Here is a 230686-nt window from a genome sequence, read left to right as displayed (position 1 = left end):
CCACCGAGCCGTGAGTTTGAGCCCATTCTGCGCGAAAAACGGGCTCAAACTCACGGCTGGGTGACGTGAACTCACGGCTCGCTGATGTGAGGGCGCCTCGCGTGACCGGTCAGTCGGCGCGACGCGCTGCGGCCGCGATGCCGGCCACGACGAGGCCCAGCCCGACCGCGATCACGCCGCCGAGGAGCCACAGCGTGGGATCCGGCGGCACCGGAAGCAGGGTGAACACGACCATGTAAGTCGCGAACGCCAGCAGCAGAATGCCCCAGAGGATCGTGGCGAAGCGGGGGCGCAAGCGGGGAGCGGATGGTGTCGTCCAGCCCTGGGTTGTCGAAATCACTGAGGTCGAGCGTGGTTTGCCCGGCGATCATGGCGTAGCTCGTCGCCGGGTTCACGGCGGCATCGTTGGCGCTGACCTGCCAGGCTGTGTCGCCGACGGCGGTGAATTGGGTGCCCTGCGGAAACACGCCGAGCACGACCGGGGTGGCCGCGGCCAGAAAGGCGAACCCGCCCATGGCGCCGTCGGTGCGGCCGCGGATTCCGGCGATCACGAGGCCGAGCGCGAGCACTCCGAGGGTGAAGGCGTTTCCGAGCAAAATTGCATCCTGCGACCAGACGCCGTTCGAGTACACACCGGCGGCAACCGCGCCCTTGGCCAGGGCCAGGCCCAGCACGATGGCGCTGTAGCCGGCGCCGGGACGGCGGGCACGCACCCGGGCACGGTGTGCAGCCTGGCGGGCGCGGTTCTGCTCCTGCCAATCCCGATTCTGCTGCGAGCGGATGTTCTGGGCCGAGTCCGATGCGTATGGGTTGGCCGGCGGATAGGTTGCACCGACCGGGGCGGCGCCGGTGACGAACGGGTTCTGGGTCGAAGTCGGCGTGGCCGCGAAGGCGAGCGTCGGGGCGGTTGCCGTTTCGGTGCTCGGGGCGCTGCTCTGGTCGGTTTCGGTGGACGCGCTGGTCGCTGTCGGCAGGGCCGGGGCATCCGTTTGCGGGCTGTAGCCGGCGCCCGACGGCGGTTTTGGATCGTAGATACTGCCCGGGCCGAACGGGCCGGCCGGGGGAGCGAACGGGCCGGACCCGGGGCGAGCGATGTCGGTGTATCTCGAGACCGGCGCCCGGGGCGTTCAACTCAGCGTGACCGACCGCGGGCCAGGCTGTCGGCTTGACCAGATTTCCAAAGATCGGCTCGGCGTGCGCGAATCCATTCTCGGGCGGATGCGCCGGGCTGGTGGCAACGCCGCCGTGCGCCCAGGCCCCGGCGGCACCGGAACCGAGATTCTGCTGACCCTGCCCGCTGCGGCCGCCACGCAGGCGAATGATGAGCAGCACACCGAAACGAGCGTGCGATGACCAACCATGACCCGAGCCAAAGCGGCCCTGCGGCCACAACGCCGGCCGCGGCATCCGCTGGCCTGCCCGTACTCATCGTCGACGATCACTCCATTTTCCGTTCGGGGCTGCGCGCCGAGCTCGACGCGAACATCGTCGTGCTTGGTGAGGCGGCGACGGTCGACGCCGCGATCTTGAGCGTGATCGAACTTCAGCCGCGAGTTGTGCTGCTCGACGTGCACCTGCCCGGCGGCCGCGGCGGGGGCGGCGCCGAAGTCATTCGCGAGGCGGCGCCGCGCGCCCTGCGCACCCTGTTTCTGGCGCTCAGCGTGTCGGATGCCGCCGACGACATGGTGAGCGTCATTCGGGCCGGTGCCCGCGGCTACATCACCAAGAGCGCCTCCGGGGCCGAGGTCTCCGAGGCCGCCCGCCGCGTCGCCGAGGGTGATGCCGTGTTCTCGCCGCGCCTGGCCGGGTTCGTGCTCGACGCCTTCGGCGCCGTCGCCGGCAAGACCGCCGAAACCACGGAGGAACTCGACCGGCTCTTCGCCCGCGAGACCGAGGTGATGCGTCTCATCGCCCGCGGCTACAGCTACAAAGAAGTCGCGAGCACCCTCTTCATCGCCGCCAAGACCGTGGAAACCCACGTGTCCGCCGTGCTGCGCAAATTGCAACTGTCCAGCCGCCATGAACTGACGGCCTGGGCGCTCGCGCGCAAACTGCTTTAGCGCCCGGGCCTCAGGCCAGGCTCACGCGTCGCGTCGAATCCAACGAAACGTCACCCGGCTCAGCACGAGCCCCAGCACCAGCCAGACGCCGAGGGCGCCGGCCACCCAGGGCAAATCCCAGGTGCCGCTCTGCTCGGCAGCAGCGAAGCTTTCCGGAAGAAAGACAGAACGCATGCCCTGCGCCATCCATTTGAGCGGAAAAATGCTCGCCAGGTTCTGCATCCACTCGGGCAGCGTCGTGAACTGCAGGTAGACGCCCGAGATGAACTGCAGCACGAGCACCACGGGAGCCACAACAGCCGTGGCGCTGCGCCCCGACCGAGGCACCGCCGACAGCGCGATGCCGAGAAACGCGCTCGTGATCACGCCGAACACAAAAACCCAGGCGAAGGTTGCCCACTTCTCCGGTTCGCTCGGCAGTGCGATATCGAACACCAGCCGCGCCACGAGAAGCAGGAGGCCGGCCTGAAGAATTGCGGTGACGAACACCTGTCCGATCTTGCCGAGGAAATAGCTCAGCGGGGACAGCGGCGTGCCGCCCAGGCGTTTGAGGGTGCCGTCGCTTTTCTCGCCGGCGATATCGACGGCGAGGTTCTGCACACCGGAGAGAAGCATGCCGGCTGCGAGCATTCCGGGCAGGTAGTAGGCGCCCACGCTGACGCCGCCGGTACCGTCGGGATTGGCACCGATATTTCCGGAGGAGCTGAACGCGGCAGTGAAAATGCCAAGCATAATGAAGGGGAAAAAGAACGTGAACAACAGGGTGTCGGGGGAGCGAAAGTACAGGCGTGTTTCATAGCCGATGCGGGACAGGCCCAGCGCGAGCGTGCTCGGAGCTGTGTGCTGCGGGCGGGTGCTCATCATCGTGGCGCTCATGCTCGCAGGTCCTTGTCGGTGAGCCGGCTTGGATCGGGCCGAGCCTCAGGGGCGGATGTGGCAGCTTCGTTCCCGGCGGCCGTCGCTTCGTGACCGCGTACGAGGGACAGGTACACGTCTTCGAGGCTTGGTCGGATCACCTCAAGACCTTCGAGTTCGGCGCCCTTGCCGCTGGCGACCAGGTCCGCCACGACCTGCGCCGGGCGGCTCGTGCGCTCCTCGCGCACCAATCCGTTGCCGTCACGCCAGCGCACGACCGGAACGCGGGCATCCGCTCCGCCGATTGTGTCGAGCGGGCCGATGTCGATGAGCCGGCCACCGACGATGATTCCGGCACGGTCGCCGAGTTGCGCGGCCTCGTCGAGGTAGTGGGTTGTCAGCAGGATGGTGGTGCCTTCCGCCTTGAGACCGCGAATCAGGTTCCAAAACTGATGCCGGGCCTCGGGGTCGAAGCCTGTGGTCGGTTCGTCGAGAAACAGCAGCTCGGGGCGTCCGATAATGCCGAGGGCGACATCCACTCGGCGGCGCTGCCCGCCGGAAAGCTTGCTGATGCGGGTTTTCGCCTTCTCGCGCAGACCCGCCGCGTCGATGACCTCGTCGACGTCGCGGGGATGGGGATAGAACCCGGCGAAGTGGCGCAGTTGCTCGGTCACGGTCGCATTGCCGCTCTCGTTGCTGGTCTGCAGCACAATGCCGATGCGGGCCTTCCAATCCAGGCCGCCGCGGTGCGGATCAATGCCCAGCACGCTCACCTCACCGCCGGAACGGTCACGGTAGCCCTCGAGAATCTCGATCGTCGTGCTCTTGCCGGCGCCATTCGGGCCGAGCAGGGCGAAGGTTTCCCCGGCCTCGATCGAGAAGCTCACGCCGCGCACGGCCTCGACACTGCCATACGATTTCTGCAGGTCGCGCACCTGCACGACCGGGGGTGTGGCTGTCATGGATTCATGATCTCACTTCCGCGCCCCGGTACCTCCTCCGATGGTTGTCGCCCTCATCCATCAGTCGACGGATGCCGTACTAGGCGAACAGCCGCTGCAGGCGCTGGATTCCCTCGAGAAGGGCATCGTCGCCGAGCGCGTAGGACATGCGCAGGAACCCGCTCGGTCCGAAGGCCTCACCGGGAACGACCGCCACCTCGGCCTGATCGAGGATGAGGTCGGCCAGTTCGAGCGAGGACGTCGGTGTGGCTCCGCCCCACGAGCGGCCGAGCAGGCCGGTGACGTCGGGGTAGACGTAGAAGGCGCCCTGCGGGGTGGGGGTAACCACACCGGGGATCTTGTTCAGCTCGGCGACGATGAGCGTGCGGCGGCGATCGAAGGCAACGCGCATAGCCTCAGCGGCCTCCTGGGGGCCGTTCAGCGCAGCGATGCCGGCGCGCTGCGAGATGTTCGACACGTTCGAGGAGAGATGCGACTGCAGGTTCGCCGCGGCCTTGATGGCGTCCGCGGGGCCAACCATCCACCCCAGGCGCCAGCCGGTCATGGCGTAGGTTTTGGCGACCCCGTTGACCAGAATGGTGCGGTCGGCCAAGGCCGGAACAGCCTCGACGATCGAGACCGCACGCACGCCGTCATAGGTGAGGTTCTGGTAGATCTCGTCGGAGATGACCCAGAGCCCGTTGTCCTCGGCCCACTGACCGATGGCTCGGGTTTGCTCCGGGGAGTAGACCGCTCCGGTGGGGTTCGACGGAGAGACGAACAACAGCACCTTGCTGCGCGGGGTGCGCGCGGCCTCGAGCTGTTCGACGGTCACCAGGTAGCCCTGGTCGCTGCCGGCGAATACGTCGATCTGCACGCCACCGGCCAGGCGGATGGCCTCGGGGTAGGTGGTCCAGTACGGAGTCGGCACAATGACCTCGTCGCCCGGATCGAGCAGGGTGGCGAAGGCCTGATAGACGGCCTGCTTGCCACCGTTGGTCACCACGACCTGGCTCGGCGATACCGCGAGTCCGCTGTCGCGCAGAGTTTTCGCCGCAATGGCCTCGCGCAAATCGGGAAGACCGGCTGCCGGGGTGTAGCGGTAGTTCTTCGGGTCACGCACGGCGACCAAAGCGGCCTCGACGATGTGCTCGGGCGTCAGAAAGTCGGGTTCCCCCGCCGCGAAGCTGATCACCGGCCGTCCGGCCGCCTGTAACGCCTTGGCCTTGCCGTCGACCTTGAGGGTCGCCGACTCCGCGATCGAGCCGATGCGGGTAGAAATTCGCTTGAGTTCGTGAGCCACACGTTGAGTTTAGCCATCCCCTCCCGGGAGTCGGTCAGTGGGAGCACTCTTGGTCGGCCGATCCGCTCCTTCTGAAGTCCTGACGGGGCCGCGGTGCTGCTCGACCATCGTTTCGGCGGGGCGGCGTGTGGCCTCGTAGCGAGATCTCTCGCCGAGCTAGCTAGAGTGAGAAAATGCTTACGCGCCTGGTTCAAATCTCCCGACCGGTGCTGTGGGTGAATACCATCGGCACGACCGTCATCGGAATGTGGCTCCTCGGCGATTTATGGCGCTGGGACGTGCTGCCCCTTCTGCTCTGGGTGACCCTGCCGTTCAACCTGCTGATCTACGGCGTGAACGACATCTTCGACCAAGAAACGGATGCCCAGAACGCCCGCAAGGGTGGACACGAGGGTGCTCGAATCCTCGGCTCGGAGACCCGCCCGATCGTGCTCGGCGTCCTCCTGACCAACGTGCCCTTCCTGATCTTTTTTATGGTCACGCTGCCGCCTGCGGCGCTGGCCTGGATCGCGGCGTACTCGATCATCTTCGTCTTCTACTCGATGCCCCCGCTGCGCTTCAAAGCTCGGCGCTACTTGGATTCGCTGAGTAACGCCGCGTATGCCTTTCCGCTGGTGTTCGTGCCGCTCGCCGTCGGTGAGCAGCCGATCTGGTCGGCGGCGATCGGGCTGATGGCCTGGAGCGTCGCCAAACACACCTACGACGCGGTGCAGGACATCGACGAGGACCGCGCTGCGCGTATTCACACCACTGCGGTGCATCTCGGCGCGCGCGGAGCAACGGTGTGGAGCGCCATCTGGTGGGCACTGTCCACCGTCGGTTTCGCCCTCATCAACTGGCCGGTAGCGCTGGTGAACGCGCTCATCGCCGGCTGGCTGGTGTGGTCGTTGGGGCGCGACCCAACACCCGCCACGGCCCACAGACTTTATCGGTACTCGATCATCTTCCCCTACGTTGCTGGTTCCGTCGCCGGAGCCCAGGTCGTGGCCGCCATTCTGTTAGGAACGTATCCATGAAGCGATCCCGCATGCCATCGACTCCCCGGCGCATCGTCGTGCTCGGTGCCGGCATTGGTGGATTGACCGCCGCCGCCCTGCTGGCCCGCGCCGGGCACTCGGTGACTGTGCTGGAAGGATCCGACTGGATCGGAGGAAAGAGCCGACGCCTAGAGATCGACGGGCAGCGCGTGGATACCGGGCCGGCCCTGGTCACCTTCCCCCCGGTATGGGAGGAATTGCTCGCCCGCTATGACGCCATCGGCGCCCGGCGGTCCGCTCCCGCCGAGGCTGCGGCGGTCGCCGCGCTGACCCTGAAGAAACTGCCCGAAGTCGGTCGGTATTTCTATGCCGGTGACAGCGTCACCCTGCCGGTGCCGCCGGGGCATCCGTGGCATGCGGCCTGGACCCGGTTCGAACGCGAGCACGGTGGGTTGGGACCCGAAGTCACGAGCATGCTCACCGCCGACCCAGCCAGCCCGGCGTCGCTCCCGGCCGTGCGCCGGGTATTCCGCCTCTACGGCAGACGGCTGACCACGCGGGGCTTTCTCGATGGCTTGACCTGGATGCCCGACGGACTGCGTGAGGTCATCGCCATTCACACCCTCAACGCGGGCGTCTCGCCCCGGCAGACCCTCGCGCTGTATGCGAGCATGCCGGCCATCATGGCCACCGATGGCGTCTGGGTCCCCGAAGGCGGAGTCAATGAGCTTCCGCTGGCGCTGCATCGGCTGGCACTCCACGCGGGCGCACAGGTGCACACGGGCGAGCCCGTCACGGCTGTGCGCAACGGACTCGTGTCGACGACTTCGGCGACCTACCCGGCAGACGTGATCGTGAGCGGGCTTGACCGGGGCGTGCTCGACGAGCTCCTTGGACGGCCGAAAGCGCGACCGCGGTCGCTGTCCTGCTCCGGAGTGGCCGTCTACGCGTCACTCGCAACGCCCCTGCCCGCAGGGACGGCCACCCATTCTGTGGTGCTGCCCGACGACCCGGCCGCGCTGCACCGCAGCCTGGACGCCGGCGTCGCTCCGGAGCAGACCATGGCGTTCCTGAACTATTACCGCCCGAACGAGATCTATCCCAACGATCGGCCGACGGTAGCCGTGCTCCTCACCGCGCCTGCCGACGGCCGACACTACGATCTCGACACTCCCTGGGTCGCCAACGAGATGGCCCGGGTCAGCTCCGCAGTGGGACTGGACCGGCCCATCACCGAGCTGTTCCGAGACCACGTCGTGCTCGACCCGCGCTACTTCGCCGGCTGGGGCTCCGCGGGGGGTGCGCTGTATGGCGCGACCAATCCACTCTGGCAGAGCGGCCCGTTCCACCGACCCGGGTATACCAGCCGGGCGCACCCGTGGCTCTGGCGGGTGGGCGCCTCGGTACACCCCGGCGGCGGCATCCCGGCCGTGCTCGGGGGAGCCATGACCGCGATGCACAAGCTGATCGGCCGGCTGGACGGTCACTGACCCGTCGCCGGTCGCAATCCCGCCGACCGCGAGAGTGTGCCAAGCTAGCACTGGAACAAGGATCGCACTTCGGCGCGAACTCGTCTCAGCTTTACAGTGGCCGGTCCGTGACCTAGACTGGTTCAAGGTAGTTGAATTCTGCCATGCTTTTCTGCGCCTTTTTCTGAGTGGTAAAACGCCGGAGAACGTAGAACTGCAGGGTGAATTTACTTCCATAGGGTGGTGGCTCAATTGGTAGAGCAGCGGTCTCCAAAACCGCAGGTTGCAGGTTCGAGTCCTGTCCGCCCTGCACATCGGTGGTTAGTCTGCCGACCATGAGAGGTGTAAACAGGTGGCCCGAAAAGTTGTCGACGAACCCGGTGAGGAAATCGTCGCGAACGCACGAATGGCACGCGAGTCAAGTCGCGGACCTTTCGCTCGGCTGTCCCTGTTTATCAAGCAGGTCTTTGCAGAACTGCGCAAGGTGGTCACTCCGACTCGTAAAGAGCTGCTGAGCTACACCGGCGTCGTGCTCGTCTTCGTTGTCATCATGATGGGCATCGTGTCGCTCCTGGACTGGGTGTTCGGCCTCGCCGTTCTCTACGTCTTCGGAACGCCGGGATAACTCCCGCCACCGGCATCCGCTTTTATCGGACCGCCAAGCATTACTGGCACCCGTGCCCATACACACTTGAACACGTAGAACAAATAAGGATTGAGATTTAGTGACTGAGACGAAGCACGACGATGTCGACTGGGCCACTGCCGCTGAGCAGTCCTCCGAGGACGACGAAGCGCAAGAGGGCAACACCCTCGCGGCCGACGAAGACTCCGTAGAGGCCGCAGAGCAGGTTGCCCTGCACGTCATCGACGAGAACGACGATGTTGAGGTCAACCTCGACGCCGCTCTCGATGCCCTGGCAGAGTCCGCCGATCCCGAAGCTGACGCCATTGTCGACGACGCCCTCGACATTGATTCCGCCGAAGAGGCCGACGCCTCCGTCGAAGCCGTCGAAGACGAAGGCAAGCTCGTCAACGCCGAAGACGCAGAAGACGACGCCGAGATCGACCCCTACGAAGCCTTCCGCAAGGAACTGCGCTTTCTGCCGGGTAAGTGGTACGTCATTCACTCCTACGCCGGTTTCGAGCGTCGCGTGAAGTCGAACATTGAGAACCGCAAGCAGTCGATGGCGATGGAAGATTTCATCTACCAGTGCGAAGTTCCCATGGAAGATGTCGTCGAGATCAAGAATGGCCAGCGCAAGATGGTCACCCGCGTGCGCATCCCGGGCTACGTGCTCGTGCGCATGGACCTCGACGAAGACAGCTGGTCGGTTGTTCGCCACACCCCCGGTGTGACCGGCTTCGTCGGCAACGCCCACAACCCCACGCCGCTGCGCTTCGAAGAGGCCTTCGGCATGCTCAAGGGACTCGTCGAAATCGTCGAAGCCCCGACCAAAGCTGGGGGCGCCCCCGGAAAGTCGGCGCAGCGCGTCATCGCTGCCGAGGTCGACTACGAAATCGGCGAGACCATCACGATCAAGGAAGGCTCGTTCGCGGGCCTGCCCGGTTCGATCAGCGAGATCAAGCCGGAGAGCGGCAAGCTCATCGTGCTCGTCTCCCTGTTCGAGCGTGAGACGCCGGTCGAGCTCAGCTTCGACCAGGTCACCAAGCTCTAACCAGCACCTCTTACCAGCAGAACGGATGACCCGCGCGGGTCATCCACGCTGGTTCCCAAACCACCGGGGCCCATCCGGGCCACCGGGAGAGCAGCCCCTCGGGGCAGCTCGCACATCAATACGAAGGACAATACAATGGCACCGAAGAAGAAGGTTACCGGTCTGATCAAGCTTCAGATCAAGGCCGGCGCAGCCAACCCCGCACCGCCCATCGGGCCGGCACTGGGTCAGCACGGCGTTAACATCATGGAGTTCTGCAAGGCCTACAACGCAGCGACCGAAGCCCAGCGCGGCAACGTCATCCCCGTTGAGATCACCGTCTACGACGACCGTTCGTTCACCTTCATCCTGAAGACCCCGCCCGCAGCGGAGCTCATCAAGAAGGCTGCCGGCGTCGCCAAGGGCAGCGGAACCCCGCACACCGTCAAGGTTGCCAACCTCACGCAGGCTCAGGTTCGCGAGATCGCTGAAGCGAAGATGGTTGACCTCAACGCCAACGACATCGACGCCGCCGCGAAGATCATCGCCGGAACCGCCCGCTCCATGGGCATCACGGTCAGCGCCTAGCACCAACAACTGCGCGAACACCCCCTCGCTTCTGCGCCACACGGCGCGTGAGCACCCTAAGCAATTAGTGGAAGAGCCTGCCAGGCTCGCACCACACTCTGAAGTACATACAGGAGATTTCACATGGCAACCAAGTCAAAGGCGTACCGCGCCTCCGCCGCGAAAATCGGCGAAGACAACTTCTACACGCCCGTCGAAGCCGTCACCCTCGCCAAGGAGACCGGCTCCGCGAAGTTCAACTCCACGGTTGAGGTCGCCCTCCGCCTCGGAGTCGACCCGCGCAAGGCCGACCAGATGGTTCGTGGAACCGTCATCCTCCCGCACGGCACCGGCCGCACCGCCCGCGTCATCGTCTTCGCAACCGGCCCCGCCGCCGAAGCCGCTATCGCAGCCGGCGCCGACGAGGTCGGTGGCGACGAGCTTATCGAGAAGGTAGCCGCTGGTTACACCTCGTTCGACTCCGCCGTCTCGACCCCCGAGCTCATGGGTAAGGTCGGTCGTCTCGGAAAGGTCCTCGGCCCGCGTGGCCTCATGCCGAACCCGAAGACCGGAACAGTGACGCCCGACGTCGCCAAGGCCGTGTCCGACATCAAGGGTGGAAAGATCGAATTCCGCGTCGACAAGCACTCCAACGTGCACTTCGTCGTTGGCAAGGCATCCTTCTCCGCCGAGCAGCTCAACGAGAACATCTCCGCAGCGCTCGAAGAGATCGTTCGCCTCAAGCCGAGCTCGTCCAAGGGCCGTTACATCACGAAGGGCGTCGTCTCGACCACCTTCGGTCCTGGCATCCAGCTGGACGTCAACAGCATCTAAGTATCCGCTTCACTGAGCAGGGCCCGTCTTCGGACGGGCCCTGCTTCTTTTAAACGGATGCTGATGGCCGGGTTGGTTCTCCGTGGGTCGCGCTGGCAGGGAGCACTTGCTCCTCAGCTCAGCACTCGACACCCCGCGAGCAACCCGCCGCCATCGCCTGGTCTCGGCCGCGCCCAGTCGGGTGCGGGCTACGGTAACTGGCGTAACGCGCAGCCGTAGGGGGCGCCCGCATCCGCTGAGAGGCTGCGGCAGCGGACGGGTCAGCCGATACGGATCATCTTTTTGTTGACGAATTCGTCGGCACCGAAACGGCCCAGTTCGCGCCCCGAGCCGGAACGTTTGACGCCACCGAAGGGCAGCTCGGCACCGTCGGCACCGACCAAATTGATGAAGACCATGCCGGCCTCAATGCCGTCGGCCACGCGCAGTGCCTGCTCTGGGTCGGTCGTGAAGACGTAGGAACCGAGGCCGAACGGAGTGTTGTTGGCCAATGCGAGTGCTGCGGCCTCGTCGGGGACGCTGAAGATCTGTGCGACCGGGCCGAAGAATTCTTCGTGGAAGGCATCGGACCCGGGCAGCACGTCGGTGAGTACGGTTGCGGCGAAGAAGTTGCCCTCAGCGGTTCCGCCCGTGACGAGGGTGGCACCCTGAGCCACCGCGCGCGCAACCTGCTCGGTCAGAGTCTCGGTGGCCTTTTTCGAGGATAGCGGTCCGAGTCCGGTGCCGTCTTTGGTCGGGTCGCCCAGCTCGACGGCATTGATTGCCGCCGTGAACTTTTCGAGGAAGGGCTGGTACAGCTCCTCGATGACGATGAAGCGCTTGGCAGCATTGCAGGCCTGGCCATTGTTGTCGATGCGAGCAGCCACGGCGGCACCGACGGTCTCATCCAGGTCGTCTGTGGACAGCAGGATGAACGGGTCTGAGCCGCCGAGCTCGAGCACGACCTTCTTCAAGTTGCGTCCGGCCAGCTCAGCAATCGCCGCTCCGGCGCGTTCCGAACCGGTGAGCGAGACACCCTGCAGGCGCTTGTCGGCGATGATCGTGGCGATCTGATCATGGGAAGCGTAGAGGTTGGTGTACGCACCCTCGGGGAAGCCGGCGTCGAGCATGATCTGCGCGATCGCGGCGGCCGATTCGGGGCACTGTTCGGCGTGCTTGAGCAGGATGGTGTTGCCGATGATCAGGTTTGGTCCGGCGAAACGGGCAACCTGGTAGTAGGGAAAGTTCCACGGCATGATTCCGAGCAGCACACCGAGCGAGCTGCGACGTATGAGCGCCGAACCTTCGCCGGCGAGCAGGGTGATGGCTTCGTCCTTCAGCAGGTTCGTCGCGTTGTCGGCGTAATAGGCGTAGATGTCGGCGCTGAAGTCGACCTCGCCGAGGGCCTGCTCCATGGGCTTACCCATTTCGCGCACGATGATCTCCGCAAGCTCCTGGCGGCGCTCGCGGTGCAGTTCGGCCACGCGGCGGATGAGCGCTGCGCGCTCATCGACGCTGACGGAGCGCGACCAGGTGTGGGCGTCGTCTGCGGCGGTGATCGCGGTGGTGAGCTCGGCATCCGAGATTGTGTCGTAGGTCTTGACTGTCGCCCCGGTGGCCGGGTTGATGACTGCGTAGCTGGTCATAGGCTTATCCTTCACTGGTCAGGCACCAAATACCGGCGCCGATGCAAACTCTGGTTTGTCAAAGATATAGCAGCGGATGATTAAAGACGACGCAGCCGCAGGAGCTACAGCGCGGGGCTCCCTGGCCACTGATTCTGCTCCGCATTCAGCAGTTCGCGGGTATGCGGATGCTTCGGTGAGCCGAAGAGTTCGGCGACCGAGGCATATTCCACGATTGTGCCGGATCGAACAACGGCGACCCGCTGGCAGGTTAGCGCCGCCACGCTGATCGAGCGCGTCACCATGATCATCGTCAGCCCGTTATCGCGCTGCAACATCCGCAGCAGGTCCAAAATGTCTGAGCTGTCTGACGAGTCCAGGGCGTCTGTGGGGTTATCGGCCAAGAGGAGGTCGGGCTTGCCCGCCAGTGAAGCGGCAATGTGTATGCGCTGGGCGACCACGGGGGACAGCTGGTGCGGGTAGGACATGAACGTGTCCTCCGGGCGCTCGACCCCAGCCTGACCCAGCAGGGCCAGCGAACGCTCATAGGCGGCCGACTTGGCCAGGCCGAGGTAACGCAGCGGTGCGGTCAGCTGCGTTCCGACGGTCACTCCGTGGTCGAGACTGCCGAGTGGATCGCGCGGCAGGTAGGCGATCCTTGCGTCCCGCGGCCGGTCGCGCGGTCGCGGGGGCAGCCCAACCAGTTCCCCGCCGTTGAACAGAATCGACCCGGAACGGATGACCGCCGGAGCCGGCAGCAGACCGGCGATGCACTGGGCGATCTCGAGGGCGCCGGAATTGGCGTCGCCGACCAGCCCGATCACTTCGCCACGGGTTATAGAAAGTGAGATGCCATTGACCAGCAGCGGTGCGTCGGGGCGGGCTCCCGCAGCAACGCGCAGTCCGCGCACGTCCAGCACGGCCGCCGAGCGAAACCAGTGCGACGGCAGCGGAGCCGTGGTCTCCGCGGACGGAGCAGTCGGCGCGGCGGGATCGAGCGACTCGTCCGGCGGCGTGAGTGCCGACTCGGCCGGGGGGATTCCTGCCCGCACGGCGAGATTGATCCGACGAAGAACGGCGCGAGCATCAGTCATGGTCAGCTCGCATTTCAGTAGGGCGAGAGCCGGGACTGAAACGTGGAACTCACGCGCACAACCGAAACTCTCTGGTGCATGGGGCTGTGAGCGTGTGCAAGACTCGACAGAACCCTCAGGTCTACCTAATGCTAGCTAATACCGGTTCCAACAACAACATACCGGTTTGTTTTTCTTTTTTGAGCGGATGCTCACACCCCAGTAGTCTTCCAGTAGTAATCCCAGTAATCCAGTGATTCCCCCGCCGCCAGGTCATCGTGGTGCTCAGTGCGGCGAGTGGGCCTCGAGAAACTGGTAGACCTCGGTCTGGTCGACGCCGGGAAATGTTCCGGTGGGCAGCGCGGCGAGCAGGCTGGTCGGCGTGCGCGCGGCCGGCCAGGATTGCCCAGCCCAGCGGTCGGCCAGGTTGCCCGGCGCCCGGCGGCAGCACGACTCGTCCGGGCAGAGCGACACGGCGCGGTTTGACGTTTCACGCCCGCGAAACCACTTCACGTGGGCGAAGGGAACGCCCACACTCACCGAATATTCGCCCTCCTTGGCCTTCTCGACGCGTGAGGTACACCAGAAGCTTCCGGCCGGCATGTCGGTGTACTGGTACCAGGCGCTGAAGCGATCGGCAACGTCGAATACGGTGCGGGCGGTCCAGCTGCGGCAAACCGTGGTGCCCTCGACCGCGCCGAGCGCATCGCTGGGAAAGCGCACATTGTCGTTCTCGTAGGCCTTGATGATGGTGCCCGACTCGTGCACCTTCATGAAGTGCACCGGAATTTCGAGCCGGGCGGTGGCGAGGTTGGTGAAGCGATGTGCGGCCATTTCGTAGGAGACGGCGAAGGCGTCGCGCAGGTCTTCCATCGAGATGCGCCGCAGGGTCTTCGCTTCGGTCAGCATGCGTACGGCATCACGCTCCGGCAGCAGAATGGCGGCGGTGAGATAATTCGTCTCCACCCGCTGACGCAGAAATTCTGCATAATTTTTCGGTTCCTCGTGTGCGCATAGTTCGCTGGCGAAGGCCTGCACAATCGGGGAGCGGGAATCCCGCGAGGCCGAGCGGTTGGTCGGCAGGTAAATCCGCCCGTTGCGTTTGTCCGTGACCGACCGGGTGGAGTGCGGCAGATCGTTCACGTAGTGCAGCGAGAAGCCCAGATGGGTGGCCATGTCGGCGACGAGCTGCTGCGATACCGGGCCGCCGGAATGCCCCACCGCGGTGAGAATTTCGAGGGCCTGGGCCTCGAGCTCGGGAAAATAATTGTCCTGCTGCCGCATGATCTGGCGCAGGGCCGAGTTAGCCCGCCGGGCTTCCTCCGGAGTCGCGGCTCGTTCCCGGTTGAGCCGGTCGATCTCGTTGTGCAGGCTCAGAATGGTGTGCAGCGTTTCGTCGCTCTGCCCCTTGCTCACACGGATGCGGGGGAGGCCCAACGCCTGAAACACCGGGCCGCGCTGGGCGCGTTCGACCGAGATTTCCAGTGCGGCTCGCTCGGAGGGGGCATCCGTTCGCATCAATTCATCGACGGTCGTGCCGAGGGCGAGGGCGATCGTGCGCAGCATGGACAGGCGCGGTTCGCGCTTGCCGTTCTCCATCATCGACACCTGCGACGGCGCGCGGTCGATGGCGGCGGCGAGGGTGTCGAGCGTCATGCGGCGAATGGTGCGCAGCTCGCGGATGCGCCGCCCGAGGGTGAGAGCGTCGAGCTCGGGTTCATCGACGGCGAGGGATGACAGGGCGGCGAGGGCTTCAGCGGGAACCATCCACACAGTGTCACACGATTCAAAAGTTTCCACAATCAGAAGAACAGGGTTTCTTCTGCCGGTATATTTTGGTTTTGTACCGTGCAGACCCGGCAGAGTATGAATACAGGCCAGTAACGACGATTTGAACACTGAACGCATCCACCCTCGCGCTCATCGGTTCGACCGAAGCAGAACCGTTCCACCACCATTCAGCCTGAGATCGGGCGCACCGCAATTCGGGTTCGCCCCCTGTCGGTTTCACCTACTTTCGCAAGGAGCCAGACCATGAACACCCCAAACCCGACCATTGATCAGACGGTCACCTCCGCGCCGAGCAAGACCGACAAGGTGAAGACCACGACCGGCAGCTTCGCCACCATTCGCCCGCACCTCGAGGTGACCGGCCCGCTCGCAGACCGCTACGACGAGATCCTCACGCCGGACGCCCTCGAATTTCTCGCCGAGCTGCACGAGCGTTTTGCCGGCACTCGGCACGACCTGCTCGCTGCCCGGCTGCAGACTCGAGTGGATGCCGCGAATGGTCGCGACCCCAAATTTCTAAGCGCTACCGAGAGCATCCGCTTGGATCCAACCTGGAGCGTTGCGGGAGCCGGACCCGGTCTGGAAGACCGCCGCGTGGAGATCACCGGTCCGACCGACCGCAAGATGGCCATCAACGCGCTCAACTCGAGCGCCAAGGTGTGGCTCGCCGACCAGGAAGACGCCACCAGCCCGACCTGGACCAACGTCATCGAGGGCCAGCTGACCCTGTTCGACCAGGTGCGCGGCCAGCTGAGCTACACGAGCCCCGAGGGCAAAAAGTACGAGATTACGAACAAGACCACGCCGACCATCGTGATGCGTCCGCGTGGCTGGCACCTGGTCGAGAAGCACGTGACCTTCGTTGATGCCGCCAACCGTCGCATGAAGTCCTCGGGCAGCCTGATCGACTTCGGCCTGTACTTCTTCCACAACGCCAAGAAGCTCATCGAGAACGGCACCGGCCCGTACTTCTACCTCGCCAAGCTGGAGAGCCACAAGGAAGCCCGCCTGTGGAATGACATCTTCACCTACGCCGAAGAGCGTCTTGGAATCCAGTACGGCACCGTGCGTGCCACCGTGCTGATCGAGACGATTCAGGCCGGCTTCGAGATGGACGAGATCCTCTACGAGCTGCGCGATCACTGCGCCGGGCTGAACGCCGGCCGCTGGGACTACATCTTCAGCATCATCAAGACCTTTCGCGCTCGCGGCAGTCGCTTCGTCTTTCCCGACCGCAAGCAGATCACCATGACGGTGCCGTTCATGCGGGCCTACACCGAGCTGCTCGTGGCCACCTGCCACCGCCGCGGAGCTTTCGCCATCGGCGGCATGAGTGCCTTCATTCCGAACCGTCGCGACCCGGCGGTCACCGAGCAGGCGCTCGCCCAAGTCGCCGCCGACAAGAAGCGTGAGGCCACCGACGGCTTCGACGGCTCCTGGGTGGCACACCCTGACCTCATCCCGACCGCTAGGTACGAATTCGACAAGGTGCTCGGCGACCGGCCGAACCAGGTCGAGCGCACCCGCCCCGAGGTGAGCGTGACGGCGGCCCAGCTACTCGACGTCGCCTCGGTCGGCGGTCAGATCACCGAGGCCGGCGTGCGTGGCAACGTGCTCATAGCGCTCCGCTACATCGAGTCCTGGCTGCGCGGCGTGGGTGCTGCGGCAATCGACAACCTGATGGAAGACGCCGCTACCGCGGAGATCTCCCGCTCGCAGCTCTGGCAGTGGATCCACGAGAACTCGGTCACCGCCGAGGGCCGTCGGATCGACTCCGACTGGGTCGAAGAGGTGCTCGACGAGATCGTTGACGGCCTCGAGCGCACCCCCACCGACCGCTTCGACGACGCCCTCACGGTGCTGCGCACGTCGGCGCTCGAGCCCGAGTTCCCGACCTTCTTGACGGTCGGAGCGTACGCCCGCTTCTTGTAACTCATTCGGCGTTCGCGAAAGCGGGCAAATGGATGCTTCACCCCGGCATCATCACAGGGGTGAAGCATCCATTTGCCCGTTTTTTCGTTTTCGGTTTGCGCTGACATCAACGGCAGGCGTTCCAGCCCCCAGATTGGGGGGTCGGCGGCACCCAATGGGGGGCATACACGAGCATTGCTCGTCTCTAACGTTTTGGATGGGAATAGTGAAGACATCTCATTGTTCTCTCCAAACCTGACTATTTGAGATGAGACTGACGTGAAACTTATGTTAAACCGCAAGAAAGCAATCATTGGGGCCGGGGGCGTCGCTGTTGCGTTGACCATGGCGCTCGCGGCATTGGGGCCGACCGGTGCGTACTTCACTGACACCGAACAGGGAAACATCACGGGCAACCTCGGTTCCATCGAGGTCACCAGCGAAAACACGGAACTCGCTTACACGAATTTGTTGCCCGGTGAACCGCAGACCGTGACGGCCGACTTCAAGAACACTGGGACGAACAACCAGGACGTGTGGGTGGTCTTCAATAACGTCGATGCCCTGCGCGCCATCAATAACCTGGGCAAGTACGGCAATTTCACGGTCAAGGGCAGTGGAACCGAAGTCTTCTCCTCGACAAACCTGCAGGACGGCGAGTGGCGAGCCACGAATAGCTGTGGCGGCTTCTTCGAGCAGGCGAACCGGGGCTGCTGGCCGCTGCTGGAGAAATACCAGCTGGCGTCCAACCTCGCGCCCCAAGCAACGGGAGACGTTTCGTTCACCTTTGCCTATGGTGCGGCCATGACTTCCGGAGCAGGCGCGTGGAACCAGTACCCGGTGCAGTACCACGGCGGCACGGAATTCCCCGCTGCGGCGGGTTATGGCCTGCCGTACCAGATCGTCGCAACGCAGGTTGGTCACGCCCCAGGGGTCGCCGGAGTCAACTAACAACCTCCGTCGCCGCCAGATGGCGGGCGACCAGGGACTAAATGAAGTGGCTCGGATGTCGCCGTCGGGTGGCGACGTCCGGGCCGGTCCTCATCCCATTTCGAGCTCGAAAGGCGTACCGTGAAGAGACTCAAAGGCACCGTGATTCTGTTGCTCGTGCTCGCCGCCGTGCTCACTCCGGTGGCTCTCGTGGCCACGGGCGCCCTGCCCTACCGGGCCTACGTTGTACGCACCGGATCAATGTCGCCCACCATTTTGCCGGCCAGCGTCGTGCTTGTTGAGGCCGACCGGTATGAAGTCGGCCAGATCATCGCCTTTCGACGCGCCGGCGATCGCACCACCCACCGACTCGTGGCCATCAACGACGATGGCACCCTGACCACCAAGGGCGATGCGAACGACACGATCGACCCCTTCACTGTGCCGGCCGCCGATGTCATCGGCGGAGTGACCGCCTTCGTTCCCCGCCTCGGCTATCTCGTGGTCTACCTGCAGAACCCGCTCGCCCTCGGCTCCCTCATTATGTGCGTTCTGAGTATGTGGTACGTCGGGTCATCCGAACAGAAACCCCAACAGAAGCCCGAAAGTAAACCGTCCAAGGAATCCAGGGGCATCGCGGCCGTTCGGGTCGCCTAGCTTGCCGACTGGGCTTTCACCTTGTCGTAGGCGGCGAGGGCGGCTCGGCGGGTTTCGCCGAGGTCTACCAGGGGCGCCGGGTAGGCATCCGTGCCGTATTCGGGCACGTTGGCGCGGATGTACTGCTGGTGCGGGTCGAACTTGGCCGCCTGCAGTTCGGGGTTGAAGATGCGAAAGTAGGGCGCAGCATCCGCTCCGGAGCCGGCTACCCACTGCCAGCCGAAGGGGTTGCTGGCGGCATCGGCATCGACGAGGGTGTCCCAGAACCAGCGCTCGCCCACCCGCCAGTCGACCAACATATTCTTGATCAGGAATGAAGCGGTGACCATGCGTACCCGGTTGTGCATACTTCCGGTTCGCCAGAGCTCGCGCATGCCGGCATCGACCAAGGCGAAGCCGGTGCGGCCTTGTTGCCACGCGGTCACGGCTTCGTGGTCGAGCTCGGGCCATGGGAAGGCGTCGAAGGCGGGCCGCAGGTTCTTGGTCGCGAGCTCGGGGGCGTGAAACAGCACGTGGTAGGCGAACTCCCGCCAGCCGACCTCGGTGAGAAACCGGGTCGCACTCGCGAGCGCCGGCCCGGAGAGTGAGCGTTGCGCCTCCTGGGTGGCCGCCCAGACCTGGTGCGGGCTGATCTCCCCCCACCGCAGGTACGGCGACAGACGCGACGTCGCGTTCTGGGCCGGTTCGTCACGTTCGGCCCCATAGCGGGGGAGTGATTCGGCCAGAAAGCGCCCAAGCATTTGCTGAGCGGATATCTCGCCCGGCTGCCACGCCGCGCGCAGCCCGTCGGCCCAGTCGGGCGCGCTCGGCTCGAGGCCCCAGCCGTCGAGGCTGTCGGTCGCGAGGCTGCCCGACCACCCGGAGACGGTGTCGGGGGAGGGGTAGGGCCCGCGCGGCGGCGGACCGGCCTGGCAGGCACTCCAGAACGGCGTGAACACCGAGTAGGAGCCGCCCTGACCGGTTTGGATGGTCCACGGTTCGAACAAGAGTGAACCCGCGAAGCTGTGGGCATCGACGCCGCCGGCGCGCAGCTCGGCCTTGATTGCGGTATCGATCATGCGTTCTGCGGAGCCGTAGCGGCGATTCCAGAAGACGGCAGCGGCATCCGTTTCACGGGCGATTTCGGTGATGATCGGTGCGGCCGGGCCGCGGCGCAGAATGAGCCGGCCACCGAGCGCCTCGAGCGTTGCACCGAGCGATCTGAGACTCTGGTGGAGCCACCAACGGGCGGCGCCACCGAGCGGGCGCACTCCGGGGGACTCGTCGTCGAACACATACACGGCCACGATCGGCCGGTGTCGGGCGAGGGCTGCGTGCAGCGCCGGGTGGTCACCGACGCGCAGGTCGTCGCGAAACCAGACGACCGAGGGGCCGGCGTGCTCGTTGGATTCTGCCGGGGTCAGGGGAAGTGAAGTCATGGGCTCTCCTCGTGAGAACTCCAGTGTGTACCCTGCCGCGGATGAGACCAATTCGGAGGTAGAACGGTTCGTCGCGCCAGCGTCGGCCGAGGTTCGACCAACGGAGCAACACGTCGAAACGTCGGTATATCTGCGGAAAATAGAGCTAAACGGTGTAAATCTTTGTGCGTACAGACCAAATCGTCGCCATTTAGGCAAAAACTCAATTCCCCATTCTGGGGGTTGGAGCAGGACAGACAAATTTGTCTGTCGCATCTAGTGTGTGAATCGCGGATGGAGCTGCAGTCGCAGAAAACACCACCGGACTGTAGCAAATTCATGGCCCAATACCCAGGGTTGTGGACGACCGGCCGCATCACCGTCGCGCTTACCCCGCGGCGATCACGTAGCGGGCTTCTTGCCGTTGCTCCACGCCTGCCGCTTGCTGGCCTGCGACCACCCGAAGTTTTCAGACCAGTACCCGAAGGGCCTCACCATGAACAAGCTCACCAAAGGCGCGATTGCCGGCGCCGCCGGTCTCACCCTCCTGCTCGGCGGCGGCACGACTTTTGCGCTGTGGAACTCCTCGGCCGTGGTTGCCGGCGGCACGATCGAAGCCGGCAACCTGGTTGTTTCTCCCAGCGCCATCGACGGCGTTGAAGTTGCCGGTGTTTGGACGGACCAGAACGATGTAGTCCTGAACCTCGAAACATTCGCGGCCTCGCCCGGCGATGTGCTGGTCTATACCAAGAAAATGCACGTCCTGGCCGAGGGTGACAACCTCGTCGCCGAGCTGACGCTCGATGCGGGCTCCATCAACGCCACCACGCCGGGTTACAAAGCCGACGACGCACTGGCCGCATACCTCATCGGGACCGCAGTTTTGACAGTGACGCCCGATGGCGGCATCAAGGATAACTTCTCCCAGACTGAGCGTTCAGTGACCACCGGCCCGACGGATTACACCATCACACCCGGAGCGGGAATCGTCGAGGAAGACGTCACCGTCGAGGTCACGATCACCTTCCCGAACGGCGCGCTGGGCGCTGAGAACACCATGATGCTCGGTTCGGTCACCCTCAAGGACATGGCGGTCAACCTCACCCAGATCTAACCGATCGGTGCCCGGGCGCCCCCAACGGGGGCACCCGGAAACGACCAGCAGGCAGCATCCACTTTTGATTTGCGAAAGCCGGTGATCTCTTGAAAACATTTCTGTTCGCGAGTGCGGCGATTCTGGGTGCGACCCTGCTGGCCACTGCGGCCGTGGGCGGGACCTATGCCCTGTTGAACTCGAGCGCTTCGGCCGGCCCGGCAGTCACGATTCAGGCCGGATCCGCCGAGCTCAGCATCACGTCAGACCTCGAGATGTCGAATACCCCGCTGTATCCCGGAGCAAGCAACGTCGGCACGGTCGACGTGCGCAACGACGGCACGGTGTCGCTCTCCCTTCGCCTCGCGGGCCTGACCCGGCCGACCGTTTCGACGCTATTCTCGGAGGCCCTGATCGTCGGGGTGAGCGCCGTTTCGACGGTACAAGAGTGTACGTCGAACCTCACGCCCACCAGTGCCGGCACCTTCGCTGACGCGCCGACTGACGAGCTCGGTACGACCCTGGCGCCCGGATCCAGCGCGATTCTGTGCGTCTCAGTGAGGCTGTCAGCGGATGCCCCGAGCGGCAGCCAATCCCAGACCGCGACGAGCTTTGGACTCCTGATTGACGGACGGCAGGTCTAGCCCATGACATCGAACCGTCGTCGTTCTCTGCGGCTGCGCAGCCGGTCGGGGCGTCCGGCGCGCTGGCCCGCCGCACGATCTGCCGTGGCAATTGCGAGCCTGGTCTTTTTGACCCTTGCCGGCACCGGCGTTGCCCAGGCCGTCTGGACCGCTGCTGCGGTCAATCCCACGGCATCCGTTAGTTCCGGTGCCGTGACCATCACGCAGGACGGGTTCGCCGCGCTCGCGACCGACTACACGTCCCTCCTGCTCACGACCACGAAGCCGATCACCCTGACCAACGGCACCGTGCCTGCCGCCTACGACCTGAAACTCGGTTCGGTCTCCGCGACCGCGTTTGCCGGGGAGGTCAGCGTTCGCGCCTGGTCGATCGCCGCAACCGGTACCTGCCCCACGGCGCCTCCGAGTGGAACAGCGAGCACCCCCCTGGCGACGGGACTTACCCTGAGCGGCGACCTGGCGGCGAGGGCTTCGGTGCGCTACTGCGTGCAGACGTCGATCGCCAACACCACCGCCGGCACCATGGCCAGCACCTCCCTAACGGCGCAACTGGAATTGCAAGCGCGAACGGGCAACTGGACGTCACCCATCTCGCTCGTGACCGCCGCGCAATCTGTCACCACCACCGCGCCACGCGATCTGGCGGCGGTCAGGAAGACGCACAGCTCCATCTCCTTGACCTGGGCCGCTGCCCAAGACAGAACCGTGACGCGCTACGAGGTCTGGCGAAACGGCACGCGGGTTGCAAACGCACAAAGCGCCACCACCTTCACCGACACCGGCCTGACGGCGAACACGCGCTACACCTACCTGATTTACGCCGTGGATGCGAACGGCAATCACCTGGCCGCCTCGAACGAGCTCGCCGTGTCTACGAACAAGCAGCCACCGGCCCCTGGCGTGTGGTACCACGTCGTCACCGCCGCCGGGACCTGTGTCGATGCGGCCGCCCCGCAACAAAAGGGACGAGTGCTGGCGACGAAGGAGTGCTCGACCGCCTCAACCTCACGGTTCAGCTTCGTTGCGGACAGAAACGGTTCCGAGTATGAAATCGTCGCCGCTGACGAGAACCTGGTGTGGACTGCGGAAGGCACGTCTGCCCTGTCGCTCAGCACGCAAAGTGGCCCCGCAGACAAAGCCAAGCAACGCTTCACGCTCGCCCCGATCAGCTTGGGCAGTGCCACCTTTCAGATTCGCAGCGTGAAGGACGACACGAAGTGCCTTGAGTCAGGCAACACGCTCACCTTGAAGACGTGCGACATCACGGTACCCATCCAGGAAAACCAGCTATTCACCCTCGACGAGGTGACTTCATGACCGGATTCCTGATCCGTGCCCGGATCGCAGCGGCCGTGGGCGCCGTGTTCCTGCTGACCGTGAGTGGGACCGCCGCCCCGGCCCTGGCGGTGCCGGGCGCCGAGTTCGCTCCCGACATCTTGGTCAGCAGCGATGGCGAACATTTTGCCAGCAGCCTGCCCGTCGGACTGTTCGGATCGTCCGGCCTGCTGATTCCGGATGGTTCGATGCAATCGAGCCTGTGGATTCAGAACCCGAGCGACCGGCCCGCGAACGTGCGGGTGAGCCTGCGGGAGCCGGGCGGAGCATCCGCTGATCGAACGGTCTCTGACCTTCGGGAATACCTCATCCTGACTGTCGAAGACGCCGCGGGACAGACGGTGACGACCGTTCCGCAGCTGACCGACGCGGGCTGCGCGGTACTCGCGCCCGAGCAGCCGCTCGCGGCCGGGGACACCCTGCGGGTCGAGCTCACCATCGAGATGATGAACGTGAACGGACTGACCGCTCAAAACGCGCGCGCGGACCTCGGCGTTCTCGTTGCGCTGCGCGATGCCGAGGCTGGACCCTTCGCGGCATCGGCCTGTGACGACGATGGCGTGCTCATTCCGGCCATCGCCGAACCGTCAGTACCCCAGCGGGCGGACGCTCTGTCGCGCACCGGCGTCGACCTGCCCGTTCCGGCCATTATCGGCGGCGGCCTGCTGCTCGGTGTTGGCGTGCTGCTGGTCACCCGGCGGCGCCGTGACCGGCGTGAACCGTGACGCAGCCGGCTGACGCACCGACCGATACGCCCGCTCCCAGCCTCTGGCGTTTTCTGGGGATCGCGCTTAGCGCTGCCGTGCTGCTGCTCGTCATCGGGCTCGGACTGGTGCTCGTGGTCATTCCCAAGGCGACCGGTGCGACCCCGCTGACCGTGCTGACCAGCTCGATGGAGCCGGGACTTTCGCCCGGCACTGTCGTCATCGTGCGCCCGGTCGACGCCAACGCGCTGCACATTGGAGACGTCGTTACGTATCAAATGGTGTCCGGCGACGCCAAGGTCGTGACGCACCGCATCCTCTCGATCGTTTCGAGCTCAGAAGGACCGCGTTCCTTCATCGTGCAGGGCGACAACAACAGTGCGCCCGACGACGACCCCGTGCTGGCCGAGCAGATTCAAGGTCGGCTCTGGTACGCGGTACCCTTCGTCGGCTACGTCAACAACGTGATCACCGGGGCAAACCGGACCTGGATCATCCCCGTGGTGACCGTGGCCCTGTTCGGCTATGCCTGCTTCATGGTCGTCGGCGGCCTGCTCGACCGCCAAAAAACCCGCAAACGGGGAGCGGATGCCGACGACCCGGCCCTCGGGTTACGAGACGCGGAGCACGATCTTGCCGCGGGTGTGACCCTCTTCGAGCAGTCGGTGCGCGGCGGCACCGTCGGCGAGTTCGAACACGGAGTCGACGTGCACGCGCACGGTGCCGCTGGAGAGTAGGGCCGAGATCTCGTCGAGCGTGCGCGCGTCGGGGGACACCTTGAAACCGGTCGCGCGGCGGCCGGCGGCGGCGGCATCCGCTGCCATGGTCGGCCAGCTGCCGGTCGGTGCGTTCACGAGCAGGCCGCCGGGGCGCAGGGCCGCGAGCGAGCGGGTGCCGGTGTTGTCGTGCACGTTGCCGATGAGGTCGATGACCGAGTCGAGATCGTGGACCACATCCTCGAAGCGGGTCGTGCTGTAGTCGATGACCTCGTCGGCGCCGAGCTCGCGCAGAAAGTCGAGGTTGCGGGTCGACGCCGTCGCGGTCACGTGCGCTCCCAGCACCCGGGCAAACTGCACCGCGAAGTGACCGACGCCGCCGCTGCCGGCGTGCACCAGCATCCGCTGCCCGGGAGCTGCCCCGGCCAACTTGACCATGCCCCAGGCGGTCAACGCCGCGATCGGAACGGCGGCCGCTTCGGCGTGGCTGAGCCTGGCCGGTTTGTGCGTGACGCTCATGCTCGAGACCGAGACATACTCGGCGAAGCTGCCGCTGGTGCGCGGCACGCGGCCCATGCCGTAGACCGCGTCGCCGGGCTGCAGCGGCGAGGCCTCGAACGCGGCGCGCACGACGATTCCGCTGAAGTCGTTGCCGAGAATGGTCGGGTAGCTCTGGATCGCGGCCGCGACGCCCTTGCCCGCACGGGTCTTGGCATCGATCGGGTTGAGGCCGGCGGCGACGACCTTGATGAGCACCTCGTCGGAAATTTGGCGGGGCAGCGGCCGATCGGCCAGGTGCAACACCTCGGGGGCACCGGTCTCGTCGATGATGAGGGCGCGCATGGTCTCCGGCAGTTCGTATTCAGTAGCCATGCTCCCCATTCTGCTGCATCGCGCCCGCGCCCCCGCTTTCCGGGCCCGGGCCCGGACTAGACATAGGGACTTGCTTGCTCCCTGATGAGCGATGAGGGGTGCGCCTGAGGGATGCGCGGTGAGGACCCCTCACCGCGCAGGCCCCGCCAAACGGACCGCTAGCGGCGGGTCTGCTCGTCGAGGTTGTCGATCAGGGCGTTGGCGAGGCCGACCAATATGGCGATCTGGTCTTCGTCGCGTTCGATCCAGCGACATTCGGGCACCGGGGCCACCGGCACGAAGCCCAGGTGCTCTTCCCAGACCAGCAGCGTGCGGTCGGCGCCGAGCACATATTGCTGCCACCACACCTGCCGCATATAACTGCGCGGAATGCTGCGCCACGGCTTGCTCGTGGTCTTGATCTCGGCCAGGTGCAGATCGCCATTGGCCGCCACGCCGACTCCGTCGGGTGTGGCCAGATGCCGCGGGTGCGCGAGCGAACGGAACAGGTTCGTGCTCGGCTCGATGCCGTAGTTCTCCAGCACCCAGGCGGCGATGACCGGTTCCCGGGCCCGCCCGTGGTCGGTGTAGCTGTTGCCGGTGAAGCTCGTGCCGTGCATTTTGTCGTGGGCCGCGTTCAGAATGGATTTCGGAGTCGACAGTTTCGCGACATCCGTTGCGGTGATTCCCTGGTTGCGTGCCCGCAGCCAGGCCACCCGGTCGGTCGAGTCGGCGACGATGCGCAGCGTGTGCGGTGCCGGCAGCAGAGCGGATGCTGCAAGGTGCGTTGAAGGCTGGTCCAGATCGAAGAGGGACAGCGTTGAATTCGGCACCCCTCTATTGTGTGCCCGCGCGCCCGGTCGGCGCGCCACCGCCACGGAGTGCCGCTCGTTTGCTGCCGCGCACGCTGCGACCGCTCGCCGCGCCGCGTTCCACCCGACACGCCCCGCTCGGCAGCCCCGAAACTCTGAGAATCGTTATCGCGAAGTGATCTGAGTTCGCTAGCGTGAGTGCACGGCAACCAACCGGGGGAATACTATGTCGCACCGCGCACGCACAGCTGGAGGCGTAGTCGCGATCACGCTCGCCATTTTGCTCAGCGGATGCGCCGGCCTCCCCGGCTTCCCCGCCGCGACCGACGCTCCGATCGCGCACCTCGTCGAAGGGGTCGACTGCCAGGCGCCCAACCTCAATCACGACATCGCCGTGCAGGAGGGTGTTCCGACCCAAACCGACCTGACCGCCGAGCACCCCGCCGCGCCGGATCCGGGACGGGTTCCGACCGACTTCAACCCCGTCGCCGCCTATCGCTGCACCTTTTTCGGCAGCCTCGACGACGCGCAGGGCCGCTGGTCGGCAGTGCAGGTCGAGACCCTCGAGGGCGACTTCGGCGCGCTGCTGTCGGCGCTCGCCGAACCCAGCGACCAGGCGGGCCCCAATCAGGCCTGCACCGCCGACATGGAGCTGGTGCCCACACTCTGGCTGCAAAACTCCAATGGTGAGGCGCTGCGGGCGGCCTGGCCGCGCACCTCCTGCGGCAAAACCAAGCCGGCGACCCACACCGCTCTCGACGAGCTCGAGCTGACCGACACGACCCTGCTTCCGCTCGTGTTGCAGGTCACGCGAGAGGCGCTCGACGCCAATTGCGCGATGACGGCCGGCACGCCCGAGCAGTCGCTGCTCTTTGGCGGTATGGGCCTGCAGACCTTTCCGGACGGCATGAGCGACGGTGCTGAACCGACCACGATTCCGGCGCCGCCGGCCGAGGCTCCGTCCCTCGCCGGCGTCGACGGCGCGAGCGTCTGCGTCTACACGGTCGATCTGCAGCAAGACCCCGACCTCAGCGAGCTCAACTCCGTCGCGGGGATCGATGACCTCGCTCTCGGCGCAATGATGAACCTGCAGTTCGGCACCTTTGCCGGCGCGAGCACCCTTGAAGCGGATGCTGCGGCGCTGCTCGCCGCCGCAGCATCCGCTTCGCAGGCGCCCGAGTGCAGCACCGACCCGACCCGGTTTGCGGTGCTCTGGCCGGAGCGCGCAGGCACCCGGCTCGACACGTCGATTCAGGTCGAACTCGACGGCTGCCAGAGGCTGTTCCTGCCCGGCAGCCACGCGCTCGTGCCCGCGCCGGAACTGCTCAACATCCTGCAATAAACCGCGAGCGCGCTCAGTCAATCGACGCGCGAAGCGGCGGGGCCGCCGTTCGATGCGTGTGCAGCCGTCCGGCGCGGTCGAGAAAGTACAGACCACCCCGAACGATGTTGATCTCCCCGCTCAGCGGCGGGGTATTCGCGAGCTCAGAGAAGCCGGTGCGGTCGAGCACCCCGAGCTTGCTCGTGCCGTAGGCCTTGGCATAGAGCACCCCGTTGTAGGCGACCAGCCCGGTGAATCGCCCGTTCGATGCGAGGCTGAAGGTTGACCGCGCCCAGACATAGACGTGACGGCGCGTGCGAATATATAGCGCCTCATCAAGGGCGGCGAACTCGAACGGCCCGTCGGCGGGAACGCCGTCCAGCCGGGTAAACGATGACCCGCGGTAGCTCGAGATGGCGCACACCTCTGAGTCATGGTGAACGATATAGAGTTCCTGACCAAACACCGTCAGGGCGAGAATATCGATCGGGGATCCGGCTACTGGAACCAGGTCACGGCCGTTGACGTACCAGAGGCCGGACTGTAAGCGAAAGTACGCTCGTCCGCGAAAGCTGGTCAGGAGCAGTTGCGAGGCCTCGGTTGTGGCGATGAAGGTGAACCGGCCGTTGCGATAGCGATGGATCGACGTGAGACCCGGATGCCGGTCGGACTCGGCCGTCAGATACAGGTCGCTGCCCACGGCGACGATGCGCGTGATTCCTGCCGGGGCCTGAGGCACGGTGGCCAGGCTCGAACCGTCGAAGCAGAACAGCGCATCTCGTCCGTAGACCAGAAAGTAGGTCTTTTTGCCGACGTCGGTCAGATTGTGGGCATCGGCCGGGGCGTGGTCGACGAGTGCAGCAGGGCTCGAAGGTAGTGCTCGGCGGCGGAGCAGGGCTGTCAAGGTCATGGCCGGTTCCCCCCGTGTCGCACCTCGTGTCTGATCGATCATGCTCGCCCCACCTCAGGATTTACGGCAGAATTCGGGACGAAACCCAAGGATTGCTCCAGCACGCGGCAAATTCGCACGCCCGGGCAAGGCTGCTCACAGTGAGGGCTAGGGCAACGCATAGTCGACTCATAGAAAAGTAGCGATACTTACTACTATGAGCACACGTGAGAGCGCGCACACCGGCCACGGCCCCCGACTGACCAAGGCCGACGGCAGTGCCATTCGCGTACTCGTCGTCGACGACGAACCGACGCTCACTGATCTGCTCTCGATGGCCCTGCGCTATGAGGGCTGGGAGGTGCGCACCGCCGGCGAAGGCCGCCAAGCACTCAGCATCGCCCGCGAATTCCGCCCCGACGCCATCGTTCTCGACATCATGCTGCCCGACATCGACGGCCTGCAGGTGCTGCAGCGGGTGCGCGCCGACGGCTACGAGACACCGGTGCTGTTTCTGACCGCCAAGGATTCCCTCGACGACCGCATCAATGGCCTCACCGCCGGCGGCGACGACTACGTCACCAAACCGTTCAGCCTCGAGGAGGTCGTTGCCCGGCTGCGCGGTCTCATCCGCCGCTCCACCCTCGCCGTGGCCGACTCGACCGACCCGCGCATTACCGTCGGCGACCTCACCCTCAATGAGGACAGCTACGAGGTGTTTCGCGACGGCGACGCCATCGAACTGACCGCGACCGAGTTCGAACTGCTGCGCTTTCTCATGCGCAATCCGCGCCGGGTGCTCAGCAAAGCCCAGATTCTCGACCGGGTCTGGAGCTACGACTTCGGCGGCAAATCCAGCGTCGTCGAAATCTACATCTCGTACCTGCGCAAGAAGGTCGATGTCGGCCGCGAGCCGATGATCCACACGGTGCGTGGCGCCGGTTACATGCTCAAAACTGCTTCATGACTGAGCGGATGCCCCGTCGCCGCGGCCGCCCCCGCTCGCCCTGGACCCTGCAGCGCCGCCTCGTGCTCACCGTCGTCGGGCTGCTCGCGGTCGTGAGCATCACGATCGGCATAGTGAGCGTCGTCATTCTGCGCGCTTCCCTGGTCGACCGGCTAGACCTACAGCTCGCCTCGGCCGCTGACCGTTCCGGGGCCGCGCTCGGCGGCGTCGGCGACAACGACGGCGACCGTCTCGGCGACCTGCCCGGCAACCCCTACTTCGGCACTCCGACGGCCGACAGCATTCTCAGCGGCCCGGCCCAGCCGCCCGGACTGCTCGCCCTCGTCTACGACGGAACCAGCATCACGACCGGCTACACCGACGACGAGAGCGGACAAATCGAGGCGCTCACGTCGGAGCAGGTACAGATCCTCGCCGACCACGTCAACCAATCGACGCCGGTCACGGTGCACCTCGGCGGCGAACTCGGCGAGTACCGGGTGCAGGCCGAAACGTCCCGCACCGGCACGCTCTATCTGGTTGGCCTTCCGCTTTCCGGAGTTGCTGCCACGGCCGCCCAACTGGCCCTGATCGTTGGCCTTGTTTCGCTCGTCGGACTCGTGATCGTCGCCATCATCGCCGCCTGGGTGGTGCGGCTGGCCCTGCGCCCACTGCAGAGGGTCACCGCGACCGCCACCCGGGTCGCGCAGCTGCCGCTGGACCGCGGCGAGGTCTCGCTCGATGATCGGGTTCCGGCCGGCGACACCGATCCGCGCACCGAGGTCGGCCGGGTCGGCGCCGCCCTCAACCGCATGCTCGACCACGTCGACCTCGCCCTGGAGGCTCGGCAGGCGAGCGAACGCAAGGTGCGCCAGTTCGTCGCCGACGCGAGCCACGAACTGCGCACCCCGCTGGCATCCATTCGCGGGTATTCCGAACTCACTCGCCGCAGCGGCCAGGAGCTGCCGCCCGACGCCATGCACGCGCTCGGTCGCATCGAGTCGGAGTCGGTGCGCATGACCGGGCTGGTCGAGGATCTGCTGTTGCTGGCCCGCCTCGACGAGGGCCGTGAACTCGAACTGGAGCCGGTGGACCTCACCATGCTGCTCGTCGACGCCGTCAGCGACGCGCACGCCGCCGGCCCCGATCACGGCTGGAACGTCGAGCTGCCCGAAGAACCTATCGAGGCGACCGGCGACGAACCGCGCCTGCGTCAGGTCATCGCCAACCTGCTCGCTAACGCCCGGATCCACACGGATGCCGGCAGCAGCGTGGTCATCGCGCTCACCGCCATCGGCGACCAGGCCGTCATCACGGTCACCGATAACGGTCCGGGCATTCCGGATGCCCTCAAAAACACCCTGTTCGAACGGTTCGCCCGCGGCGACAGCTCACGCTTTCGCGGAACCGGCAGCACCGGCCTGGGCCTCGCCATCGTGGCAGCGGTCGTCGCTGCGCACCACGGCGAAGTCAGTGTCGAGAGCGTTCCCGGTCGCACCCAGTTTCGGGTGGCGCTTCCGCTCGTCGCGGCCTAGTCGGCTTCGTTCAGCCGCTCCAGCAGAACGGCGAACTGGTCGAGCTCGGTGGTCGTCCAGGTGCTGAGACGTCGGTGAACGAGAGCGGTGCGCTCGCGGCGCACCTTGGCCAGCTTCGCCTCGGCGAGCGGGGTGAGCGCCAAAAACCGCGCGCGACCGTCGCGCGGATCGACCCGGGTTCCGACGAGGTCCAGCCCACAGAGCAGCCTGGCCTGGCGGCTGATCATGCTCCGATCCACCGCGAGCACCTCGGCGACGACTCCGGCGTGGGTTTCGCCCCGTCGAGCGAGCACGCGCAGCACAGCCAGCCCGAACGGCTCCAGGGCCGGGTCGATGCTGGCCGCGGTCGACCGGGTGCTGGCCCGGATTCCCGAGGCGAGCAGGGCCATTTGCGCCTCAACCCGGGCGAGTTCGGGGCTCTCGCCATCCACAAATGTCGGTGCGACCGTGTCACTCATCGCGTGTTGTCCTGGTCTTGTCGCTGGCGGGCCGCACGATACGAATCGACTGGGTATCGTGGGCGCGCCCCACCGGCAGCAGTCCAGCGGATGCCGCGCTCACGTCGATCACGATGTCCTCCACGGTTTCCGTCTCGCGCAGCCGGGTCGATTCCGGCGCCGGAGTCGACTCTACGGTGGCCGAGCGCACCCGATCGATGCCGGTCTCCGTGCCGAGCGGATGATTGGGCAGCAGCGACACCATGAGAAGGGTCACGAGAACCAGCGGCGCGCTGACCAGGAAGATCAGGCCGACGCCGGAGCCGTAGGCCGTTTCCACGATGATGCGCAGCACGTCGGGCAGCAGATTGACCTGCGGGATGACACCGTCGCCCAGTAGTCGACCCGCATCCGCTTGATTGGCGGGGCTGAGATTGCCGACGCGGCTGCTGATCTGCGTGGCTACGACACTGCCCAGAATCGACCCCATCACCGAGACACCGACCGCGCCGCCGAGGCTGCGGAAGAAGGTGACCGAGCTGGTGGCGACGCCGAGGTGTCGCACCTCAATGGTGTTCTGCACGACCAGAACGAGGTTCTGCATGACCATGCCCAGGCCGGCTCCGAGGGTAAACATATAGACGCCGACGAAGACGAGGCTGGTGTGCACATCGAGCGTGCCGAGCAGGGTGGTGCCGACGAGCATGAGCACGGAGCCGGAGACCATGATCGATTTCCAGGTGCCGCGCCGACTGATCACGGTTCCGAACAGCGTCGACGAGATGAGTAAGCCGCCCATCATGGGAATGGTGAGCAGGCCGGACTCGGTTGGCGTCGCGCCACGGGCGAGCTGCATGTACTGGCTGAGAAAGACGGAGGTTCCGAACAGGGAGACGCCGACCGCGAGGCTCGCGACCGTCGCGAAGGTAAAGGTGCGATTGCGAAACAGGCTGAGCGGAATAATCGGCTCCGTGGCGCGCATCTCGACGATGACGGCCGCTACGAGCAGCAGGACGGCACCGATTACCATGACCCACGAGGTCAGCGACAGCCACTCAAACTGCGAACCGGCCAGGGTCACCCAGATCAGCAGCAGGGAGATGCCGCTCGTGATGAGCGCGGCCCCGAGGTAGTCGATGCGTACGACCCGCTTCGGCCGTGCCGGCAGGTGCAGGGTGCGCTGCAGCAGCACGATGGCGACGATTGCCACCGGCAGGGCGATGAAGAAGTTCCAGCGCCAGCCGAAGGCATCCGTTATGACGCCACCGAGCAGCGGGCCGCCGATGGTGCCGAGGGCCATGACCGCGCCGAACAGGCCGGCGTAGCGGCCGCGCTCGCGGGGGCTGATGATGTCGGCCATGATGATCTGGCTGAGGGCGACCAGGCCGCCGGCGCCGAGGCCCTGCAGCACCCGGAACGCGATGAGGGTGCCCGAGTCCTGCGAGAAGCCGGCGAGGGCGCTGCCGATGACGAAGACGGCGAGGGCCAGCTGAATGAGCAGCTTGCGGTTGAACAGGTCGGCGACCTTGCCCCAGATGGGCGTGCTCACCGTCGTGGCGAGCAGCGTCGCCGTGACGACCCAGGTGTAGGCCGACTGCGAGCCCTTGAGGTCACTCAAAATGAGCGGCAGCGAGGTGCTCACGACGGTGTTCGCCAGAATTGACACGAACATGCCCAGCAGCAGGCCCGACAGGGCTTCGAGCACCTGGCGGTGTGCCATCGAACCGTCGGGGGCACGCTCTCGAGCGGTTCGACTGGCGCGGGCCATGCGACTCCTTAAGTGGTTGACAGATATCAACGATAGGCAGATAGTGGACGCATGTCAACCATTTCGCGTCGGCAGACGCGACACTGGCCGGTAAGTGGATGCTGATTTGCGCGCGCCCGCAACCTGCCGTAAGGTGAACTCCAGCCACAGACCGCCGGTTGCTGCGCTATGTCGAAAGACAGAAGTGCAGACGAAGGTTCATTCACGTGAACGGCCCGCGCAGGTGTTCGAAGTTCAGTTACAGTCTTTTGGATTGTTCCCCAAGCTCCGGCGCCCTGCGCTGGAGCTTTTTTCATGTCTGCGCCCCGGGCTACCCGGCACATGATTATTAATGAGGAGCACCATGGCGAACAAGGAAGCAACGGTCGCCGAGCTTACGGAGAAATTCCAGAGCTCGACCGCCGTTCTGCTCACCGAGTACCGCGGTCTCACTGTTGCGCAGCTCAAGAGCCTGCGTAAGTCCATCAGTGAGGACGCCACGTACGCCGTGGTAAAGAACACGCTCACCAAGATTGCGGCCAACAATGCCGGCATCACCTCGTTCGACGAGGAACTTGTCGGTCCGTCCGCTATCGCCTTCGTGCACGGAGACCCCGTCGCCGTCGCGAAGACCCTGCGTGCCTTTACCAAGGCAAACCCTCTCCTGGTGGTAAAGGGCGGTTACTTTGACGGTAACCCGCTCACCGCAGCGGAGGTTGGCAAGCTTGCCGACCTCGAGTCCCGCGAGGTGCTGCTGGCCAAGCTGGCCGGCGCCTTCAAGGCATCGCTGTTCGGAGCCGCTTATCTCTTCCAGGCACCGCTGTCGAAGGCTGTTCGCACCATCGACGCGCTGCGTGAGAAGCAGGAGTCCGCGAACTAGGCACCTGCCTGGTTCACGGTTCACGAATTTTTAAGAAACTAATAGGAGTACATCATGGCAAAGCTTTCCACTGAAGACCTGCTTGAGCAGTTCAAGGGCCTGACCCTCATCGAGCTCTCCGAGTTCGTCAAGGCGTTCGAGGAGACCTTCGAGGTCACCGCAGCCGCTCCCGTCGCCGCTGCCGGAGCCGCTGGCCCCGCCGCTGCTGCTGAAGAGGTCGAAGAGCAGACCGCGTTCGACGTCATCCTTGACGTCGTTGGCGACAAGAAGATCCAGGTCATCAAGGTTGTGCGCGAGCTCACCAGCCTGGGCCTCGGCGAGGCCAAGGCCGTTGTCGATGGCGCACCGAAGGCCGTCCTCGAGGGCGTTGCCAAGGATGCTGCCGAGAAGGCCAAGGCTTCCCTCGAAGAGGCCGGCGCAACCGTTACCCTCAAGTAATCATCGCCCCACAGGGGCTCTGATTGAGGCGTAGCCGACCAGTCTTCGGACTGATCAGCGTGCAAGGGGCGTCGTTTCCGAAAGGAGACGGCGCCCCTTTGTCGTACCCCAGTGGGCCTGATGAGCGTTACCCACAGCGGATGCCGCGCTCGCGCAGGTGTGTTGTCAGGAACCAGAGACGGTCGGTTGACGTGGCGCGCTCGTGCTCGAACGAATAACGAGGTTCGTCTGGAGCACGGTGGACGCGTCATCGTGCCCACCAAGCGTTGGGTTCTCAAACTCGGCCAGCAGCGAGGCAACCGCGAGCTGGCCCTGCCGACGCGGATGCTGCTCCAGTGTTGTGAGACGAAACATTGTGGAATATGGATGCCCGTCGATTCCGATCACGCTGAGCTCTGCTGGCACCTGGATACCCAATTCCCGAGCCGCGACAATGAGTCCAATCGCGATCTCGTCGCTCGCCGCGAAGATCGCGGTCGGGCGCTGCCGTGGGTCGCCCAGGAGGGCCAGGCCGCGCTCATGGCCACCGGGAACGGTGAATTCAGAGGTATGAAGGCACCCTTGCACCGGTAAACCCGCCGCCGTCATGGCCGCCTCGAAACCGCCATAGCGGTTTCTGTGCACGTGAAAATCCATCTCATTGACCCGACTGCCGCCGACGTGCACGATGTCGCGATGCCCGAGGCTGAGCAGGTGCTCTGTGGCCAGCCTGGCAGCGGCAACGTCGTCGATGGAAATGGTCGGCACGCCGCGAATAGCGCCGCCGATCCCGACCAGCGGGCGCCCCAGACGATGTAGATGATTGACCTCGGCGTCGCTCAGGGCAACGCCCACCGAGACAATGCCGTCGAAACGCTTGCGGGCCAGAAAGAACTCAAAGACGCGCTCGCGTTCGGGGGAGGCCAGGGGCAGATTATACAGGGTCATGTCATAGCCCTGCTCGAGCAGTGCCTCTTCCACGCCTTCCAGCACCTCGGCGAAGAACCAACGGTTAATAAAAGGAATGATCACCCCGACGCTCTTGGTTCGGCCGGTCACCAGGCTGGCGGCGTTTTGTGACGCAACGTAACCGAGCTGCCTGGCCGCGTCGACAACCTTCTGGCGGGTCTCGGCCGAGACGTAGCCCCGGCCGCTCAGCGCCCGGCTGGCAGTGGCCTTGGCCACATCGGCGAGGCGCGCGACATCGGCAATTGAACTCATCAGGTCTCCGTCTTTGGCGACTGGTTCTCAGACACGATAGCGCGGGTTGGCGCATCATGGAACCGGTTCCATGATAACCCCTGATTCCCTGCTGATGTTCCGCCACACATGGAGGGTTTCCAGCGGCAGGTTTTGGATCTTTGCCATTTTGTTATCTTCGCAGGGTTGCTATCGCTGATCGGGTGACGTAATTTATGGTGTGGAACCGGTTCCCGAGTTGTGGCAGAAATAGCTTATTCTGGGCCGGTGCCACTAGTCCGGAGCTACCCGCCCTGACAGAATCTCAGCACCACCACTCGACCAAGCGCCACTCAATGAGGAGAAACAAGATGCGGTCTTCCCTGCACCGTCGAATTACAGCACCGCTCGCCCTGGCGGCGATCGCGGGTCTGGCCCTAACCGCTTGCTCTGGCGGCCCGGGAGCTACCACCAATGAAGCTGGCGCCGAGGGCGACGGCGTCGTCACCATCTATGGCACGATCGCCGACACCGAGGCCAAGCTGCTCGAAGAGTCCTGGGCCGGCTGGGCAGCAGACAACAACATTGACATTCAGTACGAATCGTCGAAGGAGTTCGAGTCGCAGATCTCCATTCGCGCCCAGGGTGGCAATGCCCCCGATATCGCGATTTTCCCGCAGCCCGGCCTCATGAAGGACCTGGCCTCCCGCGACTTCCTGAAGCCCGCCCCGGCGGCCGTCGAGGCGAACGCCGACGAGAACTGGTCGGCCGACTGGAAGGCCTACGGCACGGTCGACGACGTCTTCTACGGCGCCCCCCTCATGGCGAGCGTCAAGGGTTTTGTCTGGTATTCGCCGGCGAAGTTTGCGGAGTGGGGCGTTGAAGTGCCCACGACGTGGGACGAGCTGCTCGCCGTTACCCAGACCATCCAGGAAAAGACCGGCGCGGCCCCATGGTGCGCGGGCTTCGGCTCTGGCGACGCCACCGGCTGGCCGGGAACAGACTGGGTAGAAGACCTGGTGCTGCGCGAGGCCGGCGCCGAGACCTACGACAAGTGGGTCGCCAACGAGATTCCCTTCACCGACCCGGCCATCGCGTCGGCCTTCGACTCGCTGGGCGAAATTTTGCTCAACCCGGCCTTTGTCAATGCCACCTACGGCGACGTCGCATCGATCAACAGCACCCCCTTCGGTGACGTTGCCATCCCGGTCTCTGACGGAACCTGTGCGATGACCCACCAGGCATCGTTCTTTGATGGTTTCATCACGGATGCCGGTGGCGAGGTCGGTCCCGATGCTGACGTCTGGGCTTTCATCACCCCGTCCGTTGAGGCGGGCGGCCAGGCTGTTACCGGTGGTGGCGAAATCGTCGGTGCATTCTCCGACGATGCCGACACGCAGGCAGTTCTGGAGTACCTCTCCAGCGCCGACTGGGCCAACAGCCGGGTGGGCCTGGGTGGTGTGATCAGCGCCAACAAGGGACTCGATGCCAGCAAGGCGACGAGCCCCATCCTGCAGGAAGCGATCAAAATCCTGCAGGACCCGGACACCACTTTCCGTTTCGATGGCTCCGACCTGATGCCGGGTGCCGTGGGAGCCGGAACGTTCTGGAAGGGAATGGTGAGCTGGATCAACGGCACGCCGACCAGCGAGGTGCTCACCAGCATCGAAGCGGGTTGGCCGTCGAGCTAGCCTGAAACAGTCAACACTCAGGCATGAAACGGTGTGCCGCCCGCCTTCAGAAACGGGCGGCACACCGTGCGTGACAGGCGTACGTTGCGTATGCGTTTTCACCGGTTGTTGAGCGAATACCAGGGTTCACTGCCGTACTCGAAAGGTTTCAGATGTCCGCTTTCTTCTCCTGGCTGGCGCAATTACCAGCGCTGGCACAAGTTCCGATCGTCATTCTGGCTTTCGGTGTCGTTGTCGGTGCCATCTTGTTCTTTGTAGAGATTGCCCCCCGCTCTGGCCGCATCTACACGGTCATTCGTCTCGCCGTCTGCGTTCTGGCACCCCTGATTATTCTGCTGGTGGCCAACTCCTACACTTGGGCCATCATCGGTGCCGGTGTGCTGGGCCTCGGCTTCTTCTATATCGACTATCGATCGCGCAAGGGCGCTGGGTACCTATTTCAGCTGGTTGGTTTTCTCGCTCCCGCCATGCTCCTGCTGGCCATCGGCCTGGTCATTCCGACGATTCAAACCACCGTGCAGGCCTTCATGAGCGCTCGCGGTGACCGGTTCGTCGGCCTGGAGAACTTCATCTGGATCTTCACCCAGCCCGAAAACGTGCGCATCGTGCTCAACACGATCGTCTGGGTGCTCATCGTCCCGACCGTCTCGACCATTGCCGGCCTCGCCTACGCGGTATTCATCGACAAGAGCCGCGGTGAAAAATACTTCAAAATTCTGGTCTTTATGCCGATGGCTATTTCGCTGGTGGGGGCATCCATCATCTGGCGTTTCGTCTACACGGCCCGCCCAGCCGATCAGGAGCAGATCGGCCTGCTCAACCAGATCGTGGTGTTGTTTGGCGGCCAGCCGGTCGACTTTCTCTCCTTCTCTCCGTTCAACACCCTGTTCTTGATCGTGATTCTGATCTGGGTGCAGACCGGATTCGCGATGGTCGTGCTCTCGGCCGCCATTAAAGGCGTACCGACCGAGCAGATGGAGGCCGCCGAACTCGACGGAACCAACGCCTGGCAGCAGTTCGTGAACGTGACCGTTCCGGGCATCCGCGGCGCCCTCGTCGTAGTTCTGACGACAATTTCTATTATTTCGCTCAAGGTCTTCGACATTGTGCGCACCACGACGGCCGGCAATAACGAGACCAGCGTCGTGGCCAACGAAATGTATACCCAGTTCAAGAACTTCGAGCAGGGCCGCTCCGCCGCCTTCGCTCTGGTGCTCTTCCTGCTGGTGCTTCCGATCGTTGTCTATAACGCCCGCCAGATTAAGAAGCAGAGGGAAATCCGATGAGCGCGGTCATTCCGGTAGACGCCACCACTAAGCGCCGCAGCGCCCGGAGCGCGGAAGCAACGATCGCCCGCAAGACCAAGAAGCGGTTGACCAGCCGCGGAGCGACCATCGGGGCGCTTATCATCGCGGTGCTCTGGTCTATCCCTACCTTGGGCCTGCTGGTGTCGTCATTCCGACCGGCGCAGGAAGTGCGCACCACCGGCTGGTGGACCATCTTCACCAACACCGGGGTCACCTTCGACAACTACATCACGGCTCTGGCCGCCGGCAATAGCCAGATCAATCTGGCCGGGTCGTTCATTAACTCGATCGCAATCACCCTCCCGGCCACGCTCATCCCGTTGATGATTGCCAGCCTTGCGGCCTACGCCTTTGCCTGGATCGATTTTCGCGGCAAGAACGTGATGTTCATCGGAGTCTTCGCCCTGCAAATCGTGCCGATTCAGATGGCGCTCGTTCCGTTGTTGCAGTTCTTCTCCGGCGGCACGCTCTTCGGCTACCCGGTGGTCGCGGCGCTCAACCCGGGCAGCGGCTACTCGCAGGTCTGGATCGCGCACACCATGTTTGCCCTGCCGCTGGCCATCTATCTGCTGCACAACTTCGTCTCGGAGATACCGGCCGAAGTCATTGAAGCCGCTCGGGTTGATGGCGCTGGCCACGGGCAGATCTTCTTCCGCATCGTGTTGCCCCTGACCATGCCAGCCATCGCCTCGATCGCCATCTTCCAGTTTCTGTGGGTCTGGAACGACCTGCTGGTGGCGCTAATCTTCGCCGACGGCGCGGTTGCCCCGATGACCAAGCTGCTCGCCGAACTCTCCGGCGCCCGCGGCCAGGACTGGCATTTGCTCACGGCCGGTGCGTTCCTGTCTATTCTGGTGCCGCTGATCGTGTTCTTCTCCCTGCAACGCTTCTTCGTGCGGGGCCTGCTGGCCGGGTCTACCAAGGGGTAGGTGGGCCTGCAGATCTCCGGTGAATGGTTACCGGGGCCGACCCCGGCGGGGTGGCCCTCGGTCGTCATTCCCAGCGCAAGGCGTTGGTGTTGAGGGAGTTGTCGACGACGAGGCTGATGGTGCCGGCGACGTAACGGTCGACTGACCACTCAAGAGGTAGGCCGTCGCGGCTGAAGCTAACGCGCTTGTGCATGAGCAGCGGGGACCCGCGGCGCACATTGAGCAGCCGCGCGTCTTCCACCCCTGCTGGGCAGGCGGAAAACTGATGCTCCGCGCGGGAGAAAGTGATGTTGGCCGTCGCCGCGAGCCAGGCAGTCACCGACGGGCATTCGGACGGAATCTGCTCCACCTCGGCGCCGACCGAGTCCCGGTAGCGGGTGCGCTCCACCATGATGGCGTTGCCGTCAAGCAGGCGTACCCGCACAACGCAGAACACGCGAGCGGCTGTCGGTAGCCTAAGTTCCTCGCGGTCGAGCGGCGAAGCGTCCTGCCACACCCCCGAGATGACGTGGCCGGCTGGAACGCGCCCGCGCGACGATGCCCATTGGGCAAAACTGCGAAATTCTTCGAACGTGGCGGCTGGCCGCGGCTCGCCGACGACGGTGCGCCGACTGCCACGACGGGAGGCCAGGACCCCCTCGGTTTCGAGTTCGCCCAGCGCCTGCCGGATGGTACCGGGAGCAACGTCGAATTCTTCCGAGAGCTCACGTTCGCTGGGCAGCTGACTTCCGCGCTCATAGAAGCCCCGGGTAATTGCGCCTCGAACGGCTTCTGCAATGTCGTGATACCGCGCCACGCCCAACCTCACTCTGTACGGCCGCGCTCTGAGCACCCAGCCTGGATCACTGTCCAAAGTATTGCGTCACCGCAACGTGCGACGACCGCACCGGACTCACGCACTGGGGGTTCACCGAGCGTTTACCTACTCGTCACTCAATTTACCCATCCCGGCCCAACTTCTCTAGTGAACTTCGAACGTCAAAGATCAAAGTTCACTAGAGAAGTTGGGTGAGCGATGATCTTTTGTCTCGGGAGTCTCCGTCGGTGACCCACCGGTACACGATCATTCTGGCTGAAGAGGATTTCAATGAACACGTCGCACCGCCGTTATCTGCCCGCAATCCTGCTTGTCGGCGCGATTGGCCTGTCTGGTTGTGCCAGCACCTCCACTGACGCTGCCGCGGACGTCGGTTGGGCCGCCGCTACCTCGGTCGAAGCCGGCGGGGGGCTGGACAGCCTTATCACTGCTGCGCAGGCTGAAGGAACCCTGAACGTCATGGGACTCTATCCGGACTGGGCAAACTATGGGGTGTTGGTCGAGGAATTCACGGCGACCTACGGCATTGAAGTCGACAACGACACCTCGGCCGGTTCCAGCCAGGACCAGATCAATGCCATCAAGAACCGCATTGGCCAGAGCCGGTCTCTCGACTACCTCGACACCGGAGTTTCCTTCGCCAACAGCGCCAGTGCGGAGGGGCTCCTGGCTGAATATCGTCCTGCCACGGTCGCTGACATTGACCCGGCGCTGACGGACACCGATGGACGGTGGACGAACCAGTACGGCGGTTATGTCACTATCGGGTGTGACGCGGCGGCGGTGGCGGTGTGCCCCAGCTCTTTCGCCGAACTCGACGACCCGCAGTACGCCGGCAAGGTCGCCCTCACCGGAAACCCTGCCCAGGGCGAATCCGGCTTCAACGCGGTTTGGGCCGCAGCGATGGCGATGGGCGGCAGTCTCGACGACATCCAGCCGGGCATCGACTTCATGGCGGAGCTGTCGGCGAGCGGCATCCTCATTCCCGTCGAGGCCAACGCTGGAACGCTGGAAACCGGTGAAACCCCCATTATTATCAACTGGGACTACCTGAATTTGGCAGCCGCCGATGACACTGCCGCAGCTGGTGTCGATTTTAAAGTTGCCATCCCGACGGACGGCACTATGGCGTCTTACTACGCCGCGTCGATCAATGCAGACGCCCCGCACCCCGCTGCGGCACGCCTCTGGATCGAGTTCATGTACTCCGACGAGGGCCAGAATATCCTGCTCAATGGCTACACCCGACCCGTGCGTTTTGACGCACTGGTCGAATCCGGTGCTCTCGACACGGCTGCGGCCGATAGGCTTCCGACCGTCGCGAAGGGCTTCGAGTTTCCGTCCGAAGTCCAGCGCAGCGCCGCCAACCTGCTCCTGGCTGAGAAGTGGGACGCAGCGGTCGCCTCGTGACGCTCACGGTGGCTAGGAGCGACGCACCCTGCGGCACTGATTCGGTCGACCGGGCAACGGATATCGTTCATTCGTCGCCCGCTCGGCCCGAGCGCCGCGGCGACTCCTCGTTCATGGGACTGATCCCTTTCCTTGTCTTCATCGCATTTTTTCTGGGCGTGCCGGTCTTCGGCATCGTGCTGTCGGCGTTTCGAGTCGCCGACGTCAACGTCCCGGGAAGCTACGTGCCCAGCCTGGCCAACTTTGTGGCCAGTTTCCGGGGGGCGTCCTGGGAGGCAATGCAGAACAGCCTGCAGATTAGCCTGATAGCCGCACTGACTGGCGGCATTATCGGTCTGGCCCTCGCGCAGGCCATTCTCACTACGCGCTCCAAGAAACTCACCGCCGTGGTCACCGTGCTCACGAGCGTGCTGGCCAATTCCGGAGGCGTTCCGCTCGCGTTCTCCTTCATCGCGGCGGTCGGGAACGCCGGCATCATGACGGGGCTCCTGTCACTGACGGACCGGGGTTTCACCCTCTACAGCAGCGGCGGACTCATTCTGATGTATCAGTATTTTCTGATCCCGACCATGGTCATGGTTGTTTTGCCCACCCTGGCCGGCCTGCGCTTGGAGTGGAAAGAGGCGGCAGCCTCCGTCGGGGCAACCAGCTGGCACTTCTGGAAGAAGGTCGGCTTGCCGATCGCCACTCCGGCGATTCTGGCCGGATTTGTCCTTCTCTTTGGCGCGTCGTTCGCGACCCACGCCTCGGCCGCGGCCCTGATCGGAGGCGGCGGAGTACCCCTCATTACCCTCCGCATCGACAGTGGACTGGCCGGTGGCAACTTGGCCGGACAGGAGAATGTGGCTATGGCACTGGGTGTCAACATGATCATCGTGGCCCTGCTGGTCTTACTCGTCTACATGCCGCTGCAAAAACGGAGTCTGAGATGGTTCAAATGAAGCAGTCGACGCGTGCGGCGCGCGGCATCCGTATCGTGGCGCCGGGGCTCAGCTGGGCCTTGATCATCTTGGTGGCGCTCTACATTGCGGTGCCGATGCTCTGCGCTTTAGCCTTCAGCATCTACGTGCCCACCATCGGATTCACCTTTGAGCCGTATTTGGAATCGGTGCGTGACCCCGGATTTTTCGGTGCGCTTTCGCTGACGCTGCTCATAACCGTTCTGACCGTTTTCGGGCTGCTGGCCATTATGGTTCCGACCATGGTGTTTCTCCACCTGAAGGCGCCCCGGTGGCGCCCCATTATTGAGATCGTCTGCACGATCCCCCTCGTCGTACCGTCAATCGCTCTAGCGGCCGGATTGGTCACCGTGCTGCGCAGCATGGCCAGTTTCGGTCGCGGTTCCGTGCCGGCTCAGATCAGCCAGCTGCTGCAAAACCCCGACCTGCCCATCGTTCTGATCGGCAGCTACATCGTCTTAACCCTGCCATTCGTATTTCGATCGCTCGATGCTGGTCTGCGCACCATTGATCTGCGCACCCTCGTCGAGAGCGCACATTCACTCGGGGCGAGCGGCGCCACAGTGCTCCGGCGGGTCATCCTGCCCAACATTAAAGGGCCGGTCATCTTCTGTGTCTTCTTCTGCATCGCACTGTGCCTGGGCGAATTCACGATGGCGGTGACGCTTGGCTATCGAACTCTGCCGGTTTGGCTCACCCAAATTGCCGGATCCAATTTTCGCGCGTCCATTTCCATGTCCCTCCTCATTAACGCCCTCACCTGGGCACTGTTGATCGCCATGACCGTACTCGCCGGACGGGCAGCTCCCGCGCGCGCCCTGGCCTTGAAAGGACACGAATCGTGACGCTTACAGCAACAATCGCTCACCCCCGAAGTGCAACGGGGGCGCGTATCGAGTACACCTCGGTGAGCAAGAAATTTGGTGATACCACCGTGCTCACTGGCCTTGACCTCACTGTCGAACCCGGGGAATTTGTTGCACTGCTCGGCCCTTCTGGCTGCGGAAAAACAACAGCGCTGCGAATTCTTGCCGGGTTCGAGACCGCGTCGAGCGGTACTCTCACGGTGGACGGGCGCGATGTATTGCAGGTCCCGGCCCACCGTCGCGGCATTGGCATGGTGTTTCAGTCGTACAGTCTGTTTCCCAACCTCAGTGTGGCCGACAACGTATCGTTCGGACTCGTCGTGCGACGCGAAGGCAAGGCCAAGCGGGTAGCGAAACTGACCTCTTTGCTTGAGCTGGTCGGGCTGCCCGGTTTCGCAGATCGGTTTCCGGCCCAACTTTCCGGCGGACAACAACAGCGCGTCGCGCTCGCACGAGCGCTCGCCGTTGAGCCTCGGGTGCTGCTCTTGGATGAACCCCTGTCGGCTCTGGATGCCAGGGTGCGCGCCTCACTTCGGGAGGAGATTCGCAACCTGCAACTCCGGCTCGGGATCACGATGCTCTTCGTCACCCATGACCAGGATGAAGCGCTAGCGATGGCCGATCGGGTGGCGGTCATGCGGGGCGGTGGAATCGAACAGATTGACCAGCCGGGGGTTCTCTACGACCAACCGAGCACTGATTTCGTTGCTCGCTTCGTTGGTACGACGAACCAGCTCGCCGTCGCCCGCGGCGCGGCCGTCCCCGAGCTCTGGACGCCCCACCGTGATGGCGATCGTGATTTGCTCTATGTGCGGCCCGAATTGCTCATGCTGGAGGCGTCCGAGCGCGGATCTGCCCACATCATTTCCCACGTTTACCGCGGTGCGACTACTCGCATCACGGCCAAGATCGAGGGTGACATTAGTCACGGAAGTTCCGAGATCAAGGTCGACGTTCCCTCGGCTAGCGTAGCCAAATTAGCGATCGGCCTGAGAGTTCGGGTTCGACTTACGGGGCGCCCGGCGCTTCGGATGGAGGCATAAATGCAAGCCCAATTTCTCAACACCAGCATTGACGTGAGCGCGAGCTTGCTGCCGGGCGCAGCATCCGCGATCATTTTTGACTGCGACGGACTACTCGCGGACACCGAGGACCTCTGGTTGCGTGCCGTGGCTGCGTGCGCGAACGAGCGCGGCACAACCCTGACCGACCTGGCCGGTTTTCGTGGTGGCGCAATAGACGACGTGGCCGCGCAGCTCGTGACGATCCTCGCCGCTGCCGGGCTTCCGACCCCTTCGGTAAACAAATTGGAGGTGTCGCTGTCCGAAGAATTTCAATCCCTCATCGCCCAGGAGGCGACCCCGATGCCGGGAGCTGTGGCCCTGGTGAGTGAACTCGCGTCACGATTCCCCGTTGCGGTCGCGTCAAACAGTCCGCGTGCGCTGCTCGACCAGATTCTGGAACGTATCGGTGTGCGGGACTGGATCACGTGTTCCGTCGCCCGGGATGAGGTGTCGGCGGGCAAACCCGCTCCCGATCTGTACGTGGCTGCCCTCCGCAAACTGCACGAACTCGATCCATCGGTAACCGCCGAGACAGCCGTCGCCTTTGAAGACTCGGCGGTGGGGGCGTTGGCTGCCATGAGTGCCGGCCTGCTCGTTGTCGGCGTCAACGCTGACCCGAAAGTGGTCCTCGACTGCCACGTGCGGCACACCACTCTGCTCGAAGAAGAACTCGTCGATTGGGCCCGTATCTTGGAACGGGAGAAGCCCGTGCAGGTCGGTCCGTACACTCTCGTCGGGGGCTCCTTCGACGCGGCGACGTCGACTTTGACCGTGCAGTGCCAATATCCGGCCGAACAAACGGCGCGGGTGCAGGTTTATGCCCAGAGCGACTGTCTGTGGAACGAGCTGCCGGCAGGTCTACCCGTGGCATCGGCATCCGTGCCCAACGATAGGGAATCACTCTCAATAGATCTGGCCCACCTGCCCGACGCGACCTATCGTTTTCTGCTGGTGACGAATGGTTTAGTACCGGAATGGAATGGGCGGACCGGTGAATTCACCGTGCGGACAACCGGGCCAGTGGCGCAGTCCGCAGCTCCTCAGACAGCGGCGCCCGCTACGTTCACTCCGGAATCGCCGGAGCAGGGTGTGACCGCCATGACCTGGAATCTCTGGTTCGGCGGATGCCACTCCAACGACGGCCACGCCAAGCAGGTCGCGTACCTTCGGGAATCTTCCCACTCGATCGTGGCCCTGCAGGAGTCTTTCGGGGATCATGGCCGTCGGTTGGCGGCGGCGATGGGGTGGAATATCGCGCAACAGGGTCATGACACCGCGGTGATAAGTCCGTATCCACTGTCGCTTCATCAGACCGAGACCGATCCCTTCGCAACCTGTGCCACCGTTTTCACACCGACCGGCGCCGTCACGGTGTGGTCAGTGCACCTGTGGCACTCGGACTACGGACCCTATACGGCCGATGATGCGCGCATTCCTGCGCGCTATACCCTCGCCAGCCGGGGCGAACGCCGACGCACAGGCGAGCTCGCGAAAATCTTGTCTGAACAGGGCCGGCTCGAGCGCGAGGGCGTTGTGTCTGCACAGGATTCCATTCTCATCATGGGTGATTTCAACGTGCCCTCGCATCTGGACTGGAAGCCGGGACACCGCGCCAATACTGTCGAGTGGCCCACTTCACGCATGCTCGAGGTCGCGGGGTACGCCGATGCATTTCGAGTCGTTCATCCCAATGTTGGTGTCGCGCCCGGGCACACCTGGTCGCCGATCATCCCATCCGATGAGGAACCTCGGGACCGGATTGACTTCATCTTTAGCCGGGGTGCGCGCGCCTTAGCGGCCTATACCGTAGCCGGTGAGGCAGAGAGCGAAGCACCCCCAAAGCGCCTCATCGGTGAAAACCGCCAAGTTGGCCCGGGTGCGAGCGTTCTAGGCCACCACCTTGAGAATGCGTGGCCGACCGATCACGCAGCTGTCGTCGCCCGGTTGAACTGGAATTGACGGAGGTTCCTGGGCCGAGTCGGGACATCCGCCTCGCGGCGTGGTGTGCGCTGCTTTGCTGCCGACCGAAAAAGTAGTCCACAGCTGCGTTTAGAGTAAGTGCATGAGTGGAATGCACGGGGCCCCTGGCCACGGCCCGCGGCAGCAGGCGGGGGTGGAGCGCCCCCGCAAGCGAGTCAGCGGAGCGGACACCGCGGCGCAGCGCGCCGAGAACGCGCTCGCCCCGCGCATCCCGCACCTGCTCGCCCGCATCACCGATCTGTTCGCGCCGCACCGCAACACCCTCATCGTCACGGTCGTACTCGTTCTGATCAGCGCAGCCCTCTCGGTCGTGCCGCCGCTGCTCACCCAGCGGGCTTTCGACGACGGCCTCTTTCCGCCCGGCGACACCCCGAACCTCTCGGTGCTTGGCGTTCTCGTTGCGCTGATGCTCGGCGTTTTTCTGGTCAGCGCGCTGCTCGGCGTCTGGCAAACCTGGCTCACCGCGAGCGTCGGCAACAAGGTGATGGGCGCCCTGCGGGTGCGACTGTTCACGCACCTGCAGGCTATGGAACTGAGCTTCTTCACCAAGACCAAGACCGGTGTGATTCAGTCGCGGCTGCAAAACGATGTCGGCGGTGTTGCGACGGTGCTGACCAACACGATTTCCAGCATCCTGGGCAACACGGTCACGGTGATCGCGGCTTTCGTAGCGATGCTGCTGCTCAACTGGCAGCTGACCATCGTGGCGGTCGTGCTGATGCCGGTTCTGGTATTCGCCCAGCGCCGGGTCGGGCAGGTGCGGGCGCGCATCGCCGGAAAGACCCAGGAGTCGCTCTCGGACATGACCGCGATCACCCAGGAGACGCTGAGCGTGTCGGGCATTCTGCTGTCGAAGAGCTTCACCCGGCAGCAGAACGAGATCGATCGGTATGCGCAGGAGAACCGCAACCAGGTGCGGCTGCAGGTGAGTCAGCAGATGAGCGGCCAGTGGTTCTTCGCCACGGTGAGCGTGTTCCTGTCGGCGATTCCCGCGATCGTCTACCTCGTGGCCGGCGCGCTGGTGTTCAACGGAACGACCGAGATCACCCCCGGAACGATCGTGGCCTTCACGACCGTGCAGTCCCGGCTGATCTTTCCACTGCTCGGACTCATGCGGGTCGCCCTCGACCTGCAAACCTCATCAGCGCTGTTTGCGCGCATCTTTGAATACCTCGACCTGAAGCCGGCGATCAGTGACAAGCCCGACGCGGTGCTCGTGCCGACGGCCGGCACCGATCGGGGCCGGGTCGAGTTCGACCGGGTGCGGTTTGCCTACCCGGATGCCGGCGGCGACGCCCGACCGACCCTCGACGATGTGTCCCTGACAATCGAGCCGGGCCAGTTCGCGGCCTTTGTCGGGCCGTCCGGAGCCGGAAAGACCACCGTTTCATACCTTATTCCGCGCTTTTACGAGGTCTCGGCCGGCCGGGTACTGTTCTCCGGGGTCGACGTGCGGGACCTGCAGCAGGAGTCACTCGTATCGCACATCGGCATCGTCAGTCAGGAAACCTACCTGTTTCACGCGACTATCGCCGAGAACCTGCGTTACGCGAAACCCGAGGCAACGGATGCCGAGCTGATCGCGGCGGCGCGCGCCGCCAACATCCACGACACGATCGACTCCTTTCCGGCGAAGTACGACACCATGGTGGGGGAGCGCGGCTACCGGCTGTCCGGCGGCGAGAAGCAGCGCATCGCTATTGCCCGGGTGCTGCTGAAGGACCCGCCGGTACTCATTCTTGACGAGGCCACGAGCGCGCTCGACTCCATTTCGGAGAGCGTCGTGCAGGCCGCGCTCGACACGGCCAGTCATGGCCGCACGACCATCGCGATCGCCCACCGCCTGTCGACGATCGTCGACGCCGACGTGATCTTCGTCGTCGACGCCGGCCGCATCGTCGAGCGTGGCACCCACGCCGAGCTGCTGGCCCGAGGCGCCGTCTACGCGTCTCTCTACGCCCGCCAAATCACGTCCAGCCCCAGCTCCTAAACTTCCCGGGCCCGGGCCGGGGAAGGGGGCCCACGATAGATCATGGGCCCGGTTCCCGAGGGTGGGCCCGGTTCCCGAGGGTGGGCCCGGTTCCCGAGGGTGGGCCCGGTTCCCGAGGGTGGGCCCGACCCGCACGGTGCCACGGGATCTGCGTTCACCTTCGCGTCGACGGGGCACCGTTTTCTGTTTACCTTCGGGCAATGTGCTGGTCACCCGCATTTTGGAAGATCGGTGTGCCCCAGATTGGGGCTTACTCATCGCCCAAATAGCAGACGGACAGTAATGAAAAAAACTCGGCTCCTTGCCGCCACAGCCGTAGCATCAGTCGCGATCCTGGCCTTAGCCGGATGCGTGCAGAGCAGCGCCGCAACATCGCTGGACACCGATGGGTCGGCCGATCAGGCCCTCACGGTACTCATCAGTGGCGGTGAAAACATCCAGGCGCTGTGGGAAGATCACCTCATTCCCGCCTTCGAAGAGGAGAACCCCGGTTACACCGTCGCGGTCAACCTCGATCTGCACGGCGAGCACGATGCCCAGACGATGGCCAAGCTGACGAGTGCCACGCAGCAGGAAAAGGACCCGGGCTTCGACCTCGTTGACGGCGGATTCGTGCCCATGGCCGCCGAGGCCGGCCTGCTGACGCCGATGACCGCGGACGAAATTCCTGCCTTCAATGACATTCCGGGTGACGTCGTCGAGGCCGGCGGTGCCGGCGGGATCGCCTACCGCGGCTCCGTCGTTCTGCTGGCATACGACACCGCCACCATCCCGACACCGCCGAAGACCCTCGACGAGCTGCTGGCATGGATTGAGGCGAACCCGGGCGAATTCACCTACAACTCCCCGAAGTCCGGCGGTTCCGGCTCGGCCTTCGTCGCGACGGTCCTCGACAAGTACGTCTCTGAGGATGCCCGCGCAAAAATGACCGTCGGCTACGAGAAGGAACTGGAAAGCGAGTGGACCGAAGGGTTCGAAACACTCCGCAGCCTGAACCCGTACATCTACCAGAATGGTTTCTACCCCAACGGCAACCAGCAGACGCTGGACCTGCTGGCGAGCGGTGAAATCTCGATGGCGCCGGTCTGGTCCGACATGTTCATCTCCGGCAAGAAGAACGGCGCGATCGGCGAGTCCGTGAACTACACGCAGATCGCCGACCCGTCCTTCACCGGAAGCGCGGCCTACCTCGGCGTTCCGGCTGCCAGCCCCCGCCAGGAGGGTGCGCTCAAGCTCGCCAACTTCGTCCTGACCCCCGACGCTCAGGAAATGATCGTGAACGAGATCGCCGGCTTCCCGGCAATCAGCCTCGACCTGCTTTCGGCCGACATTCAGAACGAGTTCGAGGACGCCGACACCGGCAACCTGCGCAAGGGGTATTTCTCTCAGATGGGCAGTGACTTGAGCAACCTGTGGGATCAGGAAGTTCCGGGACAGTGACTCTCGCCCCGACCAGGGGCTCAAAGCGACGCGCCATAGCCACCCCGGCTGTGGCGCGTCGCCGGTTGGGCTTCTTCCTTGCCCTCCCCCCGATCATTTTGATTCTGCTGTTCGTGGGATTCCCGATCGTCCTGGCATTTGCGTTCAGCATCGGCCTGACCGGTGGCCTGAACCACGTGATCGCCTCGATCGGCCTGAACGTGCACGAAGCCGAGAACTGGTGGGGAACACCGGCGGCCTATATTGAGGTGCTCTCGAACTCCCGCATCCTGCGCGACCTCTCGGTCACCGTCGGCGTGACAGCGCTCAGCACGGTCATCGTCATTTTTCTGGCCCTGGGCATCGGGCTGTTCCTCAAGCTCCGTGACGGACGGATGGCCCGGCTGCTGTCCGGTCTGGCGATCATCCCGCTGTTTATACCGGTGGTCATCGCCTCCTGGGCAATCGTCACGTTCTACTCCGGTGACGGCTTCGTGCGCAGCGTCTTTGCGCAGTTCGGTGTCGAGGCACCGGTGTGGGCCTTCACCATGGTCGCCGTAGTGATCGGATCGGTGTGGACCTCGCTGCCGTTCGCGGTACTCATGATCACCTCCGGCCTGCAGGCCATTCCCAACGCCATGATCGAAGCGGCGCGGGACGCCGGTGCCGGGTTTCTGCGCATTGTCGTATCCATTCTCATTCCCATGGCCTTCGTGCCGATCCTGATCGCGGTCACGTTCACCGCGATCGGCGTGGTCGGCTCCTTCACGGTGCCGTACTTCACCGGGCCCAATGCGCCCAACATGCTCGGCGTGAGCATGTCCAACTATTTCTCGGCCTTCAACCAGCCGCAGCAATCCGTCGTGATGGCCTTCATCGTCTTTGTGATCGCATCCGGTATCGCTGCAGCGTATGTCTGGGCCAACTTTCGATCAGCAAAGGATCAGGGAAAAGTCTGATGACGATGATCACCAAGCGCGCGCGCCAGGACGCAGCGCGGCTCAACTTCAGCGGTCCGCTCAGCGGGCTCTTTTTCGTCCTCATGGTCGTTTTCATTCTCGGCCCGCTGGCCTGGCTGGGCATTCGAGCATTTGCCGAATCCTGGACCTTCCCCAACCTCGGCCCGGACGGCTGGACCCTGCGCTGGTGGAGCGTGGTGCTCGGCGACGAAACGCTCGGCCGTGCGGTGCAGAATTCGCTCGCGCTCGCCGCGTTGACCGTGCTGGTGTCGGCCTGCATCTGTCTGCCGGCCGCGTATGCTTTCGCGCGCTACGAATTCTGGGGTCGGCGAACCTTTCTGATCGGGCTGTTCGCCCTCAACGCCTTCCCGAAAATGGGTCTATACGTCACCATCGCCTCGCTGTTTTACGCGTTCAACCTAATGAGCACCGTGCTGGGCGTGTTGATAGTGCACGTTTTGGGAACCGTAGTGTTCATGACCTGGATTCCTGCGGCCGCCTTCGCCGCGGTGCCACGCAGCCTCGAGGAAGCGGCGCGCGATGCCGGGGCCTCGAAGCTGCGAGTGTTCCTCAGCGTGACCTTCCCACTGGCCCTGCCCGGAATTTTGGTGGCCGCGGTGATGTCGTTTCTGGCGTCGTTCGACGAGGCGCAGGGGACCTATCTCATTGGCGCACCCGACATTATGACCATGCCAACGCAGATGTACACCCTCGTGCTCAACTACCCGAATCAGGTGGCGGCTGTGTTCTCCATTCTGCTGGCCATCCCCTCGGTCGCCCTGCTGCTGGCGGCGCACAAACACATCGTCGGCGGCACGCTCGCCGAGGGATTCCAAATCAAATAGCTCCGCTCCGGCAATCGCAAGAAGTGTAGAGAAGACCATGACTTTGATCGAAGAAATACATTCCACGACACCCACACACCCTGAAACGGATGCCGGCGGCTCGCGCGGTCTGCGCGTGCGCGGCCTCCACAAGGTGCTCGGCGGTCGCACCATCATCGACAATCTCGACCTGACCGTGCAGGACGGGGAGCTGGTCTCCCTGCTTGGCCCCTCCGGCTGTGGAAAAACCACGACCCTGCGCATGATCGCCGGATTCCTCGCGCCCGACGCCGGCTCGATCCAGGTGCACGACCGCGAGGTGTCGGCCCTCGGTGCCGAGAAACGGCCCAGTGCCATGGTGTTTCAGAACTATGCGCTGTGGCCGCACATGACGGTCGTGAAGAACGTCGGCTTCCCCCTCAAACTGCGTCGACTCGGCAAAAAGGAGATCGAGCAGCGAGTGGATGCTGCCCTCGCGCTGGTCAACCTGCTGCACCACAAAAACTCACGGCCGGCCCGCATCTCCGGGGGTGAGCAGCAGCGCGTTGCCCTGGCGCGCGCCCTGGTGCAGGAGCCGGAGCTGCTGTTGTTGGACGAACCGCTCAGCAACCTGGACGCGAAGCTGCGCGTGAAAGTGCGTGAGGACATCCGTGAAATTCAGCAGCGCCTGGGCATCACGACGCTGATCGTGACGCACGACCAGGAGGAGGCGATGTCGATGTCCGATCGAATCGCCGTGATGAACGCCGGAAAGATTGAGCAGTTCAGCCGGCCGGCCGAGCTGTATTCCCGGCCGGAAACCGAATTCGTCGCCACCTTTATCGGCAGCCTGAACCGGATCGAAGGTTCGCTGGTGAACGGCGCCATCGTGCCCGGTGACGACGTCATCGGCATTCGCCCGGAAGACGTCGTGTTCACCCTGCACGCATCATTCGATGCACGCCCGGCTGTCGTCGAGCGCGTCGTGCCCCACGGGCATTTTCACGAAATCTACCTGAAGCGCGATGACGCCACTCTTCGCTCCTTCGCCTCCGGGCTGCCACCGGCGCCCGGCGATCGCGGTCACGCCGCCATCCAGAAGGCGCTTACCTTTCGGCAGGGCCGGCTCGTCACGACCGCCGGGGTGGTGGCATGAGCGCGCCCAGCGCGGCCGCCCAGCGGGTCGCCGCTGTCACCGCTCACCGCGGGGATTCCCAGAATTTTCGGGAGAATACCCTCGCAGCGATTCGATCGGCGATTGCGGCGGGGGCGGACTACGTCGAGGTCGACGTTCGGGTCACCCGTGACGGCCAGGTGGTGTTGCTGCACGATGCGAGCCTCCTTCGGTTGTGGGGCTTCGACGCCGCCATCTCGGACCTGACCTACGCGCAGGTCGCCCTGTTGGGCGGCGACGATCTTCGTGTCCCGTTGTTGCGAGACGCGCTGAAGCTGTTCGAAGATTCCCCAGCTCTGCTGCTTATCGACATGGACGAGGAAGCGCCGGCCGCACCGGCTTTTGACGTAGTGCGAGAAAGCGGCCTGGACGTCGCGTGGTGTGGAAGTTTGGCCGGGATGCGGCGCATCCGTTCTCTGGATGCTGCGGCTAGCATCTGGCTGCCGTGGGACCGGCGCGAGGCGCCACCGCTTGAGTTGCTCGATGAGCTCCGGCCGGATTTTGTGAACGCAGAGTATGTCGTGCTCAGCCAAAAGCTCGTGGACGACATTCATGCTCTGGGCTTGCGGGTCGCCTGCTGGACGGTCGATAGCGCCGCGATCATGCGGTGGGTGCTCGCGCTGGGCGTGGATTCCGTGACCTCCAATCGGTTGGCTCTGCTCGCCGAGACCGTGCGCGAGGCCGTCGGGCCTGAGCCGGCGGCTTTCTCTGCGGTTTCGGCGTTTTCGGCGGACGAGCTGCGCGAGGCCAGTGCGATTGCCCGGGAACTCGCGATCTGGGCGCAGGACTACAGCCGATCCGCCGACAAGGGAACAATTTCGACCAAGGCGAACCCCGGCGACCTCGTGACCGAGGTGGACGTTGCCGTCGAGGCCCATGTTCGCGCGCGGATTGCTGCCAAGTTTCCCGGCCACAACTTCGTCGGCGAAGAAATGGGCGGCGAGGCGCAGGCCGGTGTGCCGTGCTGGTACCTCGACCCGGTCGACGGCACGACAAACTACGCCAACCTGATTCCATGGACGTCGTTTTCACTCGCCCTGGCGGTGGATCACGTTCCCTACGTCGCCGTCGTGTCCGAACCCTGGCGCGGCGACCTGTTCGAAGCGGTGGCCGGGCAGGGCGCCCGGCTCAATGGCGCTGCCCTGGCGCTGCCCCGAGCCGGCGAGGGACCACTGTCGCTGGCCGGACGGGTCGTAAACACGGAACTCGCCGGGCACCTGCCGTGGCCGGGCATGATCGAACTCCTGACCGCGCTGGGCGAGCGGTTCAGCATCATGCGGGTGATGGGCTCAGCCACGTTGACCGTCGTGGGAATCGCCGCCGGACGGGGAGCAGCCTCGGTGATCGGCCAATTCAGCGCCGTCGACCATCTGGCCGGCACCCTGATCGTGCAGGAGGCCGGTGGCGTCGTGCTTGACGAAGACGGGATTCCGAACGCGTTTCCTCGGCGCGGCGGCATCGTGGTGGCCGCCCCCGAGGCCGCGACGGAAGTGTATGGCCTGTGGCGCGCCGCCGTGCGCGCGAGCTGATGCCCACACTCGACGCACTCGACGGCCTCGACCGGCAGACGCCCTGGCACCTGGTCGATCGGTTACCGCTCGACTTTGCCACCTTCCACCCGCAGGGGCTGGCCTTCGCCGCGGGACTCACCTTTCTGTCTTCGGTGGAGATTCAGGCCGAAACCCGTGGAGTGGGTCACATGTTCATCATCGACGAGCGCGGAGCGCTGCAGCGGGATGTGATCGTGGGCGACGGCGAGATGTACCACCCGGGCGGCATCGACTTCGACGGCAGTTCGGTATGGGTGTCGGTGGCGCAGTACCGCCCGGGCGGCCAGAGCATGATTATGACGATCGACCCGGCGTCCGGCGAGGTTCGGGAGCGCTTTCGGGTCGCCGACCACGTGAGCTGGGTGGTCTGCGACCGGGTGAATGGCCTCGTGCACGGCGCCAGCTGGGGCTCACGGTTCTTCTACACCTGGACTGTTGCTGGGGCGTTGGTCGCGTATTGGCCGAATCCGAGCGGGTTCATCGACTACCAGGACTGCCGCTTTCTCGGTGAGGGTCTCATCGCCGCGAGCGGAATCGCGGTGCTGAGCGGGGCATCCGGAGCCTTTGAGCTGGGCGGGTTGGCACTCATCGATACCGCACAGCGCACGATCGCTCGGGAATTTCCGATCGGCCTGTACTCGACGGCCGGGCACACGGTCACTCGAAACCCGTTCTCGATCTCGCTCGACTCGGGCTGCGTGACGATTCGGGTGGCCCCCGACGACGACGACGAAGGCAACGGCACCGAAATTCTGACCTATCGCGCCACCCCCTGACGCCATCGTGCACGGGGCCCGGACCCGGAACGTGGGCCCAGTTCATAGACTGGGCCCCGGTTCATAGGGTGGCCCCGGCGCCCGGCGCCCGTCGCACGGAGGCGCACCGACGGCCCGGCGCGCACCGGGGAGGGCTACGAACGGTGGGCGAGCATCCCGGTCATCAGATCGATCTCGGACTTCTGGCTGGCCACGACGGCGGTCGCGAGCGCCAGCACGGTCGCGTTCGTGCTGCGGTCCAGCACCGCCTCAGCCATCTCGATCGCACCCTGATGATGGGCGATCATGATGACCAGAAACTCGCGTTCAGCTTCAACGCCGGATGCCGCGGTGAGCGCCGCAATCTGTGCGGGCGTAGCGAGCCCCGGCATTGGGTCGCCGGCGACGTGCACGGCGTCGGAACCGGCCGTGTGCGGTCCGTCGTGGGTCTCGCCGGAGAGCCCGGGTCGGGTCATCCAGGTCATCGACGGCTCCGGGGCGAATTGCGGCAGCCCCCACACGGCGAGCCAGCCCGACATCTGCCCGCTCTGCTTGGCCTGCGTCGTGGCGATGTCGTAGGCGAGCAGCCGCACCGGTTCATCATCGGTCCGATCGCGGATGATCAGGGCGAGTTCGACCCCCTGGTTGTGGTGCTCCTGCATATCCCGCGCGAAGCCGGCCTCGGCGCTCGTCGTCTCGGGCGTCGCGTCGACGATCGTGCTCAATCTGCCGATTGAGAAAGCCACGGCTCCGACTACGAGCGCCGTCACCAGAACGGATGCCGCGATCGCACGAATCAGGGTGCGGCGCGGTCGCGACGGTGGGGCATCCGCTGGTCGCGCAGGCATTATGGGCTGCACGCTGTCCCGTGCTCTAGGAAACCTTGCCGGGGGCGTCGATTGCGCCCGAGCAGGAGGCGCCGTCTTCGGGCACGTTCGTGCTCTTCCAGAATTCGGTGAAGAATTCACCGATGCGGGGGTCGTCGGCACTGTCGATCTGCAGCTGAGAATTCCAGCCGCTGAGCACGATCGGCGCCGGAATCCCGTCGAAGGGCGAGAGAACCACATAGGTGGAAGGAAGTTCGGCCTTGAGCGTGTCCAGCTCCGCGTCGGAGATCGACGGGTCATAGGTAACCCAGATTGCGCCGTGCTCGAGCGAGTGCACGGCGTTCTCGCTCGGAACCACCTGGTCGTACACGCCGCAATTGAGCCAGGCCGGGGCGTGTTCGCCACCGGCGGGCGGCGTCTGCTCGTAGGTCACCGCCGTTTCGACGTGTCCGGCCGTGTTAGTGAAGGTCTCCACGCCGTCGATCGTCGACGCATCGCCGGCGCCGCCGCCCGCGTAGTTCGCCGCTTTCGGGGCGAGCGCAAAAGTGGCCACCAAGAGGGCGATGACAGCGACCGCGGCGACCGAGCCACCGATGATGCCGATCCGTCGGTTGCGCTTGCTGCGCTTCTGCTGGCGGTGATATTCCTCCAGCTTCTTCGCGCGCTTCGCAGCACGCTCTTCCTTGATCGACGCTTTATTGACTGGGGATCCGGGCTGGGGGGTCACGACGGCCTCTCTGTGGGAACTACTTCCAATTGAACGTACCAGTCGCCCCTGCAGCTTCCCTCTGATCTCGCTCTCACAGACATTTCTCAGGCTGGTCGCCAGGTCTCGCCGCCCGTTAGAGTGGAGGAGTGCCCGTTCACTCGTCGTGTTGCTGCTGTCGCTAGCCGACCCTCCACGAACGCGCCCGGCCACCGTCCGGAACGCGCCGCGCCGGTGCAACCCGAGGCCGCGCCTGCCCACTGGCGTGCGGCTCGACAGAAGGAATTCCCATGAAAATCGCTAACACCATTCTCGACCTCATCGGTGACACGCCGCTGGTCAAACTCCACAAGGTCACCGCGGGATTGACCGCGACGGTGCTGGTGAAGCTGGAATATCTCAACCCGGGCGGCTCGGCGAAGGACCGTATCGCGGTGCGCATTATCGACGCGGCCGAGCGCGATGGACTCTTGAAACCCGGCGGTACGATCGTCGAACCCACCTCCGGCAACACCGGGGTGGGCCTGGCCCTGGTGGCGCAGCAGCGCGGCTACAAGTGTGTGTTCGTATTGCCGGACAAGGTCGGCGAGGACAAACGCAACGTCCTCACGGCATACGGCGCCGAGATCGTGGTGACGCCGACATCCGTTTCACCGGAGGACCCCGAATCGTATTACAGCGTCTCGGACCGGCTGGCCAGGGACATTCCGGGTGCGTTCAAGCCCAACCAATACTTCAACCCGAACGGCCCGCTCAGTCACTACGAGACCACCGGCCCCGAGATCTGGCGCGACACCGACGGCACGGTCACGCACTTCGTCGCCGGAGTCGGCACCGGCGGCACCATCACCGGAACCGGCCGCTACCTACGGGAGGTGTCGAACGACGCCGTGCGCATCATCGGAGCGGACCCTGAAGGTTCGGTCTACTCCGGCGGCACCGGCCGGCCCTACCTGGTTGAGGGTGTTGGTGAGGACTTTTGGCCGGGCGCCTATGATCCCGCCGTCGTGCACGAGGTCATCGCCGTCTCCGACGCCGACTCCTTCGCGATGACCCGGCGGCTCGCGCTCGAAGAGGGAATTTTGGTCGGCGGCTCGAGCGGAATGGCCGTCGTTGCCGCCCTGCGTGCAGCCGAAAAGCTCGGACCCGACGACACCATCGTGGTCCTGCTGCCCGACGGCGGTCGCGGTTATCTCGGCAAGATCTTCAACGATAAGTGGATGCGCAGCTACGGTTTCAGCGCAGCCCCCGCCGGTCACACGGTCGCCAATTTGCTCGAATCGAAGACCGGGCGACTGCCGGCTCTGGTCTATGTGCACCCGAGCGACACCGTGCGTGACGCCATCGAAACCATGACCAGCCAGGGTGTGTCGCAGCTGCTCGTACTGAGCGCCAAGCCGCCCGTCGTCATGGGGGAGGTGCTTGGCTCGGTCGATGAGCGAGCTCTGATGGACCGGGTCTTCTCCGGCGACGCGCAGCTGACCGACCGGATCGGGGCGATCGTGGGCGTGCCGCTGCCACTGATCGGCGTCAACGAGCCCGTCGCTGCCGCCCGCGCCGCCTTCGCCACTCACGACGCGCTGCTCGTGACCGACGGCGGCAAACCACTCGGCGTCATCACCCGGCACGACCTGCTCAGCTACCTGAGCGTCTAATCATTTCTACACAGGGAGCACCCATGGCTAACAAGTTCGACACGATCGCCATCCATGCCGGTCAGGAATTCGACCCGACGACCGGCGCCGTCATTCCGCCGATCTACCAGACTTCCACCTACGTGCAGGAGAGCATCGGCAACCTGCGCGGCGGTTACGAGTACAGCCGCGGCGGCAACCCCACCCGCACCGGGCTCGAATCCATGCTCGCCGCGTTGGAAGGCGGCAAGCACGGCCTGTCGTTCGCGAGCGGTCTCGCTGCGGAAGACACCATTTTGCGCGCCATCCTCAAGCCGGGCGACCACGTGGTGCTCGGCAACGACGTCTACGGAGGAACCCACCGGCTCATTAACCAGGTGCACGGAGCCTGGGGCGTGCTCAACACGACCGTTGAGATGAGCGACCTTGCGGCGGTTGAGGCGGCCATCCGCCCCGAAACCAAAATCCTTTGGGTGGAGACGCCGAGCAACCCGCTGATGAAGATCAGCGACATCGCGGCACTGTCGGAGATCGCGCACCGACACGGTGTCATCGCGATCGTCGACAACACGTTTGCGTCGCCGGCCCTGCAGCATCCGCTTGCCTTCGGCGCTGACGTCGTCGTACACTCGACCACGAAATATCTTGGCGGCCACTCTGATGTGCTCGGCGGCGCGCTCATCATCAACGATGACGAGCTGCACGAGAAGGCCAAGTTTCTGCAGTTCGCGGCTGGGCCGGTGTCGGCCCCGCTCGACTCCTGGTTGACCGTCCGCGGCATCAAGACGCTCTCGGTGCGCATGGAACGGCACTGCAAGAACGCCCAGGCCATCGCCGAATTTCTCGACGGCCACCCAGCCATCGAGCAGGTCTACTACCCGGGGCTGCCTGGCCATCCGGGGCACGAGCTGGCCAAGAAGCAGATGTCCGGCTTCGGCGGCATGATCTCCATCGCGTTCGCCGGTGGCGCCGTGGCCGCACGCCAGTTCGCCGAGTCGATGCACCTGTTCCAGCTGGCCGAATCGCTTGGCGGCGTGGAGTCGCTCGTGAACTACCCCTCGGAAATGACGCACGCCTCGGTGCGCGGGACCGAGCTCGAGGTGCCCGACAATATCATTCGCCTCTCGGTCGGAATCGAAGACGTCGAGGACCTCATCGCCGACCTGAAGGGTGCGCTGCCCGGGGCCTGATCTGGACCGACGCGTTTGTTGCGGGCCCAGGTTAGGAAAGCGGGCCCATGATCGATCATGGGCCCGCTTTCCGGGCCCGGGCCCGGAAAGACTTGCGGGGTATCGCGCGTGCGGGCCCAGTTTATGAACGTGGGCCCAGTTTCTAAGCTGGGTCCCGGGCTCGGTTCGGTGCAGAGAGCGGGGTCAGGGCTCGCGGGAGAAAGCGGAGGCCCGGCGCACCTGATCGGGAGTTGGACGGATGCCGGTGTAGAGAAAGAACTGCTCCTCGGCCTGCAGCGCGACGACCTCGGCTCCCGTGATGACCGGCTTGCCGAGCGCTTGCGCCGCCAGAATGAGCGGAGTTTCGGCGGGGGAGGCTACAACGTCGAAGACCAGGCGTGCCCCCGCTATCGTTTCGGGCAGAAATGACGTTTCAGCGGATGCCGCGCCTCCGGTCATACCCACCGGCGTGACGTTGACGATGAGGTCGGCGGTGAGCGGGCCGACCTCGGGTGCCCAGTCGTAACCGTAGAGTGCGGCCAGCGCCCGGCCGGTGCCCTCGTTGCGTGCCACGATCGTTCCCTGGGCGAACCCGGCATCGTGCAGGGCCGCTGCGACGGCCTTGGCCATGCCGCCGCTGCCGCGCAGAATGACCGAATAGTTCCGCGGCACGGCGTGCTCGGCGAGCAGACGCTGCACTGCGGAATAGTCGGTGTTGTACGCCGTGAGGTGCCCCGCGTTGTTGACGATCGTGTTGACCGAGTCGATGGCCGACGCCGAGGCATCCATTTCATCGATGAGAGCGATGACGTCTTCTTTGTAGGGCATCGACACGGCGCAACCGCGGATGCCTAATCCGCGCACGCCGGCGATCGCATTCGCCAGATCAACCGGGGCGAAGGCCTTGTAAATGTAGTTCAGGCCGAATTCTTCGTAGAGATAGTTGTGAAACCGGGTGCCCAGGTTGCTCGGGCGGGCCGCGAGTGAGATGCACAGGGTCATGTCTTTGTTGAGAATGGGCATAACTCCAGTGTGCCGTGCTTTGCGACACGAGTCGGGCCGGGCGAATGTGACCGTCACAATGTGACCGTCACAATGTGACCGTCACAATGTGACCGTCACAATGCGACCGTCACAATGTGACTGTCACATCGCGGTCTGTGCCTGCATAATGTAACCGCGGGCCAAATTGTGACCGTGCACATGACTTCGGGGGTGACCGTGTCGGACGACTCAACGAAAGAGCGTGCGCCGAGCATCCGCGACGTCGCACGCCTCGCCGGGGTCTCCCACCAGACCGTATCGCGCGTGCTCAACAATCACGCCAGCATTCGCGATTCCACCAAAGCCCGGGTGCTCGCGGTCATCGAAGAACTGCAATACCGGCCCAATCGGGCCGCCCGCGCACTCTCGCGCGGACGATCCCGCACGATCGGTGTGCTGTCCGCGTCGAGCGCCGAATACGGCCCGGCGAGCAGCATCGCCGCGATCCAGGACGCGGCGCGGGACGCCGGATACTTTGTGAACACGGCGAACCTCAATCGTGGGGAGCCCGGGTCAATCGCGGCGGCCGTCGACCACCTGATGTCCCAGTCCGTGGAGGGGATCGTGGTGATCGCACCGCAGGTGCAGGTGTTCAACGCCCTCAAGCTACTGTCGATCGATGTGCCGTTCGTGACGCTGCAGTCCTCCGGGAACGTAGGCGCCAACGCCCTCACCGTGGACCAGATCGCCGGTGCACGACTGGCCACTCGGCACCTCATCGACCTCGGACACCGTGACATCTATCATCTCGCCGGGCCGCAGGACTGGATCGAGGCCGAGGCTCGCATGCACGGCTTCCTGGAGGAGATGGGGGCCAGGGAAGTTCCGACCACGGCGCCGATCCTCGGCGACTGGACTGCGCAATTCGGCTATCACGCCGGGCGCGAGCTGCTGCACGTGCGGGACTTCACTGCAATCTTCTCGTCCAACGACCAGATGGCCCTTGGCCTCATGCACGCGATCCGGGAAGCCGGGCTCGAGGTGCCCCGCGACGTGAGCATCGTGGGCTTCGACGACATCCCGGAGGCGGCTCACTTTTGGCCACCGCTCACGACGGTGCGCCAGGACTTCGCCGAGCTCGGCCGGCGCTGCGTCGCGCTGCTACTGGCCAACATCGCGGGCACCACCGCGGAAAATCAGGGCGCCATCATGCCGGAGCTCATCGTTCGCGGCTCGACCGCCCGCCCGGCATTCTGAGGGTCGGCCTGCGGGTCGATCGATCCTTTGTAGCGATTTCGATCGGCGGGATGTCCGATTTCGAGCGTTATTCAAACGAGACACAGTCGCTGTTGACACAGTGTGTCCCAATGCCGCTAACATAAACACACAGCAATGTGACCGATCACATTCGGTCGGAACATGCAGATCGAGTCAAGCGATTGCCCTGTCACCACACCCGAACCACTCGCGGTATCGTCCGCGCTCAGACCTGACATAGGAGTCGATTCCGTGAGTACAACCGATGCGATCTCCTGCGCCGAGTCCCTGACCTCGGTCGACGGCGGGACGCGCGCGTTGAGCGTGGCCAATCCGATCCGGGCCGTTATGGTGCGCGCTGCCGGCGGCCGTCTGGCCGCGGCCATGGACCACGCCACGCTGGTGTTCGCATGAGCACCTACGGCCCCCAGATCGAGGTCGCGGTCGCCCGCGTTCGCGCTGAAATCACCCGCCTGCACGCGGAGCTGTTTCGCAACGGGCTCGTGGTCTGGACCGGCGGCAATGTCTCCGGCCGGGTGCCGGGCGCCGACCTGTTCGTCATCAAGCCCAGCGGGGTCGACTACGCCGACCTGGCGCCGGAGAACATGATTCTCTGTGACCTTGACGGAAATGTCATCCCCGGTACGCCGGGCGCCGACCGCTCGCCGTCGAGTGACACCGCAGCACACGCCTACGTCTACCGGAACATGCCCGATGTCGGCGGTGTCGTGCACACGCACTCCACCTACGCCACGGCCTGGGCCGCCCGCAATGAAGCCATCCCGTGCGTTATCACGGCCATGGCCGACGAATTCGGCGGCCCGATCCCGGTCGGACCTTTCGCCATTATCGGCGACGACTCGATCGGCCGCGGCATCGTGGAGACTCTCACCGGCCACCGTTCTCGTGCCGTCTTGATGGCGAACCACGGGCCCTTCACGATCGGCAAGGACGCTCGCGATGCGGTGAAGGCCGCGGTCATGGTGGAGGACGTTGCCCGCACGGTTCAGCTTGCCCGCGTGGGCGGTGAACTCGTCCCGATCCCACAGGAATCTATCGATTCCCTGTTCGCCCGCTACCAGAATGTCTACGGACAAGCACCGCAGGGGGCGTTGCAGTGATGGCAACTGACCGCACCACCGCAACGTCGTCTGCCGGCGGCACCGAGGTGCTCCACGATTTCGCCGAGATCGCTCGCACCGAGCTTCTCGTGAACGATAAAACCACCACCCTGCGCGATCTCACCCGCGAAGTGCGTTGGAATCAGGCCTACTACCGACTGGCACAAGGCCTGTAATTGCTCCACAATCCTGCAATTTCACATCAATGACGATAAACAGAATGAAAGGTAACACAGTGAAAAAGAACGTATTCTTCGCAGTCGTGGCCGCGGGTGCCCTCGCGGTATCGATGGCAGCCTGCTCATCCGGCGCCACATCCACCGGCACCGACGGAGGTGGCGACAAGGGACTGATCGGCGTTGCCATGCCGACCAAGAGCTCCGAGCGTTGGATCGCCGACGGTAACGCCGTCAAGAGCCAGCTCGAGGAACAGGGCTTCACCGTCGACCTCCAGTACGCCGAGGACGATATCCCCATGCAGGTCTCGCAGATTGAGAACATGATCACCAAGGGTGCCGAAGCCCTGATCGTGGCCTCGATCGACGGCACGACGCTCACGAGCGTGTTGCAGGACGCCGCTGACGCGGACATTCCCGTCATCGCATATGACCGACTCATTCGCGATACCGAAAACGTCGACTACTACGCCTCCTTCGACAACTTCAAGGTCGGACAGCAGCAGGCCTGGTCGGTCCTGAACGGACTCGGACTTGCCGAACTCGACGGAACGCCCATCGAAGGCGCGCCTGCCGGTCCGTTCAACCTTGAGCTCTTCGCCGGTTCGCTCGATGACAACAACGCATTCTTCTTCTTCAACGGTGCAATGGATGCCTTCCAGCCGCTGATCGACGACGGCGTCCTCGTGGTCAAGAGCAACCAGACCGACATCGAGCAGGTCGCTACCCTCCGCTGGGCCGGAGAAGAAGCACAGGCTCGCATGGAGGACCTCCTCACCGCGCAGTACTCGGACGGCACCGTGGTCAACGCCATCCTGTCGCCATACGACGGCATCTCTCGTGGCATCATCTCTGCCCTCGAGGGCTCTGGCTACTCCGTCGGCGACGGCTGGCCCATCATCTCCGGCCAGGACGCCGAGATCGACTCGGTCAAGGCGATCAACTCGGGTGAGCAGTACGGCACCATCTTCAAGGACACGCGCGAGCTCGCATCCGTCGCCGTGAACATGGCCGTCGCCCTGCTGAATGGCGAGACCCCCGAGACCAACAACTCGGAGGACTACGACAACGGTGTGAAGATCGTTCCGTCGTTCCTGCTCGACTCGACGATCGTGGTCAAGGACAACATCCCGGCCGTGCTGATTGATTCGGGCTACTGGACAGAAGCAGAAATCAACGGCTAGGTTTCGCTGCTCCTGTTTAGCCCGTGCCCAACGGTCGGTGGGGTAGTTTTACCCCACCGGCCGTTGTGCCCCACACATTTTTACCGGTCGCCGAAATCGCCCGGTTTCTGACCATGCAATAGAGGAATAAAGAAGGTGCTCACGTGACTACGAACATCCTTGAGATGCGCGGCATCACCAAGACGTTTCCCGGAGTAAAGGCGCTCTCTGAAGTGACACTCGACGTCAGTCGCGGGGAGGTCCACGCCATCTGCGGCGAGAACGGTGCCGGAAAGTCAACCCTGATGAAGGTGCTCAGCGGCGTCTACCCGCACGGCACCTACACCGGCGACATCGTCTTCGAAGACGAAATCGTTGAGTTCAAGAGCATCAGTGATTCCGAGGCCAAGGGAATCGTGATCATTCACCAGGAGCTCGCGCTCAGTCCGTACCTCTCTATTGCCGAGAACATCTTTCTGAACAACGAACAGCGCGGCGCCTTCGGTCTCATCGACTGGAACAAGACCAACTCTGAGGCTGCCAAGCTTCTTGCCCGGGTGGGGCTGCGCGAAAATCCAACGACGCGGATCATGGACATCGGCGTCGGCAAGCAGCAGCTCGTCGAGATTGCTAAGGCGCTCTCGAAACGGGTGAAATTGCTGATCCTGGATGAGCCAACGGCGGCCCTCAACGATGACGACTCCGACCATTTGCTCGATCTCATCCTGCACCTCAAGGGTCAGGGCATCACGTCGATCATCATCAGCCACAAGCTCAACGAGATCAAGAAAGTCTCCGACGCGGTCACGATCATCCGTGACGGCCGGGCCATTGAAACCATCGCCAAGCTCGACGTCACCGAAGAACGCATCATCAAAGACATGGTCGGTCGTGACCTCGAGCACCGCTACCCGGATCACACTCCCGACATTGGGGAAGAGATCCTTCGGGTTGAGGACTGGACCGCTTTTCACCCGCAAGACGTGACGCGCATGATGGTTGACCACGTCAACCTCAGCGTACGTGCCGGTGAGATTGTGGGAATCGCCGGCCTCATGGGGGCTGGCCGCACGGAATTCGCAATGAGCCTGTTTGGGCGTTCCTACGGGAGCCGCATCACCGGCAAGGTATTCAAGCACGGCACTGAGATCAAGACCCGCACCGTGACCGAAGCCATCGACAACGGCATCGCCTACGCCACTGAGGACCGCAAGACCTACGGCCTGAACCTGATCGAAGACATTAAGCGCAACGTCTCTATGGCGGCGCTGCATCGGCTGGTACGCAAGGGCCTCGTGAATGACAACGAGGAGTATCAGGTCGCCAACGAATACCGCACGAGCATGAACATCAAGGCTCCGAACGTGCTCGTCAAGACCGGCAAACTCTCTGGTGGCAACCAGCAGAAGGTGGTGCTGTCGAAGTGGATCTATTCCAACCCCGACGTTTTGATTCTTGACGAGCCCACCCGCGGGATCGACGTCGGGGCCAAATACGAAATTTACACAATCATCAACAAACTTGCCGCGGCCGGTAAGGGCGTTATCGTCATCTCTTCGGAGCTGCCGGAACTGCTCGGCATTTGCGATCGCATTTATACCCTGGCTGAGGGTGCCATCACCGGGGAATTCCCGATTGAGACCGCCACGCCGGAGACCCTCATTAAGCACATGACCATGGAAAAGGCCCGCTAGCGCCGGCGCTAGCGGAAAAGGAGAACCCCAATGAGTGATCAAGAGACCACGCCGGCCACGGGAGGCCTGGTCAACCCGAGTGAGAACAAAGCCACGTCTTGGCTGAGTCACGTTTTGGCCGACCTGGGCAAGAACGGTATTTTCATTGCCCTCGTTCTGGTGGTGGTGCTGTTTACGGTCCTGACCGACGGCATCCTTTTACGCCCGCAAAATATCTCCAACTTGATCGTGCAGAACGGCTACATTCTCGTTCTCGCCATTGGAATGGTGATGGTGATCGTTGCGGGCCACATCGACCTGTCGGTGGGATCGGTGGCCGCTTTCGTCGGCGCATGTTCCGGTGTCTTCGCCGTGCAGTGGGGCCTGCCGTGGTGGCTGGCCATCATTATGTCGCTCGGCATCGGCGCTCTTGTTGGCGTGTGGCAGGGCTTCTGGATTGCGTATGTGGGAATCCCGGCGTTCATCGTGACTCTGGCGGGCATGCTCATCTTTCGCGGCCTGGCGCTCGTTGTGCTCGGAAATACGAATATCGGCTCCTTCCCGGCCGAGTACCGTGCGCTCGGCAACGGCTTTCTCACCGACGTGTTCGGCGAGTTCGACCTTGACCCGCTCACCCTCGGAGTCGGACTGATCGCCGTCATTGCTCTGATTGTGCAGCAGGTGCGCACGCGCCTAGGACGCTCCAAGTACGGCCAAGAGGTCGAGCCCCTGGTGTGGTTCGTGACCAAGCTCATCCTGATCACCGCGGCAGTTGGCTTCTTCGCCTACGCGCTCGCGAGCTATAAGGGCATCCCGGTCACCCTGATCGTGCTCGCCGTGCTCGTTCTCATCTATGGTGTTGTGATGAACCGGACGGTGTTCGGACGCCACATCTACGCGATCGGCGGCAACCGCCACGCAGCCGAACTCTCCGGCATCAAGAACCGCAAGGTCGACTTCTACCTGTTCGTGAACATGGGTATTCTCGCCGCCCTGGCGGGCCTCATCTTCACCGCCCGGCTTAATCTCGCCGGCCCGAAGGCCGGTGATGGCTTCGAACTCGAGGCCATTTCGGCAGCGTTCATCGGTGGTGCGGCCGTGCAGGGTGGCATCGGTACGGTCGGCGGCGCCATCATTGGCGGTCTGATCATTGGTGTGCTCAACAACGGTATGTCGATTCTCGGCATTGGCATCGAGTGGCAGCAGGCAGTCAAAGGCCTCGTGCTGCTTCTCGCTGTGGCTTTTGACGTATACAACAAGCGCCGGTCGGGCGGTCACTGACCGTTCTCGCGTTAGCACTACCCACCCGAAGGCCGGAACGCGTGAGCGTTCCGGCCTTTCTGTGTGCCGTGCGCGCTCGGTGTGGGGACCGGCCGCGACACGCCGTCGGACATTCCACAGGCAAAATATAGTCAGGGCAACGCCCTGTGGATAACTGTCCGGGGTTCCGCGGAATTCGGGCGGTCTGGGGCCGGTCGGCGGTGTGCGGCTTGTGGAATGTCGGTGGATAACTACATAAATGTAATTACCGTATGTAGTGGCTCTATTCTTCTTTGATCACTAGATGTAGTATTGAGACTCTAGCCAGGCAGTATTGCCAGGCGAAAACTTGCTCACTTTACACTGCGATTTCCGACGAATTCCGGCTCGAGGTCGAAGTTTTTTATAGAACATACTTGCGAAGTATCGCGAGCAGAATTAGACTGAATCAGCCAAGAAAAGAGGCCATGACCATGGCAATCACCGTTTACACAAAGCCCTCCTGCGTGCAGTGCACGGCCACCTACCGTGCCCTCGACAACAAGGGCATCGAGTACGAGGTGCGCGATCTCTCGGTCGACGAGAACGCTCTCGACGCGGTCAAGGCCCTTGGTTACCTGCAGGCGCCCGTCGTCATTACCGACGAAGAGCACTGGAGCGGCTTTCGCCCGGACAAGATCAACGCGCTCGCCGCTCGCCTCGCGTAGTTCAGATCGCACCCTCGCGCCAACACCCACAAATTCAGGATTGACTCGCACGGATGACTGACATGGTGTACTTTTCCAGCACCTCGGGCAACACCCATCGGTTTGTCGAAAAGCTGGGCCGGTCGGCCGCACGCATTCCGCTCCACGCCCGCGACGAGCCGCTCGTCGTCCAGGCTCCGTTCGTGCTGTGCGTGCCCACCTATGGTGGGGGCCGTGACGGCGGGGCTGTCCCCAAGCAGGTCATCAAGTTTTTGAACAACGAGACCAACCGGTCCTTTATTCGCGGCGTCATCGGCGCCGGCAACATGAATTTCGGCACGGCCTATTGCCTGGCCGGCGACATCATCGCCGCCAAGTGCAAGGTGCCGCACCTGTATCGCTTTGAAGTATTTGGAACGCCGGATGATGTACGCATCGTTCACGACGGATTGGAAGAATTTTGGAAACAACAGCCGTGAAAGTCACACCAGTGGATGCGCCGAGCATGGATTACCACTCGCTCAACGCCATGCTCAACCTGTACGGGCCGAACGGTGAGATTCAGTTCGACAAAGACCAGGAAGCCGCGCGGGAGTTCTTTCTGCAGCACGTCAACCAGAACACGGTGTTCTTCCACTCGCTGCGCGAGCGCCTCGACTACCTGGTCGAGAAGGAATACTACGAGCAGGCCGTGCTCGACCAGTACTCGTTCGAGTTCATCACGAGCCTGAACGACCTCGCCTACTCCAAGAAGTTCCGCTTCCAGAGCTTCCTCGGCGCATTCAAGTACTACACCTCGTACACGCTGAAGACTTTCGACGGCAAGCGTTATCTCGAGCGTTTCGAAGACCGCGTCGTCATGACGGCGCTGGGTCTCGCATCCGGTGATGAGAAGCTTGCCGTCGAACTGGTCGAAGAAATCATCGCCGGCCGTTTTCAGCCCGCGACGCCGACCTTTTTGAATTCGGGCAAGGCCCAGCGCGGCGAGCTCGTCTCCTGCTTCCTGCTGCGAATCGAAGACAACATGGAGTCGATCAGCCGCGGCATCAACTCCTCGCTGCAGCTGTCCAAGCGCGGCGGCGGCGTGGCGTTGCTGCTCAGCAATATTCGTGAGGCCGGCGCCCCGATCAAGCAGATCGAGAACCAGTCCAGCGGCATCATCCCCGTGATGAAGCTGCTCGAAGACTCCTTCAGCTACGCCAACCAGCTCGGTGCCCGGCAGGGAGCCGGAGCCGTCTACCTGCAGGCGCACCACCCCGACATCATGCGTTTTCTCGACACCAAGCGGGAGAACGCCGACGAGAAGATTCGCATCAAGACGCTCTCGCTCGGTGTCGTCATTCCTGACATCACCTTTGAGCTCGCCAAGAATGACGAGTGGATGTACCTCTTCTCGCCCTACGACGTGGAAAAGGTCTACGGCGTGCCCTTCGCCGATATCTCGGTGACCGAGAAGTACCACGAGATGGTCGACAACCCCCGCATCAAGAAGTCGAAGATGAAGGCGCGCGAGTTCTTCCAGACCCTCGCCGAGATTCAGTTCGAGTCCGGCTACCCGTACATCATGTTTGAAGACACGGTGAACAAGGCCAACCCGATCGACGGTCGCATCAACATGTCGAACCTCTGCTCCGAGATTCTGCAGGTGAACACCCCGACCACGTACAACGAGGACCTCTCGTACAACGAGATCGGCAAGGACATCTCCTGCAACCTCGGGTCGATGAACATCGCCCTGGCGATGGACTCCGGCAACCTCGGGCGCACCGTCAACGCCGCCATTCGTGGCCTGAACGCGGTGTCCGAGCAGAGCCACATCAGCTCGGTTCGCTCCATCGAAGACGGCAACGACCGTTCGCACGCCATCGGCCTCGGCCAGATGAACCTGCACGGCTACCTCGCCCGTGAGCGCATCTATTACGGCAGTGAAGAGAGCATCGACTTCACCAACATCTACTTCTACACGGTGTTGTTCCACGCGCTGCGCGCCTCGAACGCCCTCGCCATCGAGCGCGGTCGCACCTTCGAGGGCTTCGAAAACAGCACCTATGCCTCCGGTGCGTTCTTCGACAAGTACACCGACCAGGTGTGGGAGCCGACGACTGACCGCGGCGCCGAGCTGTTCACCCAGGCCGGAGTGTCGATTCCGACGCAGGCGGACTGGGCCGAGCTGAAGGCATCCGTTGTCGAGCACGGTATTTACAACCAGAACCTGCAGGCCGTGCCGCCGACCGGGTCGATCTCGTACATCAACAACTCGACCGCGTCGATTCACCCGATCGCGGCCAAGATCGAGATTCGCAAGGAAGGCAAGCTGGGCCGCGTCTACTACCCGGCGCCGTTCATGACGAACGACAACCTGGAGTTCTACCAGGACGCCTATGAGATCGGCTACGAGAAGGTCATCGATGTCTACGCGGCGGCGACCCAGCACGTTGACCAGGGCCTCTCGCTGACGCTGTTCTTCAAGGACACCGCGACGACCCGCGACATCAACCGCGCGCAGATCTACGCATGGAAAAAGGGCATCAAGACGATCTACTACATCCGTCTGCGCCAGATGGCCCTCGAAGGCACGGAAATTGAGGGTTGTGTCTCGTGCGCGCTTTAATCTGGCGCATCGAATGATGGATTAAATCCGCTGGTCGAGCTTGCCCCGACCGCCATCGAAATACCGTGGCGGTCTCGGCAAGCTCGACCAGCGGTTGGCTGGGTTTCGCACACCGGCGCCGACGAGTAACGACCCAAGCAATACCCAATAAGCAGTATCCGAAGAGGACCTCCCATGATTGACAAGCTCAAGCTGGTGTCGCACGTTGACGCGATCAACTGGAACAAGATCGAAGACGATAAAGACGTCGACGTCTGGAACCGCCTGACCAATAACTTCTGGCTGCCGGAGAAGGTTCCGCTCAGCAACGACATCCAGTCGTGGAACCAGCTGACGCCGGTGGAGCAGCAGCTCACGATGCGCGTCTTTGCGGGGCTGACCCTGCTCGACACGATCCAGGGCACAGTGGGCGCTGTCTCGCTCATCCCCGATGCGATCACCCCGCACGAAGAGGCCGTCTACACGAACATCGCCTTCATGGAGTCGGTGCACGCCAAGAGCTACTCCTCGATCTTCTCGACGCTGGCCTCCACCAAGGAGATCGACGAAGCTTTTCGCTGGTCGACCGAGAACGAGAACCTGCAGCGCAAGGCCTCGATCGTCATGGATTACTACCAGGGTGACGACCCGCTCAAGCGAAAGGTCGCCTCGGTGCTGCTCGAGTCGTTCCTGTTCTACTCGGGCTTCTACCTGCCGATGTACTTCTCCAGCCGCGCCCGCCTGACCAACACGGCCGACCTCATCCGTTTGATCATTCGTGACGAAGCCGTGCACGGCTACTACATCGGATACAAGTTTCAGAAGGGGCTCGAAAAAGAGACGCAGGCGCGTCGCGACGAGATCAAGGATTACACCTTCAATCTCGTGTTCGAGCTGTACGAGAACGAGGTGCAGTACACGCAGGACCTCTATGACGAGGTCGGCCTGACCGAAGACGTCAAGAAGTTTCTGCACTACAACGCCAATAAGGCGCTGATGAACCTCGGCTACGAGGCGATCTTCCCGAAGGACGTCTGCGACGTGAACCCGGCGATTCTCTCCGCGCTCTCACCGAACGGCGACGAGAACCACGACTTCTTCAGCGGGTCGGGCTCCTCGTATGTGATCGGCAAGGCCGTCGTGACCGAAGACGACGACTGGGACTTCTAACCACACACACGACCTCGGGAAATGCTATGCGCTCATAGCTGTTCGAAGCCGGTTGATGAAGCGGATGCCGCAGCTCGCGCCGCGTCGGCTGCGCGAAACTCGTCGGGTCTGGCGAAGAAGATTGCTGGCCGCTCTGGTGTGCCGGCCGGCGTGCCGATCGTCGTGGTCCTGGCCTGAGCCTGCCAGAACGCGGGCGATATCGGTGGCAACGAGCACTGGTGTGATCGCTTCACCGGGGACTAACGTGAGGGCGTGCCCGCTGTTGTGCTCGACGCCCGGAGCGCTCACGCCGCCGGCGTGCAGCGCCTACTGCAGAGATATCGCGCCGTCCCCGCGGCGGCCCCGATTCGATTGGCCAAGTCCACCTCGAATCTGTTCCGGACCCGGACCAAAGCCCGGGTCGCAGGGCTCGACCCGTCCGGACTGACCGGCGTCATTGCTGTTGATACGGAGGCGCGAACGGCCGACGTGGCCGGCATGTGCACCTACGAAAACCTCGTTGCCGAGACGCTGCGCTACGGGTTGGCGCCGCTGGTCGTGCCGCAGTTGAAGACCATCACCCTCGGCGGCGCGGTCACCGGCCTCGGCATCGAGTCGACATCGTTCCGCAACGGCCTGCCCCACGAATCCGTGCTGGAACTGGACATCCTCACCGGCGCCGGAGAACTGCTCACCGCATCGCGCCGCGAGAACCCGGAGCTGTACCATGCCTTCCCCAACTCCTACGGAACTCTGGGCTATGCGGTACGGCTGCGTATCGAACTCGAACCTGTCGCGCCCTTCGTCGCTCTCACCCACGTGCGGTTCCACGCGCTCGTCGACCTGGTCGCGGCGATCAACGGGATCCTGCTGACCGGCAGCCTCGACGGTGTCGCCGTCGATTATCTCGACGGTGTCGTCTTCAGCGCCGACGAAAGCTACCTCTGTGTGGGCCGGCAGACCAGCGAGCCCGGCCCCGTCAGCGACTACACCGGCCAACAGATCTACTACCGCTCCATCCGACACGAGCGCGGTGTTCCAATCGACCGCCTCACGATTCACGACTACCTCTGGCGCTGGGACACCGACTGGTTCTGGTGCTCCGAGGCGTTCGGCGCGCAGCATCCGCTTATTCGCCGGTGCTGGCCCGGGCGTTACCGGCGCAGCAGCTTTTACGGAACACTGATGAGGCTCGAACGTCGGTTTCAGATCGGCGACCTCCTCGAGAAACTGCACGGCCGGCCGCCCCGCGAGCGAGTGGTGCAAGACGTTGAGGTGCCTCTGGAGCGGTGCGCGGAATTTCTGGACTGGTATCCTCGATACGGTGCCGATTACACCGATCTGGCTGTGCCCGCTGCGCTTGCGGGGCGATGACCGCTGGCCGCTCTACCCGATGCGACCTCGGCAGAGCTACGTCAACGTCGGGTTCTGGTCGACGGTGCCGGTCGGGTCGATCGAGGGGGAGACCAACCGGCGCATCGAACGCAAGGTCGGCGAGCTTGACGGGCACAAGTCGCTGTACTCCGACTCGTTCTACTCCCGTGAAGACTTCGACGAACTCTACGGCGGGCAAGCCTACCGGGCCGCGAAAAAACGCTACGACCCCGATTCACGTCTCCTCGACCTCTATGCCAAGGCGGTGCAACGACAATGACGACGTTCAAAGATCGTAAAACGGATGCTTCGGCCGGCACGTTCACCATCGCGCAGGTTCTGGAGATTCTGGCCGGCGGACGCCTTCCGGTGCGGTTCACCGCCTACGACGGGAGTTCGGCCGGACCCCCGGACGTCCCGCTCGGGCTGGACCTGTTGACGCCGCGCGGCACCCACTATCTCGCCACGGGCCGTGGCGACCTCGGACTGGCCCGCGCCTATATCGCCGGCGACCTCGACCTCCGCGGGGTGCACCCTGGGGACCCGTACGAACTGCTCAAGGCACTCTCCGAGAGTCTGGTTTTCACCCGGCCACCGGCGCGGCTGATGGTGGACATCATCCGCTCTATTGGAATCAGGCAGCTGCGCCCGATCGAGCCGCCGCCGGAGGAGGCGGAACCCCGCTGGCGCCGCGTTGCGGGAGGGCTACGACACAGCAAGACTCGTGACGCCGACGCGATCCACCACCACTACGACGTCTCGAACAGGTTCTACGAGTGGGTGCTTGGGTCGTCGATGACCTACACCTGCGCCTGCTACCCGAGCGGCGACGCCTCCCTGGACGAGGCGCAGGAGAACAAATACCGACTCGTGTTTGAGAAGCTGCGGCTGAGGCCGGGCGACCGGCTACTCGACGTCGGGTGCGGTTGGGGCGGCATGGTGCGCTACGCCGCCCGGCGCGGTGTGCGCGCCACCGGAGTCACGCTCTCGATCGAGCAGACCGCGTGGGCGCAGCGGGCCGTCGCCGAGGACGGCCTGAGCGATCTGGCGGAGGTTCGCTTCGGCGACTACCGCGACGTCACGGAAACCGGCTTTGATGCGATATCGTCCATCGGGCTGCTCGAACACATCGGCGTGCGCAACTATGCGTCGTACTTCCGCTTTCTGCAGGACAGGCTGCGCCCCGGCGGCTTGCTGCTCAATCACTGCATCACCCGGCCGGAGAATCAGACCGAACCGGCGACTCGCGGGTTCATCGATCGTTATGTCTTCCCCGATGGGGAGCTCACCGGCTCGGGCCGGATCATTAGCGAAGCGCAGGATACAGGCCTCGAGGTGCTGCACGAGGAAAACCTGCGCCAGCACTACGCGCTCACTCTGCGCGACTGGGGCGCCAACCTGGTCGAGCATTGGGACGAGGCCGTCGCGGAGGTCGGGCTGCCCACCGCGAAAGTGTGGGGGCTGTACATGGCGGGTTCGCGGCTCGGCTTCGAGCGCAATGGGATCCAGTTGCACCAGGTGCTGATGACCAGGCCCCACGAGGGTGGCGCGGCCGGGGATCTGCCGTTGCGGCCGTGGTGGACGCCGTAGCAGCAGCCGGGCTCAGTACCAGTTGTACTCCTCGGAGTGTGCCCAGGCGCCACAGGGGGTGCTGTAGCGGGAAGCGATGTAGCCGAGGCCCCAGGTGATCTGGGTGGCGGGGTTTGTTTGCCAGTCGTCGCCTGCAGTCTGCATCTTGCTCCCAGGAAGCGACTGGGGAATTCCGTAGGCGCCGCTGGACGCGTTGTAGGCGCTCACCCGCCAACCTGACTCCCGTTGCCAGAGCTGAACCAGGCAGGTGAATTCGGCGGTGCCCCAGCCCCGGGCGGCGACCTGGGTGGCGGCGATCGCCTGCGCGCCGCTGCGATCGATCACGGCTCCGGCGGGCGGTACGGGCGACGACGCGGGTGATCCGGATGACGCGGACGCCTCAGCCGCCGCGGTGGCCGCAGCCTGGCGCTGGTGTTCGAGATACTGCTGCTGGGCGGCCACGCCGTTTCGATACTGCCTCTCCACGTCGGCGGATGAGTTCTTCAGCGACGCGAGCTGGGCATAGAGCACCGCGCTCGTGGACTGCTTTAAGACGACCTCCGCGTCGGCTGCTTGCTGGGCCGCGCGCGCAGCCGTCAGCCCGGCCAGTGCTGCGGCCTGCAATCGGTCGCGCTCCGTGGTCATCGCTTCGGCTTGCGCGCTGAGCGCCTCGGCCGAGTTGCGTTCGGCATCAGCCTCCGCGGTGAGCCGCCCCGCCTGCTCCGTGAGTCGCTCCATCGTGCCGAGCCGAAACAGCAGGTCGTCGGAGTGCGTGCTGTCGAAGAAGGCGCCCAGACTCAAATCGGTGCCTGCGGCGCGGTAAAGCTGGGCCCCCAACGCGCCCAGTCGGGTGCTGCTGTCGACAGAGCGAGCGGATGCGGCATCCGCTTGAACGGAGAGCACGCTCTGCTGGGCTGCGGCTGCGCTGTAATCCGCCTGTGTTTGTTCATGGGCGGCGCCGAGTGCTACGGCGTCGTCGCCGAAGGTGGCGGCGCGGGTCTGCAACTCGTCGAGCGCGAGTTCGATTGCGGCCACCTCGGCGAGAGTGGCGGCGACGCTGCTCTTGGCGGCTTCCACCTGGTCCCAGGTCGGGTAATCGTCGACGGCGGCGGCCGAACTCGTGGTGACGCTGCCGGCCGCGATGGCGGCGGCGGTCACGAGGCAGAGAAACATGCCCGGTTGTTTCATGGAACTTAGTCCTCACCCCGTAGACGGCGAGTTTAGCCGTTGGACCCGGGAAAACCGGTGGGTGGGTGAATCCGCGCGGACGGCGACGGTCACAACGGATGCTCATGGCTCTGCCTGCAGGTTCGCGCCGCACATCGTCGATCGGGCCGAGTCGAGCCTTTAGGGGAAGGTTTGACGAGCTTTTAGGGGCACGTTTGACGAGGTTTTAGGGGAAGGTTTAACGGGGCTTGAGGGGCACGTTTACCGCTTGCCGGGATCAGGCGGGGTCCCAAGGTAGGGGCTGATCAGACGGAACCGGGGCGAGGGGAATCACCACCACCGGACGATGCTGACGGTGCGCCAACTGGGCCGCCACCGAACCGTTGATGAACTCCTGCAGGCTGGCCCGCAAGGTCGCCTCCCTGGTTCCGACCACGATCATCGCGGCACTCAGCGTGTCTGCCAGGTCGCCGAGGGCCCCGGCCGGATTGCCGGCCAGGGCTCGGGTGCTCCAGGTGAGCCTGCATCCGTCGAGAAGCACGGCCAGGTGCGCCGCGAGATCCGGGTCGAATCTCGCCTCCGCACGTTCGGGCGAGTCCGCAGTGAATGGCAGACTCGTCATCGTTCCGTCGCCCAGGTCGTAGACCCGGTACTGGCCGGCGTCGACGGATGCGCACACCAGCTCCGCGTTGAAGCGCGCCGCGAATATGGCCGCCTGCACGACGACGGTATCCGCTTGGCCGGGCACTACCCCAACAATCACGCACGCGCTCATGCTGAACTCCTTTACTCAAGGGCCCGCAGACGAACCGAAACGCCTGCCGAACAGCGGGTCACCGTCAGCATGGCAGACTCCGCCCCGATTTGCCGTTTGGCGGATACAGAGATTTTCGTCCAGCGACGAGCAGGACTTCAGACGTTCGGTACGGTGGATTTTTCAGTTCGGCCTCCGAACAAATCGACCAGGGCGAAGGCCAGGGCAACGGCGATGAGTGCCAACGCGACCAGGATGCCGCTGAAGAAGCCGTCACGAAACACCTGCACGCGATCAGGCTGGCTCGCCTCCGCGTACAACATCGCGTAGAAGGTCGAGATTATGGCCGCGACTCCGATCGCGGTTCCCACTCGCTGACCGACCTGGGCCATCGACCCGGCGACACCGCCCTGAGTGACCGGAACGTCGCTCAGGGTGAGCGTCTGGTTCGGCGAAATGACGAGGCCACCGCCGGCGCCGGTCATAGTCATGGCTGCGGCGATGAGCCACGGAGCGAGGTTCACCGAGGCGAACAGTCCCGCAAGCAGAACGAGCACAAAGCCGATCATGACCGTGACCAGGCCGGCGGCGACGAGCTGGCGGCCCCAGCGAAAGACCAGGCGACCGCCGATCCACGACGTAACGGCGGAAGCGAGAGCAAATGAGATGCTGACCATTCCGGCGAAGACGGGTTCCAGCCCGAGGCCCTGCTGCAAAAAGAGGGTGACCAGCAGAAAGTACGGTGGAATCGCCGCAAAATATGCCGTCGAAATCAGTATCCCGTTGCGATAGGACGCCGTGCGAAAGAGCGAGAAATCTATAACGGGTGACTTGCCGATCTGCTGGTATCGCCGTTCCCACCAGAAGAATGCGGCACCGGATAGGCCGAAGACAATGAGCCAGAACCAACGGTTGTGGTCATCCGTTGGCGAACCGGTCGTCAGCACGAACGGGAGCATGAGGCCGAGGGTGGCAATTCCGAGCAAGAGGATGCCGACCAGGTCCAGTCCGGTCTGCTCCCGGGCATGACTCTGACGTTTCGGAAGCACGCGCATCGCGAAAAAGAGTGCCAGCAGGCCCAACGGCACGTTCATCCAAAAAGACAGACGCCATCCGTTCTCTGGGCCGCCCACGGCGATCAGGAGGCCACCCAGCGTCGGCCCGAAGGCCGTCGAAATTCCAATGACCGCGCCAAACAAGCCGGATGCGTGCCCTCGTGCCGCGCCCTGGTAGAGCTGCTGGATCAGCCCGAGTACCTGCGGCATCTGGATTCCCGCAGCAATTCCCTGCACGATGCGCGCTACTATCAGGAACTCGATCGTGGGCGCGATCGCGCACAGGATGCTCGCGACCGTAAATGAACTGAGACCCACGATGAACATGAGTCGCCGGGAATGAATGTCGCCCAGCCGACCGGACGGTACCAGCGCAAGCCCGAAAGCGAGGGCGTAACCAGCGACGATCAGCTGGAGTTCGGTGGTACCGCCGCCGAGCGACTGTTCGATGGCGGGCAGGCCAACATTGATCTTGGACAGGTCGAGAATGGTGAGCGATGCAACTCCGACGCAGACCCAGAAGGCTTGCCGCTTCAGCCGGTCGGCATGTTCGGAGCTGGGATGGGGTGTATTCGGCATGTTCCACTCACTCTAAAGCCGGGGTGCGTAGCCGGCATCGTCTGGGGCGCGTGACAGCACCCTGTCGGGGGCCTGACCGTGACGAAGGTTACCGAATTCTGGGCCGTATTTTGAGGGCCACTCTGCCGCGAACTTTGTCCTTCTCGGCCTGTCAGAACAGGGTGTTGGGTTCACCCACGGGGCCGCCTGGCCGGGGGGGTCGAGTCCTCGGCGGTTGGAGCAGCGGTGGTGGGCTTCGCCGCCGTAGTCGCGTTGAGCCCCGTGGCTACGTAGACGACCATTGGGCCGCGGCGAGGGCTATCTGGGGCAAAATCGATGAGCTTTCGAGTCCTCAGGCGTGTCAGCCGATTCCGTGCGGTGACGACATCGCAGTCAAGATAGTTGCGGACGTCCTCGTTCGAAATGCGATCGTGACGTTTGAGGTGGCGGAGGAGTTTTTCATCGTCGGCGTCGATGCTATCTGTGCGGTACGTCAGTGCCGAACGCATACCAGCGATCGTGCGCGATGAGAGTAGGTAGTTCGGGTGTGCCCGTCGCGTTGTGCCCTTCGTGGGTTGGATGAGCTCGGCAGTATGCATCCGGATTAGGATTCTCTGCGTGTCATTCGGGTTTCGCTGGAGCCTTGTCGAAACTGTGTCAGCGTTCACTGACCGGTTGTGCCTCAGCGCGGTTAGGACAGTGAGTACGTCGACATCAGTTGCGAGGGCGTCTGGCATTGCGGAGCTTCTCAGAAATCGCGCGAAAGCCTCATCACCGGCGCCGCCAATGAGCGCCACTCGGAACCGAGGCCCGTCTTCGAGGGCGGGTGGCTCTTTACCCAGGAGGGCGACGGATCGGAAAATCCGGTCGAAACCGAGTCCGCTCATTTCTGCCAATCGAAGCCTGGCCATGTGCCCGGCTAGTTTGGGGTTTCGTGGTGACGCGGCATCATGCAAGAGGCGGTCGACGCGGAGGGATGGTAGGAGGCCGCCTGGGCTCGTGACGACCAGCTCCTCGGGGCTGTGGATGATCTCGACGACGCCAGCGGCCTCCCAGTCTCGGTGCGCGAAGGCATTGGCAATAACCTCGCGAAGTGCGTCTCTCGGGTAGTCGACGAGTTCGATTTGTTCGGCGCCGACACGAATAAACTGGCTGCGCGCAAGTGAGCCAACAGTCGTGAGGAGTTGGTCGAGCAGTAGCACTAACGGCAAAGACGTGTCGTCTCGTCGCATCAGAATTCGGGGGTCGCCTCCCAAACTGGGGCGTGATTGCACGTTGACTCCCCATTGAAAGATTGTCTTCAGGGCCTCAGGATTTCCGTAAAGCAGCACTGCGGCACGATTCGGTCCCCCGTTCGCAGTCGCGAGTTCGGTCGCCTTGGCGAAGGCGGGGAAGTCTGAGAGGGCGATTGACGCTAACTCGTCATTGCCATTCAGTGAGAGGAGCTGGGCGCCTCTCTCGATGGCTGCCCGGGACAGTTGACTCCACTCTATGCTTGCTGGTTCGGCGGACCAGTCGCGCCCTTGTCGAATGGCTCTGAGGCCACGGAGCTGCTCGCCTTCGAGGGCGACGCAGCGGTCGTTGAGGCGGATCTTGTAGACGCCCTCCGTTGTGCTGTAGACGTCGCTTCCGTCCGGGACGCCCAGCACCAGGATGCTCTTGCCGTCCACAATTAGTGTGTGGGGGTGAACCGTGATCGACGGGCTTGTGCGGGCGTGCATGTTGTTGACGATGTCATTGATGAGCCATTTTGTGGTGTCGACTCCGACGATTGCTTCAGATCGCGTCGCTGCTTTATCCTTCACGCCGATGATGAGAATGCCGCCATTTTGCGCATTGGCGAAACAGACGACGGATTCGGCGAGGTCCTTGAGGAATTTTTCGGGAGCCCGTCGGTCACCGCTCGGTGGGGTCTGCTTGAAGTCAAGCCTTGTGCCCTCGAGCGAATCAGCGTTCCAGCCGTCCCCAATCTCGGTCAATGCTGACTCAGCTTCCTCACGTACTGTCATAGCCAAATGATAACAGGTATGATACGACCGCACTAGGTATCTCGTGTCATACTCGAATCATTTGTGAGGTGCCACCTATGGCCCTCAGACTGCGCGGCGTGTGAGTCGTAGCCGCGGATCACGTGCCGCCGCGAAGGGCGGTGATCGGCTCGATGTTGGAGGCGCGCATCGCGGGATAGGCGCCGGCTGCGAGGCCGACGACCGTTCCGAGCCGGGCGGCCCCGATCGCGACGACCGGGTCGAGAATCGGGGTCCAGCCCTGCAGCAATGAGACGACGACGACCGCGAAGACCCCGAGGGCCGAGCCGATCAACCCGCCGAGCAGGCCGATCACGGCCGACTCTACGATGAACTGCCGGGCAATGTCGCGCCGGGTCTCGCCGAGCGCCCGGCGCAGGCCGATCTCGCCGACCCGCTCCATTACCGAGAGCAGGGTGACGTTAGCGATGCCGAGGCCGCCGGCGAGCAGCGCAAGAATGCCGAGGGTGAGAAAGACTATGTTGATGTCGGCCTGAATATTGTCCTGCAGCGATGACGCCGCGGCGGGCGCCTGCACCGTGAAATTCTCCGGAGCGCTCGGGTCGAGTGCGATCGGCGCCTGCCGCGACACCAGAGTGCCGGCACCGACCTCAATTTGCACGTGCAGTTCGGCTGGGGCGGTCAGGCCGAACTGCACGCGGGCAGTGTTCAGCGGCACGATGACGATGACGGTGTCGAGCAGGCGGGCACGACGTTCGACGCCGTCGATGATGCCGATGACGGTGTACGACACCTCACCAATGAAGATCGACGGCTGGCTGTCGACCCGGTTGATGCCGAGCGTTTCGGCGGCCCGCTCCCCGAGCACGGCCACCCGGTCGCCGCGCTCGTCGTGGCCGGCGTCGAAGAAGCGTCCGGTGACGACCTGCCCGCGCACCGCGGCGAGCAGTTCAGATGAGGCAGCGATGACGGCGGGGCTCAGTGTTTGCGCGGCCGAAGGATCATTGACCGGAACGGATGTCACGGCCTGGCCGGCAACATCGACATCCGCCACGAGACCCGCGCGTTCCACCCCGGCCAGCCGATCGACCCGCTCCGGGGCATCCCACGGCAGCCGGCCGGTGGCCTGCTCAGCGCCGCTCGAATTGCGGGTCGAGGCCGGCTCGATCATGATCTGGGTCGCCGAGACCGCGTCGAACTGGTTGGAGATCTGCCCGGCGGCCGTCTGCGCGAATCCGATGGTGACCACCAGGGAGGCGATGCCGAGCACGGTGCCGAGGGTCGTCATGACGAGCCGGCTGGGCCGGGCGCCGACGCCGTAACTCGCCTCGACCAGCAGGTCCTGCACCGAGAACCGGTCGGTCCGGCGAATGACCGGCACGATGCTGGGTGGGCCGGAGAGTGCGGCGACCTGTTCGTCGGTACTGGCTGGGTGAGCGGATGCTGCGGCGGTCGGGGTACCGGTTGCGTTGGCGAGTCCGGTGGGGGTGGAAGCTGAGCCGGGGGGCTGCGATTCGGTGCGCGCTACTCGTCGAGCAGGCTGGTAGAGGTGCCGTCGAGGTGGTATTCGCCGACGCTCGGCTGGTCGAGCAGTCCGAGCAGGTTGAGCATGGTGGACTTGCCGGATCTGCTCGGACCGACGATCGACAGGTAGTCGCCGCGTTCAACCCGCAGGTTGACCGATTTGAGAGCCTGCACCTCGGGCGGGCCGGGAAACGACCTCGTGACGTTGACCAGTTCGACGACCGGGGCCGCGATCACCGGCCCACCACGACGAGATCACCGGCCCACCACGACGAGATCCCCGACCGCCGGCGAGCCGTCGACGGCGGTGATCTCGACGAATCCTTCGGCGGCGAGCCCGGTGACCGCACTGGCCGTTCTGGCGTTGAACACGTCGGAGTCGAGCGGTCCTGGCTCGATTCCGGCCACGCTCAAACCCTGCTTGAGCTGCAGCACGTCTGGGCCGGACACTCCGACCCGCAGGGTGCGGTAGACCGGCAGGTCGCCCGGCAACACGATCACCCGGCGGCCGGTGACCTCGAGCGCGATCGACGCGGTGTCGAAGATGGCGGCGACCTCGGGCACCTGCCCAGTGATGGTGGGCGGGCCGGCGAGTTCGCCGGTTTCAATGGAGACCTCGACCGAGTCGGCATAAGTGGCGTTGCCGCGTCGAGGAAATCTTCGACGGAGGATACGGTCGGTTGCGTCTTGTTTTCGGCCATGGCCTCAGTTTTGCGCGTGCAGGCCTCTTCTGCTGCCGGGCCGAAACTCGACTCGTCGATCCCGACGCGTGCGCCACACAGCCGCGGCATGCTTCGGGCGGATATGGTGGGCAGCAAGGCGTCGCCTCCCGGTTACACGTGATTGGAAACAGCACCATGGCCCAAAATCCCAAACAGAGCAACAAGGTTGCCCGAGCGGCAAGCTCAGGCATGCGGAACGCACGGTTCAGCGCTGAAGCGGATACCGCCGCGGCAAGAGCCCGCGCCCTGAGGGCCAGCCACCTGGAGAAAAAGAAGCCCGGCAAGTAGCTTTGCGGGTCAGCTGCTGCCGCGCAGGTAGGCCAGCTGCGCGCGAACGGATGCCTCGGCGGCGAACCGCACCGCGGCATCCGTTTGGGCGTAGACCACGTCGGTAACCTGAGCCGTGCTCGCATCGTCGCCGAGCTCTCGCAGGGCGGCACGCACCTGGTCGAGACGCTCGCGCCGGTGGGCGAGGTAGGTGTCGCAGCTGGCGGCGAGGTCGGGCAGCACCGGGCCATGGGCCGGCAGCACAAAGGCCGGGCCGAGCGCGCGCAGACATTCGAGTGAGGCGAGGTAGTCGGCGAGGGTGCCGTCGATGATGGAGGTTCCGCGGCCGAGAATGGTGTCGCCGGTGAGCACCGAGCCGGTCGGGCCGTCGTCCGGCAGGTGCAGGCAGACGGAATCGTCGGTGTGCCCGGGGGTGTGCACGATGTGGATGCTGGTGCCGCCAGCCTCGATCAGTTCACCGTCGAAGAGGGGTTCGCCACCCACGCAATAGGCCCGATCGAATGCTCGCACCGGGGCTCCGGTCAGTTCGGAGAACCGTGCGCTCGCGGCCGTGTGGTCGGCGTGCCGATGGGTCACGAGGACGAGTGTGACCCGCCCAGCCGCGGCGAGGGCAGCGAGGTGACCATCGTCGAGGGGACCGGGGTCTACCACGACGATGTCGGTCGTGCCGGGCGCGGCAATGAGGTACGAATTGGTGCCGTCGAGGGTCATCGGCCCCGCGTTCGGAGCGAGCAGGCTGCGGGTGAATGGGCTCGTGCGCTGCGGTTGTGCGTCGTGGTCGGGCATAGCTCGCAGCTTAGTGTCGGTGTCGGTGTCGGTGTCGGGGGTCGGCGTTAGGGTGGGGGGAACCTGATCGATGAGGACCACGCGATGACGCGAGATGCACAGACCGGCCCGGTTTTGATCGGGGATGGTGCGAGCCCGGCTGCGCCTCTCGGGGTGGCCGCGACGGTGGTGTTGCTGCGTGACGGTGCCGAGGGGCCCGAGGTATTGCTGCTCGAACGTCCGCGCCATCGCGGGTCGTTTGCCGGTGCCTGGGTGTTTCCCGGTGGTGGCGTTGATCCGGAGGACCGATTACTAGCGGATGTCGCGGCGTCGGGTGGCAGCGCAGCGACCGTCGCCGAGGATACCGAGGCTATGATCGCCGGCGCGGATGCTGGTGATTCTGCTGATTCGGACGACCCTATCGCCCCGGCGGCAGCCGAGGCAGCCGAGGCAGCCGAGGCAGCCGAGGCCGTCGAACAGCTCGCCGCCCGCCGGGCCGCCGTGCGCGAGGTGCGGGAGGAGACCGGGCTTACGGTGTCGCCGGATGCGCTCGTCTCGACCGCGCTGTGGATTCCGCCCTCGATCGCGCCGAAGCGCATGCGCACCTGGTTTTACCTCACGGCGGCACCGGCCGGTATCATTGTGCTCGCCGAAGATGAGGTCATCGACTACGCCTGGCTTCGGCCCGCGATCGCGCTGGAGCGGCACGCATCCGCTGTGATGACGCTCGTGGCACCGACCTGGGTGACGCTGCACGGGCTGCAGGGGTTCGAGTCGGTGGCCGCGATCGTGGCGCATTTCACCGGGCGTGGGTTGGCGCACTACGAGACCCGACTCGGAGCGAGCGAGCGTGGGCAAGTGCTGTTCTGGGCGGGCGATGTGGCCTACGACGACCAGGCCCACATCGAGCAGGAAGGGGGCCGGCATCGGCTGGAGATCGGCCAGGTCCCGTGGGTGTACACGGCGAGCGATCGGGCGTAACGCCTCAGCCGCTCGTCGGGCCGCTCGATTTGAGCGCTTGCTGAACGGAACGCTCGGACGCCCGGGTAAGGCGCCCGGGTCAGGCGGCCGGGCCGACAGGGATCAGCGACGGCACGCGGCAGTTCTGGCCGCCGACGAAGTTCAAGCATTCGTCGAACACGACGGAGAACGGTACGAACGCGGAATCTCCGAACCAGGCGTTGTAGAACAGCCAGAAATTGAGGTTGCCGTAGGTCGAGCAGGCATCGCCCTCGTCACCAGCGTTTTGCACGGCCACCGGGTTGGGCTGGTAAGGCGTGTAGTTGTACAGGTTAGCCGTGGCCTGGTTTTCGATGGCGACTGGGGTTGAACCGCACTCGGCGTTGGGGTTGAAACCCACGTCGACCGTGCCGATCTTGAAGGCCCGGTCGGGTTCCTGGGTGTACTGCCGAAACTGCCAGGCCGCGTTGTAGACCTGGTTGAAGAATCCGAAGTACTGGGCGTCGCAGTCGGCGGTGTCCGGGCAGCCGTAGCCGGTGGCGCGCAGGTAGCCCGATTCGCTCGGTCGGGTCAGCAGGGACTGTTCCTTTTGCAGCAGCACCAGCAGTACCTCGGGGCTGATCGTGCAGGCCGCCGCGATCTTCGCGATAATGCGGGCGGCGGTCTCGTTCGCGCCGCCGGTATAGGGCAGGCAGTGCCCGGCGCCCTTGGCCGGTTGGCTGGTCGTCGTCTCGCGGTACTCCCAGAGGCACGGCACGCCGTCGCTCGGGGCGCAGGAGCGGTCTTCGAGAAAATCCTGGATCTCGCTCTCGGTGAGGGCATCCGGGTTGAAGAAGTTGTAGTCGCTGATGATGCGGCCGGGGTCGAACGGAGCGGGTTCCGTCACCGCGGTCGGCAGCGGGGCTGCGGTAACGGGTGGCGTCGGAGAGGTGACCAGGGTCGCCAGCAGGCCCAGCAGAGCTACGCCGGTCGCCAAAATGCGCAGTCGGCGAGGGGGCAGCGCAAATGTGCTCATACCAAAACCCTAACCGCGGGCGGCCAGCTCGCGGCACTCAGGACGGAAGCGGGCACTCGTTCCCAGGGGGGCCAGCGTCGCGAACGAGTGCCGCGAGGCGCTGCCCAATGCGGGTCAGGCCGTCGGGGCAGGGATGACCACCATGGGGGACTGGATGTTCAGCACGATCGAGTGGCTCACGGAGCCGAGCAGCAATTTCGACAGGCCTGTGAAGCCGTGGTCGCCGACGACCAGCAGCGCAGCCCCGCGGGCTGCGTCGAGCAGCACCGACTGGGCCGGGCCGCGCACCAGCGACGGACGGATGCGCACCATCGGGTAGCGGGCGGCGACGATACGCAGCGACTCGTCCAGGATGCGCCGGTGCGTGGTCTCCAGGGTCTCCAGAAACCGGGCGTCAGGTTCGGTCGTGTCGCGCCAGACCAGCGGTTCCTGCCAGGCATGGATCGCGATGAGGTCTTCGCCGGAACGCTCGGCTTCGGCCGCCGCGAATTCGATGGCGGCATTGGAGGCCGCCGATCCGTCGACGCCGACCACAATGCCGGTGTGCCCGGTGTTGAACGGCACAGCGCTGTCGCCCTCCGGAATGATCGCGACGGGTCCGTTGGCCGAACCGGCCAGGCGTGCCCCCAACGACCATTCGTAGCGCAGGGTCGACCCGCGGTGACGGTGGGTTCCGACGACGACAAGGGTGTCCGTTCCGCTCAGCGCGCGCAGTTCGGAGATCGGGTCTCCGGAGAGCAATTCGGAGTGCACCGTCAGCGCCGGATACTTCGCGCTGACCCGCTCCGCATCATCGCGGAGTACCTCGCGGGCGCGTGCTGTCGTGGACTCCAACACGAAATAGTCCGCCGACGACACCGTGCGATCGAGCACCTGCACCAGCGTGAGGTCCCCGCCGGTTGCACGGGCCAGCGACCAGTTCAGGGCCGCTCGGGCCGGCTCCGTTCCGTCCCAGGCAACCACCATCTTGGCGGTAGTGAGCGTGTCAGTCATGAGCCCAACCCTTTCTGCGGTGCTGGGCCGCGAGTGGATGCTCGGGTGACCGTCGCCGACTTCTACTTTTCAGGTTAGCCACGGCGATCATCCCCAAGTAGGGCCGAAAGTCACGAGATTAGCGACGACATCCGCTCAGCACGGTACGCAACGCCGGTAGATTTCGGGACACGCCGTGATTGGGGCGCAGCCAGCTCGGGCAGGGAGTCGAGCGATTCCCGCACGCCGCTGCCGGGGCCAGGCCGCTCCCGATCGCCTCCGCGACGAGACGGGTGTCGCCGTACATCGATTCGTAGACGATCAGGGCGCGCATGAAATCTCCCGGGGAAACGTTGTTAGCGGGTGATGACGACCTTGAGGGCCTTGGTTTCGGCGGCGCGACCAAAGGTGTCGTAGGCCTCGAGGAACTGGTCGAAGTTGAAGTGGTGCGTGGCCAGTTTCTCCGCCGGCAGCTTCTTGCTCGCGACGAGCTTGAGCAGCATCTTCGTGGTGTTGGCGTTGACCAGCCCCATGCTGATGTTGATGTTCTGAATCCAGAGGTTCTCCAGGTGCAGGTCGACCGGCTTGCCGTGCACGCCGACGTTGGCGACGTTGCCACCCGGGCGCACGATTTCGGTGGCCATGGTGAAGGTCTGCGGAATGCCGACGGCCTCGATGGCCACGTCGACGCCGGCGCCGTCGGTGAGAGCCAGAACCTGCTCCTTCCAGTCGGCGGCACCGGAAACGACCGTGTCCGTCGCGCCAAAGGAGCGGGCCCGCTCGAGGCGGTTCTCGTCGAGGTCGATCGCGATGATGGTCGCGGCGCCGTACAGGCCCGCGGTCGCGATGGCGGCGAGGCCGACCGGGCCGGCACCGATCACGGCGACGACATCGCCCGGCTTGACCCGGCCGTACTGCACGCCGATCTCGAAACCGGTCGGCAGAATGTCGCTGAGCATAACGCCCTGGTCGTCGCTGACGCCGTCCGGCAGCTTGTGCAGGGAATTGTCGGCGTAGGGAACGCGCACGAACTCGGCCTGGGTGCCGTCGATGAGGTGGCCGAAGACCCAGCCGATACCGGAGGCACCCTCGTCGCCGAGACAGTGCGAGTAGAGCCCGTTGCTGCAGTTGCTGCAGTGGCCGCAGCTCTTGATGCAGGAGATGATGACCCGGTCGCCGACCTTCAGGTTGCTGACGGCTGAACCGACCTCGGTGATTGTGCCGACGCCCTCATGGCCGAGGATGCGGCCGACCGTGACGGCGGGAACGTCTCCCTTGAGAATGTGCAGGTCGGTGCCGCAGATTGTGGTGGTGTCCACGCGCACGATCGCATCGGTCGGGCTGTGCAGCGTCGGATCCGGAACGTCGGTCCAGCTCTTCAGGCCGGGGCCGCCATAGACAAGTGCCTTCACGGGGTATCTCCTTGGTTCGTGGGCGGGCAAACGACCCGTCAGAGCCACGCTAGTTCTGGAGCTCCTGCGCCCAACAGTGCCGAAAGTCCCGTTGGGAAAAACCCACCTAATCGGGACTTCCGGCCCTTCTATTATTCTGCGCGCACTGGGAGGATGAGGCGTAGGTGGTGCACTGCACCGCTGTGACCTGAGCTATCAGAAGAGGTAGAGCAATGAACCGGATGATTGTGGTTGGCATTGATGATTCTGCCGCCGGCGAGACCGCCCTCGCGTGGGCCATGCAGCGAGCCGAGAACGTGAAGAGCCCGGTGACCCTCATGCACACCGTCTACGAAACCTGGCTGGCCGATGGCTACGGCTACTACGATTCCATTCTCGACGCCGAGAAAAAGCTGCTCACCGACGCCGGCACCCGCGCCGCCGCCCTCGCCCCCACCGTCACCACCCACACCGAGTTGCGCACCGGCAGCGCACCGCGCGTACTCAGCGAGTTGTCCAAGGAAGCCGAGCTCATCGTGGTCGGCACTGATCGAAAGGGCCGGGTCGAGGGCGAACTGTTCGGCAGCGTGAGCCTGCAGATTGCCGCGCTCGCCACCTGCCCCGTCGCCGTCATCCCCTCCCTGCCCGAAATTGAGCGCTCGGGCGTGTACGTCGGCGTGGATGGCTCAGCCGATTCCGTGGCGGCCGTCGCGTTCGCCGCCGCCGAGGCCGACCGCACTGGCCAGGAGCTCTACGCCCTGTACGCGGTGCACTTGCCGAACCGTCGTGTGCTGCGCAGCATCCCGGCAGACGCCGTGACCGAGCGCATGGAAGAGGAACGCATTGTGCTTGCCGAGGCCGTCGCCGGCCTCAGCGCTCGTTACCCCGACCTCACCGTGCACCAGGTTCTGGAGACTGATGAGTCGCCGGCCCGGGCGCTTGTCGCTGCCGCCAGGCGCGCCCAACTTCTTGTGGTCGGCAGCCGTGGCCGCGGGTCGCTGACCCGTCTGCTGATGGGATCGGTCAGCCACGAGGTGCTACTGCACATCAGCTGCCCGACGATTGTGACGAGAACAACCCACAAGTAAGGTCACCTCCCACCAAACCGTGCCAAGGTGAGAGCACAGATCGCTGACTGGGTGGGGGGAACACGGTGTCGGATCAGAGTATCGCCGAATTGGCGCTCACCCAGGACCGCATGCGTGGCCTGCTCGACGCCGTCGTGTCGGTTGCTGAGGATCTCAGCCTCGAAGCGGTGCTTGAGCGTGTGGTGACCGCGGCCTGCCAGCTGGTGCAGGCCCGGTACGGTGCACTCGGGGTGATCGGCAGCGGTCCCGTCCTGAGCCACTTCGTCACCGTCGGTTTCGATGAGGAAACCGTTCACCGGATCGGGGCGCTGCCGACCGGCCACGGCGTCCTCGGCCTGCTCATTCGCGAACCGCGCCCGATCCGGCTGCACGATCTGCACGAGCACGCCGACTCCTTCGGGTTTCCGGCCCATCACCCGCCGATGAAGTCGTTCCTCGGCGTTCCGGTTCGGGTGCGCGACACGGTGTTCGGCAATCTCTACCTCACCGAAAAAGAAGGCGGCGGCGACTTCACCGACGAAGATCAGGAACTGGCCGTCGCGCTCGCCGCGGCCGCCGGCGTGACGATCGAGAACGCCCGTCTCTACGACGAGGCCCGCCGCCGCAGCCGCTGGTTGGAGGCGGTCGCGGCGATGGGCCGCGACCTGCTGCGCCCGGACGACGGTGACGAGAACAACGGCCTCGATCTGGTCGTGCAGCGCGTCCTCGTCGCTTCCGGTGCCGAACTGGCCGTGATCGGGTTTCCCACCGACGACAGCCTGTACTGTGCGGCCGCTGCCGGCGTGGACGCCTCGGCCGAAGTCGCCGCCCGCCTGGTCGGCGGCACGGTACTGCTGCGCCCCGGCACGCTCGACCAACTGCACGACACCGGTGCGTCCTCAGCCCTCGGCAATCCGCCTATTCTGAGACAGGATGCAGCGTCCCCGGCCTCCGCGGCGCAGTGGTCGCTCCTGGGTCCCACACTGGTGGCCGCACTGGGGCCGGCCGGCGACGGGCAGGGCGTGATTCTGCTGTCGCGAGCACCGGCATCCGCTGCCTATAGCCGTACCGATGTGGAGATGAGCGCGGTGTTCGGCACCCAGGTATCGCTCGCGCTCGAGCTCGCCACGGTGCACCGGATGCGCGAGGAGCAGGCGGTGCTCGGCGACCGCGACCGGATCGCGCGCGACCTGCACGACCTTGTCATTCAGCGGCTGTTCGCCGCCGGGCTGAGCATGCAGAGCCTGCGCCGGTTCACGAACGATCCGGTTGCGCTGGACCGCATCAACGCGGTGACGACCGAGCTCGATGAGACCATTCGTGAACTGCGTGACACGATCTATTCCCTGCGCGGAATGGCCCAGGACACCGGCACGCTGAGCAGTCGCATTCTCGCCGTGATCAAGGAGGGCGCGCAGGGTCTGCCGTTCGCCCCGCGCATCCGCCTATCCGGGCCGATTGACGGACCGCTCGCCGATGACCTCAGCGGCAGCCTGCTCGCTGTGATCTCGGAGGGGCTGAGCAATGCTGCTCGCCACGCGCAGGCGACCAGCATTGACATTTCGGTGGACGCCCAGGACGAGCGGATCAAGCTCGTCATCGCCGACAACGGCATCGGTTTCAGTAAGCCGGCGCGGCGCAGCGGCCTGGACAACCTCAAGGAACGCGCGGCGCTGCTCGACGGTAAATTCTCGGTGCGCAGCACCCTCGGCGAGGGAACCCGGCTGCGCTGGTCTGTGCCGGTGCCGGAAATTACAGTCGGTGTTCGTCTCCACGTTTCGCAACGAACACGGCAGCCTGGGTTCGGCGCTGAAAGTCCAGCTTCGCGAGCATCGACGACACGTAGTTCTTGACGGTCTTCTCCGCCAAAAACATGGTCTGGCCGATTTCGCGATTGGTCAGCCCCGCGCCGATGAGGTCGAGCACCTTGCGCTCCTGCGCGGTGAGAGTGGCGAGCCTGGCGTCCTGCGGGTCGGCCAGGCCGGCGATGATGCCGGCCTTGATCGCCGGGTCGAAGAGGGATTCGCCCGCCGCCGCGCGCCGAATCTTGCCGAGCAGGTCGGTGCTGCGAATCTCCTTGAGCAGATAGCCGGCCGCACCAGCCAGAACCGCACCGCGCAGCGCCTGCTCGTCGTCGTAACTGGTGAGAATGAGGCATTGCTGGGCTTCGTCGACCGAACGCACGTCCCGGCAGACCTCGATGCCGGTGCCGTCGGGCAGGCGAGCATCGAGAATGGCCACGTCGGGACGCAGCTCGAGAATGAGCGGCGTAGCCTCAGTGGCCAGACCGCAGTCGGCCACAACCTCGAACCCCTCGCCCTCGAGCAACTCGCGCAGTCCGCGCCGAACCAGCTCGTGATCGTCGAGAATGAAAACCCGCAAGGGAGCGGCCGTGGCGGCGTTGCTGTTCATGGGGGTCCCTCTTCAATCGGCACGGATGCTGGCCGGTGCGTATTGCTGACTGTTAAGTGTCGCGCCGGGCTGCACCCGGGGACTAGGGCCAAAGGTCCGGTCCTTTAGGAACGCACCAGACGTGCGATGGCGGCGGAAGCCTCGCGGAGCTTGGCCTCGGCTTCGGCGCCGCCAGCGACAGCGGCGTGCAGCACGCAGTGATTCAGGTGATCGTCGAGCAAGCCGAGTGCGACCGATTCGAGGGCGCTCGTCATGGCGGAGATCTGGGTGAGGATATCGATGCAGTACTTGTCGTCGGTGACCATTCCCTGCAGCCCGCGGGCCTGACCTTCGATGCGGCGCAGACGCTTGAGGTAGGCATCCTTGTTGGAGATGTAGCCGTGCGGCCCGTCGTGGGTCGACTCTGACTCGTTCATACGGTTATCCTCTGCGTCGTCGTTAGTGTCCCAGTGTACCCCCTCGGGGTATAGTAGTGCTCTGAGTACCCCCAAGGGGTATGCTCGCATGAGACCCCTTCGCGGGGAAACAGAAAGGTTCTGACCATGAACAGCACGACCACCGCCTACGGCGTTGACGGAATGACCTGCGGCCACTGCGTCGCGAGCGTGACCGAAGAGATTGCAGCTCTCGAAGGGGCTGAGAACGTCACCGTGGAACTGGTTAAGGGTGGCACCTCGCAGGTGACCGTCACGAGCGCCGCCCCGCTCGACCGTGCTTTGGTCGCCGCAGCCGTTGAGGAGGCGGGCTACCAGCTGGTGTCCGCGGCCTGATGTCGGATGGTCAACAGGTAGACCTCCTCGTCGGTGGGATGACCTGCACCTCGTGCGCTGCCCGCATCGAGAAGAAGCTCAACCGGATGCCCGGGGTCGCCGCCACGGTCAATTACGCCACCGAAAAGGCGAGCGTTTTCGTGCCGGCCGGCACGAGCGTCGACGACGCCATCAAGACGATTGAAGCCACCGGCTACACGGCCGTGCGGCCCGCAGCCGCGCCCGTAGCGGACACCGGCGACCCCGAGCTGGCCACCCTGCGCCAGCGCCTGCTCGTCTCGGCCGCGCTGACCGTGCCGGTCGCCGCCCTGTCGATGATTCCGGTGTTGCAGTTCACCAATTGGCAGTGGCTGGCCCTGACCCTCGCCGCCCCGGTCGCCATCTGGGGAGCCTGGCCGTTCCACCGCGCCGCCTGGGTGAACGCCCGCCATGGCGCCGCGACCATGGATACGCTGGTCAGCGTCGGTGTGCTCGCCGCTCTCGGCTGGTCGCTCTATGCCCTGTTCTTCGGCATGGCCGGGATGGCCGGCATGACCATGAGCTTCACTTTCTCGGCCACCCCGGGAGGTGGTGCCGATGAGATCTATCTTGAGGTGGCATCCGCTGTCACGGTGTTCATTCTGGCCGGGCGCTACGCGGAGGCGCGGGCCAAACGCAACTCCGGGGCGGCGCTGCAGGCGCTGCTCGAACTCGGCGCGAAGGAAACCACGCTGCTAAAGGATGGCGTGGAGAGCCGGATCAGCACCGCGCTGCTCGTGGTCGGCGACGAGTTTGTGGTGCGGCCGGGGGAGAAGATCGCGACCGACGGCCTGATCGTGGACGGTTCGAGTGCGATTGACGCGAGCCTGCTCACCGGCGAATCGGTGCCGATCGAAGTCGGACCGGGCGACAACGTTGTGGGGGCAACCCTGAATTCCGGCGGGCGCCTCGTGGTGCGGGCCGTCCGGGTCGGCGCTGACACCGAGCTGGCCCATATCGGCCGACTGGTGGAGCAGGCGCAGACCGGCAAGGCCGAGGTGCAGCGTCTGGCGGACCGGGTCTCCGCCGTGTTCGTGCCGATCGTGATCGGGCTCGCTCTGGCGACCCTGGCTGGCTGGCTGCTGGTCGGCGCCGGCGCGACGATGGCGTTCACCGCGGCCGTCGCGACGCTCATTATCGCCTGCCCGTGTGCCCTCGGGCTCGCCACGCCGACCGCGCTGCTCGTGGGAACCGGACGCGGCGCGCAACTGGGCATTCTGATCAAGGGGCCGCAGGTTCTGGAATCCACCCGCCGGGTCGACACCATTGTTCTCGATAAGACCGGCACGATCACGACCGGGCGTATGACGCTGTCGAGCGTTGTGCCACACGAGTGCGGCTCTGTCGATGAGTTGCTGGCTCTGGCGGGGGCGGCGGAAAGCGGGTCGGAGCATCCGATCGCCCGGGCCATCACGGCGGGCGCTGTTTCGAAGCTCGGCCCATTGTTGCCGTCGTCGGCGTTTCTGTCGGAGCAGGGGCTCGGGGTGCAGGCCGAGGTAGACGGCCGTCTGGTGCTGGTCGGCCGGCCCGCGTGGCTGGTTGAGCGGTGGGGGCTTAGGGTGCCGATTGAGCTGCAGGCCGTGCTGGGCACCGCCGAGGGGCTCGGCAAGACCGCCGTCATGGTGGCCTGGGAGGGCCAGGTGCGCGGCGTGCTGACCGTCGCCGACACTGTGAAGCCGACGAGCGCTGGGGCGGTCGAGCGCTTTCGGGCGCTCGGGCTGACGCCGATGCTGGTCACCGGCGACAATCTCGCGGCGGCGCAGAATGTCGCCGCCGCGGTCGGCATTACCGACGTGACCGCCGGGGTGCTGCCCGCCGACAAGGCTCGGGTGATTGCGCGGTTGCAGGCGGAGGGGCACGTGGTGGCGATGGTCGGTGACGGCGTGAATGACGCCGTCGCCTTGGCAACCGCTGACCTCGGCATTGCGATGGGCTCGGGCACCGATGTCGCGATCGAGGCGAGTGACCTCACGCTCATGCGCAGTGATCTGCTCGCTGCAGCGGATGCCATCCGCTTGTCTCGGCGCACCCTCACGACGATCAAGGCGAACCTGTTCTGGGCCTTCGCCTACAACGTCGCGGCGATTCCGCTCGCGATGGCCGGGCTGCTGAATCCGCTGATCGCCGGCGCTGCGATGGCCCTGTCCTCGGTGTTCGTGGTGACCAACAGTCTGCGGTTGCGCGGCTTCCGCGCGCTCCCGGTCGCCTGAGTATTTCCTTCCGGACCTCTCGTGTTTCCGGGTTCGGGCTTTCGGGTTTCTTGTTTCCGGGCCCGGGCCCGGTCGCTGGGCCCATGATCGATCATGGGCCCGCTTCCGCAAGGTGGGCCCGGGCGAGCGGATGCCGCCGCCGCGCCCGCAGGCTTGTGCCCTGGATACCCTCTAGGGTTTAATTTGAATGGAGGCAAACGTGAAAATCATCATTGTGGGCGGCGTCGCCGGCGGAATGTCGGCGGCTACCAGGTTGCGCCGGCTCGACGAGAGCGCCGAGATCATAGTGTTCGAGCGCGGACACTACGTCTCGTTCGCGAACTGCGGCCTGCCGTATTTCGTCGGGGGAATCATCCGTAAGCGCAGTGACCTGCTGCTGCAAACCCCCGAATCTCTCGGAAGTCGTTTCGCGCTCGACGTGCGCATCGACACCGAGGTCGTGCAGATCGACCGCGTCGAACAGACCGTTTCGGTGCGCAATCTGCTCACCGGCGAAGAAAGCATCGAGAGCTATGACCGCCTCGTGCTCGCCGCCGGCGCCTCGGCGCGTTCCGGCGCGACCGACAGCACCATTCCCACCCATACGCTGCGCACGGTCGATGACGTCGACCACATCACCGCGGTGCTCGCGGGCGTCGAAACGGCATCCGCTGTGGTCATCGGCGGCGGATTCATCGGCCTCGAAGCCATCGAAAACCTCGTGCACCGTGGGGTGCAGGTGACCCTCGTGCAGCGCGGCAATCAGATCTTCACCCCCCTCGACCCCGAAATGGCCGCGCCCGTGCTCGACCGGCTGCGCGAACGCGGCGTCGACGTGCGCCTGGGCACCGTCGTGACTGGAGCGTCCGGGCAGAGCGTCACACTCAGTGACGGCACCGCCGTACCCGCCGACCTCGTGATCGACGCGAGCGGCGTGCGCCCCGACGTGACCCTCGCCGAGCAGGCCGGTCTGCGCATCGGCGAGAGCGGCGGCGTCTGGGTCGACGGCACCCAGGCCACCAGCGATCCACTCATCTTCGCGGTCGGCGACGGCGTCGAGAAAACGGATGCCGTCGACGGCTCCGGCACGCTCGTCACCATGGCCGGCCTCGCGAACCGCCACGGCCGCTCCGTCGCCGACAGCATCGCCGGCACTCCCGAGCAGGTTGAGCCGGCCGTCGGCGCCGGAATCGTCGCCATCTTCGGCCTCACCGTGGCCACCGTCGGCTGGAACGAGAAGCGCCTGATCGCCGCTGGGCGCGCCCACCGCATCGCACACACGCACCCCGCCAACCACGCCGGCTACTTCCCGGGCGCGGAGGGGATGTCGATCAAACTGCTCATCGATGCCGCGACCGATGCAATTCTCGGCGCGCAGATCGTGGGCGGTGCGGGGGTGGACAAGCGCATCGACGTACTCGCGGTCGCGATGGCGGCCGGGCTGACGGCATCCGCTTTGACGCGTCTGGAACTCGCCTACGCGCCGCAGTATGCCTCGGCAAAAGACCCGATCAACCAGCTTGGATATGTCGCCGACAACCTCGCGCAGGGAACGAGCGTGAACCTGCAGTGGCACGAGCTGGAGGCGGCGCGCGCGGCCGGCGCTGTGCTCGTGGACGTGCGGTCGGCGGGCGAATTTGCCGCCGGCAGCATTCCGGGCGCACTCAACGTGTCACTCGACGAGTTGCGAGCCCGACTCGCTGACCTTCCGCCGGTGCCGCTGATCGTGCACTGCCAGGTCGGTCAGCGCGGCCACACCGCCGCGCGCATTCTCACCCAGCACGGATTCGACGTGCGCAACCTCGACGGCGGCTACCGCACCTGGCTGGCCGGAACTGTCACTTCACCCATTTTGGAAAGAGCCCTCGCATGAAAGAAATCACCGTCACCGAGCTGTCCGCGCTCACCGCACCCGTTGTCATCGACGTGCGCGAACCGTGGGAGTACGAAGCCGCCCACGTTCCCGGCGTGATCCACATTCCGATGGGCGAGGTCGTCGGGCGAATCAGCGAGATTCCAGCGGATGTTCCGGTGCACGTCATCTGCGCCCTCGGCGGACGCAGCGCGCAGGTGGCGGAGTATCTGGCCGCGCACGGCCACGACACCGTGAACATTGCCGGCGGCACCACCGCCTGGCAGCAGGCCGGTCTGGCGACCGAGCAGGGGGCCTGAGATGGACGACGTTCGCGCCGCCGAGCAGAAGAAGATTCTGAACCGGTTGCGCCGGGCGCAGGGGCAGCTGACCGCCGTCATCGCCGCGGTCGAGGGCGGCGGCAATTGCCGCGACGTCGTGACCCAACTGGCTGCCGTGTCGAGTGCCCTCGACAAGGCCGGCTTCGTCATCGTGTCGACCGCGATGCGCGACTGCATCGCGAACCCTGACAACGAGAACTCGCTGACGGTCCCCGAGCTTGAGAAGTTGTTCCTGACGCTCGCGTAGGGCGTGCGGGCGGGATTCTGCTCGCCGGGCCCACCTGAGGCAACGGGGCCCATGATCTATCATGGGCCCCGTTGCCGGGCCCGGGCCCCGTCCGCAACGAGCGCGGCACTCAGGCGGCGGGGGTCACTCCGAGACCGGCCAGCATCTCCGTGACGTTCGCCCGGATCTGGTCGCGGATGCGCCGCACCTCCTCGATCGGCTGGCCGGCCGGATCGACGAGCTCCCAATCGACGTAGCGTTTGCCAGGGTAGATCGGGCAGGCATCGCCGCAGCCCATGGTGATCACGACGTCCGCCGCCTGCACCACGTCGTCGGTGAGCGGCTTCGGAAATGACTCGTCGAGCGACAGGCCCAGTTCGGCCATGACCGCGACCATGGTCGGGTTCAGCTCGGGCAGGGGCATCGATCCGGCCGAACGCACGTGCACGGCACCGCCCGACAGGGAATTGGTGAACACCGCAGCCATCTGCGAGCGGCCGGCATTCTGCTCGCAGACGAACAAAACTTCGGGCACCGGTCGCTCGATCGCACCCTTGGCCTGGCCCAGCGCGTTCAGGCGTTCGCGAGCAAAGCGTGCCGTGCGGGTCGTCAAATGAGCCTTTACGCTCGACGTGCGCAGCAGCCCGGTATAGGACTCGAGCACGTAACGTTCGACGGTCTCGGCGGCGAAGATGCCCTGAAACTGCTCGGCGAGCTCACCGGCGAGACGCTTGAGCGACTCTTCCGGGTAGGTCAGGCCGGGAAGCATGCCTAAGCCTCGACCGGCAGAATCTCGGCGAGCAGCGCCTCGATGCGCGTCTTGATCTCATCGCGAATGGGGCGCACGCTCTCGATGCCCTGGCCGGCCGGATCGTCCAGCTTCCAGTCCTCGTAACGCTTGCCCGGAAAGATCGGGCAGGCGTCGCCGCAGCCCATTGTGATGACGACGTCGGACTGCTTGACGGCCTCGGTCGTGAGGATCTTCGGCACGTTGCCGGCGATATCGATGCCCTCTTCGGCCATCGCGGCGATCGCGACCGGGTTGATCTGATCCTTCGGCTCCGAGCCGGCCGAGAGCACCTCGACGCGGCCCTGCGACAGTGCGGTCAGAAAGCCAGCGGCCATCTGCGAGCGGCCGGCGTTGTGTACGCAGACAAACAGTACGGAGGGTTTCATTTCTAAGTTCCTTCAGTTAGACGAGGGTACGAGTGGATGCTGCGGCCGGCGCAGAGTCGGCCGCCGGCATCCGTTCGGGAAAGAGTCGCGGTTTCAGCCAGAGCGCGACGTAAACAAGCGCGACGAGCGCCGGCACTTCGATCAGCGGGCCGACGATGCCGGCGAGGGCCTGGCCGCTGAGGGCGCCGAAGGTTCCGATCGCGACGGCGATCGCAAGCTCGAAGTTGTTGCCGGCGGCGGTGAAGGCCAGCGTCGTGGTGCGTTCGTAGCTCAGGCGAAGCATGCGCCCGGTGAGAAAGCCAATGAGGAACATCATCGCGAAGTAGACCAGCATCGGCAGTGCGATGCGGGCCACGTCGCCGGGGTGGTCGATGACCTGCTGGCCCTGCAAGGCGAACAGCATGACGATCGTGAACAGCAGCCCCCAGAGTGCGAACGGGCCGATGCGGGGCAGAAACTTCGCCTCGTACCAGTCGCGGCCGCGGCGGGCCTCACCGATGCGGCGAGACAAATACCCGGCCAGCAGTGGAATTCCGAGGAACACCAGCACGCTCGCGGTGATCGCCCAGATCGAGAACTCGGCGCTCGTGGTGGGCAGGCCGAGCCAGGCCGGCAGCACCTGCAGGTAAAACCAGCCAAGGGCACCGAACGCGACGACCTGGAACACCGAGTTCACGGCCACGAGAAATGCTGCGGCTTCGCGGTCGCCGCAGGCGAGGTCGTTCCAGATCAGCACCATGGCGATGCAGCGGGCGAGGCCGACGATGATCAGCCCGGTGCGGTATTCGGGCAGGTCGGGCAGAAAGATCCAGGCCAGGGCGAACATGAGCGCTGGACCGACCAGCCAGTTCAGCAGCAGAGAAGAGATCAGCAGGTGCTTGTCGGAGGCGACGGAACGGGCATCCGTGTAACGCACCTTGGCGAGCACCGGGTACATCATGATCAGTAACCCGATGGCGATCGGCACGCTGATCGAGCCGATCGTGAACGCGTGCAGCAGATCGCCGACGGCCGGAACGAACACGGCGAGCAGCAGGCCGAGGCCCATGGCGGCGAGGATCCAGACCGGCAGCAGCCGGTCCATCGCGCCGAGTCGGGTGGGGGCAGGTGCCGTAATGCTCACGAATCTCCAAGTCTTGACGACAGCGATTCGCGGTAACATTGATCGTTGTCGATGTCCACGCTAGATCAATACATTGACCAATGTCAATCTAAGGAGGATCTGTTCAGATGACGTTTACCCGGACCCTGCCCCTGACCGACATTTCTCAAGCGGATGCCTGCTCCTCCCCGCTGGCGCGCGCAGCCATCGCCCCGGACCATGCAGACTCCCTGGCCCGCTCGCTCAAGGCCCTCGCCGACCCCGCCCGGCTGCGCATCATCTCGATCGTGGCGGCCCACGCCGACGCCGAGGCCTGTGTCTGCGACCTCACCGACCAGCTCACGCTGAGCCAGCCAACCATCTCGCACCACCTGAAGGTGCTCGTCGACGCAGGTTTTCTCAGCCGGGCCAAGCGAGGAACCTGGTCGTACTACAGCCTGGTACCCGGCTCGCTCGACTCCGTCGCGGGCGTGCTCGCCGCCGTCTGAGGTCGGCCGCCTGATCGCGTCCGGGACCTGAGCCGTCCTGTCAGGCCGCCGTTCGTGCTGATGGCCGGCGCCGGGGCATCCGTTTGTGTCGTGTGTCGTGTGTCGTTTTTCGAATTGTTCGGTTTGTTCTGGCCCTATGCGCTCGGCGCAATTGCTGTCAAGCTGACGCCAGGGGAGAGGAGCCACCCGTGAGCACCTATGTGATCGTCGGCGTGATTCCGGGCCAGCCCGACGCCGTTGTGCTGGAGGCCGCTGCCTTTGCGGCCCGGTTTCAGGCCGAGCTGGTCTGCGCCACGGTCGATGCCGGCCGATATTTCGTGGATGAGTTCGCCGATGGTGGCGTTATCTCCCTGCCGGTCGACCCCGACCTTGACGACACCGATGACGACGGATTCAGCGTGGCCCTCCGCGCTCACCTGGCGACCCTGCTCGATGGCAGCAACCTGGTCTGGTCTACCCGGGCGGTGGCGGGCGATCCTGCCCGTGCCCTCGCCCACCTCGCTGACACGCTCGACGCCGCGATGATCGTGGTCGGTACCCGCGAATCCGGCGTGCGGGCCAGCGTGCAGGAATTCTTCGGCGGCTCCGTGGCCGTACACCTCGCCCACCGGCAGCACCGGCCGGTCGTCGTCGTTCCGCTCGCCCCGGTAGCGTTCCGCGACGAGCTGCCGTGGGAGTCGGAGCGGTAGCCGTCCAGCCGCGTGGGTATCTCGCGCCGCAGCGATTACGTGCCGCAGTCGCCACGTGCCGGAGGCCTACCCGGGCGCAGGCGTGTATTCTGGCCTCGGCGATGGATCCCGCCGGAGCATCCGCTCAAACTGCCCGCGCTGATGGTTCCTACTCATTGCGACGGAACCACACCGGGCAGGACACCATCGACGAAATCACGCCGCGCGCCGCGCATCTGCGCTGGCGCTACCTCGGCCTGGTGTTTCTCGGCGGGACGGCGGGCACCGCCCTGCGCGAAGCGCTCTCGCTCGTGCTTCCTGACGGTCGCCTACCGCTGACCACGCTCGGAATCAACCTACTCGGTGCCCTGTTGCTTGGCCTCCTGCTCGAGGCCCTCGTGCGCAGCGGACATGATGCCGGTGGCCGCCGCAGCCTGCGACTCCTGCTCGGCACCGGTCTGCTCGGCGGTTTCACGACCTACAGCGCGCTCGCGACCGCGAGTGCACTGCTACTCATCGGCGGTGAGATCGGCCTCGCGCTCACCTATGCTCTCGGTACCGTGCTGCTTGGCGGCGTGGCCACCGGGCTCGGCATCGTGCTCGGCGCCGCTCTGCACCGGCATCCGGGGGCGAACGGATGACCCCGCTCCTGTTCCTGGGGATCGCCTGCGCCGGCGGCGTGGGCGCGGCCGCCCGGTTCTACCTCGACGGCCTCGTGCGCTCCCGCCTCGGCGGGGCGTTTCCGTTCGGCACGACCATTATCAACGTGAGCGGCTCGCTGCTGCTTGGCCTCGTCACCGGCCTCGCCCTGAACCACCTGCTCGCGCCGGAGTGGAGCCTCGTGATCGGCGTCGGTCTGCTCGGCGGCTACACGACGTTCAGTACGGCGAGTTTCGAGACCGTGCGACTGGCCCAGCAACGGCGGTATCTCGCGGCGCTGGCCAACGGGATCGGCATGCTCGTCGCATCCGTTGGCGGCGCAGCACTCGGTCTCTGGGCGGGGCTGGCGCTCGGCTGACTCTGACTCTGACTCTGGCTCTGTCTCTGCCTCGGGCTCGGGCGCCCGCGAGGCCGGGCCCATGTTGCGAACGGGGGCCCATGATCGATCATGGGCCCGCTTTCCGGGCCCGGGCCCGGGCCCGGAAAAGATTGGGCCTGAAATGGGAGCCCGAGGAATGGGGTGCGTGCGCCGCCGCGAGGTGCCATCTTTGGCCCCTTGGATTTCTTGAGGTGCCAACTTTGCCCCCTTGGCCGGAGCTCATGGGGCCAAAGTTGGCACCTCACCAGAGATGACCAGCGTTCACGGGGCGGAAGTTGGTACCTCGCGTGGCGTGGCGTGGTTCATGGGGCCAAAGTTGGCACCTCACCAGAGGTGGCCAGCGTTCAGGGGGCTGAAGGTATCGGCCCGCGGCCGGATCAGCCGTCGGACTCCTCGAAGTAGAGGTGGGCGTGCAGGCGGCAGCCGGGGTTGAATTCGGCCGCGCAGTGCGGGCAGCGCTCGACCTGGCGATACTCGGTGATGCTGAGCTCGCGGTGGCAGGCCCCGCACAGAATCGCGAGCTCCGACCACTCGGACTGTGGCCACCGACCGGCCGCATGCGGAACGGGTTCGCCCCGCACAGCCTCGTCGTGGCACTGGTAGCACGGGTAGTAACGCCGGCAGCAGGCGAACCTGATCGCAACGATGTCCAGTTCAGAGTGAAAGTGGATGCAGCGGGTCGCCGAATCGAGAACCGCCCCGAACACGGGCGGCGCGGCATCCGTTTTCGCGGATGCTACGCCGGTATCCGGCGGTGGAACTGCGCTCGCCCTGTTGGCGGGGCTGGCGCTGGGCTGAGAACGTCGGGCCCAGGTTGCGGAGCCGGGCCCATGATCGATCGTGGGCCCGCTTTCCGGGCCCGGGCCCGGTCGATGAATCGGGCCGTACATGCTATTCGCCCGACTCGGCATCAGCGGACGCCTGCTCAGTGACGAAGGCTTCGAAAGTGGCGGCATCGCTGTTGGAGCCCGAGTACTTCACGCCATTCACCAGCACCGTCGGGGTTCCCTCGATTGCATCAATGTCGGAGTGGGGAATCGGTCCCTCGAGCGCACGTTGCGTCGAGGCGTCGACCCAGTCGGAGTAGGTCTGATCGGCGATGCAGCGGGCGACCTCGCTGGAGGTCACCCCGGACCCCTCAATCAGGCTGGTCAGCTCGGTATCGGTCAGGCCGGTCGTGTTCTCGGCGGGCTGATCGGCGAACATAGCCGCGTTGAAATCGAGAAAGTTGTCGGGAGCATAGTTGGCCACGCAGGCAGCCGCGTTTGCGGCGCGGGTGGCGTACTCGGTGCCCGACGACAACCGGTCAAGAATCGAGATCGGGTGAACCTCGACCGTGGCATTTCCGGCGGTGACCCACTCGGTGATCTGCTCGCCGTTGGTGGCCTCGAAATCGCCGCAGATCGGGCACAGATAGTCGATGTACATCACGATGTTGGCCGTGTCGACAAGCGCGCTCTGGTCGGTGGCGATCGGGTCGGCATCCGCTTCGAGAGCTGCTGTCGCGGCGGCGGAAACCGTCGTGCCGTCGCTACCGAGCAGGATGCCGTCGCTGGCCATGTTGGCCGGGCTCGCCGCTGCCGGGGCGGTGACGTTGTTCACGATGACCACGGCGACGATGGCGACCACGGCGAGCAGGCCGATACCGATGCCTCCGCGCAGAAAGAGTCGACGGCGTTTGTCCCGATTGACCTGCTCGGCGCGCATGAGGCGGGCGGTTTCGCGGGCGTCTTCGCGTCGGTCCTTCTTGGGCGGGCGGGCCTGGCCGGAAGTGCTCATGCGGAAGTTCACCATTCGTTTGTCGCTGCTGTTGCCTACGACGTTAGCGGCCCTGCCTAACGGTCTGGTTCCGGGAGCCTGTGAGGCGACTGTGAGAGCCGAGCGCCCTGGCGAGGCCAGGGTGCCACGCGCTTTTGCCCGCGCGAATGGGCCAAAGCCTACGTTCGGGAGCTGAACGCCGCGTCGAACGCTGCCGTTGGAGCGTCAAAGACCAGCGAGCGTACGAAGGCGAGCGCCTCGGGCGCGCCGATCAGGCGATCCATTCCGGCGTCCTCCCACTCCACCGAAATGGGCCCGGAGTAACCGATGGTGTTGAGCATGCGGAAGCTGTCTTCCCATGGCACATCGCCGTGGCCGGTGGAGATGAAGTCCCAGCCGCGGCGGGGGTCGGCCCAGGCCAGAAGTGAGCCGAGGCGGCCGTTGCGACCATTCTTCATGCGCTTCTTGGTGTCTTTGCAGTCAACGTGGTAGATGCGGTCCTTGAAGTCCCAGAGAAAGCTCACCGGGTCGAGGTCTTGCCACACGAAGTGACTCGGATCCCAGTTCAGCCCGAACGCGGGCCGGTGCCCGATGGCCTCGAGGGTGCGAACGGTCGTCCAGTAGTCGAAGGCGATCTCGCTCGGGTGTACCTCGTGGGCGAATCGCACGCCGACCTCGTCGAACACGTCGAGAATCGGGTTCCAGCGGTCGGCGAAATCCTGGTAGCCGGCGTCGATGAGGTCCTGCGAGACGGGCGGAAACATCGCGACATACTTCCAGATCGACGAGCCGGTGAACCCGATGACGGTCTTCACGCCGAGTTTCGCGGCGAGCCGGGCGGTGTTCGTCATCTCCTCGGCGGCACGCTGGCGCACGCCCTCCGGGTCGCCGTCGCCCCAGATCGAGTCGGGAAGAATGTCGCGGTGCCGTTGGTCGATCGGATCGTCACAGACAGCCTGGCCTTTGAGGTGGTTGGAGATTGCCCACACCTTCAGGTTGTACTTCTCGAGCACGCCGAGCTTGCCGGCGACATACTCGGCGTCGTTCCAGCGATTGGGGTCGAGGTGGTCGCCCCAGCAAGCGATCTCGAGGCCGTCGTAGCCCCACTCGGAGGCGAGGCGCGCCACTTCTTCGAAGGGCAGATCGGCCCACTGGCCGGTGAACAGTGTGATGGGGCGGGCCATGAGTTCTCCTATTTCTGTGCTGCGAGTACGGGGGTGGAGGTGGGGGTCCAGGCGCTTCCATTATCGGAGCTGGCTTCGACTGCGGCGAGCACCCGCTGCACCTGCAGGCCGTCAGCGAACGAGGGAGTCGGCTGCACTCCCGCCGAGATGGCCTCGACGAAATCCCTGGCCTGATGGGTGAATCCGTGCTCGTAGCCGAGCGTGTGCCCTGGCGGCCACCAGGCGGCCAGATACGGATGCTGCGGCTCGGTTACCAGAATTTTGGTAAAGCCTTGCTGCCCACTCGCGGCGTGTCCGTCGAAGAAGCTCAGCACGTTGAGATCTTCCAGGTCGAAAGAAATCGCGCCGTCGGAGCCGGCAACCTCGATGCGGAAGGAATTCTTGCGCCCGGTGCTGAAGCGTGTGGCCTCAAAGCTTCCGAGGGCACCGCCCGCGAACCGACCGGTGAACAGGGCCAGATCGTCGACGGTCACAGGGCCGCGCTCGGTGGTTCCGGTGCCGGAGAGCCCCTGCCGGGCACCAAGAAGCGGGCGTTCCTTCACGATCGTCTCGATGATGCCTGAAACGCTCGCGAGCCGGTCTCCGGTGATGAACTGGGCGAGGTCAATGGCGTGGGCACCGATGTCGCCGAGTGCCCCGGAGCCGGCAAGTTCCTTCTGTAGACGCCACGTGAGCGGGGTTTGCGGGTCGACGAGCCAGTCCTGCAGGTAGTTCACGCGCACCTGGCGAATGTCGCCGATCTTGCCGGCGGCGACAAAATCGCGGGCGAGTGTTGCGGCCGGAATTCTCCGATACGTGAACCCGACCATGGCGTAGACGCCCCGGTCGAAGGCGCGAGCGGCGGCATCCGTCATCGCCTCGGCCTCGGCGACCGTGTTGGCTAGTGGTTTCTCGCACAGGACATGTTTGCCCGCGTTGAGCGCGGCGATCGCGATCTCGGCGTGCGACGTGCCAGGGGTGACGATGTCGATCACGTCGATATCCGGCCGGTCGATCACCGCCCGCCAGTCGGAGGACGACTCGGCCCAGCCCCAGCGTGTGGCGGCCTCCGCCGCCTGCGCGGCGTCCCGCCCCACGAGAACGCTCATCTCGGGCTGCGCCGCCAGGTCGAAGAAGCGGGGGGCGACGCGCCAGCCTTGGGAGTGCGCGGCGCCCATGAATCCGTGGCCGATCAGTGCGACGCGTAGCGGTGCGCTCATGTGAGAACTCTTTCTGTTGATGGTCACGGGGAGCAAAGGCTGGCTTGCTCCCCGTGCGACGCGCCGGTGGTGCTTAGGACTCGAAGGCGGTCGGCAGGTATTGCTCCACGTTCTCACTGGTCACCACGGGGGCGTTGAGCACGATCCGGTTGGGGATCTCCACCTCCACGAGGTCGCTCATGGCCTTGTCCTGCACGAGCAGGCGCGCCAAGCGGATGCCGTCGGCAGCCTGGGTGGAGGGGTAAACCACGGTGGCCTTCATCACGCTGTCGCCGGCCTGGATCAGGCGCATGGCGTTAGCGGATCCGGCGCCGCCGACCATGAAGAACTCGTCGCGTCCAGCGGCGTCGATGGCAGCGAGCACGCCGATTCCCTGGTCATCGTCGTGGTTCCAGAGCGCGTCGATCTGCGGGGCCGCGGCGAGCAGCTGTGAGGTGGTGGCCTCGCCGCCCGCCACGGTGAAGTCGGCGGAGACGCGGTTGGTGACCGACAGTCCGCAGTCGCTGAGGGCCTGCTTGAAGCCGGCGCTGCGCTCCTGGGTCAGGGGGAGTGAGTCGATGCCGGCGATTTCGGCGACCACGGCGTCGGGGTTGTCGCTGAGTTCCTCGCAGATGTAGGTGCCGGCGCTGACGCCCATTCCGTAATTGTCACCGAGGATGGTGGCGCGGGCGGCGAAGGTGCTCGAGAACTCGCGGTCCACGTTGATCACAGGGATGCCGGCCTCCATGGCGCGGATGGCCACCTGGGTAAGCGCGGCGCCGTCGGTGGGCAGCAGCACGATGGCATCGACGCCATCGTTGATGAAGCCTTCGACCTGGCTGATCTGCAGGTTGGCATCGTTGGTGCCCTCGGCGATCTTGAGGTCGATGTCGGGGTACTTGGCGGCCTCGGCGATGGCGGCGTTGTTGATGGCGCCGAGCCAGCCGTGGTCGGCCGCGGGGCCCGAATAGCCGATGGTGATGCTGTCGCCCTGGGCTTCGTTGCCCTCAACGCTGGCGTTCGTGGGCTGGGTGTTCGTGGCGGTACCGGCCGTGCAGCCGGTGATGAGGCCGACGACGGCCAGCGAGGTGCCGGCGGCGAAAAGAATTCTGCGACGGACAGTGCGGGGTGCAAGCATGTGATTCCCTCTGGCTCGGTGGATGGCTGCAGGTGCAGGGGTGTCGTGCTGCCGGCGAGAGTGCGACTCAATTGTCGAACAATTGAGGAGGCGTCGACGCTGACGAGTTGAACGATAGCAGATGGTGACGGTTTGCGTGCAACTTATTGATGTTCATCGACGTAAGTGTCGCCCTTGTGTTAGGTTTTTTGCATGATCACTGTTGACCATTCCGCAGCATTACTCGAAGTTCGCGGGCTACGAAAGAGTTTCGCCGGTGTGAAGGCGCTTCAGGGCGTTGACCTTGTTGTGCGACCCGGCGAGGTGCACTGTGTGCTCGGCCAGAACGGTGCCGGAAAATCCACCCTCATCAAGACCCTCTCCGGCGCTTATCAGCCTGACTCCGGCGAGATCTTCTGGCAGGGCGAACCGGTCACCATCGGTGGCCCGGTGGCCGCGCTCGAACTCGGCATCGCCACGATGTATCAGGAACTCGACGTGGTCGACGGCCTCACCATCGCTGAGAACGTCTTTCTGGGGCATGAGCAGGCCACCGGCGGTGTGCTGCACGTCGCCTCGGCCAACGCCCGAACGCAGGAGATCCTCGCGCGGCTCGGTCATAGGGAGATCTCGCCGCGCACCGAAGTGGGCCAACTCTCGGCTGCGAACAAGCAGATCGTGAGCATGGCTCGGGCACTGAGCCGCGACACCAAGCTGATCATCATGGATGAACCCAGCGCCGTGCTCGATTCCCAGGAAGTGGAGAACCTGTTCCGCGTCGTCGCTGAGCTCACCGCGCAGGGCATCGCTGTGGTCTACATCTCCCATCGGCTCGCGGAGATTCGGCGCATTGGCGACCGCATCACGGTGATCAAAGATGGCAAAACCACGGCGTCGGGCCTGAGCGTGGCCGATACCCCCACGCCAGACCTCATCCGCTTGATGACCGGCCGCGAAGTCGCCAACGTCTTCCCGGCGGCCACCCCGCTGCCAGCGGATGCGCCCATCGTGCTGAGCTGCGACGCGCTCGGCGTGCGCGGGTTGTTTCGCAACGTCTCGCTCGAGGTGCGCGCGGGCGAGATCGTGGGCCTCGCCGGACTGGTGGGCTCCGGCCGCTCCGAAATTCTTGAGGCCATCTACGGGGCCCGGCGCAGCACGAGCGGCACGGTCACAGTGAACGGCAAGGTGCTGCGCCCCGGCTCCGTCGACGCCGCGGTCAGCGCCGGCATCGGCTTATCCCCGGAGGAGCGCAAAAGCCAGGGACTTATCCTCGACGAACCCATTTTCAAGAACGTCACCTTGTCATCCTTCGCGCGGTTCGCCCGCGGCGGGTTTCTGCGCGAGGGCGCAGAACGCGAAGCCGCCCGAAAACAGATTCAGGCCCTCGAGCTGCGGCCGGCCGATCCCGATCTGGCGACCCGCAGCCTCTCCGGCGGAAACCAGCAGAAGATTTTGCTTGCACGGTGGCTCGTGCACGGCACCACGGTGCTTTTGCTCGACGAACCGACCCGGGGGGTGGACGTCGGCGCACGCGCGGAGATCTACGCCCTCATCCGCCGCCTCGCCGAGGCGGGTACCGCCATCATCGTCGTCTCCAGCGAGATCGACGAGGTGCTCGGCCTGGCCGACCGCGTGCTGGTCATCAGCGACGGCGAGGTTCTCACCACTACTAATTCCAACGAAATCGACGAGCCCGGTGTGCTCGATCTGGTCATGAGAGGAAGTGCCGCATGAGCGAGCAAATCACCCAGGCGGCCCCGCCGACCCCCATTGCGCACGACACACCGCCCGGCATCGTGAAGCGGATGCTGGGCGGATCGGTGGGCCGCAACCTCGGGCTGGTCATCGCCTTCGGGTTGCTGATCCTGGTGGGAGTCCTCACCGCGGGCGACCGGTTCGCCAGTTTCGACAACTTCGTCACCATCATTCGCTTCGCCTCGATCGTTGGCGTGGTCTGCGTCGGAATGACCTTCGTGATCACGGCCGGGGGCATCGACCTGTCGGTGGGTTCGGTGGTGGGCCTGTCGAGCGTGGTGGCGAGCCTCACCGCGGTGCAGCTGGCCTCCGCGCAGTCGTCCTGGCTACTGATCGTCGTGGTCGCGCTTCTCGTCGGCACCCTGGCCGGCTTCGTGAACGGCGTTGTGATTGCGTATGGAGGCGTCGTAGCGTTCATGGCGACGCTCGCCATGCTCGTGGGCGCGCGCGGCCTCGCCGAACTCATCTCGAACCGGTCGACCCAGATCGTGAACAACCAGGAATTTCTGAGCTTCTTTCGCGCCGACCTGCTCGGCGTGCCCATCCTGATCTGGATCTTTTTGGTCGTGGCGGTGGCCGGCTGGGTACTGCTCAACCGCACCACCTTCGGCCGACGTACAGTGGCCGTCGGCGGCAACGCCGAGGCGAGCCGCCTCGCCGGTATCAAGGTGAAGCGCCACATGGTGTACGTCTACATGCTCTCGGGCCTCACCGCCGGCATCGCCGGGGTGATGTTCCTCGGCCGCACCACGGTCGGTACCTCGACGCACGGCACGCTCCTTGAGCTCGACGTGATCGCCGCCGTCGTGGTGGGCGGCACGCTGCTCATCGGCGGCCGCGGCACCATCGTGGGATCCGTGCTCGGCGTACTGATTTTCAGCACGCTCACCAACGTCTTCACCCAGAACAATCTCTCGACCTCGGTGCAGAACGTGGCGAAGGGCGTCATCATCGTGGTCGCGGTGTTGTTGCAGCAGCGATTCGCCTCCCACGGCAGCCGCAGCAAGTGACCCTGCCGGGCAGCAGGGCGCCGATCGTCTTCGATGACGGGATTAGCGAGACCGCCCTGCCGCACGGCGCCCTGGTCGAGACGGAGGCACTGATCATCGGGTCGGGCCCGGCCGGATCTGCCGCAGCCCTGTTCCTCTCCACCCTCGGCGTCGCCAACATGATGATCACCAAGTACCGATGGACGGCCAATACGCCGCGCGCCCACATCACGAACCAGCGCACGATGGAGATCTTTCGCGACGTCGGCATCGAAGACGCGGTGCGCGCCGAGTCGACACCGAACGAGCTGATGGGTGACACGGTGTTCTGCACGTCGATCGCCGGCGAAGAACTCGGACGCATTCTCACCTTCGGCACGCATCCGGCCCGCCGTGCCGACTACGAACTGGCCTCACCGGCCAGCACCTGCGACATTCCGCAGACCTACCTCGAGCCCATTTTGGTGAAGAACGCCACGACGCGGGGAACACTGACCAGGTTCTCGACGGAGTACCTCTCCCACGTGCAGGATGCGGAGGGGGTGAGTGTGCGTGTGCTGGACCGGCTCACGGGAACCGAGTTCAGCATCCGTGCCAAGTACTTGATCGGCGCCGACGGAGCGCGCTCCCAGGTCGCCGCCGACATCGACCTGCCGATGGAGGGGGAGATGGATATCGCCGGCTCGATGAACATCACCTTCACCGCCGACATCACGCCCTTCGTCGGGCATCGCCCCTCGGTGCTGTACTGGGTGGTGCAGCCCGGGTCGAACATCGGCGGTATCGGAACAGGCCTGGTGCGCATGATCCGGCCGTGGAACCAGTGGCTCGTGGTGTGGGGCTACGACATCTCGCAACCAGCCCCGGTGATCGATGAGGCCGCCGCCACGCAGATCGTTCGCAATTTGCTCGGCCTGCCCGACCTCGAGGTGGAGATCACTGGAACGTCGCTGTGGGGCAACAACGCCCAGTACGCCACCCGGCTGCAGCGGGGGAGGGTGTTCTGCGTGGGAGACGCGGTGCACAAGCATCCGCCGAGTAACGGACTGGGGTCGAATACATCGATTCAGGATTCATACAACCTCTCCTGGAAGCTCGCCGCCGTGCTGGCGGGTACCTCGGGCCCTGAGCTTCTGGAGACCTATACCGAGGAGCGCGCCCCGGTGGCCAGGCAAATCGTGCTGCGGGCGAACAAGTCGGCCAGCGAATTCGGCCAGCTATTTGACGCGCTCGGCGTGACCACGGCGCGCACCGAATCGGAGATGATCGAGATGATCGAGGAACGCAAGGCGAACACCCCGGCCGGCGCAGCCAAACGGCAGGCCATCCAGAACGCGATGGAGGTCAAGAACTATGAGTTCAACGCCCACGGCGTTGAGGTCGGACAGTTCTACGAATCGACCGCCATCGTCGGCGACGGATCAGTGCGCCCGGAACCGCAGCGCGATCCCGAACTGTACTACCAACCCTCGACTGTGCCGGGCTCGCGCCTGCCGCACGCCTGGGTGGGAGACAGCACCCACAAGCTCTCGACCCACGACCTCGCCCCCTTCTCGCAGTTCACACTCATCACCGGCATCACCGGCTCAGTCTGGGCGGATGCCGCGGCGCGGGTGGGCGAGCGGCTCGGCGTCAAGCTCGAAACCGTGATCATCGGTCCCGGCCAGCCCGTCACCGACCTGTACTTCGACTGGGCCAGGCTGCGCGAGGTGGCCGAAGACGGTGTCGTACTTGTGCGCCCCGACAAACACGTCGGCTGGCGGTCGTACCAGCTGGCCGAGAACCCGGAGGAGGCCGTTTTTGCCGCGATGACCGCGATTCTCAGCCGCGCCGACAGCCGCGCCGACAGCCGTGTCCTTGCCGGTCAGTCGGCCTGAGTCGCGCATGATGACCCCGGATGCTTTTGCCCGCCTCGTGCGCCTTCCCGCCGCGCTCACCGCGCCGGGCGATACCCTGGCCGGCGCCGCTGCCTCTGGGCGCTCCCTCGGCCCGCACACCGTTCTGCTCCCGCTCTGCTCGACCCTGATCTACTGGGCGGGCATGGCCCTGAACGACTACGCCGACAGGGCTCTGGACGCGGTCGAGCGCCCGGAACGACCGATCCCCTCCGGCGACGTGACGCCAGCCGAGGCCCTCACCGTGGCGATCGTGCTCACCGCGGCCGGCGTCGCCGTCGCCGCACTGAGTGGCGGGCGGCGTGCGCTCGCCGTAGCGCTCCCGCTCGCCGCGAGCGTCTGGGCCTATGACCTGGTGTTCAAGTCCACCCCGTTCGGCCCGGTATCGATGGCGGCCACCCGGTTGCTCGACGTGCTGCTCGGCGCCGGATCGGTGCGATCAGGGCTTTCGGCGGCACTCACCGTCTTCACCCACACCCTCGGCACCACCACTCTCAGTCGCGACGAGGTGCACGGATCCACGAGCGCCCTCGTGGGCACCCTGGCCGTCGCGGGCACCGTCTGTGCTTCCGTCGCCGCCGCTGCCGGTCCCGTCATCCGGCCGGCCAACGGATGGCTGCCCCGGGTGGTCGGCGCCGCCCTCGCCACCGTCTATCTCGGCGCCGTCGCGCCAGCGCAACTCCGCGCGCGGAACACGCGTGCCGCCGGCGACGTGCGCCGCGCTGTCGGTGCCTCGGTCATCGGCACGATCGGACTGCAGGCGGCGCTGATCGCGCGGTCCGGCTTCGTTGGAACCGGTCTGGCCGTTGCCGCACTGCTGCCGCTCGGTCTGCGCCTCAGCCGGAAGGTATCCGCCACATGATTGTCACCACGACCGAAACCGCGGGGAGCGTACCAGTGAGCGGCACCGCCCTGCACGACCGCCTGACCGACGCTGGATCGATCTGGCTCGAAGCCGCCCGCGTCGACGTTGAGCATCATTCGGCAGCGATCACCCAGCACTACCCGGCCGTGTCCCGGCGCTGTGGGCGTGCCCCGCTCCGGGACGGAGACTTGCTGGGCCTGCGCTACGGCACCGTCGACGACGCGGCGCGCGGAGTTCTGCTGGGCGCACTCGCCGGTCCGGAGTGCGTTGATCTTCTGGATGACCTGTATCGTCACGGCGATGCCGGGGAGAAACGCGGTGTGTTGCGCGGACTGCACCGGCTTGACGGTCCCGACGATCCTCGCGGCACTGGCATCGGTTCAACACTCCTGACCCTCGTCGAAGATGCCCTTCGCACCAATGACGTGCGCCTGGTCGCGGCTGCCCTGCAACCGTATGGCGCGCGCTACCTCGGCGTCGAGGCGTACCGCCACGCCGTCGTCAAGTGCGTCTTCATGGGTGTTCCCCTGCACGTCATCGCGAATCTCGCCGAGCGGCAAGACGCCGAACTCGCCCGCATGCTCGTCGACCTCGCCCACGAACGCAGCGCAGCCGGGCGCGATATTCCCGCCGATATTCCCGCCGTGGTCGCCGCGTTTCCCGAGTGCCTGCACCGCGCGGACCTCCCGGCCGACCTGCTCAACGCACTGCAACCGGCCATCCCTCTATATAAGGAGTAAGAACTCGACATGCGCATCATGGACCCGCACATTCACATGAGTTCCCGCACCACCGCCGACTACGAGGCCATGTACGCGGCCGGGGTGCGCGCGGTGGTGGAGCCGGCCTTCTGGCTCGGTCAGCCGCGCACGAGCGTGGACTCGTTCATCGACTACTTCGACGCTCTCGTCGGCTGGGAACCGTTCAGGGCCAGCCAATTCGGCATCCGCCACTTCTGCACGATCGGGCTCAACCCCAAGGAGGCCGGCGACCCGCGCCTGGCCGGCGTGCTCGACATTATGCCGCGCTACCTCGAGAAAGACGGCGTCGTCGCCGTCGGCGAGCTCGGCTACGACTCAATGACCCCGCAGGAAGACCACGCCTTCGCCGCCCAGCTCACGCTCGCCGTAGCCCACGAACTCCCCGCGCTCGTGCACACTCCGCACCGTGACAAGGTCGCCGGCACCCGCCGCACCCTCGACGTGGTGCGGGAGAGCGGCATCGCGCCCGGCATGGTCGTCGTCGACCACCTCAACGAGGTCACCGTGCACGAGGTCGTTGATTCCGGCTGCTGGATGGGCTTCAGTATCTACCCCGACACCAAGATGGACCCCACCCGCATGGTCGCCGTACTGAAAGACGTCGGCCTCGACCGCGTGCTCGTCAACTCGGCCGCCGACTGGGGTCGCAGTGACCCCCTCACCACGCGCCGCACCGGTGAGGCCATGCTCGCCGCCGGTTTCACCGACGATGACGTCGACCGCATCCTCTGGCGCAACCCGGTGGAGTTCTTCGGCCAGAGCGGTCGCCTCGACCTCGACGAACCAAGCGATACAACGGATGCCGCCCCGCCGGCCGAATTCGCCGGCAACTCCATCATGCGCGGTGCCCGGGCATGAGCGAGGCTACGCCGACGCCGCTTCTCGTGATCGATGTCGCCGGCCTCACCCCCCGGCTGCTCGCCGTGATGCCGCGCCTGCAGACCGTCGCGGCCCGCGGCTTTTCCGCCGAGCTCGGTACCGTGCTACCCGCCGTGACCTGCTCGGCGCAGTCCACCTTCCTCACCGGGCTCACACCCGCCGAACACGGCATCGTGGGCAACGGCTGGTACCTGCGCGACATCGGCGAGGTCAACCTCTGGCGCCAGCACAACCGCCTCGTCGGCGGCGAGAAGGTCTGGGAGACCGCCCGCCGCACGAATCCCGGTTACCGGGTGGCGAACGTGTGCTGGTGGTACGCCATGGGCGCGACGACCGACGTCACCATCACACCGCGCCCCGTTTATCACGCCGACGGACGCAAGAGCCCGGATGCCTACATCCGCCCGCCCGCGCTGCACGACGAACTCGTGGCCAAGCTCGGTGACTTTCCGTTGTTCACCTACTGGGGCCCGACCGCGGGTATGGCTTCCTCGCGCTGGATCGTGGGCGCGGCTCGGCACGTCTTACCCGACCATGACCTCACCCTCGTCTACGTTCCGCACCTCGACTACGACCTACAACGGTTCGGTCCCGACGACCCGCGCTCCTTCGAGGCCGCTCGCGAACTCGACCGGGTGCTCGCGCCGCTGCTCGACGATGCCGCACGGCTCGGCGTGACCATCGTGGTGCTGAGCGAATACGGCATCACAAACGTGGACCAGCCGGTGGATGTGAACCGGATGCTGCGTCGCGAGGGCCTGCTCGAGGTGCACACCAACGCGAGCGGCGAGCTGCTCGACCCGTGGACCTCCCGGGCCTTCGCGGTCGCCGACCACCAGCTCGCGCACGTCTACGTGCAGGACCCCGCCGATGTGCCGCGGGTGAGCACGCTGCTTGAAGCGCTGCCCGGGGTGGCCGAGGTTCTGGACGCCGAAGGCCAGGCCGGCTACGGTCTCGACCATGAACGCAGCGGCGAACTCGTGGCCGTGGCCGAGAAGAACGCCTGGTTCACCTATTACTACTGGCTCGACGATGCGAAGGCGCCTGACTTCGCGCGCGGCGTGGAGATTCACAAGAAGCCCGGCTACGACCCAGCCGAGCTGTTCTTCGACCCTGACGACCGGTTCGTGAAGCTGCGGGCGGCCCGCAACCTCGCGAAGAAGAAGGTGGGGCTGCGTTACGCCATGGACGTGGTGCCGCTTGATCCTTCCTGCGTGCGTGGTTCCCACGGGCGCCTGCCCGACAGTTCGGCAGACGCCCCGGTGCTGCTCTGCTCGGACCCGGCGGCCGCCAGGGGCAGCATCGCCGCCACCGAGGTGCGGGATCTGCTCCTGCGGCTTGCCGGGCTGAAACAGCCCGCCGCGGTATAACCGCTCCGGTACCCAGCGCACAACAACGGCGCCCCCTCGCAGGGGCGCCGTTGTCATGCCAGAAGGGAGTGCTAGAAGCGCACGTTCCGCAGGTAGTTGTAACCCACTTCGGCGGTCTGCAGCGGGGTGACGTCGGGCTGGTCGTTCTCGACCGCGTACAGCTTCACCGGGTGGGCATCAAAGATGCGCGCGAAGTCGATCGTGCCGGTGCCGAGGTCGGCGAATCCGCCGGCCGCGTCGCGGTCCTTCACGTGGTACTCGAGCACCTTCTGCGGCGCATCCTTGATCACGTCGATAGCGAACTGCACCGGGTCAGCGGCGCCGACACCCACACCGCCGGTGACGGCCCAATAGAGGTCCACCTCGAGGTGAACGAGCTTCGGGTCGAGCCGGGTCGTGAAAACTTCCCACGGCGTGAGCCCGCCACCGAGGTCGGTCGTGAACTCGTGGGCGTGGTTGTGGTACCCGTACTTGATCCCCGCCGCCTGGGCAACGGATGCCTCGGCGTTCATCTGGTCAGCCCACAGGCGCCAGTCGTCGGCCACGCTCGAGGCCAGATAGGGAACATTCATGTACGTCTGCCCCAGCGTTACCGCACCGGCGATCTTGGCCTGCAGCGCCGCGGGCGAGCCGCTGATACCGTCGTGGCTCGAGCTCGGCGTGATGCCGAGTTCGTCGAGGTAGGCGCGCATGGCCGCCGGGGTGCGGCCGTAGAGCCCGGCGAGTTCCACCTTGGTGTAACCGTAGTCTGCGAGCGCTTCAAAGGTGGCGTCAACGCCGTCGCCCCTCATGATCGACCGCAACGTGTACAGCTGGATACTGATCAGTCCCGGCGGAACCTTGCGGCCCTTACCCGGCTTGCCTGCCGGGCCCGCTTTGGCAGAATTCAGGCCCGGTGTCGCCATGGCCGAGCTCGCGCCGGCCACGGCGAGGCCGGCTCCGGCTCCTGCCGCGAGTGCGCCGCGCAGAAAGTTGCGGCGGTTGAGGTTCTTCTTGCCTGCGAGCGACTTGTTCAGTTCATTCGCTCCGTCAAATCCGAAACACATGTGAGTACCTTTCGTTAGGTGTGCGAGGCAGAAATTAGTTGGAGCGCAGTACGACCTCGGCGGAGCCGGTGAGGGGTCCGGAGGAGTCGCCGCCGGCATCCGTGTATGAGGCGTTGAAGACCCCGGAGAGGTCGTCGGTCTCCGGGTTGTGGCCGGAGGGAACCGTGGTGGTGATGGTTCCCGTGCAACCGCCCGACGTGGTGATCGGGTGGCCGTGCGAATCGTGGCCCAGGATGTAGGTCACGGTCACGAGCGAGCAGTCGACCGCCTGGTCGTCGGTCACGAGAACCTCGTAGGTCACCGTGTCGCCGAACTGGAAGTCCTGGCCGACCACGGGGGTGAGGAAGGTCACGACCGGGGCCTGGTTGCCCACCTCGATCTCGACCTCTGCGGAGGCGTAGCGTCCGCGGTCCTTGCCACCGGCATCCGTCACCTGCAGGGAAGCCGTGAAGGCGCCATCCGTCTCGTAGGTAAAGGTGGGGTTTGGCTCGCGAGAGTCGATGACCCCGTCGGACTCGAAGTCCCAGGCGTAGCTGAGCTGGTCACCCTCTGGATCGGTGGTTCCCTCGCTGGAGAACTCAACGGTGAGCGGTGAGGCGCCAGCGGTCGGCGTGCCGGAGGCCATCGGGAGGGGCGAGCGGTTGCCCTGGTCGCCCACGAAGTCGATGCGGGAGAGCTGCGCGTCTGGGTTCTGGGCGAAGTATCCGTCGCCGTATTCGAGAACGTAGAGGGCGCCGTTCGGGCCGAACTCCATGTCGATCGGGTTGTCGACGATGATGGAATCCACGACGGCCTCGATCTTCTCCAGCTCGCCGTCGGTGAGGGTCATGCCCTTGATGTAGTCGCGGGTCCATTCATAGAACATCGACATACCGTCGTAGTATTCGGGCCAGGCAACGGATGCCTTACCCTTTGACGCCTTCTTGTCGTAGTCATACGCGGGGCCGGCCATCGGGCCGATGCCGCCGGTCTCAAGCTCAGGGAACTCAGACGACAACCCGTAGCCGTACCAGACGTCGGGCTGCACAACGGGAGGCAACTCGCGCAGGCCAGTGTTGCGGGGCGAATCGTTCACGGGAGCGGCGCAGTCAAAGGTGTCGCCGGAGAGGCCGGTGGCGAAGTCGAAGTCCACGTAGGGCAGCTCGGCGGTGGCGCAGTACGGCCAGCCGTAGTTTGCCGCTTCGGTGATACTCGTCCACTTGCCGGTGCCGGCTGGGCCGCGCAGGGGATCGGCGGTCCGGGAATCGGGGGAATAGTCGCCAACGTACAGCTCGCCGGTTTTCTGGTTGAGTTCGATGCGGAACGGGTTGCGCATGCCCATCACGTAGATTTCCGGGCGGGTGAGCTCGGTGCCGGGGGCGAACAGGTTGCCTTCGGGGATCGTATAGCCGCCGTCTGCTGTGGGTGTGATGCGCAGGATCTTGCCGCGCAGGTCGTTGGTGTTGGCTGCGCTGCGCTGCGCGTCGAAGGCCGGGTTGCGTTCGATGCGCTCGTCGATCGGTACGAAACCGTCGGAGGAGAACGGGTTCGAGTCGTCGCCGGTGGAGAGGTAGAGGTTGCCGACCGTGTCGAAGACGATGTCTCCGCCCACGTGGCAGCAGATGCCGCGGTCCACGTCGACGTCCAGGATCTTCTGCTCGCTTGCAAGGTCGAAGACGGCGCCGTCGAACTGGAAGCGCGAGAGGGTGATGGAGCCCTTGAACGGGGCGAAGTCAGCCGCTGTGCCGGTGAGCGGGGCGTCGCCCTCGTTCACGCCGGCGGTTGCCGGGTCGTCGATCGGAGTGTTCAGCGGTGCGGAGTAGTACAGGTAGATCCAGTTGTTGCCCGGTGTGCCGAACTTCGGGTCGAGCGCGATGCTCTGCAGTCCCTCTTCGTCGTGCTGGTACACCTCGAGTGACGCGGCGAGGGTGTTGAGCCCCGATTGTGCGTCGTTGAGCCAGATGTCGCCGGCCCGGGTGGTGTGCAGCACGTCATTGTTGGGCAATACGGCCAGGTCGAGCGGCTCGCCCGGGGTGGCGTCGAGGGTGACCTTCTGAAAGCTCGAGTCGGCGGGGGCTGCCGGGGTCGGCGCGCCGGGTATGCCCGGGGGAGCTTTGTCGCCGGGGGCCGCTACTGCGGGCGCCGCGGTGAGGGCGGCGACCACGAGGGTGGCCATCGCCGCCCCCGCAGTCAGTCGAAGTCCGTGCTTCGTTCGCATATCTGGTTCTCCTCGTTGAGATCAGGGCGCAACTCTCAGGTGAGCGGGGCCGGTGTCGCCACGGTATGTGCATACTTCGGTGTCTGAATAACCGGAAGACCTAACATCTATTTGCCGCTCGGTGCCGTAAAAAAATCCCGAGCCCGCCTAGGGATGCCGCGCCGGGGGTGCACTCTTCGGCACCGAACTACAAACCCCCTTATTTTTGACCGCACGGGGTTTCGCGTTCAGTGCCCTAGTCTGGGGGACATGCCAACGCCGGCACGACCCGCCTACCCCAACTCGTACGCCGACCTGCGCCTATGGTTTGACGAAGAGTGGAAGTGCCTCGACTACCTCGACTGGTTACGGTGGCCGAACGGATTCCGCTGCCCGAACTGTGCACACGAGCACGGCTGGCGCGAGGCGCACCAGCGGTGGCGGTGCGCGGGCTGCGGCAAACGCATTTCCGCGACAGCCGGAACAATTTTTCACGGCACCCGCACCGAGCTCGCCGTGTGGTTCAGTGCGGCCTGGTTGCTCGTAAACAGCAAGGTCGGGCTGTCGGCGACCCAGTTACATCGGGAGACCGAGCTCGGCTCACTGCAGACGGCCTGGGCGATGTTGCACCGCTATCGATCGGTCATGGTGCAACCGGGCCGGGATCGCCTGCGCGGCAACGTGGAGGTCGACGTGTCCTACCTCGGCGGCTCGGTTCCCGGCCGGGGTCCACTGAGTCGAGTACTGTTCGCAGTAGCCGTCGAAGTGGATGCCGATGGTCTCGGCCGTACCCGCATTGCGGTGGTCCCGAGCGCCGGGACAGCGCAGCTGGCCGCTTTTATGCTGGATTCCGTCGAGCCCGGCAGCCGCGTCGTAACCCACGACTGGTCCGCGTATCCGGCGGGAATCCGAGACCGGTACGCTCACGTCGCACGGCCACTGTCTGCGCCGGGTTCCCCAACCCGCCAGGTGCTGCCCGCCGTGCGCCGCGTGGTCTTTCAGGCCAACCATTGGCTGATGGGGCCGCGCCAGGGAGCGGTCAGTGCGGAACACCTGCCCGCCTACGTCGACGAATGGGTGTTTCGGTTCAATCATCGGCACTCCGAGAGTCGTGGGCAGCTTTTTCATAAGCTGCTGCGTTACGCCGTGGCCGGGCAGCCCGTCACCTATCAGTCGCTGCTGAAGACCGGGCGCACCCGACCCGCGGTCGGCGTGCCGAGCCAGGCAACCCCATCGGGTTCCCTGGCGCTGCCCTGGCGCTGACCGGCACCGTCGTGGTGCTGGTGGCTCTGCGGGGCCGCCGCAGCGGCATCCGCTCGGAAAGTATCGAAGTTCGAATGATTCGTATGGTTGAATTGCCTGATGGTCGACATAAGCCACGTCAACGCCCTCGGTTCGGCCGGAGCCAGTGACCTTTTTCAAGTGTTGCGGGACGGGCAACCACGCACCCGAACGGAATTGGCCGACCTCTCCGGACTGGCCCGATCCACCGTCGCGCTGCGCGTTGACGCGCTCACGCGTCTCGGCCTCGTCGGTCCGGCCGGGAACGCCACCTCCACCGGAGGTCGGCCTTCGTCGCAGTTCGCCCTGCAATCCGGCAACAAGTTCGTGCTGGCCGTGGACATCGGCGCGAGCCATATTCGGATCGCGCTCAGCGACCTGGGCGGAAAAACCCTCGTACAGGACTCCACGTTCCGCGAAATCGCAGACGGGCCAGAGGCCGTATTGAATTGGGTCATCGAGGCCGGCGCGCGGTTGTTCAGCGCCAGCAAGCGGTCAATGGCCGACCTGCTCGCGATCGGTGTCGGCCTACCCGGGCCGGTCGAGCACAGCAGCGGCCGGCCGATCAACCCGCCGATCATGCCGGGCTGGGACCGCTTTGACGTGCCCGGCTGGCTTCAGCAGCACTTTCATGTTCCCGTGCTCGTCGACAACGACGTGAACCTGATGGCGCTCGGCGAACGGGAATTTGCCTGGTCAGAAACTGACCACCTCGTGTTCATGAAGGTTGCCACCGGCATCGGTGCCGGCGTCATATCCGGTGGTTACCTGCAGCGCGGCGCGCAGGGTATCGCCGGTGACCTGGGGCACGTGCAGATCGCCCGCGGGGCGGGGGTGCCGTGCCGCTGCGGCAACGAGGGATGTCTCGAGGCCGTGGCCTCCGGAGCGGCACTCACCCGCCTGCTGGGTGCTCAGGGCCTTCCGGTGACCACGAGCCAGCACGTTGTCGACCTGGTTAAACAGGGCAATCTCGAAGCGATCCGAGCCGTGCGCCAAGCCGGGCGAGACATGGGCGAGGTGCTCACCATGTGTGTCAACCTGATCAATCCATCCGTCATCGTTCTCGGCGGGTCGATGGCCCAGGCCGGGGAACACCTGATCGCGGGCGTGCGGGAAGTCGTCTACTCGCGCTCCAACCCCCTCGCCACCCAGCACCTGCAGATCACGCAGTCCAGCGCGGGGGCCAACGCCGCCATTCTGGGCGCGAGCATGCTCGCCATCCACTACGCGCTGTCGCCGGACCGCATCGAGGCCATGGTCGCGGGGCTCACCGCCTGACCCGATCTGTTCGCCGGATCGGACCAGAGTGCCCGGTATCAGACGGGCGCGTGCGCCGCGTATTGGGCGCGGATGACCGGGCAAAAGTCGGGCGCCGGCTCGGCCGCAATGGCCGCAGCCCAGGTCGGACGGGTGCCGGTCAGAGCCCAGGCCGCCTGCACTGCCCCGCCGTCGGCGACATACTCGCCCGGCGCCGGCACCACGACCGGAGCCGCGAACACCTGGGCGGCGATGGCGCGCACGGCCGGGTTCTGCGCCGCTCCGCCGATCAGCAGAATGCGCCCGACGCTCACGCCCAGTGCCTGCACGGCGTCGAGGCCGTCGGCCAGTCCGCACAACAAACCCTCGATCGCGGCGCGGGCCAGGTTCGGCCGGGTCGTCGACGCGAGAGTCATTCCGAAAACGGATGCCGTCGCCTCCGGCAGGTTCGGCGTGCGTTCCCCGGCGAAGTACGGCTGCAGCACGAGGCCGCCTGCTCCCGGCTCGGCTTCTAGGGCGAGGCGCCCCAACTCGTCGTAGTCGACGCCGAGCAGCGCTGCGATGGAGTCGAGAACGCGGGCGGCATTGAGGGTCGCGACCAGGGGCAGGAAGTCTGCGGAAGCGGAGGCGAACCCGGCGACCGAGCCGGAGGCATCCGTTGTGGGCTGATCGGTGACGGCGAACACGGTGCCGCTCGTGCCGATCGAGACGATGACGTCGCCGGCGCTCGCGCCGAGGCCGAGGGCGGCGCCCGCGTTGTCGCCGGCGCCCGCCGCGACCACGATGCCGTCTGGGAGCCAGGCGTGGTTGCTGCCGCCCAGTCGCGCGGTGACGCCGGCCTGTTCGTCGGCGCCGAGCACGCGGGGGAGCACGGCGGCGTGGCCGAGGGCGAGTTCGAACAGGTCAAGGTCGTAGTTGCCGGTTCGCGGTGACCAATACGCTGTGCCGCTCGCGTCGGAACGGTCGGTGGTGAGCTCGGTCAGCACGGGGCCGAGGGGATTTTCGGCGGCCAGGCCATCGGCGACGACGGAGGTCGCGGCCGGGCCGAAGCCGCGCAGACGCCAGGTGAGCCAGTCGTGCGGCAGGGCTACGGCGGCGACCCGGGCCGCGTTGGCCGGTTCGGCGTCCTGCAGCCAGCGGAGTTTGGTCGCGGTGAAGGACGCGACCGGAACGACTCCGGTGCGGGCGGCGTACTCGGCGGCGCCTACTTCGCGCAGCAGGTCGAGGGCGGCCGGGGCGCTGCGGGTGTCATTCCAGAGCAGCGCCGGGCGAATGACTTCGCCGTCAACGTCGAGCACGACCATGCCGTGCTGCTGCGCCCCGATCGAGATGGCGGCGACGTCGTCGAGCCCGCCGGCGTCAGCGACGGCCTCCTGCAGGGCATCCCACCAGGCGGCGGGGTCGACCTCGGTGCCTTCGGGGTGGCTGGCCCGACCGGACCGCACCAGCGCTCCGGTATCGGCGTCACGAATGACGACCTTGCAACTCTGTGTCGACGAATCGACTCCGGCAACCAGTGTCATGACATGTCCGTTCGTAGGTGGGGCGGCACAATTAACACAAAAATATCGGATGAGCGCGCTCGATGTGGGTAGCCGCCACGGTAACGGGCGTAGCGCGCACCGATATCGGGTGCGGCCACGAGGCGTGGGTGCCGCGCGCATCGCAAATAGCGACCCTTGGCCCCGGAGCATCCGCTCGCGGGGCCAAGTGTGAGTAATGCGGAGTGATGCAGGGCTAGCGGGCGCCGAGCAGGTGTTCGAGGGCGAGTTGCTGCAGGTGCACGAAGCCGAAGCCCTTGCCGCCGAAGTAGGCGTCGGTGTCGAAGTCCTCGTAGGAGCCGCGGTCGGCCAGCAGGTCGTCGTAGCTTTCGCCGACGGCGAGGGTGTTGTTCGACAGGTCAGGCACCTTCGACGCGGCGAGGGCCGCCTGCACCTCGGGGTCGGCGCGGAAGGCGGCGGCCCGCTGCTTGAGAAGCAGATAGGTGCGCATGTTGGCCGCGGCGCTGGTCCACACCCCGGCGACGTCTTCCGTGCGTGAAGGCTTGTAGTCGAAGTGGCGCGGCCCGGTGTAGGTCTGGCCGCCGTTCGGGCCACCGTTTTCGAGCAGGTCGACGAGGGCGAACGCGTTCTGCAGGTCGCCGTGCCCGAAGACCAGGTCCTGGTCGTACTTGATGCCGCGCTGGCCGTTGAGGTCGATGTGGAACAGCTTGCCCTGGTACAGCGCCTGGGCGATGCCGGCAGCGAAGTTGAGGCCGGCCATCTGCTCGTGCCCGACTTCGGGGTTCACGCCGACCATTTCGGGCCGCTCGAGGGTTTCGATGAAGGCCATCGCGTGGCCGACGGTCGGCAGCAGAATATCGCCGCGGGGTTCGTTGGGCTTGGGCTCAATGGCAAAGCGGATGTCGTAGCCCTTGTCGGTGACATAGTCACCGAGCATGTTCACAGCTTCGCGGTAGCGTTCCAGCGCCGAACGGATGTCCTTGGCCGAGTCATACTCGGCGCCCTCGCGGCCGCCCCACATGACGAACGTCTGGGCGCCGAGCTCTGCGGCGAGGTCGATATTGCGCAGCACCTTGCGGAGCGCGAACCGGCGCACGGCCCGGTCGTTCGAGGTGAACCCGCCGTCCTTGAACACCGGGGCGCTGAACAGGTTGGTGGTGACCATCGGCACGACCAGGCCGGTGTCGGCGAGGGCCTGCTTGAGGCGGTCGATCTGGGACTGGCGGGCGGCATCCGTTGAACCGAAGTCGAACAGGTCATCATCGTGAAAGGTGAGGCCGTAGGCGCCGAGCTCGGCCAGGTTGGTGACGGCGTCGACCACGTCGAGCTTGGGCCGGGTCGGGCCGCCGAACGGGTCGCTGCCGTTGTAGCCGACGGTCCACAGGCCGAAGGAGAACTTGTCGTCGCGGGTGGGGGTCAGGCTCACTTCACTCATTGCACTACTTCCTGGTCAGCGTCGTCGATGATTTGTTGATTACTCAAACATATATCAGAAAGGAATGCAATCTCTCGGGGAGATCTCTGCAGCGTTTGGTCTTGATCGGCGGGGCGGACCCTCGGTTGTCGATCGGTGTGCGAAACGACGGCCCCGATCTTCGTGTGTGTACGCGGCCGCCGGCGGCGGTATGTTGCTGTAAGCACCAAATACCGTGAGGCGGCCTGAATGATCCAGACGAACGAACGCAACTGGGCCGGCAACTATCGCTACCTGGCCCCGATCGTGCACCCGACGAGCGTTGCACAGGTGCAGGAACTTGTCGCCGCGGCCACCCGGGTGCGCGCCCTCGGGTCACGGCACTCCTTCAACGCGATCGTCGATTCGGCAGGCACGCTCCTGGCGCTCGACGAGGTCGACGACGCGATCGTCATCGACCCGGGCGCACTCTGCGTCGAAGTCTCCGGCGGCACGACCTATGGCACCCTCGCCGTGGAGCTGCAACGCCAGGGGTATGCCCTGCACAACCTCGCCTCGCTGCCGCACATCAGCGTCGCCGGTGCGATCGCGACCGGGACCCACGGTTCCGGCGACCGAAACGGCAGCCTAGCCACCGCGGTCCGGGCGCTGGAAATCGTCACTGCCTCGGGGGAGCTGCTGCGCGTCGACCGTTCAACGCCCGACTTCGCCGGAATGGTGGTGGCGCTCGGTGCCCTCGGCATCGTCACCCGGGTCACACTCGATATCCAGCCGAGCTTCGACGTGCGGCAGTTCGTCTACGAGAACCTGCCGTGGAGCGGCGTGCTGCAGAATTTCGACGCCGTCATGGGCAGCGCCTACAGCGTGAGCCTGTTCACCGACTGGCAGGGGGAGACGGTGCAGCAGGCCTGGGTGAAGAGCCGCGGAACTGACTTCGCCGGCGGCCCGGCGTTCTTCGGGGGGACGGCGGCAGCCGTTGCGCGGCATCCGCTGCCCGGAATTTCTGCGGTCAACTGCACAGAGCAATTCGGCGTGCCCGGACCCTGGTCGGAGCGGCTCGCGCATTTTCGCATGGCCTTCACTCCGAGCGACGGCGACGAGTTGCAGAGCGAATACCACGTACCGCGGGAGCACGCTGCCGCCGCGATCGACGCTATGCGTGCGCTGTCATCGCGCATCGCGCCGCTGCTGCTGGTGAGCGAGATCCGCAGCGTCGCGTCCGACGATCTCTGGCTCAGCCCGAGCTACCAGCGTGCCGGTGTGGCCCTGCACTTCACCTGGAAGCCCGAGCAGGCCGCCGTTGAGGCGCTGCTGCCCGCCCTCGAAGAGGCACTCGCCCCCTTCGCGGTGCGGCCGCACTGGGGCAAGCTCTTTCAAGCGGATGTCGCAACCCTCGCGACCGCCTATCCCTGGCTCGGGCATTTTCGGGCCCTGGCCGATCGGCTCGATCCGGCCGGCAAGTTTCGGAACGCGTTTCTGGAGCACACGGTGTTCGGTGTAACGGCACGGGTCTAGTCGTTACCCTCTCGCTATGGTACTATTTCTCGTACAAGTCAGACGCCCGAGCTGGAGGAAAAACGATGACCACGATTACCGCCAGCGATGCCCGAAAATCGTTGTTTCCTCTGTTGGGCCAAGTCAACGACGATCACACGGCCGTCACGATCACGTCCAAGGCTGGAAACGGAGTTCTCATCTCGGAAGAGGACTACGAAGCCTGGCAGACGAGTTTGTACCTGTTTTCCACCCCGGCGAATGCACGACGCCTCGCCGACGCGATCGAACGTTCTGAGCAGGGCAACTACGCGCCCCACGACCTCGACCGGTCGTGAGGCTAGTCTTTGACCCGGCCGGGTGGGACGACTACCAATGGTGGCAGGTTAACGACCGTCGGGTTCTCAAACGAATCAACACCCTTATCGATGATGCGATGCGTACTCCTGCAGACGGTCGCGGTCAGCCGGAACGACTTAAGCATCGCGCCAGCGACGTCTGGTCACGACGGATCAACCAAGAGCACCGCCTCGTTTATCGAATCGTGGGCAATGACTTGGTGATCCTGCAGGCACGGTTCCACTACGACGATTGATCTCTAGCAAGCACGCGTTAGCCAGCAGCTACACGTGATCCCGCCAGCTGTGCTCGGGACTAAAGCCGAGCATCCGCTTTGCCTTGTCGATCGACAGCAGTGTTTCGTGTTCGGTGACCGCTTTGACGACGTCGACGTTTGGAAAGACCTCGGCCGCCAGGCTTGCACTCGAACGGCTCATCACGGTGTCGGCGGCCGCGATGATGAACGTCTCAAAGCCCGGCTGGGCCTGCTCAAGCGCCCGCAGCACGGCCTGGGCGCCGTCGCGACCGTCGATGTAACCCCAGAGGTTCCACTTGCGCAGGGTCGCGTCGGCGTCGTAACCGGGGAAGGCCGCGTAGTCTTCCGGGTCCATCACATTGGAGAAGCGCAGCGCCGTGATGCTGAGCAGCGGGTCCCAGCGCACGAGCTGAATGGCCATCTGCTCTTCGAGGTGCTTGACCAGCGAATACGTGCTCTCCGGGCGGGCCGGGTACGCCTCATCGACGGGAATGTACGGCGGGTCGATATCGAAGGGCAGACCCAGGGTGGTCTCGCTCGAGGCGTACACGATCGTCTTGATGCCCGCCCGCCGCGCGGCCTGGAACACGTTGTAGGTCGCGAGCATATTGTTATGGAAGGTAGCCACGTCGGGCAGGAGGCCCGGCGCCGGGATGGCTCCGAGGTGTACAACGGCGTCGAACCCGTCGGTGCGGTCGTCGATGCCGAACATCACGTCACTCACCTGGCCGTAGTCGGTCAGGTCGATCTGGGTGAAGCCTGAACCGCGGGTTCCGGACTGGTCGAGGTTGGTGACGTCGTGGCCTTCGCTCGCGAGGCGCGCGACGACGCTGCGTCCGAGCTTGCCACTGCCGCCGGTAACGGCGATTCTCATTAAATACTCCTTCTTTTAATAACGGATGCCGCTGGCTTACGCTTCGCGCTGCTCCGGCGAGACGGTCTTGCGCGGGTCGAACTCGGCCAGGTCGCGTACGGCGGCGTCGATTTGTGTGAGCACCTCAGAGTCGAGCTGCACTCCGGCGGCCTTCACGTTGTCGGCAACCTGCTCGGGGCGGGAAGCACCCATGATGGCGGAGGCGACGTTCTTATTCGCGAGCACCCAGGCGAGCGCGAGCTGCGCCATGGTGAGCCCGAGGTCGTCGGCGATCGGGCGCAGTTTCTGCACGGCCGTGAGAACCTCGGTGCTCATCCAGCGCTGGATCATATTGGCGCCACCCTTGGCATCCGTTGCCCGGCTGCCTTCGAGCGGAGCCTGACCGGGCAGGTACTTGCCGGTAAGCACGCCCTGCGCAACCGGGGACCAGACGATCTGGGAAACGCCGAGCTCAACGGCGGCCGGAACCACCTCGGACTCGATCACGCGCCAGAGCATCGAATACTGCGGCTGGTTGGAGATGAGCTGAATGCCGAGCTCGGTAGCGAGCTTGTGGCCGGCGCGTAGCTGCTCGGCGTTCCACTCGCTCACCCCGATGTAGAGGGCTTTGCCCTGGCGCACGACGTCGGCGAAGGCCTGCATGGTCTCTTCGAGCGGGGTCTCCACGTCGTAGCGGTGCGCCTGGTAGAGGTCGACATAGTCGGTCTGCAGCCGGGTTAGTGAGCCGTCGATCGACTCGAGGATGTGCTTGCGGGACAGGCCGACGTCGTTGTGACCCTTGGGGCCGGTGGGCCCGAAGACCTTGGTGAAAATCTCGAGGGACTGGCGGCGTTCGCCCTTGAGCGCGTCCCCGAGCACCTGCTCTGCCACGGTGTTGGCGTACACATCCGCGGTGTCGAAGGAGCTGATTCCCGCATCGAGAGCCGCACGCACGCAGGCCGTCGCGGTGTCATTCTCAATCTGCGAACCGTGGGTCAGCCAATTGCCGTAGGTGATTTCTGAAACTTTTAATCCGCTGTTGCCGAGATAACGAAACTCCATGACGTCCCTGTCTGGCACCCGTGTCCGTCAGCGCCGTCGATGATTTGTTGACTCTGGCAACGTATCACCCCACGATGTCCATCCGGAGCGGTAACCTGAATTCTGATCGAAAAATGAGAGTCGAGAGCAGTGGACGCCATGCAGGGCACCAACCATGACGATCTGCGTCGCCGCAACCTGTCGATCATTCTGCGCCTCGTGCACCGGAGCGGGGCAGCATCGCGCGCCCAGCTCACCCGACTGACCGGCCTGAACCGGTCGACCATCGGCGCCCTGGTTGCCGAACTCGTCGAGCGCGGGTTGGTTGAGGAACGCACGCCCGACCCGACCAAACTGGCCGGTCGGCCGAGTCCGATCGTCGCGGCGAGCGACCGCGTGGTGGCCCTCGCGGTGAACCCCGAGATCGACGCGATTACCGTGGGAGTGGTCGCTCTGAGCGGCATCGTGCACCGCCGCATCCGCTTCGCAACGTCGTCGTCGCCGACGGCCGCCGAGGCCGTCGCGATCACCGCCGGCATCATCGACGATCTGCGAAACGACCTGAGCGAATATTCCATAATCGGAATAGGCGTTGCTGTGCCCGGCCTGGTGCGTGCGTTCGACGGGCTGGTGCGCCACGCCCCACACCTCGGCTGGGTCGACGAGCCGCTCGGCGACCTCCTCGCGGCGGCAACGGGCCTGCCCGTCGTCGCGGCCAACGACGCGAGCCTCGGCGTCACCGCCGAACGCTACTTTGGTGCAGGGCAGGGTATGACCGACTTGATCTACCTCAACGGCGGATCGAGCGGAATCGGTGGCGGCCTCGTCGTCGGGGGCGTCGCGGCCGGCGGTCGAGCGGGCTACGCCGGAGAATTCGGGCACATCCGGGTCAGTGCGAGCGGGCAGAAAGATTCGGCGGGCATCGCGGGCACCCTCGAAGCGGAGGTGACCCGCGACGCCCTGCTCGAAGTGCTGGGCCTGCGAGCGAGCGAAACGGATGCCGACACCCTCGAACGCGCGCTGCTCGCCTCCGATTCCGCGGCGGTGCACGCCGAGGTCGCCCGGCAGCTCGACTTTCTGGCCGTAGCCCTGGCTGGCGCGGTGAACGTGCTCAACCCGCAGCTGATCGTGCTCGGCGGCTTTCTCGCCGCGCTGCGCGCAGCCGACCCCGACCGGCTCGGCCGCGCGGTCGCCGCTCTGTCACTCGGGACAGCGTTCGACGGGGTGCAGATCGCGCCCGCGCTGCTCGGCTCGAATTTGCTGTTGATCGGGGCGGCCGAGCTGGCCTTCGAGGCGCTGCTGCTCGACCCGCAGCTGGATCGGGGGAATACTTTCGCGCTCCCCGCGCTTAGCGCAAGGGTGGCCGTGTCGCCCGCCAGCCATCCTCGCTAAACCAACCAAGGACATCCGCTACGTGATTACCGCCAGCATCCCCGTCATCAGTGCCGCGCAACTTTCCTCGACTGCCGTGCACCCCGGGGACAAGCTGAGCCGGCGACAGCGCATCGTCTACATTCTCATTCTCGGGGCCCTCACCGCCCTGGGCCCGTTCACGATCGACCTCTACCTGCCGGCCTTCCCAACACTCGAGAGCGAATTCGGTGTCTTGCCGTCGGTCATTCAGCTCACCCTGACCGGAACCATGATTGGTTTCGGGTTCGGGCAGCTCGTCGTGGGTCCGTGGAGCGACAAGGTGGGCCGCCGGCTGCCGCTCATGCTGGCGACCGGCGTGCACATCCTCGCCTGCGTCGGTGCTGCGATGTCGAACGACATTATTGTGCTCGCGGGGTTCCGCGTGCTGCAGGGCTTTGGCGCTGCGGCCGGTGCGGTCGTGGCGATGGCCATGGTGCGCGACCTGTTCGGCGGCAAGCCGCTCGTGCGTATGCTCTCCCGGCTGGCCCTGGTCAGCGGCCTCGCGCCGGTGCTTGCGCCGGTCATCGGTTCGCAGCTTCTGCTCGTGATGAACTGGCGCGGCATCTTTTGGGTGCTCGCCGCCTACGGCGTCATCGTGATTCTGGCCGTCGCGTTCTGGATCGTGGAGACGCTGCCCGAGAGCGAGCGCAACGTGAAGGGGCACAACACCCTGGCGCAGCGCTACAAAGCGGTGCTGAGCGACCGCACCTTCGTCGGCGTCGCGATCATCGGGGCGATGACCTTCACCGGGCTGTTCTCCTACCTCTCGGCCTCGCCGTTTCTCTTTCAGGATGTCTACCGGTTCAGTCCGCAGGAATACGGCCTGCTCTTTGCCGTGAACTCGCTCGGTGTCGTCACCGGTGTGCAGTTGAGCTCGCGGCTGATGCACCGATTCAACATTGGGCCGCAGTGGATTTTGTCGGTCTCTACCGTTGTGCTGCTGCTCACCGCCGGGGCGATCGTGCTCCTGGACTTTGCTGGCATGGGACTGTGGGGCACTCTGGTTCCGCTGTGGTTCTTCATCGCTGCCTGCGGCTTCACTTTGCCGAGCGTTCAGGTCATTGCCCTCAACGCGCACGGGCATGAGGCCGGAACCGCGGCGTCGCTGCTTGGCGCGGCGAACTTTGGTGTGGCCGGCCTGATCTCGCCGATTGTGGGACTGCTGGGAGTGGGAACGTCGATACCGATGGCATCCGTTATGGGAGTCGCCGCGGTGGTGTCGCTGCTCTCCCTCTGGCTAATCGTGCGCCCGCGTAGCGTTCCGGCGCTCGAGCGCTGACTTTCTCCGGAGCTTCTCCACAGGAGATAGATTCGATTCGTTATCCACTGATAATGAGCTTTTCTCGTGGTTTCGGGGGAGCGGTGGGAGAATTGGGGTATGCACAACCTCGCTGATGAGCTTCGCCGGGCGGCCGATCGGGTCGCCGCTCTGGGCGATTGCAGCGCGGCGTTTGATGCTTTGGGCGAGGCCGATGTGCTGGCCGGGCAGCGGTCACTGGCTGAGGCCCGGCGGCTGCTCGACGTGTTTGCGGCGTGGATGGCCGGTACGGTCGCGCGCCGGTCCCGGCCCGAGCTGGGAAGCGAGGGTTTGGCTGCGCGGCAGGGGTTCGCGACGCCGGTGGCAATGGTGCAACACGTCAATGGCTCCAGCCGTGGGGAGGCAGAGAAGCTGGTCGCCTCGGGCATTTTGATGGGTGAAACGGATGCTGCCGAAAAGTTGGCCGCGGAAGGCGATGACGACGGTGCGGATGGCATCGATGCCGGTGCACTGGTGGGCCGGCCGGCAGTGCCGTGGCAGGCGCCGATCGTGCATGCCGTTGCCGCCGGCACCCTCACGGTGGATCAGGCCGATGCGCTGCGCCGAGGTTTGGGCGAGATTGACCTGGCCGTGTCTGCCGATATTTTGCGCGCCGCGCTTACGGCGCTGGTGCCGGAGGTGACCGGGCTCAACGTTGAGCAGGTCTTCCGCCGGGCTCGCCGGTTGCGGGACCAGCTCGACGAGGCTGGCATTCGGGCTCGGGAGAAGCAGGCCCGCGACGATACCAAGTTCAAGCTGTTCCGCCGCCAGGACGGCATGGTCGTGCTCAGCGGGCTGTTCGCCCCCGAACAGGGCGAGTACTGGCTCAGTGCCTACGACTGCCTCACCAGCCCGCGCCAGCGCGGAGGCGTGCGCTTCGTAGATCCGGAGCAGGAGGCCTGGGCGGACCGGGTGCGGAACGACCCGCGTACCGTGGACCAGATCGCCGCGGACTCCTTCACCGCGCTGCTCAAGACCGGCACCGACGCAGACCCCACCAAAATGTATGGCGGACGCCAGCCGGCGGTGCGCATCATCGTCACCCAGGCCGACCTTCAGCGAGCCGGGCTCGTGCCGGCCGACGTCGCTAAAGCCCGGAACGAGATCACCGGGCAATTCGGTCAGAGCGAGCAGAGCGGCCTGAGCGAGCAGGCCGGCCTGAACGAGCAGGCCGGGCAATCCGGGCAGCGCGGGCAGCGCGAGCAGAGCGAGCAGGCCGGGCAGAGCGGGCAGAGCGGCCTGAGCGAGCAGGCCGGGCAGAGCGGTCGGGTGGGGCATGGATTCCTTGAGGGCAACCCCGCCCCGATCTCCCTCGAAACGGTGCAACGGTTTCTCTGCAACACCGGCCAGCTGCGGCTGTTGGTAGACGAGGCGGGGCATCCGCTGAAATTGGGCCGCACCATGCGAACTTTCAGTGAGGCGCAGCGCGTGGCCATGGGCGTACGTGACGGCGGCTGCATGTTTCCGGGCTGCGACATGCCACCCTCCCGAACGGAGGCGCACCACGCCGACCAGTGGGTGCGCGACACTGGCGCGACCGACATCGACCTGGGGCTGTTGCTCTGCGGCCCCTGCCACCGCCGACTTCACCAGGAAGGCTGGCGGGTGATTGGCGAGCCGGGGGAGTTCTGGCTGCAACCACCCGCGAGCATCGACCCGACGCAGACGCTGATTCCGCTGGCCAGTAAGAGCCCGCTCATGCTCGAACTCAAGCGGAAGCAGGACGCCGAAGCCAACTGAACCCAGCAACGCGGATCAGGGACCGCGCCGCGGTGCGAATTGTTGGGTCTGAGCGGGTGCGGACCAGGCTGACGGGACCAGGCTGACGGGACCAGGCTGACGGGACCAGGCTGACGGGACCAGGCTGACGGGACCAGGCTGACGGGACCAGGTTGCCGGGACCAGGCTCTGCGGGCGCACCTTACGGTCGAGGGCCCATGATCTAGCCTCGGCCCGCGTTCCGGGCCCGGGCCCGGTGCAGGTGCGGGGGTGCACATCCGGGTTCACATTCGGGGGAGCGGATGGCGCGGGTCCGGCCCGTCGGGGAGCGCGCCCAAGATTTGCGGGAGCACGCGGGCGGGGCCCACCTTACGGTCGCGGGCCCATGATCTAGCCTGGGCCCGGTGCAGGTGCGGGGGTGCACATCCGGGTTCACATTCAGGGGAGCGGATGTCGCGGGTCCGGCCCGTCGGGGAGCGCGCCCAAGATTTGCGGGAGCACGCGGGCGGGGCGCACCTTACGGTCGCGGGCCCATGATCTAGCCTGGGCCCGCGTTCCGGGCCCGGGCCCGGGCCCGGTGCCGGTGCGGGGGTGCACATCCGGGTACAGATTCGGGGAAGCGGATGGCGCGGGTCCGGCCCGCCGATGGCCCAATCCGGAGCGGCTGTTCTACGATGGCGGGATGACGAACCCGAAGTCTCCGGAGCGTGCCGCCGACCCCGCAGCGCGCCGCATCTCTCGCCGCTGGCCTGTGATCAGCGGGATAGCTGCCGTCGCATTGGCCGCCCTGCTTGGCCTCGTCGTCGTCGTGCGTGCCAACGGACTCGCCCTCGAGCTCGACACCGAGTGGATGGGTGAGGTGATCGAACACCGCTCTCCGATCTGGGAGGTTCCGTCGCTGTTCATGAACGCCCTCGGTGGCGGTCTGTTCGGCGTGCTGATCGTGCCGATCGTCATCACCGTGGTCATCGTGTTCATCAAACGTCCGTGGGCGGCCGGCTACTATCTCGTGGCGACCGTGGTCAGTGCCGGCGCTGTGCAAGTCCTGAAGCAGGTCTTTGGCCGTGCCCGACCGGAAGACATGCTGGTCACGTCCGATTTTGGCTCCTTTCCGTCTGGCCACGTCGCCAATGCGGCGACCATGGCGGTGTGCCTCGCCATCATCTTTCCGCGGTTGTGGGTGGCCCTGGCCGGTGCCGCGTACACGATCGTCATGCTACTCAGCCGTACCTACCTCGGCGTGCACTGGCTGACCGACACCATCGGCGGGCTATTGATCGGTTCCGGAGTTGCAATTGTGCTGTGGGCTCCGGTCGCCGCGAAGCTCGATGGCGAGCGCGCACTCGCCGCCCGGCTGCGGCTTGAACGAGACCGAAAGAAGGCAGCGCAATCGTGACTCGAGTGACCCCGGTGCGCAATGGCGACGTCTCGTTCTGGTGGAACCAGCTCGGCCAGCCAGCGCCGCGGCCGCCCCTGCCCGGGTCGACCCGGGCCGACGTCGTCATTGTCGGCGCCGGCTATACCGGACTGTGGACCGCGTATTACCTCAAGAAGGCGGCGCCGCAGCTACGCATTGTGGTGCTCGAAGCCCGTTTCGCCGGGTTCGGCGCCTCTGGACGCAACGGCGGCTGGCTCACCAACTCGATCACCGGTGGCCGCGACCAGTACCTGAAGCACCACGGCCGCCCGGCGGTTGAAAACTTTCAGGCCGCGATGAACGACACGGTCGACGAGGTCATCCGCGTGGCCGCAGCGGAGAGCATCGACGCCGGCATCGTCAAGGGCGGCGAATTCACCGTCGCCTACGATGCCCCGCAGCAGCACCGCCTCGAAGCTGCCGCCCGGGCCGAGCAGACCTGGGCGCACACCGACGTCGAGGTGCTCTCGCGGGCCCAGGCACAAAACCGCATCAACGTGGCGGGAATGACCGGGGGTATGTGGCATCCGCACTGCGCCCGCATCAATCCGGCGGAGCTCGTGGCCGGACTGGCCCGCACGGTCGTTTCGCTCGGCGTTGAGCTCTACGAGAACACCCCGGTGAGCGAGATCGCGGCTAACCAGGCGGTGACCGAACACGGTACCGTCGACGCCGCGTTCGTTGTGCGTGCGACCGAGGGCTTCACGGCCACGCTCAAGGGGCTGCATCGCACCTGGCTTCCCCTGAATTCGTCGCTGATCGCGACCGAGCCGCTCGACGCATCCGTTTGGGAAAAGATTGGCTGGTCGGGCCGGGAAACCCTGGGGGATATGGCGCACGCCTACATGTACGCGCAGCGCACGATCGACGACCGCATCGCCATCGGCGGGCGCGGGGTTCCCTACCGATTCGGTTCGAAAACGGATGCCGACGGCCAGACCCCGCAAGCTACCATCGACGCTCTCCGCGCGATTCTGGTGCGCTTCTTCCCGGCGACGAAGGACGCCGGCATCGATCATGCGTGGTCGGGCGTGCTCGGTGTACCCAGGGATTGGGCCGCGACCGTCGGTCTCGACCCGCAGACCGGACTGGCCTGGGCCGGCGGCTATGTGGGCACCGGGGTGGCGACCACGAACCTGGCCGGCCGTACCCTGGCCGACCTCATTCTCGGCCGGAGCAGTTCGCTCACCGAACTGCCCTGGGTGAACCATCGGGTGCGCCCGTGGGAGCCGGAACCGCTGCGCTGGCTCGCGGTCACGGCGCTCTATCGGGCTTACTCGCTCGCCGACCGCACCGAGCTGACCGGCCGCCGCACGACGTCACCGCTCGCGCGGGTGGCCGATGTGGTGTCGGGGCGCGGGCACTAGCCGTTCAGCCGGGCTGCGTGTCGCGCCAGGCGGCGCACCAGCTGAGGCCGCAGTTGGCCGAGTTCGGCCACGGTCAGCGGGTCGGGTGGGCGCAGCACAGCGACACCGAGCTGGTCGATCACACTCTCAATCGTGGACCGCGACCAGATTTGGCCACTCAGGTGCACGAGCACATCGCCGGCAGCATCAAGCAAATACAGGTGCGGCAGGCAATCGGCCGTCCCGCTCTGATAGAGCTCGACCAGCACCACGCTGCCGATATCGGCGGTGGCGAGGTGCGTTTCGCGACCGAGCGGACTCCGAACCGATAGTCGGTCGGGGGTGACGCGCAGGGCCATTTTGCTGACTCCGAGCCCGAAGATCACACCAAGGGCGGTGAACCCGCATTGGATTTCGAGCACAAACGGCCAGGTCTGGCGAGGAATGGACAGCCAGTACAACACGAGAAAGAGCGGGATGAACAGGGCGAGCGCCGCGATGATCGCGTGCGAAACGATGCGCTCCCGCGGTCGCAGCACACGTATTTGCGCCGGTTCTACCTCATCACTTATCGTCATTGTCGATCCCCCAGGTTGAGTATTGCGCACTTGTTGTCGGAGTCGCCGACCGAAGTTGGGGGCTAGACGAAGCCCGTCAAACCGACTACAAATAACTGCCGCACAATCGAGGCCGGCACGTTCCTGTACGGGGCCCGGGCTCGGAATGCGGGCCCAGTCTAGAAACCGGGCCCGGGCTCGGAATGCGGGCCCAGTTTAGAAACCGGGCCCGGGTTCACAAGGTGGGCCCGGGGGCCCGGGTCCGCCCACGCGTCAGGCCCGGGGGGCCTGACGCCCCACATTCCTGCATGTCCGAGCCAGCGCGGACTCCCCGCGTAGAGTTGGCTCTGTGCACTCACGGGCCGTCCGCGAACGCGGCAACACATCGAAGCGGTATCGCCTGCACCCGGCGCAAGTCGTCGTCACCGGTTTTGCCCTGACCATCCTGGTTGGCACCGCGCTGCTCATGCTGCCGAACTCCCGCGTCGGCCCCGGCGGGGCGTCCTTCATGGAGGCGCTGTTCACCGCCACGAGCGCCGTCTGCGTCACCGGTCTGACCGTCGTCGACACGGCGGTCTACTGGACGCCGTTCGGCCAGATCGTGATTCTGGGGCTGATCCAGATCGGCGGCTTCGGTATTATGTCGTTCGCCTCGGTGGTCGGTTTGGCAATCGCCCGCAAACTCTCGCTGCGCTCGCGCATCACGGCCGCCGCCGAAACCAAGAGTGTCGGTCTCGAAGACGTCAAGGGACTCGTGCTCGGTGTTGTGCGCATCTCGCTGGTCATCGAGCTGACCGTCGCGATCATGCTGGCCGTGCGCTTCATGGTCGGCTACGGCGAACCGGTCGGCCGGGCCGTCTGGTTGGGAGTGTTCCACTCCGTGTCGAGCTTCAATAACGCCGGCTTTGCCCTGTTCAGCGACAACCTGATGGGTTTTTCAACGGATGCCTGGATCTGCCTGCCGATCAGCGCCGCCGTCATCCTGGGTGGGTTGGGGTTTCCGGTGATCGTTCAGTTGCGGCGGCAGCTGCGGCATCCTCGGTCAAAGAGTGCCTGGTCGATTCGCACCTGGACCATGAACACCCGCGTCGTCGTGGCCGGCACGATCGCATTGCTCAGTCTCGGAACGGTATATATCACCGCCGTTGAATGGTCGAATCCGAATACGCTCGGGCCGCTCGACTGGCCCGGCAAGTTGCTGACCGGCTTCTTTCAGTCCGTGCAGACCCGCACCGCGGGTTTCAACAGCATCGACATTGGCCAGATGGATTCGGCGAGCCTGCTCGGAATGGACGTGCTCATGCTGATCGGTGGTGGCCCGGCCGGAACCGCCGGTGGCATTAAGATCACGACCTTCGCCGTCTTGTTCTTCATCGTCTGGACCGAGCTGCGCGGCGAGGTTGCCGTCAACGTTTTTGGCAAGCGGCTCTCCCGGGCGGTGCACCGGGAGGCGATCACGATCGCCCTGCTCGCGGTCGGCGTGATCATCGCCGCGACCGTGGCCCTCATGCTCATGACGGATATCTCAATGGACGCGTTGTTGTTCGAGGCGATCAGCGCCTTCGCGACCGTGGGATTGTCCACCGGAATCACTGCCGGGCTGCCCTGGGAGGGGCAGATCATTCTTATCCTGCTCATGTTCGTCGGCCGTCTCGGTCCGATCACCATCGGCTCTGCTATCGCCCTGCGCGAACGGCACACCACCTATGAACTCCCCAAGGAAAGGCCGATCATTGGCTAAATATTCGCTGTTCGGGCATCGTGACCCGGCCCGCCTGGCCGAAGCCGAATCGGTCGTCGTCATCGGCCTCGGCCGGTTCGGCAGCTCCCTGGCCCTCGAACTCATGAAGAGCGGCACCGAGGTACTCGGCATCGACGGTGACGAAGAAATCGTGCAGGCGCACAACCGGCTGCTCACGCACGTGGTGCGCGCCGACTCGACCAAGGAGGCAACGCTGCGCGAGCTCTCGGTGCCCGACTTCTCGAGCGTGGTGGTGGCTATCGGCGGTGACATTCAGGCGAACATTCTGACCGCGTCCCTGCTGCTCAAGCTCGGCATTCCGAATATCTGGGCCAAGGCCGTCAGCGACCCGCACGGGGAAATTCTCACCCAACTCGGCGTCAATCACGTTATCTACCCCGAAAAAGATATGGGCCAGCGGGTCGCGCACCTCGTGCGCGGTGCCATGCAGGACTACATCGAGATCGGTGAGAACTTCGCGCTCGTGAAAACGGCGCCGCCGCGCGCGCTGATCGGGGTTCCGCTCGGCGAGGCGAAGGTGCGCGCCCGCTACGGTGTGACCGTGACGGCGTTTCATCGGCCTGGCGTGGGCTGGAGCTACACCTCGCTCGACACGGTGATCGAAGATGGCGACATCATTCTGATCGCCGGGGAGTCGGCGCGGGTCGAAAAGTACAGCCTGATGCGGTGAGCGATCCGTTCGCTTTTCTAGCGGATGCCCCGCTCAGCACCCGGGTCGTCGTGCGCACGCGAATCCCCGGTGGCTACACGGACGCGCTCGGGTTTTTGCGAAGCCGCAGCGCGGCATCCGTTTCGGTGGAAACCAAGCGCGGACTGGTGACTCTGCTCATGGCCGACGTCGTCGCCGCCAAAGAAGTTCCCCCGGCGCCAGCGCCGCGCGAGCGCCGGGGTAGCCCGGGTTAGAGAACGATGCGCAGCGGCTCCTCGAGCAGCTGGGTCAGGTCGCGCAGGAACGCGGCCGCGACGGCCCCGTCGAGCACTCGGTGGTCGACGGTCAGGGTGATCTTGACCATGGGCACGCTGACGAGTTGGCCATCGCGCACCTGGGGGACCTCGGTGGCCGCGCCGATCGCCAGAATTCCGGCCTCCGGCGGGTTGAGTACGGCGGTGAACGAGTCGATGCCGAACATGCCGAGGTTGCTGATGGTGAAGGTTCCACCAGACATCTGCGCCAGGGACAGGCTGCCCGTACGGGCGAGCCCGGCCAGGGCGCGCGTCTCGGTGGCGATGGCGGCGAGCGACTTCTGGTCGGCGTCGGCCACCACTGGAACGAGCAGTCCGTCGTCGGTCGCGACGGCCACGCCGACGTTCACGTGGTTGTGGCGCAGAATGACTCCATTGCCCCAGGATGCATTCACCTCAGGGTGCGCGCGCAGCACGACAGCGCAGGCGCGCACGAACAGGTCGTTCAGGCTGACCTTGCTGCCGACCGTCTCGAGCGAAGCGTTGACGTCGGTGCGGAACGCGACGAGACGTTCCACGTTGACGACGCTCGTCAGGAAGAAGTGCGGCACGGCCTGGCTCTCGGTGAGGCGGCGGGCCGTAACGGCGCGAATGCGGCTGACCGGCACAGAGACCGAGTCGGCCGAAACGGCGGTCGGGGCTGCCGCAGCGGCTACCGGCACCGGAACGGATGCGGCGGATGCCTGAGCCAGGATCGCCGTGTCAACGTCGGTGCGGGTGATACGGCCCTGCGGCCCGGTGCCCGCGATCGTGTGCAGGTCGATTCCATGCTCGCGGCCGATCTTGCGGGCCAGCGGCGAGGTACGGAGCTCGCCGGTCGGCGTCGGCGTCGCGGCCGGAGCCTCCGGTGCGGCGGGAGTGGTCGGAGCCACCGCGACGGGGGCCGGGGCTGATGCGGCGGGCAGTGCAGCCGGAGCTGCGGCATCCGCTGCCGGGGCAGTGGTCGCAACCGGGGCAGTGGTCGCAACCGGGGCAGCCGTCGCAACCGGCGCAGCGGGTGTCGCGCCATCCTTGACGATATTGCTGCCGTCGCCGATGCGGGCGACTGCGTCGCCGATCGGCACCAGAGTGCCGGCGACGACGAGCAGCTGCTCGAGGACGCCGTTGTCGAAGGCCTCAAGGTCCATCGTGGCTTTGTCGGTTTCGATCTCGGCGAGCACGTCGCCCTTGTGGATCTCGTCGCCGACCTGCTTCATCCAGCGGCTGAGTTCGCCCTCCTCCATGGTGTCGGAGAGGCGGGGCATGATGACGTCGGGCATGGCCGGCTCCTACTTGTCGTTCGGGGTAGTTGAGATGTTGAGTACTTCGCGCACGACCTTGGCGAGGTCGGCGGCGCTGGGAAGCGCGGCCTTCTCGAGGGCTTTGGCGTAGGGCAACGGCACCTCGGCGGCGGCGACGCGGCGCACGGGGGCGTCGAGAAAATCGAACACGCCCTCGCCGATGGTCGCCGAGATCTCAGCGCCGATGCCGTAACTGAGCCAGTCGTCTTCGAAGACCACGGCGTGGCCGGTCTTCTTCACCGAGGCGCAGATGGTGTCGCGGTCCAGCGGACGCAGGCTGCGCAGGTCGACGACCTCGATCGACAGGCCCTCGGCTTCGAGCTGATGGGCCACCTCGAGGGCGGTCGTGGTGCCGCGCGAGTAGCTCACGATGGTGAGGTCGGTGCCGGTTTTGACGACGGCGGCCTTGCCGATTTCGGCGACCTGTTCGCCGTCGGGAACCTCGCCCTTGGCGCTGTACAGCGAAAGGTTCTCCAGAAAGATCACCGGGTCGTCATCGCGAATCGCCGCGGTCAGCAGCGCTTTCGCGTCGGCCGGGGTCGACGGGGCGACGACCTTGAGCCCGGGAATGTGCGCGTACCAGACCTCGAGGTTCTGCGAATGGGTCGCGGCGAGCTGCTGGCCGCCACCACCGGGCATGCGAATGACCAGCGGAATGGAGACCTGGCCGGCGAACATCGAGCGCATTTTGGCGGCGTGGTTCACGATCTGGTCGATCGCGATGAGGCTGAAGTTGATGGTCATGATCTCGACCACGGGCCGCATGCCGAGCATCGCGGCGCCGAGGGCTGCGCCCACGAACCCCTCCTCGGCGATCGGGGCGTCGAGCACCCGATCGGGTCCGAAGTCTTCGAGCAGTCCGGCGGTGATCTTGTATGACCCCTCGAACACCCCGATCTCTTCGCCGACCAGAAAGACCTTCTCGTCACGCTCGAGCTCGGCGCGCAGGGTCTCATTGAGGGCCTGGCGGTAGGTGATCGTGCGGGTTGTTGCTACTTCGGTAGTCATCACAGTGCGTCCATAACGGGTTCTCCGGGCAAAGCGGATGGCGCATTCGCCACCGGGGTTGCGTATACATACTTGAACAGGTCGGCGACCTCGGGCTCGGGGCTCTCGTCGGCGAACACGACCGCCTCGGAAACGCGCACGTCGGCGGCCTCGTCGATGGCGGCGGCATCCGCTTCACTGAGCACGCCGGAGGCGATCAGCTCGGTGCGAAAGCTCGGCACCGGGTCGGACCGCTGGGCGATCGTGGTGTCTTCGGGTGAGCGGTAGCGGGCCGGGTCGACCACGGAGTGGCCGCGCAACCGGTAGCACATGACCTCGAGCAGCACCGGCTGGCGGGATTCGCGAGCCTGCTTCAGGGCGTCGCGGGCGGCATCGCGCACGGCGAGAACGTCATCCCCGTCGACCCGGATACCGGGCATGCGATAGGACGCGGCACGCTTGTACAGATCGGGTTCAGCGGATGCCTTCTCCACCGTCGTTCCCATACCGAGGCCGTTGTTGACGATCACGTAGACGATCGGAAGCTTCCACAGGCCGGCCAGGTTGAGCGATTCGTGGAACGCACCGATGTTGGTGGTGCCGTCGCCGAGCAGGCACATCACGGCGGCAGCGTCGGGGCCGGCCGTTTCCTGATATTTCAGGGCGAGCGCGGCGCCGGTGGCCGGGGGAATCTGCCCGCCGACGATGCCGTAGCCGCCGAGCAGGCGCGCCTCGGCGTCGAACAGGTGCATCGAGCCGCCGCGTCCGCCGGAGACGCCGGTGACCTTGCCGAACAGCTCGGCCATCACGCGCTCGGGCGAGAGGCCGCGCATTAGGGCGTAGCCGTGGTCGCGGTAGCCGGTGAACAGGTAGTCGCGGGACTCGATGGCGGCCATCAGGCCGACGACTGTTGCTTCTTCGCCGAGGTTCAGGTGGCAGTAGCCGCCGATTTTGGCGCGAGCATACATCTCACTGGAGCGCAGCTCGAAGGCCCGCACCAGCGACATCCGTTCGTAATAGTCACGCAGGGTGTCTGCGGGTTCACCGCCAGTGGACTCGACTACTGCCTTTGGTCGCGTGCGGGCTTTTGCCGCCATGTGGTCCCACTTCCTGCGTATTTCGTATGTTAAGACTATTACTTTGCGTTGAATGATTTGCTTCCCAGCCGCTCAGTCGGAGAATCTGCGGCGGGAGGGAGAGGAAGTGACAGTTTCTGCTGCTGCCCGCTGCAGTTGATTCACGCCTGGGAGGTCATAATGGAGTCATGGCCGCCCAACCTCCGAGTTACAAAACGCTCGCCAGTCTGAGCCGCATGAACCTGCTCTTTCAGCTGCAAAGTCGCGGAACGATGACGGTCAACGACCTCGCCGAAGCCGCTGGCCTGCACCCCAACACTGCCCGCGAACACCTCGATCGCCTGATCAACGACGGTTTCGTCACCTGTGCGCCCGAGCCGCGCGACAGCAAGGGTCGCCCGAAGATGCTCTACAGTGCCGCCGGCGGGGTCAGTACCGAACTCGGTTCGATTCGCGCCCGCAAGATCGAGGCCGCGCAGGAGCGTGCCGAGCAGTTGAGACGGATGCTGCTGCTTCTTCCTGCAGGCCAGCCCGCCTTGGCCGGCTGCACCGGCCCCGCAGCCCGGCGTCAGCTCGATGCCCTCGACGACCACCTGGATCAGGCCGGCTTCGACGCGAGCGTCGCCGCCAACGGTGAACAGGTCAACCTGCACGACTGCCCGTACTCGGAGATGGTCAAGGATCACCCCGAGGTCTGCGGCGTGCACTACCGGTTGATTCAAGGAGTGCTGGAGCAGGCCGACGGCCCCCTTCGCGCGGTCGGCCTGAACCTCATCGACGCCCCGCACCTCTGCGTGATCGACGTGGCTCCCCTTCCTGCTGAACGCGAGAGCGCAAAAAGTGCCCGATTGGACACCTCAAACGGGCACTTTTTGCGCTCTCGCGAACCGGGGTAAAACATTATTACCGGTGGTTTGCGGTTGTTGGCCGCGGGGGGCAGCGGCTTAGCTCGTTCTGAGGGGGAATAGCGCTTCGGCATTCCCCGGCAGGCAAGGGGCAGCCGTGAAAACACGCACAACGAGCACCACCAGCAAGCCCGGTATCGACGGTCCGGTCGCCGATTCGCTGCTCAAGCTCGGTCGCTTTCTGCGCAGCTCAGAAACCAGCGAGGACCTGCGCAGCGTGTTCAAGACCGGCGGCCGCGCCGCCGACGCGTTCTACCGTGACCGCTGGACCCACGACAAAGAGGTGCGCAGCACCCACGGCGTGAACTGCACCGGCAGCTGCTCCTGGAAGGTGTACGTCAAGGACGGCATTATCACCTGGGAAACCCAGCAGACCGACTATCCGAGTGTTGGCCCCGATTCACCCGAATACGAGCCCCGAGGCTGCCCCCGCGGCGCCGCGTTCAGCTGGTACACCTACTCGCCCACCCGGGTGCGGTACCCCTACGTTCGCGGCGTACTGCTGAACCTCTTCCGCGAAGCGAAGGCCCGCCTCGGTGACCCCGTGCTGGCTTGGGCTGAGATCACCGGCAACCCCGAAACTGCCCGCCAGTACAAGAGCGCCCGCGGCCAGGGCGGCCTGGTTCGGGCCAGCTGGGACGAAGCCGCCGAAATCGTCGCCGCCGCCCACGTGCACACCATCAAGCAGTACGGGCCAGACCGGGTCGTCGGCTTCAGCCCGATTCCGGCCATGTCGATCGTGTCGCAGGGCGTCGGCAACCGCTTCATCTCGCTGCTCGGCGGCACCATGCTCTCGTTCTACGACTGGTACGCCGACCTCCCCGTCGCCAGCCCGCAGGTGTTCGGCGACCAGACCGACGTGCCCGAATCGGCCGACTGGTGGAATTCCAGCTACCTCATCATGTGGGGCTCCAACGTTCCCGTCACCCGCACCCCCGATGCGCATTTCATGGTCGAGGCCCGCTACCGCGGCCAGAAGGTCATCACCGTCTCGCCCGACTACGCCGACAACTCCAAGTTCGCCGACGAGTGGCTCGCCGTGCACCCCGGAACCGACGGTGCCCTCGCCCTGGCCATGGGCCACGTCGTGCTCAAGGAGTTTCTGGTCGACCGCCGCACCCCGCGCTTCGTCGACTATATGAAGAAGTTCAGCGACTCGTCCTACCTGATCGCGCTCGTTCCGCGCCAGGATGCCTGGGTTCCCGGCAAGTTTCTGACGGCCGACGCGCTGCCTGGCACCGACGCATCCGTTTCAAGCGCAGCCTTCAAGACGGTCATGCTCGACGAGAACGGTGAGGCCTTCGTGCCGAACGGGTCGATCGGACACCGGTTCAGCGAGGCCGACAAGGGCAAATGGAACCTCGACCTCGAGGGTCGAGACCCACTCCTTTCCATAGCGGATGCCCCCGACTACGACGGTCGCTCTGTCGCGATCGACCTGCCCCGCTTCGACGAAACGCCCGATGTTGACAGCCCGGCCGGGCAGCAGGAGGCCCAGCAGCACGCCGGAGCCGCCGGCATCGTGCGCCGCGGCGTGCCCGTGCGCGAGGTCGCCGGCGTGCTCGTGACGACCGTGTTCGACCTGCTGCTCGCTCAGTACGGCGTCGGCCGCGACGGACTGCCGGGGGAGTGGCCCACCGGCTACGACGACGCCTCCACCCCCGGCACTCCAGCCTGGCAGGAGGAGATCACCTCGGTGCCGTGGCAGGCCGCCGCGCGCATCGGACGCGAATTCGCGCAAAACGCCGAGGACTCCGAGGGTCGCTCGATGATTCTGATGGGCGCCGGCACCAACCACTGGTTCCACTCCGACACCATCTACCGTGCCTTTCTCGCGCTCACCACCATGACCGGCTGCCAGGGCGTGAATGGCGGCGGCTGGGCCCACTATGTCGGCCAGGAAAAGGTGCGTCCGCTCACCGGGTACGGCCAGTACGCTTTCGGACTGGACTGGGTGCGGCCGCCGCGCCAAATGATCGGCACCGGCTTCTTCTACCTCGCCACCGACCAGTGGCGCTACGACGGCCTGAGCGCCGACACCCTCGCCAGCCCGCTCGGCGCCGGGATATTCAAGGGACGCACCACCGCGGACACCATGGTCGAATCGGCCAAGCGCGGCTGGATGCCCAGCTACCCCACCTTCAACCGCAACTCGCTCGACCTGGTCGACGACGCGATCGCCGCTGGCCAGGAACCGGCCGAGTACGTCGTCGATTCGTTGAAGGACGGCTCGCTCGAGTTCTCCTGCGAAGACCCGGACGCGCCCGAGAACTTTCCGCGGGTGCTCGTGGTGTGGCGGGCCAACGTGCTCGGCTCCTCGGGCAAGGGCAACGAGTATTTTCTCAAGCACCTGCTCGGAGCGCCGTCCGCCGTGCGCGCCGTCGAGTCCATGCCGGTGCGCCGCCCGCAGACCATGAAATGGCATGAGAGCGCGCCGGAAGGCAAGCTCGACCTGTTGGTCACGAGCGACTTCCGCATGACGAGCACCACGATCTACAGTGACGTGGTCTTGCCGCCAGCCACCTGGTATGAGAAAAACGATCTCTCGACGACGGATATGCATCCGTTTATTCATTCGTTCAACCCCGCGATCGCGCCGCCCTGGCAGGCGAAGACCGACTTCGACATCTTCCACGTGCTCGCCGCCAAGATCTCCGAGATGTCCGTCACGCACCTCGGCGTGCGCAAAGACCTGGTCGCAGCGCCTCTGCAACACGACACCCCCGACGGCATGGCCACACCGCACGGCACCGTGCTGAACAACCAGCCACTCATCCCCGGCGTCACCATGCCGAAGCTCGTCGTGGTGGAACGCGATTACCCGGCGTTCGCCGCGCAGCTTGGCGCGCTCGGGCCGCTCACCGCCGCGGAAGGCATGGTCACCAAGGGAGTGAAATTCAACCCCGACGTTGAGGTCGCCTACCTCGGCAAGAAGAATGGTCTCGTGGTTGACGGCCCGGCCGCCGGCCGTCCGCGACTGTCGACCGCGATCCACGCTTGTGAAATGGTGCTCGCGCTGTCGGGGACCACCAATGGCCGCCTTGGCACCCAGGGTTTTCGGCAGCTCGAGGAACGCACCGGCGTGAAACTCGCCCAGCTGGCCAGCGACAACGAGGGCCGCCGATTCAGCTACCCGGATGTCCAGGGCGCGCCGGTCCCGGTGCTCACCTCCCCGGAATGGTCCGGCTCAGAGCACGGTGGTCGCCGCTACAGCGCCTTCACCATCAACGTCGAACATCTGAAGCCCTGGCACACCCTCACCGGACGCCAGCATTTCTACCTCGATCACGACTGGATGATCGAATTGGGTGAGCAGCTGCCGATCTTTCGGCCGCCGCTCGATATGCACCGCCTGTTCGACGACTCGATCGTCGGCGCCACCAGTAAGGCCCCGACCGGACACGCGGAGGTCGCCGTGCGCTACCTGACGCCGCACTCGAAGTGGTCGATCCACTCCGAATACCAGGACAATCTGCTCATGCTCTCGCTGTCCCGCGGCGGGCCGACCATCTGGATGAGCCCGCAGGACGCCGACAAGATCGGAGTGCGCGACAACGAGTGGATCGAGTCGTACAACCGCAACGGCGTCGTCGTGGCGCGGGCGATCGTGTCGCACCGCATGCCGGAGGGCACGGTGTACATGTATCACGCGAAGGACCGCACGATCAACGTGCCGGTGGCCGAAACCAGCGGTATGCGTGGCGGTACCAACAACTCGCTCACCCGCATCCTCTTAAAGCCCAGCCATCTGATCGGCGGCTACGCCCAGCTGTCGTTCGCCTTCAACTACCTCGGCCCGACCGGGAACCAACGCGACGAGGTCACCGTGATTCGTCGTCGCAGCCAGAAAGTGGACTACTAATGCGCGTCATGGCCCAGATGTCGATGATCATGAACCTCGACAAGTGCATCGGGTGTCACACCTGCTCGGTCACCTGCAAGCAGGTGTGGACCAACCGCACCGGCGTCGAGTACGCCTGGTTCAACAACGTGGAGACGCGGCCCGGCCTCGGCTACCCGCGCGAGTACGAGAACCAGGACAAGTGGAAGGGCGGCTGGGTGCGGGGTAAGCGCGGCCGGCTGCAGCTTAAGGCCGGCGGGCGGCTGAAGAAGCTCTCGCAGATCTTCAACAACCCCAACCTGCCGCAGATCGACGATTACTACGAGCCGTGGACCTACGACTACGACATGCTCACGACCGCTCCGGCCGGCATCCAAAGCCCGGTCGCGCGCCCGAAGTCGCTCTTGACCGGCCAGAACATGGACATCAAGTGGTCGGGTAACTGGGACGACGACCTCGGCGGCTCACAGGAGACCGCGAGCTCGGACCCCATTCTCGCCACGATGAGCGAGAAGGTGAAGATGGAGTTCGAAGAGACCTTCATGTTCTACCTGCCGCGCATTTGCGAGCACTGCCTGAACCCCGCCTGCGTCGCCGCTTGCCCCTCCGGAGCCATGTACAAGCGTGAAGAAGACGGCATCGTGCTTGTGGACGAAGACGGATGCCGCGGCTGGCGCATGTGCGTCTCCGCCTGCCCCTATAAGAAGGTGTACTTCAACCACAAAACGGGCAAGGCCGAAAAGTGCACGCTCTGCTACCCGCTGATCGAGCAGGGAAAGCCCACCATCTGCTCCGAAACCTGTGTCGGACGTCTGCGTTACCTTGGCCTCATGCTCTACGACGCCGATGCCGTACTTGCAGCAGCCTCGATCGAAAACGATCACGACCTGCTTGACGCCCAGCGTGCCTGCTTTCTCGACCCGTTCGACCCCGAGGTCATCGCCGCCGCCAAGGCGGACGGCATGGCCGACGACTGGATCGAAGCCGCCCAGAACAGCCCCATCTACAAGCTCATCTCCGAGTACGAGATCGCCCTGCCGCTGCACCCGGAATACCGCACCATGCCGATGGTCTGGTACATCCCCCCGCTGTCCCCGGTCGTCGACGTCGTCAGCAACTCCGGCAGCGACGGTGAAGACGCGCGCACCCTGTTCGCCGCGATCGACAAGCTGCGCATCCCGGTGGAATACCTCGCCGGGCTGTTCTCGGCCGGCGACGTCGTTCCGGTCGAGCTGTCGCTGCGCAAGCTCGCCGCGATGCGCGCCTATATGCGGGGCATCAACCTCGGCAACGAGCCAGACGAGCGCATCCCGAACGCTGTCGGCATGACCGGCGAGACCATCACGGCCATGTACCGGCTGCTCGCGATCGCCAAGTATGAAGACCGTTACGTCATTCCGAAGGCGCACGTTGAGACCGCGCGGGAGCTCGACGAGCTCGGCTGCTCACTCGACAATGATGGCGGCCCCGGCATGGGCGGCCCGCGCGAGCACGCTGGCCCCCACAAAGGCGGCGACGCCGGCCCCGCGGGCCCGTACGGCAATACCCCCGGCATGCCGCTGAACGCGACCGTCGACAACTACAACCAGATGGTCGGCGACTCGCCGATCATCAAGACCCGCCCGGTGACCCCTGACCGGGTCAACCTGCTCAACTGGAATGGTGGCGGGGTGCCGAAGGGCATGTTCCCGCCCAAAGCGGATGCCGGGAGCGCGGCATGAGCGCCGCCACCCGCCTTCCTGCGGCACTCGCTGCGCGGGTGAATTTCGGCTTTCGGGCGCCGAAGGTGGCCCCGCCGTTCATGGCCGCCGTGCCGCTCACGCCCGAGCACGGCGTTATCGCGCACATGGCGGCGTCGATTCTGCTGGACTACCCCACGCCCCAGCGGCAGCGGCAGTTTTCGCTGGTGCGTTCAGGCGTTATTCAACTGCCCGACCCGCTGCGGGAGGCGTTCGACGCGTTCTTCACGGCGATCGACGGCTGGAGCGAGCAGGAGCTCGCCACCCATTTCACCGCGATCTTCGATCTGAAGCGCAAATGCTGCCCGTACCTCACCTACTACGCGGCCGGCGATACTCGTCGCCGCGGCATGGCGCTGGTGCGTTTTGTCGAGGCGTATCGGGCGGCCGGCTGGCAGGTCGACGCCGACGAACTGCCCGACTATCTGCCGATGGTGCTGGAGTTCTCGGCGCTGTCGGACTCGCCGATCGCTCAGGAACTACTCGCCGCGCACCGCGACGGCATCGAGGTATTGCGTACGGCGCTGGAGAAATTCGACAGCCCGTACGCGCACCTGGTGCGCGCGGTGTCGCTGTCGTTGCCCGAGATCGATGATGAAACCCGCGAACGCTACCTGGACCTCGTCAACGAGGGGCCGCCGACCGAGACGGTCGGCATGACCTACCTCGGCAATTTGAAGCCGTTTTCCGTGCACGCGAATGAGGCCAGATAGAAATGGGTACCGAGAGTATGACCGCCTGGGATTACCTGCTCTGGGTCGCCTTTCCCTACACCGCCTCCGGCGTGTTCGTGGTCGGGCACCTGCTGCGCTACCGCTACGACCAGTTCGGCTGGACGTCGCGATCGAGCCAGACCTACGAGAATCGGCTGCTGCGCTGGGGCTCGCCGATGTTCCACTACGGCATGCTCATGGTGATCGGCGGGCACGTCGTCGGCCTGTTCATCCCGAAGCCGTGGCTCGAGTTCTTCGGGGTGACCGAGCATATCTATCACCTCGGGGCGACCTGGCTGGGAACATTCGCGGCCGTACTCACGGTGGCTGGCCTCGCCATTTTGATCTACCGGCGACGCCTGACTAAGCGGGTGCTGCTCGTCACGACGGTCATGGACAAGGTCATGTACGTGTTCCTGGCTAGCACGATCTTGTGTGGCACCACGGCGACGGTGCTGTACCAAATCTTCGGCGGCGGCTACGACTATCGTGGGTCGATTTCGCCGTGGATCCGCTCGCTGTATGGCTTTCAGCCCGATCCCTCGCTCATGAGTGACGTGCCGTTCTTCTTTCAGCTGCACGTACTCACCGCGACGACGCTGTTTCTGCTCTGGCCGTTCACCCGGCTGGTGCACGTGTTCTCGGCGCCGCTCGGCTACCTCGTTCGCCCTTACGTGGTTTACCGTTCGCGCGATGACCCCCGCGGTGCTGGGTCGCGGCCGCCGCGGCGCGGCTGGGAGAAGAGCGAACGCCCGCTCGAACGCACACGAAAGTAGGCTGTTTTCATGGTGCGTATTAAGAGGGCGTACGACGAGGCATCCACTGACGACGGGTGCCGGGTGCTGGTTGATCGACTCTGGCCGCGCGGTGTCTCGAAGGAACGCGCCAAGCTCGACGAGTGGCTCAAAGATGTCGCGCCGTCGCCGAAGCTGCGCACCTGGTGGAAGCACGACCCGGAGCGAATGGATGAGTTCGCGCTGCGTTATCGCGCCGAACTCGACTCTGTGGCGGCGACCCAGGTGGCGGTCGCGGCGTTGCGCGCGCTCATCGCCGAGGGTGTCACAACCCTGGTCTACGGAGCCAAGGACCCGCACGTGAACCACGCTCGAGTGCTCGCGGAGTACCTCGCGGAGTAACCGACGTATCGCCACAATGTGCCGAAGCGGAATAGTGCGCCGCCATTTGGGCTTGAAGCTAGAGCCGCCCACACGCGAACACTCGCCTCGACGAGTACTGGCCGGCCCGGGGAACGGGGCAGTCGAGCGTGCGCGGTACCACGAATGGCAACAGAAAGTGTCGTACTAGTGACTTCAGCAGATCGCGTCAGCACCAGCAGAATCCCCAAATGGGTACGCTCCTTCGGCGTTCAGATCATCGCCGCACTCATTATTGGCCTGGGCCTGGGGCTGCTCGCCAAATACACCGGTAGCACCGAAGAGAGCCCGACCGGTCTCGGCGCCACGCTGAAGATCATCGGATCGAGCTACGTCTCGCTCCTGCAGGCGGCCGTCGTGCCACTCATCTTTACGGCCGTGGTCAGCTCCATCGCCAATCTGCGCCAGGTATCCAACGCGGCGAAGCTGGCCTGGAACACCCTGCTCTGGTTCGCCATTACCGCGCTGATCGCCGTTGTGATCGGTATCGGCCTGGGCGTTCTGATCAAACCGGGTGCCGGAACCGGCATGGCCGAGACCGGCGAGTACTCCGGCCGAACCGGCGATTGGTGGGCCTTTTTGACCGGGTTGTTCCCGAAGAACTTCCTCGGTCTGGGCGCGAGCACCAGCGTCGTTGACGGCACCGCGACCACCAACATCAGCTTCAACGTATTGCAGATTTTGGTCATCGCCATTGTTGTGGGAATCGCGGCGTTGAAGGTGGGCAAGCTGGCCGAACCCTTCCTCAACCTGAACGCATCCGCTCTGGCGGTTATTCAGAAGGTGCTCTGGTGGATCATTCGAATCGCGCCGCTCGGCACGATCGGCCTGATCGGCAACGCGGTTGCGGTCTACGGCTGGGACACCATGGGGTCGCTCGGCAAGTTCGCGGTCACCATCTACATCGGCCTGGTACTCGTATTGTTCGTCGTCTACCCGGTGCTGATCAAATCGCACGGGCTGTCCGTGAGGCAGTACTTCTCCGGCGTGTGGCCGGCGGTGCAGCTCGGGTTCGTGTCGCGCTCCTCCATCGGCACCCTGCCGTTGACCCAGCGCGTGACCGAGCGCAGCCTCGGTGTACCCCGCGCCTACGCATCCTTCGCCGTTCCGCTCGGAGCCACGACCAAAATGGATGGCTGCGCGGCGATCTATCCGGCCGTCGCCGCCATTTTCGTGGCCCAGTTCTTCGGTATTCAGCTGGACCTCACCCAGTATCTGCTGATCGTGCTCGTCTCCGTGCTGGGGAGCGCAGCGACTGCCGGTACCACGGGCGCCGTCGTCATGCTGACGCTGACCCTGTCCACGCTGGGGCTGCCACTGGCCGGAGTCGGCCTGCTGCTGGCCATCGACCCGATCATCGACATGGGCCGCACCGCTGTCAACGTCGCTGGCCAGGCGCTCGTGCCCACGATTGTGGCCAAGCGCCAGGGCATCCTGGACGAGACGCTCTACAACGCCCCGCGCACCGCGCAGCCGTTCACGGACGACGACGCCGCGGAGTCGGCGCCGAGCGAGCTGGCCGACACGCGGGCCTAGCTCACTCGCGCTGCTCGTTGAGCGAGGAGCGAGCTAGCGAGCGATCGCGATCATGCGTGGGTCTCGACCGCTCGTTCCTCGCGCCTCGACCGACTGGTGGCCTCGACCAGCGAAGCCTAGACCTGGTCGAGGGGAATGGATTCGTCGGCGAGGCGAGTGGGATCGACCGGCTCGCCCCGACGAATCAGAGCCTGAACGGTGTCATTGACGTCCCAGACGTTGACGTTCATGCCCGCGACGACGCGGCCGGTCTGCTGCCAGAACACGATGAACTCGCGGGAATCCCGGTTGCCGCGGTAGACCAGCTCGGCGCCGTCGGTCAATATGCCGAATCCGGAATACTCCATGCCGAGGTCGAACTGGTCGGTATAGAAGTAGGGAATGGCATCGAACGAAACGCTCTGGCCGAGCATCGCTCGGGCCGCGGCCGGACCGCCGTTCAGGGCATTCGCCCAGTGCTCGCTGCGCAGCCGCTGCCCAATAAGCGGATGCTCCGCGTTGGCCACATCGCCGGCCGCAAAGACGTGCGGGTCGCTCGTCTCCAGGCTCGCGCTGACCAGGATTCCATTGTCGACCGCGAGCCCCGCCTTCTGGGCCAGTTCCACATTAGGCACCGCACCGATGCCCACCAGAACGAGGTCGGCCGGCACGGTTTCGCCGCCGGCCAGGAGCACCCCGGTGACCCGGCCATCCGTTCCGACCAGGCTTTCGACGGTCACGGAGCGACGGATGACCACGCCGTTGCGCTCGTGCAGGCTCGCGAACAGGTCGCCGAGCTCGTCGCCCAGCGCCGCCGCAAGCGGTACCGGGCCGCGTTCCAGGATGGTGACCTCGTTGCCGAGGGTGCGGGCGGTTGCGGCGACCTCCATGCCGATCCAACCGGATCCCACGACTACGAGTCGCTTGCCGCCGTCAGCCAGAACGGAGTGCAGCAGGTCGGAGTGGTCGAGGGTGCGCAGGTAGTGCACTCCGCCGAGGTTTGCACCCGGCACCGTCAGGCGTCGCGGCCGGGATCCCGTGGTCAGGAGCAGCCGGTCGTAGCTCAGTTGCGCGCCGTCGTCGGTGTCGAGGAGGTGCGCGCTGAGGTCGAGGCTCACCGCCCGGGTGCCGGAATGCAGCTGCACCTCATGGTCGGGGTACCAGCTCGCACTCTGCACGAAGACGGAGTCGCGTTCGGCCGTGCCGGCCAGGTAGTCCTTCGACAGCGGCGGGCGAATGTACGGACGGTGTTCCTCTGCTCCGATCAGGTGAATCTCCCCGTCGAAGCCTTCTTCGCGCAAGGCTCGGGCAGCGCTCGCCCCCGCGAGGGACGCCCCTACAATCACAAAATTCTGCTGGTCGGCCATGTGTGGTCCTTCCTCGGGGGTGTGCTCTGACTGTACGAGGGTTTGGCGGTTTGGTCGAGGTGCGGCTGTGCCGGCCGCGCGCGCTACGCGGGACTTGCGCCTCCCGCGCAGCGGCGCATCCCCGCGCGATCGCTCGAGACCGCCATCGCCCAATGGTGGCTGCCCGCGGGGCGGCATCCGTTTAAAAGAGGATGCCAGGTTTCAGCTCGGCGCGACCAGGGTGTCGCAGCGCCAGCAGGTGGCGGGCAGCTCGCCCGGAACGAATGCACCGCACTCCGGGCAGACCTGTTCGAGCCAGCAGGCTGGGTCGCCACCGATCGGGTTGCCGCCGATTGCTGCATCGTCGATCGATTCAGCGTCGTCGTGTGTGGTCATCGTTTCAGTATGGCCCTGGGCCGGGAAAGACCCGAAGCCCCCCGCTGGAGGAGGAGGGGGCTCCGGGTGGGAGTCGAGCGTCAGCTCGGGTTGGGTGCGCCGGGACGCGCGTAGTAGAACCACGCCAGGCCCGTGCAGAGCACGCAGAATACCGTGCAGCCGATGAAAAAAGTGGTCGGGCTCATGGCCGTGAGGGCCATTCCCACGATGAATGGGCCGAAGGCGGCGATCGCGGCGGTCCAGCCGATCGCGCCGCCGGCCTGGCGCTTGGGGAAGATCATCGGCATCTGCTTGAACGTGCCAGCGTTGGCGAGGCCGGAGAAGAAGAAGATGATGATCATGCCGGTGAGAAAGCCCTTGAACTCGTCGACACTGGTCGGGGTGAGGAAGAACACCGTGACCAGGGTGCCGACGGCCATGCCGGCGCCGCCGATGAAGGTGAAGATGGCGCCGCCGAACCGGTCGCAGAGCGGGCCACACGCTGCACGCACGAGGGCGCCGACGACCGGTCCGATGAAGGCGAAGGCGAGCGGGTTGGGCGCATCGGGGAAGTCGCCGTAGACGTTGAGGATAATGAGGCCCATTTGGGCCGCCAGGCCGCTGAACGCGCCGAAACTCATGAGGTAGATGAGCGTCATGATCCAGGTGTGCTTGACCGTGAAGATGTCCATCTGCTGCCGAAAGTTCGCTTTGATCGGCACTTTACGTAGAAAAATGAGAGCGAGAGCGACCGCGAGCAGTACCCAGGGGATGAGCACGAGGCCTCCGTTGTGCAGCCAGACCAGTTCGCCGTTCGAGTCACTCTCCGGGGTGAGCACCGCGGTGCCGAGCAGGCCGAAGCCGACGACCCATGGGGTGAGCAGCTGGATCAGTCCGATGCCGAAGTTGCCGAGCCCCGCCTGCAGACCGAGGGCCGTTCCGGCGAGGCGCTTGGGAAAGAAATAGCTGGTCGAAGCCATGAAACCGGAGAAGCTGCCGCCGCCGATACCGGCTGCGAAGGAGAGCGCGAGCAGTACCCAGTACGGCGTCGACACGTCGCGGGCGACCAGGGTCCAGCCGATCATCGGCAGCAGAAGGAGCGCACTGGAGAGGGCGACGAGGATGCGGGTGCCGAGAATCGGCGGCAGGAACATGAAGACGAGGCGCAGCAGGCCACCGGCCAGGCCGGGCAGCGCGACGAGCCAGTACAGCTGGCTGATGCTCAGGTCGAAGCCGATGTCATTTAGCCGCGGAGCGATCGCGCTGACCAGATACCAGGCCGCGAAGCCGAGGGTCATGCTGAACGTGGTGATCCACAGGGTACGCCAGGCGAGGTGTGAATCCCAGGTCTCTTCGTTTTCCGGATCCCAGTTCGAGAGGTCCGGCTTCAGCGTGGACGTGACGCGTGGTGGTGAGACGGTTGACATGGTTTCCTCGGCTGGTTGGTCGGGCAGCAGGCCCGCTTAGTAGCCAGCTTGTTCGCTTGCCGGTGCCGACGCATCGCGCAAACGCCGTGAAAAATGATTCGGAGCGAAGCGGATGCCGGCGGCCCGGCGCGATCGCGGCCGCGGTCGCACCCCTCCGTTGATCGAGCTTGCCGTCGACCAAGGTGATTGAGTCGGGGGTCGCCGGAATCCGCTTCTCGCTGTGGCGCGGCTGGAGGCTGTCTGTGGTCCGTCCCCTCCGTTCATCGAGCTTGCCGAGATCGCCATCGACCAACGTGACCGGGTCTGGGGTCGCCGGCATCCGATTCTCCCCGGGCGGGCCGCGGTACTCTAGAACGGTGAAAACTCAGCTCAAACTTGGGGCCGAACTCGGGGCCGTCGTGATCACCGTGTCTGATCGCTGTTCGCGCGGCGAACGCGAAGACAGGTCCGGCCCGGCCGTCGTCGATGCGCTCGGCGAGGTCGGCATTCCGTGCGGGCCGCCCCGGGTCGTCCCCGACGGAATTGAAAGTGTGGCTGGCTCTATTTCGGCGGCGCTCGCTGACGGCTCCCGCCTGGTCGTGACGACCGGTGGCACGGGCGTATCGGCGCGCGACCTGACGCCCGAGGGCACGGCGACGGTGCTGCACACGATTCTTCCGGGCATTTCCGAGCGGATGCGCGCGATCAGCGTCGCGACGATTCCCACCGCGGTGCTGTCCCGCGGCATAGCCGGCATCGCCGATTCGGTCGGCAACAACGGAGCCCTGGTGGTGAACCTGCCGGGTTCAGTTGGCGCGGTGCGGGACGGTGTGGCCATACTCGCGCCGCTCGTGCGGCACATCATCGACCAGCTCGACGGCGGCGACCACTGATGGGGGCACCTGCGTCGGACGCGGATTTCTCGGCCGCGGATTCTTCGGGTGTGGGCCGCGCATCGCTCGGCTTCGCCCGTGTCACCGAGTCGCTGCTCGACGTCACCGAGCACGTTTCGGTCGTTTCGGGCGTTTCCCACGGTGCCGTGGTGACGTTCATCGGACAGGTGCGGGACCACGATCCCGATGCGCTCGGGCGCGTCACGGGCCTGGACTACAGCGCGCATCCCGACGCGGAGCGCATTATCGGTGAGATTGCCGAGCGGGTGTTGGCGCAGCATCCGCTGGTCGTATTGGCGGTCAGTCACCGCATCGGACACCTGGAGGTCGGCGACCTCGCCCTCGTGGCTGCGGTCGCGAGCGCCCACCGCGGCGACGCCTTTGCGGCCTGCGAAGCCCTCGTCGAGGCCGTCAAGGCAGAGGTCCCGATCTGGAAGAAGCAATACGAGGTCGACGGAACGCACTCCTGGGTCGGTTTGTAGCCTCGCCGACAGCGCTACTTCGCGGGTGCCGTTCAGAATCGCGGAGATCTGCTCGCAAGAGACAGTTTCAGCGCTGATCCGGGGCGTTCAGCCGAAAATCTCCGCGGTTGTGGACGGGGTGTTAGCCGCCGGCGAAGGGCGGCAGCACGTCGACGGTGTCGGTCGGCGCGAGCGCAACGGTGTCATCGGCGGCGCGGGCGCCGTTCACCAGCAGCGAGCAGAGGCCGAGCACGCGCACGAACTCGCTGCCGTAGCGTTCGCCGAGCTCGGCGCGCAGCTCGCCGATCGTGCCGGCATCGAGCGTGGCCGTTTCGGTCTGGGCGGCTTCGGCCGCTCCGGCGAAGAACCGCAGGGTCGCCATCACAGTTTTTCGGGAGTCCAGTCGAGGGCGAGTTCGCTCGCGGCGGCGCAGGCGGCCTCAATTGCGGCACCGGTACCCCCATTCTTCGCGGCTGCGAGGCCGATCAGAAAGGTGCTGAGTGGTGCAGCCGGCCGGGCCACATTGTGGGCCACGTCGCGGGCCACGTCGAGCAGGTCGCCGACCGGCACGTCGGCCGGATCGAGCTGGAGCCGGTCGGCGAGGGCGGTCAGCCAGTCGTCGAGCGCTTCGGGAGGCAGCGGTGCTGAACTCATTCTGGTCACTCCTCGGGTCGTGCGTCGGGTACACCGGTCAAACGCGCGGTGCTGCTCTCAACATCCTGCCACGTGTCGACGTCGACGCCGGTTTCGGATTCGTCCATCAGCCCCATGAGCTTCAGCCCCGACAGTAGGTTGCGCATGCTGGCGCCGTTGACGCGATCGCCGAGGCGGTCCACGGCCGCGCGCAGGGCGGGCGCCCGGTAGATTCCGGCGAGCCACTGGGCGTGGCCGGTGTAATCGGTGAGGTGCACGCCGTCGGTCTGTTCACCGATCTCCTCCAGAGCGGATGCCGCGGTGACCAGCAGGCGCGCAGCATCCGCTCCCCACGGAAGATCGCAGGCGAGCACGAGCAGCCAGGTGGCGGGCTCGTCAACGTTCGCTTCGACCTTGGTCCCGCCGTGTGCCTCGCAGGCTACTTTGACGTGTGCTGCGCCGTGCGCCTCGAGCGCGGCGAGGCCGGCCGCGATTCCGGCTACCGGGCCGCCGAACGGTGGGTCTTCGAGTGCCCAGATCAGTGCGGACGGCGTGGCGGTACCGGCTGCGGGCGTTGCGGCTGCGGGGGTTAGTGCCGTGGCCGTGCTCGACGCGAGATCGGGTGCGGGTGCGGGTGCAGGTGCACCTGTCGAGGGTGCGGGGTGCGCGGCGAGCGGAGGCGTGTCGGCGGCGGGCACCGCTGCGGGCGGGCCGACAACGACGGTATGCCGGGCGACCGGTCGGGCGTCGAGCACCCTGGAGAGCAGAGTGCGCCCGGCCACCTCGACTGCGGGTTTGAGCACGCCGCCGAGGCGGCTGCCACGCCCGCCCGCGAGCACGATGAGGTCAATGGTGAGTGCCGGAAGTGGGCTCATGAGGCGTGCCCTGGGTACGACCGCGCCCGATATGGGTGCGCGCTACGGTAACCGGTATAGCGGCTAACCGTATCGGGCGCGGTCACGGGAAGGAGCATCCGCTCAGCCTTGGCTGCGCAGCCAGTCGCCGGACTTGCCACCGCTCTTGGAGAGCAGCCGCACGTTCTCGATCGTGACGGATTTGTCGAGGCCCTTGACCATATCGACGATGGCGAGAGCCGCGACCGAGACGGCGGTGAACGCCTCCATCTCGACGCCGGTGCGGTCGGCGGTGCGCACGGTCGCGGTGATGCTCACCCGGTCATCCTCGACGATCAGGTCGACGACGGCGCCGTGCACGCCGATGACGTGGGCGAGGGGGAGCAGATCGGCGGTCTTCTTGGCGCCCTGGATTCCGGCGATGCGGGCCACGGCGAGCACATCGCCCTTGGGAGCAGTGCCGTCGCGGAGCGCCGCGATCACCGTAGCACCGCAGCGCACGAAGCCCGCCGCGGTGGCACTGCGAACGGTCGGAACTTTGTTGGTGACGTCGACCATGCGGGCTTGTCCGGCCGAGTCGAGGTGGGTGAACGGCTGGGTGGGCACTGTCGCGCCGGGAATGTCGGTGGTGTGCGTCATGATGACAGCATGACAGTGATGAGGTCGCCGCCGCGAACGTGAGTCGTGTCTTCGGACACGATGGCAAGACCAGTTGCCTGCGCCAGCCCGGCGACGAGGTGCGAACCCGACCCGCCGCGGGAGGCCGGGCGCACCTCGATGTGGGTTCTGTCTCGGGTTCCGTCGGTGTCGGTGTCAGTCCCGGTCTCGGTTCCAGAATCGGTACGGTGCGTGACGATGACGGGCATGTACTGGGCGCGTCCGGGCGGGGAATTCCAGCCGTCGGCGACGGTCGCGGTGATGGTGCGGCGGTGTAGCTCCGGGTGCCCGAGCAGGCGGCGCAGCGCGGGGCGCACGAACACCTCGAACGACACGTAGGCGCTGACCGGGTTGCCGGGCAGGGCGAAGATGAGCGGTCCGGGCACGTTTTCGGTCGCGGGCCAGCGTCCGAACCCCTGGGGCTTGCCGGGTTGCATCTTCACCGGTCCGAAGTGCACGGTGCCGAGGGGTTGTAGTACGGCTTTGACCACGTCGTACGCTCCAACACTGACGCCGCCGGAGAGCACGATCACGTCGACCGTTCCGGCCAGGTCGGTGAGCAACGCGCGCAACGTGTCGTCGTCGTCGGGCACGGCGCCCACCCGAATGGCAACGCCGCCGGCTTCGGTGACGGCCGCCGCCAGCAGAAAGGAGTTGGAGTCGGGAATCTGACCGCGCCGGGTCGGGCTGCCGGGGGTGACGAGTTCGCTGCCGGTGGAGATGACCGCGACGCGCGGCGCCGGGTGCACCAGCACAGAGCTGGTTCCGGCGCTCGCTGCTGCGGCGACCCGGGTCGGCCAGAGCACGCTTCCCGCGCCCAGCACGCGGTCCCCGGCGTGGGCGTCTTCGCCGGCGCGGCGCACGTGCGCCGCGGCCGTGGGGGCGCGCACGATGGTGACCCGGTCGGTGCCCTGGTCGGTGTCTTCGATCGGAACGACGGCATCCGCTCCGTCGGGAATCGGCGCGCCCGTCATAATGCGCGCGACCTGCCCGGGCATCAGGTGTGGGTTCTCGGCGGTGCCGGCGGCCAGGTCGGCGACGACGGGCAGGCTGATCGGGTTCTGCGCCGAGGCGCCGAGCAGATCGGCGCGGATCACGGCGTAGCCGTCCATCGCGGAGTTGTCGAACGGAGGAGTATCGGTCGCTGACAGCACGTCCTCGGCGAGCACCAGGCCGCGCGCGGCGTCGAGCGACACGCGCACCGGAACCAGCGGCTTCAGGTCGGCCAGAATGACCGCCAGTTGTTCGGCGACGGTGCGAGCGGATGCGGCCGGCGCGCAGGCATCCGCTCTGTCGGAACGCGTGTGGTCGTGCCCATGCCCATCTTCGTGCGCGCTGCCAGCGTGCGCACGTCGAACCTCGGACGGCTCCCCGGCGAGCGCATCGTGTTCGTTCGGCAGGGATGATGTGTCCGGAGCGGAACCGCCGGGCAGATTCGTCTCGGTCATCGGCTAGTTGTGGCTGTCGGGCTGGCGGGCGCTGCCCTGTTATCCGGAGCCGACGCGTGTCGCCCGGTCGGAGTCGGCGCAAGGGACGGCCAGCGGCTGCCGATGCCGGGCGCGCGTCCGGCCGTGACGAGGTCGTCCCAGGCCACGATCCCGCCGGTGAGCACGGAGACGTCGGTGAATCCGGCCTCGCGCAGCGCGGCAGCAGCGCGGGCGGCTCGCCCCCCGGCGTGGCAGTGCACGATCAGCGGGGTCTTCACCGGGAGAGCAGCCCGGCCGGTGTCGGAGAGTACCCCGTCGGTGAGGAGCTCACCGAGCGGCAGTAGTCGGGCCGTCGGAATGGAACTCTCGGCATTCTCGTTCGGCTCGCGCACGTCCAGCACGAGAAAGTTGTCGTTTCCGGCGCGTTGGGCTTCGAGGCGCTCGACGAGTTCGGCACCCGAAACCTCGGCGGTATTCTCTGCGGCGACGCGGGCGGTTTCGGCCGCGAGCTCGGCCGCGACCTCGGCAGCGGTCGGCTCGGCGGCGATGCCGGTGCCGACCAGTGGAATCTCGCTGAATCGGCCGGACAGGGCATCGATCACGAGCACCCGGCCGATCAGCGGGGAGCCGATTCCGGTGATGAGCTTGATGGTTTCGGTCGCCATGAGCGATCCGACCTGGCCGCAGAGAGCGCCGAGCACGCCGGCATCGGCGCAGTTGGGCACTTCACCGTCGGCCGGCGGTGTCGGAAACAGATCGCGCAGGTGCACTCCGGTGACGCCTGAGCCCGCCGGCGGCGTGGCCCAGAACACCGAAAGCTGGGCATCGAATCGCAAAACGGATGCCCACACCAGCGGCAGTCCGAGCCGCGCGCAGGTGTCGTTCACGAGGAATCGGGTCGGAAAGTTGTCGGTGCCGTCGATGACCACGTCGTAGCCGCCCAGGATCTCGGCGGCGTTATTCGCGACCAGACGCTCGGCGTGCCGAACGACGGTGGTCTCCGGGGCGATCTCGGCGATACGCTCGGCCGCGCTGTCGACCTTGGGGCGACCGACATCCGCTTGACCGTGAACGATCTGGCGCTGGAGGTTGCTCGGTTCCACGTCGTCGCCATCGACGATACCGATGGTGCCGACGCCCGCTGCCGCGAGGTAGAGCAGCGCGGGGGAGCCGAGCCCGCCGGCGCCGAGCACGAGAACCCGAGCGTTGGCGAGGCGGCGCTGGCCGAGTTCGTTGAGCTGGGGGAGGCGGCGCTGGCGAGCGGTCCGCACGGATTCGGATGCGCTGAGGCGGTCAACGGGCTCAACGAGGGGAGGAATGGCCATGGCTTAACGCTAGGCGTTGCGCGGCCCCTCGGCCACCCATCCCGCGCGCTCTCCTCTGCCTTCCCATCCGTCCAGCGTGATGTCACGAACCCCATCCGCCCCGGGTCGCCGGCGCCTAACTCCTGCAATTTCTCGCTCCCGGCAGTGCGATGCCCGTATTTACGGGGGCTTGGCCGACCGCCGCGATCAATTTGCAGGAGTTATGCCCCGGCGGTCGGGCTCACTCGGTGGCTTCCTGAATTAGCCACGGCCAATCGCGATGACAGGGACCCAGACAGCGGGTCAAATCCGCAGATGCGGTGCTATCGTGCAATTCATGACGCAATATCGGATTAGTGAGGCCGCCGAGCTGCTCGGCGTTAGTGACGACACCGTGCGCCGCTGGGTCGACGGTGGCCGTCTCGTGGCGGATGCCGATGCATCCGGTCGCCTCGCGGTTGATGGAGCGGCGCTCGCCGCCTTCGCCGTCGACCAGGCGAGCACCCCGGCAGACCCGTCGAGCGTGGGCCGCAGCGCCCGCAACCGCTTCGTCGGCATCGTCACCGCCATCACCATGGACACGGTCATGGCCCAGGTTGAGCTGCAGTGTGGCCCACACCGCGTCGTCTCGCTCATGTCGAGCGAGGCCGTGCGCGAACTCGGGCTCGAGGTCGGGTCGCTCAGCGTCGCCGTGATCAAGGCCACCAATGTGATCGTCGAAACTCCGGGACGGATGCCGTGACCCGCCTCCCCCAGACCCTCGTCGTTCTGGCCGTGCTCGCCCTGGCCCTCACCGGTTGTGCACCCTCGACCGCCACAGATACCGGGGCAACCGACTCGGCTGCCGCGGGCACTGAGCTTGAGCCCCAGACCCTCAGCGTCTATGCCGCCGCGTCGCTCACCGGCGCTTTCGACGAACTCGCGACACTGCTCGAGCAGCAGAATCCGGCCGTCGATGTGCAGCTCACCTACGACGGATCTTCCACCCTCGCCACCCAGATCGCCGCCGGCGCCCCGGCCGACGTGTTCGCGAGCGCCGACCAGAAGAACCTGCAGCCGCTGGCCGACGACGGGCTCGTCGGCCCGGCCACCGTGTTCGCCGGCAACACCCTGCGCATCGCGGTCGCCCCGGGCAACCCGCTGCAGATCGACACCCTCGAAGATCTGGCCCGCCCCGGCGTGATCACCGTGCTGTGCGCGGCGCAGGTGCCGTGCGGTGCGGCATCCGCTGCCCTGCTCGCCAACGCCGGTGTCACTCTCACGCCCGCCAGCGAGGAACAGAATGTGACGGCCGTCGTTACCAAAATCGCCGGCGGCGAAGCGGATGCGGGCCTCGTCTACGCGACGGATGTCGCCGCCAACCCCGGCCGCATCGACGGCCGGACCCCGGCCGGAGCCGACGCGGTCATCGGGCACTATCCGATCGCGGTCGTGGCGGGCAGCGCGCACGCCGACGCGGCCCAAGCTTTCGTTGACCTCGTGCTCTCGCCGGCGGGGCAGTCCGTGCTCGCCGCCCACGGATTTCTCGCCCCGTGAGCGTTTCATGCCGACCGGGCCTGGGCCCGGAAACCGGGCCCAGGATAGAACATGGGCCCACCGACCGGGCCCGGGCCCGGAACGGGAGAAACCTCCCGCGGCACATCGCAGGCTGCGACGAAACGGCTACCGTTCGCGGATGCGGGATCGCCCGCCTGGGCCCACCTTATGCAACCGGGCCCATGATCGAACATGGGCCCGCTTTCCGGGCCCGGGCCCGGGAAGCAATGCTCAGACACGTCACGCTTTCTGGCTCGAGCACCGGGCACGGTCGCGCATGATTCCGCGCCTGCTCTACCTGCCCGCGAGCATCGGCCTTGGACTGCTCGTGCTGCCGCTCGCCGGTCTGCTGTTCAAGGTCGACTGGCCCGGCCTCCCCTCCCTGCTCCTCTCACCGGAAGCCCTGCAGCCGCTGGGACTGTCGCTCGCGACGGCATCCGTTTCGACGCTGCTCTGCCTGCTGTTCGGCGTGCCGCTCGCCGTCGTTATCGCGCGCAGCAAGCCGCGCGTCGCCGGCCTGTTGCGCGCACTCGTGACCGTGCCGCTCGTGCTGCCGCCATTGGTCGGCGGCATCGCGCTGCTCTCCCTGCTCGGACGCGGCGGCGTGCTCGGCAGCACCCTCGAACTGGTCGGGCTGCGCATTCCGTTCACGACCGCGGCCGTCGTCCTCGCGCAGACCTTCGTGGCCCTGCCATTTCTCGTGATCGCCGTCGAGGGCGCGCTGCGCACCGCCGGCACCCGTTTCGAACGGGTCGCCGCGACCCTCGGCGCCCATCGTGGCACCGTCTTCGCCCGCATTACGCTGCCGCTTGTCGGCCCCGGACTACTCGCCGGCACCGTTTTGAGCTTCGCTCGCGCCCTCGGCGAATTTGGCGCGACCGCCCTATTCGCCGGCAACCAGGCCGGAGTCACCCGCACCATGCCGCTCGCCATCTACACCGCCTTCAACGGCTCGGGCGTCACGACCGACCAGGCCGTCGCCCTGTCGCTGCTGCTGATCGCGGTCGCCGTGATCATTCTCGTGCTGGTCGGAACCCGCCGAGCGAGCGTACTGTCGTGACCGCCGCCCTCTGCCAAGACGCCGCCACCGCAGTTCTCGCTGCGAACCTGCAGCTCACCCGAGGCTCGTTCACCCTCGATGTGCAACTCACGCTCGCGCCCGGCGAGGTGCTGGCCCTGCTCGGCCCGAACGGCTCGGGCAAATCGACGGTGCTCGACCTGCTCGCCGGACTCGCCACCCCCGACACCGGAACCGTCACCCTCGATGGTGTGACCCTCACCGCGTCCGGCCGGCTCGTGGCCCCCGAAAATCGCGCTATCGGCCTGCTCGGACAAGAGCCCTTGCTCTTTCCGCACCTGAGCGCCCGGGCCAACGTGGCCTTCGCGCTCCGGGTCGGCGGAGCGCGACTGAAGACCGCCGAGGCTCGGGTGCAGGCCGACCGCTGGCTCGATCGGGTCGGGCTGGCCGGCCTCGGCAGCAGCTTGCCGGGCGCCCTCTCCGGCGGGCAGCAGCAGCGCGTCGCCCTCGCCCGAGCCCTCGCGGCCGGCCCGCGAGTGCTCCTGCTCGACGAGCCGATGGCTGCCCTCGACGCGGAAACAGCACCGTTCATCCGGCAACTCATCCGCGAGCAGCTTAGCGAAACGGGCACGAGCGCCATCATCGTCACCCACGACATCGTCGACGCCGTCGTGCTCGCCCACCGCGTCGCCGTGCTGCACCACGGCGCGCTCATCGACGAAGGCACGACCGCAGCGGTACTCGCGGCCCCGCAAAACCCCTTCGTTGCGGCGCTCGCCGGCGTCAATCTCGTGGTGGGCACCGCGCAGAACGGCGGGGTCGTCGCCCCAGACGGCCGCACATTCTGGGTGCGCCCAGCGGATGCCGCAGCTCTGTCGCCCATAACTCCCGCCTCTGCAACCCCCGGCGCAGAAGCCGCCGCGGCCGTCTTTCGCCCGGCATCCGTTGTCGTGCACACGGAACAGCCCCGTCACGCGAGCCCCCGCAACGTCTGGTCGGCCCGGGTCACCGGCATTGAGCCGGGCACCGGCGGGGTGCGCCTGCGCACGAGCGGCGACCCCGAGATCATCGCAGAACTCACCCCCGCCGCGGTTGCCGACCTCGGCCTGCAGGTGGGCTTGACGGTCTGGCTTTCGGTCAAGGCCACCGATGTGAGTGCCTACCGTCGCTAACGTTACATTCCGGACACCAGGGACGGCGATCAACGATGAGAAAAGAGTAGGTCAGTGCTCCTAGGTATTTCAAGATGATGTGCCAAGGAGCGTCAACGTTGACGTGGCGACCAGCCAAGGACCCTCGGGCGTTCACTGTGTTCAAGAAAAGCTGATCGGGGCCGCGCCGATCGCTCCTTTGTCATCATTTTCCTTCGGCGGTGAAGGCAAGAGCACGACGAGCGCCAACCTGGACATCGCCCTGTCTGACGCGGAAGCTCGCGTTCTGCTCGTCGACGCCAACCTGCGTCGCCCGAAGATCGCCGAATACATGAACGTCGAGGGCGCTGTCGGCTTCACCAATGTTCGCCAGCGAAGCGGATGCGACGGCATCTGGCCACCCACCGCCCCCTGCCCCAGCCCCGCCCGGATACACCTGTCAGGCCACCCTCACCGTTTTTGGGCAGTAGCCGCCTTTTATCCCGCCACCCATGTGAAATCACTGCTGTCTCGCACGCACAAAACGGGAGCGAGTCGAACCGACTCCACGGCGTCTCCGTTCAGCACGCCGAGGAGCAACTTCACGGCGACCCGGCCGATGTCGAGCATCGGTGATCGCACCGACGACAGCGCGATGGGCAGTTGCGCTGCCAGCGACGTGTCATTGAATCCGACAATTGCCAGATCGCGGCCCACGTGCAATCCGTGAGAATTTGCCGCGCCCATGGCGCCGATGGCCGCGAAGTCGTTGACCGCGAAGATCGCACTGGGGCGACGATGTGTGCCTCGCAGAATGCTATCCGCTGCGGTGTGCCCGCCCGTTGTGTCGAAGCGCGACCACACGATGGCGCCCTCGGGGATCGTTCCGCCGAGCGCGCGAAACCGGGAGACAAAGCCGTGCGTGCGATCGACTGCAGTACTGGCATAGGGTTCACCAGCGATGATGGAAACGTCGCGGTGGCCCTGGTCCCACAGGTGCTGCGCCACCAGAGCTCCGCCCAGGGTGTCATCGCAGGTGGCTGACGCAAAACCGGCAATGGCGCGGTTCATGAGCACGAAAGGCACCTTGCGTTCGGTGAGCTCGTCGAGAATATTGCCGTCAAGGTGAGCGTCACCGATGATGAGTCCGTCTACTCGCCGAGACAGCATGATTTCCATCTTGCGCCGCTGTATCAATGTATCGTCACGAGAGTTCATGACGAATGTGGAGTAGTTGGCGTCGTCGGCTGCCTCGTCGATTCCTTCGTACATAACCGCAAGCACGAGGTCGGAAAGACGCGGAACGATAACTCCGAGAAGATGCGTGCGCCGCGTGCGCAGGCTCGTGGCCTGGGGGTCGGGGGAGTAGCCCACCTTCTTGGCGAGGTCACGCACACGTTGGGCCGTGACCGGCGCGGCGGCGCCGCGTGCCGTGTCAGCTTTCCCGTGCAGGATCCGTGACACGGTCGACGGGTGCAGGCCGAGTTCGGCGGCCAGATCTTTCAGGGTGACGGACCCCGGTCTGATGCCTGTCATTTCGCTGTCTCCAGTTTCCGTTATCCGAGAAAGCCGGATACGAAGCTTGACTTGCTTGTGGATCTCATTCTATAGTTTTACCACCTCACTACCCAAACGATTGGGTAGTGAACGTTACGTACCCGCAATGACGCGTGCAGTCGGCCGAAACATTGGGTATTTACTCTTGCATCAAGAAACCCAATCGTTTGGGTACCGACCTCCGGAGAAAATAATGACAGATCGTGCCGGCACCCACGTGGTGTTGCTGGCGACCGGTGGAACCATTTCGTCGCGCGCCCGCTCTGCGGAAGGCGGCGCCGCGGTTGCCGCCGACGCCGGTGCAGAAGTTCTCGGCGGTCTGGCCACAGCCCCGGCCTACCCCGTGCGGGTCGTCGACGTCGCCTGTGAGGGGTCCTACCTGCTCACTCTCGTCGACATGATCGCGATCTGCGCGCAGATCAAGATTGCCCTCGCCGACCCATCGGTGCGGGGGGTCGTCGTCACGCACGGCACTGACACGATGGAAGAGACCGCCTACCTGGCCGACCTCACCCACGACCACGTAAGCCCGGTGGTCTTCACCGGGGCGCAGAAATCCGCCGACGCCGCTGACCCCGACGGTCCCGGCAACCTCGCCGATGCCATCGCGGTCGCTGGATCACCCGCGGCAGCAGACCTCGGCGTGTTGATCGTTTTCGCCGGCGAGATATTCCCCGCCCGCGGCGTGCGCAAGACACAGACCTTCGCGCTCCATGCCTTCACCAACCCCGACTTTGGCTCGGCCGGTTTCCTGACCGCCACCGGTGACGTCGTAATCACCCGCCAGGACCAGCGGATGCCCCCGCTCCCGCTCCCGCCGCTCCCTCCCCGCCAGGCCAGACGCGTCGACGTGGTGTCTGCCTATCCGGGGGCGGACGGAATCTTGCTGCAGGCATCCGTGGCTGCCGGGGCCAGCGGAATCGTGTTGCAAGCGACGGGAAGTGGCAACGGCAACCCCGCCCTGTGCGTCGCCGTCGCCGCCGCCGCCGCGGCCGGCACCGTCGTGGTGACGAGCACCCGGGTGAGTGCCGGCCCGGTCATCCCGGTCTACGGCGCCGGCGGAGGACGAGACCTCGTCGCGGCCGGTGCCATCCCCACTGGCCTGCTGCGGCCCTCGCAATCGCTGATTTTGCTCAGCCTTCTGCTGCAGCTCGATCGCAACCATGATGAGATCGCCGACGCGTTTGCCCTGTACGGGGCAGCCACCACCGAGTCCGCCCAAATTTGTTAGTGCAACGAAAGGCACAGATATGAAAAAAGATATCCAGATTGCATTTGGAGTAGACGTCGACGCTGTCGCCGGCATGCTCGGTTCCTACGGCGGCGAAGATTCCCCGTGCGACATCTCCCGCGGCATGTTCAGCGGCGAGGTCGGTGGGCCGCGTCTTATTCGCCTGTTCGACAAGTACGACTTGCCCGCTACCTGGTTCGTTCCAGGGCACTCCATCGAGACCTTTCCCGAGCTCACCCGCATGATCGTTGCCGCGGGCCACGAGATGGGCGTGCACGGCTACTCCCACGAGAACCCGATCGCGATGACCCGCGAACAGGAGACCACGATCCTGGACCGATCCATCGAACTGATCGAAAACGTCTCCGGACGCCGCCCCACTGGGTATGTCGCCCCGTGGTGGGAATTCTCGTCGGTGACGAACGAAATTCTTCTCGAACGCGGCATTAAGTACGACCACTCGCTCATGCACAAGGACTTCGAGCCGTACTACGTGCGCGTCGGTGACAGCTGGAAAAAGATCGACTACGCCCAGAACGCCCAGACCTGGATGGAGCCGCTCGTGCGCGGCACCGAGACCGACCTGGTCGAGATTCCCGCCAACTGGTACCTCGATGACCTGCCGCCGATGATGTTCATCAAGGCCGCCCCGAACTCGCACGGTTTCGTGAATCCGCGCGATATCGAGCAGATGTGGAAAGACCAGTTCGACTGGGTCTACCGCGAAATGGATCAGGCCGTCTTCACGATGACGATCCACCCCGACGTCTCCGGACGCCCGCAAGTGCTCCTCATGCTCGAGCGCCTCATCGAGCATTTCAACTCCCACGAAGGCGTCAGCTGGAACACCTTCGACCAGATTGCAGATTCATTCCTCGCCCGTTCCCCCCGAAAGGTTCCCTCCGCATGAAACTGAAATCCCCCACCCTCGATCTCACGGCGGCGACCGTCAACGAGAAACGTCGCTTTCCCGCCTTCACCGTGAAGCAGACCCGCACTGCCACGATTCTGGCGCTGTTGGCCTGGACCGTTGCCGTCTTCGACTACGGCCTGTTCGGCACGCTCCTTCCCGCCATGCAGGAATCCTTCGGCTGGACCGCGCCGGAAGCCTACGCGATCAACACCTGGATCGCCGTGGGCACCGCGATCGTCTGCTTCGGCGTCGGCCCGGTCATCGACCGCCTCGGACGACGCAAGGGCATGATGGTCACCGTCGGTGGCACGGCCATCGTCTCCGGCCTCACCGCCATCATCCCCACCGGAATGGCCTTCCTCAGCAGTGGGTTGCTCGTGATCGTTCGATCATTTGGCGGGCTGGGCTTCTCCGAGCAGGCCGTCAACGCGACCTACATGAACGAGGTCTACCAGGTCACCGAAGACGAGAAGAAGCGCAAGCGCCCGGGCCTGAGCTACTCCTTTATTCAGGGCGGCTGGCCGCTCGGCTTTCTGCTCGCCAGTGCGCTCGCCCTGGCTTTTCTTCCGACCTTCGGCTGGCGTGCACTGTATTTGATGGCCACCATCCCCGCAGCGCTCATCGTATGGGCCATCGCACGCAAGCTCAAAGAAACTCCCCAGTTCGAGCTGCACAGTGAACTCACCCGCCTCGACAAGGCTGGGCGCACCGAAGAAGCCCACCTGCTCGCCGGGTCGTACGGCGTCGAGCACTCCTCGACCGCACCACTCAAGCTCATCTGGGAGCCGAAGCTGCGCCGCAACACGATCGTGTTCTCGCTCGCCTGGATCTTCAACTTCTTTGGCATCATGATCTTCAGCATTCTGGGAAGCTCCGTTCTTAAGAACGCGAAGGGCGTCGAACTCTCCGATGCCTTCTGGATGCTCATCATCATCAACGCCCTGGCCTACTTCGGCTACGTGTTCCACGGGTGGCTCGGCGACAAGATCGGCCGCAAGCGCACCATCATCAGCGGCTGGATCCTCGCGTCGGTCGCCTTCACCATCATGTTGAGTCCCCTCGCGAACAGCCCCGTGACCATCGTGGCGAGCTTCGGCGCTGGCCTGTTCTTTCTGGTGGGCCCGTACGCAGCTATTCAGTACTTCATGGCCGAGTGCTACCCGGTGAGCTGCCGCGCCACCGGCACCGCGTTCATTGGCGCGATGAGCCAGCCCGGCATCGTCCTTGGCGGCGCGCTGTTCACCGCCGTCGCCGCCGGATCCAACACGGGAACCGCCGCGCTCTGGGTCGGTGCCCTCGGTACCCTCATCTCGGGTGTGCTCATGTTCGCCGCCAAACCCATGGCCGAAGCTCCCCTCGCTGTCGCACCGGAAAACGAGCTGAAAGCCCAGCGTGCCTAAATCCCGCGTCGCAATAATTACCGGAGCCGCCAGCGGTATCGGTCGGGCCCTCGCCGTGCACTATGCCGGCGAGGGGGTGCGCAGCGTCATCGGCACTTTTCCGGGTGACCCGCACGACCCGCAGGAAACACTGCGGCTGGTGCGCGCCGCCGGTGGCGAAGCCGTCGTGCACGAAGTTGACGTGCGCAGCACGGCATCCGTTGACGCTTTCGCCCAACGAGCGGTCGACGAGTACGGCCGCCTCGACTACGCCGTCGCCAACGCGGGCATTCTTCGTCATGCATCCCTCGCCGACATGACGGATGCCCGGTGGACCGACATGCTCGATGTCGACCTCACTGGTGTCCTGCGCACACTGCGTGCCGGAGCGGAACGCATGACCGAGGGCGGCGCCATGGTGGCGGTGTCCTCGATCGCTGGCGCGGTCTACGGGTGGGAGGGTCATGCCCACTACGCGGCGGCGAAAGCCGGCGTGCTCGGTTTGATTCGCAGTGTGGCTGTTGAACTGGGGCCGCAGGGCATCCGGGCCAATGCGGTCATTCCCGGTCTCATCGAAACTCCGCAGTCACTCGACCCGGTCAATTCGCTGGGACCGGACGGCCTCGCCCGAGCCGGCAAGGACATCCCCTGGGGTCGGGTGGGTACGCCGGCAGAAGTGGCCAGTGTTATCGCGTTTCTCACTTCTTCGCAGGCCGGGTACGTCACCGGGCAGTCCCTCATCGTTGATGGCGGACTCACCGTGAAAATGCGCGCCTAGATATGGAACAGAAATGACCCTGCACCATCGCGCGTCCACCGGCCGCGGAGTCGTCGTCACCGGCGGCAGTAGTGGAATCGGGCGGGCGATCGCCGAAGCATTTGTCGCAAACGGTGACCGCGTGGTCGTACTCGATCGCGCGGGCACCGACATTGACGCGATCAACGTCGACGTGTCGCAGGAAGACAGCGTGCGCACGGCCTTCGCGACCGCTCGCCAACGGCTTGGAACCATTGACGTTCTGGTGAACAGTGCCGGTCTGCTCACCGAGTCACCACTGCAAAACATGACACTCGCCATGTGGAACGAGACTCTCTCGGTCGACCTCACCGGGGTGTTCCTGTGCTGCCGGGAGGTGGTGGGGGAGATGCGCCAACAGAAATGGGGCCGCATCATCAATATCGCTTCCCAGCTCGGCATCAAGGGCGGCACCGGCCTGAGCCACTATTCGGCGGCCAAGGCCGGGGTCGTGGCGCTGACTAAATCGCTGGCGCTCGAAGTTGCCAGCGACAACGTGCTCGTCAACAGCATCGCTCCCGGCCCGATCGAGACCCCGCTGGTGCAGGGAATCTCCGAAGATTGGAAGATTGCCAAGCGCGCCGAATTGCCGCTTCGGCGTTTCGGCGTTGCGGCCGAAGTCGCCCCCACGGCGTTGCTGCTTGCGAGTGAGCCCGGAGGAAACCTCTATGTAGGGCAGACCCTCGGGCCCAACTCCGGCGACGTGATGCAGTAACTCGGGCCGTCAGGTCAGTCAGGAACCAGAAAATGTGCGGAGCATGCGGCACGACGGTCTACCCCGACCCGGTGATGGGCAACGAACACACCCTCAGAAATCGTATTCTGGTGGCGCAAACGGTGTCCGCCGTGTGTTCCAGCGTGCCCGGCGCACCCCGCATCGCGGCGCTCGCCGCTGGATGGTCGGTGACCAGCGCCACCGGCTCGATCTCGTTGTGCCACACCGTTGCTGACATCTGGCGCGCGCTCCCCGTCCGAAGTGCGTCGGTGCTGCAGCACGCGCTCGAGGCGAGGGCGCGCGCCGAAGGGTCCGTGGGCCTTTCGGCGCGCGTCGTTGCCCTCGGGCTCGACCTGACGCGGCAGCGCTTGCTCGTTGGCTCGCCTCGCTGATCGACGTTGCGACTAGCCCGAGCAACGCACCAGCCGCCGCGAGGGCGACCCCGCCCATCGCTGACGAGTGCGAGCTTCCCCTCGCTGGGCCACGCAAACCCGCGCCGCTCTCCTGATCTCCGGGCAGACGGCCCGAATAATAGGGCGGGGCGTTGTTTCTCAGGTGAGCCCGAGGCACGAAGCTTTAGGCTTCGCCACGCAAACTGGTGTCGTCGGAGGTGGCAACAACCCGCGGTTCAGCGGATGCGTATGAGTCCCGGCGGTATCGCGGAATAGCGCGGAGGTACGGTGGCAGAACGACTAAGGAGAGCCATGAACCCGTCCGAACTGCTCATCGAAGAGTTTTCCCGTATCCAGGGATACGTAGGTGCGACCCTGAAAAACGCGACCGTCGCCACCCTCACGTATCGAGCGGATGCCGACGCCAACACGATCGCCTGGCTCATCTGGCACCTGTCCCGCCTGCAGGACGACCACATCGCCGACCTGGCGGGCAGCGAGCAGGTGTACACCGGGCAGGGCTGGGCCGAACGATTCGACCTTCCGTTCGGGCCGACGGCCACCGGCTATGGCCACACCTCTGCCGAAGTCGGCACCGTTCGCGCCGATGCGGGCCTGCTCGGCGGCTACTACGACGCCGTGCACACCGCGACCCTCGCTTATCTGACCACCCTGAGCGCGGCGGACCTGGACCGGGTCGTCGACGAGTCCTGGACTCCCGCCGTCACCGTCGGCGTGCGCCTCGCGAGTGTGCTCTCCGACGACCTGCAGCACGCCGGCCAGGCAGCCTTCGTGCGCGGTCTCGCCGATCGCGCTGACGCCTGACCTGTCCGTCACCCAACACGCTGCAGTAAATCTTTGGCGGAGAATGGGGGATTCGAACCCCCGAGGGCTTTCACCCAACACGCTTTCCAAGCGTGCGCCATAGGCCACTAGGCGAATTCTCCTGGCCGCCGTTCAATAAAGCAACGGCACCACAGAATCTTACCTGTTTCCAGCGGATGCTGCCGCCACCCTCGGTTGGTGCAGTCTCGTCGCGTGCCCTAAACTGAGGGTCGGCTCCTCGCGTGGCGCCACCCAGGCCAATTCCCCCAGGACGGAAACGTAGCAAGGGTAACCGGGCTCTGGCGGGTGCGCGAGGAGTCTTTTTCATACCCACAGCGCAAGGGTACCCGGGGCTGTGTCCCTGTACCGAGGTGTGCGGGGAGTCTTTTTCATACCCACAGCGCAAGGGTACCCGGGGCTGTGCCCCTGTACCGAGGTGCGCGAGGAGTCCTTTTTGACCCCACCGGCATCCGCTTTCGCGTAATGAGCGTGAAATCCGCGTGAACGCTCGCGGGTCGGGACCTTTGGCCCTGCGCCGCGCTGCCACGGCTCAATAGGATTAAAGCAGCGCGGCTATGTCGCCGCACCACACTGCGGAGGACCAATGAGCCACGATTCCGGCACCATGCCCTGGCCCACACGCGCGCCGAAACCGCTCAGTGCAGCGGCGCTGGCTAGCATCGACGCCTGGTGGCGGGCCGCGAACTACCTCGCCGTCGGCCAGATCTACCTGCTCGGCAACGCCCTGCTCACCGAGCCGCTCACCCGCGATCACGTGAAGCCGCGCCTGCTCGGCCACTGGGGCACCACGCCCGGCCTCAACTTTCTCTACGCACACCTGAACCGCGCGATCGCCGAACGCAGCCAGAGCACCATCTACATCACCGGCCCCGGCCACGGCGGCCCCGGCATGGTCGCCAACGCCTACCTCGACGGCACCTACACCGAGGTCTACGCCGACATTGAGCAGAACGCTCAGGGCGTGCAGAAACTGTTTCGCCAGTTCTCCTTCCCTGGCGGCATCCCCAGCCACGCCTCGCCCGAGCTGCCCGGATCCATCCACGAGGGCGGCGAACTCGGCTACGCCCTGAGCCACGCCTACGGTGCAGCGTTCGACAATCCGAACCTGCTCGTGGCCGCGGTGGTCGGGGACGGCGAGGCCGAAACGGGCCCGCTCGCCACCAGCTGGCACTCCAACAAATTCATCGACCCGCTGCAGGACGGCGTAGTGCTGCCCATTTTGCACCTCAACGGGTACAAAATCGCCAACCCCACCGTGCTCGCCCGCATCCCCGAAGACGAGCTGCAGGACCTCATGCGCGGCTACGGTCACACTCCTTATCTGGTGAGCGGCGGCTTTGACGGTGAAGATCCGATGCTCGTGCACGCTCGCATGGCCGAGACTCTTGATGACGTGCTCAACCAGATCGCCGAGATCAAGGCTGCAGCCGCCCAGGCCGCCACCAACAACGAGGATTTCGCCCGCCCGCGCTGGCCGATGATCATCCTCCGCACCCCCAAGGGCTGGACCTGCCCCGCCCGTATCGACGGCGTGCACGTTGAGAACACCTGGCGGGCGCACCAGGTTCCGCTGAGTAACGCCCGCGACACCCCGGCGCACACTGCCCTATTAGAAAAGTGGATGCTCTCCTATCGCCCCGCAGACCTGTTCGACCCAGACGGTGCTCCCGTGAAACAGATCACTGACCTCGCCCCACAAGGCGACCTGCGCATGAGCGCCAACCCGATCGCCAACGGCGGACTACTGCGCCGCGACCTGCGCCTGCCCGACTTCCGTGATTTCGCCGTGGACGTGCCCGAGCCGGGTGCAACGCGCAGCGAGGCGACGCGCGTGCTGGGCGGCTACCTGGCCGAGGTCATCCGTTTAAATCCGGATAACTTTCGCATCTTCGGACCCGATGAAACCGCCTCGAACCGGCTCGCCCCGCCGGTCTACGAGGTCACCGACAAGCAGTGGAACGCCGAGATCCGGCCCGGCGACACCAACCTCGCCCGGGCCGGCCGCGTGATGGAGATGCTGAGCGAACACCAGTGCCAGGGCTGGCTCGAGGGCTACCTGCTCACCGGGCGGCACGGGCTGTTCAACTGCTACGAGGCGTTCATTCACATTGTGGATTCGATGTTCAACCAGCACGCCAAGTGGCTCAAGGTGACCGCCGAGATCCCGTGGCGGGCGCCGATCGCGAGCCTCAACTACCTGCTCAGCTCGCACGTCTGGCGGCAGGATCACAACGGGTTCAGCCACCAGGACCCCGGTTTCATCGACCACGTCGTCAACAAGAGCGCCGACGTGGTGCGGGTTTACCTGCCCTTCGACGCCAATACCCTGCTCAGCACCTACGACCACTGCCTGCGCAGCGTCAATTATGTGAACGTCGTCGTGGCGGGCAAGCAGCCGGCGCCGAACCTGCTCACCATGGACGAGGCCGTCGCACACTGCACCCGGGGCCTCGGCATCTTCGACTGGGCTGGCACCGAACTTGCCGGTCAGGAGCCGGATGTCGTGCTCGCCGCCGCCGGTGACGTGCCGACGCTCGAGGTGCTCGCCGCCGCCGAGATTCTGCGCGAGAACCTGCCCGAGCTCAAGGTTCGGGTCGTGAACGTCGTCGACCTGATGCGGCTGCAGTCGGCGGAGGACCACCCGCACGGCCTGAGCGACAGCGCCTTCGACGCCGTCTTCACGCCCGACAAGCCGATCATTTTCGCCTATCACGGGTATCCGTGGCTGATCCATCGGCTCACCTACAAGCGTCACGGCCACGACAACCTGCATGCCCGCGGCTACAAAGAGATCGGCACCACGACGACCCCGTTCGACATGGTCATGCTCAACGACCTCGATCGATATCACCTCGTCATGGACGTCATCGACCGCACCCCCGGCCTCGCCGCCCGCGCCGGCCTGCTCCGGCAGCGGATGCAGGACGCCCGCCTGGCCGCGCGCCAATACACCCGAGACCACGGCGAAGACGCTCCCGCCATCACCGACTGGTCCTGGTCTGCCCAAGCGGATGCCGCTCCCCGCGCCGCCTCGACCGGCAGCGACAATGTCTAACCCAGCACTGCTCCGGCCCCCACCCGCGCGCGGGACGCCACCCGTCGTTGGTCAAGTTTGACGACCGCCATCGCCCCGCGCTGGCCGTCTGCGGAACCCCGCCATCCGCGCAGGCTAACCCAGCTCGACCGCCATCGATCAACCCAAACTCGGTATAGCGTGGGTCACGACTTACCTCTATGATCCCGCCGACGCACTCCCACTCCGAATAAGCTTGAATGGACACCGTGGCTCGAAGCATCTATATCACCAGCGCAGAAGGCAATACCGGCAAGTCGACGATCGCTCTCGGCGTGCTCGACACACTGACCCACCTCGTGGAGCGGGTCGGTGTGTTCCGCCCGGTCGCCCGCACCGCGACCGAGCCCGACTACGTCGTCGAGCTTCTCCTCCGGCACCTGCAGGCGAACGCCGGCCCCGGCGCTGCCGCCGGACAAACCTACGAGCAGAGCATCGGTGTCAGTTACGACGACGTCAACACCGATCCAGACGCCGCCCTGGCCCGCATCGTTGCGCGGTATAAAGCGGTCGAGGCCAACTGCGACACGGTCGTCGTCATCGGCAGCGATTACACCGACGTCGGCAGCCCCACCGAACTCGCCTTCAACGCGCGTATCGCGGCCAACCTCGGCGCCCCCGTACTGCTCGTGCTCGGTGGCCGAGTCGGCCCGGGCGAGGGCGAACGCCTCGGCCAGAGCGACGCCCGCTCCGCCACGGATATCGCCCAGCAGACCGACGTGGCGCTGGCGGAATTGCGCGACGAGCACGCATCCGTTTTGGCGATCATTATCAATCGGGCCGACGAGAACGCGCTGCCGGCCATTATCGACGCGGTGCGGGCCACCACCAATGCCCAGCCGGCCCGGTCCGGCGGCGCTTTCGGGGTGCCGATCTGGGCCATTCCCGAAGACCCGTACCTCGTCGCACCGAGCATGCAGAGCATTATGGAGGCCACCGAGGGCACCCTGATCAAGGGTGACCCCGCCCTGCTGGCCCGTGAGGCGCTCGGCGTCGTCGTGGCCGCAATGTCGATGGTCAACGTGCTGCCGCGCCTGATTCAGGGCGCCGTCGTCGTTGTGCCGGGCGACCGCGAAGACGTTCTGCTGGCCGTGCTGCTGGCCAACGCCTCCGCAACCTTCCCGTCGATCGCCGGCATCGTGCTCAATGGCGGCTTCGAGTTGCCCGAGGCGATCCAACGGTTGATGGAAGGCCTCGCCCCCTCGCTTCCGATCATTAGAACCTCACTCGGCTCGTACGACACGACCATGCGCATAACGCGCGCCCGTGGACGCCTCGCCGCCGACTCCCAGCGCAAGCACGACACCGCGCTGGCGTTGTTCGAGACTCACGTCGACGCATCCGCTTTGCTGGACCGACTCGATGTGAGCCGCGCGGAGGTCGTCACGCCGCTCATGTTCGAGTACGCGCTGCTCGAACGCGCGCGCCAGAACCGTCAGCACATCGTGCTGCCCGAGGGTGAGGATGACCGCGTGCTGCGCGCCGCCGCGACCCTGCTGGCCCGCGACGTGGTCGAGCTGACCATCCTCGGTGAGGAATTCGAGGTGCGCTCGCGCGCGATCGGCCTCGGCCTCGACATTTCCAAGGCCCACGTCGTGAGCCCGTACGACGATCTGCTGCGAATCAAGTTCGCCCACGAATATATGCAGTTGCGAGCACATAAGGGAATTTCGCTCGACCAGGCCAATGAAACCGTCACCGATGTGAGCTATTTCGGCACGATGATGGTGCAGCTGGGCCTCGCCGACGGCATGGTGTCTGGCGCGACGCACACCACAGCGCACACCATTCGGCCGAGCTTCGAGATCATCAAGACCCAGGCCGGCGTCGGCGTGGTGTCGAGCGTGTTCCTCATGGCGCTCGCCGACCGCGTGCTGGTCTACGGCGACTGCGCCGTCATTCCGGTGCCGACGGCCGAGCAGCTGGCCGACATCGCCATCTCGGCCGCGGCGACGGCCGTGCAGTTCGGCATCGAGCCGCGCATCGCGATGCTGTCCTACTCCACCGGAACCTCCGGCGAGGGCGCCGACGTCGAAAAGGTGCGCTCCGCGACCGCCCTCGTGCGTGAGCGCCGGCCCGATCTGCTGGTCGAGGGTCCGATTCAATACGATGCAGCAGCGGATGCCGCGGTCGCGGCCACCAAGATGCCCGGTTCCAGCGTGGCTGGGCGCGCCACGGTGTTCATCTTTCCGGATCTCAACACCGGCAACAACACCTACAAGGCGGTGCAGCGAAGCGCGGGAGCCGTCGCGATCGGACCGGTGCTGCAGGGTCTGCGCAAGGCGATCAACGACCTGTCGCGCGGAGCCCTCGTGCAGGACATCGTGAACACCGTGGCGATCACCGCCATCCAGGCGGCCGGACTGACGGATGCCGCGGCCCTGGCGGCGGCAGTGGATGCGACGCCGGCTGGAGCCATCCGATGACCGCGGTTCTGGTCGTCAACTCGGGGTCGAGTTCCTTCAAATACCAGCTGATCGAGATGGACACCGAGACCACCCTCGCGAGTGGACTGGTCGAGCGTATCGGCGAGCTCATGGGGCACTCGTCGCATTCGGTGAGCGGTGTGGGTGGCGCCGAGAGCGCCAAGACCTGGCGTGAACTGCCCATTCCCGACCACACGGCCGGGTTCGCCGTCATGCTCGAGGCCTTCCATGCGCACGGCCCCTCGCTCGCCACCCATGCGCCGATCGCGGTCGGCCACCGGGTTGTACACGGAGGGGCTCGTTTTCACGAGCCGACCCTCGTCACACCGCAGGTGGAACGCGACATCGACGAGCTCTCCGGGCTCGCGCCGCTGCACAATCCGGGCGCGCTGCAGGGCATCGTGGCCGCTGAGATCGCCTTTCCCTCGGTGTCGCACGTGGCCATCTTTGACACGGCCTTTCACCAGACCCTCCCTCCCGAGGCGTTCACCTACGCGATCAACGTGGACCTGGCCGAGCGGTTCCGCATCCGTCGCTACGGGTTTCACGGCACGAGCCACAGCTTCGTCTCGCGGGCCGCCGCGGAATTCGTCGACCGTCCACTGGCCGACCTGAACCAGATTGTGCTGCACCTCGGCAACGGCGCATCGGTGTGTGCGGTGCGCGGCGGCCGATCGGTGGAGACGAGCATGGGCATGACCCCGCTCGAGGGACTCGTCATGGGCACCCGCTCGGGCGATATCGACCCGGGCGTGCTCTTTCACCTGCACCGCCGGGCCGGTCTCGACATGGACGAGCTCGACACCCTGCTGAACCGCGGCAGCGGGCTGCTCGGCCTCACCGGTCGCGGCGATATGCGCGACGTGATCGTGGCGGCGGAGTCCGGCGACGGTCCGTCCCAGCTCGCCATCGACGTCTACGTGCACCGGCTCAAGCACTATGTCGGCGCCTACTTCGCCCAGCTGGGGCGGGTCGACGTGATCACGTTCACGGCGGGAGTCGGCGAGAACGACCCGATGCTGCGAGCGCGCGCGGTCGGTGAACTCGAGGCGTTTGGAATCCGGATCGACCCGGAGCGCAATGCCGCTGCGAATCGAGGTGCGCGGCGCATCTCGGCCGATGACTCTGCGGTCACCGTGCTCGTCATCCCCACCAACGAGGAGCTGGAGATAGCCCGCCAGACCCTCGCCACGGTGCACTAGCTGCACTGAATCAGGTCACGATCAGCAGAAAGCAGAGAAATGTCACTGCGCTCAGGCCGATTTGACGCTGAACTGGACCTTAGCGCGCGCGATCTTCGCACTTAAGTATGCCCGGTCGCGCACGTCATCCGTGGGTGCGGGGGTCTTGACCTTCAGGTGGACGCCTGCGCGCGGCCGAGTGTCGGTTGCGGCAAGTACCATTAGAGCGTGGTTACCGCCCTGTATCGCCGCTATCGGCCAGAGACCTTTGCCGAGATGATCGGCCAGTCCCAAGTGACTGATCCGCTGATGACGGCGCTCCGCACCAACCGGGTGAATCACGCCTATCTATTCAGCGGCCCGCGCGGCTGTGGCAAGACCACGAGCGCGCGCATCCTGGCCCGCTGCCTGAACTGCGCCGAGGGCCCCACCGACACTCCGTGCGGCGTCTGCCCGAGCTGCGTTGAGCTCGCCCGCGACGGCGGCGGGTCGCTCGACGTCGTCGAAATCGACGCGGCCAGCCATAACGGTGTCGACGATGCTCGCGATATTCGTGAGCGCGCTATCTTCGCGCCGGCCCGCGACCGTTACAAGATCTTCATCCTCGACGAGGCGCACATGGTGACGCCGCAGGGCTTCAACGCGCTGCTGAAGATCGTCGAAGAGCCGCCGGAACACGTGAAATTCATCTTTGCGACCACCGAACCCGAAAAGGTGATCGGCACCATCCGTTCGCGCACCCATCACTATCCGTTCCGGCTGGTGCCGCCGGGTCCGATGCTCGAATACGTGCAGCAGATGTGTGACGTCGAGAAGATGGTCGTCGCTCCGGGCGTGCTGCCGCTGGTCGTGCGCGCCGGCGGAGGCTCGCCGCGCGACACCCTGTCACTGCTCGACCAGCTCATGGCCGGGGCCGACGGTCAGTCCATTGAGTACGAGCGCGCCGTCGCCTTGCTCGGATACACGAGCGCCTCGCTGCTCGACGAAGCCGTCGGCGCCATCGGAGCCCGCGATTCCGCCGCCGCCTTCGACGCCGTCGACCGGGTCATCCAGACCGGACAAGATCCGCGCCGGTTCGTCGAAGACCTTCTCGAGCGGATGCGAGACCTCATCATCGTCGCGGCCACCAGCGTCGCGGGAGCCGCAGCGGTGCTGCGCGGGGTGCCGCAAGACGAGCTGGAGCGCATGAGCGTGCAGGCATCCGCTTTCGGGCCAGCCGAACTCTCGCGCACCGCCGATATTCTCAACGCCGCCCTCACCGAGATGAGCGGGGCAACCTCGCCGCGCCTGCACCTCGAGCTGATGATCGCACGCACCCTGATTCCCGCGACCGATGACACGACCAGGGGCGCCCTCGCCCGGGTCGAGCGGCTCGAGCGTCGCATCGGGGTCGACGGGGTCGGTGCGTCGGCGCCCCGGTCGGCTAGTGGCGATCTCGGCAAGCTTGATCAGCGGGTGGGGGCCCCGGTCGCGCCCGCGGCGGCACCGCAAGCTGGCGGCGTCGCCGCTCCCGGTGCTCAGTCGCCCTCCGCGCCAGGCTCTGCAACACCTGCCGCCTCCGCTTCCGGCGCGACCTCGGCCGCGCGAGCAAACTCCGCGACGCCTCCTGCTCCGCTGGTCCAGCCTGTTGAAACCGCCATCCCGGGAACTCAGGGCGCCTCCGCGGCATCACCTTCCTCCGCGGGTCCCGCGTCATCTTCCGGTTCCGCCCCTTCTTCGAGCTCTACGCCGGGCTCCTCGTCTGCCACACCCTCTCCGCTGGTCGAAATCTCGACAGGCTCGATCCAAGGCCTGCCCAACGAGACCGCCATCCCGGGGGCGCAGACTGCCCGCCCGGCCGTTGTTCCGGGCGCGCCGGTCTCCCTGCAGCAGTTGAAAGACGCCTGGCCCGAAATTCTCGAGGCGGTGAAAACGGAAAAAACGACCGCGTGGCTCGTCGTCTACACCGCGCACGTGCTCAGCCTGAACGGTGACGTACTCGCGTTGTCGTTCCCGAGCGTTGCCGACGTTGACAGCTTCAAGCAGCAGAAGGTTCCAGGAATGGGAACGAGCGACTTCCTCCGCACCGCGATCGTCGCCGTGCTCGGCTTGCGCGTCAAGTTCATCGCCCGGGTCGATGCCGGCCGTGAAACGTCCTCGCCGAGCGCATCGTCCGGCGACTCGACGACCGTCGCCGCGGAGCCTGCGCCAGCGGTTTCCGCACCGACACCGCCGGCAACTTCTGTGCCGACAACTTCCGTGCCGGCAGCTTCTGTGCCGACAACTTCTGTGCCGACAACTTCCGTGCCGGCAACTTCTGTGCCGGCAGCTCTCGGAGCCGACTCTGTGTCGAGCGCATCACCTGGGTCGACTGAAAACGCGGCCGACACAGCAGAATCCGCGCTCACCGATCCAGCCTCGACCGGGGCCGCCCAAGTCCGGTCGTCTGCTTCCGCGCCTGCGACCTCTGCATCTGCGTCCGGGGCTCCCGCGCCGGCTACTCCTACCGCTGCGCTCGCCGGGCCTGCGGCGACTGCGGCACCCGCGACGGCGCCAGCTTCCACACCAGCAGGTGCCTCGGCCGTCGCCGCCTCGACCAGTGGGTGGGCCACCGTGGCGATTCCCGGCTCGCCCAACGGCCCGGCATTGCCTGCCGTCGTCGACGACACAACGGATGCCCCGGCACCCGCCAGTCCCGCGGTTCCGATATCAGACGTACCCGACGCGGCTTCGGTCTCGGCTTCCTCCTCGTCGTCAACTCCAGTCTCAGCGCCGTCTTCGCTCGCCGGCTCCGCGTCCCCGCGCCGGGACGAGCCGCCATTTGACGATGCGCCCCCGCCATTTGACGACGACGACGCGCCGCCCGAAATGGACGCGCCCGCGGAGGAACGCGTGCCCGACTACGGGGCCGACGCCGAGGCATCCGCTTCGCAGCTGAGCTCGGGGCAGCCAAGCAGTGCAGGGCAGCAGGATTCGCGTCGCTCAGGCCAGCAGAACGCGGCCCACGCTCCCGGCCAGCCGAACGGCCAGCGCAACGCTGGCCAGCCGAGCGATCAGCAAAACCGCGGCCAGCAGTCTGCGCCGGCGCAGCGTCAACACCCGAACGCATCCGGCCAGCGCGGAGCCGCGAAAGACCCGTCCCGCGCGCCGTCCTTCGCTGAGAAGCAGCGCTATGGTGAGGCCGTGGTACGCGAGATCCTGGGCGCGACCTTCATCGAAGAACAGCCGTACACCGCGGCGCCCCGAACCAGAAACGACCACTAAACCATGTATGAAGGCATCGTTCAAGAGCTGATCGACGAGCTCGGCCAGCTTCCCGGCATCGGACCGAAGTCGGCGCAGCGCATCGCGTTCCACATTCTGCAGACCGAGAAATTCGACGTGACCCGGCTCGCCAACGTGTTGCTCGAGGTGCGCGACAAGGTGCGGTTCTGCGACATTTGCGGCAACGTGTCCGAGCAGCCGACCTGCCTGATCTGCCGCGACCCGCGCCGCGACCCCACCTCGATCTGCGTGGTCGAAGAGGCCAAGGACGTCGTCGCGATCGAACGCACCCGCGAGTTCAAGGGCCTGTACCACGTGCTCGGCGGAGCGATCAGCCCGATCGACGGCATCGGCCCCGACGACTTGCGTATCCGCCAGCTGATGCAGCGCCTCGCCGACAACACCGTGCAGGAGGTCATTATCGCGACCGACCCGAACCTCGAGGGGGAGGCGACTGCCACCTACCTCTCGCGCCTGTTGACGACGCTCGAGATCAAGGTGACCCGTCTCGCCTCGGGCCTGCCCGTCGGCGGCGACCTCGAATACGCCGACGAGGTCACCCTCGGCCGCGCCTTCGAGGGCCGCCGCGAGGTCACCCACTAGCCACCCGCCACCCGCCGCACCTGCGGCCGCCCCGTGCGGTGTCGTAGTACTTCCCGGGCCCGGGCCCGGAAACCGGGCCCATGCTTGATCATGGGCCCGGTTCCCTATCCTGGGCCCGGCGTCCGTATTCGGACCGCGGTTCCCTAACATTGGGCCCGGCGTCCGTGTTCGGGCCCGTCGAGTGATTCGGTGCGGTGACTTCCCCGCGCGGTCTCGTCTTACTTTCCGGGCCCGGGCCCGGGAACTGGGCCCATGCTTGATCATGGGCCCAGTTCCCTATCCTGGGCCCGGCGTCCGGATGGCGCCCTCCCACGCCCCCGCCTGCACGCGCACTCCTGAGTGCCCGCCCTGCACGCGTGCCCCTGAATTCGCTGAACGCCGCCGCACAGTGTCACATGGCACCCACCCGTCAGCACCAGCATTTAGGATGGGAACTTGGACGCGGCCCGAACATCGGCCAGCGACACCCCCATCTCAGGAGTCACATGAGCTTGATCGTGCAGAAGTTCGGCGGATCGTCCGTCGCCGATGCCGAAAGTATCAAGCGGGTCGCCAAGCGCATCGTGGACACCCGCAAGGCCGGCAACGAGGTCGTCGTCGCCGTTTCGGCGATGGGAGACAGTACCGACGAGCTGCTCGACCTCGCCCATCAGGTCACTCCGTTGCCCGCCCCGCGCGAGCTCGACATGCTGCTCACCGCGGGCGAACGCATCTCCATGGCGCTGCTCGCGATGGCCATCAAGAGCCTCGGCTACGACGCCCGCTCCTTCACCGGCAGCCAGGCCGGCATGATCACCGACGCGAGCCACGGCTCGGCGCGCATCGTCGACGTCACGCCCGGACGCATCCGCGATGCCCTCGACGAGGGTGCCGTCGCGATCGTCGCCGGCTTCCAGGGCTTCAACCGCGACACCAAAGACATCACCACCCTCGGACGCGGCGGATCCGACACCACCGCCGTCGCACTGGCCGCCGCCCTCGGCGCCGACATTTGCGAAATTTACACGGATGTCGATGGCGTCTTCACAGCGGATCCGCGCGTCGTTCCCAAGGCTCGCAAACTCGAGCGCGTGACGAGCGAAGAAATGCTCGAACTCGCCGCCGCTGGAGCCAAAGTTTTGTATATTCGCGCTGTGGAATATGCTCGCCGCCATGGGGTCACGCTGCACGTGCGCTCATCCTTCAACAACAACACCGGCACCATCGTCTACAACGCCGCGACCGCGCGAGAAAATGGAGAAATTGTGGAAGAGCCCATCATCGCCGGAATCGCCGCCGACCTGAGCGAAGCGAAGGTCACCGTCGTCGGCGTTCCCGACATTCCCGGCAAGGCCGCCCTGATCTTCAAGATCGTCGCCAAGACCAACGCCAACGTCGACATGATCGTGCAGAACGTGTCGGCCGCGTCGACCGGACTTACCGACATTTCCTTCACCCTGCCCAAGTCGGAGGGCCAGCAGGTGCTCACGGCCCTGACCAACGAGCGTGAGCGCATCGGATTCGCTGGCCTGCAGTACGACGACCAGATCGCCAAGCTCGCCCTGGTCGGCGGCGGCATGCGCACCAACACCGGTGTCTCAGCGAAACTGTTCGAGGCACTCTACGAAGCCGGGATCAACATTGAGATGATCTCGACGAGCGAGATCCGCATTTCGGTCGTTACCCGCGCCGACACCATCAACGAAGCCCTCCGCGTGGTACACACCGCGTTCGGGCTCGACGGCGACGCCGAAGCCATCGTTCACGGCGGCTCCGGCCGCTAGCTCCGGCACACGCCACGCTGTGAGTTTCGCCTCCGGTTTCGGCCGAAATCGGACACAACTCACACCTCGGCGAGCGGATGCCCCGCCTCACCACCCCGTTCAGCCCCAGCCCGTTCATAACTCCTGCAAATTGTCATCATCGACTTTGACTGCCCTGTAATTGCGCGGGACTGAACCGGCGGGCGACGAAATTGCAGGAGTTATGCGCGAAGTGGGGGGAGAACCTCGCATCAACCACCAGCACCACCTCGTCACCCCACCTTTTGGGAGTTAATTCAGGGAATCGACCCGCAGCATCCGCTCTGGGTAGAAAATATCGGCAGGATCGCCGGTGTTTCCTGAATTAGCCACGGGAGACAGCCCCAACGACGTTAGGAAACACACGTGACCACCTCAGCCAGCACTTCTGGAATCAACATCGGCGTCGTCGGAGCCACCGGACAGGTGGGCGCCGTCGTGCGTCGTCTGCTGGAGGAGCGTGACTTTCCGGTGAAGAGCATCCGCTTCTTCGCGTCGGCACGCTCGGCCGGCACCACCCTCACCTTTCGGGGCGAGCCGATCACGGTCGAAGATGCCTCCGTCGCCGACCCGACCGGGCTCGACGTTGCTATCTTCTCGGCTGGGGCCACGCTCTCCAAGGCACAGGCTCCCCGCTTTGCGGCAGCCGGCGTGCTCGTCGTTGACAATTCTTCGGGCTGGCGGATGGACCCAGACGTTCCCCTCGTCGTCAGCGAGGTCAACCCCGAAGCCATCAAGCTCGCCGTCAAGGGCATCATCGCCAACCCGAACTGCACCACCATGGCTGCCATGCCCGTGCTCAAGGTACTGCACGACGAGGCCGGGCTCAAGCGCCTGATCGTGAGCACCTACCAGGCGGTCTCCGGCAGCGGCCTGGCCGGAGCGTTCGAACTCGCCAGCCAGGTGCGCGTCGCCGCGCAAGACGAGAACCTGTTCCAGCTCGTGCACGACGGCAGCGCCGTAGCCCTGCCCGAGCCCACCATCTACGCCCGGCCGATCGCGTTCGATGTGATTCCGCTGGCCGGCAGCATCGTCGACGACGGCCAGTTTGAAACCGACGAAGAGAAGAAGCTGCGCAACGAGAGCCGTAAGATCCTCGGTTTGCCCCAGCTCCTCGTCTCTGGAACCTGCGTGCGCGTACCCGTTTTCACCGGCCACTCGCTCTCGATCAACGTCGAGTTCGCGAAGCCGATCAGCGTCGCCCGCGCCGAGGAACTGCTCAAGACCGCGCCCGGCGTCGAACTGACCGACATCCCCACCCCGCTGCAGGCAGCAGGGCAGGATGCGAGCTTCGTCGGCCGAATCCGTCAGGACGAAGGCGTAGCGGATGGCCGTGGCCTGGCCCTCTTCATCAGCAACGACAACCTGCGCAAGGGTGCGGCGCTGAACGCCGTGCAGATCGCCGAGCTCATCGCTGCCGACCGCCTCGTGCCCCAAGCCTGACCCGCGAGCGCGCCGAGACGTTCCGGGCCCGGAGCGGGGGCCCAGTCTAGAAACTGGGCCTAGGTTCACAGGGTGGGCCCGGTCCGATACGGCCTAGTACGGCCTAGTACCGGCGCCGCGAGCCCACACAATCACCCGCACCAATACCCCCGATCCGGCCCTCCTCCGGGGGTAAGTTGCGTTGGCTTTGACTGCGTGAGCCGAAGAAAGATTTGGGGCGTGCTGCAGCGCGTCTCCTTCGGAGTATTCGGCATCCTGGGCCTCGTCTTTTTTCCCCTGGCCGTCGCCGGGGTACTCGAAGATCTGGGCAGCAGAATTGGGCCGGCGCTCACGGCCTCGACCAACTGGTCCCAGGTCGGCCTGCCCACACCGGGAGAAGGTCGCAGCGCTATCCAAACTGCCGTCGGTACCCTGCTGGGAAGCTTCGTTTTGGCCCTCGTCGTTATCGTGCCGCGCACCATGTGGGACATGCGTCGCCGCATCAACGCGTTCGTGCTCGGCAGCAACATTCTCAGCGCCACCCGCCGACTCGATTCAGCGGCCGAAGTGGCCGAGGCCCTCTTCCATGCCACGGCCAGTGCGGTCGGTGTGGTGACCCGCACGGAGCGGAGGTCGGGTCAGGGGCATCCGCTTGCAGCGATACACTCGACAGTGTGAATTCTCAGGGAACTGTCGACGTTGTCCTCATTGGTGGCGGCATCATGAGTGCCACCCTCGGAACGCTCCTCAAGGAGCTGCAGCCCAACTGGCGCATCGAGGTGTACGAGCGCCTCGGTGAACTGGCCCAGGAGAGCTCGAACCCGTGGAACAACGCCGGCACCGGGCATGCCGGGCTGTGCGAACTCAACTACATGCCGCAGGCTGCAGACGGTTCGGTCACCGCCGACAAGGCCGTTGTGATCAACGAGCAGTTCCAGATCAGCCGGCAATTGTGGGCGCACCTCGTTTCTATTGGTGCCCTGCCGGAGCCTGAAAAGTTCATCAATTCCACGCCGCACATGACCTTCGTGCACGGCAAAGCCAATGTGGAGTACTTGCGCAAGCGGCACGCCGTACTTGTCACCGAACCGCTGTTTGCCGGCATGGAGTTCAGCGACAACGTCGAAAAGATCGGCACCTGGACCCCGCTGCTCACCCGCAAGCGTCCGGCTGGCCAGAAGATCGCCGCCACGCGCATCGCGAGCGGCACCGACGTCGACTTCGGCGCCCTCACCCGGTTCATGTTCAACAACCTCGAGAAGCAGGGGGTCAACATGCACATGAACGAGCAGGTCGTCGGCCTCCAGCACAAAGCGGATGGCTCGTGGAATCTCAAACTGCTGCGTCAGGTCGGGCAGACCCGCAGCACCATCAACGCGCGGTTCGTCTTCGTCGGCGCCGGCGGTGGCGCGCTCGCGCTGCTGCAGCAGAGCGGAATCCCTGAAATTCAGGGGTTCGGAGGCTTTCCGATCAGCGGCCAGTTTCTGCGCACGACCAACCCCAAGCTCGTCGCCCAGCACCAGGCCAAGGTGTACGGCAAGGCGGCCAAGGGTGCCCCGCCCATGTCGGTGCCGCACCTCGACACCCGCGTGGTCGATGGCGAAAAGTCGCTGCTGTTTGGCCCGTACGCTGGATTCAGCCCGAAGTTCCTGAAAACCAGCACCTGGTTCGACCTGCCGTTCTCCATTCGCACGCACAACCTCGGGCCGATGCTCGCGGTCGCGCGTCACAACTTCGACCTGATGAAATACCTGATCGGCGAGGTGTTCGCCTCGCGCAACGCCAAGCTGAACGCCCTGCGTGAGTTCATTCCCGCCGCAGATTCAAAGGACTGGGAGCTCATCACGGCCGGCCAGCGCGTGCAGGTCATGAAGAAGGATCCCAAGCTTGGGGGAGTGCTGCAGTTCGGCACCGAGGTCATCACGTCTTCTGACGGCTCGATCGCCGGACTGCTCGGCGCCTCGCCGGGAGCCTCCACTGCCGCGCCGATCATGGTGGACCTGCTGGCCCGCTGCTTCCCCGACCGCATTGAGGGCTGGAAGCCGCGCATCCGCCAGATGATTCCGAGCTACGGCACCCGCTTGTCCGACGACCCCGCAGCCGCCGCCGCGTCCCTCGCCGCCACCGCCGAGGTGCTGCACCTTAGTAACTAGGCCTCTCACGCGAAAGCGCAAAAAGTGCCCGATTGAACCCTTCAATCGGGCACTTTTTGCGCTCTCGCGGCCTGGTAGATGGGCGTTTGTGACAGTCACGTAGGAGGGGGCCGTCAACCCCGTCAACCCCGTCAACCCCGTCAACCCCGTCAACCCCGTCAACCCCGTCAACCCCGTCAACCCCGTCAACCCCGTCAACCCCGTCAACCCCGTCAACCCCGTCAACCCCGTCAACCCCGTCAACCCCGTGAAGGAGTGAGGGGGGCTACCTGACGGTCCCAAAGCGGCCCGGAGGCGGCAAGTGAACCCGAACAATGGCGTTTCGGATTCGGAGAATCTGCGCATATCGCAACTCGGCATCCTCCTGCTCTCATCCACCGAATGGCTGGTTCGAGATCCCTCACTACCGGACGGCGACCCGGCCGCCCTGATGGGAATCATCGAACAAATCGGGGGTGCCTGCGGAGTGACCAAGCTCGGCGTGCTCAACACGCGCTGGGTCTATTCCTCGTTTGACCGCGCCCAAGCCAGCTTTCTGGTGCCGGGTGCGCCCGAGCCTCCCGCCACATTTGGGCCGACCGAGCCTGTGAGCTCACGCGTCACCGTCTAGCGCGCCCGTCGCCGAGTCGGTCGCTCTAATTGATCCGGGCGTCCGGTCCGGCAGGCGACCGGGCGTCCGGTCCGGTACGCTGCCAGGTGCCCAACCACGAGCCTGGCCCCATATCGAGGACGGCTCTGGGACTAATCACCAGCGCGGGCGCCCGGGAGGCCACCCGGCCGGACACCCCCACCGGGACTCCAGCCGGGGCGTGGGCGTCGTGACGGATTTACCGGTCGTGGCCGTCGGCATCCGGGGTCGGATTTGCCTTGCGCTCCTCCTTCTTAATGGATGCCTCGGCCTGGTCGAGCAGACCGCTCACCTTGGTCTGGGCGACGGTGGCGGCGTCGCGCGCGATGCCTTCGGCCTGCGAGATGACCTTCTGGGTGCCGGGGTCGCCCCACATTTGGCGGGCCTTCGCGGCGATGCGGTCGTAGGCCTGGCGGCCGGCCTTGGATCCGAGTACGAAGCCGGTCGCGGTGCCAGCGAGAAACAGAAACTTGCCCTTCATGGGGACTCCTAGGGATTAGGCGGTTGGTTCGGCGAGGTTGGGGTCTTCTCCATCGAGATCGTGGCCGACCAGATCGGGGTTCGATGGGTTGTCGGCGGGGTCGATATCGTCGAGGTTCGGTTCGTTGTCGGCGTTGTCCTGGTCGTCTTCGCTGTCGCTGTCGCTGTCGCTGTCGCTGTCAGGATCGGTGTCGCTGTCGGGCTCGACCGGGCTGGCTGTGGCGGCTTCTCCGGCCGTTGAGCCGTCATCGCTCGGTGCGGGGCCGTCGGGACCGGTCTCGGCGCTGGCGACCGGAACGGCCGCTTCGGTGCTTTCATCAGCCGAGCCGGCATGTTCCTGGGCCGGGCCGTCGGGTCCGTCAGGTCCAACGAGCTGGTCGGGGTTTGTGGGACTATTGGGCGGCTCAGGAATGTCCAGGGGCGGTTCTTCAACGGGGTCAGAGTCGTGGGTCACGGGCGTACCTTTCTTATAGACAGCAGCCAGATCAGCTGAGCGGCACTCAAGTTATACCGCGAACGTGCGACATTCTTAAGCGTCGTTTCTCAAACATCGTCACCGAGTACGAGCGTGCGCAGTGCCGTCTCGGCCGAGACGCGGCCGGCCGGGTCGATGGTCTCGCCGGCACGGAACAGATCCACGATGCGCGGGTCGACGTAGCTCGTGCGGGCGATCGCGGGGGTGTTGCCGAGCACCGCGGCCGCCTGCCGCATCGCTTCGGCAATAGCTCGGGTGTCGGCGCGACGGTTGCGCGACGCCGCCCGCGGTTGCCGTGAAGCGGATACTGCCGGCACGGCCCCAACGCCGGTCGCCGTCGCTGTAGTGCTGGGTTTCGTGCCGGCTCCGGCGGTGCCGTCCCTTGCCCCCTTCCCGGCGGTGCCGGATTTTGTCCCGCTCCCGGCGGTGCTGGCCTTCGCCCTGCTCCCAGCGCTGCCCGATTTTGTCCCCGCGTCGCTGCTCGCCTCATCCTCGTGCGTGGTCATGCCAGCCGCCGCCCTCAGATTCTGCGCGAGGCTCTGGGCCAGACTTTGGGCCGCAGCGGCCGTGCCCCGCAGGGTACGAAAGTCCTTCGCGCTGAACTCGCCGCCGGTGCGTTCCTTGATGAACGAGTTGATATCGGCGGCCGAGAGGGCATTCTCCTCCCCGTCGACCACCCAGGACAGTAGCGGTGCAGCCGGGCGCTCGCGCAAGCGGGCGCGCAGATAAGTCGCGAGGTCAGCATCCGTTATCACGCCTTGAAATTGTTGGCCACTCTTGGCGGGAAAGTCCAGCCGCACCACGTCTCCCCGCACCGACACGTGCGAGCAGAGCAGGGTGGAGAGCCCGTGGCTACCGTAGTCGTCGGCATAACGCTCGCTGCCGATGCGCAACGAGGCGAGGTCGAGCATGCGAAATGCCGCGGCGAGGGCCCGCGCGCGCGGCTCGCTGTCCCCGCGCAAATCCCGGGTCACCTGACCACGCACCCGGGGCAGGGAGGCGGCCAGCTCCAACGCGCGCTCAAACTTGAGGCGGTCCTTTTGTTCGCGCCAGGCCGGATGGTAGATGTGCTGGCGGCGCCCGACCGCATCGAGGCCGATCGCCTGGATGTGCCCGTTCGGGTGCGGCGAGATCCACACGTCGGTCCAGGCGGGCGGAATCGCTAGCTCCGTGAACCGCTGCCGCAGCTGCTTCTCGGTGACCTTCTGCCCGGCCGGGTCGCGGTAGCTGAAGCCCGTGCCCGCGCGCCGCCGGGAATACCCCGGCCGGGTCGGGTCGCTGCGCCGCAGCCGGGTCACGCGGGTGCCGTCGGTGTGCGCATGCTGAAACAGTAGTGCGAATCGCCCTCGTCAGCACGAAAGCGGATGCCGCTGCCCGCCCATCGCCTGCCCGCCACGCTCTCGCTGGGGCCCGCAGCGCTGGCCGAGCTCGCGGCACTCGTGGCACTCCTGCGTCGGGGTACCCGCGTCTCGAACGAGTGCCGCGACGCGCGTCCGCGACCGTTTCGGCGCGACGCGAGCCGCGGCATCCGCTTCGGTGCGGTTTTTTCTGGCATCACTTGCACTTTGCTAGAACTTGTGTTCGACTATACCCATGCGGTGGAGCTCACAGGAACTACAGACCGAGCAGGTCGGAGCCCTTCCCGGACTCGCCCGCCTGAACAACCTCGTACGCAGCGTGCAGACGCCCGAGTTCGCCGGAATCACGTTCCACGAGATCCTGTGCAAGTCGGCGCTCAATCATGTACCCGGTCAGAGCGCGCTGCCGTACGGCTACACGATCAACCCTTATCGCGGATGCTCCCACGCCTGCACCTACTGCTTCGCCAGGCCGACCCACCAGTACCTCGACCTCGACGCCGGCAAAGACTTCGATAGCGAGATCATCGTCAAGGTCAACGTGGCCGAGGTGCTGCGCAAGGAACTCGGCAAGCCCACCTGGGGGAGGCATCCGGTGGCGCTCGGCACCAACACCGACCCATATCAGCGCGCCGAGGGACGCTACCGACTCATGCCCGGCATTATCGCAGCCCTCGCTGACAGCAAAACCCCCATCTCCATTCTCACCAAGGGCACACTGCTGCGCCGCGACCTGGACCTGCTCGTCGAGGCGAGTGAGCACGTTCCAGTCGACCTGGCCATGTCAATTGCCATCTATGACGATGAGTTGCAGCAAGCCGTCGAGCCGGGAACTCCCACGACGAAGGCGCGCCTCGCCACGGTGACCGCGGTGCGCGAACGGGGACTCGACTGCGGCGTCTTTCTCATGCCCATTTTGCCGTTCCTTACCGACACCCGCGCGCATCTCGATGAGGCGCTGCGGCAGGCCAAGGCGGCCGGAGCCACGAGCGTGCTCTATTCCGGCCTCAACCTCAAGCCCGCCGTCAAGGACTGGTACCTGCGCTGGCTCGACCGCGAGCATCCCGAGCTGGTTGCCCGCTACCTCGAGCTCTACGCCGGCGGCCAATACGCGCCCAAGGAGTACCGCACCTGGCTCGCCGCGCGCATCAAGCCGCTCATTCGCGCGCACGGCCTCGAACGCGGCATCGTCGACCCCGCGACCGGCGGCCTCCGCTCCAGCGCTCTCCCGTCTTCCCCGGAACGGATGCCCGCCGCCCGCCGGACGCCCGCCTTCACCCACTCCCCTTCACCGGGCCCGGGCCCGGAAACCGGGCCCATGATGGATCATGGGCCCCGTTCCCTAAGGTGGGCCCGGAGCACGGAGGTGCCCCGGTCCCTGATCGCCGCCGAACTCCCGCCCGACTTGGCCCCGACCCTGTTCTGACCCCATCACTGCCATCCCCGCACCCACCCCGATGGCATACTTGCCTATTGGGGGAAATATGTCTCTAGGGTTACCCGGCCACCTGGTCCAGCGCACGCTCGCACGCGCCATCGCACGGGCCGCGCACTGGTTCGCGCTGACCTGCTTTAGCGCCGCGATCCTGTCAGTCAGTATCCTCACCCTCAGAACCCCCGAACTCTGGATCACCATCGTGGTTGTGGCCGCCATGGCAACCCTGCTCATCCTCTTCACCCGGCATCGGCGCATCCCGCTGGCCGTTGCCTATCTGCTCGTTGGAACCCTCGGCGTTTACGTCTTCACCGCCACCGTGCTCGGCGTACCCGACGTATTCCCCGCGTCGAATATGTTCCTCGTCGCCCTGCCGAAGATGGCCCTCGTCATGGTCGGCGGCGCGGGATCCACCGCCCTCGCCGGCGTGCTCTGGAGCACCGCGGCGTTTCTGGTCGCCGAGGCGGCTGCGCTCCTCGCCATCGTCGGCACGACCGTGCCCTACCGGCCCGACCTGTTCACCCTTTCGACCTACCTCGTCCTCGTCGGGGTTATGGTGCTCGCCGGAATCGACCGCCGCGCCAGCAACGCCGCCCAACCCGCCATTCACCGCGCGGTGCAGGACGGCGCCAACCGCCAGCTGCGCGATGCCCTCGACACCCGCGCCATCGCTTTGCTCAACGACACGACCGTCTCCCAGCTCGTCGCGCTCTCCCTAGCCGAACCCGGCGCTCTCTCGCCGGGCCTCAAAGCCAGCCTGAGAGACACCCTGACCACCCTGCACGACACCAACTGGCTCGCCGATATCGACGCCCGCACGACGACGTCACCGCAGCCAACCGTCCACGAGCAAGCGCCAACACCAAGCCCGGCCTGGCGCTCCAGCGCCGTCTACACCGCCGTCGAACGTTGCCGTGATCGCGGGCTGAAAGTCGAGGTCACCGGCGACCGCGACGCCCTCGCTCGCCTCGACGCCGGCAGCGACCGCGACGTCGGCCTCGCCGTGCAGCAATGCCTCGTCAACGTCATCCTCCACGCCGGCATCGACTCCGCCGAACTCGCCATCGAGTCCGACCGCAGCACCATTTCACTCCTCATAACGGATGCCGGCCGCGGCTTCACGGAATCGGAATCCGCTTCCGACCGGCTCGGTTTACGGCAGTCCGTGCGGCGACGTATCGAGCAGCTCGGTGGATCCGTGCTGATCTGGAGCCGCCCGGGCGCGGGCGCAAGCGTACGACTGACCGTGCCGGCCGAAACCCCCAGCATCAAACCGAAGCCAACCCTGCCCACCCACCACACGCCGGTCCGGCCCGGCAGCCTCAACGCCAACCCGGCCAACGCCAACCCGGCCAACGCCACCCCCACCAACGCCACCCCCACCAACGCCACCCCCACCAACGCCACCCCCACCAACGCCACCCCCGCCCCCCGGAACCCCCGATGACCCGCGCGACCCCCACGCCGCGCCGGCCGCGCGCGCCGGCATCCGCTTCACAGCAGCGTCTCGACCCCATCGGTGGCCTGGCTGCCTGGCCGATCGCCCCGGTCGTCGCCCTGATCGTGGTGACCTACGCGATAGCCGCGACCGTGTCGCGTCCGCACGAAATCCAAATCGAAGAGCTCGCGGTCTCGGCCGTCGCCGCGCTCATTATCGCGGCCGCCGTGCTGGTCTGGTCGGCGCGCCCCGACCTGGCACCGTTCACCCGCAGCCGTGCGATCGTCGTCGTGGCCCTCGGCCTGGTCGCCCACGTGCTCGCCGCGGCCAGCGCCTGGCAGTACAACGGCATGATCCAGGACGACTTCGCCCCGATCGGACTCGGCCTGCTGCTGCTCGCCCTCGCTCCGTTCCGGCCGTGGAAAGAAATCCTCGCGCTGGGCGGAATCTCAGCGATCATCGTCGGCGCCGCCGCCCTCGTGCAATCGCCCTTTCTCGGCGTGCGAACCCCGCCCGCCCTGTTCGCGATCATCGCCATGACCCAGGTGCTCGCGCCCAGCCTCGCCGCCGCCGCGTTCTCGCGCCAGATCGTCAATTCCATTCACCGTTGGCAAACGGATGCCCGCCGCGCGATCCGCGGGCGCACCGAGGAGAATCGCGACCTCCTCGCGCACGAGGTCGTCGACCATCGCGTCAAGAACCTCGGCGCCGATGTGCTGCCGTTCCTGGCCGATGTGCTCGAGCGGGATGCGGTCACCGCCGCCGACGTGAAGCGGGCCCGCTCCCTCGCCTTCCAGGTGCGTCGGGTGCTCGTGGCCGAAGTCGACCACACCTGGCTCGACGACCTGATCGAACGTGAGCGCACGGCCCTGACCGAGCGCGGCCTCAACCCGCTCTGCGTCATTGCCGACCCCGAGCGCCGAGCGACCGCCTTCGACTCCGACCAGCGTGCCGCCGCGGGCGCTATCCTCGTGGCGCTCTGCACCCTCAAGGGCTTTGATCCGACCAGCCTCGTCGTGCAAATCGACGGGTCCGGTCCCGCCCCCGCCGACACCGCCCAGGTCACCCAGGCCTTCGGCGCCCGCGGAGCCCTCCCCACCCCGGCCACCGACACCACGACCACCGACACCACGACCATCGCCATCGTGACCGCCGCCCAGGAGCAAGCCGCCGCGCAAGCCCGCACCCCGGCCCAGGCGCAGCTGAAGCCCCGATCGCGCTCGACCGGTGAACGCGCCGTCGACACCATCACCATCCAGGCTGGAATCTCGCTGCCCCCGTATCAGCGCCGCCGGGCCCTGCGCCCGTACCTCAGCGTGCTCCGCGCCGTCTTCTCCCAGGTGCGCGTGACCAGCCGGCATCCGCTTCTCACGCTAGAATTTGACGCTGACCGCAGCGGCTCAAACTCAACCAAAGGCATCTAATGGCGAAACTGTACTTTCGATACGGCGCCATGAACAGCGGCAAGAGCACCTCCATGCTGCAAGCGGCATATAACTACGAGGAACGCGGCCACCACGTGCTGCTCGCCAAGCCGTCGGTCGACACCAAGGGCGACCGCGGAATTCTCTCCCGTCTCGGCGTGATGCGCGCCGTCGATTTTCTGCTCACCCCGCAAACGGATGCCTACGCCGTGTTCCAGCAGCACCGCGCGCAGGTCTTGAAAGAGTCCGGCCGTGACGTGAGCGCCCTGTTGCTCGACGAGGCCCAGTTTCTCACCGAGACCCAGGTTGACGACCTGCTGCGCATCGCCATTCTCGAGAACGTGCCCGTGCTGGCGTACGGAATCCGCACGGACTTTCAAACCGTCGCCTTTCCGGGAAGCCGCCGTCTGCTCGAAGTGGCCCACAGCCTCGAAGAGCTCAAGACCATCTGCCGCTGCGGACGCAAAGCCGTGTTCAACGGGCGCCAGATCGACGGCGTCTATGTGTTCGACGGCGACCAGGTGGCCATCGACGGCGAAGAGGTCACCTACGAATCGCTCTGCGGTAGCTGCTACCTCGAAGAGAGCCACGGCGTGCTCAACAATCGCAGCCGTCCGGCACCGGAGTAAGTCAGCGCCCTAACGCTGCAGACACGCGTCGCCGTCACCGTGGCCGCCGGTCGCGCACAGAAGAACCAGCTCACCGGTGCCATTGCCGCCCTCATCAGTGTCGGCGCCCCCATCTCCCGGGCTCGTGCTGACCATGCTCCCCACGAGCGGACCGGACGCCTACGGCTACAGCTACGGCTACGGCTACGGCTACGGCTACGGCTACGGCTACGGCTACGGCTACGGCTACGGCTACAGCTACAGCTACAGCTACAGCTACAGCTACAGCTACAGCTACGGCCACGGCTATCCCGGCAGAACCGGCCCGCGCCCGCGGCACGCGCGTCAAGTCCTGACCCACCCGACCTGGTGTGCGCTGACCGGAGGGCTCTCCTCGCACGGTCTGCTTGAATAGGGCCATGCCCTCTCCAGACTCGGCACGGCCTGCATCCGACTCTGACAACCCCGCGCAGCACTCGGCCGATGCAGCCTCCGCTGCTGCGCCCGCCGACGTCCCGGCCAGCACAACCCCCGCCGAAACCCCACCCTCCACGCGCCGCCGCACCATCGTCGGGCTCGTCGTCCTCGGCCTGCTCATCCTCGTCGTGGGGTCCACCGCCTGGGTCGGTATTCGGGGCCTCCAGGCCAGGGACGCCCTCGAAGCCGCCGTTCCGCTCGCGTCGACCATTCAGGACGAAATCCTGGCCGGCGACGGTGAACAAGCGGCTCAAACCGCTGCCGACCTGGCCGCATTCGCGGCAATAGCTCGGTCGCGCACGAGCGACCCGATCTGGCGCGGCTACGAATTTCTGCCGTTTCTCGGACCGAATCTCACGGCCGTGCGTGAACTCGCTACCGTCGTCGATGATGTCGCCCAGAACGTCGTCACCCCGCTGGCCGGTCTGGCCGGAACTTTCGACCTGAACGCGTTCAAGCCCGTCGACGGATCGATCGCCCTGCAACCCCTGCTCGACGCGCAGCCGTCAGTTGACCAGGCCAACACAGCCCTCGCCCGCGCCGTAGAAGATGTCACTGCGATCGACACCGACAACGTACTCGCCGTGGTGCGCGACGCCGTTACCCGGCTGCAAACCGTCACCGAGCAGACCGCGAGCAGCCTGGACGCCATGGATCGCGCCGTCACCCTGCTGCCGGCCATGCTCGGCGCGACCGAGCCCCGGGATTACATCCTGCTGTTTCAAAACCTGGCCGAGCTGCGCGCGACCGGCGGCATCCCTGGCGCTCTAGCCCTGGTGCATACCGATCAGGGCAGCGTCGAACTCACCCAGCAGGCGACCGCTGAGGACTTTGACCCGTTTGCCGCGCCGGTGCTGCCGCTCGGCGACGACACGACCCTGATCTATGGGGACATCACCGGCGAATACATCCAAAATGTCACCCTTACGCCCGACTTCGCCCAAACCGGAGCCCTCGCCCGCGAAATGTGGCGGCTCCAATTCGGCCTCGAAGCCAACGGCGTGCTCTCAATCGACCCGGTTGCGCTGAGCTACCTGCTCGATGCCACCGGCCCGATCACCCTCGCCACCGGCGACGAACTCACCGCCGACAACGCGGTGTCACTGCTCCTGCACGACGTGTACGCGCGCTATGACGACTTGAAGCAGCAGGACATCTTCTTCGCGGCCGCCGCCGGCGCCGTGTTCGACGCCGTCAAGAGCGGTCGCGCCGACCCGAACAGGCTCATCGCCGCGCTCGCCCGCGCCGGAGCCGAACACCGCGTGCTGGTGTGGAACGCCGATGAGACCGAACAGGCAGTGCTCGACGACACCACCCTGGCCGGCGGCCGCCCGGTCAGCGACGATTCGACGAATCGGTTCGGTCTCTACATCAACGACCTCTCCGGCGCGAAAATGGACTTCTACCTCGACGTCGAAACCGCCATCGGCCAGCAGACCTGCCGCACCGACCGGCGCCCGCAATACACGCTCGAGGTCACCGTCTCCAACACTGCACCAGCGGATGCCGCCACCTCCCTTCCCGTCTACGTCACCGGCCGTGGCATCTCGGGAGTGCCGCTCGGCAACATCAAGACCATGGTCGCCGCCTACGGTGTTCCGACGATGTACAACCTCGGTGTCACGCGGGACGGCGTCGCCGCGGAACATGTTCCCGCGACCGATGCCAGCTATCCGGTCACCTCGCTGGTCTTCGAACTGGCTCCCGGTGAAAGCACCGTCCTACTCTTTGACTGGCTCGGCGCTGCGCCGTTCACCGGTGATCTCGAACTGCGCAGCACCCCATTAATAACGCTGCACGAAACCGAGAAGCTCGACCTCAGTTGTTAGGGTTCGCCAGGGGGGAGCCGCACCATTGCCACCACCGGGATCCACCTTGATTCGAAAACTTCGTGCCACGCTCGCGAGTATTGCACTGCTCGCTGGTGCGGCCGTAGCGCTCGCCGCCGGCTATGTAGCAGCCAATCTCATCAGCGTTTCTGGTGACAACACGCCGGGCGGCACGGTCGCTGTCGCCTGCGGTGACGAAGCCTTTGCCACCGGCGAACGGGTGTCTATTGCCGTCTTCGGTGGAGGTTCCGCTACCCTCGCCGCCGTGCGCGCCGCTAGCGTGAACATCGAAAAGTCGGCGACGAGCACCGGTGCCCTCGACCGAAGCGCTACCTTGCCGAGCAACGCAACCGACTCCTAAACCCTCACAGGAACAAGGCTCCGCTCGGGCACCGCCTCGATCACCGTCGCCGCCGATGGCAGCGACGACCTGGCTACGGCCGGTGTCGACGTGCCGATGGCCCTCATCGCGGCCGGTGCACTGCTCCTCTGCCTGGGACTCATCATCACCCTGCGTACCGTTCTCCGTCGTCGCGCCGCCACCGTCCTCTCGCGGCCGGCTAAGCAGATCGACCCCCTGATCGCGGGGGCGCTGCGCAATCAAGTGTCCTTGCGTAACTGTGCCAAACTGCCGGGTAGCGGCTTTGTGCCGCAACGGGAGGTGACGCAGTTGGAACTCCGTGACCACATACGCATCCTGCGCGACAGGTGGATCCTGATTGTGGCGGCGACCTGCCGATCCGTGTCGGCAGCATCCGTTTTCTCGATTGTGCAGACGCCTATCTATAGCACGACGTCCAAAGCTGTCGTCTTGACCGAGTCGTGCGGCACCACGAGCGACCTTGTGCAGGGCGCGAACTTTGCGGTCACCCGGGTGAAGACCTACGCCCGCCTGGCAACCACGCCGCTGGTTCTGCTGCCCGTCATCGAGAGCCTCGACCTTCGCAGTACAGCGGTCGAGCTGGCCAAGGGCATTGCCGTCTCGGCGCTGCTCGACACGTCGATCATGGACATCTCGGTCACCGACACCGACCCGGTTCGTGCCGCCGAAATTGCAAATGCCGTCGCGCAGAGTCTCACGGACGAGGTGCAAAAAGTTGAGCAACCGGACGACCCCACCGCGGCATCGCCCGTGAAACTCACTCGGGTTCAAGTTGCCAGCGTTCCGACTTCGACGGTCTCCCCAAATGTGCCGCTCCACTTTGCGCTGGGCGCGCTCGTGGGGCTCGCCCTCGGCGTTGGCCTCGCGGTGCTGCGCGAGACCCTGGACACGCGCATCCGCACCCAGCGTGACGTGGAACAGGGCACTGACGTGCCCGTCATCGGCGGACTCCCGTTCGACCCGAAGGTCATCGAGCGCCCGCTCATCGTGCACGCCGATCCGCGCAGCCCGCGGGCGGAGTCCTTTCGCACACTGCGCACCAGCCTGCAGTACCTCGACGTGGAACGCGTCGAGCGTTCCTTCATGGTCACCTCATCGATCGGCAGCGAGGGCAAGAGCACCTCGAGCGCCAACCTGGCCATCTCCCTGGCAGATTCCCATGCCCGCGTTCTGCTCGTCGACGCCGACCTGCGTCGCCCGCGCATCGCAGATTACATGGACATCGAGGGTGGGATAGGACTCACCGACGTGCTCATCGGTCGCGCCGAGCTCAGTGACGTTATTCAGCCGTGGGGTCGCGGCCAGTTGTTCGTGCTACCAGCCGGTCGCACTTCGCCCAACCCGAGCGAGATGCTCGGCTCGTCGCGCCTGAAACAGATCATCGAAGACTTCAATCGCACCTTCGACTGCCCACCGCTGCTGCCCGTAACGGATGCCGCCATCCTCGCGAAAAGCGTCGGCGGCGCAATTCTCATCGTCGCGGCCGGACGCACCCAGAAGCAGCAGCTCAAGGGTGCCATTGTTGCCCTGGCCAGTGTGGACGCGCCGATCAGCGGCGTAGTCCTGACCCTGCTGCCCACCAAGGCACCGGGGGCATACGGGTACGGCCAGTACGGCTATGGAAACACCTACTGCGAGATTCCGGTTGAGCCCGTCGCCTCCAACTTCCGTCGATTGCGAGCCCGATGACCGCCCCCCGCATTCTCATCGTCTGCACCGGAAACATCTGCCGGTCGCCGCTGGCCGAGCAGCTGCTGCGGGAAAACCTGCGCAACGCCGGCATCGATGCCGTGGTCACGAGCGCCGGAACCCATGCCATGACGGGCAGCGCCATGACGTCCGAAGCCGCCGCTCTGTCGACGCAATACGGCGCGTCAAACACCGATCACGTGGCTCGGCAGCTCACCGAGCAGCTCATTGCCGACGCCGACCTCGTGCTCACCGCCACGCGTGACCACCGGCGTGATGTCGTCATCCTGCTGCCCAAAGCCACCCGCTACACCTTCACCCTCAACCAGTTCGCCCGCCTGGTAGCCCCGGCCGATGCCGAAGACGGCACCGCGTTCGCCGCTGACGCCTCCCGCGTTGACGCCCAAACAGGCCTCGACTTCCCCGCCTTCGTCGCGTCCGTCGCCTCGACCCGCGGACTCCACCCCTCGCCCAACCCTCCAACCCTCGACGACGTCGAGGACCCTTACCGCCAGCCCGCTGCCGTCTATGACCGCGCCGCCGCGGCGATCAAGGCCTCCGTCACCACGATCACCGCCGCCCTGATCGCGGCCGGAGCCTGATGATCCAGCACCCCCGCCGGCGTCGCATCATCGCCTACTCCGCTTCGGCCTCTTCCTGCTCATCGACGCCGTGCTCATCACGAGCGCCCTCACCTCGACCTCGGTTGATGCTGCCGTCGACGCGTCTTCGGAGCCGGCCGCCACGGCATCCGCTTTTCCATCACCGAGCGCCACCCCGACGACCTCGCCAACGGCCGCGCCAGCCGTGATGCCCCTGCCAACCACCCGCTTGCTCTCCGCGGTGTCGGCTACCGCCGCCTGGCGTGCCAGCACCGGAACCTGCAGGGCCTCGGCCGCACCCGAACTCAGCACCGACTCTGGATCCAGCTGGACCGCCACCGACGCCACCGGCCGCTCCGGAGTCACCGCCCTGCAGTCGATTGCCGCCCAGAGCGAATCGGTCGCCGAGTTCATCGGCCTCGACGAAGACTGCGCCCCGCAGTTCGTCAAGACCTTCGTCGCCGGAGACAACTACTCCAGCTACCCCGACGAGCTCGACAACGCGTGGTACGTCGACCCGGCCGACCGCGCCGCCGTGCACGGACCCGACGGCCTGGCCTCGGCGCCGTGCGACGCGGTCGTCGCCCTCGCCGCGAGTCCGGCCGACGCTGACTCCGCCGCCGTTCTCTGCGCCGACGCACGCATCTTCGCCACAACGGATGCGGCCGCCTCCTGGTCAGCGCCCCTGGCCGTCCCCGGAGTGCTCACCCTCACCGCAACCGACCTGGGCTACATCGCCTTGGCCGCGGGGGACCCGGCCGCCTCGTCGACGGACTCCGGCTCGGTCGCGTGCCTCGGCCTTAGCGTCGTCGACGTCGGCGTGCTCGACCCTGCCGCTGAGACCGCTGCACTGAGCGCGAGCACCACGGGCTGCTACGCCACCGACGAAGCTCCCGCCGAGCTGGCCGCAAACATTGCTGTCGCATCCGCCGACGACACCCTCTGGCTCTGGATCGGCGACCTCACCCTGCGCTCCACCGATGTCGGCCAGTCCTGGCTCTAGTTGCCCCGAGTATGCAGCGCCCACTTCTCCACAGTTCCTAGAATCCCCAGCACACCCCTGCCAGCGGGACTAGTCTCACTCCATGGACGACAACGTCTCGTGGCTGTTCGAGAAGCAAGACGTGCAACGTCCGCGCCTCTGCTCGCAATGCGGGGACGCCATGGAGGTTGCCTGGCACGGTGACGGCTATGACTACGGCTGCACGAATCTCGGCTGCACGCAGCTCTACTTCGGGCCGCCCTATTCCGAGGCCGAGCTGGCCAGCGATGCTCCGCTCGAGCTGAGCCCGCCCAATTGCCCCCGCTGCCTGATGCGCATGGGGGCTGTTTCCGACGGAGAGACGTGGCAATTCGTTTGTCTCCAAAACGGATGCGACGGCATCTGGCCGCCCCGCGACTCCCGTTAGCGGCCTCTCCCGCTGACCGCCCCGCCCCCGCGCTGGTCGAGACGCGAGCCCCTGTTCGCTGGTCGTTTCGCAAGAAACGAACGATCGAGACCTTTCGTCCGGGATCTCGATCGCTCGTAAGCTCGCGCTTCGATCGGCGAGTCGGATGCCCCCAGTTCGCGCACGAATAGCGAGCAACCCTCACAATCCGCTACCCTCGACACGTTAGGACCATCACGCATCCAGCGCTGAATGCACACTGCCCCGACCACAGGGAGAACAATGTCATCCACCGCTCAGCTGCGGCGCGCGCCGACTGTCACGAGCGGCGTCCGTGCCGACATCCAGGGGCTCCGTGCGCTCGCCGTCGTGGCCGTCATTTTCGACCATATCTGGGCGTGGCCATCCGGCGGCTTCGTGGGCGTCGATGTCTTCTTCGTCATCAGCGGCTTTCTCATAACCGGACTCCTGCTGCGTGAGCATGAGCGCACCAACCACATCTCGTTCACCGTCTTCTATCAGCGCCGCATCAAGCGCATTATCCCGGCAGCGACGCTCGTCTTACTGGTCACCGTGGGTACGGCACTCCTCCTGTTCAACCGGGGCCGGTTCTACCAGACCTTCTGGGATGCGATCTGGGCGTTCTTCTCCACCGCGAACTGGCACTTCGCAGCCACCGGCACCGACTACTTCCTGGCGGATGGCCCCGTTTCCCCCCTGCAGCACTACTGGTCGCTCTCCGTCGAGGAGCAGTTCTACTTCGTCTGGCCGTGGCTGATGCTGGCCGTCTTGATTCTCGCCGCCAAGGTAGGAGTCAACCGTCGACGCCTGGTTACCGGCCTCGTCATGGCCATCATCATCGGCGCGTCCTTCGTCTGGGCCATGTTCGACACGCAGGCCAACCCGACCCTGTCCTATTTCTCCACCCTCAGCCGGGCCTGGGAACTCGGCGTCGGCGCGCTCATCGCCATCACGGCGCCGTGGTGGTCACAGTTGCCGGCCCGAATGCGTCCCGTTCTCGCGTGGGTGGGCTTGCTCGGCATCATCGTCTCCATCTTCGTCATCAACGGCACCATGCCCTTCCCCGCGCCGTGGGCGGTGCTCCCCGTCGTCGCCACGGCCCTCGTTCTTGCAGCCGGAATAGGAGGCGAACAACGTTTCCTCTTTCCGCTGACGAACCGGGTCAGCGGCTACCTCGGCAACATCTCCTACTCCCTGTACCTCTGGCACTTCCCGGTCATCATCTTCGCCGGCACCCTGATCCGGCCATCGTCGCCGGTGTACTCCGTTGTCGTTGTCGCGGCCATCGCGGTGCTGTCGGCGCTCGCCTACAACCTGGTTGAGCTGCCCCTGCACAAATCACCGTGGCTGGGCGGCAAGATGAGTCGCCATCGCCGCCGATCCGAGTGGTTGGCCTGGCGGCGACAGTACGCCCCGGCCATGAAACGCAACGGGCTGGCCGGTGCCTCGCTCCTGGCCTTGGGCGTCGTCGTCCTCGCCATTCTCCCGTCGCTGTCACCCAACCCCGCAGCCGGCTACGTTCCGCCGGCTCCCACGACGGGCCCCTCCACCTCTCCGCAGGCCGATGCCGTGCAGGCGCAGCTCTCCGCGGCGTTATCGGCGTCAACCTGGCCCGAATTCAACCCGCCGATCGTCAATTTGGCCGATCAGCGAGTGCCGCAATGGACCGAAAACGGATGCCTGAACGTCACGGCCCGCAATTTCGATCTGTGTTCCTACGGCGCATCCGCTCCCACCCGCACCGCGGTCGTCATGGGCGATTCCATCGCAACCAGCTGGCTTCCGGCCGTGATCTCGGCGCTGGAACCCCTCGGCTATTCGGTTCAGGCACTCACCAAGGAGAGCTGCCCCATTGCCAGAACGGATGTCTTCGACCCGGCCGCCCGAGACACAGTGTTTACCGAGTGCGCATCATTCACCGACTGGGCGCAGCATAAGGTGCAGCAGCTCGACCCGGACCTGATCATCCTCTCGGATTCTTTTCTCTCCATCAAACGACTTGCGTCTCAGGCTGAAGGGCCGGACGCGGAATCCGAGTGGACCGCTGCCTACGCGGCCGCGCTCGCCGAGCTGCCTGCCCGCGCGTCAAAGGTCAGCCTGATGCCGCCGCCCGGTGCCCAGAATTTGCAGTCCTGCTACACCCCCTTGTCTCAACCGGGTGATTGCATCCGTTCGATTCAGGATGACTTCAATCTTCTCCTCCGTGCCGAAACGAGCGCCGCAACTACGGCAGGCACCACTTTCATCAACACCCAGCCCTGGTTTTGTATTGACGCTCTGTGCCCCGCCTTTGTCGGCACATCAGCCGTGTACGCCGACTCCGGTCATCTCACCGCGACCTACAGCGAAAGCATCGGTGCAGTGCTCCAGGAAAAACTACTCTCCATCAAAATCGCTCCGCCGAGCCCCTAAGGTCGCGCGTCGGCTGCAACCGGCTCAACTCACTGCTCGACGGTTAGGGGAAAGGGGTCAGGGTGCAAAATCTGCCCCGGGGTGGCGCGAGCGTGCGGCTCGCCAGAAGAAGTTCAGCGAGCTGGAAGCGCGGAGCCCTAGGCTTCGCCAGGTGGACAGTACAAGAATGCGCTCGGCCGCGATCGATGGCTTGCGCGTTATCGGCATTGTGGCCATCGTGGCTGGGCACGTCTGGTCGGACCAGAGCAATGACATCGCCCGCATGGGTCTCTACACCTGGCACGTTCCCGTGTTCTTCTTTCTCAGCGGATACCTCTGGGCCAACGAACGCACGCTGGGCGTCGAATTCAGCAAGCGGGTACGCACTCTGCTCGTGCCCTACGTCGCGTGGCTGCTCGCTATCGGCGCCGTCTACGGCACGTACCTCTGGGCAAACGGGCAGGCTCTGCACGTAGGTAACGTGTTGCTCGGCGGTTCCTACATGGGCGCACCATTCTTCGCCTTCTGGTTCGTTACCGCGCTCTTCGGCGCCTGCCTGTTGCTTCGTGCACTGCAGCGCTTTCCCGTCTGGCTACCCTGGGCGGTTGCCGTTGCCGGGTTGACCGTCGCCTACCTCGCCCCCGACGCGTTGACCGCCGTCCCCTTCTCGCTGGGCGTTGCCGTGCCCGCCATGATCTTCATCCTCGCGGGCATTTCCTTTCGCCGGATCGCCCCGCGGCTCAGGTCGAGGGGCTGGGTTTCAGTGGCCCTCCTGGCCGGCTCAGCAGCCCTCATCGTCACCGGCCTCTCGCAGCCACTAGACATGAAGCAGGGTGATTTTGGCACTCCTGTCGTGAGCGTCGTGGTTGCCAGCGCCATCTCTGCAGGTCTCGTCCTCTTATTTCAAAGGGTGTTTGCTTCCATCAGGCCACGGGTTGCCGGAGCTGTTACGCGGGCGGCCACCGTCGGGCTCGCGGTTGTGCTGACCCACAGTGCATTCATTTTGTTGTTGAGCAAGATCCCGGTCTATATGCCCCCGGTCGCGCACTTCGTCATTGTTCTCGTGGTGGCATGGTCACTCGCGTACCTCCTCAGTCAGACGCCGCTCGGTAGCGTATTCACCGGTGCTGCCGCGACTCCCGCTCGACGACCGAGCGACAGTTAAGTGCGGCTTGCCACCCGGACCCGCAGTGGCGCGACAGCGACAGCAGGGAGGAGCCAGAGTTGACGATCTCATTGCTCGAGGTCACCACGATGCCGTGTGGCTTCACGACTGACTACTTGCCCAGCAGCTCCGATAACTCGGCGAGCGTTTCACGTCCGAGCGCCTGAACGACGTCATCATGGTTGGCCCAAGGCCCTGTCTGCTCGGTCAGTACATTGACAAGTGCTCGCACCCGTCGGCGGCTTCGTTGGCTCAGCCCGATCAGCGCCTCGCGGGCATCATCCATACAGGCGAGAAGCACCACTGCGTCTTCAGCGTGTCTGCCTCGATCTCGGGAGTCTTCCAGATAGGCAGCTCCTTTGAGTACCAGCGCACCACGGACAGTCGGGATGACGAGCCTGACCGTGTCCGCTTCGGTCAATACATCAATGTTGATTGTCTGCTGCAGTGCGCGGGTCCCTCCGGGGATTCCGAACAGCGGGCGGCCGTCGTAGCGGGGGCGGTTCCACGTGGATTGACGGTCTGAGCACATGAGGTCCACGCGATCTGGTCCTCGATCGAAACGATATGCGTGTTTGGTTGTTGCATCCAGGACGTAGCCAGCTCCCTGCAAACGTGTGGCTGCCTGGGCAAAAGTGATCGCCCGGGTTTCGAGGTGAAGGGCAGAGTCCACGTCTACAGTCGTGCGCGGGGCCGGCAGCCCAGCCAGCTCAGCATGAAGTTTCACCATGAGGCCACCAACGAGTGTCCATAAGCCCTGCGGAAGCAGGCGCGCGAGCTCGAAGGCCGACGGCCAGGGTGGGTCTTCCCATTGGCTCGATCGAGCGTCAATCTTGATCAGTGGGCGGTCATTCATACGGCTTCCTGGGCAGAGGTGATCCATTGGGTCGCCGCTGAGCATTCGCGCGCATCGCCGTAGGTGTAGAGAGCCAGGGCTTCAAGCACTCGGCGGTGTACCTCGTCGCCTTCAATGACAGCAATATCGCCGGAGTCATCGAGGCCCAGACGAGACCTTCTGGCCGCGCGGCTGGCGTCATGTGCGACCAATACGCCCAGTCCGCCGCCAGCGGAGAGGCCAAGCTCACTGGCCAGCACGGAAACGAAACGACTCTTGGCCTCGTCGCTTGCCGCTCGTCTCAGCGACACCCGGCCCCGAAGGACCTGGCCCGCGAGCGCGCCTACGTCCAAGCTCCGGACGCGGTGCTTCAGTCGGCTCCGTTCGGTGCTGCTCAACTCAGTTGTCTTCCCCGTGGCGAGTAGGTCAAGAGCGGCCTTCTGTACCTCGTCTGTCCAGTTGCGGCCCCGGTGCGCCGTGCGCTCAAGGGCCTGAACCTGACGCTGGGAGATTGCGTGGGAGGTGCCGTACTTCGTAGCAACTATGCGACCACTCGCGACCGCTCGCCTCACCTGCCGGGCGGTAACCCCCAGCTCCGTCGCAGCTTGAGACGTAGATAGATGCATGCAGATATGGTCCCATGTCGGACTATATCTGTCAATATTGTGTGGATTTTGCTGCGGCGGTTAATGGCGGGCACCGAGTGAAATCTCGCTGACACACGTGCGTGATTGCATGGCACCCCTGCCCCGAACTTCAGTTGCTTGCTATTAAGCGGATGCCGCACCCCGACGATACCGTCGCCTACGTCGCAGGATGCTCACGACGTGGGCATGCTTCCCCAGCTATGTACGCGCTCACCAGGTGCGCGGCGTGCCGGTCCAGGTTTTGGCGGCCGCGGTCTTAACGCGTCGTGATGCGTGGGTCGCTGTGTCGGGCGAATATTTGCGCATCGCGAAGTGGTGCGCCGGCGTCGAGCGCGGCCGTGATGGCGGCGTGTCGCATCGTGTGTGGGTGGGTTCCGGCGGGGAGGCCGGCTCGGTTGACGAGGATCTTGCAGCGGCCGTACGTGCCGCGCCGGTTCTGCGCCGTGCCGCGCTTGGTGAGCACCACGGAGCCGGTCGTCCGGTCGCTGGCGGCTGCGAGGAGCGCGCGCAGCACCGGCTCCGTGAGTGGCATTGTCGAATCCTTGTTGCCTTTACCCGTGAGTCGAAGATACACAGCTGGATTAGGGGCCGAGCAGCGCCAGTGGCACGACGGCAACGCCGTCCTGCCGGCGGTACGCGTGTGAACCGGTGTAAATGAGCACCATGTCGGTGAGGTCTTCTCCGAGTTGCTCTTTGAGCCACAGAAGGTGGCGTACGTCGCTGCTGTCTGGGGCGCCGGTCAGTTTTACTTCTACAGCGATATTGGTGCCGTCATTTCGGTGAAGCAGGAAGTCTATTTCGTGATCTCCGCGTGATGTGCGGATGTGTTGGACAACGGCTTCTGCGGCTTGCGCATAGGTCTGCAGACTGAGCGCGACGAGCGCCTCAAATAGGGCGCCCAGCGCCGTTCTGTCCTGAGGCCCGAGCATCTTGGTCCTCGCACCAGCCAAGAGCCGCGGCTCATCTAGACCGAGAAGGCGCGCGGAAAGCGCTGGGTCGGCCAGAAAATGCTTAGGGGACAAGCTCAGCCGTGCAAAGTCGTTGCCTGGATGCCACGCGGGTACTGGATCGAGGAGCCACAGCTGAGTGAGGGCATCACGATATCGCTCAGTCGTCGATCGTGCGGGAACATCGCTGCCAGAGGAGGCAGCTTGGGCAATGGTGATGCTGGTTGCCGTGGAGCCGGTCGCTGCGGCGTATGCCGCCATCCAAGACTTCAGCTGCGCCGGTTGCCTACGCAGCATCCCCTCGTCCACGACCTCGTGCTCTACGACGCGTTGGACGTAGCCGTCGAGGCGAAGACGCCGTGCGCGACCGGGCAACGATCGAATTCCCGGAAAGCCGGAGGCCACAATCTCCTGCACGTACCCTTCCAGGTCGATCTCGGTCTCGCCGCCGATTGCAGCATGACCCGTAAACAAATCGAGAACCGAGACCGTTGGTGTCTCGATATTTCGTTCGGCGAAGGACATCGGCCGCATCCGGAGACTGTCGATACGAGCGGCACCTGAATGGATTGGTGCATTTTTTGGTGCTGCGCTTCCGGTCAGGAGGAAGCGGCTGGTTCCTTGCGTGTCGTCAACGGCACGCCGAACGAGGTCCCAGACCGGCGGGTGCCGCTGCCATTCGTCGATGAGAACCGGCTGCTGGGATGTCTTGATGATGTCGGGGGACGCGCGGATGAGCTCGAGGTCGTGGAGCGCGTCCATCCGAAATATGGTCGCGACGCGACGTTCGGCGGTAGCGGTCTTGCCGACGCCTTTGGGCCCCTCGAGTGCAATTGCCGACAGCGCCGGAAACAGATCGTCCAGCTCTGTGTCGATGACTCGGCGTGAATAGCACGTCTGGTTATTCTCGCTAACACCCCCATTGATCACGGCTTTCAATCGGACACCCTTCCTGCGCTCGTAGTCCACGATACATTTTGCTCACACTTCACGCTACATTTCTATCATGTCTCGCGCTGCACTTGGAGGCGAGACGGCCCTGCCCTTTGCGAGGGAAGTGCGACTCATCGAGCTTCTCCCCGCCCGTGAGAGAACGTCGGGTACATGTCCCCACGATCAAGCGAACTCGCCAGTAACGCCGCCATGAGCTCCCAGCCAAACGCGACCCAGATGCCGAGGCCGCCGTCAGCTGCTCCCGGCGCAGTGTCCCCGCAAGGCGACAATCAAAGCGAATGCCTCAGCGACCGTTGCCACCGCCGCCAGTGTCAGAGTCCTACGGACCGCGACGGTGTAGGCCCCAAAATTGGGTCAGAGTGATGCCCAAACGCGGAGCGCCGCCCCCGGCTTCCTTTGGAAGCCAATATTCATATCCGACGACCAGTACTGAACCTGTCGTGACTGAACATGTCAGCGGGGTATCAGCGACGCCGGCGCGTGATTGGGAAAGGCGTGCCTGCCAACGTCAACTTTATATACACATTTATGATCTAAAGGTGGGAACAAACACCACAATCGCGGGTGGGTTGTTATGTCAGGCTAAAGACATTCGCTCTCTAGCATGAGGGGTGAAATCTACTTGAGGGGCACTGCATGAAATCCGACAATGAAGTCGAAACGAGAAAAGCACCTGAGCGTAAAATCCCGGACAAGGAGCTTCCGTCCGGAATCAAGAAAATCGTCGCCGCTTCGATGGCCGGAACGGTCGCCGAATGGTACGAGTTCTTTATTTACGGGACTGCAGCCACGCTCGTCTTCAGTGTTCTCTTTTTTCCGCAGACAGATAATCCGCTCGATGGAATTATCGCGGCTTTCGCCACGTACGCGGTTGGTTTTCTCGCCCGGCCCATTGGCGGTCTGGTGTTCGGATATTTCGGAGACCGCGTCGGTCGCAAGAAGCTATTGCAATTCAGCCTTCTGCTGGTCGGTGTCTCGACCTTCTTAATGGGATGTATCCCCTCGTTCGACGCGGTGGGTTATTGGGCGCCGGCGCTCCTGGTGACACTGCGCTTCATCCAAGGCTTCGCGGTCGGCGGTGAATGGGGCGGTGCAATTCTGCTGGTCGGCGAACACAGCCCCAATGGCCAGCGCGGCTATTGGTCGAGCTTCCCGCAGGCGGCCGCTTGCGTCGGCAACGTGTTGGCATCCGTTGTGCTTCTGGGCTTGAGCGCATCCATGCCCGAAGAAGCATTCCAGTCCTGGGGTTGGAGAGTCGCCTTCTGGCTGTCGGCCTTCATCGTGCTGATCGGCTATTACATTCGCCGCACTGTCGAAGACGCGCCCATCTTTCTCGAATCGGTCGCGAAGCAAAAAGAACTCGAAACCAAGGCTGCTGGACTGCGGGAAGTTCTCACGCAGTACCCCAAGCAGGTCTTCGTGGGCATGGCGGCACGATTCGGTGAGAATACGGTTTACTACGCGATCATTGTCTTCTCGATCACGTACCTCAAGGTGCACGTTGGGATGAGCACGTCAGACGTCTTGCTGATCATGTTCCTGGCCAATATTGTTCAATTCTTCGCAATGATCTTCGCGGGCAAACTCTCCGACATGCTGGGTCGGCGCCAAACCTATCTGCTCGGCGTGGTCGGCCTGCTGATCTGGGTCTTCGTCTACTTTCCGATGCTCAATACCGGCAGCTTCTGGACCGTATTCGCTGCAATCGTGATTGGTTTGAGTCTGCAGGCCTTGTGTTACGGCCCGCAGGGTGCCCTCATGGCGGAGCTGTTCCCCACCAGAATGCGGTATACCGGTGTGTCTTTCTGCTACCAGGTGACGTCAATTCTGGCCGGATCGATAGCGCCGCTCATCTGCACCGCGCTGCTCGCCACGTTCTCATCAACGATGCCGATCGTTGCCTACCTCTTCACGGCCATGCTGCTTTCCGGAGTCGCGCTCTACTTCTACAAAGAAACTCGCGGAATCTCGCTGTACGAAGTCGATGTCAAAGACGAGCAAAAGATGCTCAGTCACGCCAACGCATCAAAGTAGGCATGTCGAGCAAATATTTCGGCCCGAAACAAATTTCAGGAAGATCGGGCATTGCGCACATTCATGGTTGCGACAATGCCCGATAAGGAAAGGTAGTGGATTCAATGAGTGAACGTATTCTTGACGCGATTATTCTGGGCGCTGGTTTCGGCGGACTGGGGGCAGCTGCGCAGCTCAAGCGCAACAACATTGACAACTTCCTCATCTTGGAAAAGGGAAACCGCATTGGTGGTGTCTGGCGTGACAACACGTATCCAGGTGCCGCGTGCGACACACAATCGGTGATCTACTGCTACAGCTATTTTCTAAACCTGCGTGTGAGTCGCATGTACGCAGACGGGAGCGAACTGCTTGGCTACCTCGAGTCGCTGGCCGATGAGTTCGACGTGCGCGCGAACATCCGTTTTCAGAGCCTGGTCAGTTCGGCCACGTGGCAGGAAGAACGCCACGTTTGGCGTGTAGAAACCGCCGATCAACAAGTTTTCTATGCCAAGGTCTTTATTCCTGCCTGGGGGCAGCTCAGCGAACCATCCACTCCCACTTTTACCGATGCGCATTTGTTTCGGGGGATCTCGTTCCACTCTGCGGAGTGGGATCATGACGTAGACCTGACCGGACTGCGAGTGGGGTCAATCGGATCTGCGGCCAGCGCGGTTCAATATGTACCCGAAGTGGCCAAAGTTGCCCAGCATCTCTCCGTTTTTCAGCGATCCGCAAATTACATACTGCCCCGAAATCAGATCGTCTTCTCAGAAGAAGAGCTCGACCGATTCCAGCGTCATCCCGAATCATTCGAGCGCATTCGCGGGGAAATACACGGCCAGCGAGAAGCCGGTTTCACCCGAACGAAGCATCTCTCGGCTGACCAAAATGAAGGTGCCCTGGAGGCACGGGCACACCTTGAAGCGCAAGTCTCCGACCCTGAGCTACGACGAAACCTCACGCCGAGCTTTGAGTTCGGCTGCAAGCGCATTCTCCGAAGCGATGCCTATTACCCCGCGCTCTCGCGGGCGAATGTCAGTCTGGAAACAGCTTCCGTTGACCGTTTTACCGAGACGGGGATAGTTACCGGTGATGGCGTGCATCATGAGCTTGATGTCATCATCTACGGCACGGGATTCAAGAGTCAGGCCTTCCAGGGTGATCTCGTGGTGACGGGGCGAGACGGCGTCACCCTCGATCAGCGCTGGGGAGATAGCCCGGAAGCATACTTAGGCATGGCCGTCGACGGCTTCCCGAATATGTTCATGGTTTATGGCCCCAACACGAATCTGAACCACAACTCGATCGTGACCATGCTTGAAGCTCAGCACGAATACATCGTTCAGGTCATTACTCACCTCCGCGACGAGAACGATGACGTTTTCGACGTGAGGGTTGACGTGCTTCGGCAGTTCAACGACATGGTGCAAACTGAATTGGAAGGGTCCGCGTATTCGTCCGATTGCTCCTCCTGGTACAAGAATGCGGCTGGCAAAGTCATCAATAACTGGTGTGGAACGGTAGACGAATATCGCACCATGATTAATGAGTTCGATCTGGCTGACTACGCGGCGGTGAAGTGAGCGGATGACTGTGGCGCAGAACGACCGCAGGGCTGCAGATCCTATGGTTGCTGCCGAGGCGGCGCCTTCGATCACCGCGTTCCGGGCTAAGGGCTCGTTATCGTTCCAAGACGTTGGGGTCGAACAGGCCCGAGTCAATTATTCCGTAAGCTGCGCGGCAAACGGGCTGACAAGTCAGGCTATTGCGAAAGTCAACGACGTTCAGTTTGAACCGGACATTCCCGGGCGGCTTTACGATGCTCGCGTAGGCGAGCCCACGGGGCTGGCTCCTGCCATCTTCTTTATACACGGTGGCGGCTGGGTCATCGGTGATCTCGACACTCATGATTCGCTCTGCCGCTATTTGGCGGTTAGTACCGAGTCCATTGTTGTTTCGGTCGACTATCGACTGGCTCCGGAAGCTCCCTTCCCCGCTGCGATTGATGACTGTCGATCTGCTCTCACGTGGGTGCTCGCTCACGGAGGAAAATGGGGAATCGACATCGCTCGCGTTGTCGTCATGGGCGACAGCGGCGGGGGCCAGATGGCTGCGATCCTGGCCAACGAAAGCGGTGGCGACCGTTTCGACAACCGGTTGATTGGTCAGGTGCTCCTATACCCCGTCACGGACCTCACCATGCAGACTCCGTCGTACGAGCGAATCGTCACGGGGTTTCCGTTGACCGCGAATACCATGAACTGGTTTGCAGACCACTACGTGCCCGAGGGTGTCGACCGCTCACAAGCACAGCTCAGCCCCTTACTCAATCCAGTACCGGCGTACGGAGCGGCGGCATTTATCTGCACCGTCGATAACGACCCGCTGGCCGACGAAGGCGCAAGGTATGCGGCCAAGCTTGCCGCGGCCGGCACTGCCGTTGAGTACCTCCACCTGCCCGGCCACTCACACGGTCTCTTCACCTCGGCTGGAGTGATCGCCACAGCGAGGGAAGTCCTAAACCGTGTGAGTGCCTTCGTCAAGGCTCGTTCTACGGCCGCTATCGACGAAGTGGCGCGAGACTGACCTGAACCGTCTTGCGGCTTTGCCCTCAGCCCTCGAACTGGCTGAGGGCAAAGCCCCGATTGGTTCAGCGGATGCTGCGATCGCCCGCGTAGGCAGCCTGCACGATTTCGGTGATGGCGTTGAGATCGAGGCTGACCGGGTTGTTATCGATGAGTCGCTTGGAGTTGAGAGAAAGCTGAGCGATCTGGGCGAGGTCGCCTGACTCAACCCCCAGCTCCTTGATCGTTTCCGGCAGGTCGATACCGGCAATAAGGCGATCGACCGCTTCCACGCCGGCGATGGCAGCTGCCCGCGCATCCAGTCCGGAAATATCACACCCCAGGGCTTCGGCGACCTGGGCCAGAGCCGGTTGGATTGCTTGAAAGTTGTAACGCAACACATAGGGCAGCAATACGCCGACGCCGACGCCGTGTGGAGTATGAGTCAACGCGCCAACGGGGTACTGAATAGCGTGAGCCGCCGCCGTTCCCGCATTGCTGAGAACGACACCGCCGTACAAAGCGGCCATCATCATGTTTGCCCTGGCCTCGGTATTCGATGGGTCCCGGTAAGCGGTGAGAAGGCTGCGCCCAACGAGCTGAATTCCGCCGAGAGCAATCGAATCGCATAAGGCATTCTTGCCAACGAAAACGCGCTCCGAGGCAAGAGAACTCGTTCTCTCGCGGGTAATAGCTGTAAAGGATTCCACGAGGTGCACCAGAGCATCCGCGCCAGTCGCGGCAGTCAGCGCGGGTGGGCAGGTGTACGTGAGTTCTGGATCGCAGATAGCGGCGAACGGAATCAAATGTGGGCTCGAAATGCCCATCTTCATTCCTAATTCTGAATCGGAGACGACGGCGATGGCGGTCGCTTCGGAACCGGTCCCTGCTGTCGTCGGCAGCGCAATAACAGGCACAGTTGGGCCAGGAACAGCAAACTCACCGTAGTAATCGCGGGGCTGGCCGCCGTGTGTCAAAAGCACAGAGACGACCTTGGCCATATCAATGCAGCTGCCGCCCCCAAAACCGATGACAGAAGAAACCTGCTTCTGAGCAACCTCGGTAATCCAGTCGACACATCTGTGGATGCCCAGGAGGGGGAGCTCGGCCTCAGTATCACCGAAGACGTGCACGGTCAGTCCCCTGCTTTCAAGGCTGCTGACGAGTTCGGCGAGGTCGTGCGAACCGGCGAGACGGGCATCCGTGCAGATCAGAACGCTTTCGCCGAGGCTTGCCGCCATCTCAGCGGCGGCGAAGCGTTGCCCCGCACCTGCAACGATGTTTCGCGGCAGTCGCAGAACACCAAAAGGTGCCGAAGGTATTCCAGCTTCGTGTTGACACGACATTGTGCGTACTCCTGACATTGGGGTCATGCCCGTTCTGTGGCGAAGAATCCGCCATCACAGTGCACGACCTGGGGACCGAAAGTATGCGGCTGCGTGGCCCAAGAACGCACAAATGCCGCTCTTCATATGGTTCCAAGAACAGCGAAGAATTTGTATAGCAGCGCGCACCATTGATTGAGCACATCTATATACAAATTGAACATTCTTGGTGCTCGCGACTACTGAGGCACGACCCCACGAGTGCCAGACCGTGCAGCGCGTCAAGAAGTGGTCTGAATTGCACCCATCGTCTTCAGCCGCCACAGACGCAGCGCCACTCGTACATCCAACGATCGGCTGCCTCGGCGCCAGTCAGGGTCCAAGAGCGTGTCGATGCGGTCGAGGCGCTGACGAAGAGTGTTCGCATGCACATGGAGTTCGTTGGCCGCGGTGCCAATGGCAGATTCATTCTCAAGAAAAGTCCAGGCGGTTAACGTCAATTCGGTGCCGTGACGCGAGTCGTAATCGAAGAGGGGACCGAGCTGGGCGTGCATCAGCTGTTCCGCGAAAGCATTTTCGGTGCCACCCAACAGCATTCCAGCCGTTCCCAAAACCGCACGATCTGCTGCCTCGCCGACCCGGGCAAGAGCATGAAGGGCGCGCAGTACGGCGTGCGCTTCAGAATGAGCCGCGGCCAACCTGCCGAAGCCAGTCACAGGACCCGACGAGCCCACCGTTGCCGTGATGAGCTGGCGTTTCAGGATCGTCACTATCGATCGCCCATCATCACCGGAGGCTTCATTTGCGGTCTGTTTAGAGGCCCAGCGGCCCACGGGCTCAACTACACACAGGTGACCCTCGTGCAGTGCAATGATGCCTGGCGTGTCTTCCGCAGCACGCCGCAAGAGGGCGAGTGATTTCTGGCGGTCATTGTCAGCGACGCTAATCACCCTGACCATCAGGGGAGTGGTGTCAGACAAGCCGAACCTTCCCGCCCGCCGGGTCAGCGCGGCCGTTTCTTCCGCTCGAGGCGAGAGCAGGTCGTCTATGAGCTCAAGTTGTAACCGAAGTTCGGCATCGACCAGTGTGCGCCCAAACAGCATTGAAACGCTGAGCACCAAGGCACCTCGTTCGAGCATCGCCAATTGGGTGGCGCCGAATTCTCCAGCCACGATGAGAGACGCCAAGTGCTGATCTCCGGCGATGGCGGACATGACCAGGTATTGCGCGCCGTCAATCGTAAATGGTACGGGTATGGCCGTCGCTGCGGATTGCTCTGCGGCTCGGAGGGCCGTCGGAAAGCCAAAATCCTGGCGCGATTGGGACGCAGATAGAGGTCCTCCCAGTGGATCAACAACAAAAACCTCACTACCGAGCGATTCAGCTAACAGATCCACCAGGCGCGGCATGCTCTCCGCAGCCACGAGAGTTTCTGTCAAGCGCCGATTCAGCGCAGCGATCTCTTCCAGACCACGTACGTGGGCGATGTTCTCCTGCTGCGCACTGTCGCGCTGGGCCAAGGCCTCCGCCATCTCGCTAAAGTGGCGCGCATTCTCGAGAGCAACCGCCGCGTGGGTTCCAATCGACTCCATCAGGGACACATCGTCACTGCTGAAATTGTGCGGCTGCCGGTCCGCGACCAGCAGCGCGCCAATTACTTTTCCTTCAACGCGAAGTGGTACGCCCATGATGGCCCGCACCCCCTCGGCAGCCACCGCAGTGTCGCTATCGAGAAAATGAGATATTGAATCGTCGGTCAGGTAGTCCGCAGTCTGTGCCGGTGACTCTCCCGTGGCCACGGCTCCGAGAACTCCGCCGCCGAGCGGCATTCGGATGTTTCGAAACAACGTCGTCGTAGCGCCGTCGGTGACACGTACGAAGGACTTGCCGGACACATAGTCATTCAGGCTCAAGTAGGCCACATCACTGCCGATCAGCGACCGTGTGCGCCTCACGATGGCTTTCAGAATTGCCTCGACATCGCGTATCCCTGTCAAATCCGTGGCCGTGTTGTACAAGACGCGCAGGAGCTGTTCTCTGCGATGTGCCTCCTGAAGCTGAGAATTCAACCGGCGAACAGCACCTGCGGTCAATTCGTTAATTGCTCCGTCGCGCAGCGATGCCGCCAAGTGAGACTCAAGCGAGGTGGCAGAAATTCCCCTGTCCAACAAAGCCAAAAGGTGCCCGGTGCCGGTCGAGCTGACCTGCCGAGGCGCGACAGCGTCAGACGGCAGGGAAGAACGCTGGTCACTCAGTCGGCCGAGGTCTTCTTCGTGCAGGCTTTCGTTGTCTCCCATTGGCTCATGCTAACTGTCTGCGTTCCCGGGCCGAAGCTCCTTGGTTCACCGTGGGTACACAAACAGTCGACTTCCTTCATCGAATGGGGTGAGTTCGGCACACCCGTGCTCAGCGTCTTGATTGCCGGCGCTATTTCTGCTGTTCTCGTACTCCTGCTGGAACGCGTGTTTGCTTTCGTCACGCCACGTGCCGCCCCGGATCGTTATGAGCGCGGCCGCTATCGGGCTCGATACACTGAACCGAGAGTCCGACGCCGCGCCGGGACCAGGGAATAGGTTTCATGAGTCGAACGTCGCTGGTCGATGACCTGGTCGAGAGCGTCCTCGACCGGATTCTGCGGGGGGTATTCGCGGTGCAGGAGATGCTTCCTCCGGAGGCGGTTCTGGCCGAGGAAGCCGGCGTCAGCCGCCTGACGGCTCGCGAGGCGATCAAGACCGGAGGCCGCGGTGACGTCAATGGTGACCTGCCGCGCATCGGCGGCGGCACGGCTCGCCGCCCGGGAATGGTCGATCAGCACCCGGATGTCGGTGGCCGCCCGGTGCAGCTCCAGCTGCGAGGTGCCGGTGCTGCGCGCCAGCAGTAGATCGGCGAGGATCGTCTCCATCTGCTCGACGCCCCGCACAATCACCCCGGCCCGCCGCTCCACCATCTGTGCCTGCTCGCTCGCGCGCAGCACCAGGTCCGCGTTGCCCAGAATGGAGGTGAGCGGAGTGCGCAGTTCGTGGGTGACCGCCTCGATCAGGTCGTCCCGGGCCCGCACCGCCTGCTCGGTGAGGGCGGTCTTCGCGGCCAGTTCACGACGTTTGCGATGGATGCGCGTGCCCGACACTCCCGCTGCCGCCGACATAATGACCATGGTCAGCGGAAAGGCGACGAGGTGGGTGAACTGCTTGGAGTCGAAGTCGGCGTAGCCCGCGAAAAAGCTGCTCGGGCTCGTCGCTGCCACGAGGGCGAGGCAGATCACGAAGCCCCACGGGCCGAAGGAGTAGGCGATCCAGATGATCAGCAGCATGAGCAGCAGGGCCGTGCCCACCGCCAGAAGCGCCCCAAACATTACGATCTGAAATTCCAGCAGGGATCGGGCGTAGCCCTCGTAATGCCTTGCCATGCTCATTGACCCCCGTATTCGTAGCCTAACGACCGGGGGAGCCAGTGGGAGCCCCTGAAAGGGGCGCAGCGCGCGCGGTCCGCGCGGCGTCGTTCAATCGGGTTAGACGGTGGCGCGCTGTCGCCTGCTCGTGGTTACCATTGCGAGGCCGAGGAGGAGCGCGGCGCCACCACCTGCGAGCAGCAACACGGGAGCGTCGTAACCGGTGGAGGCGAGCCCGCTGGAGGCGAGCCCGCTGTAGGCGAGCCCGCTGGAGGCGAGCCCGCTGTAGGCGAGCCCGCTGTAGCCGACGTACTCCTCATCCGGCGGGACCAGGGTGCCGGTCACGGCCAGGGGAGACTTGCCTTCGGGAACGTAGGTGGCAGCGGATGCTGCGGCCGGCACGGTAAAGATGGCGAGCGCGGTTAGCGCGGTGATGGCGAGGAGCTTCTTGAGCATGAGAAATTTCCTGTCAGAACGGTCGTTTTGGCACAAATCGAGACGTCGGGTGGGCCTCGAAGGCCTCACCGTACCGACCTTCACCGTAGATATCTACGGGTAGCTGATAATTTATCACCTATTCCTGCTGGCTGTTATGCTCTCCTGCCGCGTTGCGCGACGTGGAACAATTGCGTATGACCAACGAGACTTCGCCCCTGCCGCTCTTCCTCGTGATGAATGGCCCGAATCTCAATCTTCTCGGCACGCGCGAGCCCGAGCGGTACGGATCCGAAACCCTGCTCGACCTCGAGACGCGCGTCACCGCCGCGGCCACCCGGCTGAACGTGCGGGTCGAGTTTTTTCAGAGCAACCACGAGGGCGCGCTCATTGACGCCATCCACGGCGCCCGCGGGGTGGCCACCGGAATCATCCTCAACGCGGGTGCCTACACCCACACCTCGATCGCCATTCGCGATGCGATCGTCGGCGTCGCCATCCCCACCGTCGAGGTGCACGTCACCAACGTGCACGCGCGCGAGGAGTTTCGTCACACCTCTTATATCGCCGAGAAAGCGGATGCCGTCATCGCCGGCGCCGGCCTGCTCGGCTATGTCTTCGCACTGGAGCTCCTGGTCGCCAAGTACGCCTGATCCGGGCATTGACCCGCTGCGTCAGACCTCGCCGAGCCCACTGACCCGCGATGCTACATTCTTGCTGACGTAGCGTTGGCGAACTTGAGCGCCCGCCTTGCGCAGAAGTTCGCTCGTCGGCCGTTATGGCGAAGCGATGCCAGCCGTCGCTGATTGCACACTGCCCGCCGGTAGGGTGGCAGGACGCCCCGACCGAAAGCCGAACCATGCCCGATCTCGTTTTGCGCTCCGTCAGGCAGCCCGGCGACACCACATCCTCGGATGTGCACATAACCGGCGGTGTCATCACGCAGATCGTGCCCGCCGGCAGAGACTCAACCGGCACAGACTCAACCCGCACAGACTCAACCCGCACAGACTCAACCGGCCCGCACCCAACCCGACCGAACCTCGCCGTTGCAGGCCCGACCGGCACCCCCGCCGCCGTGGATCTCGACGGCCGCACCGTCATCCCCGGCCTCTGGGACGAACACGTGCACCTCACCCAGTGGGCGCTCACTGGCGCTCGGTTCGACCTCTCGGCGGCAGCATCGGCTCGCGAAGCCCTCGAGCTCGTGCGCGCGCAGGCCATTGCTGTGGCGCGGCCGAACCCGCTGATCGGCGTCAGATTTCGCGATGCGATCTGGACCGACGCACCCACGCTACGCAGTCTCGATGACGTGACGCGGGGGCATCCGACCGCTTTGATCAGCCACGATCTGCACTGTGTCTGGCTCAACAGCGCGGCCGCCGAGCGTTTCGGCGTGCGGGTCGACGAGTCCGGACTGCTGCGCGAGCAGGCCGCGTTCGCCCTCACTATCGCGCTCGGGCAGCTGCCCGATGCCGAGGTTGACGCCCTGGCCACCCAGGCCGGAGCCCGGGCTGCCGCCCGCGGCGTTGTCGGCATCGTCGACTTCGAAATGACCTGGAACCGTGACGTCTGGCAGCGCCGCATCGCCAACGGATTCGACTCCCTGCGCATCGACGCCGGCATCTACCTGGCCGACCTCGACCGCGCGATTGCCGAACGGATGCACACCGGCGACCGCATCGCAGACACCCGCGGCTTGCTCAGCGTGGGGCCGCTCAAGATGCTCATCGACGGTTCGCTGGGAACCCGCACGGCGTTCTGCGTCGACGAGTATCCGGTCGGCGGGCACGGCGTACTCACCGTGAGTGAAGACGACCTGGTCGAGATTCTCGTGAACGCCACCGCGGCCGGACTGCTGCCCGCGGTGCACGCGATCGGCGATGCGGCGAACACGATCGCGCTCAACGCCTTCGAACGCGCTGCGGCCACCGGACGCATCGAGCACGCCCAGTTTCTGCAGGCCGATGACTTTGCCCGCTTTGCCCGCCTCGGCGTTATCGCGAGCGTGCAGCCGGAGCACGCGCTCGACGACCGCGACACGGTGGAAGTGAATTGGGCCGCCGGAGCCGACCGCGTCTTCGCCCTGCGCTCCCTGCTCGACGCCGGCGCGACACTCGCATTCGGATCCGACGCCCCCGTCGCACCCCTCGACCCGTTCACCGCCATGAGCGCCGCGTCGTCCAGGGCCCGCAGCGACGGCCGCGAACCCTGGCGACCCGACCAGGTCGTGACCCGCAGCCAGGCACTCGCCGCCTCAGCCCGCGGACGCACCCGCCTGCGCGTCGGCGACGTCGCCGACATCGCCATCCTCGACGGCGACCCGCTGACCGTCTCCGACGCAGTCTTCGAACGGATGCCCGTCGCCGCGACGCTCCTGGCCGGTCGCGTCACCCACGGCGCCGACCTCTTCGCGGGCTAGCTGTCCACGGACAGGTCTCAGTGGACAACTTCGGTGTGTGAAGGTCGGTCGTCACCCACCAAAGTTGTCTACTGAGTCGATGCCCTGAAACTCACGGCTCCGACCAGCGACCGACCTACCCGAACCGACCTACCCAAACCGACCTACCCAAACCGACCTACCCGAACCGACCCGACACGTAGTCCTCGGTCGCCTGCACGCTGGGGTTCGAGAACATCGTGGTCGTGTCGTCGTACTCGATCAGCTTGCCGGGCTTGCCGGTGCCGGCAATGTTGAAGAACGCGGTGCGGTCAGACACCCGCGAGGCCTGCTGCATATTGTGCGTCACGATCACGATCGTGTACTCGCTCTTCATCTCCTCGATGAGGTCTTCAATGGCGAGCGTCGAGATCGGGTCGAGCGCGGAGCACGGCTCGTCCATCAGAATCACATCGGGCTCGACCGCAATGGCGCGTGCGATGCAGAGGCGCTGCTGCTGCCCACCGGAGAGACCCGATCCGGGACGCGCGAGGCGGTCCTTGACCTCGTTCCACAGGTTGGCACCGCGGAGGGCTTTTTCGGTGAGGTCGTCGGCATCCGTTTTGCTCATGCGACGGTTGTTGAGCTTGACGCCGGCCAGCACGTTGTCCTGAATCGACATGGTCGGAAATGGGTTCGGCCGCTGAAAGACCATGCCCACCTGACGGCGCACGAGCACCGGGTCAACGCCGGGACCATAGAGGTTGTTGCCGTCGATGAGCACTTCACCCTCGACGCGCGCGCCGGGGATGACCTCGTGCATGCGGTTCAGCGTGCGAATGAACGTCGACTTTCCGCACCCGCTCGGCCCGATGAACGCGGTCACCGTGCGGGGCTCGATCACGATCGACACGCCTTCGACGGCGAGAAAGTTGCTGTAGTAGACGTTGAGGTCGTTGACTTCGATGCGCTTGGACATGAGTCCCTTTCTAGAATCTTGAGACAGCGAGAAGTGTTAGCGGCCCAGCTTGGGCGAGAACCAGTGGGCGATGAGGCGGGCGAGTCCGTTGAGCAGCATCACGATGAGAATCAGGGTGAGCGCCCCGGCCCAGGCCCGGTCGATATACGCCTGCGAATCCGCTCCCTGGTTGGCGTATTGCGTGTACACGAACACCGGCAGCGTCATCATCCGCTCACCGAACAGGTCATAGTTCATGCTCGAGGTGAATCCGGCGATGATCAGCAGCGGAGCGGTCTCACCGATGACCCGGGCGATCGACAGCATCACACCGGTGACGATTCCGGCAATGGATGTCGGCAGCACGACCTTGAGAATGGTCAGCCATTTTGGCACCCCGAGTGCAAAAGCGGCCTCGCGCAGTTCGTTCGGTACGAGCTTGAGCATCTCTTCGCTTGAGCGCACCACGACCGGAATCATCAGCACCGACAGCGCGATCGCCCCGCCGAATCCAAAGCGGATGCCCGGGTCGTCAAACAGCAGCGCGAACAGCGCGAAGGCGAACAGCCCGGCAACGATCGAGGGGATCCCGGTCATCACGTCGACGAAGAAGGTGATGGCCTTGGCGAGCTTGCCACGGCCGTACTCGACCAGGTAGATCGAGGCCAGCAGCCCGATCGGCACCGAGATGAGCGTGGCCATTCCGGTCACCATGAGCGTGCCGATGACCGCGTGCAGCACGCCGCCGCCGGCACCGACCACGTTGCGCTGCGAGGAGGTGAAGAACGTCGGCGTCAGAAACGCGGGCAGCCCGTTGACCACGGTCGTGTAGATGATCGACACGAGCGGCAGCAGCGCGATGACGAAAGCCGCCGTCACGAGCGCCGTCATCAAGCGGTCCTTGGCCTTGCGACCGCCCTCGACCAGGCGGGAGAGCACGTAGATGGCCACGCAGTACAACACCGTGCCGAACACGACCGTGCCGACGACGTTGAAGCCGTCGACGCTGCCCGACAGAAACAACATGGCGAAAAACGCGGCTGAAACGGCCCAGCTGGCCAGCAGGACCCAGAGCGAGGAACGGCGTGGCAGCTTGCCCGCGGTAAGCGAGTTGGTCAGCGGCGAAGCTTCCAAAACGGATGTCATCAGTTGGCTCCCGAAAATGCCTTACGGCTGTTGATAATGACGCGGGCCAGCATGTTCACGAGCAGGGTGACCACGAACAGCATGAGGCCGGTGGCCAGCAAAATATTCACGCCGATACCGTGCGCCTCCGGAAAGTTCAACGCGATGTTCGAGGCAATGGTGTTCGAATTCTGAGCGGTGAACAACTGAAAGATGACCTCGGAGCTGGGGGAGAGCACCATGGCCACGGCCATCGTCTCCCCGAGGGCCCGGCCAAGGCCGAGCATTGAAGCGGAGATAATGCCGGGCAGTCCGAACGGCAGCACCGCCATGCGGATCATTTCCCAGCGCGTTGCGCCGAGGGCCAGGGCGGCTTCCTCATGCAGCAGCGGCGTCTGCAGAAAGATCTCGCGGCAGATGGCGGTGATGATCGGCAGAATCATGACGGCGAGCACGATGGCCACCGTGAAGATGGTGCGACCGGTGCCCGAGACGGGGCCCTGGAACGGGGTGAACCACCCGAACCACTCGACCAGGGTGGTGTAGAACGGCTGCACCATCGGGGCGAGTACGCCGATGCCCCAGAGCCCGAAGACCACCGAGGGAACGGCGGCGAGCAGGTCGACCAGGTAGCCGAGCCCCTGAGCGAGCTTGCGCGGGGCGAAGTGCGAGATGAACAGCGCAATGCCGATGGCGACAGGTACGGCCATGAGCAGGGCCAAAATGGCCGAGTAGATGGTGCCGAAGACCAACGGGCCCACGTACGACCAGAAGTTGGTCACGTCACCGCTGAAATCATCGGGTGCGGCGACAAACGCCGGCAGGCTCTCCACGAGGAGGAAGACTGCCACGGCGGCGAGCATGGCAAGAATCAGGCTGCCGGCAATGACGGTGGCCGAGGAGAAGATGCGGTCGCCCGGGCGTTGCCTGGCCTTGATGGTCGTGGCGGCAGCTGTGGTCATGCCGGGGTCTCCCTAGAAAACAAAAACTGGTGAAATCCTGATGCCGGGTATCGGTGTTGGGGTGCGAACGTCAATAAAAAGACGTGCACACCCCAGTCTGCCCGATCAGCTCCCGCACATGTGCGAAAAGCTGACCGGGCAGGTGTGTTCAGGTGTTACTTGACGGTCGCGAGAACCGCGGCGACGTTGTCGATGAGCTCGGAAGTCATCGGTGCGACGCCGGCGAACTCTTCAGCAACGGCCTGCCCTTCGGCGCTGGAGATGAACTCAATGTAAGCCTTGACGAGCTCGCCCTGGGCGGCATCGGCGTACTCGTTGCAAACGATTGCGTAGCTGACCAGAACCAGCGGGTATTCCGCCGGGTTGGTGGTCTTGCGGTTCAGGTCGAGCGAAAGGTCATCGGCTGCGCGGTCGGCCACGAGGGGCGATCCGGCGACAACCTCGGCCGCAGCTTCGGGGGTGTAAGCGACGAACTCGTCGCCGACCATGAGCTTGGCGGTGCTGAGGTCTCCGGCCTGCGAAGCGTCGGCGTAGCCGATCATGTTCGTGCCGTTGGTGACAGCGTCAACAACGCCCGAGGTTCCCTTGGCGCCTTCTCCGCCGAACGGGAAGGTGTCAGAGGCCTTTTCCGTCCACACGGTCGGTGCGGTCTGGCCGAGGTAGTCGGAGAAGTTCTTGGTGGTACCCGAGTCGTCCGAACGGTGCACGGCGTTGATCGTTGCGGCCGGGAGGGTCGCGTCGGGGTTCAGCGCGACGATTGCGGCGTCATCCCAGCTGGTGATGGTGCCGGCGAAGATCTTGGCGAGCGTGTCAGCGTCGATATTGAGTTCGTCAACACCATCGACGTTGAAGATCACGGCGATCGGGGAGATGTAGACCGGAAGGTCGACAGCCTTGGTGCCGGGAACGCAGGAGGCGAATTCGCCGGCCAGCTCGTCTTCACCGAGGTAGGAGTCACTGCCGGCGAAATCGGTGCCGCCGGCGATGAAAGCTTCGCGGCCGCCGCCGGAGCCGGAGGGCTCGTAGTTGATGGTCACGCCGGTGTTGGCGGTCTGGAACGCGGCGATCCAGGCCTGCTGGGCGGCGTCCATGGCGGAGGAGCCGGCGCCGTTCAGGGTGCCGGTGAGCGTGCTAGCAGATGCATCGTCGCCGGTGGTGGCAACATCGCCTTCGTTTGCTGCGCAGGAGGACAGTGCGAGGCCTGCGGCAATGGCGATGACCGCGGGGCGGCCGAAACGCTTGAAGTTCACGTGAATCCCTTTCAAGAAGAACAAGACATGATTGCTGGTGCATGGGCCGGTGCTGACCCGTAAACGACGTTAAGTAAATGAAGTAACCGCCGATCGACGCCAAGGTAAACGGAAGGTTAACGGGCGATAACGTTTCCGGCGTGGGCGGGCCGTAATGCGGGCATCCGTTCTGTGGAGTGGTCGCCAGGCGGATGGCCGAGGCAGAGTCGGTGAGCATTGGGATGCACTGCGGCGGGGCCGATTATAGGACTGAATTGCCAAAAGGCAATCTCATACCATAGGATTGATCCTTGGTGTCTGGTGTCGTCTTTCGTGGCGTGTCTGGCACTAATCCCGCGTGACCAGCATTCAATACAGAGCGACAGTGAGGGTATGGCCAAAAAAGACGGTGTCATCGAAATCGAGGGCGCGGTAGTCGAAGCTCTGCCCAACGCGATGTTTCGCGTTGAGCTGTCAAACGGCCATCGAGTTCTTGCCCACATCTCGGGCAAGATGCGTCAGCACTACATCCGTATCCTTCCCGAGGACCGCGTGATCGTTGAGTTGAGCCCGTACGACCTGACCCGCGGCCGGATTGTCTACCGCTACAAGTAACGACTGCTGTAAGTAACGGCCGACGGCATCCCGTTGGTACGAAGACAGCGAAAAACAAGGAATCACCATGAAGGTCAAGCCCAGCGTCAAAAAGATCTGTGACAAGTGCAAGGTCATCCGCCGCAACGGCAACGTGATGGTCATCTGCGAGAACCCGCGTCACAAGCAGCGCCAGGGATAATCTCTCTCTTCGAGATTCACCTGCATAAGTAAATAGCAGTTCCGGGAGCCCTCTGGGGTGACACCATCGGTTGGAGGCCGGTGTACAGGAACTGTTACAGACCTCCATCACTAAACAGGAGACACAATGGCACGTCTAGCCGGCGTCGACATCCCGCGCGATAAGCGCGTGGAAGTTGCATTGACATACATTTACGGTGTTGGCCGTACGAGGGCCCTCAAGACCCTCGTCGACACTGGAATCGACGGAAACATCCGCGTCAAGGATTTGAGCGACGACCAGCTCGTCCTTCTCCGCGACTACGTCGAGGGAACCTTCAAGGTTGAGGGTGACCTCCGCCGCGAGGTTGCCGCTGACATCCGCCGCAAGGTTGAAATTGGCAGCTACGAGGGCATCCGCCACCGCAAGGGCCTGCCCGTTCGCGGTCAGCGCACCAAGACCAACGCTCGCACCCGCAAGGGCCCGAAGCGCACCGTAGCCGGCAAGAAGAAGGCGCGCTAGGCCTCGGCCTAGCCCGCTAACGCCTTTAGGATTCAGGAGAAATTCATGGCACAACCCAAGTCGGCCGTACGGAAGCCGCGTAAGAAAGAAAAGAAGAACATTGCTGTGGGCCAGGCTCACATCAAGAGCACCTTCAACAACACGATCGTGTCGATCACCGACACGACCGGTGCCGTCATCAGCTGGGCCTCTTCGGGCCAGGTTGGTTTCAAGGGTTCGCGCAAGTCGACCCCCTTCGCCGCACAGCTGGCCGCCGAATCGGCCGCCCGCCAGGCGCAGGAACACGGCATGAAGAAGGTTGACGTCTTCGTCAAGGGACCCGGCTCAGGCCGCGAGACCGCGATCCGTTCACTGCAGGCCGCTGGCCTCGAGGTCGGATCGATCAACGACGTGACGCCCCAGGCTCACAACGGATGCCGTCCGCCCAAGCGCCGCCGCGTCTAAAGCACTCGCTGTCATCTCGACGGGCTCGGCACTTGAATGGCGCCGAGCCCCGTCGGGACTCTTTTCTTTCAACTTTTCACACTCTCGTCATTGCAAGTGTCATATAGCGGACACTTAGCCGAAAGGAATCAACAGTGCTTATTGCACAGCGTCCAACGCTCACCGAAGAGAACATCTCGGAGTTCCGTTCACGGTTCATCATTGAGCCGCTCGAACCTGGCTTCGGCTACACCCTCGGCAACTCGCTTCGCCGTACTCTGCTCTCCTCGATTCCGGGCGCTGCTGTAACCAGCATCCGTATCGATGGCGTGCTGCACGAGTTCAGCACCGTCCCCGGTGTGAAGGAAGATGTCACCGAGATCATCCTGAACATCAAGGGCCTCGTCGTCTCGAGCGAGCACGACGAGCCCATCACCGCGTACCTGCGCAAGCAGGGTGCCGGCCAGGTTACCGCCGCTGACATTTCGGCTCCGGCCGGCGTCGAGGTGCACAACCCGGAACTGGTCATCGCAACCCTCAACGACAAGGCGAAGTTCGAACTCGAACTGACCATTGAGCGTGGCCGTGGTTACGTGTCCAGCACCCAGAACCGCAACGAGTTCTCCGAAGCCGGCCAGATTCCGGTCGACTCGATCTACTCGCCCGTGCTCAAGGTGACCTATCGGGTCGAGGCAACTCGTGCCGGAGAGCGCACTGACTTCGATCGCCTCGTCGTTGACGTGGAGACCAAGTCGGCCATCTCGCCGCGCGACGCCATTGCATCCTCTGGTCGCACCCTGACCGAGCTGTTCGGCCTGGCCCGCGAGCTCAACACCGCAGCCGAGGGCATCGAGATCGGCCCAGCGCCGGTTGACGCTGTGCTCTCGACCGAGCTTTCGATTCCGATCGAAGACCTCGACCTGTCGGTGCGCTCGTACAACTGCCTCAAGCGCGAAGGCATCAACAACGTCAGCGAACTGGTCGCCCTGTCGGAGACCCAGCTGATGAACATCCGCAACTTCGGGCAGAAGTCGGTTGACGAAGTGAAGGACAAGCTCGTTGAGCTCGGCCTGTCACTGAAGGATTCGGTTCCCGGATTCGACGGCGCGCACTTCTACAGCGGCTACGAAGAAGAGACCAACTAAGGCTCGGCTTCCCGCTGCCTTTCGATTTTTTGATACTGGAGATTACCAATGCCTAAGCCCACAAAGGGCCCCCGTCTCGGTGGCGGCCCGGCGCACGAGCGCCTCATGCTTGCGAACCTGGCCGCGGCCCTGTTCACCCACAAGTCGATCAAGACGACCGAGACCCGTGCCAAGCGCCTGCGTCCGCTCGCCGAGCGCATGGTGCAGTTCGCCAAGCGCGGCGACCTGCACGCCCGTCGTCGCGTTCTCGCGACGATCACCGACAAGTCCGTCGTGCACGAGCTGTTCACGGTCATCGCCCCGCAGGTCAACGAGCGTCAGGGCGGTTACACCCGCATCACGAAGCTCGGTTTCCGCAAGGGTGACAACGCGTCCATGGTGCAGATGGAGCTCGTTCTCGAGCCCCTGACCCCCAAGGTCAAGCGCTCCAAGACCGCGACCGTTGCCGCGACCCCCGTCGGGTCCGAGAACGTCGTTGTCGAAGACGTCGTTGCTGAAGACGTAGTCGTCGAAGACGCTGCCGTCGAAGAGACCGTCGTAGCCGAGGATGCAGCAGTCGAAGACGCTGCGCCCGAGGCCGACAAGAAGTAGCACCAGCACCGAAGGGGGGCCCACGAAAGTGGCCCCCCTTTTTTTGCGCCCCCAGGTCGGCGAGAGCGCAAAAAGTGCCCGATTGGACGCCTCAATCGGGCACTTTTTGCGCTCTCGACGAAAGATAGGGTGGGGGGATGGTTGATTACGAGACATCGTTGACGGAACGCGTGGGGGCTGCCCCGGCGCCGGTGAGTCCGTCGCACGCGGACGTCGCTGGGTGGCGCGCGGCCACCGAGAGCGACATCGACGGAATCTGGCAGCTGCGCCAGGCCATGGGTGAGGTCGACCACCCCAACTACCTCACCGCCCGCGGCGCCATCGCCGCCGACTTCGGCTACTCCCACTTTCACGCCGACCGAGACTCGCTCGTCGGCGTCGACGTGGCCGGCCGCATCGTTGCAGTCGGCATGGTCATGTTTCCGCCGCGTCAGGTGAGCCTGGTGCGCTCGATGCCGATCGGCGGGGTGCATCCGTCGCTCCGCGGTCGGGGTATCGGCCGCCAGCTGCTGGCCTGGCAGCTGGCGCGGGCGAAGCAGCAGCTCGCTTCGTCGACCAAACAACTGCCGGGCTGGATCCTGACCTACGCCGACGAACGTTCCCCGCAGAACTCCGCGCTGTTCGCGCACGCGGGCCTGACGCTGGCGCGCTACTTTCTTACCCTCGAACGTGCACTGGATGCCCAGGTGCGCGTGATTGAGGCCGCCGAAGGTATTCGCATTGAGGCATATACGGCCGATCTGTCGGCAGCGGTCCATAAAACCCGCGACGATGCCTTCATGGACCACTGGGCCAGCCAGCCAATGAGTGACGAGAACTGGAACGCCTTCGTCGGCGGCACCTGGTTTCGCCGCGACCTCTCGTTCGTCGCGTGGGCCGGCGACGAGGTCGTCGGCTTCGTGCTGTCGACCGCCAACGACAACGTCTGGGCCAGCCAGGGTTTCACCGGCAGCTATATCGACCTGGTCGGCGTATTAAGCGGATGGCGTGGCCGCCACATCGCGCAATCCCTCCTGGCCGCCCAGCTGGCTGCCGGGCAGGCGCTCGGCCACGAGCGAGTGACCCTCGCGGTCGACTCCGCGAGCCCCACCGGAGCCCTCGGCCTGTACACGGGCATGGGTTTCGTGCCCACGCATCGCAAGATGGCGTACATCCTCGAGTTCTGACCTCAGCGGTACCGCGGGGCCGTGGGCGCGTCGGCGTCCCGCAGCAGCCAGCTCATGTCGGGCAGCGGCGGCAGCGCGGCCAGACGGTCCAGCGCCGCCAGCACCTGGTCGGCGTAGAGCTGCCCGCCGCTCGGGCCCGGATGTACCTGGTCGCCGGCGAGCAGGTCGAGGCGCCCGGCGATCGTGTCGTGCCAGTTGGCTAGCTCGACCCGGCGATTGCCCGCTGCGAACTCGGCCAGGGTCGCATTGACCCCGTCGGTCCAGTCGCGGTCGGCGTAGGCGTTCACGAGCACGAGCTGCCGGTCCGGGCCGAGAATGCGCAGAATGGACACGAGCTCGCTCGCCGAGATCGGGCCGTTGGTCCCGAGACCGATCACGACCACCGGATGCAACTGGCCGGCAGCCTTGAGCGCCAGCAATATGTCGTCTGCGGAATACATCCCGCGCGACACCGAAGCATCGATCGTGATGCCCGTGAGGGTCTCCTGCAATTCCGGGGCAGAGGCGAGCATGACCGAGTCGCCGACGGCGGTGATCAGTCCCTCGGCTGGGACCGGGGTCGCCGTGGCCTGGCGGGCCGCCTCGGCGGCCGCAGCCTGCGCGGCGGCGGCG

The 230686-nt window shown here is 65.1% G+C and carries 213 protein-coding genes, 2 tRNA genes, 1 other RNA gene, 4 pseudogenes and 1 riboswitch; of the genes and pseudogenes, 144 read left to right on the top strand and 76 right to left on the bottom strand.

Going from position 1 to position 230686, the window contains the following annotated elements:
• Nucleotides 1-71: 71 nt before the first annotated feature.
• Nucleotides 72-713 carry a hypothetical protein gene (locus E3T46_RS12190; RefSeq protein ID WP_134578744.1) on the bottom strand — a complete coding sequence of 214 codons (642 nt, stop codon included), beginning with the start codon at nt 711-713 and terminating at the stop codon, nt 72-74.
• Nucleotides 714-849: 136 nt separating this feature from the next.
• On the opposite strand from E3T46_RS12190, the gene E3T46_RS18005 reads away from it, so the two are divergent.
• The 3 genes from E3T46_RS18005 to E3T46_RS12180 all read left to right on the top strand — a co-directional run bounded on the left by E3T46_RS18005 (nt 850) and on the right by E3T46_RS12180 (nt 2060).
• Entirely contained in the window at nt 850-1002 is a 153-nt protein-coding gene (locus E3T46_RS18005) for a hypothetical protein (protein ID WP_166790266.1), read from the top strand.
• A 90-nt stretch (nt 1003-1092) separates the two neighbouring features.
• On the top strand, nt 1093-1353 hold the full coding sequence (locus tag E3T46_RS12185; protein ID WP_134578743.1) for a hypothetical protein: 261 nt from the start codon (nt 1093-1095) through the stop codon (nt 1351-1353).
• Complete coding sequence (locus tag E3T46_RS12180; protein WP_134578742.1) at nt 1350-2060, top strand: response regulator transcription factor; 711 nt, start codon at nt 1350-1352, stop codon at nt 2058-2060. Before E3T46_RS12185 ends, E3T46_RS12180 begins: the two co-directional genes overlap by 4 nt.
• A gap of 21 nt (nt 2061-2081) precedes the next feature.
• On the opposite strand, the gene E3T46_RS12175 is transcribed toward E3T46_RS12180, so the two are convergent.
• The 3 genes from E3T46_RS12175 to E3T46_RS12165 all read right to left on the bottom strand — a co-directional run bounded on the left by E3T46_RS12175 (nt 2082) and on the right by E3T46_RS12165 (nt 5159).
• Nucleotides 2082-2936, bottom strand: a complete 855-nt coding sequence (locus E3T46_RS12175) for an ABC transporter permease (RefSeq protein WP_134578741.1) — start codon at nt 2934-2936, stop codon at nt 2082-2084.
• A complete protein-coding gene (locus E3T46_RS12170) occupies nt 2933-3877 on the bottom strand; it encodes an ABC transporter ATP-binding protein (protein ID WP_134578740.1) in 945 nt (314 codons plus the stop codon). The genes E3T46_RS12175 and E3T46_RS12170 overlap by 4 nt, the downstream gene beginning before the upstream one ends.
• 79 nt (nt 3878-3956) lie before the next feature.
• On the bottom strand, nt 3957-5159 hold the full coding sequence (locus E3T46_RS12165; RefSeq protein WP_134578739.1) for a pyridoxal phosphate-dependent aminotransferase: 1203 nt from the start codon (nt 5157-5159) through the stop codon (nt 3957-3959).
• A gap of 173 nt (nt 5160-5332) precedes the next feature.
• Here E3T46_RS12165 and E3T46_RS12160 point away from each other — a divergent pair, with 173 nt between their 5' ends.
• From E3T46_RS12160 to rplA, 7 genes are all read left to right on the top strand, one after another.
• Nucleotides 5333-6175, top strand: a complete 843-nt coding sequence (locus E3T46_RS12160; protein WP_134578738.1) for a UbiA family prenyltransferase — start codon at nt 5333-5335, stop codon at nt 6173-6175.
• On the top strand, nt 6172-7626 hold the full coding sequence (locus E3T46_RS12155; protein WP_241980689.1) for an NAD(P)/FAD-dependent oxidoreductase: 1455 nt from the start codon (nt 6172-6174) through the stop codon (nt 7624-7626). Before E3T46_RS12160 ends, E3T46_RS12155 begins: the two co-directional genes overlap by 4 nt.
• Before the next feature lie 216 nt (nt 7627-7842).
• Nucleotides 7843-7915: transfer RNA gene (locus E3T46_RS12150), tRNA-Trp, on the top strand.
• Nucleotides 7916-7957: 42 nt separating this feature from the next.
• Nucleotides 7958-8230 carry a preprotein translocase subunit SecE gene (gene secE, locus E3T46_RS12145; RefSeq protein WP_092448385.1) on the top strand — a complete coding sequence of 91 codons (273 nt, stop codon included), beginning with the start codon at nt 7958-7960 and terminating at the stop codon, nt 8228-8230.
• A 100-nt stretch (nt 8231-8330) separates the two neighbouring features.
• Nucleotides 8331-9284, top strand: coding sequence for a transcription termination/antitermination protein NusG (nusG, locus tag E3T46_RS12140; protein WP_134472409.1), 954 nt, complete (start codon nt 8331-8333; stop codon nt 9282-9284).
• A 135-nt stretch (nt 9285-9419) separates the two neighbouring features.
• Entirely contained in the window at nt 9420-9851 is a 432-nt protein-coding gene (gene rplK, locus E3T46_RS12135; RefSeq protein ID WP_092106326.1) for a 50S ribosomal protein L11, read from the top strand.
• Between the two features lie 123 nt (nt 9852-9974).
• Nucleotides 9975-10664: a 50S ribosomal protein L1 gene (gene rplA / locus E3T46_RS12130; protein WP_092448383.1), complete on the top strand. Its 690-nt coding sequence runs from the start codon at nt 9975-9977 to the stop codon at nt 10662-10664.
• Between the two features lie 260 nt (nt 10665-10924).
• Here the strand turns inward: rplA and E3T46_RS12125 are convergent, their stop codons facing one another.
• The 3 genes from E3T46_RS12125 to E3T46_RS12115 all read right to left on the bottom strand — a co-directional run bounded on the left by E3T46_RS12125 (nt 10925) and on the right by E3T46_RS12115 (nt 15108).
• Nucleotides 10925-12289 (bottom strand): NAD-dependent succinate-semialdehyde dehydrogenase, encoded by a 1365-nt coding sequence (locus E3T46_RS12125; RefSeq protein ID WP_134578737.1) that lies wholly within the window; start codon nt 12287-12289, stop codon nt 10925-10927.
• A 104-nt stretch (nt 12290-12393) separates the two neighbouring features.
• On the bottom strand, nt 12394-13362 hold the full coding sequence (locus E3T46_RS12120; RefSeq protein ID WP_134578736.1) for an ATP-binding cassette domain-containing protein: 969 nt from the start codon (nt 13360-13362) through the stop codon (nt 12394-12396).
• 264 nt (nt 13363-13626) lie between these two features.
• Nucleotides 13627-15108 carry an XRE family transcriptional regulator gene (locus E3T46_RS12115; protein WP_134578735.1) on the bottom strand — a complete coding sequence of 494 codons (1482 nt, stop codon included), beginning with the start codon at nt 15106-15108 and terminating at the stop codon, nt 13627-13629.
• Between the two features lie 267 nt (nt 15109-15375).
• Here E3T46_RS12115 and aceB point away from each other — a divergent pair, with 267 nt between their 5' ends.
• The 3 genes from aceB to E3T46_RS12100 all read left to right on the top strand — a co-directional run bounded on the left by aceB (nt 15376) and on the right by E3T46_RS12100 (nt 18630).
• A complete protein-coding gene (gene aceB / locus E3T46_RS12110) occupies nt 15376-17064 on the top strand; it encodes a malate synthase A (RefSeq protein WP_134578734.1) in 1689 nt (562 codons plus the stop codon).
• 258 nt (nt 17065-17322) lie between these two features.
• Nucleotides 17323-17994, top strand: coding sequence for a hypothetical protein (locus E3T46_RS12105; RefSeq protein ID WP_134578733.1), 672 nt, complete (start codon nt 17323-17325; stop codon nt 17992-17994).
• A 120-nt stretch (nt 17995-18114) separates the two neighbouring features.
• Nucleotides 18115-18630, top strand: coding sequence for a signal peptidase I (locus tag E3T46_RS12100; protein WP_134578732.1), 516 nt, complete (start codon nt 18115-18117; stop codon nt 18628-18630).
• Here E3T46_RS12100 and E3T46_RS12095 read toward each other — a convergent pair.
• Nucleotides 18627-20048: a deoxyribodipyrimidine photo-lyase gene (locus E3T46_RS12095; RefSeq protein WP_134578731.1), complete on the bottom strand. Its 1422-nt coding sequence runs from the start codon at nt 20046-20048 to the stop codon at nt 18627-18629. The two genes, E3T46_RS12100 and E3T46_RS12095, sit on opposite strands and share 4 nt — an antisense overlap.
• A gap of 475 nt (nt 20049-20523) precedes the next feature.
• On the opposite strand from E3T46_RS12095, the gene E3T46_RS12090 reads away from it, so the two are divergent.
• The 5 genes and pseudogenes from E3T46_RS12090 to E3T46_RS18510 all read left to right on the top strand — a co-directional run.
• Complete coding sequence (locus tag E3T46_RS12090) at nt 20524-21141, top strand: alternate-type signal peptide domain-containing protein (RefSeq protein ID WP_134578730.1); 618 nt, start codon at nt 20524-20526, stop codon at nt 21139-21141.
• A gap of 89 nt (nt 21142-21230) precedes the next feature.
• Nucleotides 21231-21764 (top strand): hypothetical protein, encoded by a 534-nt coding sequence (locus tag E3T46_RS12085; protein ID WP_134578729.1) that lies wholly within the window; start codon nt 21231-21233, stop codon nt 21762-21764.
• A gap of 3 nt (nt 21765-21767) precedes the next feature.
• Entirely contained in the window at nt 21768-23081 is a 1314-nt protein-coding gene (locus tag E3T46_RS12080; RefSeq protein WP_134578728.1) for a fibronectin type III domain-containing protein, read from the top strand.
• Nucleotides 23078-23824, top strand: a complete 747-nt coding sequence (locus tag E3T46_RS12075) for a hypothetical protein (protein ID WP_134578727.1) — start codon at nt 23078-23080, stop codon at nt 23822-23824. The genes E3T46_RS12080 and E3T46_RS12075 overlap by 4 nt, the downstream gene beginning before the upstream one ends.
• Nucleotides 23821-24294 (top strand): annotated as a pseudogene (locus tag E3T46_RS18510) (signal peptidase I); the annotation flags it as partial. The gene E3T46_RS12075 and the pseudogene E3T46_RS18510, both read left to right, overlap by 4 nt.
• 120 nt (nt 24295-24414) lie before the next feature.
• On the opposite strand, the gene E3T46_RS12065 reads toward E3T46_RS18510, so the two are convergent.
• Nucleotides 24415-25392 (bottom strand): NADP-dependent oxidoreductase, encoded by a 978-nt coding sequence (locus tag E3T46_RS12065; protein WP_241980688.1) that lies wholly within the window; start codon nt 25390-25392, stop codon nt 24415-24417.
• A 158-nt stretch (nt 25393-25550) separates the two neighbouring features.
• Entirely contained in the window at nt 25551-26135 is a 585-nt protein-coding gene (locus tag E3T46_RS12060; RefSeq protein ID WP_166789521.1) for a YqaJ viral recombinase family protein, read from the bottom strand.
• A 274-nt stretch (nt 26136-26409) separates the two neighbouring features.
• Between E3T46_RS12060 and E3T46_RS12055 the strand changes: the two genes are divergently transcribed.
• Entirely contained in the window at nt 26410-27525 is a 1116-nt protein-coding gene (locus tag E3T46_RS12055; RefSeq protein ID WP_134578725.1) for a hypothetical protein, read from the top strand.
• 13 nt (nt 27526-27538) lie between these two features.
• Here E3T46_RS12055 and E3T46_RS12050 read toward each other — a convergent pair whose 3' ends face one another.
• Entirely contained in the window at nt 27539-28414 is an 876-nt protein-coding gene (locus E3T46_RS12050) for a hypothetical protein (protein ID WP_134578724.1), read from the bottom strand.
• Nucleotides 28415-28610: 196 nt separating this feature from the next.
• Between E3T46_RS12050 and E3T46_RS12045 the strand changes: the two genes are divergently transcribed.
• Complete coding sequence (locus E3T46_RS12045; protein ID WP_134578723.1) at nt 28611-29360, top strand: response regulator transcription factor; 750 nt, start codon at nt 28611-28613, stop codon at nt 29358-29360.
• Nucleotides 29357-30874 carry a HAMP domain-containing sensor histidine kinase gene (locus tag E3T46_RS12040; protein ID WP_198419205.1) on the top strand — a complete coding sequence of 506 codons (1518 nt, stop codon included), beginning with the start codon at nt 29357-29359 and terminating at the stop codon, nt 30872-30874. Before E3T46_RS12045 ends, E3T46_RS12040 begins: the two co-directional genes overlap by 4 nt.
• Here the strand turns inward: E3T46_RS12040 and E3T46_RS12035 are convergent.
• On the bottom strand, nt 30871-31332 hold the full coding sequence (locus E3T46_RS12035; protein ID WP_134578722.1) for a MarR family winged helix-turn-helix transcriptional regulator: 462 nt from the start codon (nt 31330-31332) through the stop codon (nt 30871-30873). The genes E3T46_RS12040 and E3T46_RS12035 overlap by 4 nt on opposite strands.
• Nucleotides 31325-33079: an MDR family MFS transporter gene (locus E3T46_RS12030; RefSeq protein ID WP_134578721.1), complete on the bottom strand. Its 1755-nt coding sequence runs from the start codon at nt 33077-33079 to the stop codon at nt 31325-31327. Before E3T46_RS12030 ends, E3T46_RS12035 begins: the two co-directional genes overlap by 8 nt.
• A 343-nt stretch (nt 33080-33422) precedes the next feature.
• Here E3T46_RS12030 and rplJ point away from each other — a divergent pair, with 343 nt between their 5' ends.
• A complete protein-coding gene (gene rplJ, locus E3T46_RS12025) occupies nt 33423-33938 on the top strand; it encodes a 50S ribosomal protein L10 (RefSeq protein ID WP_092448362.1) in 516 nt (171 codons plus the stop codon).
• A gap of 54 nt (nt 33939-33992) precedes the next feature.
• Entirely contained in the window at nt 33993-34376 is a 384-nt protein-coding gene (gene rplL / locus E3T46_RS12020; RefSeq protein ID WP_134555541.1) for a 50S ribosomal protein L7/L12, read from the top strand.
• Between the two features lie 165 nt (nt 34377-34541).
• On the opposite strand, the gene E3T46_RS12015 is transcribed toward rplL, so the two are convergent.
• Nucleotides 34542-35576, bottom strand: coding sequence for a LacI family DNA-binding transcriptional regulator (locus E3T46_RS12015; protein ID WP_134578720.1), 1035 nt, complete (start codon nt 35574-35576; stop codon nt 34542-34544).
• Nucleotides 35577-35905: 329 nt separating this feature from the next.
• On the opposite strand from E3T46_RS12015, the gene E3T46_RS12010 reads away from it, so the two are divergent.
• The 3 genes from E3T46_RS12010 (at nt 35906) to E3T46_RS12000 (ending at nt 39461) form a co-directional block, all read left to right on the top strand.
• On the top strand, nt 35906-37225 hold the full coding sequence (locus E3T46_RS12010; protein WP_134578719.1) for an ABC transporter substrate-binding protein: 1320 nt from the start codon (nt 35906-35908) through the stop codon (nt 37223-37225).
• A 152-nt stretch (nt 37226-37377) separates the two neighbouring features.
• Nucleotides 37378-38511 carry a sugar ABC transporter permease gene (locus E3T46_RS12005; protein WP_134578718.1) on the top strand — a complete coding sequence of 378 codons (1134 nt, stop codon included), beginning with the start codon at nt 37378-37380 and terminating at the stop codon, nt 38509-38511.
• A complete protein-coding gene (locus E3T46_RS12000; RefSeq protein ID WP_134444106.1) occupies nt 38508-39461 on the top strand; it encodes a carbohydrate ABC transporter permease in 954 nt (317 codons plus the stop codon). The genes E3T46_RS12005 and E3T46_RS12000 overlap by 4 nt, the downstream gene beginning before the upstream one ends.
• Before the next feature lie 64 nt (nt 39462-39525).
• Here E3T46_RS12000 and E3T46_RS11995 read toward each other — a convergent pair whose 3' ends face one another.
• Nucleotides 39526-40257 carry a GntR family transcriptional regulator gene (locus E3T46_RS11995; protein WP_166790265.1) on the bottom strand — a complete coding sequence of 244 codons (732 nt, stop codon included), beginning with the start codon at nt 40255-40257 and terminating at the stop codon, nt 39526-39528.
• Between the two features lie 291 nt (nt 40258-40548).
• On the opposite strand from E3T46_RS11995, the gene E3T46_RS11990 reads away from it, so the two are divergent.
• The 12 genes from E3T46_RS11990 (at nt 40549) to E3T46_RS11935 (ending at nt 55228) form a co-directional block, all read left to right on the top strand.
• On the top strand, nt 40549-41688 hold the full coding sequence (locus tag E3T46_RS11990) for an extracellular solute-binding protein (RefSeq protein WP_134578716.1): 1140 nt from the start codon (nt 40549-40551) through the stop codon (nt 41686-41688).
• Nucleotides 41689-41801: 113 nt separating this feature from the next.
• The gene (locus tag E3T46_RS11985; protein ID WP_134578715.1) at nt 41802-42629 is read left to right on the top strand and encodes an ABC transporter permease subunit; all 828 of its coding nucleotides are present in this window, start codon (nt 41802-41804) and stop codon (nt 42627-42629) included.
• Nucleotides 42626-43492, top strand: a complete 867-nt coding sequence (locus E3T46_RS11980; protein ID WP_166790264.1) for an ABC transporter permease subunit — start codon at nt 42626-42628, stop codon at nt 43490-43492. Before E3T46_RS11985 ends, E3T46_RS11980 begins: the two co-directional genes overlap by 4 nt.
• 62 nt (nt 43493-43554) lie before the next feature.
• The gene (locus tag E3T46_RS11975; RefSeq protein ID WP_241980686.1) at nt 43555-44556 is read left to right on the top strand and encodes an ABC transporter ATP-binding protein; all 1002 of its coding nucleotides are present in this window, start codon (nt 43555-43557) and stop codon (nt 44554-44556) included.
• Nucleotides 44557-46536: an HAD-IA family hydrolase gene (locus tag E3T46_RS11970; protein ID WP_134578712.1), complete on the top strand. Its 1980-nt coding sequence runs from the start codon at nt 44557-44559 to the stop codon at nt 46534-46536.
• 112 nt (nt 46537-46648) lie between these two features.
• Complete coding sequence (locus tag E3T46_RS11965) at nt 46649-48547, top strand: ABC transporter ATP-binding protein (protein WP_134578793.1); 1899 nt, start codon at nt 46649-46651, stop codon at nt 48545-48547.
• A 282-nt stretch (nt 48548-48829) separates the two neighbouring features.
• On the top strand, nt 48830-49987 hold the full coding sequence (locus tag E3T46_RS11960; RefSeq protein ID WP_134578711.1) for an extracellular solute-binding protein: 1158 nt from the start codon (nt 48830-48832) through the stop codon (nt 49985-49987).
• A 50-nt stretch (nt 49988-50037) separates the two neighbouring features.
• The gene (locus E3T46_RS11955) at nt 50038-50925 is read left to right on the top strand and encodes an ABC transporter permease subunit (RefSeq protein WP_134471580.1); all 888 of its coding nucleotides are present in this window, start codon (nt 50038-50040) and stop codon (nt 50923-50925) included.
• A complete protein-coding gene (locus tag E3T46_RS11950; RefSeq protein ID WP_241978819.1) occupies nt 50925-51770 on the top strand; it encodes an ABC transporter permease subunit in 846 nt (281 codons plus the stop codon). The genes E3T46_RS11955 and E3T46_RS11950 overlap by 1 nt, the downstream gene beginning before the upstream one ends.
• Before the next feature lie 37 nt (nt 51771-51807).
• Nucleotides 51808-52884, top strand: coding sequence for an ABC transporter ATP-binding protein (locus E3T46_RS11945; RefSeq protein WP_134578710.1), 1077 nt, complete (start codon nt 51808-51810; stop codon nt 52882-52884).
• On the top strand, nt 52881-54431 hold the full coding sequence (locus tag E3T46_RS11940; protein WP_134578709.1) for an inositol monophosphatase family protein: 1551 nt from the start codon (nt 52881-52883) through the stop codon (nt 54429-54431). The genes E3T46_RS11945 and E3T46_RS11940 overlap by 4 nt, the downstream gene beginning before the upstream one ends.
• Nucleotides 54431-55228 carry a DUF6454 family protein gene (locus tag E3T46_RS11935; RefSeq protein WP_134578708.1) on the top strand — a complete coding sequence of 266 codons (798 nt, stop codon included), beginning with the start codon at nt 54431-54433 and terminating at the stop codon, nt 55226-55228. Before E3T46_RS11940 ends, E3T46_RS11935 begins: the two co-directional genes overlap by 1 nt.
• A 134-nt stretch (nt 55229-55362) precedes the next feature.
• Here E3T46_RS11935 and E3T46_RS11930 read toward each other — a convergent pair whose 3' ends face one another.
• A complete protein-coding gene (locus tag E3T46_RS11930; RefSeq protein ID WP_134578707.1) occupies nt 55363-56055 on the bottom strand; it encodes a DUF305 domain-containing protein in 693 nt (230 codons plus the stop codon).
• Nucleotides 56056-56080: 25 nt separating this feature from the next.
• Entirely contained in the window at nt 56081-56761 is a 681-nt protein-coding gene (locus E3T46_RS11925) for a DUF3105 domain-containing protein (protein WP_134444088.1), read from the bottom strand.
• Between the two features lie 269 nt (nt 56762-57030).
• On the opposite strand from E3T46_RS11925, the gene E3T46_RS11920 reads away from it, so the two are divergent.
• Nucleotides 57031-58395, top strand: a complete 1365-nt coding sequence (locus E3T46_RS11920) for a cystathionine beta-synthase (protein ID WP_134444087.1) — start codon at nt 57031-57033, stop codon at nt 58393-58395.
• 23 nt (nt 58396-58418) lie between these two features.
• Nucleotides 58419-59564 carry a cystathionine gamma-synthase gene (locus tag E3T46_RS11915; protein WP_134578706.1) on the top strand — a complete coding sequence of 382 codons (1146 nt, stop codon included), beginning with the start codon at nt 58419-58421 and terminating at the stop codon, nt 59562-59564.
• Between the two features lie 183 nt (nt 59565-59747).
• On the opposite strand, the gene E3T46_RS11910 is transcribed toward E3T46_RS11915, so the two are convergent.
• Nucleotides 59748-60566, bottom strand: a complete 819-nt coding sequence (locus E3T46_RS11910; RefSeq protein ID WP_134444085.1) for a shikimate 5-dehydrogenase — start codon at nt 60564-60566, stop codon at nt 59748-59750.
• Between the two features lie 180 nt (nt 60567-60746).
• Here E3T46_RS11910 and E3T46_RS11905 point away from each other — a divergent pair, with 180 nt between their 5' ends.
• The 14 genes from E3T46_RS11905 (at nt 60747) to E3T46_RS11855 (ending at nt 74566) form a co-directional block, all read left to right on the top strand.
• On the top strand, nt 60747-61784 hold the full coding sequence (locus tag E3T46_RS11905) for a LacI family DNA-binding transcriptional regulator (RefSeq protein WP_166790274.1): 1038 nt from the start codon (nt 60747-60749) through the stop codon (nt 61782-61784).
• 252 nt (nt 61785-62036) lie between these two features.
• Nucleotides 62037-62198 carry a hypothetical protein gene (locus E3T46_RS18000; protein ID WP_166790263.1) on the top strand — a complete coding sequence of 54 codons (162 nt, stop codon included), beginning with the start codon at nt 62037-62039 and terminating at the stop codon, nt 62196-62198.
• Nucleotides 62195-62905, top strand: a complete 711-nt coding sequence (locus E3T46_RS11900) for an L-ribulose-5-phosphate 4-epimerase (RefSeq protein WP_134467018.1) — start codon at nt 62195-62197, stop codon at nt 62903-62905. Before E3T46_RS18000 ends, E3T46_RS11900 begins: the two co-directional genes overlap by 4 nt.
• Nucleotides 62905-63081, top strand: a complete 177-nt coding sequence (locus tag E3T46_RS17995) for a hypothetical protein (protein WP_166790252.1) — start codon at nt 62905-62907, stop codon at nt 63079-63081. Before E3T46_RS11900 ends, E3T46_RS17995 begins: the two co-directional genes overlap by 1 nt.
• A 59-nt stretch (nt 63082-63140) precedes the next feature.
• A complete protein-coding gene (gene chvE, locus E3T46_RS11895; RefSeq protein WP_241980684.1) occupies nt 63141-64265 on the top strand; it encodes a multiple monosaccharide ABC transporter substrate-binding protein in 1125 nt (374 codons plus the stop codon).
• A gap of 143 nt (nt 64266-64408) precedes the next feature.
• Complete coding sequence (gene mmsA / locus E3T46_RS11890) at nt 64409-65938, top strand: multiple monosaccharide ABC transporter ATP-binding protein (protein ID WP_134578704.1); 1530 nt, start codon at nt 64409-64411, stop codon at nt 65936-65938.
• A gap of 30 nt (nt 65939-65968) precedes the next feature.
• Nucleotides 65969-67198 carry a multiple monosaccharide ABC transporter permease gene (mmsB, locus tag E3T46_RS11885; protein WP_134444077.1) on the top strand — a complete coding sequence of 410 codons (1230 nt, stop codon included), beginning with the start codon at nt 65969-65971 and terminating at the stop codon, nt 67196-67198.
• A 452-nt stretch (nt 67199-67650) separates the two neighbouring features.
• Complete coding sequence (gene nrdH / locus E3T46_RS11880; protein ID WP_092448338.1) at nt 67651-67884, top strand: glutaredoxin-like protein NrdH; 234 nt, start codon at nt 67651-67653, stop codon at nt 67882-67884.
• 53 nt (nt 67885-67937) lie between these two features.
• Entirely contained in the window at nt 67938-68342 is a 405-nt protein-coding gene (nrdI, locus tag E3T46_RS11875; RefSeq protein WP_134578703.1) for a class Ib ribonucleoside-diphosphate reductase assembly flavoprotein NrdI, read from the top strand.
• Nucleotides 68343-68368: 26 nt separating this feature from the next.
• A complete protein-coding gene (nrdE, locus tag E3T46_RS11870) occupies nt 68369-70474 on the top strand; it encodes a class 1b ribonucleoside-diphosphate reductase subunit alpha (RefSeq protein ID WP_104132195.1) in 2106 nt (701 codons plus the stop codon).
• Between the two features lie 174 nt (nt 70475-70648).
• Nucleotides 70649-71623, top strand: a complete 975-nt coding sequence (gene nrdF / locus E3T46_RS11865; protein ID WP_104132179.1) for a class 1b ribonucleoside-diphosphate reductase subunit beta — start codon at nt 70649-70651, stop codon at nt 71621-71623.
• 252 nt (nt 71624-71875) lie between these two features.
• Entirely contained in the window at nt 71876-72976 is a 1101-nt protein-coding gene (locus tag E3T46_RS11860) for an FAD-binding oxidoreductase (protein WP_241980682.1), read from the top strand.
• Entirely contained in the window at nt 72927-73256 is a 330-nt protein-coding gene (locus tag E3T46_RS18505; protein WP_241980680.1) for a hypothetical protein, read from the top strand. Before E3T46_RS11860 ends, E3T46_RS18505 begins: the two co-directional genes overlap by 50 nt.
• A complete protein-coding gene (locus E3T46_RS11855) occupies nt 73253-74566 on the top strand; it encodes a class I SAM-dependent methyltransferase (RefSeq protein WP_134578702.1) in 1314 nt (437 codons plus the stop codon). The genes E3T46_RS18505 and E3T46_RS11855 overlap by 4 nt, the downstream gene beginning before the upstream one ends.
• Before the next feature lie 12 nt (nt 74567-74578).
• Here E3T46_RS11855 and E3T46_RS11850 read toward each other — a convergent pair whose 3' ends face one another.
• From E3T46_RS11850 to E3T46_RS11815, 8 genes and pseudogenes are all read right to left on the bottom strand, one after another.
• On the bottom strand, nt 74579-75733 hold the full coding sequence (locus E3T46_RS11850; protein WP_134578701.1) for a lytic transglycosylase domain-containing protein: 1155 nt from the start codon (nt 75731-75733) through the stop codon (nt 74579-74581).
• 256 nt (nt 75734-75989) lie between these two features.
• Nucleotides 75990-76487, bottom strand: coding sequence for a universal stress protein (locus tag E3T46_RS11845; RefSeq protein WP_134578700.1), 498 nt, complete (start codon nt 76485-76487; stop codon nt 75990-75992).
• Nucleotides 76488-76624: 137 nt separating this feature from the next.
• Nucleotides 76625-78100, bottom strand: coding sequence for an MFS transporter (locus tag E3T46_RS11840; RefSeq protein WP_134578699.1), 1476 nt, complete (start codon nt 78098-78100; stop codon nt 76625-76627).
• A 170-nt stretch (nt 78101-78270) separates the two neighbouring features.
• Nucleotides 78271-80088 carry an RNA-binding domain-containing protein gene (locus E3T46_RS11835; RefSeq protein ID WP_134578698.1) on the bottom strand — a complete coding sequence of 606 codons (1818 nt, stop codon included), beginning with the start codon at nt 80086-80088 and terminating at the stop codon, nt 78271-78273.
• Nucleotides 80089-80206: 118 nt separating this feature from the next.
• Complete coding sequence (locus E3T46_RS11830; RefSeq protein WP_347232617.1) at nt 80207-81448, bottom strand: ABC transporter permease; 1242 nt, start codon at nt 81446-81448, stop codon at nt 80207-80209.
• A gap of 152 nt (nt 81449-81600) precedes the next feature.
• A pseudogene (locus tag E3T46_RS11825) lies at nt 81601-81828 on the bottom strand (ATP-binding cassette domain-containing protein); the annotation flags it as partial.
• An 18-nt stretch (nt 81829-81846) separates the two neighbouring features.
• Entirely contained in the window at nt 81847-82155 is a 309-nt protein-coding gene (locus tag E3T46_RS11820) for a hypothetical protein (protein WP_134578697.1), read from the bottom strand.
• 455 nt (nt 82156-82610) lie between these two features.
• The gene (locus E3T46_RS11815; RefSeq protein ID WP_134578791.1) at nt 82611-83387 is read right to left on the bottom strand and encodes an MBL fold metallo-hydrolase; all 777 of its coding nucleotides are present in this window, start codon (nt 83385-83387) and stop codon (nt 82611-82613) included.
• Between the two features lie 84 nt (nt 83388-83471).
• Here E3T46_RS11815 and E3T46_RS17990 point away from each other — a divergent pair, with 84 nt between their 5' ends.
• Complete coding sequence (locus tag E3T46_RS17990) at nt 83472-84347, top strand: NUDIX domain-containing protein (protein ID WP_166790262.1); 876 nt, start codon at nt 83472-83474, stop codon at nt 84345-84347.
• A gap of 79 nt (nt 84348-84426) precedes the next feature.
• Here the strand turns inward: E3T46_RS17990 and E3T46_RS11805 are convergent, their stop codons facing one another.
• The 3 genes from E3T46_RS11805 to E3T46_RS11795 all read right to left on the bottom strand — a co-directional run bounded on the left by E3T46_RS11805 (nt 84427) and on the right by E3T46_RS11795 (nt 87725).
• Complete coding sequence (locus E3T46_RS11805) at nt 84427-85341, bottom strand: hypothetical protein (RefSeq protein ID WP_134578696.1); 915 nt, start codon at nt 85339-85341, stop codon at nt 84427-84429.
• Between the two features lie 114 nt (nt 85342-85455).
• The gene (locus E3T46_RS11800) at nt 85456-86334 is read right to left on the bottom strand and encodes a universal stress protein (RefSeq protein WP_134578695.1); all 879 of its coding nucleotides are present in this window, start codon (nt 86332-86334) and stop codon (nt 85456-85458) included.
• Nucleotides 86335-86669: 335 nt separating this feature from the next.
• Nucleotides 86670-87725, bottom strand: coding sequence for a zinc-dependent alcohol dehydrogenase family protein (locus tag E3T46_RS11795; RefSeq protein WP_134467030.1), 1056 nt, complete (start codon nt 87723-87725; stop codon nt 86670-86672).
• 212 nt (nt 87726-87937) lie between these two features.
• Between E3T46_RS11795 and E3T46_RS11790 the strand changes: the two genes are divergently transcribed.
• Complete coding sequence (locus E3T46_RS11790) at nt 87938-88792, top strand: universal stress protein (RefSeq protein ID WP_134578694.1); 855 nt, start codon at nt 87938-87940, stop codon at nt 88790-88792.
• A 65-nt stretch (nt 88793-88857) separates the two neighbouring features.
• Nucleotides 88858-90624 (top strand): GAF domain-containing sensor histidine kinase, encoded by a 1767-nt coding sequence (locus E3T46_RS11785; RefSeq protein ID WP_241980678.1) that lies wholly within the window; start codon nt 88858-88860, stop codon nt 90622-90624.
• Here the strand turns inward: E3T46_RS11785 and E3T46_RS11780 are convergent.
• The gene (locus tag E3T46_RS11780) at nt 90524-91183 is read right to left on the bottom strand and encodes a response regulator transcription factor (RefSeq protein ID WP_134578693.1); all 660 of its coding nucleotides are present in this window, start codon (nt 91181-91183) and stop codon (nt 90524-90526) included. The genes E3T46_RS11785 and E3T46_RS11780 overlap by 101 nt on opposite strands.
• Before the next feature lie 104 nt (nt 91184-91287).
• Entirely contained in the window at nt 91288-91599 is a 312-nt protein-coding gene (locus E3T46_RS11775) for a metal-sensitive transcriptional regulator (RefSeq protein ID WP_104131557.1), read from the bottom strand.
• 126 nt (nt 91600-91725) lie between these two features.
• On the opposite strand from E3T46_RS11775, the gene E3T46_RS11770 reads away from it, so the two are divergent.
• The 5 genes from E3T46_RS11770 (at nt 91726) to E3T46_RS11750 (ending at nt 96600) form a co-directional block, all read left to right on the top strand.
• Entirely contained in the window at nt 91726-91953 is a 228-nt protein-coding gene (locus E3T46_RS11770) for a cation transporter (protein ID WP_092448318.1), read from the top strand.
• Between the two features lie 38 nt (nt 91954-91991).
• Nucleotides 91992-94181: a heavy metal translocating P-type ATPase gene (locus E3T46_RS11765; RefSeq protein ID WP_241980677.1), complete on the top strand. Its 2190-nt coding sequence runs from the start codon at nt 91992-91994 to the stop codon at nt 94179-94181.
• A 199-nt stretch (nt 94182-94380) separates the two neighbouring features.
• Nucleotides 94381-96033, top strand: a complete 1653-nt coding sequence (locus E3T46_RS11760) for an FAD-dependent oxidoreductase (protein WP_134578691.1) — start codon at nt 94381-94383, stop codon at nt 96031-96033.
• On the top strand, nt 96030-96332 hold the full coding sequence (locus E3T46_RS11755) for a rhodanese-like domain-containing protein (RefSeq protein WP_134578690.1): 303 nt from the start codon (nt 96030-96032) through the stop codon (nt 96330-96332). Before E3T46_RS11760 ends, E3T46_RS11755 begins: the two co-directional genes overlap by 4 nt.
• A gap of 1 nt (nt 96333) precedes the next feature.
• Complete coding sequence (locus E3T46_RS11750; protein ID WP_105033762.1) at nt 96334-96600, top strand: metal-sensitive transcriptional regulator; 267 nt, start codon at nt 96334-96336, stop codon at nt 96598-96600.
• Nucleotides 96601-96709: 109 nt separating this feature from the next.
• Here the strand turns inward: E3T46_RS11750 and E3T46_RS11745 are convergent, their stop codons facing one another.
• Genes E3T46_RS11745 through arsB form a run of 3 tightly spaced genes read right to left on the bottom strand, consistent with a single transcriptional unit; the run spans nt 96710 to nt 98839 of the window.
• Nucleotides 96710-97348, bottom strand: coding sequence for an arsenate reductase ArsC (locus E3T46_RS11745; RefSeq protein WP_134578689.1), 639 nt, complete (start codon nt 97346-97348; stop codon nt 96710-96712).
• Between the two features lie 2 nt (nt 97349-97350).
• Nucleotides 97351-97755 carry an arsenate reductase ArsC gene (locus E3T46_RS11740; RefSeq protein WP_134578688.1) on the bottom strand — a complete coding sequence of 135 codons (405 nt, stop codon included), beginning with the start codon at nt 97753-97755 and terminating at the stop codon, nt 97351-97353.
• 16 nt (nt 97756-97771) lie between these two features.
• Entirely contained in the window at nt 97772-98839 is a 1068-nt protein-coding gene (gene arsB, locus E3T46_RS11735) for an ACR3 family arsenite efflux transporter (protein WP_241980706.1), read from the bottom strand.
• A gap of 146 nt (nt 98840-98985) precedes the next feature.
• Here arsB and E3T46_RS11730 point away from each other — a divergent pair, with 146 nt between their 5' ends.
• The 4 genes from E3T46_RS11730 (at nt 98986) to crcB (ending at nt 101031) form a co-directional block, all read left to right on the top strand.
• Nucleotides 98986-99345, top strand: a complete 360-nt coding sequence (locus E3T46_RS11730) for a metalloregulator ArsR/SmtB family transcription factor (RefSeq protein WP_092448311.1) — start codon at nt 98986-98988, stop codon at nt 99343-99345.
• 188 nt (nt 99346-99533) lie between these two features.
• Nucleotides 99534-100034: a universal stress protein gene (locus tag E3T46_RS11725; protein ID WP_134444046.1), complete on the top strand. Its 501-nt coding sequence runs from the start codon at nt 99534-99536 to the stop codon at nt 100032-100034.
• An 88-nt stretch (nt 100035-100122) separates the two neighbouring features.
• A riboswitch (Fluoride riboswitch) is annotated at nt 100123-100192 on the top strand.
• A complete protein-coding gene (locus E3T46_RS11720; protein WP_241980675.1) occupies nt 100190-100654 on the top strand; it encodes a CrcB family protein in 465 nt (154 codons plus the stop codon). (Overlaps the previous riboswitch by 3 nt.)
• The gene (gene crcB, locus E3T46_RS11715; protein ID WP_104131563.1) at nt 100651-101031 is read left to right on the top strand and encodes a fluoride efflux transporter CrcB; all 381 of its coding nucleotides are present in this window, start codon (nt 100651-100653) and stop codon (nt 101029-101031) included. Before E3T46_RS11720 ends, crcB begins: the two co-directional genes overlap by 4 nt.
• A 398-nt stretch (nt 101032-101429) precedes the next feature.
• Here the strand turns inward: crcB and E3T46_RS18500 are convergent, their stop codons facing one another.
• Complete coding sequence (locus E3T46_RS18500; RefSeq protein WP_241980705.1) at nt 101430-101759, bottom strand: CHY zinc finger protein; 330 nt, start codon at nt 101757-101759, stop codon at nt 101430-101432.
• On the opposite strand from E3T46_RS18500, the gene E3T46_RS18720 reads away from it, so the two are divergent.
• Complete coding sequence (locus tag E3T46_RS18720; RefSeq protein ID WP_277870970.1) at nt 101722-101850, top strand: hypothetical protein; 129 nt, start codon at nt 101722-101724, stop codon at nt 101848-101850. The two genes, E3T46_RS18500 and E3T46_RS18720, sit on opposite strands and share 38 nt — an antisense overlap.
• Nucleotides 101851-101943: 93 nt before the next feature.
• Here the strand turns inward: E3T46_RS18720 and E3T46_RS11705 are convergent, their stop codons facing one another.
• The 4 genes from E3T46_RS11705 to E3T46_RS11690 all read right to left on the bottom strand — a co-directional run bounded on the left by E3T46_RS11705 (nt 101944) and on the right by E3T46_RS11690 (nt 106310).
• Entirely contained in the window at nt 101944-102831 is an 888-nt protein-coding gene (locus tag E3T46_RS11705; RefSeq protein WP_166790261.1) for a thioredoxin domain-containing protein, read from the bottom strand.
• A gap of 158 nt (nt 102832-102989) precedes the next feature.
• Nucleotides 102990-103994, bottom strand: a complete 1005-nt coding sequence (locus E3T46_RS11700; RefSeq protein WP_134578684.1) for a sugar phosphate isomerase/epimerase — start codon at nt 103992-103994, stop codon at nt 102990-102992.
• A gap of 8 nt (nt 103995-104002) precedes the next feature.
• Nucleotides 104003-105193, bottom strand: a complete 1191-nt coding sequence (locus tag E3T46_RS11695; protein WP_174845398.1) for a Gfo/Idh/MocA family oxidoreductase — start codon at nt 105191-105193, stop codon at nt 104003-104005.
• Between the two features lie 73 nt (nt 105194-105266).
• Complete coding sequence (locus tag E3T46_RS11690; protein ID WP_134471522.1) at nt 105267-106310, bottom strand: substrate-binding domain-containing protein; 1044 nt, start codon at nt 106308-106310, stop codon at nt 105267-105269.
• 192 nt (nt 106311-106502) lie between these two features.
• Here E3T46_RS11690 and E3T46_RS11685 point away from each other — a divergent pair, with 192 nt between their 5' ends.
• The 7 genes from E3T46_RS11685 to E3T46_RS11655 are packed head-to-tail and all read left to right on the top strand — an operon-like array spanning nt 106503 to nt 114803.
• Nucleotides 106503-108023 (top strand): sugar ABC transporter ATP-binding protein, encoded by a 1521-nt coding sequence (locus E3T46_RS11685; protein WP_134578683.1) that lies wholly within the window; start codon nt 106503-106505, stop codon nt 108021-108023.
• Entirely contained in the window at nt 108020-109054 is a 1035-nt protein-coding gene (locus tag E3T46_RS11680; protein WP_134471520.1) for an ABC transporter permease, read from the top strand. Before E3T46_RS11685 ends, E3T46_RS11680 begins: the two co-directional genes overlap by 4 nt.
• Nucleotides 109051-110910 carry an FAD-dependent monooxygenase gene (locus tag E3T46_RS11675; protein WP_241980673.1) on the top strand — a complete coding sequence of 620 codons (1860 nt, stop codon included), beginning with the start codon at nt 109051-109053 and terminating at the stop codon, nt 110908-110910. The genes E3T46_RS11680 and E3T46_RS11675 overlap by 4 nt, the downstream gene beginning before the upstream one ends.
• 7 nt (nt 110911-110917) lie before the next feature.
• On the top strand, nt 110918-111790 hold the full coding sequence (locus E3T46_RS11670; protein ID WP_198419203.1) for an SCO3242 family prenyltransferase: 873 nt from the start codon (nt 110918-110920) through the stop codon (nt 111788-111790).
• Nucleotides 111787-112533, top strand: coding sequence for an EboA domain-containing protein (locus E3T46_RS11665; RefSeq protein WP_174845397.1), 747 nt, complete (start codon nt 111787-111789; stop codon nt 112531-112533). The genes E3T46_RS11670 and E3T46_RS11665 overlap by 4 nt, the downstream gene beginning before the upstream one ends.
• Before the next feature lie 9 nt (nt 112534-112542).
• Entirely contained in the window at nt 112543-113412 is an 870-nt protein-coding gene (locus E3T46_RS11660; RefSeq protein WP_134578682.1) for a TatD family hydrolase, read from the top strand.
• Nucleotides 113409-114803 (top strand): nucleotide pyrophosphatase/phosphodiesterase family protein, encoded by a 1395-nt coding sequence (locus tag E3T46_RS11655; RefSeq protein WP_134578681.1) that lies wholly within the window; start codon nt 113409-113411, stop codon nt 114801-114803. Before E3T46_RS11660 ends, E3T46_RS11655 begins: the two co-directional genes overlap by 4 nt.
• Before the next feature lie 71 nt (nt 114804-114874).
• On the opposite strand, the gene E3T46_RS11650 is transcribed toward E3T46_RS11655, so the two are convergent.
• Both E3T46_RS11650 and E3T46_RS11645 read right to left on the bottom strand, forming a co-directional pair.
• Complete coding sequence (locus E3T46_RS11650) at nt 114875-115849, bottom strand: sugar phosphate isomerase/epimerase (protein WP_134578680.1); 975 nt, start codon at nt 115847-115849, stop codon at nt 114875-114877.
• A gap of 34 nt (nt 115850-115883) precedes the next feature.
• Entirely contained in the window at nt 115884-118046 is a 2163-nt protein-coding gene (locus tag E3T46_RS11645; RefSeq protein ID WP_134578679.1) for a PQQ-dependent sugar dehydrogenase, read from the bottom strand.
• Nucleotides 118047-118295: 249 nt separating this feature from the next.
• Here E3T46_RS11645 and E3T46_RS11640 point away from each other — a divergent pair, with 249 nt between their 5' ends.
• Nucleotides 118296-119288 (top strand): IS1595 family transposase, encoded by a 993-nt coding sequence (locus E3T46_RS11640; protein ID WP_166790260.1) that lies wholly within the window; start codon nt 118296-118298, stop codon nt 119286-119288.
• A gap of 99 nt (nt 119289-119387) precedes the next feature.
• A complete protein-coding gene (locus tag E3T46_RS11635) occupies nt 119388-120584 on the top strand; it encodes an ROK family transcriptional regulator (RefSeq protein ID WP_174844319.1) in 1197 nt (398 codons plus the stop codon).
• A 38-nt stretch (nt 120585-120622) separates the two neighbouring features.
• Here the strand turns inward: E3T46_RS11635 and E3T46_RS11630 are convergent, their stop codons facing one another.
• Both E3T46_RS11630 and xylA read right to left on the bottom strand, forming a co-directional pair.
• Nucleotides 120623-122086, bottom strand: coding sequence for an FGGY family carbohydrate kinase (locus E3T46_RS11630; protein ID WP_134578677.1), 1464 nt, complete (start codon nt 122084-122086; stop codon nt 120623-120625).
• A 214-nt stretch (nt 122087-122300) separates the two neighbouring features.
• Nucleotides 122301-123500: a xylose isomerase gene (xylA, locus tag E3T46_RS11625; RefSeq protein WP_134578676.1), complete on the bottom strand. Its 1200-nt coding sequence runs from the start codon at nt 123498-123500 to the stop codon at nt 122301-122303.
• A gap of 228 nt (nt 123501-123728) precedes the next feature.
• On the opposite strand from xylA, the gene E3T46_RS11620 reads away from it, so the two are divergent.
• The 3 genes from E3T46_RS11620 (at nt 123729) to E3T46_RS11610 (ending at nt 125568) form a co-directional block, all read left to right on the top strand.
• The gene (locus E3T46_RS11620) at nt 123729-124994 is read left to right on the top strand and encodes an FAD-binding protein (RefSeq protein WP_134578675.1); all 1266 of its coding nucleotides are present in this window, start codon (nt 123729-123731) and stop codon (nt 124992-124994) included.
• A 65-nt stretch (nt 124995-125059) separates the two neighbouring features.
• On the top strand, nt 125060-125311 hold the full coding sequence (locus E3T46_RS11615) for a type II toxin-antitoxin system Phd/YefM family antitoxin (protein WP_134444031.1): 252 nt from the start codon (nt 125060-125062) through the stop codon (nt 125309-125311).
• Nucleotides 125308-125568 carry a Txe/YoeB family addiction module toxin gene (locus tag E3T46_RS11610; protein ID WP_134578674.1) on the top strand — a complete coding sequence of 87 codons (261 nt, stop codon included), beginning with the start codon at nt 125308-125310 and terminating at the stop codon, nt 125566-125568. The genes E3T46_RS11615 and E3T46_RS11610 overlap by 4 nt, the downstream gene beginning before the upstream one ends.
• Before the next feature lie 28 nt (nt 125569-125596).
• Here E3T46_RS11610 and E3T46_RS11605 read toward each other — a convergent pair whose 3' ends face one another.
• Entirely contained in the window at nt 125597-126442 is an 846-nt protein-coding gene (locus E3T46_RS11605; protein ID WP_134578673.1) for an NAD(P)-dependent oxidoreductase, read from the bottom strand.
• Nucleotides 126443-126478: 36 nt separating this feature from the next.
• On the bottom strand, nt 126479-127483 hold the full coding sequence (locus tag E3T46_RS11600) for an aldo/keto reductase family protein (protein WP_134578672.1): 1005 nt from the start codon (nt 127481-127483) through the stop codon (nt 126479-126481).
• A gap of 138 nt (nt 127484-127621) precedes the next feature.
• Between E3T46_RS11600 and E3T46_RS11595 the strand changes: the two genes are divergently transcribed.
• The 5 genes from E3T46_RS11595 to E3T46_RS11575 all read left to right on the top strand — a co-directional run bounded on the left by E3T46_RS11595 (nt 127622) and on the right by E3T46_RS11575 (nt 134675).
• Nucleotides 127622-128854 (top strand): ROK family transcriptional regulator, encoded by a 1233-nt coding sequence (locus E3T46_RS11595; RefSeq protein WP_134578786.1) that lies wholly within the window; start codon nt 127622-127624, stop codon nt 128852-128854.
• A 22-nt stretch (nt 128855-128876) separates the two neighbouring features.
• Nucleotides 128877-130154, top strand: a complete 1278-nt coding sequence (locus E3T46_RS11590) for a multidrug effflux MFS transporter (protein WP_241980671.1) — start codon at nt 128877-128879, stop codon at nt 130152-130154.
• Between the two features lie 99 nt (nt 130155-130253).
• A complete protein-coding gene (locus E3T46_RS11585) occupies nt 130254-131912 on the top strand; it encodes an HNH endonuclease signature motif containing protein (protein ID WP_134578671.1) in 1659 nt (552 codons plus the stop codon).
• 661 nt (nt 131913-132573) lie between these two features.
• Nucleotides 132574-133287, top strand: a complete 714-nt coding sequence (locus tag E3T46_RS11580) for a phosphatase PAP2 family protein (protein ID WP_134578670.1) — start codon at nt 132574-132576, stop codon at nt 133285-133287.
• A 14-nt stretch (nt 133288-133301) separates the two neighbouring features.
• Nucleotides 133302-134675, top strand: coding sequence for an FAD-binding oxidoreductase (locus E3T46_RS11575; protein WP_134578785.1), 1374 nt, complete (start codon nt 133302-133304; stop codon nt 134673-134675).
• Here E3T46_RS11575 and E3T46_RS11570 read toward each other — a convergent pair.
• Nucleotides 134672-135232, bottom strand: a complete 561-nt coding sequence (locus E3T46_RS11570) for a hypothetical protein (RefSeq protein ID WP_134578669.1) — start codon at nt 135230-135232, stop codon at nt 134672-134674. The two genes, E3T46_RS11575 and E3T46_RS11570, sit on opposite strands and share 4 nt — an antisense overlap.
• A gap of 328 nt (nt 135233-135560) precedes the next feature.
• On the opposite strand from E3T46_RS11570, the gene E3T46_RS11565 reads away from it, so the two are divergent.
• Genes E3T46_RS11565 through E3T46_RS11555 form a run of 3 tightly spaced genes read left to right on the top strand, consistent with a single transcriptional unit; the run spans nt 135561 to nt 137876 of the window.
• On the top strand, nt 135561-136952 hold the full coding sequence (locus tag E3T46_RS11565; protein WP_134578668.1) for a potassium transporter TrkG: 1392 nt from the start codon (nt 135561-135563) through the stop codon (nt 136950-136952).
• A complete protein-coding gene (locus tag E3T46_RS11560) occupies nt 136945-137643 on the top strand; it encodes a TrkA family potassium uptake protein (protein ID WP_241978809.1) in 699 nt (232 codons plus the stop codon). The genes E3T46_RS11565 and E3T46_RS11560 overlap by 8 nt, the downstream gene beginning before the upstream one ends.
• On the top strand, nt 137640-137876 hold the full coding sequence (locus E3T46_RS11555) for a ferrous iron transport protein A (RefSeq protein WP_134578667.1): 237 nt from the start codon (nt 137640-137642) through the stop codon (nt 137874-137876). The genes E3T46_RS11560 and E3T46_RS11555 overlap by 4 nt, the downstream gene beginning before the upstream one ends.
• Here the strand turns inward: E3T46_RS11555 and E3T46_RS11550 are convergent.
• From E3T46_RS11550 to pdhA, 3 genes are read right to left on the bottom strand one after another with little or no spacing between them, the layout of a single operon-like run.
• Nucleotides 137873-139195: a dihydrolipoamide acetyltransferase family protein gene (locus E3T46_RS11550; RefSeq protein ID WP_166790259.1), complete on the bottom strand. Its 1323-nt coding sequence runs from the start codon at nt 139193-139195 to the stop codon at nt 137873-137875. The two genes, E3T46_RS11555 and E3T46_RS11550, sit on opposite strands and share 4 nt — an antisense overlap.
• A gap of 9 nt (nt 139196-139204) precedes the next feature.
• Nucleotides 139205-140224, bottom strand: a complete 1020-nt coding sequence (locus tag E3T46_RS11545; RefSeq protein WP_134578666.1) for an alpha-ketoacid dehydrogenase subunit beta — start codon at nt 140222-140224, stop codon at nt 139205-139207.
• Entirely contained in the window at nt 140224-141300 is a 1077-nt protein-coding gene (pdhA, locus tag E3T46_RS11540; RefSeq protein ID WP_134578665.1) for a pyruvate dehydrogenase (acetyl-transferring) E1 component subunit alpha, read from the bottom strand. The genes E3T46_RS11545 and pdhA overlap by 1 nt, the downstream gene beginning before the upstream one ends.
• 167 nt (nt 141301-141467) lie before the next feature.
• Here pdhA and E3T46_RS11535 point away from each other — a divergent pair, with 167 nt between their 5' ends.
• The 7 genes from E3T46_RS11535 to E3T46_RS11505 all read left to right on the top strand — a co-directional run bounded on the left by E3T46_RS11535 (nt 141468) and on the right by E3T46_RS11505 (nt 151167).
• The gene (locus E3T46_RS11535; protein ID WP_134442970.1) at nt 141468-142175 is read left to right on the top strand and encodes a winged helix-turn-helix transcriptional regulator; all 708 of its coding nucleotides are present in this window, start codon (nt 141468-141470) and stop codon (nt 142173-142175) included.
• 106 nt (nt 142176-142281) lie between these two features.
• On the top strand, nt 142282-146046 hold the full coding sequence (locus tag E3T46_RS11530) for a nitrate reductase subunit alpha (RefSeq protein ID WP_134578664.1): 3765 nt from the start codon (nt 142282-142284) through the stop codon (nt 146044-146046).
• The gene (narH, locus tag E3T46_RS11525; RefSeq protein WP_134578663.1) at nt 146046-147746 is read left to right on the top strand and encodes a nitrate reductase subunit beta; all 1701 of its coding nucleotides are present in this window, start codon (nt 146046-146048) and stop codon (nt 147744-147746) included. The genes E3T46_RS11530 and narH overlap by 1 nt, the downstream gene beginning before the upstream one ends.
• On the top strand, nt 147743-148477 hold the full coding sequence (narJ, locus tag E3T46_RS11520; protein WP_241980669.1) for a nitrate reductase molybdenum cofactor assembly chaperone: 735 nt from the start codon (nt 147743-147745) through the stop codon (nt 148475-148477). Before narH ends, narJ begins: the two co-directional genes overlap by 4 nt.
• 2 nt (nt 148478-148479) lie before the next feature.
• Entirely contained in the window at nt 148480-149253 is a 774-nt protein-coding gene (gene narI / locus E3T46_RS11515; protein WP_241980667.1) for a respiratory nitrate reductase subunit gamma, read from the top strand.
• 9 nt (nt 149254-149262) lie between these two features.
• Nucleotides 149263-149613 (top strand): DUF488 family protein, encoded by a 351-nt coding sequence (locus E3T46_RS11510; protein WP_134578662.1) that lies wholly within the window; start codon nt 149263-149265, stop codon nt 149611-149613.
• 144 nt (nt 149614-149757) lie between these two features.
• Complete coding sequence (locus E3T46_RS11505) at nt 149758-151167, top strand: dicarboxylate/amino acid:cation symporter (RefSeq protein ID WP_134578661.1); 1410 nt, start codon at nt 149758-149760, stop codon at nt 151165-151167.
• 116 nt (nt 151168-151283) lie between these two features.
• Here the strand turns inward: E3T46_RS11505 and E3T46_RS11500 are convergent, their stop codons facing one another.
• The 3 genes from E3T46_RS11500 to E3T46_RS11495 form a co-directional block, all read right to left on the bottom strand.
• Nucleotides 151284-152513, bottom strand: coding sequence for an FAD-dependent oxidoreductase (locus tag E3T46_RS11500; RefSeq protein WP_134578660.1), 1230 nt, complete (start codon nt 152511-152513; stop codon nt 151284-151286).
• 201 nt (nt 152514-152714) lie between these two features.
• Nucleotides 152715-152888 carry a hypothetical protein gene (locus E3T46_RS17985; protein ID WP_166790258.1) on the bottom strand — a complete coding sequence of 58 codons (174 nt, stop codon included), beginning with the start codon at nt 152886-152888 and terminating at the stop codon, nt 152715-152717.
• An 80-nt stretch (nt 152889-152968) separates the two neighbouring features.
• Nucleotides 152969-154294, bottom strand: a complete 1326-nt coding sequence (locus E3T46_RS11495; RefSeq protein ID WP_134578659.1) for an MFS transporter — start codon at nt 154292-154294, stop codon at nt 152969-152971.
• Nucleotides 154295-154650: 356 nt separating this feature from the next.
• Here E3T46_RS11495 and E3T46_RS11490 point away from each other — a divergent pair, with 356 nt between their 5' ends.
• Both E3T46_RS11490 and E3T46_RS11485 read left to right on the top strand, forming a co-directional pair.
• Nucleotides 154651-155166, top strand: a complete 516-nt coding sequence (locus E3T46_RS11490) for a MogA/MoaB family molybdenum cofactor biosynthesis protein (RefSeq protein WP_092448274.1) — start codon at nt 154651-154653, stop codon at nt 155164-155166.
• 50 nt (nt 155167-155216) lie between these two features.
• Nucleotides 155217-155648, top strand: coding sequence for a molybdenum cofactor biosynthesis protein MoaE (locus E3T46_RS11485; RefSeq protein ID WP_241980666.1), 432 nt, complete (start codon nt 155217-155219; stop codon nt 155646-155648).
• A gap of 121 nt (nt 155649-155769) precedes the next feature.
• Here the strand turns inward: E3T46_RS11485 and E3T46_RS11480 are convergent, their stop codons facing one another.
• From E3T46_RS11480 to E3T46_RS11455, 6 genes are all read right to left on the bottom strand, one after another.
• Nucleotides 155770-156009, bottom strand: a complete 240-nt coding sequence (locus E3T46_RS11480) for a MoaD/ThiS family protein (RefSeq protein WP_092448272.1) — start codon at nt 156007-156009, stop codon at nt 155770-155772.
• Complete coding sequence (locus tag E3T46_RS11475; RefSeq protein ID WP_134469632.1) at nt 156009-156281, bottom strand: DUF6457 domain-containing protein; 273 nt, start codon at nt 156279-156281, stop codon at nt 156009-156011. The genes E3T46_RS11480 and E3T46_RS11475 overlap by 1 nt, the downstream gene beginning before the upstream one ends.
• A gap of 5 nt (nt 156282-156286) precedes the next feature.
• Nucleotides 156287-157135, bottom strand: coding sequence for an NTP transferase domain-containing protein (locus E3T46_RS11470; protein WP_134578657.1), 849 nt, complete (start codon nt 157133-157135; stop codon nt 156287-156289).
• Between the two features lie 102 nt (nt 157136-157237).
• Complete coding sequence (moaC, locus tag E3T46_RS11465) at nt 157238-157753, bottom strand: cyclic pyranopterin monophosphate synthase MoaC (RefSeq protein WP_134471496.1); 516 nt, start codon at nt 157751-157753, stop codon at nt 157238-157240.
• Nucleotides 157750-159219, bottom strand: coding sequence for a gephyrin-like molybdotransferase Glp (gene glp, locus E3T46_RS11460; protein WP_134578656.1), 1470 nt, complete (start codon nt 159217-159219; stop codon nt 157750-157752). Before glp ends, moaC begins: the two co-directional genes overlap by 4 nt.
• Nucleotides 159216-160523, bottom strand: coding sequence for a ThiF family adenylyltransferase (locus E3T46_RS11455; RefSeq protein WP_134578655.1), 1308 nt, complete (start codon nt 160521-160523; stop codon nt 159216-159218). Before E3T46_RS11455 ends, glp begins: the two co-directional genes overlap by 4 nt.
• Before the next feature lie 259 nt (nt 160524-160782).
• Between E3T46_RS11455 and E3T46_RS11450 the strand changes: the two genes are divergently transcribed.
• The 5 genes and pseudogenes from E3T46_RS11450 to E3T46_RS11430 all read left to right on the top strand — a co-directional run.
• Nucleotides 160783-161244, top strand: coding sequence for a TOBE domain-containing protein (locus tag E3T46_RS11450; RefSeq protein WP_347232616.1), 462 nt, complete (start codon nt 160783-160785; stop codon nt 161242-161244).
• Nucleotides 161241-162038, top strand: a complete 798-nt coding sequence (gene modA, locus E3T46_RS11445) for a molybdate ABC transporter substrate-binding protein (protein ID WP_134578654.1) — start codon at nt 161241-161243, stop codon at nt 162036-162038. Before E3T46_RS11450 ends, modA begins: the two co-directional genes overlap by 4 nt.
• Before the next feature lie 277 nt (nt 162039-162315).
• Nucleotides 162316-163098, top strand: a complete 783-nt coding sequence (locus E3T46_RS11440) for an ABC transporter permease (RefSeq protein ID WP_134578653.1) — start codon at nt 162316-162318, stop codon at nt 163096-163098.
• A complete protein-coding gene (locus E3T46_RS11435) occupies nt 163095-164228 on the top strand; it encodes an ABC transporter ATP-binding protein (protein WP_134578652.1) in 1134 nt (377 codons plus the stop codon). The genes E3T46_RS11440 and E3T46_RS11435 overlap by 4 nt, the downstream gene beginning before the upstream one ends.
• A gap of 171 nt (nt 164229-164399) precedes the next feature.
• Nucleotides 164400-164574, top strand: a pseudogene (locus E3T46_RS11430) (P-loop NTPase); the annotation flags it as partial.
• Between the two features lie 110 nt (nt 164575-164684).
• Here the strand turns inward: E3T46_RS11430 and E3T46_RS11425 are convergent.
• Complete coding sequence (locus tag E3T46_RS11425; protein ID WP_134469651.1) at nt 164685-165722, bottom strand: LacI family DNA-binding transcriptional regulator; 1038 nt, start codon at nt 165720-165722, stop codon at nt 164685-164687.
• A 214-nt stretch (nt 165723-165936) separates the two neighbouring features.
• Between E3T46_RS11425 and E3T46_RS11420 the strand changes: the two genes are divergently transcribed.
• The 7 genes from E3T46_RS11420 (at nt 165937) to E3T46_RS11390 (ending at nt 171994) form a co-directional block, all read left to right on the top strand.
• Nucleotides 165937-166974 carry an asparaginase gene (locus E3T46_RS11420; protein WP_166790257.1) on the top strand — a complete coding sequence of 346 codons (1038 nt, stop codon included), beginning with the start codon at nt 165937-165939 and terminating at the stop codon, nt 166972-166974.
• Nucleotides 166975-166993: 19 nt separating this feature from the next.
• Nucleotides 166994-167884, top strand: coding sequence for a polysaccharide deacetylase (locus E3T46_RS11415; RefSeq protein WP_134578651.1), 891 nt, complete (start codon nt 166994-166996; stop codon nt 167882-167884).
• Entirely contained in the window at nt 167881-169287 is a 1407-nt protein-coding gene (locus E3T46_RS11410) for an MFS transporter (RefSeq protein ID WP_134578650.1), read from the top strand. The genes E3T46_RS11415 and E3T46_RS11410 overlap by 4 nt, the downstream gene beginning before the upstream one ends.
• A complete protein-coding gene (locus E3T46_RS11405; RefSeq protein WP_134578649.1) occupies nt 169280-170044 on the top strand; it encodes an SDR family NAD(P)-dependent oxidoreductase in 765 nt (254 codons plus the stop codon). Before E3T46_RS11410 ends, E3T46_RS11405 begins: the two co-directional genes overlap by 8 nt.
• Nucleotides 170045-170057: 13 nt before the next feature.
• On the top strand, nt 170058-170777 hold the full coding sequence (locus E3T46_RS11400; RefSeq protein WP_134578648.1) for an SDR family NAD(P)-dependent oxidoreductase: 720 nt from the start codon (nt 170058-170060) through the stop codon (nt 170775-170777).
• A gap of 32 nt (nt 170778-170809) precedes the next feature.
• Nucleotides 170810-171169: a hypothetical protein gene (locus E3T46_RS11395; RefSeq protein WP_134578647.1), complete on the top strand. Its 360-nt coding sequence runs from the start codon at nt 170810-170812 to the stop codon at nt 171167-171169.
• Between the two features lie 312 nt (nt 171170-171481).
• Nucleotides 171482-171994 carry a DUF664 domain-containing protein gene (locus E3T46_RS11390; RefSeq protein WP_134578646.1) on the top strand — a complete coding sequence of 171 codons (513 nt, stop codon included), beginning with the start codon at nt 171482-171484 and terminating at the stop codon, nt 171992-171994.
• Between the two features lie 34 nt (nt 171995-172028).
• Here E3T46_RS11390 and E3T46_RS11385 read toward each other — a convergent pair.
• Nucleotides 172029-172116, bottom strand: a tRNA-Ser gene (locus E3T46_RS11385).
• Nucleotides 172117-172223: 107 nt separating this feature from the next.
• Between E3T46_RS11385 and ffs the strand changes: the two genes are divergently transcribed.
• From ffs to E3T46_RS18230, 11 genes are all read left to right on the top strand, one after another.
• Nucleotides 172224-172320: signal recognition particle sRNA small type (gene ffs, locus E3T46_RS11380), an RNA gene on the top strand.
• A gap of 299 nt (nt 172321-172619) precedes the next feature.
• A complete protein-coding gene (locus tag E3T46_RS11375) occupies nt 172620-175070 on the top strand; it encodes a phosphoketolase family protein (RefSeq protein ID WP_241980704.1) in 2451 nt (816 codons plus the stop codon).
• A gap of 227 nt (nt 175071-175297) precedes the next feature.
• Nucleotides 175298-177514 carry a phosphate acetyltransferase gene (pta, locus tag E3T46_RS11370; protein WP_134578644.1) on the top strand — a complete coding sequence of 739 codons (2217 nt, stop codon included), beginning with the start codon at nt 175298-175300 and terminating at the stop codon, nt 177512-177514.
• Nucleotides 177511-178716 carry an acetate kinase gene (locus E3T46_RS11365; RefSeq protein ID WP_134578643.1) on the top strand — a complete coding sequence of 402 codons (1206 nt, stop codon included), beginning with the start codon at nt 177511-177513 and terminating at the stop codon, nt 178714-178716. Before pta ends, E3T46_RS11365 begins: the two co-directional genes overlap by 4 nt.
• Before the next feature lie 207 nt (nt 178717-178923).
• Nucleotides 178924-181938, top strand: coding sequence for a DNA polymerase III subunit gamma and tau (locus E3T46_RS11360; RefSeq protein ID WP_241980664.1), 3015 nt, complete (start codon nt 178924-178926; stop codon nt 181936-181938).
• Between the two features lie 3 nt (nt 181939-181941).
• Nucleotides 181942-182541, top strand: coding sequence for a recombination mediator RecR (gene recR / locus E3T46_RS11355; RefSeq protein WP_134442948.1), 600 nt, complete (start codon nt 181942-181944; stop codon nt 182539-182541).
• 485 nt (nt 182542-183026) lie between these two features.
• Entirely contained in the window at nt 183027-184304 is a 1278-nt protein-coding gene (locus E3T46_RS11350) for an aspartate kinase (protein ID WP_134578642.1), read from the top strand.
• Nucleotides 184305-184688: 384 nt separating this feature from the next.
• On the top strand, nt 184689-185765 hold the full coding sequence (locus tag E3T46_RS11345) for an aspartate-semialdehyde dehydrogenase (protein WP_134578641.1): 1077 nt from the start codon (nt 184689-184691) through the stop codon (nt 185763-185765).
• 195 nt (nt 185766-185960) lie between these two features.
• Nucleotides 185961-186422: a hypothetical protein gene (locus E3T46_RS18495; protein ID WP_241980662.1), complete on the top strand. Its 462-nt coding sequence runs from the start codon at nt 185961-185963 to the stop codon at nt 186420-186422.
• Nucleotides 186419-187897 (top strand): malate:quinone oxidoreductase, encoded by a 1479-nt coding sequence (locus E3T46_RS11340; protein ID WP_241980660.1) that lies wholly within the window; start codon nt 186419-186421, stop codon nt 187895-187897. The genes E3T46_RS18495 and E3T46_RS11340 overlap by 4 nt, the downstream gene beginning before the upstream one ends.
• 301 nt (nt 187898-188198) lie before the next feature.
• Nucleotides 188199-188507: a hypothetical protein gene (locus tag E3T46_RS18230; protein WP_134578639.1), complete on the top strand. Its 309-nt coding sequence runs from the start codon at nt 188199-188201 to the stop codon at nt 188505-188507.
• A 217-nt stretch (nt 188508-188724) separates the two neighbouring features.
• Here E3T46_RS18230 and E3T46_RS11330 read toward each other — a convergent pair whose 3' ends face one another.
• From E3T46_RS11330 to E3T46_RS11320, 3 genes are all read right to left on the bottom strand, one after another.
• Nucleotides 188725-189006: a hypothetical protein gene (locus E3T46_RS11330; protein ID WP_134578638.1), complete on the bottom strand. Its 282-nt coding sequence runs from the start codon at nt 189004-189006 to the stop codon at nt 188725-188727.
• Between the two features lie 15 nt (nt 189007-189021).
• Nucleotides 189022-189459 carry a hypothetical protein gene (locus E3T46_RS11325; RefSeq protein ID WP_134578637.1) on the bottom strand — a complete coding sequence of 146 codons (438 nt, stop codon included), beginning with the start codon at nt 189457-189459 and terminating at the stop codon, nt 189022-189024.
• Nucleotides 189460-189548: 89 nt separating this feature from the next.
• A complete protein-coding gene (locus E3T46_RS11320) occupies nt 189549-190778 on the bottom strand; it encodes a DNA topoisomerase IB (protein WP_134578636.1) in 1230 nt (409 codons plus the stop codon).
• A gap of 295 nt (nt 190779-191073) precedes the next feature.
• Here E3T46_RS11320 and E3T46_RS11315 point away from each other — a divergent pair, with 295 nt between their 5' ends.
• The 13 genes from E3T46_RS11315 to E3T46_RS11255 all read left to right on the top strand — a co-directional run bounded on the left by E3T46_RS11315 (nt 191074) and on the right by E3T46_RS11255 (nt 205687).
• On the top strand, nt 191074-192264 hold the full coding sequence (locus E3T46_RS11315; RefSeq protein ID WP_134578635.1) for an Rv2578c family radical SAM protein: 1191 nt from the start codon (nt 191074-191076) through the stop codon (nt 192262-192264).
• A gap of 58 nt (nt 192265-192322) precedes the next feature.
• A complete protein-coding gene (locus E3T46_RS17975; RefSeq protein WP_166790256.1) occupies nt 192323-193720 on the top strand; it encodes a hypothetical protein in 1398 nt (465 codons plus the stop codon).
• On the top strand, nt 193717-195135 hold the full coding sequence (locus tag E3T46_RS11305) for a hypothetical protein (protein WP_134578634.1): 1419 nt from the start codon (nt 193717-193719) through the stop codon (nt 195133-195135). The genes E3T46_RS17975 and E3T46_RS11305 overlap by 4 nt, the downstream gene beginning before the upstream one ends.
• Complete coding sequence (locus E3T46_RS11300) at nt 195135-195764, top strand: thymidine kinase (RefSeq protein ID WP_134442936.1); 630 nt, start codon at nt 195135-195137, stop codon at nt 195762-195764. The genes E3T46_RS11305 and E3T46_RS11300 overlap by 1 nt, the downstream gene beginning before the upstream one ends.
• Before the next feature lie 97 nt (nt 195765-195861).
• Entirely contained in the window at nt 195862-196158 is a 297-nt protein-coding gene (locus tag E3T46_RS17970) for a hypothetical protein (protein WP_166790251.1), read from the top strand.
• 4 nt (nt 196159-196162) lie between these two features.
• Nucleotides 196163-198049: a DUF4012 domain-containing protein gene (locus E3T46_RS11290; RefSeq protein WP_134578632.1), complete on the top strand. Its 1887-nt coding sequence runs from the start codon at nt 196163-196165 to the stop codon at nt 198047-198049.
• A 46-nt stretch (nt 198050-198095) separates the two neighbouring features.
• A complete protein-coding gene (locus tag E3T46_RS11285; RefSeq protein ID WP_134578631.1) occupies nt 198096-198410 on the top strand; it encodes a hypothetical protein in 315 nt (104 codons plus the stop codon).
• A gap of 96 nt (nt 198411-198506) precedes the next feature.
• The gene (locus E3T46_RS11280; RefSeq protein ID WP_241980703.1) at nt 198507-200120 is read left to right on the top strand and encodes a polysaccharide biosynthesis tyrosine autokinase; all 1614 of its coding nucleotides are present in this window, start codon (nt 198507-198509) and stop codon (nt 200118-200120) included.
• Nucleotides 200117-200722 (top strand): low molecular weight phosphatase family protein, encoded by a 606-nt coding sequence (locus E3T46_RS11275; protein WP_134578630.1) that lies wholly within the window; start codon nt 200117-200119, stop codon nt 200720-200722. Before E3T46_RS11280 ends, E3T46_RS11275 begins: the two co-directional genes overlap by 4 nt.
• 70 nt (nt 200723-200792) lie before the next feature.
• Nucleotides 200793-201725 (top strand): hypothetical protein, encoded by a 933-nt coding sequence (locus E3T46_RS11270; protein ID WP_134578629.1) that lies wholly within the window; start codon nt 200793-200795, stop codon nt 201723-201725.
• A gap of 82 nt (nt 201726-201807) precedes the next feature.
• The gene (locus E3T46_RS11265; protein ID WP_134442927.1) at nt 201808-202131 is read left to right on the top strand and encodes a hypothetical protein; all 324 of its coding nucleotides are present in this window, start codon (nt 201808-201810) and stop codon (nt 202129-202131) included.
• Nucleotides 202132-202392: 261 nt separating this feature from the next.
• Entirely contained in the window at nt 202393-204543 is a 2151-nt protein-coding gene (locus tag E3T46_RS11260; RefSeq protein WP_166790255.1) for an acyltransferase family protein, read from the top strand.
• Between the two features lie 151 nt (nt 204544-204694).
• A complete protein-coding gene (locus E3T46_RS11255) occupies nt 204695-205687 on the top strand; it encodes an acyltransferase family protein (protein ID WP_166790254.1) in 993 nt (330 codons plus the stop codon).
• 112 nt (nt 205688-205799) lie between these two features.
• Here E3T46_RS11255 and E3T46_RS11250 read toward each other — a convergent pair whose 3' ends face one another.
• From E3T46_RS11250 to E3T46_RS11235, 4 genes are all read right to left on the bottom strand, one after another.
• Nucleotides 205800-206543, bottom strand: coding sequence for a hypothetical protein (locus E3T46_RS11250; RefSeq protein WP_134578627.1), 744 nt, complete (start codon nt 206541-206543; stop codon nt 205800-205802).
• Nucleotides 206540-206833, bottom strand: a complete 294-nt coding sequence (locus E3T46_RS11245; RefSeq protein ID WP_134471473.1) for a hypothetical protein — start codon at nt 206831-206833, stop codon at nt 206540-206542. The genes E3T46_RS11250 and E3T46_RS11245 overlap by 4 nt, the downstream gene beginning before the upstream one ends.
• Nucleotides 206834-207425: 592 nt before the next feature.
• A complete protein-coding gene (locus E3T46_RS11240) occupies nt 207426-207743 on the bottom strand; it encodes a tyrosine-type recombinase/integrase (RefSeq protein WP_277870968.1) in 318 nt (105 codons plus the stop codon).
• Nucleotides 207744-207750: 7 nt separating this feature from the next.
• The gene (locus E3T46_RS11235) at nt 207751-209085 is read right to left on the bottom strand and encodes a DUF4143 domain-containing protein (RefSeq protein WP_241978804.1); all 1335 of its coding nucleotides are present in this window, start codon (nt 209083-209085) and stop codon (nt 207751-207753) included.
• A 621-nt stretch (nt 209086-209706) separates the two neighbouring features.
• Between E3T46_RS11235 and E3T46_RS11230 the strand changes: the two genes are divergently transcribed.
• The 3 genes from E3T46_RS11230 (at nt 209707) to E3T46_RS11220 (ending at nt 213672) form a co-directional block, all read left to right on the top strand.
• A complete protein-coding gene (locus tag E3T46_RS11230) occupies nt 209707-211104 on the top strand; it encodes an MFS transporter (protein WP_134471471.1) in 1398 nt (465 codons plus the stop codon).
• A 104-nt stretch (nt 211105-211208) separates the two neighbouring features.
• Complete coding sequence (locus E3T46_RS11225) at nt 211209-212669, top strand: NAD(P)/FAD-dependent oxidoreductase (RefSeq protein ID WP_134471470.1); 1461 nt, start codon at nt 211209-211211, stop codon at nt 212667-212669.
• A 10-nt stretch (nt 212670-212679) separates the two neighbouring features.
• Nucleotides 212680-213672, top strand: a complete 993-nt coding sequence (locus E3T46_RS11220; protein WP_241978010.1) for an alpha/beta hydrolase — start codon at nt 212680-212682, stop codon at nt 213670-213672.
• 64 nt (nt 213673-213736) lie between these two features.
• Here E3T46_RS11220 and E3T46_RS11215 read toward each other — a convergent pair whose 3' ends face one another.
• The 4 genes from E3T46_RS11215 to E3T46_RS18490 all read right to left on the bottom strand — a co-directional run bounded on the left by E3T46_RS11215 (nt 213737) and on the right by E3T46_RS18490 (nt 218819).
• Entirely contained in the window at nt 213737-215023 is a 1287-nt protein-coding gene (locus E3T46_RS11215; RefSeq protein WP_241980658.1) for an iron-containing alcohol dehydrogenase, read from the bottom strand.
• Nucleotides 215024-215256: 233 nt separating this feature from the next.
• Complete coding sequence (locus E3T46_RS11210) at nt 215257-217272, bottom strand: GAF domain-containing protein (protein ID WP_134471469.1); 2016 nt, start codon at nt 217270-217272, stop codon at nt 215257-215259.
• A 218-nt stretch (nt 217273-217490) separates the two neighbouring features.
• Nucleotides 217491-218381: a HAMP domain-containing histidine kinase gene (locus tag E3T46_RS11205; protein WP_166790253.1), complete on the bottom strand. Its 891-nt coding sequence runs from the start codon at nt 218379-218381 to the stop codon at nt 217491-217493.
• A 102-nt stretch (nt 218382-218483) separates the two neighbouring features.
• Nucleotides 218484-218819 (bottom strand): LPXTG cell wall anchor domain-containing protein, encoded by a 336-nt coding sequence (locus E3T46_RS18490; protein ID WP_241980656.1) that lies wholly within the window; start codon nt 218817-218819, stop codon nt 218484-218486.
• A gap of 176 nt (nt 218820-218995) precedes the next feature.
• On the opposite strand from E3T46_RS18490, the gene aroQ reads away from it, so the two are divergent.
• Both aroQ and E3T46_RS11190 read left to right on the top strand, forming a co-directional pair.
• Nucleotides 218996-219451, top strand: a complete 456-nt coding sequence (aroQ, locus tag E3T46_RS11195) for a type II 3-dehydroquinate dehydratase (RefSeq protein ID WP_134578624.1) — start codon at nt 218996-218998, stop codon at nt 219449-219451.
• A 206-nt stretch (nt 219452-219657) separates the two neighbouring features.
• Complete coding sequence (locus E3T46_RS11190; protein ID WP_134578623.1) at nt 219658-221220, top strand: amidohydrolase family protein; 1563 nt, start codon at nt 219658-219660, stop codon at nt 221218-221220.
• Nucleotides 221221-221377: 157 nt separating this feature from the next.
• On the opposite strand, the gene pstB is transcribed toward E3T46_RS11190, so the two are convergent.
• The 4 genes from pstB to pstS all read right to left on the bottom strand — a co-directional run bounded on the left by pstB (nt 221378) and on the right by pstS (nt 225473).
• Entirely contained in the window at nt 221378-222157 is a 780-nt protein-coding gene (pstB, locus tag E3T46_RS11185) for a phosphate ABC transporter ATP-binding protein PstB (RefSeq protein ID WP_092449481.1), read from the bottom strand.
• Between the two features lie 36 nt (nt 222158-222193).
• Nucleotides 222194-223282, bottom strand: coding sequence for a phosphate ABC transporter permease PstA (pstA, locus tag E3T46_RS11180; protein ID WP_134578622.1), 1089 nt, complete (start codon nt 223280-223282; stop codon nt 222194-222196).
• Nucleotides 223282-224223: a phosphate ABC transporter permease subunit PstC gene (pstC, locus tag E3T46_RS11175; protein WP_134578621.1), complete on the bottom strand. Its 942-nt coding sequence runs from the start codon at nt 224221-224223 to the stop codon at nt 223282-223284. Before pstC ends, pstA begins: the two co-directional genes overlap by 1 nt.
• Before the next feature lie 155 nt (nt 224224-224378).
• Entirely contained in the window at nt 224379-225473 is a 1095-nt protein-coding gene (pstS, locus tag E3T46_RS11170; protein WP_134578620.1) for a phosphate ABC transporter substrate-binding protein PstS, read from the bottom strand.
• A gap of 372 nt (nt 225474-225845) precedes the next feature.
• Between pstS and infA the strand changes: the two genes are divergently transcribed.
• The 7 genes from infA (at nt 225846) to E3T46_RS11135 (ending at nt 230074) form a co-directional block, all read left to right on the top strand.
• On the top strand, nt 225846-226067 hold the full coding sequence (gene infA / locus E3T46_RS11165; RefSeq protein ID WP_035834638.1) for a translation initiation factor IF-1: 222 nt from the start codon (nt 225846-225848) through the stop codon (nt 226065-226067).
• Between the two features lie 67 nt (nt 226068-226134).
• A complete protein-coding gene (gene rpmJ, locus E3T46_RS11160; protein WP_035834639.1) occupies nt 226135-226248 on the top strand; it encodes a 50S ribosomal protein L36 in 114 nt (37 codons plus the stop codon).
• A gap of 126 nt (nt 226249-226374) precedes the next feature.
• On the top strand, nt 226375-226749 hold the full coding sequence (gene rpsM / locus E3T46_RS11155; RefSeq protein ID WP_119971143.1) for a 30S ribosomal protein S13: 375 nt from the start codon (nt 226375-226377) through the stop codon (nt 226747-226749).
• Between the two features lie 45 nt (nt 226750-226794).
• Complete coding sequence (gene rpsK / locus E3T46_RS11150) at nt 226795-227193, top strand: 30S ribosomal protein S11 (protein WP_035834641.1); 399 nt, start codon at nt 226795-226797, stop codon at nt 227191-227193.
• A gap of 134 nt (nt 227194-227327) precedes the next feature.
• Nucleotides 227328-228317: a DNA-directed RNA polymerase subunit alpha gene (locus E3T46_RS11145; RefSeq protein ID WP_092339419.1), complete on the top strand. Its 990-nt coding sequence runs from the start codon at nt 227328-227330 to the stop codon at nt 228315-228317.
• Nucleotides 228318-228365: 48 nt separating this feature from the next.
• Nucleotides 228366-228908 (top strand): 50S ribosomal protein L17, encoded by a 543-nt coding sequence (gene rplQ / locus E3T46_RS11140; protein WP_134578619.1) that lies wholly within the window; start codon nt 228366-228368, stop codon nt 228906-228908.
• A 137-nt stretch (nt 228909-229045) separates the two neighbouring features.
• Nucleotides 229046-230074 (top strand): GNAT family N-acetyltransferase, encoded by a 1029-nt coding sequence (locus E3T46_RS11135; protein WP_134578618.1) that lies wholly within the window; start codon nt 229046-229048, stop codon nt 230072-230074.
• 2 nt (nt 230075-230076) lie between these two features.
• Here E3T46_RS11135 and E3T46_RS17965 read toward each other — a convergent pair.
• Nucleotides 230077-230686, bottom strand: a pseudogene (locus tag E3T46_RS17965) (hypothetical protein); the annotation flags it as partial.

The organism is Cryobacterium sp. Hh11, from assembly GCF_004404045.1.
Lineage (GTDB): Bacteria > Actinomycetota > Actinomycetes > Actinomycetales > Microbacteriaceae > Cryobacterium > Cryobacterium levicorallinum.
Note: the sequence above shows the minus strand (reverse complement) of the source record. Positions and strands in the feature narration are given on the sequence as shown.

Bases quoted from the DNA above. Each gene is read 5' to 3' on its own strand.
- E3T46_RS11440 (WP_134578653.1), top strand. From the start codon at position 162,316: ATGATTCCGCGCCTGCTCTACCTGCCCGCGAGCATCGGCCTTGGACTG.
- E3T46_RS11745 (WP_134578689.1), bottom strand. From the start codon at position 97,348: ATGCTTCCCGGCCTGACCTACCCGGAAGAGTCGCTCAAGCGTCTCGCC.
- arsB (WP_241980706.1), bottom strand. From the start codon at position 98,839: ATGGACCGGCTGCTGCCGGTCTGGATCCTCGCCGCCATGGGCCTCGGC.
- E3T46_RS11375 (WP_241980704.1), top strand. From the start codon at position 172,620: ATGCCCTGGCCCACACGCGCGCCGAAACCGCTCAGTGCAGCGGCGCTG.
- E3T46_RS11605 (WP_134578673.1), bottom strand. From the start codon at position 126,442: ATGAGAATCGCCGTTACCGGCGGCAGTGGCAAGCTCGGACGCAGCGTC.
- E3T46_RS11275 (WP_134578630.1), top strand. From the start codon at position 200,117: ATGACCGCCCCCCGCATTCTCATCGTCTGCACCGGAAACATCTGCCGG.
- E3T46_RS12035 (WP_134578722.1), bottom strand. From the start codon at position 31,332: ATGAGTGACACGGTCGCACCGACATTTGTGGATGGCGAGAGCCCCGAA.
- E3T46_RS11910 (WP_134444085.1), bottom strand. From the start codon at position 60,566: ATGCCCATTCTCAACAAAGACATGACCCTGTGCATCTCACTCGCGGCC.
- E3T46_RS18720 (WP_277870970.1), top strand. From the start codon at position 101,722: ATGCAGCGGGTCGCCGAATCGAGAACCGCCCCGAACACGGGCGGCGCG.
- E3T46_RS11330 (WP_134578638.1), bottom strand. From the start codon at position 189,006: ATGAAGGGCAAGTTTCTGTTTCTCGCTGGCACCGCGACCGGCTTCGTA.
- moaC (WP_134471496.1), bottom strand. From the start codon at position 157,753: ATGACGCACACCACCGACATTCCCGGCGCGACAGTGCCCACCCAGCCG.
- rpsM (WP_119971143.1), top strand. From the start codon at position 226,375: ATGGCACGTCTAGCCGGCGTCGACATCCCGCGCGATAAGCGCGTGGAA.
- E3T46_RS12000 (WP_134444106.1), top strand. From the start codon at position 38,508: ATGAGCGCGGTCATTCCGGTAGACGCCACCACTAAGCGCCGCAGCGCC.
- E3T46_RS11750 (WP_105033762.1), top strand. From the start codon at position 96,334: ATGGACGACGTTCGCGCCGCCGAGCAGAAGAAGATTCTGAACCGGTTG.
- E3T46_RS12175 (WP_134578741.1), bottom strand. From the start codon at position 2,936: ATGAGCGCCACGATGATGAGCACCCGCCCGCAGCACACAGCTCCGAGC.
- crcB (WP_104131563.1), top strand. From the start codon at position 100,651: ATGACCCCGCTCCTGTTCCTGGGGATCGCCTGCGCCGGCGGCGTGGGC.
- E3T46_RS11630 (WP_134578677.1), bottom strand. From the start codon at position 122,086: ATGACACTGGTTGCCGGAGTCGATTCGTCGACACAGAGTTGCAAGGTC.
- E3T46_RS11475 (WP_134469632.1), bottom strand. From the start codon at position 156,281: ATGAGTTCAGCACCGCTGCCTCCCGAAGCGCTCGACGACTGGCTGACC.
- E3T46_RS12155 (WP_241980689.1), top strand. From the start codon at position 6,172: ATGAAGCGATCCCGCATGCCATCGACTCCCCGGCGCATCGTCGTGCTC.
- E3T46_RS11620 (WP_134578675.1), top strand. From the start codon at position 123,729: ATGATCCAGACGAACGAACGCAACTGGGCCGGCAACTATCGCTACCTG.
- E3T46_RS11570 (WP_134578669.1), bottom strand. From the start codon at position 135,232: ATGACGATAAGTGATGAGGTAGAACCGGCGCAAATACGTGTGCTGCGA.
- E3T46_RS11740 (WP_134578688.1), bottom strand. From the start codon at position 97,755: ATGAAACCCTCCGTACTGTTTGTCTGCGTACACAACGCCGGCCGCTCG.
- E3T46_RS11855 (WP_134578702.1), top strand. From the start codon at position 73,253: ATGACGACGTTCAAAGATCGTAAAACGGATGCTTCGGCCGGCACGTTC.
- E3T46_RS11545 (WP_134578666.1), bottom strand. From the start codon at position 140,224: ATGACTACCGAAGTAGCAACAACCCGCACGATCACCTACCGCCAGGCC.
- pstC (WP_134578621.1), bottom strand. From the start codon at position 224,223: ATGACCACAGCTGCCGCCACGACCATCAAGGCCAGGCAACGCCCGGGC.
- E3T46_RS12095 (WP_134578731.1), bottom strand. From the start codon at position 20,048: ATGACTTCACTTCCCCTGACCCCGGCAGAATCCAACGAGCACGCCGGC.
- E3T46_RS11970 (WP_134578712.1), top strand. From the start codon at position 44,557: ATGCAAGCCCAATTTCTCAACACCAGCATTGACGTGAGCGCGAGCTTG.
- E3T46_RS12080 (WP_134578728.1), top strand. From the start codon at position 21,768: ATGACATCGAACCGTCGTCGTTCTCTGCGGCTGCGCAGCCGGTCGGGG.
- E3T46_RS11805 (WP_134578696.1), bottom strand. From the start codon at position 85,341: ATGAGCACATTTGCGCTGCCCCCTCGCCGACTGCGCATTTTGGCGACC.
- infA (WP_035834638.1), top strand. From the start codon at position 225,846: ATGGCCAAAAAAGACGGTGTCATCGAAATCGAGGGCGCGGTAGTCGAA.
- narH (WP_134578663.1), top strand. From the start codon at position 146,046: ATGCGCGTCATGGCCCAGATGTCGATGATCATGAACCTCGACAAGTGC.
- E3T46_RS11550 (WP_166790259.1), bottom strand. From the start codon at position 139,195: ATGCCCGACGTCATCATGCCCCGCCTCTCCGACACCATGGAGGAGGGC.
- glp (WP_134578656.1), bottom strand. From the start codon at position 159,219: ATGACCGAGACGAATCTGCCCGGCGGTTCCGCTCCGGACACATCATCC.
- E3T46_RS18490 (WP_241980656.1), bottom strand. From the start codon at position 218,819: ATGCTCAAGAAGCTCCTCGCCATCACCGCGCTAACCGCGCTCGCCATC.
- E3T46_RS11300 (WP_134442936.1), top strand. From the start codon at position 195,135: ATGGCGAAACTGTACTTTCGATACGGCGCCATGAACAGCGGCAAGAGC.
- E3T46_RS11415 (WP_134578651.1), top strand. From the start codon at position 166,994: ATGAAAAAAGATATCCAGATTGCATTTGGAGTAGACGTCGACGCTGTC.
- E3T46_RS11410 (WP_134578650.1), top strand. From the start codon at position 167,881: ATGAAACTGAAATCCCCCACCCTCGATCTCACGGCGGCGACCGTCAAC.
- E3T46_RS11455 (WP_134578655.1), bottom strand. From the start codon at position 160,523: ATGGCCATTCCTCCCCTCGTTGAGCCCGTTGACCGCCTCAGCGCATCC.
- E3T46_RS11645 (WP_134578679.1), bottom strand. From the start codon at position 118,046: ATGCGAACGAAGCACGGACTTCGACTGACTGCGGGGGCGGCGATGGCC.
- E3T46_RS11980 (WP_166790264.1), top strand. From the start codon at position 42,626: ATGAAGCAGTCGACGCGTGCGGCGCGCGGCATCCGTATCGTGGCGCCG.
- E3T46_RS11790 (WP_134578694.1), top strand. From the start codon at position 87,938: ATGAACCGGATGATTGTGGTTGGCATTGATGATTCTGCCGCCGGCGAG.
- pstB (WP_092449481.1), bottom strand. From the start codon at position 222,157: ATGTCCAAGCGCATCGAAGTCAACGACCTCAACGTCTACTACAGCAAC.
- rplA (WP_092448383.1), top strand. From the start codon at position 9,975: ATGGCAACCAAGTCAAAGGCGTACCGCGCCTCCGCCGCGAAAATCGGC.
- E3T46_RS11350 (WP_134578642.1), top strand. From the start codon at position 183,027: ATGAGCTTGATCGTGCAGAAGTTCGGCGGATCGTCCGTCGCCGATGCC.
- E3T46_RS11680 (WP_134471520.1), top strand. From the start codon at position 108,020: ATGAGCGAGCAAATCACCCAGGCGGCCCCGCCGACCCCCATTGCGCAC.
- E3T46_RS17990 (WP_166790262.1), top strand. From the start codon at position 83,472: ATGACGCGAGATGCACAGACCGGCCCGGTTTTGATCGGGGATGGTGCG.
- E3T46_RS12010 (WP_134578719.1), top strand. From the start codon at position 35,906: ATGCGGTCTTCCCTGCACCGTCGAATTACAGCACCGCTCGCCCTGGCG.
- E3T46_RS11595 (WP_134578786.1), top strand. From the start codon at position 127,622: ATGCAGGGCACCAACCATGACGATCTGCGTCGCCGCAACCTGTCGATC.
- E3T46_RS11945 (WP_134578710.1), top strand. From the start codon at position 51,808: ATGACTTTGATCGAAGAAATACATTCCACGACACCCACACACCCTGAA.
- E3T46_RS11990 (WP_134578716.1), top strand. From the start codon at position 40,549: ATGAACACGTCGCACCGCCGTTATCTGCCCGCAATCCTGCTTGTCGGC.
- E3T46_RS11770 (WP_092448318.1), top strand. From the start codon at position 91,726: ATGAACAGCACGACCACCGCCTACGGCGTTGACGGAATGACCTGCGGC.
- E3T46_RS11365 (WP_134578643.1), top strand. From the start codon at position 177,511: ATGACCGCGGTTCTGGTCGTCAACTCGGGGTCGAGTTCCTTCAAATAC.
- xylA (WP_134578676.1), bottom strand. From the start codon at position 123,500: ATGAGTGAAGTGAGCCTGACCCCCACCCGCGACGACAAGTTCTCCTTC.
- aroQ (WP_134578624.1), top strand. From the start codon at position 218,996: ATGACCAACGAGACTTCGCCCCTGCCGCTCTTCCTCGTGATGAATGGC.
- E3T46_RS11600 (WP_134578672.1), bottom strand. From the start codon at position 127,483: ATGGAGTTTCGTTATCTCGGCAACAGCGGATTAAAAGTTTCAGAAATC.
- E3T46_RS12065 (WP_241980688.1), bottom strand. From the start codon at position 25,392: ATGGCTACTGAATACGAACTGCCGGAGACCATGCGCGCCCTCATCATC.
- E3T46_RS11695 (WP_174845398.1), bottom strand. From the start codon at position 105,193: ATGAGCGCACCGCTACGCGTCGCACTGATCGGCCACGGATTCATGGGC.
- E3T46_RS11905 (WP_166790274.1), top strand. From the start codon at position 60,747: ATGACTTCGGGGGTGACCGTGTCGGACGACTCAACGAAAGAGCGTGCG.
- E3T46_RS17985 (WP_166790258.1), bottom strand. From the start codon at position 152,888: ATGACCACACACGACGACGCTGAATCGATCGACGATGCAGCAATCGGC.
- E3T46_RS11705 (WP_166790261.1), bottom strand. From the start codon at position 102,831: ATGAGCACTTCCGGCCAGGCCCGCCCGCCCAAGAAGGACCGACGCGAA.
- E3T46_RS11580 (WP_134578670.1), top strand. From the start codon at position 132,574: ATGACGAACCCGAAGTCTCCGGAGCGTGCCGCCGACCCCGCAGCGCGC.
- E3T46_RS11670 (WP_198419203.1), top strand. From the start codon at position 110,918: ATGATGACCCCGGATGCTTTTGCCCGCCTCGTGCGCCTTCCCGCCGCG.
- narI (WP_241980667.1), top strand. From the start codon at position 148,480: ATGGGTACCGAGAGTATGACCGCCTGGGATTACCTGCTCTGGGTCGCC.
- E3T46_RS11495 (WP_134578659.1), bottom strand. From the start codon at position 154,294: ATGTCAACCGTCTCACCACCACGCGTCACGTCCACGCTGAAGCCGGAC.
- nrdF (WP_104132179.1), top strand. From the start codon at position 70,649: ATGATTGACAAGCTCAAGCTGGTGTCGCACGTTGACGCGATCAACTGG.
- rpmJ (WP_035834639.1), top strand. From the start codon at position 226,135: ATGAAGGTCAAGCCCAGCGTCAAAAAGATCTGTGACAAGTGCAAGGTC.
- E3T46_RS11225 (WP_134471470.1), top strand. From the start codon at position 211,209: ATGAGTGAACGTATTCTTGACGCGATTATTCTGGGCGCTGGTTTCGGC.
- E3T46_RS12030 (WP_134578721.1), bottom strand. From the start codon at position 33,079: ATGGCCCGCGCCAGTCGAACCGCTCGAGAGCGTGCCCCCGACGGTTCG.
- E3T46_RS11135 (WP_134578618.1), top strand. From the start codon at position 229,046: ATGGTTGATTACGAGACATCGTTGACGGAACGCGTGGGGGCTGCCCCG.
- E3T46_RS11835 (WP_134578698.1), bottom strand. From the start codon at position 80,088: ATGACAGTACGTGAGGAAGCTGAGTCAGCATTGACCGAGATTGGGGAC.
- E3T46_RS11505 (WP_134578661.1), top strand. From the start codon at position 149,758: ATGGCAACAGAAAGTGTCGTACTAGTGACTTCAGCAGATCGCGTCAGC.
- E3T46_RS17995 (WP_166790252.1), top strand. From the start codon at position 62,905: ATGGCAACTGACCGCACCACCGCAACGTCGTCTGCCGGCGGCACCGAG.
- rplK (WP_092106326.1), top strand. From the start codon at position 9,420: ATGGCACCGAAGAAGAAGGTTACCGGTCTGATCAAGCTTCAGATCAAG.
- E3T46_RS11280 (WP_241980703.1), top strand. From the start codon at position 198,507: ATGGCCCTCATCGCGGCCGGTGCACTGCTCCTCTGCCTGGGACTCATC.
- E3T46_RS11305 (WP_134578634.1), top strand. From the start codon at position 193,717: ATGACCCGCGCGACCCCCACGCCGCGCCGGCCGCGCGCGCCGGCATCC.
- E3T46_RS11915 (WP_134578706.1), top strand. From the start codon at position 58,419: ATGGCTAACAAGTTCGACACGATCGCCATCCATGCCGGTCAGGAATTC.
- E3T46_RS11815 (WP_134578791.1), bottom strand. From the start codon at position 83,387: ATGCCCGACCACGACGCACAACCGCAGCGCACGAGCCCATTCACCCGC.
- E3T46_RS11730 (WP_092448311.1), top strand. From the start codon at position 98,986: ATGACGTTTACCCGGACCCTGCCCCTGACCGACATTTCTCAAGCGGAT.
- E3T46_RS11700 (WP_134578684.1), bottom strand. From the start codon at position 103,994: ATGGCCCGCCCCATCACACTGTTCACCGGCCAGTGGGCCGATCTGCCC.
- E3T46_RS11420 (WP_166790257.1), top strand. From the start codon at position 165,937: ATGACAGATCGTGCCGGCACCCACGTGGTGTTGCTGGCGACCGGTGGA.
- E3T46_RS11935 (WP_134578708.1), top strand. From the start codon at position 54,431: ATGCCCACACTCGACGCACTCGACGGCCTCGACCGGCAGACGCCCTGG.
- E3T46_RS11900 (WP_134467018.1), top strand. From the start codon at position 62,195: ATGAGCACCTACGGCCCCCAGATCGAGGTCGCGGTCGCCCGCGTTCGC.
- nrdH (WP_092448338.1), top strand. From the start codon at position 67,651: ATGGCAATCACCGTTTACACAAAGCCCTCCTGCGTGCAGTGCACGGCC.
- E3T46_RS12115 (WP_134578735.1), bottom strand. From the start codon at position 15,108: ATGGTTCCCGCTGAAGCCCTCGCCGCCCTGTCATCCCTCGCCGTCGAT.
- rpsK (WP_035834641.1), top strand. From the start codon at position 226,795: ATGGCACAACCCAAGTCGGCCGTACGGAAGCCGCGTAAGAAAGAAAAG.
- E3T46_RS11950 (WP_241978819.1), top strand. From the start codon at position 50,925: ATGACGATGATCACCAAGCGCGCGCGCCAGGACGCAGCGCGGCTCAAC.
- E3T46_RS11260 (WP_166790255.1), top strand. From the start codon at position 202,393: ATGTCATCCACCGCTCAGCTGCGGCGCGCGCCGACTGTCACGAGCGGC.
- E3T46_RS11690 (WP_134471522.1), bottom strand. From the start codon at position 106,310: ATGCTTGCACCCCGCACTGTCCGTCGCAGAATTCTTTTCGCCGCCGGC.
- rplL (WP_134555541.1), top strand. From the start codon at position 33,993: ATGGCAAAGCTTTCCACTGAAGACCTGCTTGAGCAGTTCAAGGGCCTG.
- E3T46_RS11390 (WP_134578646.1), top strand. From the start codon at position 171,482: ATGAACCCGTCCGAACTGCTCATCGAAGAGTTTTCCCGTATCCAGGGA.
- E3T46_RS11660 (WP_134578682.1), top strand. From the start codon at position 112,543: ATGCGCATCATGGACCCGCACATTCACATGAGTTCCCGCACCACCGCC.
- pstA (WP_134578622.1), bottom strand. From the start codon at position 223,282: ATGACATCCGTTTTGGAAGCTTCGCCGCTGACCAACTCGCTTACCGCG.
- E3T46_RS12160 (WP_134578738.1), top strand. From the start codon at position 5,333: ATGCTTACGCGCCTGGTTCAAATCTCCCGACCGGTGCTGTGGGTGAAT.
- narJ (WP_241980669.1), top strand. From the start codon at position 147,743: ATGAGCGCCGCCACCCGCCTTCCTGCGGCACTCGCTGCGCGGGTGAAT.
- pdhA (WP_134578665.1), bottom strand. From the start codon at position 141,300: ATGGCGGCAAAAGCCCGCACGCGACCAAAGGCAGTAGTCGAGTCCACT.
- E3T46_RS12015 (WP_134578720.1), bottom strand. From the start codon at position 35,576: ATGAGTTCAATTGCCGATGTCGCGCGCCTCGCCGATGTGGCCAAGGCC.
- E3T46_RS11755 (WP_134578690.1), top strand. From the start codon at position 96,030: ATGAAAGAAATCACCGTCACCGAGCTGTCCGCGCTCACCGCACCCGTT.
- E3T46_RS11215 (WP_241980658.1), bottom strand. From the start codon at position 215,023: ATGACCCCAATGTCAGGAGTACGCACAATGTCGTGTCAACACGAAGCT.
- E3T46_RS11930 (WP_134578707.1), bottom strand. From the start codon at position 56,055: ATGCCTGCGCGACCAGCGGATGCCCCACCGTCGCGACCGCGCCGCACC.
- E3T46_RS11800 (WP_134578695.1), bottom strand. From the start codon at position 86,334: ATGACTGACACGCTCACTACCGCCAAGATGGTGGTTGCCTGGGACGGA.
- E3T46_RS11400 (WP_134578648.1), top strand. From the start codon at position 170,058: ATGACCCTGCACCATCGCGCGTCCACCGGCCGCGGAGTCGTCGTCACC.
- E3T46_RS11290 (WP_134578632.1), top strand. From the start codon at position 196,163: ATGCCCTCTCCAGACTCGGCACGGCCTGCATCCGACTCTGACAACCCC.
- E3T46_RS11985 (WP_134578715.1), top strand. From the start codon at position 41,802: ATGGGACTGATCCCTTTCCTTGTCTTCATCGCATTTTTTCTGGGCGTG.
- nrdE (WP_104132195.1), top strand. From the start codon at position 68,369: ATGGATTACCACTCGCTCAACGCCATGCTCAACCTGTACGGGCCGAAC.
- E3T46_RS11635 (WP_174844319.1), top strand. From the start codon at position 119,388: ATGGTCGACATAAGCCACGTCAACGCCCTCGGTTCGGCCGGAGCCAGT.
- E3T46_RS11775 (WP_104131557.1), bottom strand. From the start codon at position 91,599: ATGAACGAGTCAGAGTCGACCCACGACGGGCCGCACGGCTACATCTCC.
- E3T46_RS11655 (WP_134578681.1), top strand. From the start codon at position 113,409: ATGAGCGAGGCTACGCCGACGCCGCTTCTCGTGATCGATGTCGCCGGC.
- E3T46_RS12055 (WP_134578725.1), top strand. From the start codon at position 26,410: ATGTCGCACCGCGCACGCACAGCTGGAGGCGTAGTCGCGATCACGCTC.
- E3T46_RS12120 (WP_134578736.1), bottom strand. From the start codon at position 13,362: ATGACTGATGCTCGCGCCGTTCTTCGTCGGATCAATCTCGCCGTGCGG.
- E3T46_RS11450 (WP_347232616.1), top strand. From the start codon at position 160,783: ATGACAGGGACCCAGACAGCGGGTCAAATCCGCAGATGCGGTGCTATC.
- E3T46_RS11840 (WP_134578699.1), bottom strand. From the start codon at position 78,100: ATGCCGAATACACCCCATCCCAGCTCCGAACATGCCGACCGGCTGAAG.
- E3T46_RS11395 (WP_134578647.1), top strand. From the start codon at position 170,810: ATGTGCGGAGCATGCGGCACGACGGTCTACCCCGACCCGGTGATGGGC.
- E3T46_RS11230 (WP_134471471.1), top strand. From the start codon at position 209,707: ATGAAATCCGACAATGAAGTCGAAACGAGAAAAGCACCTGAGCGTAAA.
- E3T46_RS11665 (WP_174845397.1), top strand. From the start codon at position 111,787: ATGATTGTCACCACGACCGAAACCGCGGGGAGCGTACCAGTGAGCGGC.
- E3T46_RS11615 (WP_134444031.1), top strand. From the start codon at position 125,060: ATGACCACGATTACCGCCAGCGATGCCCGAAAATCGTTGTTTCCTCTG.
- E3T46_RS11315 (WP_134578635.1), top strand. From the start codon at position 191,074: ATGCGGTGGAGCTCACAGGAACTACAGACCGAGCAGGTCGGAGCCCTT.
- E3T46_RS11780 (WP_134578693.1), bottom strand. From the start codon at position 91,183: ATGAACAGCAACGCCGCCACGGCCGCTCCCTTGCGGGTTTTCATTCTC.
- E3T46_RS12125 (WP_134578737.1), bottom strand. From the start codon at position 12,289: ATGACCAGCTACGCAGTCATCAACCCGGCCACCGGGGCGACAGTCAAG.
- E3T46_RS11265 (WP_134442927.1), top strand. From the start codon at position 201,808: ATGGACGACAACGTCTCGTGGCTGTTCGAGAAGCAAGACGTGCAACGT.
- E3T46_RS17975 (WP_166790256.1), top strand. From the start codon at position 192,323: ATGTCTCTAGGGTTACCCGGCCACCTGGTCCAGCGCACGCTCGCACGC.
- nrdI (WP_134578703.1), top strand. From the start codon at position 67,938: ATGACTGACATGGTGTACTTTTCCAGCACCTCGGGCAACACCCATCGG.
- E3T46_RS12005 (WP_134578718.1), top strand. From the start codon at position 37,378: ATGTCCGCTTTCTTCTCCTGGCTGGCGCAATTACCAGCGCTGGCACAA.
- E3T46_RS11685 (WP_134578683.1), top strand. From the start codon at position 106,503: ATGATCACTGTTGACCATTCCGCAGCATTACTCGAAGTTCGCGGGCTA.
- E3T46_RS11250 (WP_134578627.1), bottom strand. From the start codon at position 206,543: ATGAATGACCGCCCACTGATCAAGATTGACGCTCGATCGAGCCAATGG.
- E3T46_RS11190 (WP_134578623.1), top strand. From the start codon at position 219,658: ATGCCCGATCTCGTTTTGCGCTCCGTCAGGCAGCCCGGCGACACCACA.
- E3T46_RS11850 (WP_134578701.1), bottom strand. From the start codon at position 75,733: ATGAAACAACCGGGCATGTTTCTCTGCCTCGTGACCGCCGCCGCCATC.
- E3T46_RS11940 (WP_134578709.1), top strand. From the start codon at position 52,881: ATGAGCGCGCCCAGCGCGGCCGCCCAGCGGGTCGCCGCTGTCACCGCT.
- E3T46_RS12050 (WP_134578724.1), bottom strand. From the start codon at position 28,414: ATGACCTTGACAGCCCTGCTCCGCCGCCGAGCACTACCTTCGAGCCCT.
- E3T46_RS11765 (WP_241980677.1), top strand. From the start codon at position 91,992: ATGACCTGCACCTCGTGCGCTGCCCGCATCGAGAAGAAGCTCAACCGG.
- E3T46_RS12185 (WP_134578743.1), top strand. From the start codon at position 1,093: ATGTCGGTGTATCTCGAGACCGGCGCCCGGGGCGTTCAACTCAGCGTG.
- rplQ (WP_134578619.1), top strand. From the start codon at position 228,366: ATGCCTAAGCCCACAAAGGGCCCCCGTCTCGGTGGCGGCCCGGCGCAC.
- E3T46_RS11500 (WP_134578660.1), bottom strand. From the start codon at position 152,513: ATGGCCGACCAGCAGAATTTTGTGATTGTAGGGGCGTCCCTCGCGGGG.
- E3T46_RS12170 (WP_134578740.1), bottom strand. From the start codon at position 3,877: ATGACAGCCACACCCCCGGTCGTGCAGGTGCGCGACCTGCAGAAATCG.
- E3T46_RS11960 (WP_134578711.1), top strand. From the start codon at position 48,830: ATGAAAAAAACTCGGCTCCTTGCCGCCACAGCCGTAGCATCAGTCGCG.
- E3T46_RS11920 (WP_134444087.1), top strand. From the start codon at position 57,031: ATGAAAATCGCTAACACCATTCTCGACCTCATCGGTGACACGCCGCTG.
- E3T46_RS12090 (WP_134578730.1), top strand. From the start codon at position 20,524: ATGAACAAGCTCACCAAAGGCGCGATTGCCGGCGCCGCCGGTCTCACC.
- mmsB (WP_134444077.1), top strand. From the start codon at position 65,969: ATGAGTGATCAAGAGACCACGCCGGCCACGGGAGGCCTGGTCAACCCG.
- E3T46_RS11470 (WP_134578657.1), bottom strand. From the start codon at position 157,135: ATGAGCCCACTTCCGGCACTCACCATTGACCTCATCGTGCTCGCGGGC.
- E3T46_RS12075 (WP_134578727.1), top strand. From the start codon at position 23,078: ATGACCGGATTCCTGATCCGTGCCCGGATCGCAGCGGCCGTGGGCGCC.
- E3T46_RS11205 (WP_166790253.1), bottom strand. From the start codon at position 218,381: ATGGCAAGGCATTACGAGGGCTACGCCCGATCCCTGCTGGAATTTCAG.
- E3T46_RS12180 (WP_134578742.1), top strand. From the start codon at position 1,350: ATGACCAACCATGACCCGAGCCAAAGCGGCCCTGCGGCCACAACGCCG.
- E3T46_RS11510 (WP_134578662.1), top strand. From the start codon at position 149,263: ATGGTGCGTATTAAGAGGGCGTACGACGAGGCATCCACTGACGACGGG.
- E3T46_RS12045 (WP_134578723.1), top strand. From the start codon at position 28,611: ATGAGCACACGTGAGAGCGCGCACACCGGCCACGGCCCCCGACTGACC.
- E3T46_RS11650 (WP_134578680.1), bottom strand. From the start codon at position 115,849: ATGTGTTTCGGATTTGACGGAGCGAATGAACTGAACAAGTCGCTCGCA.
- E3T46_RS11965 (WP_134578793.1), top strand. From the start codon at position 46,649: ATGCACGGGGCCCCTGGCCACGGCCCGCGGCAGCAGGCGGGGGTGGAG.
- rplJ (WP_092448362.1), top strand. From the start codon at position 33,423: ATGGCGAACAAGGAAGCAACGGTCGCCGAGCTTACGGAGAAATTCCAG.
- E3T46_RS11480 (WP_092448272.1), bottom strand. From the start codon at position 156,009: ATGGCGACCCTGCGGTTCTTCGCCGGAGCGGCCGAAGCCGCCCAGACC.
- E3T46_RS12040 (WP_198419205.1), top strand. From the start codon at position 29,357: ATGACTGAGCGGATGCCCCGTCGCCGCGGCCGCCCCCGCTCGCCCTGG.
- aceB (WP_134578734.1), top strand. From the start codon at position 15,376: ATGAACACCCCAAACCCGACCATTGATCAGACGGTCACCTCCGCGCCG.
- E3T46_RS11640 (WP_166790260.1), top strand. From the start codon at position 118,296: ATGCCAACGCCGGCACGACCCGCCTACCCCAACTCGTACGCCGACCTG.
- E3T46_RS11425 (WP_134469651.1), bottom strand. From the start codon at position 165,722: ATGACAGGCATCAGACCGGGGTCCGTCACCCTGAAAGATCTGGCCGCC.
- E3T46_RS11585 (WP_134578671.1), top strand. From the start codon at position 130,254: ATGCACAACCTCGCTGATGAGCTTCGCCGGGCGGCCGATCGGGTCGCC.
- E3T46_RS11845 (WP_134578700.1), bottom strand. From the start codon at position 76,487: ATGAGCGCGTGCGTGATTGTTGGGGTAGTGCCCGGCCAAGCGGATACC.
- E3T46_RS11535 (WP_134442970.1), top strand. From the start codon at position 141,468: ATGGCCGCCCAACCTCCGAGTTACAAAACGCTCGCCAGTCTGAGCCGC.
- recR (WP_134442948.1), top strand. From the start codon at position 181,942: ATGTATGAAGGCATCGTTCAAGAGCTGATCGACGAGCTCGGCCAGCTT.
- E3T46_RS11210 (WP_134471469.1), bottom strand. From the start codon at position 217,272: ATGGGAGACAACGAAAGCCTGCACGAAGAAGACCTCGGCCGACTGAGT.